Annotated in this window: 190 protein-coding genes, 2 pseudogenes, 3 riboswitches and 2 other annotated features (1 of these 197 only partly in view); of the genes and pseudogenes, 57 read left to right on the forward strand and 135 right to left on the reverse strand. The window is 46.8% G+C overall.

Going from position 1 to position 187786, the window contains the following annotated elements; all coding sequences use genetic code 11:
* From BLT91_RS07665 to BLT91_RS07695, 7 genes are all read right to left on the reverse strand, one after another.
* Window positions 1-29 carry the 5' end (the start) of a 2-isopropylmalate synthase gene (locus tag BLT91_RS07665; RefSeq protein ID WP_090818959.1) on the reverse strand. It extends 1537 nt beyond the left edge of the window, so the window shows 29 of its 1566 coding nt (coding positions 1-29); it begins with the start codon at window positions 27-29; the stop codon falls past the left edge of the window.
* A gap of 227 nt (window positions 30-256) precedes the next feature.
* Window positions 257-523: a binding site (T-box leader), on the reverse strand.
* 340 nt (window positions 524-863) lie between these two features.
* Window positions 864-1114: a binding site (T-box leader), on the reverse strand.
* Between the two features lie 74 nt (window positions 1115-1188).
* On the reverse strand, window positions 1189-2229 hold the full coding sequence (gene tsaD, locus BLT91_RS07670; RefSeq protein ID WP_090819829.1) for a tRNA (adenosine(37)-N6)-threonylcarbamoyltransferase complex transferase subunit TsaD: 1041 nt from the start codon (window positions 2227-2229) through the stop codon (window positions 1189-1191).
* A 55-nt stretch (window positions 2230-2284) separates the two neighbouring features.
* Entirely contained in the window at window positions 2285-2782 is a 498-nt protein-coding gene (rimI, locus tag BLT91_RS07675; RefSeq protein WP_090818963.1) for a ribosomal protein S18-alanine N-acetyltransferase, read from the reverse strand.
* A 2-nt stretch (window positions 2783-2784) separates the two neighbouring features.
* Window positions 2785-3615, reverse strand: coding sequence for a tRNA (adenosine(37)-N6)-threonylcarbamoyltransferase complex dimerization subunit type 1 TsaB (gene tsaB, locus BLT91_RS07680; protein ID WP_090818966.1), 831 nt, complete (start codon window positions 3613-3615; stop codon window positions 2785-2787).
* Complete coding sequence (gene tsaE, locus BLT91_RS07685; protein ID WP_090818969.1) at window positions 3612-4103, reverse strand: tRNA (adenosine(37)-N6)-threonylcarbamoyltransferase complex ATPase subunit type 1 TsaE; 492 nt, start codon at window positions 4101-4103, stop codon at window positions 3612-3614. Before tsaE ends, tsaB begins: the two co-directional genes overlap by 4 nt.
* A 217-nt stretch (window positions 4104-4320) precedes the next feature.
* On the reverse strand, window positions 4321-4503 hold the full coding sequence (locus tag BLT91_RS07690) for an H-type small acid-soluble spore protein (protein ID WP_090818972.1): 183 nt from the start codon (window positions 4501-4503) through the stop codon (window positions 4321-4323).
* A complete protein-coding gene (locus tag BLT91_RS07695; protein WP_090818977.1) occupies window positions 4500-4685 on the reverse strand; it encodes a hypothetical protein in 186 nt (61 codons plus the stop codon). The genes BLT91_RS07690 and BLT91_RS07695 overlap by 4 nt, the downstream gene beginning before the upstream one ends.
* A 161-nt stretch (window positions 4686-4846) precedes the next feature.
* Here BLT91_RS07695 and BLT91_RS07700 point away from each other — a divergent pair, with 161 nt between their 5' ends.
* Window positions 4847-5716, forward strand: a complete 870-nt coding sequence (locus BLT91_RS07700; protein ID WP_090818979.1) for a non-homologous end joining protein Ku — start codon at window positions 4847-4849, stop codon at window positions 5714-5716.
* Between the two features lie 90 nt (window positions 5717-5806).
* On the opposite strand, the gene BLT91_RS07705 is transcribed toward BLT91_RS07700, so the two are convergent.
* Complete coding sequence (locus BLT91_RS07705; protein ID WP_090818982.1) at window positions 5807-6757, reverse strand: ATP-dependent DNA ligase; 951 nt, start codon at window positions 6755-6757, stop codon at window positions 5807-5809.
* A gap of 133 nt (window positions 6758-6890) precedes the next feature.
* Here BLT91_RS07705 and BLT91_RS07710 point away from each other — a divergent pair, with 133 nt between their 5' ends.
* The 4 genes from BLT91_RS07710 to BLT91_RS07725 are packed head-to-tail and all read left to right on the forward strand — an operon-like array spanning window position 6891 to window position 8764.
* Complete coding sequence (locus BLT91_RS07710; protein ID WP_090818985.1) at window positions 6891-7214, forward strand: ArsR/SmtB family transcription factor; 324 nt, start codon at window positions 6891-6893, stop codon at window positions 7212-7214.
* A 12-nt stretch (window positions 7215-7226) separates the two neighbouring features.
* On the forward strand, window positions 7227-7868 hold the full coding sequence (locus BLT91_RS07715) for an aquaporin (RefSeq protein ID WP_090818988.1): 642 nt from the start codon (window positions 7227-7229) through the stop codon (window positions 7866-7868).
* Between the two features lie 13 nt (window positions 7869-7881).
* Window positions 7882-8304 carry an arsenate reductase (thioredoxin) gene (gene arsC, locus BLT91_RS07720; RefSeq protein WP_090818991.1) on the forward strand — a complete coding sequence of 141 codons (423 nt, stop codon included), beginning with the start codon at window positions 7882-7884 and terminating at the stop codon, window positions 8302-8304.
* Window positions 8305-8329: 25 nt separating this feature from the next.
* Window positions 8330-8764 carry a protein-tyrosine phosphatase family protein gene (locus BLT91_RS07725; protein WP_090818994.1) on the forward strand — a complete coding sequence of 145 codons (435 nt, stop codon included), beginning with the start codon at window positions 8330-8332 and terminating at the stop codon, window positions 8762-8764.
* A 138-nt stretch (window positions 8765-8902) separates the two neighbouring features.
* Here the strand turns inward: BLT91_RS07725 and mnmH are convergent, their stop codons facing one another.
* From mnmH to BLT91_RS07755, 6 genes are all read right to left on the reverse strand, one after another.
* Entirely contained in the window at window positions 8903-9952 is a 1050-nt protein-coding gene (gene mnmH / locus BLT91_RS07730; RefSeq protein ID WP_090818997.1) for a tRNA 2-selenouridine(34) synthase MnmH, read from the reverse strand.
* A gap of 15 nt (window positions 9953-9967) precedes the next feature.
* A complete protein-coding gene (gene selD / locus BLT91_RS07735; protein WP_090818999.1) occupies window positions 9968-11017 on the reverse strand; it encodes a selenide, water dikinase SelD in 1050 nt (349 codons plus the stop codon).
* A 119-nt stretch (window positions 11018-11136) separates the two neighbouring features.
* On the reverse strand, window positions 11137-12105 hold the full coding sequence (locus tag BLT91_RS07740) for a ring-cleaving dioxygenase (RefSeq protein WP_090819003.1): 969 nt from the start codon (window positions 12103-12105) through the stop codon (window positions 11137-11139).
* Between the two features lie 108 nt (window positions 12106-12213).
* On the reverse strand, window positions 12214-12939 hold the full coding sequence (locus BLT91_RS07745) for an anti-sigma factor (protein WP_090819006.1): 726 nt from the start codon (window positions 12937-12939) through the stop codon (window positions 12214-12216).
* 4 nt (window positions 12940-12943) lie between these two features.
* Complete coding sequence (locus BLT91_RS07750; protein WP_090819009.1) at window positions 12944-13510, reverse strand: sigma-70 family RNA polymerase sigma factor; 567 nt, start codon at window positions 13508-13510, stop codon at window positions 12944-12946.
* A gap of 160 nt (window positions 13511-13670) precedes the next feature.
* On the reverse strand, window positions 13671-15353 hold the full coding sequence (locus tag BLT91_RS07755; protein ID WP_090819011.1) for a hypothetical protein: 1683 nt from the start codon (window positions 15351-15353) through the stop codon (window positions 13671-13673).
* Window positions 15354-15559: 206 nt separating this feature from the next.
* On the opposite strand from BLT91_RS07755, the gene BLT91_RS07760 reads away from it, so the two are divergent.
* The 3 genes from BLT91_RS07760 (at window position 15560) to BLT91_RS07775 (ending at window position 19570) form a co-directional block, all read left to right on the forward strand.
* Window positions 15560-17074 (forward strand): spore germination protein, encoded by a 1515-nt coding sequence (locus BLT91_RS07760; protein WP_090819014.1) that lies wholly within the window; start codon window positions 15560-15562, stop codon window positions 17072-17074.
* Window positions 17061-18218 carry a Ger(x)C family spore germination protein gene (locus tag BLT91_RS07765; RefSeq protein WP_175532148.1) on the forward strand — a complete coding sequence of 386 codons (1158 nt, stop codon included), beginning with the start codon at window positions 17061-17063 and terminating at the stop codon, window positions 18216-18218. Before BLT91_RS07760 ends, BLT91_RS07765 begins: the two co-directional genes overlap by 14 nt.
* A gap of 242 nt (window positions 18219-18460) precedes the next feature.
* Window positions 18461-19570, forward strand: coding sequence for a GerAB/ArcD/ProY family transporter (locus BLT91_RS07775; protein ID WP_090819025.1), 1110 nt, complete (start codon window positions 18461-18463; stop codon window positions 19568-19570).
* A 102-nt stretch (window positions 19571-19672) separates the two neighbouring features.
* Here BLT91_RS07775 and BLT91_RS07780 read toward each other — a convergent pair whose 3' ends face one another.
* A complete protein-coding gene (locus BLT91_RS07780; protein ID WP_090819028.1) occupies window positions 19673-20272 on the reverse strand; it encodes a nitroreductase family protein in 600 nt (199 codons plus the stop codon).
* A gap of 226 nt (window positions 20273-20498) precedes the next feature.
* Between BLT91_RS07780 and ligD the strand changes: the two genes are divergently transcribed.
* Entirely contained in the window at window positions 20499-21386 is an 888-nt protein-coding gene (gene ligD / locus BLT91_RS07785) for a non-homologous end-joining DNA ligase (protein ID WP_090819031.1), read from the forward strand.
* Between the two features lie 20 nt (window positions 21387-21406).
* On the opposite strand, the gene cls is transcribed toward ligD, so the two are convergent.
* Entirely contained in the window at window positions 21407-22834 is a 1428-nt protein-coding gene (gene cls / locus BLT91_RS07790; RefSeq protein ID WP_090819034.1) for a cardiolipin synthase, read from the reverse strand.
* 343 nt (window positions 22835-23177) lie between these two features.
* Between cls and BLT91_RS07795 the strand changes: the two genes are divergently transcribed.
* The 4 genes from BLT91_RS07795 to BLT91_RS07810 all read left to right on the forward strand — a co-directional run bounded on the left by BLT91_RS07795 (window position 23178) and on the right by BLT91_RS07810 (window position 27563).
* Complete coding sequence (locus BLT91_RS07795; protein WP_254776851.1) at window positions 23178-24725, forward strand: spore germination protein; 1548 nt, start codon at window positions 23178-23180, stop codon at window positions 24723-24725.
* On the forward strand, window positions 24712-25890 hold the full coding sequence (locus BLT91_RS07800; RefSeq protein ID WP_090819037.1) for a Ger(x)C family spore germination protein: 1179 nt from the start codon (window positions 24712-24714) through the stop codon (window positions 25888-25890). Before BLT91_RS07795 ends, BLT91_RS07800 begins: the two co-directional genes overlap by 14 nt.
* Complete coding sequence (locus BLT91_RS07805; RefSeq protein ID WP_090819040.1) at window positions 25887-26117, forward strand: hypothetical protein; 231 nt, start codon at window positions 25887-25889, stop codon at window positions 26115-26117. Before BLT91_RS07800 ends, BLT91_RS07805 begins: the two co-directional genes overlap by 4 nt.
* 75 nt (window positions 26118-26192) lie before the next feature.
* Window positions 26193-27563, forward strand: coding sequence for a GerAB/ArcD/ProY family transporter (locus tag BLT91_RS07810; protein ID WP_175532149.1), 1371 nt, complete (start codon window positions 26193-26195; stop codon window positions 27561-27563).
* Window positions 27564-27620: 57 nt separating this feature from the next.
* Here BLT91_RS07810 and BLT91_RS07815 read toward each other — a convergent pair whose 3' ends face one another.
* On the reverse strand, window positions 27621-28712 hold the full coding sequence (locus BLT91_RS07815) for a ParM/StbA family protein (protein ID WP_090819046.1): 1092 nt from the start codon (window positions 28710-28712) through the stop codon (window positions 27621-27623).
* A 193-nt stretch (window positions 28713-28905) separates the two neighbouring features.
* Here BLT91_RS07815 and BLT91_RS07820 point away from each other — a divergent pair, with 193 nt between their 5' ends.
* The 3 genes from BLT91_RS07820 to BLT91_RS07830 all read left to right on the forward strand — a co-directional run bounded on the left by BLT91_RS07820 (window position 28906) and on the right by BLT91_RS07830 (window position 31205).
* On the forward strand, window positions 28906-29931 hold the full coding sequence (locus BLT91_RS07820; RefSeq protein ID WP_090819049.1) for a M23 family metallopeptidase: 1026 nt from the start codon (window positions 28906-28908) through the stop codon (window positions 29929-29931).
* 5 nt (window positions 29932-29936) lie between these two features.
* On the forward strand, window positions 29937-30389 hold the full coding sequence (locus BLT91_RS07825) for a bactofilin family protein (protein ID WP_090819053.1): 453 nt from the start codon (window positions 29937-29939) through the stop codon (window positions 30387-30389).
* Window positions 30390-30470: 81 nt separating this feature from the next.
* Window positions 30471-31205 (forward strand): HAD family hydrolase, encoded by a 735-nt coding sequence (locus tag BLT91_RS07830; RefSeq protein ID WP_090819056.1) that lies wholly within the window; start codon window positions 30471-30473, stop codon window positions 31203-31205.
* 95 nt (window positions 31206-31300) lie between these two features.
* Here the strand turns inward: BLT91_RS07830 and BLT91_RS07835 are convergent, their stop codons facing one another.
* Both BLT91_RS07835 and BLT91_RS07840 read right to left on the reverse strand, forming a co-directional pair.
* On the reverse strand, window positions 31301-32236 hold the full coding sequence (locus tag BLT91_RS07835) for an ABC transporter permease (RefSeq protein WP_090819059.1): 936 nt from the start codon (window positions 32234-32236) through the stop codon (window positions 31301-31303).
* On the reverse strand, window positions 32229-33164 hold the full coding sequence (locus tag BLT91_RS07840; protein WP_090819063.1) for an ABC transporter ATP-binding protein: 936 nt from the start codon (window positions 33162-33164) through the stop codon (window positions 32229-32231). The genes BLT91_RS07835 and BLT91_RS07840 overlap by 8 nt, the downstream gene beginning before the upstream one ends.
* A 198-nt stretch (window positions 33165-33362) precedes the next feature.
* Between BLT91_RS07840 and BLT91_RS07845 the strand changes: the two genes are divergently transcribed.
* Both BLT91_RS07845 and BLT91_RS07850 read left to right on the forward strand, forming a co-directional pair.
* Window positions 33363-34565 carry a sensor histidine kinase gene (locus BLT91_RS07845; protein ID WP_090819065.1) on the forward strand — a complete coding sequence of 401 codons (1203 nt, stop codon included), beginning with the start codon at window positions 33363-33365 and terminating at the stop codon, window positions 34563-34565.
* 210 nt (window positions 34566-34775) lie between these two features.
* Complete coding sequence (locus BLT91_RS07850) at window positions 34776-35465, forward strand: response regulator (protein ID WP_090819068.1); 690 nt, start codon at window positions 34776-34778, stop codon at window positions 35463-35465.
* Between the two features lie 69 nt (window positions 35466-35534).
* Here the strand turns inward: BLT91_RS07850 and BLT91_RS07855 are convergent, their stop codons facing one another.
* Complete coding sequence (locus tag BLT91_RS07855) at window positions 35535-35993, reverse strand: hypothetical protein (RefSeq protein WP_090819071.1); 459 nt, start codon at window positions 35991-35993, stop codon at window positions 35535-35537.
* A gap of 186 nt (window positions 35994-36179) precedes the next feature.
* Between BLT91_RS07855 and BLT91_RS07860 the strand changes: the two genes are divergently transcribed.
* A complete protein-coding gene (locus BLT91_RS07860; protein ID WP_090819073.1) occupies window positions 36180-37451 on the forward strand; it encodes an MFS transporter in 1272 nt (423 codons plus the stop codon).
* 104 nt (window positions 37452-37555) lie between these two features.
* Here the strand turns inward: BLT91_RS07860 and BLT91_RS07865 are convergent, their stop codons facing one another.
* The 3 genes from BLT91_RS07865 to BLT91_RS07875 form a co-directional block, all read right to left on the reverse strand.
* The gene (locus tag BLT91_RS07865) at window positions 37556-39040 is read right to left on the reverse strand and encodes a glutamate synthase subunit beta (protein ID WP_090819076.1); all 1485 of its coding nucleotides are present in this window, start codon (window positions 39038-39040) and stop codon (window positions 37556-37558) included.
* Window positions 39041-39186: 146 nt separating this feature from the next.
* Complete coding sequence (gltB, locus tag BLT91_RS07870) at window positions 39187-43779, reverse strand: glutamate synthase large subunit (protein WP_090819079.1); 4593 nt, start codon at window positions 43777-43779, stop codon at window positions 39187-39189.
* A 328-nt stretch (window positions 43780-44107) separates the two neighbouring features.
* Complete coding sequence (locus tag BLT91_RS07875) at window positions 44108-44665, reverse strand: YdcF family protein (RefSeq protein WP_254776826.1); 558 nt, start codon at window positions 44663-44665, stop codon at window positions 44108-44110.
* 140 nt (window positions 44666-44805) lie between these two features.
* On the opposite strand from BLT91_RS07875, the gene BLT91_RS07880 reads away from it, so the two are divergent.
* The 6 genes from BLT91_RS07880 (at window position 44806) to BLT91_RS07905 (ending at window position 49991) form a co-directional block, all read left to right on the forward strand.
* A complete protein-coding gene (locus BLT91_RS07880) occupies window positions 44806-45783 on the forward strand; it encodes an HD domain-containing protein (RefSeq protein ID WP_090819082.1) in 978 nt (325 codons plus the stop codon).
* Between the two features lie 41 nt (window positions 45784-45824).
* The gene (locus BLT91_RS07885) at window positions 45825-46400 is read left to right on the forward strand and encodes a thymidine kinase (RefSeq protein ID WP_090819085.1); all 576 of its coding nucleotides are present in this window, start codon (window positions 45825-45827) and stop codon (window positions 46398-46400) included.
* Between the two features lie 26 nt (window positions 46401-46426).
* Window positions 46427-47608: an MGDG synthase family glycosyltransferase gene (locus tag BLT91_RS07890; protein WP_090819088.1), complete on the forward strand. Its 1182-nt coding sequence runs from the start codon at window positions 46427-46429 to the stop codon at window positions 47606-47608.
* 24 nt (window positions 47609-47632) lie between these two features.
* Window positions 47633-48130, forward strand: a complete 498-nt coding sequence (locus BLT91_RS07895) for a hypothetical protein (protein WP_090819091.1) — start codon at window positions 47633-47635, stop codon at window positions 48128-48130.
* 153 nt (window positions 48131-48283) lie between these two features.
* Window positions 48284-49015: a polysaccharide deacetylase family protein gene (locus BLT91_RS07900; protein WP_090819094.1), complete on the forward strand. Its 732-nt coding sequence runs from the start codon at window positions 48284-48286 to the stop codon at window positions 49013-49015.
* Between the two features lie 49 nt (window positions 49016-49064).
* A complete protein-coding gene (locus BLT91_RS07905; RefSeq protein WP_090819097.1) occupies window positions 49065-49991 on the forward strand; it encodes a polysaccharide deacetylase family protein in 927 nt (308 codons plus the stop codon).
* Window positions 49992-50036: 45 nt separating this feature from the next.
* Here BLT91_RS07905 and BLT91_RS07910 read toward each other — a convergent pair whose 3' ends face one another.
* Both BLT91_RS07910 and BLT91_RS07915 read right to left on the reverse strand, forming a co-directional pair.
* Complete coding sequence (locus BLT91_RS07910) at window positions 50037-51011, reverse strand: C40 family peptidase (protein WP_090819101.1); 975 nt, start codon at window positions 51009-51011, stop codon at window positions 50037-50039.
* 148 nt (window positions 51012-51159) lie between these two features.
* Complete coding sequence (locus tag BLT91_RS07915) at window positions 51160-52329, reverse strand: WD40/YVTN/BNR-like repeat-containing protein (RefSeq protein ID WP_090819104.1); 1170 nt, start codon at window positions 52327-52329, stop codon at window positions 51160-51162.
* A gap of 232 nt (window positions 52330-52561) precedes the next feature.
* Between BLT91_RS07915 and BLT91_RS07920 the strand changes: the two genes are divergently transcribed.
* Window positions 52562-53572, forward strand: coding sequence for a M23 family metallopeptidase (locus BLT91_RS07920; RefSeq protein WP_254776827.1), 1011 nt, complete (start codon window positions 52562-52564; stop codon window positions 53570-53572).
* A complete protein-coding gene (locus tag BLT91_RS07925; protein ID WP_090819112.1) occupies window positions 53572-54024 on the forward strand; it encodes a bactofilin family protein in 453 nt (150 codons plus the stop codon). Before BLT91_RS07920 ends, BLT91_RS07925 begins: the two co-directional genes overlap by 1 nt.
* Before the next feature lie 52 nt (window positions 54025-54076).
* Here BLT91_RS07925 and BLT91_RS07930 read toward each other — a convergent pair whose 3' ends face one another.
* From BLT91_RS07930 to BLT91_RS08010, 18 genes are all read right to left on the reverse strand, one after another.
* Complete coding sequence (locus BLT91_RS07930; protein WP_090819115.1) at window positions 54077-54349, reverse strand: hypothetical protein; 273 nt, start codon at window positions 54347-54349, stop codon at window positions 54077-54079.
* Complete coding sequence (locus BLT91_RS07935; protein WP_090819118.1) at window positions 54346-55245, reverse strand: metallophosphoesterase family protein; 900 nt, start codon at window positions 55243-55245, stop codon at window positions 54346-54348. The genes BLT91_RS07930 and BLT91_RS07935 overlap by 4 nt, the downstream gene beginning before the upstream one ends.
* A gap of 47 nt (window positions 55246-55292) precedes the next feature.
* A complete protein-coding gene (locus BLT91_RS32685) occupies window positions 55293-55679 on the reverse strand; it encodes a carbohydrate kinase family protein (protein ID WP_254776828.1) in 387 nt (128 codons plus the stop codon).
* A complete protein-coding gene (locus tag BLT91_RS32690) occupies window positions 55679-56020 on the reverse strand; it encodes a carbohydrate kinase family protein (protein WP_254776829.1) in 342 nt (113 codons plus the stop codon). The genes BLT91_RS32685 and BLT91_RS32690 overlap by 1 nt, the downstream gene beginning before the upstream one ends.
* The gene (locus BLT91_RS07945; protein ID WP_090819121.1) at window positions 56007-57071 is read right to left on the reverse strand and encodes a LacI family DNA-binding transcriptional regulator; all 1065 of its coding nucleotides are present in this window, start codon (window positions 57069-57071) and stop codon (window positions 56007-56009) included. Before BLT91_RS07945 ends, BLT91_RS32690 begins: the two co-directional genes overlap by 14 nt.
* Window positions 57072-57129: 58 nt before the next feature.
* Window positions 57130-57672 carry a hypothetical protein gene (locus tag BLT91_RS07950; protein ID WP_254776830.1) on the reverse strand — a complete coding sequence of 181 codons (543 nt, stop codon included), beginning with the start codon at window positions 57670-57672 and terminating at the stop codon, window positions 57130-57132.
* 50 nt (window positions 57673-57722) lie between these two features.
* Window positions 57723-57932 carry a hypothetical protein gene (locus tag BLT91_RS07955; RefSeq protein ID WP_090819124.1) on the reverse strand — a complete coding sequence of 70 codons (210 nt, stop codon included), beginning with the start codon at window positions 57930-57932 and terminating at the stop codon, window positions 57723-57725.
* 41 nt (window positions 57933-57973) lie between these two features.
* Window positions 57974-59227 (reverse strand): DUF445 domain-containing protein, encoded by a 1254-nt coding sequence (locus BLT91_RS07960; RefSeq protein WP_217635189.1) that lies wholly within the window; start codon window positions 59225-59227, stop codon window positions 57974-57976.
* Between the two features lie 263 nt (window positions 59228-59490).
* Window positions 59491-60171, reverse strand: coding sequence for an HD domain-containing protein (locus BLT91_RS07965; protein ID WP_090819131.1), 681 nt, complete (start codon window positions 60169-60171; stop codon window positions 59491-59493).
* Window positions 60168-61037, reverse strand: a complete 870-nt coding sequence (locus BLT91_RS07970; protein ID WP_090819134.1) for a TrmB family transcriptional regulator — start codon at window positions 61035-61037, stop codon at window positions 60168-60170. Before BLT91_RS07970 ends, BLT91_RS07965 begins: the two co-directional genes overlap by 4 nt.
* A 161-nt stretch (window positions 61038-61198) precedes the next feature.
* Window positions 61199-61888, reverse strand: a complete 690-nt coding sequence (locus tag BLT91_RS07975; RefSeq protein WP_090819137.1) for a response regulator transcription factor — start codon at window positions 61886-61888, stop codon at window positions 61199-61201.
* The gene (locus BLT91_RS07980) at window positions 61885-63360 is read right to left on the reverse strand and encodes a sensor histidine kinase (RefSeq protein ID WP_090819141.1); all 1476 of its coding nucleotides are present in this window, start codon (window positions 63358-63360) and stop codon (window positions 61885-61887) included. Before BLT91_RS07980 ends, BLT91_RS07975 begins: the two co-directional genes overlap by 4 nt.
* Before the next feature lie 3 nt (window positions 63361-63363).
* Complete coding sequence (locus BLT91_RS07985; protein WP_090819144.1) at window positions 63364-64113, reverse strand: ABC transporter permease; 750 nt, start codon at window positions 64111-64113, stop codon at window positions 63364-63366.
* Complete coding sequence (locus BLT91_RS07990) at window positions 64106-64843, reverse strand: ABC transporter ATP-binding protein (protein ID WP_090819147.1); 738 nt, start codon at window positions 64841-64843, stop codon at window positions 64106-64108. The genes BLT91_RS07985 and BLT91_RS07990 overlap by 8 nt, the downstream gene beginning before the upstream one ends.
* Window positions 64844-64905: 62 nt before the next feature.
* Complete coding sequence (locus tag BLT91_RS07995; RefSeq protein WP_090819150.1) at window positions 64906-65841, reverse strand: hypothetical protein; 936 nt, start codon at window positions 65839-65841, stop codon at window positions 64906-64908.
* Window positions 65842-66044: 203 nt separating this feature from the next.
* Window positions 66045-67208: a Ger(x)C family spore germination protein gene (locus BLT91_RS08000; protein ID WP_090819152.1), complete on the reverse strand. Its 1164-nt coding sequence runs from the start codon at window positions 67206-67208 to the stop codon at window positions 66045-66047.
* Entirely contained in the window at window positions 67205-68656 is a 1452-nt protein-coding gene (locus BLT91_RS08005) for a spore germination protein (protein WP_090819155.1), read from the reverse strand. The genes BLT91_RS08000 and BLT91_RS08005 overlap by 4 nt, the downstream gene beginning before the upstream one ends.
* Complete coding sequence (locus BLT91_RS08010; protein ID WP_090819157.1) at window positions 68657-69748, reverse strand: endospore germination permease; 1092 nt, start codon at window positions 69746-69748, stop codon at window positions 68657-68659.
* Between the two features lie 185 nt (window positions 69749-69933).
* Here BLT91_RS08010 and bluB point away from each other — a divergent pair, with 185 nt between their 5' ends.
* Window positions 69934-70590, forward strand: a complete 657-nt coding sequence (bluB, locus tag BLT91_RS08015; protein WP_090819160.1) for a 5,6-dimethylbenzimidazole synthase — start codon at window positions 69934-69936, stop codon at window positions 70588-70590.
* 81 nt (window positions 70591-70671) lie between these two features.
* On the opposite strand, the gene BLT91_RS32695 is transcribed toward bluB, so the two are convergent.
* The 9 genes from BLT91_RS32695 to BLT91_RS08050 form a co-directional block, all read right to left on the reverse strand.
* Window positions 70672-70800, reverse strand: coding sequence for a sporulation protein YjcZ (locus BLT91_RS32695; protein ID WP_141224953.1), 129 nt, complete (start codon window positions 70798-70800; stop codon window positions 70672-70674).
* A gap of 44 nt (window positions 70801-70844) precedes the next feature.
* Entirely contained in the window at window positions 70845-73142 is a 2298-nt protein-coding gene (helD, locus tag BLT91_RS08020; RefSeq protein WP_090819163.1) for an RNA polymerase recycling motor HelD, read from the reverse strand.
* Between the two features lie 16 nt (window positions 73143-73158).
* On the reverse strand, window positions 73159-74130 hold the full coding sequence (locus BLT91_RS08025; protein WP_090819166.1) for an ABC transporter ATP-binding protein: 972 nt from the start codon (window positions 74128-74130) through the stop codon (window positions 73159-73161).
* A gap of 37 nt (window positions 74131-74167) precedes the next feature.
* Window positions 74168-74959: an ABC transporter permease gene (locus BLT91_RS08030; RefSeq protein ID WP_090819169.1), complete on the reverse strand. Its 792-nt coding sequence runs from the start codon at window positions 74957-74959 to the stop codon at window positions 74168-74170.
* Window positions 74956-75732, reverse strand: a complete 777-nt coding sequence (locus BLT91_RS08035) for an ABC transporter permease (protein ID WP_090819171.1) — start codon at window positions 75730-75732, stop codon at window positions 74956-74958. Before BLT91_RS08035 ends, BLT91_RS08030 begins: the two co-directional genes overlap by 4 nt.
* 306 nt (window positions 75733-76038) lie before the next feature.
* Window positions 76039-76125, reverse strand: a complete 87-nt coding sequence (locus BLT91_RS32700) for a putative holin-like toxin (protein ID WP_302847481.1) — start codon at window positions 76123-76125, stop codon at window positions 76039-76041.
* A 181-nt stretch (window positions 76126-76306) separates the two neighbouring features.
* Entirely contained in the window at window positions 76307-78325 is a 2019-nt protein-coding gene (locus BLT91_RS08040; protein ID WP_090819174.1) for an LTA synthase family protein, read from the reverse strand.
* Between the two features lie 95 nt (window positions 78326-78420).
* Window positions 78421-78738: a c-type cytochrome gene (locus BLT91_RS08045; RefSeq protein ID WP_090819176.1), complete on the reverse strand. Its 318-nt coding sequence runs from the start codon at window positions 78736-78738 to the stop codon at window positions 78421-78423.
* A gap of 172 nt (window positions 78739-78910) precedes the next feature.
* Window positions 78911-80422 carry an arabinosylfuranosidase ArfA gene (locus BLT91_RS08050; protein WP_090819179.1) on the reverse strand — a complete coding sequence of 504 codons (1512 nt, stop codon included), beginning with the start codon at window positions 80420-80422 and terminating at the stop codon, window positions 78911-78913.
* Between the two features lie 164 nt (window positions 80423-80586).
* Between BLT91_RS08050 and BLT91_RS08055 the strand changes: the two genes are divergently transcribed.
* The 7 genes from BLT91_RS08055 (at window position 80587) to BLT91_RS08085 (ending at window position 86779) form a co-directional block, all read left to right on the forward strand.
* A complete protein-coding gene (locus BLT91_RS08055; protein ID WP_090819181.1) occupies window positions 80587-81492 on the forward strand; it encodes an ArsR/SmtB family transcription factor in 906 nt (301 codons plus the stop codon).
* A 121-nt stretch (window positions 81493-81613) separates the two neighbouring features.
* Complete coding sequence (locus BLT91_RS08060) at window positions 81614-81856, forward strand: hypothetical protein (RefSeq protein ID WP_090819184.1); 243 nt, start codon at window positions 81614-81616, stop codon at window positions 81854-81856.
* 42 nt (window positions 81857-81898) lie between these two features.
* On the forward strand, window positions 81899-83191 hold the full coding sequence (locus BLT91_RS08065) for an MFS transporter (protein ID WP_254776831.1): 1293 nt from the start codon (window positions 81899-81901) through the stop codon (window positions 83189-83191).
* A gap of 33 nt (window positions 83192-83224) precedes the next feature.
* Complete coding sequence (locus BLT91_RS08070) at window positions 83225-83905, forward strand: TIGR00266 family protein (protein WP_090819190.1); 681 nt, start codon at window positions 83225-83227, stop codon at window positions 83903-83905.
* Between the two features lie 385 nt (window positions 83906-84290).
* Entirely contained in the window at window positions 84291-85040 is a 750-nt protein-coding gene (locus BLT91_RS08075; RefSeq protein WP_090819193.1) for an IclR family transcriptional regulator, read from the forward strand.
* Between the two features lie 15 nt (window positions 85041-85055).
* Window positions 85056-85829 carry an SDR family NAD(P)-dependent oxidoreductase gene (locus BLT91_RS08080; RefSeq protein ID WP_090819196.1) on the forward strand — a complete coding sequence of 258 codons (774 nt, stop codon included), beginning with the start codon at window positions 85056-85058 and terminating at the stop codon, window positions 85827-85829.
* Between the two features lie 50 nt (window positions 85830-85879).
* The gene (locus tag BLT91_RS08085; protein ID WP_090819199.1) at window positions 85880-86779 is read left to right on the forward strand and encodes a fumarylacetoacetate hydrolase family protein; all 900 of its coding nucleotides are present in this window, start codon (window positions 85880-85882) and stop codon (window positions 86777-86779) included.
* Between the two features lie 182 nt (window positions 86780-86961).
* On the opposite strand, the gene BLT91_RS08090 is transcribed toward BLT91_RS08085, so the two are convergent.
* From BLT91_RS08090 to BLT91_RS08110, 5 genes are read right to left on the reverse strand one after another with little or no spacing between them, the layout of a single operon-like run.
* Window positions 86962-88146 carry an acetyl-CoA C-acetyltransferase gene (locus BLT91_RS08090; RefSeq protein ID WP_090819202.1) on the reverse strand — a complete coding sequence of 395 codons (1185 nt, stop codon included), beginning with the start codon at window positions 88144-88146 and terminating at the stop codon, window positions 86962-86964.
* Window positions 88139-88819, reverse strand: coding sequence for a 3-oxoacid CoA-transferase subunit B (locus BLT91_RS08095; protein ID WP_090819204.1), 681 nt, complete (start codon window positions 88817-88819; stop codon window positions 88139-88141). Before BLT91_RS08095 ends, BLT91_RS08090 begins: the two co-directional genes overlap by 8 nt.
* Entirely contained in the window at window positions 88816-89523 is a 708-nt protein-coding gene (locus tag BLT91_RS08100) for a CoA transferase subunit A (protein ID WP_090819206.1), read from the reverse strand. The genes BLT91_RS08095 and BLT91_RS08100 overlap by 4 nt, the downstream gene beginning before the upstream one ends.
* Window positions 89524-89563: 40 nt before the next feature.
* Complete coding sequence (locus tag BLT91_RS08105; RefSeq protein WP_090819208.1) at window positions 89564-90349, reverse strand: 3-hydroxybutyrate dehydrogenase; 786 nt, start codon at window positions 90347-90349, stop codon at window positions 89564-89566.
* Window positions 90350-90372: 23 nt separating this feature from the next.
* A complete protein-coding gene (locus BLT91_RS08110; protein ID WP_090819211.1) occupies window positions 90373-91752 on the reverse strand; it encodes a GntP family permease in 1380 nt (459 codons plus the stop codon).
* Window positions 91753-91918: 166 nt separating this feature from the next.
* On the opposite strand from BLT91_RS08110, the gene BLT91_RS08115 reads away from it, so the two are divergent.
* A complete protein-coding gene (locus BLT91_RS08115; protein WP_090819214.1) occupies window positions 91919-92809 on the forward strand; it encodes a LysR family transcriptional regulator in 891 nt (296 codons plus the stop codon).
* A 62-nt stretch (window positions 92810-92871) separates the two neighbouring features.
* Here BLT91_RS08115 and BLT91_RS08120 read toward each other — a convergent pair whose 3' ends face one another.
* From BLT91_RS08120 to coxB, 6 genes are all read right to left on the reverse strand, one after another.
* Entirely contained in the window at window positions 92872-93333 is a 462-nt protein-coding gene (locus BLT91_RS08120) for a DUF420 domain-containing protein (RefSeq protein ID WP_090819217.1), read from the reverse strand.
* An 11-nt stretch (window positions 93334-93344) separates the two neighbouring features.
* On the reverse strand, window positions 93345-94202 hold the full coding sequence (locus tag BLT91_RS08125; RefSeq protein ID WP_090819220.1) for a cytochrome c oxidase assembly protein: 858 nt from the start codon (window positions 94200-94202) through the stop codon (window positions 93345-93347).
* Window positions 94203-94364: 162 nt separating this feature from the next.
* Window positions 94365-94682, reverse strand: a complete 318-nt coding sequence (locus BLT91_RS08130) for a cytochrome C oxidase subunit IV family protein (protein ID WP_090819223.1) — start codon at window positions 94680-94682, stop codon at window positions 94365-94367.
* A gap of 1 nt (window position 94683) precedes the next feature.
* A complete protein-coding gene (locus tag BLT91_RS08135) occupies window positions 94684-95298 on the reverse strand; it encodes a cytochrome (ubi)quinol oxidase subunit III (RefSeq protein WP_090819225.1) in 615 nt (204 codons plus the stop codon).
* Window positions 95295-97166, reverse strand: a complete 1872-nt coding sequence (gene ctaD / locus BLT91_RS08140; protein WP_090819228.1) for a cytochrome c oxidase subunit I — start codon at window positions 97164-97166, stop codon at window positions 95295-95297. Before ctaD ends, BLT91_RS08135 begins: the two co-directional genes overlap by 4 nt.
* Window positions 97167-97193: 27 nt before the next feature.
* Window positions 97194-98210, reverse strand: a complete 1017-nt coding sequence (coxB, locus tag BLT91_RS08145; RefSeq protein WP_090819231.1) for a cytochrome c oxidase subunit II — start codon at window positions 98208-98210, stop codon at window positions 97194-97196.
* 277 nt (window positions 98211-98487) lie between these two features.
* Here coxB and BLT91_RS08150 point away from each other — a divergent pair, with 277 nt between their 5' ends.
* From BLT91_RS08150 to BLT91_RS08165, 4 genes are all read left to right on the forward strand, one after another.
* Window positions 98488-99183, forward strand: coding sequence for a YhcN/YlaJ family sporulation lipoprotein (locus BLT91_RS08150; RefSeq protein ID WP_090819234.1), 696 nt, complete (start codon window positions 98488-98490; stop codon window positions 99181-99183).
* A 186-nt stretch (window positions 99184-99369) separates the two neighbouring features.
* Window positions 99370-101358, forward strand: coding sequence for a DEAD/DEAH box helicase (locus BLT91_RS33830; protein WP_090819236.1), 1989 nt, complete (start codon window positions 99370-99372; stop codon window positions 101356-101358).
* 157 nt (window positions 101359-101515) lie between these two features.
* Window positions 101516-102103: a guanylate kinase gene (locus tag BLT91_RS08160; RefSeq protein WP_090819239.1), complete on the forward strand. Its 588-nt coding sequence runs from the start codon at window positions 101516-101518 to the stop codon at window positions 102101-102103.
* A 100-nt stretch (window positions 102104-102203) separates the two neighbouring features.
* Window positions 102204-103349, forward strand: coding sequence for a virulence factor (locus BLT91_RS08165; protein ID WP_090819242.1), 1146 nt, complete (start codon window positions 102204-102206; stop codon window positions 103347-103349).
* 70 nt (window positions 103350-103419) lie between these two features.
* On the opposite strand, the gene BLT91_RS08170 is transcribed toward BLT91_RS08165, so the two are convergent.
* Window positions 103420-104667 (reverse strand): M48 family metallopeptidase, encoded by a 1248-nt coding sequence (locus BLT91_RS08170; RefSeq protein ID WP_090819245.1) that lies wholly within the window; start codon window positions 104665-104667, stop codon window positions 103420-103422.
* A complete protein-coding gene (locus tag BLT91_RS08175) occupies window positions 104664-105170 on the reverse strand; it encodes a hypothetical protein (RefSeq protein WP_090819248.1) in 507 nt (168 codons plus the stop codon). Before BLT91_RS08175 ends, BLT91_RS08170 begins: the two co-directional genes overlap by 4 nt.
* 291 nt (window positions 105171-105461) lie before the next feature.
* On the opposite strand from BLT91_RS08175, the gene BLT91_RS08180 reads away from it, so the two are divergent.
* Window positions 105462-106226, forward strand: coding sequence for a C39 family peptidase (locus BLT91_RS08180; protein ID WP_090819251.1), 765 nt, complete (start codon window positions 105462-105464; stop codon window positions 106224-106226).
* Between the two features lie 44 nt (window positions 106227-106270).
* Here BLT91_RS08180 and infC read toward each other — a convergent pair whose 3' ends face one another.
* Window positions 106271-106756, reverse strand: a complete 486-nt coding sequence (gene infC, locus BLT91_RS08185) for a translation initiation factor IF-3 (protein ID WP_090819254.1) — start codon at window positions 106754-106756, stop codon at window positions 106271-106273.
* A 77-nt stretch (window positions 106757-106833) separates the two neighbouring features.
* On the opposite strand from infC, the gene BLT91_RS08190 reads away from it, so the two are divergent.
* Window positions 106834-107142, forward strand: a complete 309-nt coding sequence (locus BLT91_RS08190) for a hypothetical protein (protein WP_090819260.1) — start codon at window positions 106834-106836, stop codon at window positions 107140-107142.
* A gap of 35 nt (window positions 107143-107177) precedes the next feature.
* Here BLT91_RS08190 and BLT91_RS08195 read toward each other — a convergent pair whose 3' ends face one another.
* The 13 genes from BLT91_RS08195 to BLT91_RS08255 form a co-directional block, all read right to left on the reverse strand.
* Window positions 107178-108188: an LLM class flavin-dependent oxidoreductase gene (locus BLT91_RS08195; protein WP_090819263.1), complete on the reverse strand. Its 1011-nt coding sequence runs from the start codon at window positions 108186-108188 to the stop codon at window positions 107178-107180.
* 154 nt (window positions 108189-108342) lie between these two features.
* Complete coding sequence (locus BLT91_RS08200; RefSeq protein WP_090819266.1) at window positions 108343-110100, reverse strand: hypothetical protein; 1758 nt, start codon at window positions 110098-110100, stop codon at window positions 108343-108345.
* 56 nt (window positions 110101-110156) lie between these two features.
* Window positions 110157-111782, reverse strand: a complete 1626-nt coding sequence (locus tag BLT91_RS08205) for a DHA2 family efflux MFS transporter permease subunit (RefSeq protein ID WP_090819269.1) — start codon at window positions 111780-111782, stop codon at window positions 110157-110159.
* Between the two features lie 14 nt (window positions 111783-111796).
* Complete coding sequence (locus tag BLT91_RS08210; protein ID WP_090819272.1) at window positions 111797-113113, reverse strand: efflux RND transporter periplasmic adaptor subunit; 1317 nt, start codon at window positions 113111-113113, stop codon at window positions 111797-111799.
* 9 nt (window positions 113114-113122) lie between these two features.
* A complete protein-coding gene (locus BLT91_RS08215) occupies window positions 113123-113782 on the reverse strand; it encodes an HlyD family secretion protein (RefSeq protein WP_090819275.1) in 660 nt (219 codons plus the stop codon).
* Entirely contained in the window at window positions 113779-114222 is a 444-nt protein-coding gene (locus BLT91_RS08220) for a MarR family winged helix-turn-helix transcriptional regulator (RefSeq protein WP_090819278.1), read from the reverse strand. Before BLT91_RS08220 ends, BLT91_RS08215 begins: the two co-directional genes overlap by 4 nt.
* Before the next feature lie 156 nt (window positions 114223-114378).
* A complete protein-coding gene (locus tag BLT91_RS08225; RefSeq protein WP_175532155.1) occupies window positions 114379-115047 on the reverse strand; it encodes a TVP38/TMEM64 family protein in 669 nt (222 codons plus the stop codon).
* An 80-nt stretch (window positions 115048-115127) separates the two neighbouring features.
* Complete coding sequence (locus tag BLT91_RS08230) at window positions 115128-116291, reverse strand: YecA family protein (RefSeq protein WP_175532156.1); 1164 nt, start codon at window positions 116289-116291, stop codon at window positions 115128-115130.
* A gap of 184 nt (window positions 116292-116475) precedes the next feature.
* Window positions 116476-117444 carry a formimidoylglutamase gene (gene hutG, locus BLT91_RS08235; RefSeq protein WP_090819287.1) on the reverse strand — a complete coding sequence of 323 codons (969 nt, stop codon included), beginning with the start codon at window positions 117442-117444 and terminating at the stop codon, window positions 116476-116478.
* Entirely contained in the window at window positions 117444-118748 is a 1305-nt protein-coding gene (hutI, locus tag BLT91_RS08240; protein ID WP_090819290.1) for an imidazolonepropionase, read from the reverse strand. Before hutI ends, hutG begins: the two co-directional genes overlap by 1 nt.
* Window positions 118749-118762: 14 nt before the next feature.
* A complete protein-coding gene (hutU, locus tag BLT91_RS08245) occupies window positions 118763-120439 on the reverse strand; it encodes a urocanate hydratase (RefSeq protein WP_090819293.1) in 1677 nt (558 codons plus the stop codon).
* 18 nt (window positions 120440-120457) lie between these two features.
* Window positions 120458-122020, reverse strand: coding sequence for a histidine ammonia-lyase (gene hutH / locus BLT91_RS08250; protein ID WP_090819838.1), 1563 nt, complete (start codon window positions 122018-122020; stop codon window positions 120458-120460).
* A 262-nt stretch (window positions 122021-122282) separates the two neighbouring features.
* Window positions 122283-123134 carry a sugar phosphate isomerase/epimerase family protein gene (locus tag BLT91_RS08255; RefSeq protein ID WP_090819296.1) on the reverse strand — a complete coding sequence of 284 codons (852 nt, stop codon included), beginning with the start codon at window positions 123132-123134 and terminating at the stop codon, window positions 122283-122285.
* Between the two features lie 158 nt (window positions 123135-123292).
* Between BLT91_RS08255 and BLT91_RS08260 the strand changes: the two genes are divergently transcribed.
* Window positions 123293-124144, forward strand: coding sequence for an AraC family transcriptional regulator (locus BLT91_RS08260; RefSeq protein WP_090819299.1), 852 nt, complete (start codon window positions 123293-123295; stop codon window positions 124142-124144).
* Window positions 124145-124231: 87 nt separating this feature from the next.
* Here BLT91_RS08260 and BLT91_RS08265 read toward each other — a convergent pair whose 3' ends face one another.
* The 9 genes and pseudogenes from BLT91_RS08265 to BLT91_RS08305 form a co-directional block, all read right to left on the reverse strand.
* Window positions 124232-125347 (reverse strand): aminopeptidase, encoded by a 1116-nt coding sequence (locus BLT91_RS08265; RefSeq protein WP_090819302.1) that lies wholly within the window; start codon window positions 125345-125347, stop codon window positions 124232-124234.
* Window positions 125348-125349: 2 nt separating this feature from the next.
* Window positions 125350-125955 carry an ArsR/SmtB family transcription factor gene (locus BLT91_RS08270; RefSeq protein WP_090819309.1) on the reverse strand — a complete coding sequence of 202 codons (606 nt, stop codon included), beginning with the start codon at window positions 125953-125955 and terminating at the stop codon, window positions 125350-125352.
* Between the two features lie 282 nt (window positions 125956-126237).
* Window positions 126238-126516, reverse strand: a pseudogene (locus BLT91_RS08275) (phosphomethylpyrimidine synthase ThiC); the annotation flags it as partial.
* A gap of 109 nt (window positions 126517-126625) precedes the next feature.
* Complete coding sequence (gene thiE, locus BLT91_RS08280) at window positions 126626-127273, reverse strand: thiamine phosphate synthase (protein ID WP_090819312.1); 648 nt, start codon at window positions 127271-127273, stop codon at window positions 126626-126628.
* A 137-nt stretch (window positions 127274-127410) separates the two neighbouring features.
* Window positions 127411-128202 (reverse strand): annotated as a pseudogene (gene thiD, locus BLT91_RS08285) (bifunctional hydroxymethylpyrimidine kinase/phosphomethylpyrimidine kinase); the annotation flags it as partial.
* 147 nt (window positions 128203-128349) lie between these two features.
* Window positions 128350-129117, reverse strand: coding sequence for a thiazole synthase (locus BLT91_RS08290; RefSeq protein WP_090819319.1), 768 nt, complete (start codon window positions 129115-129117; stop codon window positions 128350-128352).
* 5 nt (window positions 129118-129122) lie between these two features.
* Complete coding sequence (gene thiS / locus BLT91_RS08295; RefSeq protein WP_090819322.1) at window positions 129123-129326, reverse strand: sulfur carrier protein ThiS; 204 nt, start codon at window positions 129324-129326, stop codon at window positions 129123-129125.
* Window positions 129310-130575 carry a glycine oxidase ThiO gene (gene thiO / locus BLT91_RS08300; RefSeq protein ID WP_090819324.1) on the reverse strand — a complete coding sequence of 422 codons (1266 nt, stop codon included), beginning with the start codon at window positions 130573-130575 and terminating at the stop codon, window positions 129310-129312. Before thiO ends, thiS begins: the two co-directional genes overlap by 17 nt.
* Complete coding sequence (locus tag BLT91_RS08305; RefSeq protein ID WP_090819326.1) at window positions 130576-131196, reverse strand: thiamine phosphate synthase; 621 nt, start codon at window positions 131194-131196, stop codon at window positions 130576-130578.
* Window positions 131197-131306: 110 nt separating this feature from the next.
* A riboswitch (TPP riboswitch) is annotated at window positions 131307-131406 on the reverse strand.
* 153 nt (window positions 131407-131559) lie between these two features.
* Here BLT91_RS08305 and BLT91_RS08310 point away from each other — a divergent pair.
* Together BLT91_RS08310 and BLT91_RS08315 are read left to right on the forward strand one after the other, a co-directional pair.
* Window positions 131560-132543 carry a bile acid:sodium symporter family protein gene (locus tag BLT91_RS08310; protein ID WP_090819329.1) on the forward strand — a complete coding sequence of 328 codons (984 nt, stop codon included), beginning with the start codon at window positions 131560-131562 and terminating at the stop codon, window positions 132541-132543.
* Between the two features lie 172 nt (window positions 132544-132715).
* Window positions 132716-133336, forward strand: a complete 621-nt coding sequence (locus BLT91_RS08315; protein WP_090819332.1) for a hypothetical protein — start codon at window positions 132716-132718, stop codon at window positions 133334-133336.
* A gap of 64 nt (window positions 133337-133400) precedes the next feature.
* Here BLT91_RS08315 and BLT91_RS08320 read toward each other — a convergent pair whose 3' ends face one another.
* From BLT91_RS08320 to BLT91_RS08440, 27 genes are all read right to left on the reverse strand, one after another.
* A complete protein-coding gene (locus BLT91_RS08320) occupies window positions 133401-133919 on the reverse strand; it encodes a YbjN domain-containing protein (protein ID WP_090819335.1) in 519 nt (172 codons plus the stop codon).
* Window positions 133920-134000: 81 nt separating this feature from the next.
* Window positions 134001-134153, reverse strand: a complete 153-nt coding sequence (locus BLT91_RS31385; protein ID WP_175532158.1) for a hypothetical protein — start codon at window positions 134151-134153, stop codon at window positions 134001-134003.
* A 151-nt stretch (window positions 134154-134304) separates the two neighbouring features.
* Complete coding sequence (locus tag BLT91_RS08325) at window positions 134305-135513, reverse strand: anhydro-N-acetylmuramic acid kinase (protein ID WP_090819337.1); 1209 nt, start codon at window positions 135511-135513, stop codon at window positions 134305-134307.
* The gene (gene nagZ / locus BLT91_RS08330) at window positions 135510-137162 is read right to left on the reverse strand and encodes a beta-N-acetylhexosaminidase (RefSeq protein WP_090819338.1); all 1653 of its coding nucleotides are present in this window, start codon (window positions 137160-137162) and stop codon (window positions 135510-135512) included. The genes BLT91_RS08325 and nagZ overlap by 4 nt, the downstream gene beginning before the upstream one ends.
* A gap of 72 nt (window positions 137163-137234) precedes the next feature.
* Window positions 137235-138152 carry an N-acetylglucosamine kinase gene (locus tag BLT91_RS08335; RefSeq protein WP_090819341.1) on the reverse strand — a complete coding sequence of 306 codons (918 nt, stop codon included), beginning with the start codon at window positions 138150-138152 and terminating at the stop codon, window positions 137235-137237.
* 30 nt (window positions 138153-138182) lie between these two features.
* Window positions 138183-139325: an exo-beta-N-acetylmuramidase NamZ family protein gene (locus BLT91_RS08340; protein ID WP_090819344.1), complete on the reverse strand. Its 1143-nt coding sequence runs from the start codon at window positions 139323-139325 to the stop codon at window positions 138183-138185.
* Window positions 139326-139560: 235 nt separating this feature from the next.
* Entirely contained in the window at window positions 139561-140265 is a 705-nt protein-coding gene (locus tag BLT91_RS08345) for a PIG-L deacetylase family protein (protein ID WP_090819347.1), read from the reverse strand.
* A complete protein-coding gene (locus tag BLT91_RS08350) occupies window positions 140262-141233 on the reverse strand; it encodes a GNAT family N-acetyltransferase (protein WP_090819350.1) in 972 nt (323 codons plus the stop codon). The genes BLT91_RS08345 and BLT91_RS08350 overlap by 4 nt, the downstream gene beginning before the upstream one ends.
* Window positions 141234-141266: 33 nt before the next feature.
* Complete coding sequence (locus BLT91_RS08355; protein ID WP_090819353.1) at window positions 141267-142127, reverse strand: carbohydrate ABC transporter permease; 861 nt, start codon at window positions 142125-142127, stop codon at window positions 141267-141269.
* 56 nt (window positions 142128-142183) lie between these two features.
* A complete protein-coding gene (locus BLT91_RS08360) occupies window positions 142184-143089 on the reverse strand; it encodes a carbohydrate ABC transporter permease (protein ID WP_090819356.1) in 906 nt (301 codons plus the stop codon).
* A 92-nt stretch (window positions 143090-143181) separates the two neighbouring features.
* Entirely contained in the window at window positions 143182-144615 is a 1434-nt protein-coding gene (locus BLT91_RS08365; RefSeq protein ID WP_090819359.1) for an ABC transporter substrate-binding protein, read from the reverse strand.
* A 70-nt stretch (window positions 144616-144685) separates the two neighbouring features.
* The gene (gene murQ / locus BLT91_RS08370; protein WP_090819362.1) at window positions 144686-145600 is read right to left on the reverse strand and encodes an N-acetylmuramic acid 6-phosphate etherase; all 915 of its coding nucleotides are present in this window, start codon (window positions 145598-145600) and stop codon (window positions 144686-144688) included.
* 177 nt (window positions 145601-145777) lie between these two features.
* The gene (locus BLT91_RS08375) at window positions 145778-146644 is read right to left on the reverse strand and encodes a MurR/RpiR family transcriptional regulator (RefSeq protein WP_090819366.1); all 867 of its coding nucleotides are present in this window, start codon (window positions 146642-146644) and stop codon (window positions 145778-145780) included.
* Window positions 146645-146921: 277 nt separating this feature from the next.
* Window positions 146922-147803: an EamA family transporter RarD gene (gene rarD, locus BLT91_RS08380; RefSeq protein ID WP_090819369.1), complete on the reverse strand. Its 882-nt coding sequence runs from the start codon at window positions 147801-147803 to the stop codon at window positions 146922-146924.
* A gap of 172 nt (window positions 147804-147975) precedes the next feature.
* Window positions 147976-149061: a nitric oxide synthase oxygenase gene (locus tag BLT91_RS08385; RefSeq protein WP_090819372.1), complete on the reverse strand. Its 1086-nt coding sequence runs from the start codon at window positions 149059-149061 to the stop codon at window positions 147976-147978.
* A 34-nt stretch (window positions 149062-149095) separates the two neighbouring features.
* Window positions 149096-149428, reverse strand: a complete 333-nt coding sequence (locus BLT91_RS08390; protein ID WP_090819375.1) for a hypothetical protein — start codon at window positions 149426-149428, stop codon at window positions 149096-149098.
* Window positions 149429-149453: 25 nt separating this feature from the next.
* Window positions 149454-150152, reverse strand: coding sequence for a pirin family protein (locus BLT91_RS08395; protein ID WP_090819377.1), 699 nt, complete (start codon window positions 150150-150152; stop codon window positions 149454-149456).
* A gap of 136 nt (window positions 150153-150288) precedes the next feature.
* Window positions 150289-152226 (reverse strand): ribosomal protection-like ABC-F family protein, encoded by a 1938-nt coding sequence (abc-f, locus tag BLT91_RS08400; RefSeq protein WP_090819379.1) that lies wholly within the window; start codon window positions 152224-152226, stop codon window positions 150289-150291.
* Window positions 152227-152329: 103 nt separating this feature from the next.
* The gene (locus BLT91_RS31390; protein ID WP_175532159.1) at window positions 152330-152473 is read right to left on the reverse strand and encodes a hypothetical protein; all 144 of its coding nucleotides are present in this window, start codon (window positions 152471-152473) and stop codon (window positions 152330-152332) included.
* Between the two features lie 77 nt (window positions 152474-152550).
* On the reverse strand, window positions 152551-153453 hold the full coding sequence (locus BLT91_RS08405) for a response regulator (RefSeq protein ID WP_175532160.1): 903 nt from the start codon (window positions 153451-153453) through the stop codon (window positions 152551-152553).
* A 5-nt stretch (window positions 153454-153458) separates the two neighbouring features.
* A complete protein-coding gene (locus tag BLT91_RS08410) occupies window positions 153459-154712 on the reverse strand; it encodes a sensor histidine kinase (protein WP_254776832.1) in 1254 nt (417 codons plus the stop codon).
* 41 nt (window positions 154713-154753) lie between these two features.
* On the reverse strand, window positions 154754-155515 hold the full coding sequence (locus tag BLT91_RS08415; protein ID WP_090819385.1) for a TSUP family transporter: 762 nt from the start codon (window positions 155513-155515) through the stop codon (window positions 154754-154756).
* A 31-nt stretch (window positions 155516-155546) separates the two neighbouring features.
* Window positions 155547-156197: an amino acid ABC transporter permease gene (locus BLT91_RS08420; protein WP_090819388.1), complete on the reverse strand. Its 651-nt coding sequence runs from the start codon at window positions 156195-156197 to the stop codon at window positions 155547-155549.
* A gap of 52 nt (window positions 156198-156249) precedes the next feature.
* Window positions 156250-156903 carry an amino acid ABC transporter permease gene (locus BLT91_RS08425; protein ID WP_090819391.1) on the reverse strand — a complete coding sequence of 218 codons (654 nt, stop codon included), beginning with the start codon at window positions 156901-156903 and terminating at the stop codon, window positions 156250-156252.
* 63 nt (window positions 156904-156966) lie between these two features.
* Complete coding sequence (locus tag BLT91_RS08430; RefSeq protein WP_302847471.1) at window positions 156967-157815, reverse strand: transporter substrate-binding domain-containing protein; 849 nt, start codon at window positions 157813-157815, stop codon at window positions 156967-156969.
* Window positions 157816-157862: 47 nt separating this feature from the next.
* Window positions 157863-158591 (reverse strand): amino acid ABC transporter ATP-binding protein, encoded by a 729-nt coding sequence (locus BLT91_RS08435; RefSeq protein WP_090819394.1) that lies wholly within the window; start codon window positions 158589-158591, stop codon window positions 157863-157865.
* Between the two features lie 195 nt (window positions 158592-158786).
* Window positions 158787-159758 carry a CapA family protein gene (locus BLT91_RS08440; RefSeq protein ID WP_090819397.1) on the reverse strand — a complete coding sequence of 324 codons (972 nt, stop codon included), beginning with the start codon at window positions 159756-159758 and terminating at the stop codon, window positions 158787-158789.
* Window positions 159759-159888: 130 nt separating this feature from the next.
* Between BLT91_RS08440 and BLT91_RS08445 the strand changes: the two genes are divergently transcribed.
* Both BLT91_RS08445 and BLT91_RS08450 read left to right on the forward strand, forming a co-directional pair.
* Complete coding sequence (locus BLT91_RS08445) at window positions 159889-160677, forward strand: YheC/YheD family protein (RefSeq protein ID WP_090819400.1); 789 nt, start codon at window positions 159889-159891, stop codon at window positions 160675-160677.
* A gap of 137 nt (window positions 160678-160814) precedes the next feature.
* Window positions 160815-161462 carry an SOS response-associated peptidase gene (locus tag BLT91_RS08450; protein ID WP_090819403.1) on the forward strand — a complete coding sequence of 216 codons (648 nt, stop codon included), beginning with the start codon at window positions 160815-160817 and terminating at the stop codon, window positions 161460-161462.
* A gap of 19 nt (window positions 161463-161481) precedes the next feature.
* On the opposite strand, the gene BLT91_RS08455 is transcribed toward BLT91_RS08450, so the two are convergent.
* The 3 genes from BLT91_RS08455 to BLT91_RS08465 are packed head-to-tail and all read right to left on the reverse strand — an operon-like array spanning window position 161482 to window position 162881.
* Complete coding sequence (locus BLT91_RS08455) at window positions 161482-161928, reverse strand: DUF1284 domain-containing protein (protein ID WP_090819406.1); 447 nt, start codon at window positions 161926-161928, stop codon at window positions 161482-161484.
* Window positions 161925-162497: an NUDIX hydrolase gene (locus BLT91_RS08460; protein ID WP_090819409.1), complete on the reverse strand. Its 573-nt coding sequence runs from the start codon at window positions 162495-162497 to the stop codon at window positions 161925-161927. Before BLT91_RS08460 ends, BLT91_RS08455 begins: the two co-directional genes overlap by 4 nt.
* A gap of 48 nt (window positions 162498-162545) precedes the next feature.
* Complete coding sequence (locus BLT91_RS08465) at window positions 162546-162881, reverse strand: hypothetical protein (protein ID WP_090819412.1); 336 nt, start codon at window positions 162879-162881, stop codon at window positions 162546-162548.
* Window positions 162882-162952: 71 nt separating this feature from the next.
* On the opposite strand from BLT91_RS08465, the gene BLT91_RS08470 reads away from it, so the two are divergent.
* Complete coding sequence (locus tag BLT91_RS08470; RefSeq protein WP_090819415.1) at window positions 162953-163165, forward strand: hypothetical protein; 213 nt, start codon at window positions 162953-162955, stop codon at window positions 163163-163165.
* Window positions 163166-163251: 86 nt separating this feature from the next.
* On the opposite strand, the gene BLT91_RS08475 is transcribed toward BLT91_RS08470, so the two are convergent.
* From BLT91_RS08475 to BLT91_RS08505, 7 genes are all read right to left on the reverse strand, one after another.
* Window positions 163252-164211 (reverse strand): polysaccharide deacetylase family protein, encoded by a 960-nt coding sequence (locus BLT91_RS08475; RefSeq protein ID WP_090819417.1) that lies wholly within the window; start codon window positions 164209-164211, stop codon window positions 163252-163254.
* Window positions 164208-164468 carry a YqkE family protein gene (locus tag BLT91_RS08480; protein ID WP_090819419.1) on the reverse strand — a complete coding sequence of 87 codons (261 nt, stop codon included), beginning with the start codon at window positions 164466-164468 and terminating at the stop codon, window positions 164208-164210. The genes BLT91_RS08475 and BLT91_RS08480 overlap by 4 nt, the downstream gene beginning before the upstream one ends.
* Window positions 164469-164524: 56 nt before the next feature.
* Entirely contained in the window at window positions 164525-166360 is a 1836-nt protein-coding gene (locus tag BLT91_RS08485) for an APC family permease (RefSeq protein ID WP_090819421.1), read from the reverse strand.
* A gap of 95 nt (window positions 166361-166455) precedes the next feature.
* Window positions 166456-166607: riboswitch (cyclic di-AMP (ydaO/yuaA leader) on the reverse strand.
* 208 nt (window positions 166608-166815) lie between these two features.
* Entirely contained in the window at window positions 166816-168045 is a 1230-nt protein-coding gene (locus BLT91_RS08490; protein WP_090819423.1) for an NAD(P)/FAD-dependent oxidoreductase, read from the reverse strand.
* 214 nt (window positions 168046-168259) lie between these two features.
* Window positions 168260-169030 carry an EcsC family protein gene (locus BLT91_RS08495; RefSeq protein WP_090819425.1) on the reverse strand — a complete coding sequence of 257 codons (771 nt, stop codon included), beginning with the start codon at window positions 169028-169030 and terminating at the stop codon, window positions 168260-168262.
* Window positions 169031-169141: 111 nt separating this feature from the next.
* Window positions 169142-170815: an ATP-binding cassette domain-containing protein gene (locus BLT91_RS08500; protein ID WP_090819427.1), complete on the reverse strand. Its 1674-nt coding sequence runs from the start codon at window positions 170813-170815 to the stop codon at window positions 169142-169144.
* Window positions 170806-171657, reverse strand: a complete 852-nt coding sequence (locus tag BLT91_RS08505; protein ID WP_090819429.1) for an ATP-binding cassette domain-containing protein — start codon at window positions 171655-171657, stop codon at window positions 170806-170808. Before BLT91_RS08505 ends, BLT91_RS08500 begins: the two co-directional genes overlap by 10 nt.
* A 118-nt stretch (window positions 171658-171775) precedes the next feature.
* Between BLT91_RS08505 and BLT91_RS08510 the strand changes: the two genes are divergently transcribed.
* From BLT91_RS08510 to BLT91_RS31395, 5 genes are all read left to right on the forward strand, one after another.
* Window positions 171776-172387 (forward strand): biotin transporter BioY, encoded by a 612-nt coding sequence (locus BLT91_RS08510; RefSeq protein ID WP_090819432.1) that lies wholly within the window; start codon window positions 171776-171778, stop codon window positions 172385-172387.
* Between the two features lie 240 nt (window positions 172388-172627).
* Window positions 172628-173038 carry a MarR family winged helix-turn-helix transcriptional regulator gene (locus BLT91_RS08515; RefSeq protein WP_090819433.1) on the forward strand — a complete coding sequence of 137 codons (411 nt, stop codon included), beginning with the start codon at window positions 172628-172630 and terminating at the stop codon, window positions 173036-173038.
* 119 nt (window positions 173039-173157) lie between these two features.
* Window positions 173158-173997, forward strand: a complete 840-nt coding sequence (locus tag BLT91_RS08520; RefSeq protein WP_090819435.1) for an SDR family oxidoreductase — start codon at window positions 173158-173160, stop codon at window positions 173995-173997.
* 54 nt (window positions 173998-174051) lie between these two features.
* Entirely contained in the window at window positions 174052-174342 is a 291-nt protein-coding gene (locus tag BLT91_RS33835) for a YrdB family protein (RefSeq protein WP_368086785.1), read from the forward strand.
* Window positions 174343-174458: 116 nt separating this feature from the next.
* Window positions 174459-174620 (forward strand): hypothetical protein, encoded by a 162-nt coding sequence (locus BLT91_RS31395; protein WP_175532162.1) that lies wholly within the window; start codon window positions 174459-174461, stop codon window positions 174618-174620.
* A 144-nt stretch (window positions 174621-174764) separates the two neighbouring features.
* Here the strand turns inward: BLT91_RS31395 and BLT91_RS08530 are convergent, their stop codons facing one another.
* The 4 genes from BLT91_RS08530 to BLT91_RS08540 form a co-directional block, all read right to left on the reverse strand.
* Complete coding sequence (locus tag BLT91_RS08530) at window positions 174765-175676, reverse strand: DMT family transporter (protein WP_254776852.1); 912 nt, start codon at window positions 175674-175676, stop codon at window positions 174765-174767.
* 184 nt (window positions 175677-175860) lie between these two features.
* Window positions 175861-176009: riboswitch (FMN riboswitch) on the reverse strand.
* A 580-nt stretch (window positions 176010-176589) separates the two neighbouring features.
* The gene (locus BLT91_RS33490; protein ID WP_302847472.1) at window positions 176590-176721 is read right to left on the reverse strand and encodes a hypothetical protein; all 132 of its coding nucleotides are present in this window, start codon (window positions 176719-176721) and stop codon (window positions 176590-176592) included.
* A gap of 63 nt (window positions 176722-176784) precedes the next feature.
* Window positions 176785-177690 (reverse strand): DMT family transporter, encoded by a 906-nt coding sequence (locus BLT91_RS08535; RefSeq protein ID WP_090819441.1) that lies wholly within the window; start codon window positions 177688-177690, stop codon window positions 176785-176787.
* 197 nt (window positions 177691-177887) lie between these two features.
* A complete protein-coding gene (locus BLT91_RS08540; protein WP_090819443.1) occupies window positions 177888-178625 on the reverse strand; it encodes a ThuA domain-containing protein in 738 nt (245 codons plus the stop codon).
* A gap of 209 nt (window positions 178626-178834) precedes the next feature.
* Here BLT91_RS08540 and BLT91_RS08545 point away from each other — a divergent pair, with 209 nt between their 5' ends.
* Window positions 178835-179776 carry a helix-turn-helix domain-containing protein gene (locus tag BLT91_RS08545; RefSeq protein WP_090819445.1) on the forward strand — a complete coding sequence of 314 codons (942 nt, stop codon included), beginning with the start codon at window positions 178835-178837 and terminating at the stop codon, window positions 179774-179776.
* Between the two features lie 5 nt (window positions 179777-179781).
* On the opposite strand, the gene BLT91_RS08550 is transcribed toward BLT91_RS08545, so the two are convergent.
* The 4 genes from BLT91_RS08550 to BLT91_RS08565 all read right to left on the reverse strand — a co-directional run bounded on the left by BLT91_RS08550 (window position 179782) and on the right by BLT91_RS08565 (window position 182451).
* Window positions 179782-180600 carry an SPL family radical SAM protein gene (locus BLT91_RS08550; protein WP_254776834.1) on the reverse strand — a complete coding sequence of 273 codons (819 nt, stop codon included), beginning with the start codon at window positions 180598-180600 and terminating at the stop codon, window positions 179782-179784.
* A 23-nt stretch (window positions 180601-180623) separates the two neighbouring features.
* On the reverse strand, window positions 180624-181184 hold the full coding sequence (locus BLT91_RS08555) for a methyltransferase domain-containing protein (protein WP_090819447.1): 561 nt from the start codon (window positions 181182-181184) through the stop codon (window positions 180624-180626).
* A gap of 152 nt (window positions 181185-181336) precedes the next feature.
* A complete protein-coding gene (locus BLT91_RS08560) occupies window positions 181337-181885 on the reverse strand; it encodes a methylated-DNA--[protein]-cysteine S-methyltransferase (protein ID WP_090819448.1) in 549 nt (182 codons plus the stop codon).
* A 23-nt stretch (window positions 181886-181908) separates the two neighbouring features.
* Window positions 181909-182451 carry a bifunctional transcriptional activator/DNA repair enzyme AdaA gene (locus BLT91_RS08565; RefSeq protein WP_090819450.1) on the reverse strand — a complete coding sequence of 181 codons (543 nt, stop codon included), beginning with the start codon at window positions 182449-182451 and terminating at the stop codon, window positions 181909-181911.
* Window positions 182452-182608: 157 nt separating this feature from the next.
* On the opposite strand from BLT91_RS08565, the gene BLT91_RS08570 reads away from it, so the two are divergent.
* Window positions 182609-183559, forward strand: a complete 951-nt coding sequence (locus tag BLT91_RS08570; RefSeq protein ID WP_090819452.1) for a DNA-3-methyladenine glycosylase family protein — start codon at window positions 182609-182611, stop codon at window positions 183557-183559.
* A gap of 21 nt (window positions 183560-183580) precedes the next feature.
* Complete coding sequence (locus BLT91_RS08575; RefSeq protein WP_090819454.1) at window positions 183581-184210, forward strand: stalk domain-containing protein; 630 nt, start codon at window positions 183581-183583, stop codon at window positions 184208-184210.
* A gap of 70 nt (window positions 184211-184280) precedes the next feature.
* On the opposite strand, the gene BLT91_RS08580 is transcribed toward BLT91_RS08575, so the two are convergent.
* Together BLT91_RS08580 and BLT91_RS08585 are read right to left on the reverse strand one after the other, a co-directional pair.
* A complete protein-coding gene (locus tag BLT91_RS08580; RefSeq protein ID WP_090819456.1) occupies window positions 184281-185087 on the reverse strand; it encodes a hypothetical protein in 807 nt (268 codons plus the stop codon).
* An 85-nt stretch (window positions 185088-185172) separates the two neighbouring features.
* Window positions 185173-186399 (reverse strand): multidrug effflux MFS transporter, encoded by a 1227-nt coding sequence (locus BLT91_RS08585; protein WP_090819458.1) that lies wholly within the window; start codon window positions 186397-186399, stop codon window positions 185173-185175.
* Window positions 186400-186657: 258 nt separating this feature from the next.
* Here BLT91_RS08585 and BLT91_RS08590 point away from each other — a divergent pair, with 258 nt between their 5' ends.
* Window positions 186658-187335, forward strand: a complete 678-nt coding sequence (locus BLT91_RS08590; protein WP_090819460.1) for a hypothetical protein — start codon at window positions 186658-186660, stop codon at window positions 187333-187335.
* The last annotated feature ends 451 nt before the right edge of the window (window positions 187336-187786 follow it).

Here is a 187786-nt window from a genome sequence, read left to right on the forward strand (position 1 = left end):
CGAATGCGTCGATTGTTGTTATTTTCCATGGTTAAAATCCTCCTCAAGTTTGGGGCCAGACCTGCTGGCCATTTATTTTTACTTATTGGTTGATAATGAGCTTAACGCGTCCGGCTTATCTGCATCTGTCACCGCGCTACTTAGCAATGTTTTTCAGCGTTACAGAAGTTCGCAGCGTGAGAGAAGGTCAAGTTAGCTGCTTTTTGTTGATTGAGAAGTCACTTTAACAAACAACAAAAAGACCCGTCATCTCCACATAAGAGACGACGGGTCTTCACCCAGCGCGGTACCACTCTTGTTGACTCCGAGTTACGGAGCCCACCTCAGACATAGATCAGCAAAGCTGCTGCTGGCTACGTCACCCGATCACGGAGGTCATCCGTTCATCCCTAACAGCATCTGTCTGCTGATCAGCATGACCGCTTCCAAGCGAGTTCGGGGCATTCACGGTCTGCGTCGCATCAACCCGCAGCTTTCTGTACCGTACAAGTGAGCCCTTACTACTCTTGTTCATCGCGTTTGTTATATAATCACTACCTGTAACTGTTAACGGTTACTGCCGCTGCCGCTTCCCAGCTTCTCAGTAGAACCTGCAAAAAGTACATCAAATTTCATCGATTCTACCCTATTCGGTCCTATTACCTGTATTTTGTACAGTAAATACCTGACATACATACCCATTTTCGAAAAAATGCTGAAATTTGCTGTATTTTTTGCAGGTCTTTTTCCTAAATGGGCAATTGGGACGAAAAGTGATGCAGTTTTTACAGGATAGTCGCTGAGGAGTGAGCAATTAGGAAGAGTTGCGCATCAGATCCCCGCTATTCCAAAATTAACAACCAAAAAAGCCTGCCGTCTCTATAAAAAGAGACGACAGGCTTGAACCTTCCGCGGTACCACTCTAATTGATCCGAACTGTTACGTTCGAAACCACTCATGTACCTGATCACGGGGGTCAACCGTCAAGACCTACTTGGGTGCTGGATCCTTGGCATCCTAATCAGTCTTACCGCTCCCGGGCGAGTTCAGGTCACATTTCGTCTGTGCTTTCACCAAGCGCACAGCTCTCTGAGCGAAACTGTTGATCCTTACTAATCCCGTTCGTTGCGTTTGAAAGTATTGATTGTGATTATAATATGCGATTTTGGCAAAGTCAATACAGTTATCTGAAAATTAGTTTAATTTCTCTTACCACTCTTCGAGTTTGAGCTGAGGCTCCGCCTTCAGTTCCATCGAGTCGAACTCCTGCTTGTCCCACTTGAGAAATGCGGCTGCGCCAATCATCGCAGCGTTGTCAGTACAAAGGCCCAGCGGCGGCACGAGCAGCGGCACGTTCAGCTGTTCGCAGCGCTCGGCGAGCCTGCTGCGCAGCCCTTTGTTCGCGGCGACACCGCCCGCGAGCAGCAGCTGCTTCGCGCCGTATTCACGCACGGCGCGACCTGCCTTCTCGACAAGCACGTCGATGACGGAGGCTTGAAAGCCTTTAGCAATTTGCGCGATTTGAACGGTCTCGCCGCGCATCTTGCTTTGGTTGACGACGTTCAGCACAGCGGATTTCAATCCGCTGAAGCTGAAGTCGTAGGAGTCCGCTTCGAGCCACGAGCGCGGCAGCTTGATCTCGGATTCGGCTTCATGTGCAAGCCGATCCACATGAGGTCCGCCCGGGTAGGGAAGGCCCATTGCCCGGGCAATTTTGTCGTAGGCCTCGCCGGCCGCATCATCGCGCGTACGCCCGATAATGCGGAACTGGCCGGGCCTTTCCAAAAGAATCAATTCCGTATGCCCGCCTGACACGACGAGTGAAATCAGCGGGTACTCGAGCTCATGAACGAGTTGATTCGCATAAATATGTCCAGCAATATGATGGACTCCGATGAGGGGGAGGTCTAAGGCACAAGCCAGCGCTTTGCCTGCGACGACACCTACTAAAAGGGCCCCGATTAGTCCAGGCCCTTCTGTTACAGCAATCGCGGAAAGCTCCTGCAGCGATACACCCGCTTCTTCGACGGCTTCCTCCAGCATCCATGTGATCGACTCCACATGCTTACGGGAAGCCACTTCTGGTACAACACCGCCATACCGTTGATGCGTTTCAATCTGGCTGGAAATCACATTGGAACGAATGATTTTACCATTTTCGACGATAGCTACGGAGGTTTCGTCACAGCTTGTTTCAATGGCCAGGATGTAGACCGGCTTTGTGAGCTGGGCTTCCTTAGGGTCAGTCAAATCTCTCTGTTGTTCTGCATCTCTAGTCACATTTATCACCTGCTGAAAGCCTCAATCAGAGACTATCCTTTCTTCTCTTAGGCAAATCCACCCACATAATAACAGCATCCTCACGATTATCCGTGTAATAGCCTTTTCGCACACCAACTGAGCGGAAACCGACTTTTTCGTACAAATTTTGCGCAACATAGTTCGAGGCCCGCACTTCAAGCGTCATCCGAATTGCCCCTAGGAAAGCGGCCGTCTTAATCAACTCGCGAATTAGGCGCTCACCAAGTTTACGCCCTCTGTAAGTATCCCGAACAGCTATATTCGTAACATGCGCTTCCTCCATGATGAGCCACATGCCGCCATACCCGGCGACCTCGCCTTCGATATCCATAATCATATAATGAGCAAATTGGTTATTCGTCAATTCGTTTTCAAAAGCGCCTTTTGTCCATGGTGTCGTGAAGGCTTCTTGCTCGATTTCGCAAATAAAGGGGATATCTTCCATACGCATGGAACGGAATACCAACGCGTTTTCGGTTGTCTGCGGCTGATATTGTTCCATGATCAATTCTCCCCTTTCTTCGTCTTCACCCCGGCCAGTAAATTAGCTTCTGCTTCCGGGAGCCTAGTATAATTCGGAACAAACGTATGCACATCTGCCTTCTCGCCCTTTGCCAAACGTGGATAAGCGAGCCGACCGATATATTCTGCTTCGATGCCATAAGGAAGCTGTCGAACGATGCCCTGCCAATCCTGTGCAAATTGTTCAAGCTCTGCCGTGAAACCTTCGGTTTCACCCACAAATAGAATCTCTATTGGCGCTTGTTCTTGCTGGGCAGCCGCTGCTGCTAACGCTAGTAATTGCGCTGTCCAAGGTCCAATTACACGAATGCCATCAGGCAGTACTTCATGCCAATTCGTTGCAAGTTCTCCTGCAGCTGTCATCGGAGAAGTACCTTCGTAAGCGTACACAGCCGTAAAAGCCTGTTTGCGCCTTCCGTCCAAAAGCGGAACCACCCACGTAAGCCCGTTTCCGCTCTCATGCTGCTGCTCCTTCATAGCTCCACCAAGGGCCATAGCTTCTAAGCTGGACACACCAATGAGATCCAGGCCTAGCGACCAGGCAAATGTTTTGCCAACAGACACAGCAATTCGAACCCCTGTATAGGAACCGGGGCCTTGGCCCACAGCGACCGACTGGAGGTCCTTGGGTTTGAGATTTAAGTTAGCTAGCAAATCTTGAATATGGGGAAGCAGTCCTATCGAGTGATTCCGTTCTGCGTAGGAGCTGACCTCGCCAAGCATTTTCCCATTGTCTAGAATAGCAACTGTCATTGCAGATGATGAGGTATCGATGGCTAAGCATCGTCCTACATGTATGGTTCGTTCTGTCATTGTAAATCTCCGTTCTCTTTCATCTGTTCACACCAACTCTGATACGGTTCACCGTAAGGAGTCAGGTGAAATACTCTGGTTAGATCATCCTGATGGGTAATCGTTATCGCGAGCCGGTTCGGCGGCAGAAGATCTTCGATTAAGCTAGACCATTCGACCAGCGTAACGCCTTGCCCATAAAAATAATCATCAAGCCCCAACTCATCCGCCTCCTCTTGGGAAATGCGGTACATATCCATATGGTAGAAAGGAAGTGCAGCTCCCTCGTATTCTTTAATAATGGTAAACGTGGGGGAGTTGACGGTTTCGCTAATCCCCATCGCTCGGGCAAAGCCTTGCGAGAATCTTGTTTTCCCCGCACCCAGATCGCCATCTAGAGTAAGAACGGTGCCAGGCAGCAAATAGGCGGCCAATAATTTCCCTAGTCTATCGGTATCTTCCTCATGCTGGGAGTTGTACGTATATGTGGATTGAGCCAGTGATCTCATCCCTTTCTTCCGATTGCGCGTGCTGCTCTTATTATAGTCCTCGCTAGTAGGCCACAGCAACTCTGTAATCAAAATAAACGACTTCGCCGTCCCTGAGGGACAAGCGCGTTTATCAAGATTGATGCGGAGCAAGAGTATAAAACTTATACTCACTTAATCAATTAAAAAAAGCCCGCACCGATATGAATCGGAGCAGGCTCGCCGTTCTTCACATTCGTTAGTGGACCTCTTCTAACTCTTGAACTGTCACTAACCGAGAATCGGCCGGGTTTTCTTCGGCATGAACTTTGGCAACCGCTTTATTGGAATCGACACTGTCGATCCAGACGGGCAGACCGTTAAGTTCAACCTTAATCTTCTCATCTGCGGCTAAAATTTCTTGAGCGCGGTGAATGTTCATGGCTCATCCAGTACGGATTCCGGATGATCCATCGTATCCGTTGTCGAGGATTCGATCAATCCATTGTGCATGGTGACGTTACCGCCTCCCAAGCCCTCGTTAATCATGCGATCAATATCCATAAAATGATCATCTATCCCTTGATTATCTGTATCTTGGGATGCATTTGAATCTTGTGCCATCCGTGAATCCCTCCTTTAGCTTAGATTAGCTTCATGGTGATCAACTTTCGCATTTAACGTACCCACTCTAAAGGCAATCCATTCTCTTAAATCCTTACCGTATAAAGGAATTGAATCAAGAGAATACTAGTACAATCACGTTTATTGGGGAGGAATCACCGATGCATACGGTTTGGAAAGGCGCTATTAGTTTCGGACTCGTTCATGTGCCTGTGAAAATGTTTTCGGCTACGGAAGATAAGGATATCTCCATGCGTTACATACATAAAACTTGTATTACCCCGCTAGCTTATGTGCGCAAATGCCAGACTTGCGAAAAGGAAGTAGAGTGGGAGGAAATCACAAAAGGCTACGAATATGAGCCTGGACGATTCGTTATTTTTGAAAAGGAAGAATTGGAAAATATCTCAGGGGAAGCGAACAAAGAGATCAAGATTCTGGACTTCGTCAACTTGACAGATATTGATCCGGTTTATTTTCAAAAGACTTACTATCTCGGACCTGGAGATACAGGTGCCGGCGCCTATAATTTGCTGCTGGATTCCATGCGTCAAACCGGCAAAATCGGCATAGCCAAAGTCTCGATCCGTTCTAAAAGCTCGTTAGCAGCCATTCGCGTTATCGAAAACTGTCTCGCTATGGAAACTATTTTTTACCCCGATGAGATTCGTCCCATCTCTCAAGTACCTAACCTTCCGGAGAAAGTGACCGTGAACGAGCGCGAGATAGAGATGGCCAAGATGCTGATCAACCAGCTTTCAACTCCTTTTGAACCTGAAAAGTACAAAGATGAGTACCGCGGCCGCCTGTTGGAAGCCATCGAGCATAAAGTGGCTGGAGAAGAAATACAATCAGCGCCTGCACTCCAAAAAACGAGCGTTATCGATCTCATGGCCGCGCTGCAAGCTAGTCTTGACGCCACGAAACCGACAGATGGACCAGTAACTCTAGGGCAGGATGCCAGTGTAACCGAAGACAAGAAGCCGAAAGCGAAAACGAGAGCCAAAAAAGTAAAGGAACCGGTAACGTAAAATTGAATATGATGCAAATAAAGCGCTGATTCTTGATTTTCAAGGATTAGCGCTTTTGCTATTTTACTATAAATCTTGGTTATAGGCTTTCTAACCTTTTAATTGATGGGATGAACATTGACTCAGCGGCACATCAACGATCGCTTGAATACTTGGCTGTCTCATTGTCCCCCCAGCTGTCCATTCCAAAAATTGAACTTTTACAGCCATTTGGGGAATCACCCATACTACATCTTTACTTCTTTCAGGCGTGTTTATAAATAGTTTGGTATTTGTAATTAAAGACTCCAACCTTTGAGTGATTTCTCTCCAATCTTGGTTGGTTAATTTCCCAGTACCTGCATGACCGATATAAAAAAAATTATTTCTCTCATCTAGAAGTCCAAGCAACAAAGAGTTTACAATATTTCCTCTAAGCGTAAAACCTCCAACCGCCGCAAAAAGATCGTGATAAACTTTTCTCTTTTGCCACCGCCTATCTTTTCCGTTTATGAGGTAGGTGCTCATAAGGTTTTTATAAATAATACCTTCCATTTGGTATTGATCCATCAGTTTATATAAAGCTTCGGGATCAGCGAAGTTTTGCACAATTTGCACGTCATCCTGAGGAATTATTATACTTTCAAGAATTTTCTGCCTCTCATGAAGCATTTTATCTACGACCCATTCACCGTTGCAAAATAATATGTCAAAGATCATATAGGTTACCTTTGTTTGGTTCATACCTATCTCTATGGTCTTTTTACTGCGTAAACTATCACGTTTCATAACTTCATGGAAAGAAGGTGTTTTATCGTTAAAAGCAATGATTTCACCATCAAGGATAAAGGAAGATGCTTTGCAAAATCTATCATGAACATGAAACTCTGGATATTGCAGAGTTCGGTTATTTAGCTTTCTGTTCACTAAGTTAATTTGAGCACCGTCAAAATAACTTAATATTCTTACCCCATCCCATTTAATTTGTGCAATCCAATTCTCATCTTTTGGCAATTCCTCAGCAACCACAGGTTCAAACGGAATAATCGGCTTTAATATCATGGCACCCTCGATAGTATTTTTACAAATTATTATCCCCAGAAATTTCTTTCTTGAGACAATGTGAAAATTTACAAGACCTTAACTTTACGTATATAATTAAGTAATTATATGATTATCAAAAAGGAGGCTAATGATGGTTGAAATTGAAAATATGGTCGATACTTTAAAGTTAGTTGGTGATAAGTGCAGACTTTCAATCCTACTGCTGCTTCAAGAAAAAGACTTATGTGTTTGCGAAATTGTCGAGATTATGCAAACGAGCCAACCTAATATAAGCCAACATATGCGCAAATTAAAAGATGGCGGTCTCGTTAAAGAAACAAAAAAAGGTCAGTGGGTCTACTATTCCCTTGTTACCCAGGATAAGCCTTTCCTAACTGACTTATTTAAGCACCTCCCTTCCCAAAAAGATAAAGTACAGAAGCTAACTTGTGATGGTTCAAGCTGCTGTGATTAAGGAGATAATTGAATGTTAAAAAAGAAGTTGATTGCTGAGTTTATCGGTACATATTTTTTAGTTTTTGCAGGTCCAGGAGCGATGGTTATTGACGATATCACAAAGAGCATCACCCATGTTGGTGTTGCAATTACCTTTGGACTTGTCATTATGGCTCTGATTTATACATTTGGACATATTTCAGGCGCTCATTTTAATCCGGCTGTCACGATTGGCTTTTTGGTTAGAGGAGATATCTCCTTGCGAGACAGCATCTATTATATGGTCACACAATTTGCAGGGGCGCTTTTTGCGAGTTTGACTACGTTACTTCTTTTTGGCAATGTCGCCAATTTAGGGGCTACGCTTCCAAGCTCTTCGGAAGGACAATCCTTCACTTTGGAATTCATTTTAACTTTTGTTTTAATGATGGTTATTTTGGGATCTGCTGTACATGGTAAAGCGATTAAAGAACTTGCTGGTGTTGCTATTGGGGGTACAGTTGGTCTGATGGCGATGTTTGCAGGTCCGATTTGTGGGGCTTCCATGAACCCAGCTCGTTCCCTTGGGCCCGCTATCGTATCGGGTACAACACAACACTTATGGTTATACCTAGTTGCAACAGTTCTTGGAGCTGTCTCTGCTTCTCTAGTTTATAAAACAATACAAGATTAAGGAGATGTTCATAATGGACAAAAAATTAGTATATTTTCTTTGCACAGGTAATTCTTGCCGCAGCCAAATCGCAGATGGATTTTTAAAAGCACTAGGTAATGACAAATACGAAGTAATGAGTGCAGGATTAGAAGCACACGGTCTGAATCCACGTGCTGTTGCAACAATGAATGAAGCAGGAATAGATATTTCCAACCACACATCTAATGTCATTGATCCTGAGATTTTGAACCGCGCTGATTACGTAATTACGCTCTGTGGACACGCTGATGAGCATTGCCCCGTTATCTCCAACAAGAACGTTGTGAAGTGGCACTGGGGTTTCGAGGATCCTGCTAAGGCATCCGGTACTGAAGAAGAGATTACCGCGAAATTCCGTGAAGTTCGTGACTCCATCAAGGATCGTATTGAGCTATTTGTGAAAGAAGGAAAGTAACATAAGAAAAAGTAAGGAGATCAACATGCCAAAAAATTATCAAAGCTTGTACGAAGATAATATCTTCTTCGGAGGCGCTGCTGACGTTGAAGATATGATTAAGAACGAAGGCGTTGAAGTCGTGGTTGATTTACGAAGAGAATCTACAGAATGTGCTTACCCTAATGCAAATGTTGAATGGATTCAAGTTCCTCTTGGAGATCATGCCGAGGGACCACAGGACGTACTCTTTCAACAAGCCATTAATCATGTTGTAGAGGCTTACAGAAGCGGTAAAAAGGTTGGTTTCCATTGTGGTGGTGGCAGTGGCAGAACGGGCGCTGTTGCCGTTGGAACTTTGATTACACTAGGTACGAGTCAGACGATCGATGAAGCTGAAGCATTGGCAAAAAGCATTCGCCCCAAAGTAAATATTAAACCTCCACAACGTGAAGCTCTTGAAAAACTGTTTGAAAAATGAGCATGCCGTATTTTAAATGAAAAAAATGGATATAGTAAAAAAGTGAATTCAGAATGCATATCATTTTGGAGGTCCACCAAATGACTCTTGTAGGTCTGAAATAAAAGAAGTGCTAACTGCAGTCAGTTAGCACTTCTTTTATTTCATTACAACCGACTGAACCTGTGACAAATAAGTCTTCACAGCCTCCACAGCTTCTTCCTTATTTCGAGCTTTGATAACGACTCGGTCTTGTTCATATTGCTTCATTGCATACTCATAGCGCGGGTCATAATAATGCAGCAAGAGAAGCTTGACGGCATTCTCATAGTGCTGAGCATGAAGATTATTCTCAATCTCTTTGGCTATAGGTGTATGGATGCGGCTTTTAATATGCTTAAAAGCATGTAAAATGTCTGGCTGATTTTCAAAAGGTTTGTAATCCTCGATAATATGCTGAACGCGTTCTTCTATCGGCATTTCGATAAAAATCTGCGTTGCGGCTTCTTTTTTTTGAACCATAAATTCAGGAAGAACGACTTTACCTATCCGCTTGCTTTCTCCCTCTATTAAAACGTAAGGAGCAGATTCAAGCTTCAAGAGTTGTCCGACGAGTAAGGATTCAAACGTCTTTTGGTTATGAGATTTTAAACCTATCTCACCGAAAATGGAGCCCCTGTGACCCGCCAACCCTTCAAAATCCAACACGGGATAGCCCTCTTCCTGAAGGCGGCGCAAAATAGCCGTTTTCCCCGTTCCTGTATTTCCTTGAAGAACGTGCGCTGGAGGCTTAAAATCACCAAACTGTTCTAGTCTACTTACGACCCATTTCCGATAAGCACGAATCCCTCCAGACAAACGATAGACCCGAATCCCCATGAGTGATAAAACGGTTGCTGTGGTTTTACTGCGCATTCCTCCGCGCCAACAGAAAACGACCTTCGGTTCTTTGATTTGCTCGAATAACTTCACAAAGGCGGGGAGCTTCGCAGAAACGATCTCGAGTCCTCGGTCCTTAGCAGCTTGTACGCTCACTTGTTTATAGATTGTGCCTATTTCTGCACGCTCGGCATCCTGAAAGATGGGAATATTCAAGCTGCCGGGAAACGTTCCATCTGCAAATTCAGATTGAGAACGGACGTCGATCATAACAAGCTCTTTTTTATCTTTCAACGTTAGCAACTCTTCAATGGTGATGTCTTGAAACAATTGATTTTCGCTCCTTTAGAGTACGACAATGCGTCCCGGATGTTCGGAAGTAATTTCACCAATCAAGTTCGCTTCGACTCCGGCATCCTTCAGTTTGTGAAGCAATTCGTCCGCTTGCTCCCCGGCAACCGAGATAAGAAGACCGCCTGAGGTAACAGCGTCACACAAAATCCACTGGCTAATTTGATCCAAAGATTCAGCAAAAGTGATTGCTTCTTGCACATGAGCAAAGTTGTTTTTCGTACCCCCAGGAACGAATCCCTCTTCGGCAAGCTCTCGGACTCGCGGCAAAACAGGCACATCTTGCGCAGTTATACGTATTCCAACCCCGCTTCCTTTGGCCATCTCTAGCGAGTGGCCCATTAGACCGAAGCCCGTCACATCTGTGCACGCATGAATGTCATACGGTTCCATGGTTTCCGCAGCCGTTTTGTTTAAAGTTGCCATCACCTGTGTTACTCGTTGAATTTCTTCCTCATTCAGTCGATCCTTCTTAATCGAGGTTGTCAGTATACCTACACCAATCGGCTTCGTTAAGATCAACTTATCTCCGGGCTTAGCTCCTGCATTGGTGCGTATTTTCCCTGGGTGCACCAATCCTGTGACGGCGAGTCCAAACTTCGGCTCGTTATCATCAATGGAATGACCGCCGACAAGTGTAATGCCTGCCTCCATCATCTTATCCCCGGCGCCTCGTAAAATATCGGCAAGAACTTGCTTGGGAAGCGTTTTAATAGGAAAAGCGACAATATTTAATGCCGTTAATGGCTTTCCACCCATCGCATAAATGTCACTAATAGCATTCGCTGCGGCTACTTGCCCGAACGAATAAGGATCATCCACAATTGGTGTGAAGAAATCTACGGTTTGAACGAGCGCAAGCTCTTCACTTAGTTTATAAACACCTGCATCATCACTTGTATCTATACCAACGAGAAGATTTGGGTTAGGTACAGCAAGAGGCAGAGATTTTATCACTTGAGAAAGATCCCCCGGACCGATTTTACATCCGCATCCACCTTTTGTGGAGTAAGAGGTTAGTTTAATTTTATCCGTTGTTGACATCTGGCATCTATCCCTTCATTTGTCTTTATCTATCATGATAACCGATTTGGTTCAAAATAAAAACGAACATCTCTTTTCTATGAGCTGAATCATAGAAAAGAGATGTTCGTTTTTTGTCATCAACGTTTCGTATGCAGCCATTTCAAATTTGCTTCAATAGATTTACGTTGGCTCTCCAAGAATGGCGGGAGGGAAAGAGATTCACCCAACGTTTCAAGGGGTTCATCCGTAGCGAAGCCCGGACCATCAGTCGCTAATTCAAAGAGAATGCCGTTCGGCTCACGGAAGTACAAGGAACGGAAATAAAATCGTTCTACAAAACCGGAGTTAGGTAATCCTGCTTTATTAAGAATTTCAATCCAAGCCAGCAATTCTTCTTTATCTTCAATACGGAAAGCAACGTGGTGAACGCCACCGCCGCCTTGACGTGTAACCGATAGATCGCTTCTCGGCTCAACATGTACTTCCGCACCCGATCCCCCTGCTCCTACTTGCATCACAATGATAGCTTCTTGCCCTTCGACCAGCGCCGGAATACGTTCTTTCTCCGTGAAGCCTAGAAGACGAAGAGCTTCAATAGTCGATTCCGGCTTCCGTACGGTAAGCTTCACAGGGCCTAGTCCGGTGATACCATATGGGACTGGAACGGGGCTTTTATCCCAAGGAGTTCCACCTGTGACACCTGTATTATTCTGATCGGAAACGATCGCTAGCTGCTGACCTTCCGGATCCTCGAAGAAAATGACACCGCGCCCCGCAAATGCCTTAACAGGTGAGTGCTTGACGCCGTGTTCCTTGAAACGGTCTAACCAGTACTGAAGTGAGTCGTCATTAGCTACTCGAAGAGATGTACCTGAAATACTGCTTACCCCTGCTACATTGGGTCCAACTCCCGGAAAATCAAAGAAGGTAAGTTCTGTTCCCGGATTCCCCATTGCATCCCCATAAAACAAATGATAAGCACTTGTATCATCTTGATTGACTGTTTTCTTGACGAGCCGCATGCCAAGCACCTCGGTGTAGAAATGGAAATTCTCCGATGCATTTCCGGTCATGGCGGTTACATGATGAATGCCTTTTACGTTCAAATCTATCCATCCTTTCTAAATGTTTGGATCTTTGATAACACATAGAAAGTAGTTTAACCTTAACCTATTCGTTATATGAACTTCGTTGGATTATGGATTTACCAAAATTTACGAAGTACCAAGTATCTTCTTCCCGCGTGGCTGCAGACCATTGGGATCCGGTTCAAGCGTAACGCCAAAGGAGTCAATTTGGAAATCCTTCACCTTCACAGGAATACTGTATGTCAGCACGCCAGTGCCTTTCTCGTCTACGTGGAGCGTCCCGCAATTGTATCGCTTCCCGCTTCGATTGAACCAAACCTGATAGGCCCAATCGCCTTCTGTTTCCTTGAGACCTTGCAGATTAATAACCACGTTGTGGATGTCGCCATTTTGCAGCACCCAAGCTGTACCGGAGGCTGTTGGCATCGTACTTTCTACCGATTTCAATTGGAACGTATGCACGATTTCCGCAGGTTGTTGTAATCCGGGATTCGCTGACAGGGTCGTATTATTGGGTTGATTATTCCACCATATGCCTACGGCGAGGCCTAAGATAATGGCAGCAGCTCCGCCATACACCCATTTGAACGAACGCTTCTTTTTTTTCTTAATCGCCTTCAGTTGGGGCGGGATAATGGACTGCATAACCTGTTGTTTCAAATCCGAAGGTACTTCCACTTCTTCCATCTCGAAAGGAAGCGCCTGCCAGACCGCCTGCAATTCACTTAATTCTTCACGGCAGGTGACACAAGTTCGCAGATGCCGTTCGAAAGCAGCGCGATCCAACTCCGTACAATCGCCTGTCAAATAATTGACAAGATAACTGCAATCCACAGTCTCATGTTCTTTCATTACGTCATCCCTCCCTCAGTGATGTCAGATGCTTCCGAAGTATTTTCAAACATTGATGCAAACGGCTTTTAATCGTTCCAAGCGGTTCGTTCGTTTGGGACGCAATTTCGCTTAAGGAATAGCCCTGCCAGTACATCATATCGATCAATTGAATTTGGCTTTCAGTTAAATGTACGTATGCCTCATGAATTTGCTCTCCTATCCATTTACGTGACATAACAGATTCTGGATCAGGATCGTTGGAAATAAGCGCATGCTCCCACTCTCTAGGCTCTAACCGTATGACTTGGTCGAGTCTGCGCTTCTTGCGTAAATAATCAATTGTGATATTGCGGGTCACGGTAATAATCCAGTTTACGAATCCGCCTTTGCTTGCGTCATAGCCTTTCTCCGTAGTCCAAAGCCGTGTGAAAACAAGCTGGACAATTTCTCTGGCCGCTTGCTCTTCCTTCATGGATTTCAGCGCAAATGAATATACAAGCTTTGCATATCGATCGTAGAGCTCTTCCAAGGCCGGATGATGTTTCCCCAAGACCAGCTTCATAAGCTCCCCATCTGTTCGATTTCGCATATTTCGGCACACCTCGACTCGAAATAAAGTTTATTACTTCATTCTACCTTATCGCCAGCAAGAAGTCTTGGCAATAGATTTGTAGAAAAAGAACGCCCCAACACAACTGAAAGTACCAGCATGTTGGAGCGTGCAATAAACCTATAGAGCGAATAGCCAATTATCTCGCTGCGGTTTGAGCCGGATCAAGAACGAACCAGACTTTTCCTACATTTTGTCCCGTGGTGTCGCCGGGATTATGATCTTTAATCCAGTAGTAAAGCGGCCAGCCTTTATATGTGCTTTGCTTAGTGCCATCTTTGCGAATAAGGACATCGAAATCACTGGCAGTAAGGTCCGTCGAAACCGTAAGGTTCTCGTCGTAGAAGATCGGCCAGTTAACCAAACATTGGCCTACACAGGAGTTGGGGTCCGCTTTATCCTTTGTAAACAAGTACAAAGCCATGCCGTTCTGATCTACCAAATACGTGCCAAGAGCGTCGGATTTGCTTGTTTTTACGGAAGTATTCATGGCCTTGGTCCCACTGAATTTAGCAGGATCAACAACGTACCAGACATGGCCGACATCCTGACCTGTGGTATCGCCCATTTTCTTGTCGTCTACCCAATAATAAAGGGGAAAGCCTTTGTAGGTTGTTTGCATTTTGCCATCTGCACGAATAAGTGTGCCGAAATCCGATGAATTGACTCCTGTTGGAGGTGCAATATTCGATGCGTAGAATAATGGCCACTTCTCCAAACATTTGCCTGAGCAATTGCTGACGCCCTTCGTATCTTTATCATAATAATAGAGCGTCATGCCACTTGCATCTGTCAAATAATTACCAAGCTCGGCTTTGGTGCCTAACGCCACGCCGCCGTTTGAGGGTTTAATCACAAACCAGACCTTGCCTACGTTATCGCCTGTGGCATCCCCGGCTTTTTGATCCTTGTTGAAGTAATATAGAGGCCAGCCTTTATACGTCAGTTGTTCTTTGCCGTCAGCACGAACGAATACATTGAAATCCGCAGCGCTAAATTCCGCAGGAACCGTGAAATTATTGGCACTGAAGATCGGCCAGTTGACCAAACATTGACCCACACAAGAGTTAACGTCCGCGGCGTCCTTGGTAAAATAGTAAAGGGTCATACCTTTAGCATCAGTTAGATAACTGCCTAAAGCATCGCTTTGTTTCAAACTCAATGCTGAATTCCCGAGCACATCAAGCTTACTGGCACTGATTTTACCCTTATCTGTCAAATCAGCGGCTAGCGTTTTGGTAGTGCCTTTGGTTGTCACCTTCAGAGCTTCGATGGTTGCTGTTGCGATATTTAAGTTCTTGAATTGCTTTACGTTAGCAATCTTGGACAAGCCATTTTTCGCGGCAAACGTAAATACGCTATCGTACTCGAAGTCCGTACCTTGTATGTAACCCAGCGATTCTAACAGAACCTTATAGTACTGCTGTGCCGTAATTCCTGCCATTGGTTCAAATTTATCGTCACCGGTTCCCTGCCAGCCTAACCCAGGATGCGCTTTCAAATAACTAAGAATCGCTTGGTTTTCTTTGGAAACGCCGCTTACATCCTTAAAGTTAGTAGTCCCAGTGAAAGCTAGCGCTTCAGCTTCCAATCCTTTTAATCTTAGAGACATCACCGCAGCTTGCAGCCTGGTTGTTGGCTTATTCAAGTACTCAGCTGTCAGCCCACTGCCTTCCCCTTGCAGAATTCCAAGATCCCCCGCAATATCCGTTTCGGATTTAACCTTTAGAGGTTCAGCTGCAACCGCTGATAAAGCCGTCACTCCTGCCATAATGCCTAATAACACTAGGGAAGATACGATTACTTTCTTAAATTTAATCATGCTCGTTTACTCCTCCTTAAATTTTCTACTTAAGGTAACGATGCGGAGACACGGGCGGTTTGATTGTCGTGTAAATTAAATATCGGTCGACCGATACAGCCTCATTTCGCATTTGAATAATTTCAGAAGGTAATGCGAATAATTCCTTTATTATGAAAAGTTTTCCGTTGGGGCCTAAGATCATTTCACTTTAAGGGGATTGGAAAATGGAACTAAGACCGGAACCGATCAGTACCTCCGTTTCCCACAACCTAGAAAAACTACTTCAACGCTTTAGTCACAATGAGCATTTAGTTGTCAGAAACTTCACCAAAAAAGACGGTCAATCGTTAGCGTCTATTATTTACTTGAATATCCTTGTTGATGAAAACATCTTAAATCAACAAATCATCCGTAAAATGTCGGAAGATCTTCTTTACCCAAAGGGACAAGTTGATGAGGCAATTACAGGATCATTATACTCTCTAGGCGCAGTTAGACTTCTGCCTCATTTAGATGCTGTCGTAAACATGATTACGGATGCAGGTTTCGTTATTTTTGTTGAAGGCCGCTCCGAGTCATACGGAATGGTTTTACCCGGATATGAGACACGCTCGATAGAAGAACCAAAGCTCGAACCTAACGTTCGTGGACCGCGCGAGGGGTTCACCGAAGATTTGCAGATAAATTTGGGTATGGTTTATAGAAGACTGAAGACAGCGGATTTGAAATCGAAATCCTATCTAATCGGACGACGAAGTCAAACGAAAGTGACGATCCTGTATCTCGATAATCAGGTTGATCCTGCTGTTTTAGATAAACTGATGAGAAAACTCGATGCTATAGACCTGAATGTTCTGGGAGATAGTGCCCAAATAGAGGAATGGATTCAAGACAATACGTTTTCACCATTCCCTCAGATCTTAAATACGGAACGTCCCGATCGCGTCGTCACAGCCTTGAACAGAGGGAAAATTGCGATCATTACGGACGGGACCCCGATAGCCTTAATTGCCCCCAGTTCATTTTTTGAAATGATGCATCCCAGCGAAGATCTATACGAAAGGTTTTATTTTGCTAACTTTTTGCGCTTAATAAGGTTGATCACACTGTTCACTTCCTTGTTTGGACCTTCTTTATATATCGCCTTGACTACCTTCCATCTGGAAATGATCCCTACGCCGCTAATGATGGCCTTCGTTTCTGCAAAAGCGGGGATCCCATTCCCGAGTTTTGTTGAAGCTTTCATCATGGAGGTGGCTTTCGAAGTGCTGCGTGAAGCCAGCCTGCGGCTGCCTCGCACTCTCGGTCAATCAGTCAGTATCGTTGGTGCTCTCATCATCGGAGAAGCAGCGGTACAATCGGGAATAGTTTCCCGTCCGGTTGTGATCGTGGTTGCAATGACAGGAATTGCTTCCTTTACAATTCCTTCATTTAGTACCGCCATTGCTTTGCGGATGCTGCGGTTTCCTCTTATGCTGCTTGCAGCTTCGACAGGTGTCTTTGGGCTTTCTCTGGGACTGCTCGCTATCATTTTACATCTGTGTTCCTTACGATTCTGTGGAGTACCTTTCCTAGAACCTATAGACTCTGGAAACTGGAGAAGTTCATTGAAGAAATTTTTCCTCCTTCCGGTCCGATATAGAAGTGCCTCAACGTATGAGAAGAAGTTTGTAAGTACGCCACCGGTGAAGGGAAGTTTTCTTCTTGGAAATGAAGGGGAGGAGTATGAAGAACGTTAAATGGTTCCTGACTTTGTGTTCATTCCTGTCATTATTAGCAGGCTGTTCACCGGATATTAAGGAAATCAGCGATATTGCTTTAGTTATGGCAACGGGAATTGATTATGACAAGGAAAGCAATAAATATATATTTACTTCCTACTGTGTTTTGCCCGCAACCACAAGTACGGAGAAAACAGGTAAACTCTCGGAGTGGGTTGCTAGTGCACAGGGAGATTCGATTTTGGACGCCGCTAGAAATTTGCGTAACCGTGCAGGTAAATCCTTGATATGGCAGCATAATAAATTATTTATTGTGGGAGAAGCCGCAGCACGTTACTCCCTTTATAATGTGGTAGATTTCCTAACAAGGAATCGTCAAATCCGCATTACAAGTTACCTGCTTGTTAGCGATGAAAAAGCGGAAGATATACTGAATTTGAAATCCGATATTAGTGAACTGGCTTCGAATGTGTTGCTCGGGATCATCCGGAATGAAAAAGAGTGGGGCAAGAGCTACAGCCTGATGATACAGAAAGCTGCAGACCGCTACTCCAGTCCTTACAGAGGCTTTGTTTTAGGCAAATTAAGTACGTCTCCTAAGTCTGAAAATTCTCCCTCATCGCTTGTTTTAAAAGGCGGTGCTGTTATTAACAAGGGGAAATTCGTTGACTGGTTGAATGGAAATGATATACGGGTTGTCCATTGGTTGTCTGAGAAAAGCCAATGGAAAAACTATGAATTTACTGAAACCTTGGATTACAAATCCACGAAAGTGACATTTTTTTTTCGAGTCGCACAAAGTGAAATTCACAGTGATTACGTTAAGGGCAAGCCTAAATTGGATATCCAGTTGAATTTGAAAGCAACTTTGACTGAAATAAATCATCATCTTCCACTCTCCGATCCGGACACACTTAGTCAATTGGAACATGAGGTTTCCAAGCGCGTGGAGAAACAAATTCACGATAGCCTAAAACATTTTCAAAAAGATTTGAAAGTAGACCTTCTTGGGTTTTCTGATTATTTCATCCGTCATCATCCAAAGGGGTGGGAGGAGTTAAAAAATGAATGGGATGATGTTTATCCGACAATATCAATTCCTGTTCATGTTGATGTCAAGATTGAAAAACTGGGGATGACCCAAACCATAGGTGACCAATGAATGATTAATGCCGCGCTCTGTTTATTAGCCATTTGTTTGGGGCTCAAGGGATCAATTCGTATTTGGAAACAACATGCCAAAAAGGATGCCATTGTTCTCTTGTTGTTCTATATCATTTTTATAGTCTATTTATATCCTTTCATGGGTTCTTCGAGGCTTAGTGTGGAGTCCTTATGTAGGTTTATTTATAGTCCTATCTCAGATTACATGATGGACCTGCTAAAAATACGATTGGAGGAATTATGATGACCGATCAGGAACAAATCACTCATGGACAATTGGGATTTCTCTGTTTTAGTTTTTTGTCAGGATTCTCAACTTTGTTTCTAATCGAAGCGAAGCTGGTCAAGCAGGATGTATGGATATCAGATCTTTTTGCTATTGGAGTTTCTGTAGGGGTGTTATGGCTTCTGTGCTATGTTCAAGGGCAGCATCCTCAATTAAGCATGGCGGAAACTTGCGAAAAATTGTTGGGAAAATGGTTTGCCAAACTCGTACTTGTCATCTATCTTGTCTATTTTCTTGACCTTGGTGTGGCGGCTTATCGTGCCATATCTTGGTTCTATACGACGGCTATCCTTCCAAATACCCCCCCTAACGTGTTAATTTTACTCATTGTGTTGCTTAGTTCCTATGCTGTTTATCTAGGTTTGGGTACCTTAGTCCGCACCGTTCAACTGATCCTTCCATTTTTCATACTGACAATCAGCATAGTTAGTGTGTTTATTTTGCGCGAGGTGGAGATCAATCCTTTCCTTCCCATGTTTCAAAGTAAAATATCAGAAGTCGTATACGGAGGGATGGTCTCTTTCGGTTTTCCATTTGGCAAAGTCGTTGTTTTCGGTTTTCTTCTATCGCAAGTAAAAAACACAAAAAAAATATTTGTTAGTTCTGCGGCCGCAATTGCTTTATCAGGTGTTTATTTGTTAATGGCGAGTTATTTGACTTTCGGTTCACTAGGCATGAATTTGACTAAATTGTCTGCGTTTCCCTTTTTCAGTGCCATTCAATTAGTTAAATTTGGAGAATACATGGAAAGGCTAGAAATTCTAATCATCGCAATCTGGACCATTTTCACGTTATTCGAACTTATTGTGCTTCAATACGTGTTTATACTTGTGATTAAACAAGTTTTCAAGATCAAAGAGGCGAAACCATTTATTTTGCCCATTGGATTATTGTTCTATGCTTTGAGCCAGATTAGCCATACAACGATTATGGATTTGGCTGCGTACGACTTCAAAATTCTTCCATTCTCCACACTAATTCCTTCAGCAATCATACCTGTCCTTTTAGCCATTATAACTTTGGTAAAAAAGCGGCAGCGTTCCTTGCAAGATCTAGTCAGTTGAATATGGTGCTTTGAAAACAACAATCACTTTTAACTTAGCCTTAACAAGAAGCGACCCCATCGTCTAATGACGAATAGGGTCGCTTTTGTTTAAGGTTATTATTTATTGGAAGAATCTCACACGGCCTTCAAGCGGTTGGAACTCTTTGTCGCCCGGAGTAAAGGTTGGCTTGCCGAACGGCATTTGTGCCAGCAGCTTCCACTCACCTGGAATGTTCCATGTTTGTGCAACTTCCTCGTTAATCAACGGATTGTAGTGCTGTAAGGATACGCCAAGACCCTCTTGTCCCAGCGCTGTCCAGATGACGAATTGCAGCATGCCCGAGGATTGGTTGGACCAAATCGGGAAGTTATCAGCGTAAGCGGCGAATTGGGACTGCAGATGCTCAATAACGCTTTGGTCTTCGAAGAATAGTACAGTACCATAGCCGCTGCTGAAGCTATTGATTCTTTCTTCTGTTGGCGCAAAGTTATCTGCGGGTACGATCTTTCTCAGTGTTTCCTTCGTAATGTTCCATAATTTATCGGATTGCTCACCGAATAATACAACAACTCTTGAGCTTTGTGAATTGAAGGCTGACGGTGTATGCTTCACAGCCTCGTTCACAATTTCTTGAATGCGTTCATTCGAAACGACCGCGTCTTTGCTCAGTCCATAATACGTACGTCTTTCTTTTACTGCAGCTAAAAATGAGTTACTCATATCTCTTCTCCTCCACTTTCTATCGATTAGTATAGAATTTCTATTAGTTACTAAAAAGTATTACCTTGTGCATATATTGTAACTTACTAAAAGTCATTAACTTTTATTATTGTAATTTGAAATTAGCTTTTTGTCAATCACTTTGCCCCACATTTCACAGCAAAGTTTGAGAATCGTCTCTAGAGGGAATAATCGGAAATAAACCGAGATCAGGAGGATGATTCCCATGGCGGTCACGACTAAAGGAACGCTGCTTGTGGAAGGACACGAGCTTACCATCACTAATCCCAACAAGCCTTTATGGCCCGAAATGGGCATAACCAAAGCGGACTATCTCGCTAAATTAACCGAGCTGTCTCCTTTCCTCCTGCGCTATTGCCGCAACCGGCACTTAACTACCATTCGCTTCCCTAACGGATACAATCATAAGTCCTTTTATCAAAAAAATGCCCCCGATCCGGTACCTAGCTTCGTGAAGCTGGCGCCGCTGGATGGCATTAATTACGTCAATATGGACTCCTTGTCCACACTAATTTGGCTGGGAAATCTGGCTTGTTTGGAGTTCCATCCTTCCTTTCACCTCATTGGCGAGACGCTTCCAGCGGAATGGGTGATCGATATCGACCCTACGCTAGAGGAAGAACCGCGTATTATGGAGGCTGCGCACATCATTGGAGAAGTGCTGGATTCTTTGCAAATTCGATCGATTGCCAAAACTTCAGGAGCCACAGGTGTACAAATCTATATCCCGATTCAGCATGGCTATACGTTCGAGCAGCTGCGAAAGATTGGCTATTTTATCGCTTCCTATGTGGTCAAGATATATCCTAATTTGTTTACCATTGAACGGTTCAAGAAGAACCGTGGAGATAAAATTTACATCGACTACCTACAGCACTGGTACGGAAAAACACTTTCCGCTCCCTATACACCTCGCGCCAAAAAAGACGCCTCCGTCTCCACTCCCCTGTTGTGGAATGAAGTTGAGCTGCGCCCAAGTCCTCGTGAATTCAATTTACATACAGTCCTGGACCGATTGAAAACGTATGGCGACCTCATTGAGAGAGTGCCTCTACAAAATCTAGACGCCGTCTTAGCGCGCCTTACACAGTAGCCCCCTATAGAGCTACTTTTTTAGAACAAGGGAGATAGTAATCGCGCAATGACTTCCTTGCCCTTTTCCATGCGTGACCTTTGCTCAAATTCGGCCAATTTCAACTCGTCACATTCCTTCAAATCCATTAAGTAATCGACCTCTAAACGCTTAATAACGTCCTTATTAAACATGACAGCATTCAATTCAAAGTTGCTGAAAAAGCTGCGCATATCTACATTCGCTGTACCTACCGTAGCCATCAAGTGGTCGATGATCATAACCTTGGCATGCATGAACCCCTTGCGATACAAATAGAACTGAACACCTGCCTGCATAAGCTCCAGTAAATAGGATCGTGATGCGTACTGAACAATGCGGGAGTCTGCTTTGTAAGGAAGAATAATGCGTACATCAACACCGCTAATTACCGCCGTTTTGAGTGCCATTGTGATGCTTGGATCCGGAATAAAGTAGGGTGTGGTCATGTAAATTCGCTTCTTGGCCGCAACAATACCTGCAAAGAACATCTCCTGGATGGCATCCCAGTGGGCATCTGGACCACTTGAAATGACCTGAACCAGCGAAGCTTTCGGTTCATTATGCTCAGGAAACAACGAGTCATCGCCCAATCGCTCCCCGCTAACGAACAACCAGTCTGTCATAAACGTCTGCTGCAAGTAGTATACAGAATCCCCATACAGCTTAAGATGAGTATCACGCCAGAAGCCTAGCTTAGGATCCCTTCCCAGATATTCATCTCCGATATTGATACCGCCAACAAAGCCTACCAATCCGTCAATGACAATTATTTTACGATGATTGCGATAGTTCATTCGTTTATCGAAGAAAGCGATGAACGGCTGCAGAAAGGGATACACTTGAACACCAGCCTGCCTTAACTTGTTTATGTACGCTGAAGAAAGCGTATAACTGCCTATCCCGTCATAAATAACTCTGACCTTGACACCCTCCTTGGCCTTCCGGATCAACGTTTCTTGAAATTTCACACCGATTTCATCATGTCTTATCGTATAAAACTCAAAATGAATATGGATTTTCGCCGTTTCGATCGCATTCAGCATCGCTTCATAGGTTACACCCCCATTTGTTAGCACCTCAACCCGATTGTTCGACGTGATCGGTGAACCCGGAATGTTATGCAGCAGTCCACAAAGCCGCGGCTCCGCATAAAGCTGATAAATCTCCTCTTTCATCGCAAGATTAGAAACTTCGCTATCCATCCATTGATGTTTGATCTCTGCCATTTTACGGCGTCCTTTGCGGCGTACCATTTTGCGTTGTGAATATTCCTTTGCTAAGAAATAGTACATGATAAATCCGATAATTGGAAAAATAAACAAAACGAGCAGCCAGGCTACCGTTTTAGCTGGTCGTTTGTATTCACCGACTAGAATGGTGGCGGTCTGAAAGATGAACAAAAGCAGTACAATCACAACCCACAGCATTAGCTTCATCTCCTCTGCCCAATGCACAAAAAATCCTCCAGTCTCCTTGTCACGATAGCTTTTGCCAACGCCTTCTCGTCTATACCCTTCATCTTATCTGGACCCGTCTCAATAAAATTTTCCAACTTTCGTAATAAAATCCTTCTTTTAGAGAAAAATAACAAACGCATTCCTATGTTCTTCATCCCGAAGCCAGACAGGAGGTGCCATTCGCATGGTCAAGACATCCAAACAATTGATGAAAAGTATCCTGCGCAAGCGCACATCAGACAAGCACGATGAGACCGATGAACTATCTGAGCTTAGTGATTCGCTAGACTATCACTTCATCGAAGAGCTGAAGATGACCAAAATATCACTCCTTCTGGATGAAAATCATGATTTCATTAAAGAAATATTCCAAGACTGCTCCGATGTTGTCGTTCGCGAATTCGAGATCGAGCCGAACATTCCGGCACTGCTTCTCTTCGTCGACGGACTCACCAACACCCAGCTGCTTAACGATACAATGAAATCGTTAATGCTCCTGGGTGGCGGCGAAACAGCGATTGACCGCATCGTAGGTACGATACTGCCGGTGTCCCAGACACAGATCTCCACTAATTATGGAGACCTGCTCGTTTCAGTTCTGGGCGGAGATACCGCCCTGCTCGTAGAAGGCAACGCGAAAGCCATCCTGCTCGGCATCCGCGGAACAGAAAAGCGCTCCGTCGGTGAGCCGGAGACGGAAACTGTCGTACGCGGACCGAAAGAGGGGTTCGTTGAGAGCATCCGCACGAACACCTCGATGATCCGCCGCAAACTAAAGACGCCTAGGCTGAAGATGAAATCCATGAGCGTCGGCAAAGAGAGCAACACCAGTCTCGTCCTTTGTTATCTCGACGACCTGGCAATGCCATCCCTTGTCGAAGAAGTGGTCAAGCGGCTGGAACAAATCAAGATTGATGGCATTTTCGAATCAGGCATGATTGAAGAACTCATCCAAGATGATGCGTATTCGCCCTTTCCACAGATCCAATACACGGAACGTCCAGACGTTGTAGCCAGTGCTCTTCTGCAAGGACGCGTGGCCATCCTTGTTGATGGCACACCCTTTGCACTAATCGTCCCGTTCGTGTTCATACAGGTTATGCAAGCGAGTGAGGATTATTATGAACGATTCCAAATCGGCTCACTGTTACGCTTGCTCCGTTACATCTTCTTGTTTCTTTCGCTCACTGCGCCAGCTTTGTATGTCGCAATAACGACGTATCACCAAGAACTACTACCAACAACACTGATGTTAAGCATTGCCGCCGCCCGCGAAGCGATTCCGTTTCCTGCCGTTGTTGAGGCGTTCATCATGGAAATTACATTCGAGGCCTTACGCGAAGCCGGCATTCGATTGCCCAAAGCGGTCGGCTCCGCTGTCTCCATCTTGGGTGCGCTTGTAGTTGGACAAGCCGCTGTTCAAGCCGGCATCGTATCCGCACCGATTGTCATCGTCGTATCCGTTACCGGGATTGCTTCGTTCACCATCCCCCGCTATAACGGCGCTATCGCCATTCGGATGCTGCGTTTTCCCATTCTTATCGTTGCTTCTGTATTCGGCTTCTACGGAATCATCTTCTGCATGCTGATTTTGTTCGGACATATGGCGAATTTACGTTCTTTCGGAGTTCCCTATTTGTCCCCATTAGGACCGTTATCTGCTGGAGACTTACAGGATGCGCTGATTCGCTCTCCTTTGTGGAAGATGGAGAAACGTCCTGCATTTATGGCGATTCAAGACACACAGCACATGGATGACAAGCTGCCTCAGCAAATCATGGAGGACGGAGGCGTAGACGGAAGCAGAATTCAGCATAAGCATAAAGCGAGTGAGGAGGGCAAGTCAGATGGCACATCGTAGGCGTCTTTTCGTGCTTGGGATAACGATCACCCTCGCGCTGACAATGCTGACAGGCTGTTGGGATCGTACCGAAACCAACGATATCGCCTTTGTGCTCACCTCCTCCGTGGATCTGGAGGACGACGGCAAGTATCGCCTCACCTATATGTTACCTCTTCCCGGTAACATGGGGGGCGCCAGCGGGGGGGGCGGCGGTACGGGCGGAAACAAAAGTTACTATATTGACTCGGAGGTCGGAACAACGTTACGCGAAGCGGCGAGCAAGCTGCAGATGCGAATGTCACGCAGACTTTTTCTGTCCCATCGGCGTACGATCGTCATTGGCGAAAAGTTTGCCAAGTCAGGCATGGGCATCATATTTGACGTTACGCCGCGCTCACCAGAGAATCGACTGACCTGCTTTCTCGTCGTGACGAAGGGCAAAGGCTACGATCTGCTCAACGCGGAGCCCAAGTTTGAACGTTTTCCCTCCGAAGTCATTCGGGAAATAACCAAATCGCACCGCGCGATGGCGACATCCACGAAGGAAATAGGCCTTGCGCTTAGCTTTAACAGTGATCCTATTTTGAGTTACCTCGAAGCCAAGGAAACCCAAGGTAGTAAGCAGCCCTCTCAAGAAATTCAGTTAGTCGGCTATGGTCAGTTCAAAGGAGACCGAATGGTTGGCATTTACAAGAACCAGGAGGCGAATGGGCTCATGTGGCTGAGAAACAATGTTAGAGAGCATCTTCTCACCTTTCCATTGGAATCAGGCAAAGATATCTCCATTCTCGTTAAGGAAGGACATACCGCTATCAAACCTGATCTGCAAGGAGACAAGGTCATCTTTCAAGTTACGCTAGAGGCTAAAGGGGTAATTGGTGAAGATTTATCCGAACAAGATCTCAACAAGTCGGAGTCCATACACAAGGTAGAGCGTAAATTCGCAGAACAAGTGAAGAAATGCGTCCAAGCCGCCATCAAGCAAATGCAAAAGGAAGGGACCGATTCAGCGCAACTGGGCTTACTCGTTTGGCGTAGTCATCCGAATGTGTGGAACAACAGTTTAAAAACGCAGTGGCGAGACGTGTTTAAAGAAGCTGAATTCCGCATCAAGGTTGAAGCCTCCATCACCGAAACCGGTCTTATCAATCAGAATGTGATCAAGGATGGGAGCTCGCGATGAACAGCATATTTATACTGAGTTTTCTATTCATTATGATTGCCAGTCTTTTGATTGACCGCAAGGCGCTTAAGCATCAGAAAGGCAGCGTAAAGGCAACTTATGGGCTAATTACCTTTGTCACACTTGTTCTATTCATTACCAAATATTTCAACGTACACATTCCCATGCCTTCGCGCTTCTTTATCCATACGGTTTCTCCTTGGTTTAGTCGTTTAATGGGCATTTGATCGCAAATTAGCAAATTAACCAATCAATCATTCAGTGATCAGCCATTGAAGCAATCGGAAAAGGCGGTGTCTTTCTTGGATAGAAAACAAGTGATCAACCAAAGACAGCTGGCGTGGCTGGCCTCTTCCGTCATTACTAGCGGAGGCATCCTTACGTTGCAAAATGTACTGATTCGAGTAAGTGAGATGGATGCGTGGTTTAGCTACATACTATCCATCTTCTATATATTTGTGATTGCAGCCTTTTTCGGATATTTAGTGAAAATGTTTCCCCAGCGGAATATTTTCGAAATATCCATGCTGTTGCTGGGGCGCTGGGGCGGTACTGTCGTCAATCTGTTGATTTTGTTCCACTTCTGGCAAATTCTCGTGCAGGATATGTCTTCCGCGTCGAAATACAATTCCACTTTGTTGCTGCACAACACACCCTTGGAAATCTTAGTTCTGGTGCCCTGTTTGTATCTGATTTATTTTGGGAGAAGCAGCGTGGAAATCGTCGCCCGCGTCAACGATATGTTCTATCCTCTCTTCGTCATCGCAACTTTGTTGATGCCGCTCTTGCTTTCGAACGAATTCAATCTTCAGCTCTCTATGCCCGTTCTCACAATGCCCTTCCAACAATTGGCCTTCAGCAACCTACTTACCATCGGAAGTGCGGGTGATATTTTCATTCTCGGGGCTTTTCTACACATGCTGTTCAACGCCAATCATATCCGTTCCGCGATCCGATACGGATCACTTCTCGGTATTTTCCTGTTCACGCTTATCATTTTTTTGATACTTACCGTTTTGGGACCGAAAATGCCAGCTAATTTCATATATCCTTTTTACAATTTGGTGCAAATGATACATGTGACGGATTTCCTCGATCGGCTTGATATCGTTCTCCTGACCATCTGGTTACCGGTCCTTGCTTGCAAAATGATCGCGATTTATCTGGCGATTCTCTTAGGTATTAGCTCGATCATCAAGGAGCGCAATTATCCCATCATTAACAAGCAGGTCGCCCTCTTGGTGGGGTTTACGACTATTCTATCGTTCAAGAGTATCACGGAGCTGCTCGCCTTCGCGAATTTCAGCATGCCGATCATCGTACTTGCCTATCAACCTTTAGTCATCGGCATCCTATTCGCTGCCTCGAAGATCAAGCAGCGGAAGCAAGCTCATCAAGTAGTGGCAACCGGCGGCAGTGCGAATTCCACTGTAACTCCCACCCAGCAGACGACCAAGATCACTGTGCGATTCTCCTACAAACAGTGGGTATGGCTGGGCAATATCCTGATGGTCTTCTCCACATTCTGCATTGCCATCGGACTTGCCTTCGGCAAATATTATCCCATCATAGGCACGGCCTGCGCTTTGTGCTTTGGCAGTTGTTTATTCCTTACGCTCCTGACAACTTATATGGAGGTGAACGTTTCGAAGCAATCAGAAGCCGGAAAATGACTTAGCGGCAAAAACACATAAAAAAAACGCACCCGCATAAACGGGTACGTTATATGGTTAGACAGGCACTGTCTGGCTTAACCGACTCTTGGCCACTTTCAGATAGCCATACATATTTAAAAATTCGCTTTCATTCGCGAATCGCAATTTCAACGAGCCTGCAGCTTCTTGAATGTATGGCTTTAGGGCAGATGCGCCTCCACCAATCACATAGAAGCATTGAATATCCGGGTATTTCCGCCAGCGTTTTTTGATCATTTCGATCATACGCAAGGCTGCGCGGCGGAAATGTTGATCCACGATAGGCCGTATATCGACTTGGCCTTCACCCAGCAGTTGAATCGTGAATTCCCGATTCTTGATACGCTGCACCAGCTTCGCACGGCTTGGAAACACATAGCCGTAAGCATCTTCGACATCACGAATGACAGCGTCAAGATAAGTTGCGATGCCAATTTGCTCGCCATGGCTGAAATGATTGTCAATCGTCATTCGTTTGATAACTGGGAAATCGGTTGTCAGCGCGCCGATCTCACAAACGCCGATACAGCCGTTGTAAATTTCTTCATCCTTGACTTGCAAGCTGTCATGCGTAGCCAAATGGAACATCGCTGCAGCACCTTCAATGGAAACGGCTACCTTACGAATAGATACCTTGATCTTGCGGTTATGTAATTGCGGCGTGGATAGAAAAGTTACTTCATGTTCGCCAAGAAGTCTTTGTTCGAATTGCTGATTGTACTTCGCGAATGCGCGTACAGGCAGGCCTGTTCCCAGCGTATACTCAACTTCGTCCACATTGCCGTACCCAGCATTGAATGCTTGGTTGGCAAGGCCTTGGTAAGCTAGTGCAGTAAGCGCAACAATGAGGGATTGATCCGAAATCGCCTTATTGTCTGTGTCTTCAAGCTCCAGGTTGTCTTCGTGCTCCAAAGCGAGCTGCCCGACGAAATAACGTTGATTCCTTTGTGAAAGGGAGGGGCTGTAGATCATGACATCCAGTGCTTTCCAAGGTGAATCTTCTTCCTGCAAAATATGTCTTTCGTATCCCGGCGCAATGATATTCGGGATGACTAACGGTTCTCTAGAACCATCCAGCACCAGCTTAATACTATCGTTACCTATATCAATACCTGCAAGCTTTATCATTAGTGCCTCCACTCCAAATCTGCAACTTCCTGTAATTGTTAAGTAAATTCGATTATATCTGACAGTATTCCTTCCTACTTTCGACTCATTTTACCTAGGACTAGTAGGTATTAGGAAGGTTTTTATCAGAATATGACGAATGATGTACATACCTTTACCAAATTCAACCACGACAGGAGACAATTAAGCCTTTATGAAGCTAAAGTGGAAACCCAAAAAGCTGACACTGGTCATTATTCCAGATGCTAATCAATCGGTCGTCAGGTTTCGTATTCCTCATTTATTCGCTTACATCGCTGCAGCATGCTTAACCATGCTACTGCTTATTTCTATGATCACTTATGTTATGCATTCACACACCTTGAAACAGGCTAGCGAATTGCAGACTAAATTGAGTGGAGCCAACCAGCAGTGGAGCGCTACCTTAACTTCTAAAGATAAGACCATTGAACAGCTGCAAAATGAGGTCATTCAACTGTCTCAGCAAGCCGATCAGATGAAAACGCAAGTCGAAGAAATGAAAAAATTGGAAAATGATCTCAAGTCGATTGCCGGTATCGACGCGAAACCAGCTGCCACAGAAGTTGCCAGTACCCAATCTGGCGCCAAAAGTGAACCCGCAGAAAAGCAAACGACTGACGCTTCAAGCGGTATTGGAGGAAGTCCTAATCCAGCTTCTCAGGAAGCTATTATGAAGCTTGGCGAGCAGACGTTAGCTTCTTTTACGGCACTTCATAGTGAAGTGAAAGAACTGCAAACCAGCTTCACCGAAACCAAGCAAAAGGTTGCCGACAAGCAGAATTTGCTTCGTATAACCCCTACCTTGTTTCCGACAACTACGAAGGTCATCACATCGACGTTTGGTTATCGTACCGACCCTTTTACGCATCGTCCAAGCTTTCATTCCGGCATTGATTTCGGTGCCAGAGAAAATGATCCGGTCTTCGCAACCGCAGACGGTAAAGTCGTCAGTATCGGGACGGATATCTTCCACGGCAATAACATCGTCATCGAGCATTCTAAGGGATTACGTACTTGGTACATGCATTTAAATAAAATTTTAGTGAACAAAGGTGATTCTGTGGAAAAAGGCAGTACTATAGGCCTAGTTGGCTCCACGGGACGCAGTACAGGACCTCACCTCCACTATGAAGTACTCAAAAATGGGGAAAGCACCGATCCCAAACCTTATCTCAATACGAATCGAAAGGATGAATAATCAATATGTTTAAAAGCAAGAAAAATTTCATGAATCCGAATACGACAGATACTTTGATTGGAGAAGGTACCACCTTTGAAGGTCGTATCAAATCAGAAGCAAGCATTCGTATTGAAGGCGGCATTACAGGTGATATCGAATGTGCAGGGGACGTTATTATCGGGGAACGGGGCGTCGTGAAATCCAATATTTCCGCTAGAGATGTTGTACTCGCTGGCAATGTCCAAGGCAACATAATGACCAATGGCAAACTGACCATTACATCAACGGGTTCACTCCAAGGCAATATTAGCGCTGCTTCCTTTATCATTGAAGAAGGCGGGGTATTCCAAGGGAACAGCAAAATGGATACAAAAACAACGACTGCTGCTCCCCAGCAAAACGGCGAGCTTGAGAATGCAAACAAACCCGCTTCCGCAGCAAATGGCGCATTTAAAGGCAATACAGTTGCAATGTAATTGAGTCCGCCTAGGAGTTGCGATTGGGGCATGGTATAATAGTTGGAAATTCATTTCTAACTGATGCAGGAGATAGGGCATATGAAAGCACAGTCGATACTTTTTGATCTTGATGATACGTTGGTACATTGTAATAAATATTTTGATGTCGTCATTGAGCAGTTCGTCGATCTCATGCTCACTTGGTATTCCGGGCACGGGCTTAAAGCGCAGGATATTAAGCAGAAGCAGCTCCAAATCGATCTTGCTGGCATCCATATTCATGGCTTTATGCCGGATCGTTTTCCTAAATCGTTCGTTGAAACGTACCAATGGTATGCAGCGCAGTATAATCGCCCAACGAGTGCAAAAGAAGAGTCATGGCTGATGCAATTAGGCCACACCGTCTATGAGTACACCGTCGAGCCTTATCCGCTTATGAATGAAACACTTGACCAGCTGCAGCAAGCGGGACACCGACTTTTTTTGTATACCGGCGGCGACGCTTCTATCCAAATGAAAAAAGTGAAGGATTTGAGCCTAGACACTTACTTTGATGACCGCATCTTTGTAACCGTACATAAGACCAGGGAATTCATGGAAACGATTATGCACGAGCAGAACTTTGATCGCAAACACACTTGGATGATCGGCAACTCCGTCAAGACGGATGTGCTGCCAGCGCTTCATGCAGGTATCCACTCGATTCACATTCCAGTAGACAAGGACTGGGAATACAATACAGGAACGATCGATATCATTCCTCAAGGTGCGTTCTATCAGTTAACCTCCTTGCAGGAAGTTCCTGCCACAATTCAAGCTTATATTCAGAAGTAGGTGCTGTGTACCACAAAAAAAGGACGATTCCGCTGGTTTGATAACCGAAGGAATCGTCCTTTTTCGTAATCGTTTATCACCAGACAAACCAACGGTCAGGCCGCTACGTCGCGTCTTCGGAATATTTCCCAAGAAAGCACATTGAACAACAAGAAGTAGAACAGCAATACGGTAATAGAGAAACCAAGCGTCATCCCTTCTGCGGGTTGTTGTCCCTTTAAATAAGGAGTGAGATCCGTGTTGGCAAACAAGAAATACTTACCCCAGCTGTATCTCATGAGCAATAGCGTAATCACTTGTCCCGCGAACATAATGAAAATGCTAAGACCGATAGCCAGTGAGGAGCTGCGGAATACGGTCGAGATCATAAAAGCGAGCGTCACGATCATCACGAGCTCGATCAGCTTCAGCCCATAAGTGGCAAATACATACACCAGCATACTTCCTTCATGAACTTGCCCAGCCGTATTGACTGTCAGGTACGGAAGGCTAAGGCTTTGAAATCCGTAAAGGAACCCATTCACAATCAGAGCACTTATAAACATCACAATCAGCAAAGTAACTGCAAACAGAAGCGTTGTCGCATACTTAGAAAATAGAATCTTCGCTCGGCTGGCAGGACGTATAAGCAGCAGCTTAATCGTCCCCCAAGTAAACTCTCCGGCAACCATATCTCCGGCAATAATAACGGTAAATAGCGTAACCAGCGTGATTAATCCCGAAGCATTGAGTACACCACCCCATAAGGTGTAAGCTGTGGGCGGGTAATTATGATCTAACATGTACTGTTGGAGCTCTATTTCCTCCCTCATCTGCTGTTTAAATTTGGCCGGCACATCCGGATTTTCCAGCTCTCTTTTATCATGCTCGATGATATCCGCGGCTCGGGTCTTCCAGTTCTCATTTGCGTCATTACCCTGATGTGAGAAAAGTGAAGCTAGTACAACAATTACGATCAACAATAGACCTAGGATCCAAGTTCGCAGCCTGCGATAAATTTTCATATGTTCATTTTGAATTAAATTAAGCAATCGGATCACTTCCCGTCATTTCTAAAAATTGATCTTCCAATGATTTGGTTGCAGCCCGGATACCGTATACCTCAATTCCCGCCTCTACAAATCGTTTGTTCCATGCTGCGATTTCTTGCTTATCAAGGATCATGATGAGGTCATCGCCAACCACTTCAACCGGGATTGAAAGGGCTCTGGCCAGTTTCAAAGCTTGATCCATCGATGCCACCTCAAAAGCAACCTGCTGCTTGCTATCCGCCTGAACAAACTCTTTGATTAGCCTGACATCCACCAACTTCCCGTTCTGAATGATAGCGACACGGTCGCACATCAGCTCCATTTCCGATAGTAAATGGCTGGATACGATAACCGATATCCCTTCCTCACGGGTAAGCTTACGTAAATGATCGCGCAGTTCACGAATACCTGCAGGGTCCAGCCCGTTAGTCGGCTCGTCCAAAATGAGAACAGCCGGCTTATGCAGCAAAGCTTGAGCAATACCAAGCCTTTGACGCATACCGAGGGAGTACGTTTTCACCTTGTCGTGAATTCTATTTTCCATACCAACGAGATCAATGACCTCCTGAATGCGGTCCTCCCCAATGCCGGGAAACATCCTCGCATAATGGACCAAATTGTGATACCCACTTAGAAATTTATACATTTCCGGATTTTCCACAATAGCGCCAACATGCCGAATAGCTTGCTCAAAATGTGTTCGAATCGAATACCCGCCAATCCGTATATCCCCTTCCGTGATTGACATGAGTCCGACCATCATACGGATGGTTGTTGTTTTCCCTGCTCCGTTCGGGCCCAGAAACCCAAACACCTCGCCCCGCGGCACCTCAAAGCTTAATTTATCAATAATCGTCTTAGAACCTATTCGTTTCGTAATCTGCTCGATTTGTACAATCGGCGTATTGGCCTCTGTTATTGCAGCCATCCCATTCACTCCCCTCATTTTGACCCATATAAACCACATGGTACCTTACCTGAACTGCTATACCTAGTAATCTTTCTACGAATAAGTCATACGGAAAGTCATAAAGCCAAGCGCCAACAATTATGACTGGATTCACTATGGATTTTGCCTGATTTTAGGTACAATGATTTCATAGATCTCGTATAAAGGAGTCCTTCTATGATCCAAAGAAGACCGTGGCATGGTGTGGAGTGGTCACTATTTATCGTACTGACCGGTTCTGTCCTGCTCAGCCTGTTCTACGTCCTGCTCCATATGAACGAAAATGTGCATGTTTCTACTTTCCTAACGATATTTGCCATTATCCTTTCCTATGGCGTTCCTTTTCTATTCTGGAGGCCTAATTACATCCATACAACTTGTTATCCAATTTCCGTTCTACTGACAGGGATTCCTCTACAAATCTATCTATCATGGATGCAGGAGGATGCCTACCTTACTATTAATTGCCCATTAATGGTTATTGGATTCCTGACGGATCGAAAAAATGCTTGGTGGACCGCTCCCATTTTTATGGTAGCTATGCCAGTCGCCTATTTTTTCATCCTTCCCAGGGGAATGGGTGTTGGCGAACTGTTTAGTATTATCTTAAATGCCGTGCTATTCTTCGCTATAGGCCTTAGTTTACAGCGTGTCGTAACCTCAAACGAGAAGACCGAAAAACTGCTAGCCGAGAACCAACGTCAATACCAGTTAATCCATGAGCAAAATAACGCTTTGGAGCAATACGCCAACCAAATCGAACAGCTTACGCTGCTCGAAGAACGTAACCGGATGGCAAGTGAACTGCATGATACCGTAGGGCATACATTTACTATTGTCATCATGGGAATGGACGCTGTTTCCTACCTGATCGAAACCGCGCCGGACAAAGCCAAAGAAAAGCTAGACGTGCTGCGCAGTGTAACCCGCAATGGATTAGAAGAAGTACGCCGCAGCATTCATCAAATGGTTCCCAAAGAAGGTGATATGCTGCTCTCCCAGCAACTGACCAGACTCGCCAACGAGTTTGCCCTTCATACCGGGACCCAAATACAGTTCACCACGGTTGGTGAGGAATTCGACATTCCGAAGCAAACTAAGCTCTCCCTCATTCGCTGCCTGCAGGAATCACTGACCAATGCCAAGCGGCATGGCCGGGCCGTCTCCGTGGAGGTCGTGTTAAACTACGCTGATGATCAGGTCGTCATTCGCATCGAAGACGATGGAATTGGTACTGAGCAGCTGAAAATCGGTTTTGGAATCAATGCCATGCAGGAACGCATATCTGCGCTGCAGGGTACGCTGCAGGTAAGTTCCGCGTTAGGCCAAGGTACTGTCGTCCATTGTTCCATTCCTGTGAAACGATTACCATCATTCTAAATCCTTTCCTTTCCCGTTGAAAGCACCAAATGATACAATGTGGATAACTTAACGCCGTTAACCTTTAGTTGCGCTTAGCGCTTACGATGCCAGTTTTTCTGGCGAAAAACTCACAGTAGCGCTTACGATGCCAGTTTTTCTGGCGAAAAACTCATAGTAGCGCTTACGATGTCAGTTTTTCTGGCGAAAAACTCTGAGGAGGAGTCATGCATGACACCAACCCCGCTCAAACTACTCCTGGTTGATGATCAGGATTTAATAAGAGAAAGCTTGCACATCGTGCTCGATATGGACCCTGACATTCATGTCGTCGGTTTGGCTGAGAACGGTCACATCGCTTTGAAAAAGTGCGAAGAGCAGCAGCCTGACGTTGTTCTTATGGACATTCACATGCCCGTCATGGACGGAGTCGAAGCAACTCGTCAAATCAAGGCCGTTTGGCCTCAGATTCGCGTCATTATCCTGACCACCTTCCAGGAAATCAGCTATGTCGTTGATGCCCTAGGTGCAGGAGCCGAAGGGTATTTGCTCAAAGCGATTCATCCGAAGGACCTTGCGTCCGGTATCAAATGGGTCCATCAAGGCGGCACACTCATCCCGCAGGATATCGCCAGAATGCTCGTACAGCAAGCTCGAGGCGCGACAGAACCACCCACTCGTGATAGCGATGCGAAGCCTGCTGCCGAGGAGCCCGCTCGCATAGATGCTTACGGACTGAGCGAACGCGAAGTGCAAGTGCTGCACTGCATCGCTGATGGCCTTAACAACAAGGAAATTGCCGAAAAGCTGTTCTTATCCGAAGGTACCGTGAAAAACTACATTTCAAGCATTTACTCGAAAATGGATGTCCGGGACCGCATTCAAGCGTCAAAGAAGGCTCATGAAGAAGGGATGCTATAAATTTTTACTGCACACAAAAACGGAAAGACAGCTCTTCTACTTGGAAGATGCGGCCTTTCTACTTTTCATCTATTCAAAGAGCTTCTCCAGAAACCCCTTTTTTCTTTTCCTAATCTTACCATAGCTTTTCACTCTAGAATAGGTTGGAGGCTCCTCCACCGGTAAGTCAGAATAAAGCTTCAACTGTGATTGAACCTTATGCGAGTCCTGCAGTTCGATTGTTTCATCATTATCCGTCGACTGCTGCACCACGACCCTATTTAATATCTGCTCATAGAGTTTATTTTCCATTTGAAATTTAAATTGCCTGAGCAGCTGCTCTTGCTGCTTGTTATGGATTTCAAAATGCTCGTGAAGCTGCGATTGAAGCTCTGCCACCTGCTCGGAGAGGAGCACGACCGCTTTTTGCAGAGAAATAAGATGTTGTGATCCCATCGGTTCGTCCAATTCAATCTTCTGAATGTCCTCTCCATTCTCGGCTAGCAGTGCATTCAGTTCCATCGCCGAAATGAGATTCTCTTTCTTCATGTGCTCCCCCCGAATCCGTTCAATTCTAGGCTAACGCAGCATCGCGAGTTAACCTGATCCTTCTATTGTACATGAAGCGTACGAATTGTTCACCTTTTGATTCTATGATTGACTTCCCAGAGGTTATCAACTATTCTCATCTATTATCTAATGACCTATGAAAATTTTCCCAAGGAGTAAACTCGAATGCAAATCGAATCCCATTTCAAAAAGAAGCAAAGTGTTCTGGATAACTTCCTGATTCCTTTTGTAAAGTCGCGTTCCTTCCCTTATTTATGGCTTAGCCAACTCATTTCTATGCTCGGCGGTTCGGTCACGACCGTTATTTTGCCCATGGTTGTTTATTCCCTCACAGGCTCAACCACGATGATGGGTATCATCATGGCCGCCTATATGCTTCCCTATGTCCTCATGCTTCCCCTTTCGGGTTGGATTGTCGATCGTTATGATCGCGTTAGGATTATGATGCTTTCCGATATCATCCGATTCATTGTTATGTTGGCTATTGCTGTACTAATTTTTACTAACACCTTGTCCATTCCGGTTTTGTTCGTACTGATGGGCATCTATGGCCTCATGGAAGGGCTCTTTCAACCTGCGTATTCAGCTGTACGCGCCACAGTGTTCACACCAGAAATTCGCAATGCCGCTAACGCATTGACACAAATCAGCAATCAAGGCGTCCGCCTTATTGGCCCGGTCCTGGGAGGACTGCTGATTTCCTCCTTATCTGCCAGTTACGGATTCGGATTAGATGCGCTGACCTATCTACTCTCCTTTTTCTGTCTCCTGTTTTTATTGAAAAAATCGCTGTATTCAAAACACATCAAACAATCGGAAACCAAGCCATCGACATCATGGATGAGTGAATTTCTAGAAGGCATTACTATCCTCAAGGGTCATCCCTGGCTATGGATAACGATCCTTGCCTTCTCGTTCATTAATATTAGTTATAGTGGAATTATTGTCATTCTTGTCCCTTGGTTATTCAAAGTACATCTCCACTTGGATCCATTCATTTATGGTATCGGGATTACGTGCTCGGGAGCTGGGGCCATTGTTGCTGCACTCATTTTTGGTTCTAAATCAAAATGGCCTCATCGAGGTATACTTGCCTATGGTTCTGTACTGCTCGCCGGTGTTGCCTTGCTGCTCACGCCTTTCACAACTTCGACGGTCATTCTGGCTCTGCTCATGGCGGTAGAAGGCTTTGGGCTTATGATATTTGGACTTATCTGGGAGACTAGCTTACAGGAGCTTGTTCCAGAAGAAGCCTTTGGCCGTGTGGTCAGTCTTGATCTGCTAGGCTCTTTTGCTCTGCTGCCACTGAGCTATTTCCTAATCGGCTGGATTGCTGATCAGATCGGTGGTGTAATAACCATAACGATTTTTGCTTCGATTGGCATCGCCATTGTTGGAAGTGTGCTTTGCGTGCCAGCTATTCGTCGGTTTCAGTAACGGGGTTGGGACATATTGGGGACCCCCTGCCCTATAGTTCAACGACAACGAAATCAAGGAAAAAAAGGAAGAAGCCCCAAGAGGTTCCTTCCTTTTTACATACGTTATGGTAAATTCGATGATCCCATCAAATAACGATCGACTTCACGAGCCGCTGCGCGACCTTCGTTGATCGCCCACACCACAAGGCTTTGCCCGCGACGCATGTCGCCTGCTGCGAAGACACCTTCCACGCTAGTCGCAAACTTGCCGTATTCTGCTTTCGCATTGGAACGCTCGTCTTTGACTACGCCAAGTTGATCTAGTACCGTATTCTCCGGTCCTGTGAAGCCCATCGCGATCAGTACCAGCTGAGCCGGGTATACTTTCTCGCTGCCCGGTACTTCCACAGGGACGAATTGGCCCTTTTCGTTCTTCTGCCACTCAATTAACACCGTATGCAGTTCCTTCAAGTTGCCATTCTCATCCCCCACGAATTTCTTCGTGTTGATTAAGTATTGGCGCGGATCTTCGCCTTGAACAGCGGCCGCCTCTTGTTGACCGTAGTCCACCTTGTGGACTTTCGGCCATTCCGGCCAAGGATTGTTCGCAGGTCGTGTTTCCGGCGATTTCGGCATAATCTCGAATTGTGTCACGCTCTTGCACTTGTGCCGCAAGGACGTGCCTACGCAGTCCGTACCCGTATCACCGCCACCGATAACGATGACATCCTTGCCTTCAGCGGAGATAAAAGCGCCGTCCGCATGTTCCGAATCCAGCAAGCTCTTCGTGTTCTTGCTGAGGAATTCCATCGCCAAGTGAACACCGCCTAGCTCACGGCCTTCAATCGGAAGATCACGCCCCTTGGTTGCTCCACCGCACAGCACGATGGCATCGAACTCTTCTTGTAGCTTCTCAATCGGGTAGTTCACACCTACGTGAGCACCTGTTATGAACGTCACTCCTTCGGCTTCAAGCAGCTCCACACGACGCTGGACGTATTTCTTATCCAGCTTCATGTTGGGAATGCCGTACATGAGCAGACCGCCCACGCGGTCCGCACGCTCATACACAGTTACCCAGTGTCCGGCTTTGTTGAGCTGCGCAGCTGCGGCAAGGCCGGATGGGCCTGAGCCAACGACTGCGACCTTTTTACCCGTACGGACTTCCGGAGGCTCCGGTGTAATCCAGCCTTCAGCGAAGCCTTTGTCGATAATGGCTTTTTCGATACTTTTAATCGTAACCGGTGTGTCCTTCAGACCTACCGTACAAGATCCTTCGCATGGCGCCGGGCAAACACGGCCTGTGAATTCAGGGAAGTTGTTCGTCTTATGCAGACGATCCAGCGCTTCTCTCCATTGACCGCGATACACCAGATCGTTCCACTCCGGAATGAGGTTATTGACCGGGCAACCAGCCGCCATGCCGCTGATCAACGCCCCTGTGTGACAGAATGGGATCCCACAGTCCATACATCTTGAGCCTTGCGTCTGCAATTTATCTTCAGTCAGAGGCGTCGCAAACTCTTTCCAATGGCCAATTCGGACTAGGGGAGCTGCTTCGGATGCCACTTCACGACGATGTTCTATAAAACCAGTTGGTTTACCCATTAACGTTTAGTCCCTCCTAAGAGTTTTCGTGAGAAAACTTACTTCGTAAGCATGTGCTGAGTTTTTCGCCAGAAAAACTGGCTTCGGAAGCATCACTGAGTTTCGCTTCAGCAAAACTTACTTCGTAAGCATCTGCTCTGAATTCGTTAGTTTCCACCGACACGGGAAACATCCTTCATATTCGCCTCGAAAGCAACCATTATGGCTTCTTGTTGGCTTAGTCCGGAGCGTTTTACCTTCTCGATGGCATCAAACATCCGCTTGTAGTCCTTCGGTATAACCTTCACGAACTTCCAAACGTACTCATCCCAGCGCTTAATGACTTGGTGGGCAACGCTGCTATCCGTAAATGTGGCATGATGCTGAATCATCGTTTTCAGTTCGTTCATTTCAAAAGTTTCCTCTACCTGCTCGAGGTAGACCATCTCTTTGTTCACCTTGCTTGAGAAGTCACCCTTCTCATCAAGCACATAAGCGATACCCCCGGACATACCGGCAGCAAAGTTACGGCCTGTCGGACCAAGTACAACCACACGTCCGCCCGTCATGTATTCACAACCATGGTCGCCTACGCCTTCAACAACAGCACGAACGCCGCTATTTCTTACGCAGAAACGCTCGCCTGCAATACCACGGATGTAAGCATCCCCATCGGTAGCACCGTAGAAAGCCGTATTTCCAATAATCACGTTTTCCTCTGGTACAAAATTGGACTCACTGGAAGGGAAAATGGCCAGTTTACCACCGGATAATCCTTTACCAACGTAGTCATTGGCATCGCCCTCAAGCGAAAGCGTAATGCCTTTCGGCACGAAAGCACCAAAGCTTTGACCGGCAGAGCCGTTAAAGTGTAAACGAATCGTATCGTGCGGCAAGCCCTCCGCACCATAGCGGCGAGTCACTTCACTACCTACAATCGTACCGACAACACGATTAACGTTCTTAATTGGCAGGATGGCATGCACATGCTCCTTACGTTCAATCGCAGGCTCACAAATTTCGAGCAGCTTGGTTACGTCCAGAGAGCGATCCAACCCGTGATCCTGCGTCATTTGGCAGAATCGGCCAACTTCTTCACCCATATCCGGTTGGTGCAGAAGCGGCGACAAATCGATGCCTTTGGCTTTCCAATGCTCAACCGCTTTGCCCGCTTCCAAAATATCCGTGCGCCCGACCATCTCTTCGATGGTGCGGAAGCCCAGTGCCGCCATCTGCTCACGCACATCCTGAGCGATGAAGGTCATGAAATTGACTACATGCTGCGGATCCCCGGCAAATTTCTTGCGAAGCTCCGGATTTTGCGTAGCAACCCCAACCGGACAAGTATCCAGATGGCAGACGCGCATCATCACGCAGCCAATCGTAATCAACGGAGTTGTCGCAAAGCCGAATTCCTCAGCTCCGAGCAGCGCCGCAACGATAACGTCGCGTCCTGTCATTAGCTTGCCGTCCGTTTCGACGACGATACGGCTGCGCAGATTGTTCAGCACGAGTGTCTGATGCGTCTCCGCCAGACCGAGCTCCCACGGCAGTCCTGCGTGGCGGATACTCGTCTGCGGTGACGCGCCTGTTCCTCCGTCGTAGCCGGAGATGAGGACCACGTCCGCTTTCCCTTTAGCTACGCCGGCAGCGATCGTGCCAACACCGACTTCGGATACCAGCTTGACGCTGATCCGTGCCCGCGGGTTGGCATTCTTGAGATCGTGGATCAGCTCCGCTAGATCCTCGATCGAATAAATATCGTGATGCGGCGGCGGTGAAATTAAGCCTACGCCTGGCGTCACACCGCGAACCTCGGCGACCCAAGGGTACACCTTGGGTCCCGGAAGCTGACCGCCCTCGCCGGGCTTCGCGCCCTGCGCCATCTTGATCTGAATCTCGTCCGCGTTGACGAGATAATTGCTCGTGACGCCGAAGCGGCCGGACGCCACCTGCTTGATTGCGCTGCGGCGAAGGTCGCCGTTCGCATCCGGCGTGAAGCGTTCCGGATGCTCGCCTCCCTCGCCGGTATTGCTCTTGCCGCCGATGCGGTTCATCGCAATCGCCAAGGTCTCGTGCGCTTCCTTGCTGATGGAGCCGTAGGACATGGCTCCGGTCTTGAAGCGCTTAAAGATCGATTCGATCGATTCGACTTCTTCGATCGGGATCGGTGCGCGGCCTTCCTTGAAGCTGAGCAGTCCGCGCAAAGCCATATATTTCTTATCTTCTTTTTTGATCAGTTTAACGAAGTTCTGATACATGCCGTAATTGTTCGTGCGGACAGCGGATTGCAGGGCATGGACTGTTTCCGGTGTGTAGATGTGCTCTTCCCCATCTTTGCGCCACTGTAAGTCGCCACCGGTATCCAATACACGGTCGCGGCCTTCCTGCTCCGAATACGCCCGGTTGTGGCGGATGAGCGCTTCTTGTGCCACGACATCGATGCCAATTCCGCCAACAGGGGTGTGAGTCCATGTAAAGTAAGAATCGACAAGCTCTTGGCTAAGTCCGATTGCTTCGAAAATCTGGGCCCCACGGTAGCTTTGAATCGTGGAAATCCCCATTTTCGCAAGGACTTTAACTACACCCTTGGTAACCGCTTTGATATAGTTATAAGTCGCTTTCTCGTGATCGATGCCGACCAACTGATTGCGGCGAATCATGTCATCCAGCGTTTCTAAAGCTAGGTAAGGGTTGATAGCCCCAGCACCGTAGCCGAGAAGCAGAGCAAAATGATGCACTTCACGGGGTTCTCCGGACTCCACAAGCAAGCTAACCTTCGTCCGCGTGCCTTGGCGAATCAAATGATGATGCAGACCCGAAGTTGCCAGCAGCGCCGGAATCGGCGCTTTCTTGCTATCCACGCCGCGGTCCGAAAGAATCAGCAGCGAAGCGCCATCCACAATGGCTTGATCCGCAGCCGCATACAACGTTTGCATGGCGCTTTCAAGACCTGCAGTACCTAGAGCTGCTTCAAACAGCGTAGGCAATGTTACGGTCTTAAAGCCATCCCGTTGGATATAGCGAAGCTTTGCGAGCTCATCATTGGACAGAATCGGCGACTTCAGACGAATTTGACGGCAGCTTTCCGGCTCCGGATGAATCAAATTGCGTTCAGGCCCAATCGTCGTGCCTTGAGCCGTAATAATCTCCTCAAAGTTTGCGTCAATGGGTGGATTCGTTACCTGCGCAAACAATTGTTTGAAGTAGTTATAAAGCAGTTGAGGGCGATCCGAAAGCACCGCAAGCGGCGTATCCGTCCCCATCGAGCCGATCGGGTCAACGCCGGTTTTCGCCATCGGCTCAAGTGTCTTGCGCAGCTGCTCAAATGTATAGCCGAACGCTTGCTGACGCTGCAGCACGGTATCATGGTCGGAGCCAAGAACAATCTCCCCATCTTCCAGCTCTTCCAAGCTGACCAGATGCTTATCGAGCCATTCACGATATGGCTGTTCGCTCGCAATGCGGCTTTTGATTTCCTCATCGGCAACGATTCGGCCTTCAATGGTATCAACTAACAGCATACGTCCCGGTCTCAGACGCTCTTTGTGCAAAATTCGTTCAGGAGCAATATCCAGCACGCCTACTTCGGATGCTAGTACAATGAAGTCATCCGTTGTTACATAATAACGGGATGGACGCAAGCCATTACGGTCAAGAACAGCGCCAATGATGCTGCCATCCGTAAAGGCAATTGCGGCGGGCCCGTCCCATGGCTCCATTAATGTACTGTGATATTCGTAGAACGCCTTTTTCTCATCATCCATTGTTTCATGCTTGGACCAAGGCTCCGGAATCATCATCATGGCAGCATGCGGCAGCGAACGACCGGAGAGCATGAGAAATTCCAGTGTATTATCAAACATTTGAGAATCGGATCCATCGGTATCAATAATAGGAAGAATGCGTTTGAAATCTTCGCCGAAAAGGTCCGAATCACACATTGCTTGTCGCGCATGCATCCAATTCACATTCCCGCGAAGCGTGTTAATTTCACCGTTATGAATGAGGTAGCGGTACGGATGCGCACGTTCCCAACTTGGAAATGTATTCGTACTGAAACGGGAGTGAACCAGCGCAAGCGCGGAGTCCACCTTCTCGTCCTGCAGTTCAACGTAGTAAGCATCCACTTGCTCAGGCGTTAACATTCCTTTATATACGATCGTTCTGCTAGACAAGCTAGAATAGTAAAACTGCTCGTCACGATGCGCTAATTTGATAGCGTTTTCAGATAATTTACGTATAACATAAAGCTTCCTTTCAAAATCGAGATTGCTCGTCACATTCGCACTTTGTCCGATAAATACTTGGCGTACAAAAGGTTCAGCCGACTTTGCGGACTCTCCCAAAGAGCTGTTATCCGTAGGAACAGTTCGCCAGCCCAGGAATTGCTGCCCTTCCTCTCTAACAATGCGCTCAATGATATTTTCGCATGCTTGGCGAGCCTCCAAATCTTGAGGCAAATAGACCATACCTGCACCATAGTGTCCCGCTGCCGGAAGCTTGATGTTAACTCCAGCACAAGCGCCTTGGAGATACGTATCCGGAATTTGCATCAAAATACCTGCTCCGTCTCCCGTATTCTGCTCAAAGCCTTGACCACCTCGATGATCTAAATTGCAAAGTACACGAAGCGCTTGCTTGACGATTTCATGAGACTTAACACCTTTAATATTAGCTACAAAACCAATACCGCAGGCATCATGCTCGAACTGAGGATCGTACAATCCTTGCTTGGGAGGTAACCCTTTTTTAGTCATGTTGTGCAACCTTTCTTTTCTGGTTTTTGGACACACTTTGCCCAATGTACGCTTTAAAGTATTAAATTGTCGAAACGTAGCGACGCGTATTTCATCCATTTGTAGAAGAATAGGAATTGTTGAAATAGTCGCAATATTTTTTATATTATATTAACACTTGGAATCATATAGTTCAATTCAAAAAATTATTATAGTGAACAGGTTTTTATTTTAATATATTCGCATGTCCACATAAGGGGAAAGGCCTCCTCTCCATTTACCCTATAGAAAGGAAGCCTTTTTTCTTTTAGACAAAAATAAACCTTAGTTCTGGACTAACCGAATGTAGTCAGATGCCAGTTTTCCCTACTGCCCATTCAAAAGCAAATGCGGCAATACCTGCACATTCACGCAAGGTGTAGTAGGTTAGCGCCAGCGGTCGGATCTGCACCGGTTCGACAGTGGAGGGAATGCCTAGGCTGCGCGCCATCAGGGATGCTCTGTAGGCATGGAAGCCATGAGTTACAATGACCGCAGTGTGAAATCCTTTTTCCTTCATCAACACTTGGCTGTTTCGTAAGTTCTCCATTGTGCTATGCGACTTGTCCTCAAGGAGGATGGCATCTGCCGGAATGCCTTTCAGGGTGAGGAAATGCTTCATCGTCTCGGCTTCGGAAGGCTCGTTGCCCCCTACTCCGCCCGTGACGATGATTGCTGGTGCCAGGCCCTTCCGATAAGCTTCTACGGCAATATCCAGACGTTCACGCATCGCCGGGCTGGGCTTGCCATCCCATACGGCAGCGCCTAAAATAATGAGGCAATCGCTGGGAGTTCCATGCGAATGTTTCCAAGTATAGATAACTTTCCAACTCATCAGGGAAAAGTAAAGCAGGGTAATCAGGAACAAGGTGACGAGTATCCAAAGCGATGGTTGAGTTTCTTTTTCATAGTCTCATGATAGCAAACTTTCTATGTTTCATGCTATGATAGCTTATACCGCTGCAATAAACATACATCCAGATTCCACAGCCTAGGAGGAACTCTGTTTTGAGTATACAGCATACTTTTTCGACCGGAATGATTTGGGAGCCTCTATACCAATGGCACATGAAGGCCCACCCGGTTGAAGTTGAGCTTTTCCGGTCGCAGCCGGTACGCCGTCTGAAGTTTCTGCATCACTTCGGGGCATCTGCGCTATTTTCACCGATGACACATTCTCGTTTTGAACATACGGTAGGCGTTTGGTCATTAATGGCTCATTTTTGCCCGGATGAACCCCTGCTCCGTCTTGCTGCGCTTTTACATGATATTGGACACCTGCCGTTCTCCCATGCGGTGGAGAGAACCCTTGGATACGATCATCATCAGCATACCGAGCAGTTGATTAGACATGGCGTCGTTGCTGATATTCTGATTAACCATGGCCTATCGCCAACGTCAATCGTGGATATTTTGAAGCAGGACAGCCCCTTGACTAATAAAACAACTTTACTAGGGCTCGACCATCTTGACAGCTTTCTCCGAGATACTTATTATGCCGGACAACAAGTGCTGCCGCCCTCCGTTCTTGTGAAAGAGCTCCGATTACGCAATCATTATTTGGAAGCTGATGAAGATACGGCTGCGGCACTCGTTCATGCCGTCGTCGAAGACCATCGTCTTTTCCTGGATCCGCAATTTCTTGCGATGGATGCGCTGCTGGCCAAAGCCGCTGCTCATCACTGCGAAACTAACCCGAACATGAAGGAACGTATTCCTTCGCTTATGGACCATGAATTAATCCAGGAGTTGATGCAAAGCAATAACGCGACTTCTAGGGAAATCATCCATGTGCTGATGAACGAGCCCCATCGGATTCAAATTACAAGTGAACCTGTTCCAGGCAGTATTCAAGTGAATATCGGAAAGATTTACAAAAAACAGCCTCTGATCGGCGATAAGCCTGCCTCAGAAGTGAGCTTTCAAGCCGCTATCAAACTAGCAGAGCTCGACAGTATGACCGCTACTTATTTTTTCACCATATAAATTCATACATTTATTACATCCGCAGAGGGGACTGGCCCAGTTTGGCAAAATTATATTTTCGTTATGGCACGATGAATAGTGGTAAATCGATTGAAGTCTTGCGTGTTGCACATAATTATGAAGAACAAGGCAAGAAAGTTCTGCTCCTGACATCCGTTATGGATGATCGATTCGGGGTTGGCAAGGTCGTCTCCAGAATTGGGATGCACAAGATGGCTACCGTTGTAGATGAGAACTTGGACATGATCGAACTCGCCCGCATAGAGCGCCCCAACTGCATTTTGGTCGATGAAGCGCAGTTTTTGAATAAAGAGCAAGTTGCTCAATTGATTGAAATTGTCGACGATTTGGACATTCCTGTTATCGCCTATGGGCTCAGAGCTGATTTCATGGGGCAATTATTCGAAGGAAGCGACGCTCTCCTCGCTGCAGCTGATACCATTGAGGAGATCAAAACCGTTTGTTGGTACTGCGACAAGAAAGCGATTATGAATATGCGCTGCAAAGACGGGGAGCCGATCTTTCACGGTGAGCAGATTCAAATTGGCGGTAATGAAAGCTACGTGCCTGTTTGTCGAAAATGTTATGCATCTAAACGAAAATCTACAAGCATTTAATGGTTATACAAAGAAAGGTGAATTCCTTGCGAAAAAAACGGATTTTGCTCTTATCCGAAGGCTTTGGGAAAGGACATACACAAGCTGCTCATGCGCTTTCGGTGGAGCTTCGACAAAGCTCATCTGAAGTTATTACACGTGTGATTGAGCTTGGCGCTTTTTTGCATCCTACCATAGCACCTTGGATCTTCTCGGCATACCGCCGCACGGTTACTTCACAACCCAAACTATATGGTATGCTTTACCGGAATCAATATGAAAAGTCATTAAATCGCTTTGCAGGGCTTGCACTGCATCGTATTTTCTACTCGCAAACGAAAGCGATCATCGAGCAGCTAAAGCCCGATATCATCGTTTGTACGCATCCTTTTCCGAGCATTATCGTCTCTCGTCTGAAACGTGCTGGACTAGCCGTCCCCCTCTTCACCGTCATCACAGATTACGACGTTCATGGTACCTGGATTGATCCGGCCGTGGACAAATATCTGGTTTCTACTCCAATGGTGAGGGAGCGTATATTGGACCTTGGCGTGCCGGAAACGCAAGTTGAAGTCACGGGGATCCCTGTTCACCCTAATTTCCGCTTGGAGCATAGCAAAGAGCAAATCCGTCAACAATTCGGGCTTAACGCCATGCCCACCGTCATGGTTATGGGCGGCGGATGGGGTGTCTTTAAAAAGGAAGAAAAGGAAGAACTGTTGACCTACTTAGCAAGCTGGAGCAAGGATATTCAGCTTCTAATCTGTTTGGGAACGAATGAGAAAGCTCGCCAACAATTGCTGGAGGAAGCTGTCTTCCGGCAGCCGAATGTGCATCTGATTGGTTATACCAATGAGATTAACAAGCTAATGGACATCTCTGATCTGCTAATTACGAAGCCGGGCGGGATGACCTGTACGGAAGCAATGGCTAAAGGCATTCCGATGCTGTTCTACAGCCCGATTCCGGGACAAGAAGAGAAGAATTGCCAATACTTTCAGGAACAAGGCTATGGTCAAAAGATTACGTCTCTTGAGATGATCGATCACTGGTTCAAACTGCTGCTTGAACAGTATCCTGAGCTTTCGAAACGCAGAATGAATATCCGTAACCGTCAAAAATATAGTGCGCAAGACTGCTCCGCATCAATCATTCAGTATTTAAAGTTATCGGAGAAGCGTCCCTATATACAGGCATCAACAACAACACCGCTCATACAATGGTATTAACCATGGTATAGGGCGGTGTTTTTTATGGACCCCATTCAACGATTCGGCAAGCAGTCCATCTTCGTTTATTTACTTGTATGGTTCGTTGGCAGCCTCTGGATGATGGCTGTACTGGGCAGCGGCACCGTTCAGGGCAAGCTGTTCGGCGTGGATTTGAATCTGTATCACGAGTATGCCTCCTTTGGATTTGCCGGAGCTTTGGGCGGAGCGCTTTATGGGCTTCGCATGTTTCATGAGCATTACCATGACCTTACCACACAGTGGGTATACTGGTATTTAATGCGACCGGTGCTCTGCTTTGGCTCGGCGATCATCACCATCGTCTTGTTCGAAAGCGGCATTCTGCTGCTGCAGGTCGGCGATTCGATGTCTGCTCGCATTAGCGTGGCATTCTTAACCGGATACGGCTACGGCAAATTTATGGAGAAAATAAAGGCGTTGACGACTACTTTTTTCAATGGGGACGGAAATGGAACCAAAAACGGAAATGGAAGTAACGGAGGGGATCAGCCGCGGCGATAGCAGCTGGATAAGGGGCCTTATAGTTACGGATAGCGAGCTAATGCTCGGTACCCGCAACTATAAGGCCTTTTTTGGGATCTAAAGCAATATATTGAATTGGTTTTGGTTAATTGGAGATTATAATTTTGTCAACCACTTAAAACTAAAGGAGACATTATGAGAAGAATAATCTTCGTTTTGTGTATTTGTCTATTTTTGATTCCATCTAATGCTAGTGCCGCCCCTAAGAAAGATCGAGCTTATTATGAGACACGCGGAGAAATCGTTTGGGAAATAACAACCGATCAAAAAGTGATTGCACTAACATTCGACGATGGTCCTCATCCTGAGTACACTGCGCAAATTCTCGATCTACTCAAACAGTATGAGGCTAAAGCCACTTTTTTCGTTGTTGGCAATAAAGTAAAACTTTATCCTGATGTTCTGTTGCGAACGTTAAATGAGGGCCACGAGATAGCCAATCATACATATAGCCATGCTTATCTAAGCAAAAAAAACAACATTAAAAAAGAAATTAACAAAACAGAGGAACTTATTTATGCTACGACAGGAAGTCGGTGTCAATTATTTCGACCACCAGGAGGGTTCTATAACGATCGGCTTGTATCTATTGTCAGGGCAGAAGGTTATAAGGTGATTATGTGGAGTTGGCAATTGGATACGAAGGATTGGAGTACACCAGGGGTCAACAAAATTGTAAATCGTGTATTAAACAATTCGAAGAACGGAAATATCGTGTTATTTCATGATTATATTGAAGGCCCTACACAAACCATTGCTGCTTTGAAGATCATTTTGCCAGAATTGAAAAGAAGGGGATACCGATTAGTTACCGTATCAGAACTCCTAAACTATAATAAGGCTATTCCTGCAAAAATTCATTAGACACAGAAAGTCTAAACATAAAAAGAGATCTGAAAAGGAGTACTCTGCAATGGCACGTTTTAAGCTTTGTTACTGCTTGATACTTTGTGCGCTGCCTATTTTGTCCGGATTCACAGTATCCACTGGCGACTCCGTGATGACCGAGATTATGAATGAAGCACCGAAAAAACGAATCTTACCTATTCCCGCCAAAATAGACCGCCTTGAGGGAGCTATCCCCGGTTACAATGGTCTGGAAGTCGATATTCAAAAAACATACGAAATCAATAAGAACAACCTTGGCGGCAAGTCTATTCATTATGTATATAAGCAAATACCACCGACTATTGATCTTAACCAGTTAGGAGCAGCGCCCATCTATCGCGGCAACCCTCAAAAACCTATGGTTTCTTTCATGATCAATGTTGCATGGGGAAATGAATATATCCCTGTAATTCTCGATACTCTGGACAAGCATCATGTGAAAGCAACGTTCTTTCTTGATGGTTCTTGGCTTAAAAAGAATGTGGCTACAGCAAAACAAATCATGAATCGCGGTCATGAATTATCCAATCATGCTTATTCTCATAAAAACATGAGCCAATTAAGCAATAGTCAAGCTTACCAGGAAATTTCGAAAACAGAAAAACTGCTCTCTGAGGAGCTGCAAGTAAAAAACCGATGGTTTGCTCCCCCGTCGGGTGACTTCGATAAAGAAACCGTAGAAGTTGCACAAAGTATGAAACTAAATACGGTGTTGTGGACGTTAGATACGGTAGATTGGAGAAATCCAAGCCCGCAGTCCATTATTCAAAAAATAAATACAAAAGTGGACAATGGTTTCTTAATTCTCATGCATCCTACCCCATCAGCAAGTACAGCATTGGATGGTATGATTACATCCATTAAGAATAAAGGATTACACATTGGAACTGTTAGCGAAGTGTTGTCTACAAATCGAGTTCCGATCGGTGAACAATACTTTGGCACAGAATGACTTGAAAGAATTAGCGCCCTTTTGGGGCGCTGCTTCATACATCTGTTACAGAACGCGCCTTGCCTCAACAAAGCGCTCTTTCCAAGAGCCATTCAGTTCAGATACCGTAACTCCGATGCCCGGGCGGAAAGTATGCAGGATAAGGCCGTTACCTAAGTACACCGCAACATGTCCGATATGTTCGATGCCGCTTTTATTTTTTCTATTGGGGGTGGTGAAAAACACGAGATCACCTTCTCGAAGTTGATCGATGGACACCTCTGTACCTCGCTGACTCTGCTGCCTTGAATCGCGCGGCAGCGACACCCCTTGACTGACAAAGATGTATTTCAAGAAGGATGAACAGTCGAAAGAATCGGTTTGGCCTGTCTTCGCCCCATATACGTAGGGGGTTCCAAGGAAGCCCAATCCTTTTACAATGAGATGGTCGGCTTCGCGCTTCCAACTCGGCTCATTTTGATCAGAATCAGCAAGCTGTTCAAACTGTTTGACGACTTTAGCTATTTCGGCAGCGGATAGATTTACATTCTTCGCATTCGGAACTGGATCATCTCCATCTCGGGGCTGATCTAGTGTAGGTGTGCTCTCAGGGGCTTCTGAGACTGGATTAGCTTTAACCATTGGCGCTGGGGCCGCCGTCGGGCTAGGCACTGGGGTCATCGTCGGGCTAGCTGCAGCGCTCTGAGCATTGCTGGATGACAACTTGGCAGGGGCCGATCTTAGCTCCGAATTGCTCGCTTCAGCCTTTGGTTGGGCTGAAGGTTTCGCCACTTCGATAGCTGTTTCTTTATCGGTAGCGGTATCCACCTTTTGTGGGGAAACTTGCATATCCGATTGTTTCACTTCAGAAGATGAATTTTGTTCTATTGACTGTATAGGTGCAGATGTCACCAGTTCGTTTGGGTTCGTATTTGAGAAAACAGCCGATAATTCCATGTTCTCTGGATTTTTCATGGTGAAACCGAATAGGACCAGAAGAGCAATGGCTAGAGCGGCAATCTCATATTTTTTGGCAAGCATTTTTGGCCTCCTCCAGATAGCAAGTATACTATATTATTCTATGGCAGACCACAAGGTCGGGGGGTATAATAAGTGGTATTTCATGGATGATAAGCAGCAAAAAAGCCTTACCGTCAGCATCTCTCTCTGCTTCCGGAAGGCTTCTTCGTCATTTAGGCGCATCGAAGGTATGCACCTTTTTCCAGTTAACACCACCGCTGCCGGTGGTGTACATCTCGCTCGGCTGCTCATTGTCATTCGTCAGCAGCCAGCCTTGGTTCGCGTCTGCCATGGCCAGCAGCAGCTCGCCATAACCCGTGAACGACTCCTTGCCGTTCACCCATGTCTTGCCGCCGTCCTTCGTCCATCCGACGGAGTTCGGCTTGTCGCAGCTCGGACACTGCCCACCCATAAAAGCGACGTCTGGACTCACGACGTAAAGAGGTCCGGGCCTAGAGCCCGTGTTCTTAGGTCCTGTGTTATCGCCCATAGGGAAACCAGGGGCAGGTCCACCTCCGGCGGTGCTATTCGCCAGAACCGTCTGCCAGCTCTTCCCGCCGTCTTTCGTGTGAAACAGCGAATACGAGGTTTGGGTCATCCCCGATTCACCAATCAACTCGATCCACGCATCGTTGGCACCCGCAGAACGAATAACCACGCCGGTTAGTGAGGCTGCGGTTTTACGTGACATGACGCTGCGCCATGTTTTGCCGCCATCCTGCGTTCGCTGAACCTCAATGGCATCTTTAACCTGTTTGACAGCCCAGCCGTTATTTTTATCATGGAAATAAGCATCTCCCGTAATTCCCTCGGGAATCGGCAAGGCAGTCCATTTCATACCTCCATCCACGGTTTGCGCATTCCCGCTGAATCCTTCCTTCTCCGTAATAAAATGCAGGAACGCACGATTCGGCACCTTACCAAGGGTTGCCCAGTGTTGACCTCCATCCTTCGTACTTAGCAGTTTACCTTCATCCCCTACAATCGCCCACACATCATGACCATTCAGCGCAAACAGCTGCCTAATGTCTCCCGGTCCCTCGTATTGAACCTTCCACTTCACACCGCTGTCATCTGTTCGTGCGATCCACCCTTTGCCGCCGATCCAGCCAGATTTTGCATCAGCCAACCTGACGGCGGTTATCACGCTCATCGTCACCTTCGATGGTGTGGAATCTGCGGCAGCTGTCTCAGCGGGAGCCGTGGGTTGTGCCGTGACCGTCGCACTCGGTTTCGGCGAATCTGAAGCATTGACAGCTCCGCTTGTGCTTCCGGATGATTCACACCCTGTAAAAGCGAGTAGTGTAATTGCCAAGAGCGGTATATATTTTCTCAACATAAGCTTGACTCCTTTCACTCTTGAACTTCCATCATCTACCTTTATAGACGTAACTATCATCGGAAAAGTTGAGTCCGAAGACATACGCTTTTTGGCAAATTTAGTATGTCCCGCAACGTACTGCGCTTATTTGGGAGAAAAGCGAATTAATAAATTAGGCATGACTTATCCCATACATGAATACAATCCAATCAAGGAGGGGGGACTTTGTTACGGAAAGGAAGAGGATCGGTTGAGATTCATATGGGGTAAAAAGGAATTCACCTTAATGATCATTCCGGGCGCCAACCGCCGAACCGTAAGATTCAAGCTTCCGCACAGTAGTCTATATATTGTGCCCAGCTTGATCCTGCTCGTGCTGATTGGATTTTTTGTCACGATTTACTTAATGAATACCTACTCCCTTCAAACGGCAAATAACATGCAGCGTACGTTCGATGGACAAGAACGCCAACTGGTTGATCAAATTACACTTAAAAATAGTGAACTGGAACAGCTTCAAACCAATTTGATTGACTTATCCCAGCAAGCGAATGAATTTAAAGCGAAGTTGGAAGAAATTAAGAAACTGGATCATGTTATTCAGCTGATGACCCAAACAGAAGGAACAAACAGGACAAGCAAGAAGCTGTCTGCGCTAAGTGTTGAACCGCCAAATGGAGCAAGCTCCGATGTCGGTGGCAGCGAGGTTCCGGTTACTTCGCAAGATGTATCTCTTCTGGTCAGCAGTACTAAACAAGGGCTTTCTTCGTTAGTCGGAGATATTAATGCCTTGCTTTCAAATTTAAACGAATCCGAGTCTAGGCTGCAAGAAGCAGAGCGTCTGCGCAGCATCACGCCGACACTTTGGCCAACTGTGACTCACAGCATTACATCGGGCTTCGGTATAAGGATAGATCCTTTTACCTCTAAGCCAACGATGCATACGGGGCTTGACCTTGATGGCGAAATGAACGACCCCGTTTATGTGACAGCAGCAGGTACTGTGGTAGAAGCCAGCTTTGACAATGAACATGGCAATCATATCATTGTCGATCATTCCCGCGGGATACAAACCGAGTATATGCATCTGAATAAAATGCTCGTCAAACGCGGAGAATCAGTAACGAAAGGTCAAAAGATCGGCCTACTCGGTTCCACAGGACGAAGCACGGGCTCCCATCTGCATTACGAAGTTCATAAGAACGGCGTACAGATTAACCCCGCCCCTTATCTTATTACCGATAGAAAGGATGAACGCTAATGCTTGGAAGCTCCAAAAATAAGCCCATTGATACTAAAACAACAGACACGTTGATTGGGGGCAGTACCATTTGTGAAGGTAAAATTATGTCCGAAGCCAGCCTTCGCATCGAAGGCCAGCTGCACGGCGACATTGAATGCGCAGGAGACATCACCATTGGTGAAAACGCTGTTGTGCAGTCTAACATCCAGGCCCGTGATGTTATCGTTGCAGGCAAAGTAAAAGGCAATGTTCAGACCAAAGGCAAGCTCATCGTAACCAGTTCCGGCGTACTTGTGGGCAATATCGATGTCCGCTCCTTTATTATTCAGGAGGGCGGGATTTTTCAAGGAAGCAGCTCTATGAACATAGCAGCTGTGAGTGAGAAAGGCGGAGGCAACGGTAAAGTCATCGATGCCAAAGCACACAAACAACAGAAGAACGAGCAGCAGGCTGCTTCTGGAGGGAATTAAAATTAAAAAAACAGGGAACCCGCGGGTGCGGTTTCCCTGTTTTTTTGTAAGTTCACGAAATCGCCTGAGGATTCACCGCGGCCGCCTCGCGGATTCGTTCCGTATCCAGTTTTGAGGCCTCTCCACAACCGACCAGCAGCGAGTCCCTCTCTCCAATACGGCCATGGAGCCAAGTCTGCGCTCCTCGCTCTCCCAAGTGCGGCAGAAGTGAATACGCCTGCAGCCATGAAGGAAGCCGTGTGGTTCCCATCGCTTCGATATCGTTCGAGCAGATGGGAATGATAAGGGTCTCAACCTCACCTTTGCCTCCAAACGTAAACGTCACTTTAAGACACCACCATCTTCTAGTCGCAGCCATGTATCAAAGGAATGCCTTCCCTCTTGCAGACGAATGACGCGAGCGCCCCGAGGTAAGCCTCCATAGGTGTTATAGCCTGTTACTCGGCCAAAACACAACCGAATATCATGCAGAGTCCCACAGTAATCATTGTCATGATCATGACCGACGAAGGTTCCCATCACATCACCCATTTCCGTCATTGCAGCAAACAACCCGCTGTTGAGCATTGGACAACATACCTCTTCGTGCTTGATGCCGCTCACTTTGCCACGTTTCCATACATCGTTGTATTCAGGGAGCGGAATATGAAAAAACGCGAGTCCAGGCAGTATAGCCCCACTTCGTTCGCGAAGCGAAAGCGACTGCTGCTTATACCAATGCACTTGATCGGCGGCAATCCACGCGTAGCCGCCGACTGATTCCGGCGCCATCGCTCCGGAATCGAGAAAATATAACACAGCAGACGGATCCCCGGATTGTGCACTTTGAATCGTAAGTGTGTAATTGCCAACGCCACTGAGCTCGGCTGGTCCTGCTTGCGAATAGCAAGTGTTATGCTCCAGAGCAATCGCCATCAATTCCTCGCGAGTCACATTCTCCTCCGCATCGTGATTGCCGAATACGTGCGTCCAAGGTATGCCCGATAGGACAGCAGGAGCAATCGCTCGGCGAAAAGATGCCAAAGGGTCGGTTACGCCATAGCTTGAAATCAGATCGCCCGTATGAACGATGAGATCTGGCTTCTCTTCCGTAAGCACCGCATTGATCAATTCGAGCGTCCGTAAGTCCTCCTCATTGTCCTTGTCGCCGCCAATATGTAAATCCGTGAGTTGTACAATCGTAAAAGTCCCGTCCTCCCGGAACCTAAGATCGTCCGCCATGTGCATTGCTCCTTTCTAATCGCTGCTAATAAATGCCCGTTACAACGTTATATCACGTCGCGATGGTCGGATGCTTGATCTTTGTTTTGCCTGAGAAAAGCTTCCAGTCCTTCCCGATCGGGGCTGCCTGTGCTGCCGCCGTAAGCTCCGACAGACATGGCTCCGCAAACGTTGCCATACAGCAGGCTCGTCTCGACATTAAGCCCCGTCAAGAAACCATATATGTAACCGGCATTAAACGAATCTCCTGCTCCAGTCGTATCTACAGCTTCGACCGAGAATCCGGAGTGAGACGTTTGCAAACCGTCTTTCATCGCTGCGGCGCCTTTCGCTCCCAGCTTAACTACAACATGACTGCAGAAGCCCGACATATAGCTTAACCTGTCATCTATCTGCTCGAAGCCCGTATAATGGAGCGCCTCGGTTTCATTCATCAGAAAGAGGTAATAAAAGAACGATCCAGCTCAGGATTAATCGCTATCGTGATGCCTGTATTACTTATTTTGCTAGTCCGGATTAGACTGGTATCGATACCATATCGCTGAAACTGCTCCCGAATATAATGACCGTAGCCATCATCTCCAAGAACACCGTCAAATGCTACATGCAGCCCCAACTTGGCTAATGAGATCGTAAATAAAGCCGCACCTCCGCCCACATGCATCATCATATTTTCAACAAAAATTTCCTGCCCTGGTTGAGGGATCTGATTACAGCCTATCACTACTAGATCTATATTGGCATCACCGATGACAACCGCATCAAATTTTTTCATTCCTCTCTCCCTCTTCCGCTCCGTTCTCAGTCTTTCCCTCTTTATGATATGCTCTGCAGCTGTCGCGTACGACAAGCTTGTGTCCCAATATTAAATCTTCCCGAGTGCCTCCTGTATGACCTGAAATTAAATCGATCAGCGTGTTAACCGTGATCTTTCCCATGTCCTGAATAGGCTGCTCCATGGAGGACAACCGCGGACGAACGAGCTCCGTCAGTTGGCTTCCGTCGAATCCGATGATGGATATATCATCCGGAACCTTAAGCTGATTGTCGTGAACGCAATTCATTGCTCCCACTGCCATATCGTCACTGACAGCAAATAGGGCTGTAGGACGAGGCTCACAAGCCAGAAGTTCCTTCATCAAATCATATCCGCTTTGCGTCTTATAGTCGCCGAACCGGATATAGTCATACACAATTTTGACTCGCCGATCGGTGAGGGCATTGCGATAGCCTACATAACGGTTTTGCCCTGAGGTGATGTCCCTCATATCCCCGCCAATAAAGGCAATTCTCTCATGTCCGAGCTCAATTAGATAACGGGTCGCGTCATAGGCCGCCTCGTAATCATCGATAATGACAGAAACAAACTTATGATCTATAGTTCTTACGCTTGAGAAAATGACCGGAATATCCAATTTATTAATGAAAATGCGAATTTCATCGCTTAATTTTTCATGCATAATAATAATGCCGTCTACGCGCATCTCTTTAAACACATTCAAATATTTAAGTTCTTTATCTGTATCCTCGATAATGTTGCAGACCAGCAGGTTATAATCATTAAAGCTCGCCGTTTCCTCAATGCTGCTCAATATGGTGGAATAGAAACTGGATGTAAGATCGGGAACAATCACGCCAATTAGGTTCGTTTTCTTCCGCACCAAGCTCCTCGCGATGTGGCTCGGCGTATAACCAAGCTCGTCAATCGCACGTTTTACTTTGTCCTTCAGATCGTCCTTCACGTATTTTTCTCCGTTTAACACCCTGGAAACCGTTGTTACGGATACTCCCGCTTTCTTGGCTACATCTTTAATTATGGGCGCCATGATTATCATCCTTCCTACTGCAACATAGACATTTTCCTCTGTTATTCGACAAAAAGCGTTACATATTTATACATTTTATCATACAATGGGCTCGATCGGAGACCACAAATAAATGATTGAATCCCATCCTATACTTTGCCAAATATGGCTTCCGAACATGAGCGGATAGAAGTATTTGCTTTCCATCATGAAAAAGGTGCTTCCGTCTCCGCCCAAAATATCGGATCGCCTCGTTCAGCAGTCCCGTATCAGGAGCAAAAACCCGCTGCATGAGACCGATGACGATAACCCAAGAAAGAAAATGAGGTAAATAAGAAATACTTTGCGTGATTCCCCGAAATCTGCGATTTCTGACCTCATTGAACATCAGCGCCAGCAGAATCGGAAAAGGCAGTCCCAGAAACACTTTAATACTGCTGATAGCAAGTGTGTTCCTGATCAGCTTCCCGCTTTGGTAATCGTTAAAAAAGGCTTTAAAATACGTGAATCCTACCCACGGGCTTCCAATAATTCCCTTGTTAAATTGATAATTCTTGAAGGCCAGGATGAGTCCGCACATTGGGATATACGAAAAAATAATTACGTTAAATGATATTTTCAAGATGAGAATCATGCACGTAAGCGTTTTCTGGAATCGCTTTCATAATACTTTTAAATTTTCTGTAAATTCAATTCTGCACCTTGTATGATTGAAAAAGAAGCCTGCTTCCATCCAAGATTCGGATCGAAACAAGCTTCTTTCCTCACTTCCCGTGCTTTACTTCTTCGAGCATCAATCGTTAATGTGATATTGTCCAACGCCTGGTAGTTGCCGTCTAATCGCTGAACGAACGTCTTACTGACGCCTTTAATCTCGATCAAAAATGCCTGCCTCCACTCGGGCATGCCCCGTTGTTATTCACTTAAAACAGCATTTTCAACCCTGCTAAGCCAAGCCCGATGATGAATCCGCATATCGCACCGTTAACACGAATCCACTGCAAATCCTTACCAATCTTATCTTCCATTAACTCAATCAACTTTTCGTTATTCAGCTTGTCCAGGTTTTCTTTGACGAGTTGACCGATTTTACTGTGATTTTGCTCCAAATAAGAAGCGATTTGCTCTTGAATCCAGTTTTCGCCGCGCTGCAGCATATCCTCGTTTTCTTTGACCGAAGTAAGCATTTTACGAATAACCGGAGCCACATATTGAGGCACAAAATCAGGCTGCTCGACGAAATCCTCTGTCTTCGCCTTCAATCGCTCTAACAGCCCTGATAATTTCTCATCTAGGTCAAAAATCTCCGGCAGCTTCGTTTTAAAAGCTTCCAGCTCTGCCAAAAGCTGTGGATTATGCTCAAGTTTGCTCAGCTCATTCCGAATAAAGGTAAGTACCGCTTCCCTGCGAGGATGATGCTTCGAGCGCATTTGCTCGATATAGGAAAGAACGAAGTTCTGAATAATGCCCCCGATCTTCTCTTCATTTACCATACCGATGAACGCATTAACGGCAAATGCCATGAAGCCATTCGATTGCAGACCCTCGAACGCTTTGATCGCCATAGCGCCCAGCTGATCACGCGTTTCCGCTTTGATCGCCCATGCTTCCACTTTATCGATGACAAAATCAAACGTTTTGCCGTCATAATCGGCATCGACGATGCTTTCAACAATCGTACGAACGAGTCGACTCGTATCTACGTCTTGAAGCGCTTTGTGAATTTCCTCTGCTAAAAGCGGCGTCAATTTTTCCAGATCAATGGCGTTGAGGGCTTGTTTGGCTAGTGTCGAGAGACCTTTGTGAAGAGCCACATTGTCCAAATGGGTCTCCGCCAGCGCAAGCCCACGCTCAAGAAACCGAATTTGCTGCAAACGAGCACGAATCGTTTCTTTGGAAAGCAGCTCATTCTCAACGGTTGAGACCAGCGCTTTAGTAATTTTATCGCGATTTTTCGGCAATAGCGCCGTATGTGGGATCGGAATGCCAAGCGGGTGACGGAACAGGGCACTAACCGCAAACCAGTCTGCCAAGCCACCTACAACTCCCGCCTCAAAACCGCCTTGTAAGAAGGTACCCCATATTGTTGAAGAAACGGGTGAAGGCAGTGTGGCCAGAAAGCCTGCTCCCATAACCCCCAAGGAGACAGTCGCTATATACTTTGCTTCTCTTTTCATCGTCATAACATCTCTTTCTTTGCGAATTTAATAAACCATTCCTTCTATTTTACCACAAAATGCAACTAAAGCTGTTTTGCCGTCTATTGAGTGAGGTAAACCCTAATGCATGGGACTTCTAATAGGGCTAGAAGGCAGCAAAAAGACCGCCAAATCATGTGGCGGTCTTTTATCGAATTGGGAGATTAACGGGAGGATTTCCTGATAAATAGATCACGAGCACCGATACTACAGCAAAAAACGAAATAAGAGGTAAGCTTCCACTATCTCTCGCCTTCCCACTCCGCATAAAACTGCTCGAGATACTGCTCCATGAAACGGTGCCGCTCCTCCGCCAACTGACGGGCATAGGCTGTGTTCATAAGCTCCTTCAACTTCAGGAGCTTCTCGTAAAAGTGATTAATCGCGGTGTCATTCCCGGCGCGATACTCCGCCTCCGTCATGTGCTCGCGCACCGTGACGGAAGGATCGTGAATCGGGCGGCCTTTCCAGCCCGAGTAAGCGAATACGCGGGCGATGCCCACAGCGCCTATGGCATCCAGCCGGTCGGCATCCTGCACGACCTGGCCTTCGAGCGTGCGCATTGGCGGCCGCGCGCCGCCCTTAAACGACATCGTGCTGATGATCTCCAGCACGTGCTGCACTTGCACACCCGGTGCGCCGCTTGCGGTGAGCCACGCTTCCAGCTCGCGCTGCGCGGCGGCTGGATCGGCGTTCAGCTTCTCGTCGACGACGTCGTGAAGCAGTGCCGCAAGCTCGCAGACAAAAGCATCGGCTCCCTCCTGGACGGCGATGCGCTTCGTCGTCTGCACGACGCGATAGATATGCCACCAGTCGTGGCCGCTGCTATCTCGCTCCAGCTTCTCTTTCACGAGCGCCTCTGCCGCGAGCGCAATTCTCTCTTGCTCTTCTGTTTTTATGTATGCATCATCGCGCAGTATCATTTCTTCTTTTTCCTCTTTCCTTCGGGAGACTTTCCTTCACTAGACTTGCCTACACCAGCCGGCTGGGCATCCATCTCATTCACATCCGTGTACTTCTGAATAATTTTCTTGAAGTTCTTGCCGTATTTATCTTCCAACTTCGCTCCCATATCCTGCTGAAGCTCGTGCATGATCACATCTTGAAAAAAATGACTACGCAGCAGCTCCACCATCGCGGGATGCTCCGTTAACATCGCCAGAGTCGGCTCATCGCCGCCTCGTGTACCAATAATCGCCAATTTACGGTCAATCAGCAGCGTGAACTTCCGCCCATTGCGTCCCGGCCAATCCTCCTCGGGTAAGTGCGGGAACTGATGAACTCCGCTCGGCAGCTCTACTTCGCCAATCGTCGAAACCAACAAGCGCACGCCTTGCGCAGGCACCAGCCGAAGATCCTCCTTCAGCAGCTTCGCTTCTTCCGACCACAGGTCACAAAGCGCCTCTTCCTTCGCCTTTCTTAGCTCCGTGCGTATACGCTCGATGACCTTCGAGTCCCCCTCCAAGCTGAAATACTCAGAGCGGTGCGCATCCTGCTTCGGCATATTCGCTTTCACGTAGCGGATCGAGGCTTGCAGCTCCGCTTCAATCCGCTCGCCGATCTCCTCGATCGGCACGCTTTGGTAGTACGTCGGCTCACCGTGACTGGTGAGAACGGCTCCCTTCTCCGCGAGCTTCTGCAGCGCGGAGTAGACATTCGAGCGTGAGACGCCAAGAGCCTTGGCGATTTCGTATCCCGTCTGTGTGCCGCATTCGGCGAGCACGTGCAGGCATTTGGCTTCAAGGTCCGTGAAGCCAAGGTTTTTTAAATGCAGCAAAACGTCCTCCATGCCAACTCCCCTTTTCTTCACAGCTATGACTTCATGATCAATATTGTAGCATGATTTGATCCGACAAGTCGTATAGACTTCTCTACAGAGTTTCCACTTCCGCAATCTGCCATTAAACAAAAAGCCTGAGAAGAGTTAGGTACTCTTCTCAGGCTTCAATATTATATTCTAAACCGATAACCCGCTCCCCAGATGGTTTCGATATATTGCGGATTAGACGGGTCCTGCTCAATTTTCTCGCGCAGCTTGCGAATATGAACGGTCACTGTAGCGATTTCCCCCATGGCGTCCATCCCCCATAGAAGGTCAAAAAGCTGTTCCTTGCTGTATACCCGGTTCGGATTCATCGCCAGGTGGGTGAGCAAATCGAATTCTTTCGTCGTGAAGACGACTTCTTTCTCGTTCACAAAAACGCGACGCGCAGTTTTATCAATCATCAAACCGCGAATGCGGACTTCGTCATTTTTCGTTTCCCGTCGCCCCATTAGCCGTTCGTAGCGAGCTAAATGTGCTTTAACTCTGGCCACCATCTCACTTGGACTAAAAGGCTTGATGATATAATCATCAGCGCCAAGGCCGAGGCCGCGAATTTTATCGATATCTTCCTTTTTGGCGGAGACCATCACAATAGGAATATCCTTTTCACTGCGAATACGCCGGCAGATTTCAAAGCCATCGACCTTAGGCAGCATCAGATCGAGAATGATCAGATCATAATCAATGGAGAGTGCTTGATGGAGGCCCTTATCCCCGCTATTTTCGATATCGACTTCATATCCGCTGATCTCTAAATAATCCCGCTCCAGCTCCGCAATACTTTGCTCGTCCTCAATGATCAAAATCCGACTCATCCTTCGCTCTCCTTCTGCTGACTAAGCGGTAATGCCATGTACACGGTCGTTCCCCGCCCTATATTGCTTGATGCGCTGATTCTCCCGCCGTGCTCTTCCATAATTTGTTTGGCTATCGCCAGTCCAAGCCCGCTTCCACCGGTAGCTGTATTGCGTGAAGGATCTGCCCGGTAGAACCTATCAAATATATGCGGAAGCGCCTCCTCCGATATGCCCTGACCGTTATCTATTATTTGAATGACGGCATAACCGTCAAGCTCTCTCACCGTTAATGTAATGCGGCAATTGCCTTCATCACTATATTTTATCGCATTCTCGATAATGTTCAGAAGTACGCGTCTGAGCTTATCACGGTCCGCTGTTACATGCAGCGGGGACTCCGTCAGCTCGGTGAGCGTGAACTGAACACCCTTTTTCTCCATATCGAACTGTAATTCCTGCGCGCAATCCTGCACAAATTGCCCGAGATCCACAGTTTCAAACTGAAAAGGGACTTTGCCCAGATCCAGCTTAGAGAACAGAAATAACTCGTCAATTAGCCGATCCATATCAGCTGCTTTATTGTAGATCGTCCGTATGTACCGATCCAGCTTATCCGGGGAATTCGTTACACCGTCCATAATGCCTTCGACATAACCCTTTATAGCCGTGACGGGAGTTTTGAGATCATGGGAAATATTTGAAATAAGTTCCTTGCGGTTCTCTTCGTATAGAAGCTGAACCTCCACGGATTTCTTGAGCCTGCGCCGCATTTCTTCGAATGCTGTGCTAAGCTCACCGATTTCATCATCGGAATGAGGAACGATCTCGAAGTCGAGATTGCCCTCTTTGATCTCCTCCGCCGCTCGTTTGAGTGCTCTCAAAGGCTTAATAATACTTCGTGAAACGAAGTATGTCAGCACCCCATTGGTGGCAACGAGTATGAGAATAAATGTAACGACAACGGATTTTGAAAACTGATGAAGATACTTCTGAAAGGGACTGCCGTCCAGAAAAACGAATACGGAGCCTTTGCTTTTATCCGAAAATAAAAAATCCTGCTGCCTAGTTATCCACAGGGAACCTTGATTGCGCTGAAAATGACCCGATGATGTGCCAAATGAAGGCAGCATTGAGGTATTTTCAGCCTCCCCTTGCTTAATATAAGGTGAAATATACGTTATCTCTTTATCTTTTCGAATGATGAGACCCATATTAATCTTATGGAATCTCTCCTCCAGATCCTTCACAAACACGGGATCGAGAAAAACATCCGGCTCCGTATCCGTCTTTGCTTTCATATAAGCGACATTTTCCAGCTCTTGGTCAACGACACGCTTGATCGGATTGCCTTGGGAGAAATCGACTTGAAAGACGGACTTTAGACTCCCAAACGTTGCGATGCTGATTAAAATCACGGCTAGCCCCGAGAGCACAAGCGGTACAAGCAGCATAGCGATATATGAGAGTACCAGCCGTAAGCGAATCGACATGGTTCAAATCTCCTTTTTATCAAACAAATAAAATCCTGCTGTAAAAAACAATATACTACACGCTACCAGAAACATAAAGATACTACTAATCTTACCTGTGACCATAGAGCTGCCAATCCACAACATATGCCAATCCGTGTAGGCTGTAGGCGAGTACGTCGTAATTTGCGGAATGAAAAAAGCGGCTACCTTAAACACCAAATAAAAGAGAATACTCACGGTTAATGTTGAGCTGCTGCTGGAGAAGAACTGCGCCAGAAATACTGCTGCGATACTGAGCACTAGCAAAGGAATGAAGGCCGAGCCATAGGCGAGGAACCAGGTAGCTACAGTGCTAATGCCTCCGAAGTGTTGGAAAAACAGGGCAGAAATGATCGAAGCCAGCAAGGCGGCGATTAAATAAAACGCGAGGTACACGCTCAGCGCAATTTGCTTGGATGCGAAAACCTTGAAGCGAGTGATCGGCCGAGTGAGCGTATTCTTCATCGTGCGTTCACCCATTTCACCAGAGAATACATCGGCGGCCCCCATGAACACGAACAATGGGAGGAAAATACTTGTAAACAAACCGAGCATCACGATGGGGAAATCACCCGATGCAATGGCTCCGATGCCGATGCCGCTTTGAAAACGCGCTAGCAGTAAGCCAGCAATTACCGGGAGAAGCAGCGTAACAGCTAGGAAGAAGATCGTTTTCTTCTTAGAGGCGAGTTTAATCGTTTCGTTCCAGACGTTGGCGGTTAGGCTATGCATGTGCGGCGAGCCTCCTGACTTCGTTGATTTCGTGCAAGTACGCTTCTTCCAGCGTCGCGCTGCCTTTGGCTATTTCAGAGACGAGCCCCTCGCGAACAAGTCGTCCTTGATGAATGATGCCCATCCGATTACACATCAGCTCCATTTCATGAATGAGATGGCTGGAGATGAGAAAGGTAATGCGCTCCTCAAGCGCTAGGTGCATGATGATTTCACGAATTTGAACCATCCCTTCGATATCGAGACCATTCGTCGGCTCATCAAGAATGAGCAATTCAGGCTTCGACAACATCGCTGCTGCGAGTCCGAGTCGCTGCTTCATACCCAATGAGTAGCCCGCTACTTTTTCATGCTGAAAAGGGGTGAGCCCGACAATCTCCAGTACTTCATCCATTCGCTGCTTGCCGATCCCAGGATAAAAGCGCGCTGCTTGCTCCAGATTCCGCCTGCCGCTCATATAGGTGTAAGCTTCCGCTGTTTCAATCAGCACACCAACCTTCGCCATTGCCTGCTCATAATGCGTAGACACATCGTGACCTAAGAGCTTCACTTCGCCTTGCTGCGCTCGAGTTAAGCCGGTCATGATCTTCATGACGGTCGTTTTACCGGCGCCATTGGGTCCGAAGAACCCATAAATATCGCCTTGCTGCACCGTTATATTCACTTGATGGATGCCGCGCAAGTTATTGTATATTTTCGTAAGATTCTTAATTTCTACAACTGGTTTCATGACCGGGGCCGCCTTTCAGGAAAATGAGGAGGTCAACTTTCGTTGAAGCCTCCCCTAGCTTTCTATTCGTGCTTCTCGCCCCAGTTTTTGTGGGACTTCTCGTCAAATTTCACAATTTCCAGCTGCTTACCGGTCAAATCAACCGTATCTGGCGTTGTCGAATTCAGACTAGACAGTGTCATGTCAACGCTCAACACCACGTCATGCGCTGTACCTTGAGCATCTTTACCCGAAATATGAATTTGCGCCGTTTGATTCGTAATGTGGTTATCCGCATCCACGCTCGCGTTTACTTCAACCTCATCCATTTTGATGTCAGAAACAAGCTGAGGCAGGCTGTTTTTGAGTGTCGATACATCAACACCTAGCGTATCTGCTTTCGTCGGCAATGGACGGTGACTGTTCTGTAACGCACCGTGTTTTATCACCAGCGAACCGATCGTGTTCACAACAGGGGAAATTTGACTGCCAGACATTTTAAAATGAATCTCCTTCACGTTGCCTGCGGCTTCATCCATGGTGACATAGTTTTTCAGGTTACCTACCAGTGCATCAACCACATTTTCCACTTCGCTAGTTACTTGCGGGTCAGGTGTATGGTTTAATCGTTCATGACCATTGAACTTACCCGGCATGCCTTCACCTTCCAACAACTTATACACATCGGAATCATCTGTTTTGACAATGTGCTTACCATCTTGGTTGTAAAAGTGAATGGTTTGCTCATCCGCAGCACTTCTCACCGTTACTTCAGCGCTGCCCGCATGATTGACGCCACTGCTCTTAATGGTCGACCTTACGTTCAGTAATTGGGCCCCATTATCTTGTAAAGTCACATTCACCTGACGCGTAACATTATCTACCGCTGCTGTTTGTTTAACTGCTGATTTGAACGTCTCATAGCCGGGAGCATTTCCCACACCTGCATATACTGAAGTCACTAGCATCATGCTGCCTACCGCTACACCTAATCCCATCATCGCTAACTTCTTATTCATATCTTTTTGCCTCCGCGTATTCGTACGCTTTATCTAATTTGGATGCGTTCCTCGCTTCCATGTATCCATCTTATCCCCCCAGACTTAACTCCCTCTAAAACACCTATTAACCGCGTCTAAAACAATTCTTAAATTTTTATAAAAAAAGCCTCCAAAACCGCTGCATCAGCGGAGATGAAGGCTGCTATTTATGGGGTGAACGGCTAATACTGCTTTTCCTTTTCTTTCATCTTGAGCATCCCGGAGTGTGTTAGCCTTACTTCTACCTTAATATCCCCTAATTGATACTCTTCCAGCGGTTTCTCTCCGTTACCGGTAAGCTTGGACCACTTGGAAAAAGCATGTCTATATAACACATGTTCCAGTTGATACACATCCGTATTGCGGCTTTTCCCCAGCTTAAACGTCTGCTCGATTTCCTTTGCGATTTGTTTAGCAATCTGTTTTTGCAATGTTTCTTCATCTACCATCTCTAAGATTTCGGCAATGACCGCCTTACCTTTGATGTGAATATCGAACAAAAGTTGATCTCCTTTCATCCAAGGTGTAATGCGGGCTTCAGGCTTCTGGATGGAAACGAATTGAGCAGCCTTCCCATTCAAGAAGACGACCAAAGGCGTACGAGCAGTGCTTTTTTCTACCCATCGCGCTCCTTTGAACTGATCCTCTGACAGCCATTCCACATGATCATTTTTGCCTAACGCATATACGCCACTTACTTCTAATTTAGGATCTGGCTTTTCATTCTTCTTCCACACGTCTTTACTAATGGCCAGGGAGGGCATCATGACCGTATTCCCAGGCTCACGAAGCCCAACGGTCACTTTAAACAATCTAATCGGGTTAATGAGCGATCGTTGGCGATAATTGTCTACAGGCTGCATAAGAATGGAAGACATCGGGGAGGTATTGAAAAAAGGAATAACCGAAAAAATAGACTCTATCGGCTCATCCGTACTATAAACCCATTGAGTAAACCTTGTTTCACTATATCTCACGGAACCGTCCATGAATTTACCTATGCCTTGCTTAAGTGCCTCACTTGAGAAAATATAAGCACTCACATGTCCCCAAAAGACGCGCTGCTGCGTTGTTTTGTACAAACGATTGAAAGCATCACTCACCGTGTCTCCCACTTCACGTCCTACCCAAATCAAGGGCGGTTGCCCTGATTTACCGCCCTCCTGTTTAGCCACGCTGGAGAAGTCTAACATTTGACAGTACACAACGTAGTGCCCTTTTTGATAATCGAAGCCTATCGCTGTAACATAATCCGTATCTTGGATCGTCTTCATATCCCAGCAGCCTGTCTGGCTAACCAGAAGCAGCAGACCGACAACCAGCCTTCCTAAACCCTTTATGTTCATGAGGATTCCTCATCATGACGCGTGTCATCCTTCGGACTCAACATCTTCGGTCTTCGCTTCATTTTGATCCAAGGCTTGGCCAATAAAGAAGGAATTATTTCCCTGAAAATAGGTGGAGACACGGGCGACAAGTAAGGAACACCGAACGATTCTAATGTCGATAAATATAAAACAAGCCCCATGAGGGATATCATAAATCCGTAAATACCGAAAAACGTGGATACCATCAAAATCATAATCCGCAATACAGTAACGGTCCCGGCAAGTGATTGATTCACAAGGGTGTACATGGATATGGTCGATATGGAGGTAACCACTAATGTTGTGGGGCTTGTGATGCCCGAACGTATCGCGGCGTCCCCAACAATAAGACCCCCAACGACGGTAACGGTTTGACCTACCACTTTGGGTAATCGCGCTCCAGCTTCACGGAACAATTCGAACAACAGCAGCATCATAATAAAATCCATCGGACCTGATAAGGGTAACCCCAGCCTGGATGAAGAAATAGTGGCAACTAACGGATAAGGAATTTGATCCAAATTAAAGGCGGATAACGAAATCCAAAAGCCAGGCAATAAGGCAGAAACAACCAATCCACCCAAACGCAATATACGTTCAAATGCTACATAATAGTAAGGGTTGTGTACATCTTCCGGCGACTTCAATATAAAAAGCAGATTCGCTGGCGCAATAAGAACCATAGGGGATCCATCCACCATGACCGCAAAACGCCCACGCAGCAGACTATCTGCAACGAAATCGGGTCTACCGGCATAATTCAACATGGGAAAAAATGGATATTTTCGCCCGGACAGCGCTTCCTCTAATTGTGAACTGCTGATCAAGGTATCCACGTTAATTGCGCTCAAACGCTGCTTTGCTTCCTGAAGCACATCAGAATCGATTATATCGTTGATGTAAAGAAGAGCGACTGTAGTTTGGCTCCTCTTGCCGATTCGCATCTTCTCACAGCATAGACTGCGTGACAGCAAGCGCTTGCGCACAAGCGCCATATTCGTGATGACACTCTCCGTGAACGCATCTCGCGGACCTTTGATGGATGTCTCTGTGCTCGACTCTTCTGGTGACCGGTTCGGTGGTGCAGCAATATCTAGGGCATATATCAATTGCGTTTCTTCGAAAAACAGTATAAGCTCTCCCGCATAGACAGAAACCGTGATCGCATCCATCGTGTTTGAACCGGTAATTTCATTCAACTGCAGCATCGTATTCACATCTAATCTAGACGCATTTCCATCGAGCTCAGGATGAAACAGACCTTGAAGCTTAGGCAGTACCAGATTTTCAATATGATCCATATTGGTCATACCTTCACAGTATATAAGTAATACCTGTTGATTCCGTCGAGCATCCGCTATTTGGTAAGACTTCACAACTACATCGCACGACAATACAAACCATTCTCGCAAATCTTGCTCCTTCACTTAAGCATTCTTCTCCTTTCGTCTTATAGGCAGGATGGACATCGCAAGCATGATAAGAAGCAAACCTAGGCCTGTTCCAAACATAAAGGGATAATACCAATTTTGAATCAGGAGCACTATCCCGTTGTCTGAGGTTGGATACAAGCTTACTGCCAGGAAAAACAGGCTAATACCTGCCATGATTAGGGTCCGTGTACGCTTTTTTTTAATGCCAATCACATCCACACTAAGAAACATCAGCATCGACGTCCGAACACAAGCACCCGATATCCATTGGAAAATAGAAAAAAAATCCAAATGAGAGACATATTTCCCCACGGTGACCATACGCCATTGTTCGTATGCCGGATACCTTAAATCAGCCGCTTCAAAGGGACCAAATATGGCAATGGCGCCCGTTAACGGTCCTACGGTAAGTCCAATTACACATAATGCGAGAATGCATAAAGAGGACAACCGAATACGCGTATCCACATGATGCTGGAGGAATACGATACTTAACAGCTCGAATGAAGCGCCGCAAGTAAGCATGATGGATGTAAGCGTAGGTCCATAACCATGTGTAAATAAAGGGGTAAGCAAGCTGTAATCTTTAAATTGGAAATTAGAACCCATCACAAAATATCCTAAAAAAATGACTACTGGCAGTAAGATGCCTGAGGTGACCGCAATGGCTCGCATCCCTGCTCGAGCGGCAAAAAAGCAAAATATCATAAACACAAGGCTAATCATGAGTGGCGGTGTCCGAGGCAAATAGGACACATGTGTCCATGTCACCACATCTTTTAAGGTAATAAAAGCATGTATCAAGAATATGGAAATGAGTCCCCATTTGAACAGAAAAACTACCGTCTTCCCAAATCTTTGTTTGATCCATTCCATCATATTCAGCTGTTTAGTACGTTTAACAACGATGTAAAGCAGACATACCCAGATGAGCAAAGGAATAAGGGAAGCCGATGCGCCGACCCAGGAATCACGCTTACCGAAATGCAGCAGCACGGGAATTAATAAGACATGGTTCGTAATGCCAATTGAGAGGATTAAGACAAAGTACAGTTGAAGTGCAGTAATTTTCCTAGTTACATACATAGGCTATAGGCTTTCCTCCCACATTGGTATTAGGTGGAAACTTTTACAGTTAAGTTATCCAATCCATGTGGATTTATGCAGTGCTGCAGAGTAGATATAGACGCTTGTCTAAATTAGGTCATGAAGTTGATCTTTATTACATAAAGTAAGTTAATGTGGAACCTTATCTAAGATGGGGTGAAAGGATGTTTACTGAACAAGAAAAGGAAGCTTTGTACAAGAGCATTTATACAAGAAGGGATGTCCGAACATTTTTATCGGATCCTATTCCGGAAGAAACGATAATGAGATTGTTAAATGCCGCGCACCATGGACCTTCAGTGGGGTTTATGCAACCATGGAATTTTATATTAATTTCTACTGATAAAGTTAAAGTGCGTTTGGCTTGGGCGGCAGATAAAGAGAGACGGGCGTTAGCTATTCATTATGAAGATTCAAGGCAAGACGAGTTTCTAAATCTAAAGATCGAGGGAATCAAGCAGGCCCCTCTTACGATTTGCGTTACTTGTGACCCAACTCGTGGCGGTTCTCATGTTTTAGGAAGAAATTCTATACCAGAGACAGATATAATGTCCGTTGCTTGTGCGATTCAAAACATGTGGTTAGCGGCGTGTGTAGAGGGATTAGCTATGGGTTGGGTAAGTTTCTATAAGAAAAATGATGTACGAGATATCTTAGGAATACCTCCTCATATTGATCCAGTAGCCTTGCTATCCATTGGATTTACAGATAACTATCCAGAGAAACCTATTTTGGAGACAGCCAATTGGGAAAAACGCAGGAGCTTGAATAAATTGATATTTAGCGAGACTTGGGGAAATCCAAAAGTTGACACCGTCTAGGTGCCAGAGGAGGCCTAGTCTGAACACAATAAAACCGCCCTCCGATCCATCGGAAGGCGGTTCCCCTGCATTCTATTAATATTAGAATGTTGCAAGAATGATGACCAACAGAATGTAAAGTACCAGAACAACAGCTGTGCTAGAATATCCAACGCCTGACATGGTTATTCCTCCCTTCTGCTCGCTGAAACCTGATCTTTGTTGTTGCATGATATATCCTATGTCGGGCAGGGCATTTATGTATGGACGGATGTCTATCTATTTCGGAGAAAAGGTGTCAAATCACCTAGATAGAACACATCTAGGTGATGAAGGGCACGGGTGCAAGCAGTGTAGAACAGCTTGCGCTCCTTCGCCTCCGCGTAGACGGCTTCCCCGGCATCATAGAGAATAACCGCATCGAACTCGAGCCCTTTGGCGAGGTACGCCGGCAAGATCATGACGCCTGCCTCATAGTGCAGCGTCTCTTTTGTAATCCGCGCAAGGCCTGGCAGCAGCGGCTTCAATCTGGCGTGCGCTGCCCCAGTCTCGCGCTCGGTCTTGCAAATGATCGCGACGGAGCTTGCGCCGCCGCCCTTACGGGCTAGTGCCGCCTCAGCCACGAGGCGGTTGAGCTCGGTCTCGTCCGCCGCGCGCAGGAGGCGCGGCGGCTCGCCGCTGCGGCTGAACGGCTCAATCGGTTCGCCGTTCGGCAGCACGCGACTAGCGAAATCGACGATTTCGCGCGTCGAACGGTAGCTCTTGACGAGGCGGATCGTCTCCGTCTCGTCCTCCTTCATCAGCTCGCTAATGGAGGAATACTGGCTCGTTTGCCCCTCGCCATCCATACTGCTCGCGTTCGCGTGCGTGAAGATCCCTTGGTTCCAGTCTCCCAGCAGGGTAAACCGGGCGCGTGGAAACAGTTTCTTCAGGTACGCGTAGTGAAACGGCGAATAGTCCTGCGCCTCATCCACGAGACAATAGCGGATAGTACCTACGCGCAGTTGGCCCTCTACGAGACCTTTCAGATACACAAGAGGTGTTGCATCTTCGTAATGCAGCACCCCTCCAGCAAGCGCATCAGCCGAGAAGGCGCTTATGGTATCCCAAGCAGCAGGTAGACGCTGCTCGGCTTTGTGTGTAAGCTCTTGGTGTAATTCCCTATTCGTGTAAAGATCTTGGTACATCCCGAGCACGTCTACGTAGGCGAGCTTTCGCGCCTTTTCCTTGAGAGGGGCAATGGCTTTATGCGCTTTAATCTTACTCATCTTTTTCATCTCAGGCTCGGTGCCCATATATTTCGGCTCCCGCACCATTTTACGATAAAACCGTTTCTGCGCATCCGCTTGGATCTCATCCAGTTTCTCCAGCATCCACTCCGACAATTGCTCCATGCGTTCTCCCAGAGCAAGAATGGATGACTTGCCGTAAAACCGTTCGCTGAGCTCGTCCGCAGTAATCAACACTTTCTGTCCAACCGATAGATCGAGGAAACGGATTCCGCCATGTTTCAGCTTCTCACCGTAGGCCTCAATCACACTGAGGAAGGCTGCGGATGTTTTGTACTGGATGCTTTGCAGACGCGCTGCATAGGCGGGATCTTGATCCGTGCCTGTAAGGATGAACTCAAGTTGATCGTACGGATCTTCAATCGTCAGACCCGTGTCGGTTAATTTATGGGTTAAATAATCTTGGAATGTCGTTTGCTGCATGGTCGCTTCGCCTAGCTCCGGAAGTACGTGAGAGACGTAGTCGCTGAACAGCGAGTTCGGCGAGAACAGAATCATATTGTCGGCGCTGAGCGTCGTCCGATATTTGTAAAGCAGATACGCGATGCGCTGCAGCGCGACAGAGGTTTTACCGCTGCCAGCGGCGCCCTGCACGACAAGCACCTTATGCCGATCATCGCGAATGATCTGATTTTGCTCGCGTTGAATCGTCGTGACGATGCTGTGCATCTTCTCGTCAGCACTGCGGCTCAGCATCTGTTGAAGCATTTCGTCCCCAATGGAGATCCCTGTATCGAACACATCCTGGAGCACGCCGGCTTTGATGATGTACTGGCGCTTGAGCATCAGCTCGCCGCTGACATCCATCTCCGGTGTTCGATAGGTTGCCGGGCCTGGCGGATAGTCATAGAAAAGGCTGGCAATCGGAGCGCGCCAGTCATAGATAAGAATTTCATCCGTCTTGGCATCAATAAAGGACGTCAGTCCGATGTAAATCTTCTCGCGCTCCTGCTCCCCATTCTCTTTGAAATCAATACGGCTGAAATACGGCGCATCGACAACACGCTGAAGCTTGCGCAGTGCATCCTGCGCTAAGCGGTAGCTGCGCTCTTGGCCCTGCAGCACATGCTCCTGCTGGGCCATACTCGCCGCCGTTTCAATCAGGTCATCATCATTATCCGCATTAACAGAGATATCGTCCCAGAAGCTGCGGCCAATCGCTGTTGCTTCTGATCGGCGTTCATCCACCGTCTGACCCAGCTCTAAGATTCGCTGCTGTATATGAGCTCGTACAGAGGCAACGCGCTGCTCTTCCCTCTCCCGCTCTTCGTTATTAATTGGCATCCGATATCACTCCTACCTATTTATATATGCCATGGATCACCTCTTCGAACTCAGGCTCTTCCATATGTACATCGTCCATATCGCCCCAGCTGCTGACGATTCTCAGCACATCCATGGCCTTCAGCTCTTGGCGGTTACACGCGATCGTGAGTATATTCGCATCTTGCTCCACCACACGAAATGGAAGCTCCCAGCTAGCCGGCACTTGAATATCGCCCCGATAGGTGACCTTCATCATCGTCGGTAAGCCGATTCGATCCCGCAGCTCATCGATCGAGCCGTCGTAACCGATTTGGCCGTGATTAATCACGATCACCCGCTTGCATAACTGCTCGATATCATCCATATCATGCGTAGTTAGCAAAATTGTTTTACCAAAATCGCGATTTAATGTCTGGAGAAAGCTGCGAATGTTCCTCTTAGCCACAACATCCAATCCAATCGTAGGCTCATCCAGGAACAAAATATCCGGATCATGCAGCATAGAAGCCGCCAAATCGGCCCGCATCCGCTGACCAAGGGATAGCTTTCGGACAGGTGTGTCCATCAGCTCCTTCAGTTCAAGCAGCTCTGTCAATTCGCCCAATCTGCGGCGGGCGGTGCTTTCATCTACCCGGTACATTGCCGTTAGGATTTCATAGGAATCCTTAACTGGCAAATCCCACCACAGTTGACTGCGCTGGCCGAAGACAACACCAAGCTGCCCTACGACTCGTCTTCGATGCTTTTGCGGACAATACCCGTGAATCAACACCTCGCCTGAGGTTGGGTGAAGGATGCCGGTGAGCATTTTGATCGTCGTCGACTTTCCCGCTCCATTAGGTCCAATATACCCGACGAACTCACCAGATTCAATTTTGAAGCTTACATCTCGTACAGCTGCCTTTTCTTTATAGGCTCGTGAAAACAAAGTTCGTATGCCTGAGAACCTGCCCTCTTGGACAAGCGGGGTTTGGAATGTCTTTCGCAAATTCGTTACAGTTATCATGTTAACCCTATCCCTCCTTCTTAATAGCGCCCTCTGGTTAACTTCCTGTGCTTTGATAGCGAGATATGCCTAGCTTCCAGAAGCGCTTAGCGAGCCAGAGCGCAGCCAATGAAACAGCGATTGTTCCTAGAAGCATGCCAATGCCCCCTTGGTGTCTCAGCAAATATAGCGAAGGTATGTAATTGACGAAGCCAACCGGAACAAGCACCAGCAGCGCGCCCTGCAGCCACTTCGGATACAAGGAAAGCGGATAGCGCGCCGCCGTTTGGGAAGCGTCCTCCGTCATGTTTTGCAAGGATTCGATCCGGGTAAGCCAGAAGCCGGCGGCCGCTGTCGCTAAGCCTATGGCGAATAAAATGATCGCTCCCGATCCGATAATTAACCCCGTTAATGGAATGGCTGACCAGCCGATTTGCCCGTTAGCCATCAGCGCTTTCATGGCAATAACCAGCAGGATGACGCCTTGCCCTATTTCGGCAAATAAGAGACGTGAATTTTGGGTCATCAGTGCCAGCAGCACGGGGACGGGACGAGTAAGAAGCGCATCTAGATCACCCGAAACGAGATATTTCTCTAGATGATGCACATCGGAAGCCAGCGTGCGGTAAATCGCTTTGGATATCATCATAACCCCATATAAATAGCAAACCTCATACAGCGTCCAGCCTTTGATATTGCCAAAACGCATCATCACCAGCGCCACCATCAGAAATTCGGAGATATGTACAAAAGAAGCCATCACCGTCGAAAAAAAGAAATTAAACTTATACTGCATCCGGCTGCGCAAACTCGCCCTGATCAGCAGCATATACAGCTTCATCGTGATCATCCGCCCTGCACCTCCAGTTTTCTGCGGACCATCTGTGTAACCGCCAGACAGACACAAGTAAACCCGATGCCCCATAGGAGAGCGCCGAGCATAGCAGTTCCTTCTTCAAGCTGCATGTAGATGCGAGTAGGGTAATAGAGTAGATAAGGATAAGGTGTGTAAAAGCTAATCGTACGAAGCCAACCCGGCAGCCATTCTACTGGAATGAAAAAGCCGGAGAGCAGCGTACTAAAGGAATAATTCACCCAGTAAAACCAACGGGATTCCGTGGTCCACAAAGCCGCAACACCAATCAAATAATTTATGCAAATGGAGATATATGCCGCTAAGACAAGCGCGACCGCTGTCCAGCCATAAACCGAAGCCTGCTGTGGAAGCTGTAAGGAGAAGATGAAGTAGTAGAGGGCATAAATCGGGATAAATTTATAAAGAAACTGATAAAAAACCTGACCCCATTCTCGGCTCATCGCCTGATAGAATAAGTGTACCGGCCGCATGAGATCGACCGCGATTTGACCGGTTCGCACCGATTGCTCGAGCCCGAGTCCATTCGTCGTAAACTGCGTAATCCACAAGCTCGCCTGGTTAAAAGCAATGTAACCGACAATCCCTTTCGCACCATACTCACCGAGTGACGAATCGCTTCCCAAGCCGGTCCATATGCTTGCATAAATGAAGCCAAACACCGCACTCACTGCATTGTGCAGCAGATGCGACCCGCGATACTGCAAATTCCTAGCGTACGCCTTGCGTGCCAAAACCGCAAAAAGCATAAAACACCTCCTACGTTTTTTCATTCAAAAAAAACTAGTTTATTGATGCAGCCGCCGCGTAGAGACAGGAATCTATATTACCAAAATTAGGCTGCTTGTGGCAATGATTATTTTTGATACCTAAAATAGCATAAATCCTTATTTAGGGAATATAAAGTTGCGAAGTATAAAATAAAAGTGATATCATAAAAATAAATAAGAGACGGTCCGCTAACCGTCTCCCGTGTACAATCTTGGGTGGACTTCCTCCTAAGTAAATATCATGACTAAGAGAGTAACCCACAAGGCGGTCAACCTAAGAGTGGGTTACTTTCGTTTATCGATGTATGTCAATAGCGCCAGTATAAAACTACCGAACGCAAACATGATCATGATCGTTTGGAAAGTCTCCATGGCATCCTCCTCCCTTCCGGAGGAAATGCCGCACCCAAGGTTGAGTTGTACACATTGAATAGTTTAACGCTATTGGAAATAAGTTTCAATTATTAATAGAACGAAAGAACCTCCAAATCCACTGCAAAAGTAGTGTTGGAGGTTCTTTCGTTCTATATCGTTATTGTGATAGTTTATCGCTTTACTGCGCACTAACCGGCTTGGCATTCGGGGTACTGCTGCTCTCCGCTGCGGCTCGCGCTGGCGTACCTTGTGCATTAAATTCAGCGTTATAGCTAGCCTGAACTGTTTTCGTCAAATAATCATGATCAATATGCTCAGCCAGGTACTGCTTACCGAAAAGTAAATCGTACTGCACATTCCTGTAGTCATCCAGGAGTTTTTTCGATGATTCGGGTACCACTGCATGGAGCTCTTGGTTCTCATCCACAACGAGATTGCTCAGCAAGCCGGGCACTTTCGCCGCCAATTCGGCGTTCAAGGCGAAGTTGGCCGGTTTCTGCATATGCAGCATATCCAGCACGTGGGCACCAAGGAAAGAATCACTGAGCAGTGGGATATCCTGCTTCGGCATATCGAAATTCGACCAAGTGACAAGCGGAATGCTGTGCATCTTCTTTACTTCTTCCAGCGACCACTCGTTGGCATTACTGGATTGGATGAAACCCGCTTCCTTATACACTTGATAATCTAATCCCAGCATCGGCAAATGGTCACCGTAGAATACGATCATTGTAGGCTCATTCGATTCCTTGAAGTGATCGATCAGCATTTGCAAGCTTTGATCCGCATCATGTGCGCCCTGCGCGTACGTTTCTAGAATGGACTTGGCTTCCGGCGTCAGGTTACCTTGCGCTTTAAACTGATTTTCTCCGTATCGAGGCTCATCATAAGGTCCATGATTTTGCATGGTTACCGTGTAGATAAACATCGGATCCGCTGTTTTATCTACTTCTTCAATAAGGTTCCTAGACACTTCGGCGTCCGAGATAAAGTACCCCTTCGTCTCTGGATTCACGAAATGCTCGCTGCTCTTAAACGATTCGAAGCCCAGCTCCTTATACACCGTATTACGGTTCCAGAACCAGCCTTCATACGAGTGAATCCCCATGCTCCTGTACCCTTGATCCGCAAAATAACTCGCTAAACTTGGTACGGGTTTGGTGACATACTGTTGATAAGGAATGGACCCTCCTGGCAGGAAGCTCATCGAGTTCCCCGTCAACACCTCAAATTCCACGTTGCTCGTACCGCCACCAAATTGGGGGGATAGCAAGTAACCGAAAGTCGACTCTTTTTGCAACCGATGGATGGTTGGTACCGGATCTTCACTGAACTTTACATTCGTTAGCAAAGTAGGGTCCCAGAACGCTTCACTCATAATGAAGATAACGTTCGGCTTTTTCCCTTTTAAAGGATCGGCAACGGCTGACTTATTCAGTCCTGTATCTTTCAGTTCTGCTTGTTGAATAGTAGCTGCAACGGTTGCGATGGACTGATCGCTATAGGTTCCCGGTTTTTGAACGATCGAATTTTTGACATTGAGCGTAAAAGCGAGCGCTAATCCATTATTCGAGTAATTCTCTCGCTGATTCCATATAATTTCGTTCACACCGGCATGGTCCAGAATTTTGCCAGCTAGCGGTGTCTTGATCCCAAATGCATACAAGGCATAGAGCGAAAACAGCCCTAAACCAATTCGACTAATGATAGGTAAGGATACACGCGGCAGCACCCATTTTAATAATAGGACTAGAATTACCGCGGTGAGCACAGCTCCGATTCGCAGAAGTGCGGCTTTCCCGGTTACAAGCGAAGCAATGTTCATACTTTCTTTATTCAGCAGAATATCCCACGGGAAGAAAGGCTCCCCGATCATTTTCACCTTCATATAAGAAATCAGTGCCATGAGACCAAGCAGTAAGGTCGAGATCGATCCGGAAATGGCTAGTGATCCTACCACTGCATAAATGAAAGCGAGTAAACAGAAAGATAGTCCTACATTCAATAGAAAAAATGTTTGATTGGATGATATCCATTGGAGCGTATCGTGCAAAGAGCCCCGTTCAAGAAGTTCCAATCCAGCTATAGAAAGTATGGGTAAACAAATCATAAATAATAAAAGCGAAATCGTCGCTCCCAGACGGAATGGTCTTATCTTCTTCGGAAGATGGCTCCGGGGCTTCAAATTCAAGTGCATCTTGCATCACTCTCCTCTTGCTCCTATTGTAACCACCAATTGTGAAGAAAATATGTAGCTAACCTTAAAGGAAGCTTAGTTTCCATTTAATCCCTTTATTTGAGACCTGCCAGCCACGATGCCAATGCCTTCAATTCTTCTTCTTTCAGTGCGACTTGGAATGGCGGCATCCCGCCACCACCCTTTTGTATACGCTTAATGATTTGCGCTTCATCCAACCGTTCTCCGACTTTTTGAATATTTGGACCTTGACCCCCTTGTAATTGATTACCATGGCAAGAGATGCAGAAATTTTGATAAATCTTAGGAGCATCCGCTTTCACAGCAGTCGTCTGCGTTTCATTTTGTTTATTATTTCCACAGGCGGATAAGGCTAGAGCCAGAATAATCACACCAAGCAGCCTTAATTTCATATGCTCGAAACTCCTTCAATCACGTATTTCCCTCATCATAACAGAGCATAGATTGAAAAATAAAGGAGTCGCCCGACACAAATCGGTTAAGCAAGCTGGATAATGAACAAAATAAAGACATGGCAGGGATATTTTCATCCCAACCATGTCTTATCAATTTGTTGTTGGCAGACTACGCCAATTTCAAACGAATAACGTTCCAAGACGCTTTTCCAAGTGTTGCCTGTATGGAGCCGTTCGTAGAAACGGCTGCATTGCCTCCTGTGTGAGGTTTCACCCGATCCTGCTCTTCGAGAGTATTCGAGGCTTTCAGATCGTCGTTTTCTAGAACAATATGCTCGATAATGCGGCAATCACCAAAGCTGCGAAGGTCCAGCTCTAGCGGGAGTGCTTCCTCCAGATGACGATTAACCGCGAAGACCGTCACTTCAGCCTTGTCTTCGTTATGGATGGCAACGGCCTCCAAGTAAGGCACATCGGTATAATCTTTTGCATCGTATTTGGGCGATTTGATCAACGGCACAAGTACGGTCCCACGTCCGAAAACACTTGCATGCATGTAAGGATAGTAGATCGTTTGCTTCCAGGCTTCTCCGCCATTCGCTGTCATAATCGGTGCGATGACGTTGACGAGCTGTGCCATACAAGCCATTTTCACACGATCTGCGCGCTTCAACATCGAGATAAGCATGCAACCAACTAATAGAGCATCTTCATGGTTGTAAATGTCTTCAAGCTGTGGCGGAGCGATAGACCAAGGCTCTATTTTACGATCGGCATCATTGGAGTGATACCAAACATTCCATTCGTCGAAGGACAAGTTGATTTTCTTTTTCCCGCGCTTCTTGGCCTGTACATAATCCGCCGTCGAGATAACCGTATGGATGAACCGATCCATGCCCATGGATTGCGCGAGGAAATTGGCAGAATCCTTGTCACGATTTCCGTAATATTGATGCAGGGAAATATAATCAACATGATCGTACGTATGCTCTAGCACAGTCGCTTCCCAGTCGGGGAAAGTCGGCATATTTAGAGAGGAGCTGCCGCAGGCAACAAGTTCGATCGAGGGATCGACCCACTTCATGACTTTGGCTGTTTCACAGGCCGTTCGTCCGTATTCCACAGCTGTTTTGCTGCCGGTTTGCCAAGGGCCATCCATTTCGTTGCCTAAACACCAAGTTTTGATATTATGCGGTGCCTTATACCCATGGGATATCCGCAAATCGCTCCAGTAGGTGCCTCCTTTGATATTGGTGTATTCGATGATATCTCTTGCCTCATCTGGACCGCGCGTCCCCAGATTGACAGCCATCATCGCGTCTGTATTTGCTTTACGGCACCAATCCATGAATTCATTAAGTCCAATCAAGTTAGGCTCAATGGTACGCCAAGCCAGATCAAGCCTCTTCTTACGCTGGTCTAAGGGGCCAATGCCATCCTCCCAGTTGTAACCGGATACAAAATTCCCCCCCGGATAACGAACGATTGGAACATCCAAACCTTTCACTAGCTCCAGTACATCTGCTCGAAATCCTTGCTCATCTGCTTGCGGATGTCCCGGTTCATAAATCCCGCCATAAATTGCGCGTCCCAAATGCTCAATAAATGAGCCATAAATCCGAGAATCTACTTCGCCAATTTTAAAATCTTTGTCGATAATCATACTTGCTTTCATAGACATTACATTCACCTCATAGTATAATTAATAAAAATATAAATCAGTTTATACATTTATTATATCAATATTAAACAATAAGGAGCGAATGATTTCAAGCTTTTCATTTTCCTTGTTTTGAATTCATATTTTTATTAATTAGCCCATTTTTTTATGAGGAGTTTTGCATGATGATCCACACGACAACCGACCGCAAATGGCTGCCGCTCTATGAAGCGCTAGCTAGCGATGTGCGGCTTCAGATTCTGGAGCGGCTTGCTGAGAAAGAAATGAATGTGAAAGATTTAGCCCATACGCTAGGCTTAAGCAGCGCCATCGTGACGATGCATGTGAAGAAGTTAGAGGCTGGCGGACTTATCCACACAGCGTTAGTTCGCAAGCAAGGCGGCACACACAAAATATGCACGCTGGCGGTTTCCAGCATCGAAATACAACTCCCTCAGCTAACCGAGCAGCAGCGTGCGTTCGACGAAATTTCCGTTCCCATAGGACACTACACACGCTTTGAAATTCATCCCACTTGCGGACTAGCAACAGCAGACCATGTAATTGGTCAATATGATGATCCGCGGTTTTTCTTCGAGCCTGAGCGGATGCATGCCAAGATTCTCTGGTTTGGGAGCGGCTTCGTGGAATATCGGATTCCGAATTACGTGCTGCCCAGCCAGACGCTTGAGGAAATCGAGATTTCGCTAGAAATAGGCTCGGAAGCTCCGGGAATTGCCGAGAATTGGCCGTCCGACATTTATTTTTACGTGAATGACTCGCTGCTCGGCTTTTGGACAAGTCCCGGAGATTCGGGACAAGGCCGCGGTCAGCTCACACCTGCCTGGTGGCCGGATTCCATCAACCAATATGGTTGGTTGAAGGTCATCCGGATCACCGAGCAGGGTACGTTTCTTGACGGACAGCGGTTATCGGCTGTCATGATCAAGGATATCCGCATGTCCCGCAACGAGTGGACACTGCGGCTCGAGGTGCCGGAACATGCAGAGCATGTCGGCGGGTTGACCTTGTACGGTGAAGGGTTCGGCAACTATAATCGTGACATTCTGTTTCGCACCTACCGCAGGTAGGGTTGGGACGCAAGTACAGGCAGCAGTTGTCACGGGGTTAACTCTCGTCAATTTGATGGCATATATGGGGTAACGTTGAAATACAGTTAACTTATATGACGAGAGGGAGTTGAACTTTTATATGGAAGAACAACAAACCGCGCCTGTCTTAAGTGTCAAAGATTGGATGATAACAATCCTGCTGCTCGCAATTCCGATTGTGAATATTATCTTGTTATTCGTGTGGGCATTCAGTAAAGGAGAAAATCCTTCGAAAGCCAATTATGCCAAAGCAAGCTTAATCTGGGCCGCCATCGGTATCGTTCTCTATATCATTTTCGTTGTTATCTTCTTCGGTGCGGTGATGTCTAGTATCAATCAATAACCTACTGCAGCGCGGCTATCCTCCAAATGCGGCCTAAACCGCTTGGGGATAGCTCTTTTTATTTTCCACAGGCCATCCAAATGGCATCCGAGCGAAATATGGTATACTGGAAAAAAATCAAAAGGAGCCGCTGCCATGCCGACACCCTTACACTGGAAAAAGTCATTATGGATCTTATGGGTGGCTAACTTCTCCATCATGTGCGGCATGAATCTTGTTCTACCTTTTTTGCCGCTCTACATCGGAGAGCTTGGGGTACATGAGCTGGGTGATGTCGTTCGTTGGACAGGCTGGATTGTCGCTGCTCAATTCGTCACCTCGTTCCTGACTCAACCGCTCTGGGGTGCCATTGCCGACCGGCGTGGACGCAAAATCATGCTGCTTCGCGCCGGGTTCGGTATGGCCATTGTGACAGCACTCATGGGCATCGTCACGGCGCCTTGGCAGCTGCTATCTCTACGGCTGTTGAATGGCGTCTTCTCCGGCTTCATCTCGATGGCGGTGTCCCTTCAAGCTTCCGTTACCCCGCCGGAGCATTCGGGAAAGTCGCTCGGCACGTTACAGACAGGAGCAATCGCCGGATCGCTCATCGGCCCTTTATTGGGGGGCTTGCTTGCCGGCTTCATTGGCTACAGCCATGTGTTCTTCTTCACAGGAGGTCTCATGCTCTGTGCGAGCCTCATCGTCTTAATTTTCATCAAAGAGGAGCGCAAGCCCCCCTCTCAGAAAAAAGAACGACAGCGCGCAGAGTGGCGCCTGTTTCGGCCTTTGTTCCCGGTCTTCGCCGCTTCTCTGATCACTCAGATCGGGATGATGAGCATCGAGCCGATTGTAACGGTCTACGCGAAGACCCTGTATACCGGCAGCCATTTGGAGCTGCTCGCTGGTTTAGTCGTTGCGATAACCGGTATCGCGAACTTGTTTGGTGCTCCGTCCTTAGGGAGAATCGGTGACCGTATCGGTCAGCGTAAAACACTGGTCATCGCCTTGTCGATGGCGGCACTCGCCTTCATCCCGCAGGCTTTTGCCACCAGCATCACCATGCTCTTAGTCGGCAGATTCCTGCTTGGACTGTTCATCGGCGGCATGATCCCCTCGCTGAACGTTCTCGTCATGAAGCTGGCGCCTACTCAGATTCAGGGGACAGCTTACGGCTTTAATACTTCTTCGCTGTTCTTAGGCAATCTGATTGGCCCTTTAATTGGCAGCCATCTTGCGGCAGCGTACGGGTTCACGTCCGTGTTCTATGTCACAATGGGCATCTTACTTCTCTGTGCTGGATTCGTCTACTCGAATCGCAGTTTAGAGGGTCAACCGCTTTCGAAGACAGCTTAACACCAATCAATTCATTAACTGTGGAGGATGATTATGAAGCACGAAATTTTATATAAAGGCGCATTTCCAATGCTGAAAGTGGAGCTTGATGCTGGAGAGAACATCAAGGCGGAAGCAGGAGCCATGGTCTCCATGTCTCCAAATATCGAACTCAAAGGCACTGTCGAGGGCGGCCTCATGCGCGGTTTAGGCAGAATGCTGAGCGGCGAAAAATTCTTCTTCCAAGAATTAACCCCGACCAGAGGTTCGGGTGAGGTTCTACTGGCACCAGCTGTCATTGGCGACATTGAAGCCGTGGAACTAGACGGATCGTACAAGCTGTATGTGCAAAAAGACGGTTTCCTTGCTGGAACATCCGGCATTCAGGTGAATACGAAAATGCAAAACCTGATGAGTGGCTTTATGTCAGGCGAAGGCTTTTTCATCGTTGAAATTAGCGGAAGAGGCACCGTGTTCCTCTCCTCCTACGGCGCTATTCATGCCATTAATCTAGCACCAGGGCAAGAAGTGATCATTGATAACGGGCATCTCGTCGCTTGGCCGGATTATACGCAGTATACAATTGAAAAAGCGGCCAAAGGCTGGCTATCCAGTTTAACGAGCGGCGAAGGTGTTGTCTGCCGATTCCGCGGTGAAGGTGTCGTACTCATCCAAACCAGAAACCCGCAAAGCTTTGGCGGCTGGCTTAAGCAATTTATTCCGGGCAGCAGATAAGTCGGACAAGTAACAAAAAAAACGAGAATCCCTCATTCGGGTTCTCGTTTTTTTTGCGAAAGTATGATAAAATGGTTCTATTATGTAAACTTGGTTTTCTATAGTAAACCACATATCCATTTGGAAATTTGCAATGCGCGTAATTGAGTTTCATTTGATCAGCAACTTAAGTTTACCAACTTTAGAGGAACGATTGCAGCTAAATGAGGGAAAACGCTCTAAAATTACAAGAAGCGGAACGTGAGTGCGCTATATGATTAAAATAGGACTCTTCAGAGGCAGAAACAACGAAATAAAGCATCCTCGTTCCCCTGCTCATGAAAAGTAGATATTTTCCAGCAAATAGTGGATTCACGTTCCTTCTAAGCAGCTAGGAGGCCCTTTATTGGACGATAAATACCGCGTTCCGGCCATTGAACGTGCTCATCTGATTCTCAAAGAAATCTCTATGCAACCCAGTAAGCTGAAACTCATTGATTTGTCACGAACACTTGCCATTAATAAAAGCTCGATGTACTCTTTGTTGTTAACGATGGAGAACTTGGGTTGGATTGAAAAGGAAACCGGAGAAACGTACCGGTTAGGACGTGAGTTGTCTCGTTTTGGCCATGCCGCCTTCCAGCAGGGTGGCTTAAACGAATCCTTCCACAAGGAAGCTTCCTTATCCAAGCTGAAGTTGGGTGAATCGCTCCAACTTGCCAAATTAGATGGCAACGAAGTCCTTTATATCGCCAAAGAGGAAGCGCTTACGCCTGTGAGGCTGGCCTCTGAACCAGGGATGCGCCTGCCTGCACATGCAACCGCACTCGGCAAGGTGATGCTGGCCGATTTAAGCGATGAGGAAATTGATTTGCTTTATCGATCTGATCAAGAACCATTTGCTCATTTAACGGTGCATTCCATTACCTCCTTGCAAGCATTAAAGCGGAGTTTGGAGCAAATCCGGAAGCAAGGCTATGCGCTTGACTTGGAAGAAGCTGTAATCGGATTTAGCTGCGCTGCCGCTCCGATCCGTAATGCTGGGGGTAAGGTTATTGCCGCTGTCAGCTGCTCAATGATGTTACCTCAATGGGAACAGAAGAAGCAGGCCTGTATAGAAGAAGTATGTAAGCTGGCTCACAAACTATCCGAATAAAAAGGAGAAATTGAAATGAGATTAAAAGACAAAGTCATTCTCATCACAGGTGCTGGTTCAGGAATCGGAAAAAGTACCGCTCTCTTATTTGGCAGAGAAGGTGCGCAGGTCATCGTGAACGATCTCGATCAAGTCAAAGGGAATGAGACGGTGGATGAGATTATCGGGACTGGCGGAGCTGCCCAGTTTATACAAGCAGACGTTACCCATGCAGAATCCGTCAAATCGATGGTAGAGCAGATCATACAGGCATATGGACGTATTGACGTGCTCTTCAACAACGCTGGCATTAGCGGTGTCGGCGCGCTCCATGAGCTCGAACCAGACGCCTGGGACCGCATCATGAGCATAAATGTCAAAGGTGTATTCTTACCTTCCAAGTATGTCGTGCCTCATATGATGGAACGAAAATCAGGATCTATTATTAACATGTCTTCCTGTATCGCAGAAATAGGTCTGGCTCGCCGGGCATCTTATGCAGCAACCAAAGGCGCTGTTCTCGCATTGACGAAATCGATGCAGGTGGATTATGCCGCCTATGGCATTCGGGTGAATGCGCTGCTGCCGGGAACCATTTTAACACCATTCGTAGAAAATTATCTCCGCACTTCCTATGACGATCCTGAAGCAGCCATTGCCTCTTTGAAATCCAGGCAGCTAAGCAACGAAATGGGCCGACCGGAAGACGTCGCGCTAGCGGCATTGTTCCTCGCTTCAGACGATTCCAAGTTCATGATGGGTTCACCGTTATACATTGACGGAGGCGTGACTTTCGGCAAGAACGCTTAATTAGACGTCTGTTATTATTCATTCAATCATTCATTTCAGGAGGATTACTAATGAAACTGCTTACTTTTAAGAAAAATAATGAATTAAACCTTGGCGTCCAAACGGAGTTTGGCGTGCTGGATGTCGTTCAAGCTGTCAAACAGCTATCGCCAGCATTCACAGTCCCCTCCACCGTACACGAAGCCATTAACGGCGGAGCAGCCGCTATTGATGCCTTACTTAACCTTGTTAATCTTGTCCTTGAGCGCGAAGATCGTACTTCCTTGCTGCTGAGCGAAGATGCTCTGAACTACGGCCCTTGTGTTACTCATCCAAGTAAAATCATTTGTGTAGGCTTGAACTATCGCAAGCATGCCGAAGAAACGAATGCCCCTATTCCGCAATACCCTATTCTTTTCAATAAATTTAGTAATACGCTTACAGGACACGGGCATGACATCGCACTTCCCCGTGTGACCAAGGAAGTCGATTATGAAGCCGAGCTTGTTATTGTAATCGGTAAGCAGGCCAAGTATATCTCCAAAGAACAAGCCTTGGAGCATGTGTACGGATACTGCTGTGTGAATGACCTCTCTGCACGTGATTTGCAGATGCGGACCCCTCAATGGCTGCTGGGCAAATCGTGCGACGACTTCAGTCCACTCGGTCCTTATTTAGTGACAGCAGATGAAGTCGGCAATCCGAATGACTTGAGGATCAGCACCACGGTCAACGGCAAAGTGCGTCAAAACTCAAACACAGCCGATATGATTTTCCACTGCGACGAAATTGTCAGCTACATTTCTCAGCATATGACCTTATATCCGGGAGACATCATTTTGACCGGTACACCTGAGGGTGTTGTGCTCGGCGATCCAGTTGATCAGCGTGTATATTTAAAAGACGGAGATATCGTGACGATTTCTATCGAGAAATTAGGAAGCTTAACCAATCGCTTGGTTAACGAGTAAAAAAAGACCCCCATATCAAGAATACTTAGACAAGGTGCCAACCTTTCTAAGTGCTCTTGTTATGGGGTTTTTCATTTCGTTAACCCTATTAAATAACCAAACCACCATCCACCTCAAGCACTGTACCGTTCACATAGTCGGCATCATAGAGTGCGCTAATCTCATCATGGGTACGAAGACTCTTATCCTCGCTCTACCAACATCGCAACGCCTTGTCCGCCGCCAATACATAAAGCAGCCACACCTAGCTTGCCATCTCTTTTTTCCAGCTCATGCAGCAGCGTAACCAGAATGCGGGCTCCGCTTGCACCAATCGGGTGTCCAATGGCAATCGATCCTCCATTGACATTTAATTTCTCCCGTGGGATGCCTAGCTCGCGGCCAACGGCTAAAGACTGTGAAGCAAAAGCTTCATTCAGCTCAAATAAATCAACGCTGTCTAAGGACACTCCCGTTTTACTGAGGAGTTTACGGACAGCATCCACGGGTCCCATGCCCATCATAGATGGATCTAAGGCTGCGTTCGCATAGCCCTTGATTCGAGCTAAAGGTTTAAGTTCAAGCTCCTTAGCCTTATCCGCAGACATAACAACCAGAGCTGCGGCTCCGTCATTAATGCCAGAAGCGTTACCAGCTGTAACTGTTCCTTCTTTTTTGAAAGCAGGACGAAGCTTGCCCAGTACATCAGCCGTCGTACCCGCTCGTGGAAACTCGTCTTGCGCGAATAACACCGGCTCACCTTTTCTTTGTGGGATGGCAACCGGTACAATCTCATCCTTAAATCGGCCGGATGCAATCGCTTGTTCCGCCTTCAGCTGACTCCACGCAGCAAACTCATCCTGCTCCCCACGTGTAACACGATGATGCTCCGCTATATTCTCGGCCGTGATGCCCATATGGATGTCGCACATCGCGCACCATAATCCATCCCGAATCATGGAATCCACCATGGTGCTGTCACCCAGTCGCAAGCCCGATCGAGCCCCGGGCAGGAGATAGGGCGCTTGCGTCATATTTTCCATACCGCCTGCTACTACGATATCCGCATCCCCGAGACTCACAGACTGTGCGGCCAGCATGACGGACTTCAGGCCTGAACCACACACCTTGTTAATCGTCATCGCTGGAACGAATTGCGAATATCCTGCCTTTAGCCAAGCTTGTCGCGCTGGGTTCTGCCCGAGCCCAGCCTGAAGCACGTTACCCATGATCACTTCGTCTACTTGACTATCAGCTAGATTAGCTCTCTGCAGAGCCTCTTGGATAACCGTACTGCCGAGCTGCGGAGCGGATATATCCGCCAGCGCTCCCTGAAAGCTGCCAACGGCTGTACGGACTGCGCTAACAATAACGACTTCTCTACTCATAACGATCTCCTTTGCTCAACTGAAGTTCACTTTGTAGAAGAGGACTAATTGTAAACCGCGCCTCGGTATTGGCGAGAACCTCTTCTATCGTAGCTCCCGGCTGTATGTTGGATAACACCATGCCGTCTTCTGTAAAATCAAAAACAGCTAAATCCGTAATAAGACGATTCACCACACCTTTGCCTGTCAAAGGCAGGGTGCATGCCTTTTTAACCTTAGACTCACCTGATTTATTCACATGCTCCATGATGACAATGATCCGTTTGGCGCCGTTTACCAAGTCCATGGCGCCGCCCATTCCTTTAACCATTTTCCCAGGAATCATCCAGTTAGCAAGGTCACCGTTCTCCGCTACCTCCATACCGCCAAGAATAGCCAAGTCAATGTGGCCTCCTCGGATCATAGCGAACGATTCAGCGCTGTCAAAAAAAGAAGCACCCGCTACAGCGGTTATCGTTTCTTTGCCTGCATTAATCAAATCCGGATCTTCTTCTCCCATGTAAGGGTAGGCACCGATACCCAAAAGCCCATTTTCCGATTGCAGCATAACCGTCATTTCCGGAGGTATATAATTAGCGACAAGTGTAGGCAGGCCAATGCCTAAATTGACATACATGCCCTCTTTAATTTCCTCGACGGCGCATTTGATAATCGTTAGACGGTCATTTTTCATGCCGATACCTCCTTACTTCGAACTGTGAGACGCTCAATCCGCTTTTCATAGGACGCGCCCTGCACAATCCGCTGTACATAAATACCTGGTGTATGAATTTCGTCCGGGTTCAGCTCACCTACCTGCACAATCTCTTCCACTTCAACGATCGTCACTTTCCCTGCTGTTGCAGCCAATGGATTAAAATTACGCGATGTTTTGCGGAAAACCAGATTACCCAGCGGGTCAGCTTTCCAAGCTTTGACTAAAGCAAAATCACCAACAATCCCTTTTTCCAATAGATAGGTGCGTCCGTCAAATGTTTTATGCTCTTTGCCTTCTGCGACTAAGGTGCCTACGCCCGAAGCTGTATAAAACCCTGGAATACCGGCACCTCCAGCGCGAATTCGTTCTGCGAGCGTTCCTTGAGGAACCAGTTCCACTTCGAGCTCCCCGCTTAAGAACTGCTGTTCAAACGTTTTGTTTTCTCCCACGTAGGAGGAAATCATTTTTTTAATTTGTTTATTGACTAGCAATAGTCCAAGCCCGCAATCATCGACCCCGCAGTTATTGCTAACTACGCATAATTCTTTGGTTCCTTGCGCTTTAAGCGCCGCTATTAAATGCTCTGGAATTCCGCAAAGCCCGAACCCGCCAACGATTAAAGTGGCTCCGTCGCGAATATCCGCTATAGCTTCCTCCATGGAAGAACAAATTTTGCTCATGATGGTTCATCTCCTATTCCTATCTCTAAGTTATCTATCTCTACTGTGCGGTGTAGCCGCCGTCGATTAATAGTGACGCTCCTGTTACACCCCGCAATTTATCACTTGCAATTAACATCGCATAATCAGCAATTTCCTCAACTGCCAAAAGGCGTCTTTGTGGAACCAAAGGATAAATGACTTCTTCAAGGACACTTTCTAAAGGAACATTGCGCGTTTTCGCCAAGTCCTGCAGCTGCCCTCTAACGAGAGGTGTATCTACATAACCCGGACAAAGTGCGTTCACCGTGATGCCGTGGGCAGCACCTTCGAGTGCCGCTACCTTCGTTAAGCCAATCAGCCCGTGCTTCGCACTGTTATAGGCTGCTTTGCCTGCAAATCCGATGACTCCGTTGATTGAAGCCATATTGATGATACGGCCAAAGCCTTGATCCTTCATGATAGGAAACGCATGCTTGATTCCGATAAAAGCGCCTGTCAGCATAACCTTTATCATGAATTCAAACTTTTCTACGGGGAAATCCTCTATGGGTGCAACATGCTGTAACCCTGCATTATTGACGAGGATGTCAAGTCGATTATAGGTTTGAACCACTGTTTCAATGGCTTTAACAAATTGCTGCTCCTGCGTTACATCGCATTTGACGCCAATGGCTTCAAAGCCTTCTTGCTGCAACTGCTGTGCAGCCAAATTTGCTAGTTCACCGTTAATGTCGGAAATGACCACCTTGGCTCCTTCCCGTGCATAAGTGCGGGCAATTTCAAGACCAATACCGCTTGCAGCCCCTGTTATCAAAGCGACTTTTTTTTCCAAAAACCTGTTCATTGCGTATACCTCCATCTTTAACTTTAAAAAATCGATAAAATGATCGCGAGCACCAGAACGGTTACTGTTTTGATAACCGTGATTGCGAAAATATCCTTGTACGATTGTCGATGGGTGAGTCCTGTTATGGCAAGAAGTGTGATCACTGCACCGTTATGAGGAAGCGTATCCATACCACCTGACGCCATGGAAGCAATCCGGTGTAACAGTTCCGGGCTAATCCCTGCATTGTTCGCTGCTTCCAAGTATTGTTTCCCCATGACTTCTAAGGCGATGGACAGCCCTCCTGATGCAGAGCCCGTTACGCCGGCCAACACATTCACGGAAATAGCTTCTGAAATAAGTGGATGAGAACTTAAGCCTAAAATCCAACCTTGAATAGCTTTAAAGCCTGGCAGCGTTTTCACGACATTACCAAAGCCTACTTCTGACGCTGTGTTGAAAATAGCAAGCAGCGCTCCCATTGCTGCTGCCGTCAAGCCTGCCGCCAATTTGCTCTGAACAACTCGCGCATTTATGCAGATCGCCGAAAGAATACCTATGAGCAAGGCCACGATCAATGCCCAGGATGACGATACCGTTTTTACGTTGGCAATATTAAACGTTTTCAAAAGATCAGCTGAATACCAGTTGTTTACCGTTAAGAAACCTCTGCTTAGCAAATAGTTAAATACCAAGACCAACACCAATGGGATGATCGACACCCAGAGATTCGGATACTTCTGATTGTCCAAACCTTCCGGCTCATTCTTATGTCCTAGACCATAGCCTTCACCAGCAGCTTCCGCTTGCTTGCGTCGGCGTTCCAGCCAGAACAGGCCTAAGCCAAATACGATAAGTCCGCCGACAATTCCAAGGATTGGAGCCGCGTAGGAGTCTGTTCCGAAATAGGTTGTAGGAATAATATTCTGAATTTGCGGTGTGCCTGGAAGCGCATCCATTGTGAAAGTAAATGCACCCAAAGCAATAGTACCGGGAATCAATCTCTTAGGAATATTCGCTTCGCGGAAAATCGAAACAGCGAACGGATACACTGCAAACGCTACCACAAATAATGAAACACCGCCGTACGTCAGGATGCCGCAGGCAAGAACGACGGAGAGCATGGCTCTTTTGGATCCCAACGCTTTCACTAACGATTGCGCTATAGAGGATGCTGCACCGTTCAATTCCATTACTTTACCAAAAACTGCACCTAATAAGAAAATTGGGAAAAAGTTTTTAACATAATTTGCTGCGTTCAACATATACACTTCTGTATAGCTCGGCATTAAGGCAATCCCCGAAATCAATACTGCCAGCAAGGTGAAAATAGGCGCAAACACGATTACTGGATAACCTCTGTAAGCAAAAAACATCAGAAGGCCTAGGGATAACACAATCGCTACAATCTCAATAAACATGGTTCGGTCTCCTTTATGATCATTTGTAAAGCGCTTTCACGTCATGAAAATGTGACGAAATTGGTAAGGTTCCATTTAGTTTTAGTTTACATGCAGATTCTCAAGAGGTACAATTCATATTTGGAATCGTATTGATGAAAAAAAGCTATAGGTGGGGGATGATCCTTTGGATATACGCCAGTTAAATTATCTGCTTGAAATTGCTAAACATATGAACTTTACAAAAGCCGCTGAAGCCCTTCACCTTACACAACCAACCCTAAGTAAAATGGTGAAAAATATAGAGGAGGAGCTGGGTGCCACTTTATTTGACCGTTCCGGCAAGTATGTTCAATTGACGGACTCGGGGGAGGCCGCGGTTCAACAGATTCAAGTCATCGTTCAGGCTGTCCATGATCTTCATCTCCTCTTAGATGATGTGGCCAACTTAAAAAAAGGAACCATTACCATTGGGTTGCCCCCTGTAATTGGCTCCGTTTTCTTTACACGTGTCATCGCAAAGTTCCAAACTATACATCCTAGTATACACTTTCAAATTGTCGAAGAAGGCGCAAAAAATGTGGAAAGCCTTGTGCACAATCGAAAGCTTGATCTTGGTGTTGTGGTAGGACCTGTTGACACGTCTAACTTTGAAACCATGCCTTTTATCTATCAAAAATTAGCTCTCATTATCCATCGTTCTCATCCGCTAGCTGAGCAATCCAGCGTTTCCCTGCTGCAGCTTAGAAATGAACCCTTTATCCTATTCCCAAGCGGTTATGCGGTTAGAAATCATGTTATACATGCCTGTCGATCCATTGGATTCGACCCCTCCATCGTCTATGAAAGCTCGCAGTGGGACCTTTTGGCAGAGATGGTTGCATCGAATGCAGGCATATCCATCATACCAGAGACGATTTGTAGTAAAATCACCTGTCCTGAGGTACTAACGTTACCTTTAACAGAGCCTTCTATTCCCTGGAATTTAGTTATCATCTGGCCTAAGGATCACTACGTATCTTACGCCATGCGTGAGTTTATCACGTTCAGCCAACAGTTGTCAGACATGGAGCCTTAAATCGCCGAGAGCACAAAAAAAGCCGAACCATGTGATTACATCACATGTTCAGCTTCCCTTTATTACAAACCGAAAATCGCATCTATCACTGGCTTCGTCGTGCCGCCTGGATACATCAGATACAGAAGAACATAAACCAGAACGCCAGTAGGCGCAGTAAGCAGCCAAACAATCGCCGCTACTCGTCCAATTTTCTTATGTTTGAGAAATTTATTTTTGTAGGCAAACCATAGCGTGATTAGACCGAGTACTCCGCCAACGGTTGCCAGAGTAATATGGAAGAACAAGAATAAGTGATACGGCAGCTTCAGACTCTCTGGTCCACCAAATGCCGTATTGCCTTCAAACAAGGTACGGGACATGTAGATGAGGAAGAACGCTAGAGCGAAGATCGCCCCAAGAACCATCAGTTTTTGGTGCGTTTCTCGGTTGCCTTTTAGAATATGATACCAGCCGAAACCAACAAATATGGCACTAATGACGATAAACATCGTAGAAATCGTGGGTAAAATGTGCATCTCCATAAATCCTTTCTCTAAGCGTGATTCCAATTCCCGCCCTGATTATTCAATCCCTCTTGCATCTCAATCGCGTCTAATTCGTCATCTTCTTTACGCTCTCTGCGGTACCACCTGAAGAAAATATAGGCAAGCGTTGCGCCATAGACGATTTCTTGGATAATCTTCATAATCACACCGCCCAATTGTTGATCATCGAGAGGCGATAAATGAACAAAAGGCACCGTTACGTTCGCATACATCTCATAAATGACAGAATCGGCAAATATAATGAGGGCACATGCTGGTGTCAGCAGGATACCATTCCCAAAAATATAAGCCATTTTCTTCAGGTCATTTAGGCGATTCAGCTCCGGAAGTGGGCAAAAAACAGGGAACCACATCATGAATGCTGTAATAAACAGCAGTAAATGATAACCGGTGAGTGCTATGTCATTTTTCATTAAGTAATCCATTACGAGAGGCATATGATAGATCGAGAAGAGCATGTTAAACAAGAACAGTGCGATCAACGGCCGGGTAAAAAATGAAAATAAGCCGCGGAATACGTTATTTTTCATAAGAGGTCGCAGCATCCATGCTGGTGTGCCCCTCCATATAAATATAGGAACGATTAGATAAAGAATAGTTTGCTGCAGCATATGCATACTGAACAAGTAATGATGGCCGATATAATTTATCGGACTTCCTTGACCAATATAAAATAAAACGAGGCCAGAGTAAAAAGATAGCTTCTGTGCAGCCGAAACTGGCTCGACATCTGCAAGCATCCCATTCCCCTTAGTAACAAATCGATGATAAACATATCCGACAACAACGACCATCAACAGCAAAACAGGATTCCACAACTCGAAAAATCCGCCAATTTGACTCATAGCTGATCTCATTCTCCTTTCAACAGTAGGTGATAATAACCTTTATCGGAGCCATTCAAGATGAACGACCGCGTTTAGAGGTAAGTTTTAACCTATTTCTTTCTATTGCGGTAAAAAAAGAGGAGGCACTTTGTCTAGACAAAGTTGCCTCTTCCTGATGGCTTACCACCACATCCAATATACCGCTGTAACAACACCAGTCAGAGCTACGAAAGCTCCTGCCCCGATAAATATTAACGGGAATAAGTGTCCTCTTTCTTTGGCGTGCATCCAAAACAGAAGCTGAATTAATGCTTGCACAAGCGCCAAAGTAACGATGAAGATTAATATAAAGGAACGATCCAAATCTCCGTATAGCACGACAGCGAAAGCAAGCATCGTGAGTAGAATCGAGATAATGTAAGACAAGTAGTGGTTCAATGGCGATTCATGCTTAACTCGTTTGCTAGGTGCGGATGTATTATGAGAATTACTGCTCATCTTAGTGACCCACCTTCCCCATCAGATAAACAACTGTGAAGATAAATACCCAGACTAAGTCGATAAAGTGCCAATACAAAGCCGCTACATAAAACTTAGGTGCAGTAACAACTGTAAGGCCTTTTTTCAATCCTTGGAGAATCAACAAGGTAATCCAGCAAACACCGAATGCTACGTGAGCTCCGTGAAACCCAACTAAGGTATAGAACGAAGTTGAGAAAGCACTTGTCGTGAACTTGTGACCTTCGTGCACATATGCAACAAACTCAGTAATTTCAAGTCCTAAGAAGGTAAGGCCGAACAAAACAGTGACAACAAGCCATCCAAGCAATTGACCAAGCTTTTGTTTGTGCATCGCAATAATCGCGAATACGCTAGTCAAGCTTGATGTTAAGAGGATAAAAGTGGACCAACCTACCGTTTTGAGATCGAAAAGTTCATCCGCTGTAGGGCCATCTGGAACCGAGTTTCGAAGAGCGATGTAAGTTGCGAATAAACAACCGAACAATACAACCTCGGCACCAAGGAATAGCCAGAATCCGAGGACCTTATTTTTCCCTTCGAGGGTAGCCGTTTCCGGATTAGCAGGCAGTGCGCCCGTATGATGAGTACTCATGCCTTTACCCCCTTGTCATCTTCAAGTTCTTCGGGTTCAATATGCCAACCATGATCATCGTATACCGAACGTAAAAACATCGCAATAAATGTAACTACAATTCCCGCGGCTGCCACATAGTAGTTTCTGTACATAAAACCAAAACCGGCAATGAACAAACCAACAGACATGACAAGCGGCAATATGGATGAGGAAGGCATATGGATCGAACCAACCGGTTCTGCCGGAGTCATCACTTTATTACCAGCCATTTTTTCTCTCCAAAGTGCATCTAATCCGCGAACAAGCGGTGTTTGTTTAAAGTTATATTCAGGTGCAGGAGAAGGAATCGACCACTCCAATGTACGACCATCCCATGGATCTGCCGGAGCCGTAACTGGTTTTCTTGCTGTAGCAATGATGTTGATTATGAATACCAACATACCGATACCCATGAAGAAAGCACCTACAGTTGAAACCATGTTACCTACTTCAAGTTCATGTCCTGGTTGGTACGTAAAGACACGTCGCGGCATTCCCATTAGTCCCAAGAAATGCTGCGGGAAGAATGTCAGATGGAAACCAATGAAGAATAACCAGAAATGCAGTTTACCCAATCCTTCATTTAACATACGACCAAACATTTTAGGCCACCAGTAGTAAAGGCCTGCGAACAATCCAAGGACTAGACCACCAACGATAACATAGTGAAAGTGAGCGACTACGAAATACGTATCATGATACTGGAAATCTGCAGCTGGAATCGCAAGCATAACCCCAGTTGTTCCACCCATTACGAAAGTCGGAATAAAAGCTGTTGCGAAAATATTCGCTGTTGTGAAACGAATTTGTCCGCCCCACAGCGTAAACAACCAGTTAAAGATTTTCACACCTGTAGGAACAGCAATAGCCATTGTTGCAATCGCGAAGATGGAGTTGGCAACAGGACCTAAACCTGATGTAAACATATGGTGGACCCAAACCATGAAGCCTAGGAAACCAATTAAAACCGTCGCAAATACCATGGAGCTGTAACCGAAAAGACGTTTTTTCGAGAAAGTCGAAACGATCTCAGAAATAATACCGAAAGCTGGAAGAATTAAAATATAAACTTCGGGATGCCCGAAAATCCAGAATAAATGCTCCCATAATACGTTGTTACCGCCTCTGGCTGCATCGAAAAATGCACCGCCAAAGACACGGTCAAACATCAGTTCAACAAGGGCAACCGTAATCGCAGGGAATGCAAGTACGATCAAACCAGAAGTAATGAAAGCGGCCCATGTGAACATCGGCAAACGCATATACGTAAGTCCTGGCGCACGCATGTTGATAATCGTAACTAGGAAGTTAATCCCCCCGATAAGTGTACCAATACCGGCAATTTGTAACCCTAGTACATAGAAGTCAGTACCTTGAATGTTGTTTTGGAGTGTTTGTCCCCAACCGGTGTCTGTTATCGAGGATAATGGAGCGTATCCTGTCCAACCAGCATCAGGTGCACCACCCAAGAACCAACTTGTGTTCATCAGTACGCCGCCCGCGAAGAACAGCCAGAAACCAAGTGAGTTAACGAATGGGAACGCAACGTCCCTTGCACCAATTTGTAGAGGAACGATGGCATTCATGAATGCGAAGATAACCGGCATCGCCGCAAAGAAAATCATCGTTGTTCCGTGCATCGTTGTTAATTGGTTAAATGTATCGCCGATAAAAATGTGTTGGTCGGGATAAGCGAGTTGAATCCGAATCAATATGGCTTCAAGTCCTCCTACAAGGAAGAACAAGCCGCCCGCTAATAAATACAGGATACCGATTTTCTTATGATCGACTGTTGTAAGCCAATCCATCAGACCGGTATGTTTTTTTACTGGATGAGAATGAGCCAACGTATTAACCTCCTTTACCTGAGAAGTTTATTTCAAGGTTTGTAAGTACTGAACAATATCATTAATTTGAGAATCACTAAGCTTCCCGCCTGCTGCTTGACCGAAAGCCGGCATTTTGTTTCCTGGTTTTTGATCCTGCGGGTTATGTATCCACAACGCCATTTTCTCAGGAGTGTGTTCGAGAATCCCTGCGAGCGTACTGCGATCTGCGAAACCTTTGAGGTTAGGAGCAACACCAGGACCGTTCGCATTGACAGCGTGACAAGACATACAATTTTCTTTGAAAAGCTCTTCACCCTTCTGCGCAGTTGCCGGCACAGTAACTGGTGCTTTCATTTTTGCTACCCATGCATTGAAATCGGCTTCGGACTTAGAATTTACAGTGAAATTCATTAAGGCGTGTGAAGCTCCGCACAGCTCTGTACATCTACCTTGGAACGTAGCGATTTCATCAGCTTGAAGATAAAGCGTATTATGGATACCTGGGTTCGTGTCCACTTTACCACCTAGAGATGGTACCCAGAAGGCATGAGATACGTCAGCCGAAACAAGATCGAAGGCGATAATTTTATCCTTAGGAACAACTAGCTCTTGAGCTGTAGCAATACCTAGATCTGGATATTCAAACTGCCACCAGAATTGATGTGCAGTAACTTTGACATGCACTGCGGCTTTATCCTTAGTGTAATTCGTTGAATGCTTGAACGTGTAGGATACCGTTGGTACCGCAAGTACTAACAGTAAGAGGATCGGAACAACCGTCCAGATAATCTCAAGCACATGGCTTCCTTCGACTTGTTTAGGTATGCTGTTATCGCCATCACGTTTGCGAAAGCGAATTAAAACATACACATAAATTGCAAATACGACAATTACGACAAAAACCATGATAAAGAGACTTAATTTCATTAAATAAAGCTGCTCTGTTGCCACTGGACCTTTTGGCACTAAAGCAGACAAGGTTGGGTCTCCACACCCGGTTAGCAAGAACGTCATTACCGCTAAAAGGGGTAGCAGACGCCATAACTTTTTCAATCGACTCATTGTATCAACCCCACTTTTAAAACATTATTTTTACCACGAAGGCCATGCCCATGTCAATTCACTTTATTAACTATAAATTCGTGAAAAGTTTTTGTCAATCGTTGGAGAGCAGTTCACAAATTGTTCTTAAACCGCTCTGTAGCGATATATTTCCCTCCATGGTTATTTCCATACTCCCACCTCTTTATGCATGAAAGCCTATCTTTGAGAAGACGAATAAAAGGACAGAAAAATCCCATGCTATAGACATTACAATGTATATGGGAGGTCTCTTTTGATGCTCAGGAAGTTAGGTTTTCCGATTTGTGGAATGATATTCCTCCTGCTGACATTATCCGGTTGTGCAGAGAAGGGAAGAGAATATGGGAAAAGTCCCGACCACACGAATTTTGGCGCCCCTGTCGAAAAAACAGAGGAAACCGAAAGAGCTTATCAAACCCAACAGCTCTATGGTCCTGTTACGCACAACAATTCAAAGCTGGAATACAGCCAATTTCTTTCTAATCAGCTGAATGCACTGAATGGTGTGAATACAGCCATCGTGATGACGACGGATCAGAATGCTTACGTTGCTTTAATGATTGACAGCAGTGCTGTTGGCACGAAAGGAACAACAAAAGAAACAAACAATCAAGGGACCAGTAAAGGCTTTTACAACGATAATGCCCCATTCAATGATTATATGCCATCAAATGATCTGAACAATGGCTTTAATAGTTATGAAACGGCTGTTCATCACGATCTGCTTTCTCATCGATTCAAACAAACCATTGCAGAGAAAGTTCGTCTGCTGCAGCCAAATGTTATGGATGTATACATCTCAGCAAATCGCGATTTCCTTAATAAAATGAACAATTATGCCCAAGAAAGTTGGAAAGGTCATTCACTCATGCCGTTATTGACCGATTTCAATCAAACGGTCGCACACGTCTTCGGTACTGCCCAAGCGCTGCCCGATGATCAAACTAGGTAAAATGCAGCAGTTATCACCGAATTACTTCTATATATAAAGTAGTTATTTACTGCATGTGAGCCGGCTCCTGTTTTCATTTGTCTAGCATTCCTGTACAATGAGGGAATCGTCTTACACAAGGGGAAACTTTGGTCATGACCAAAGATCCCTATAATAGTAGGAAAAAAGGGAGCTGGCCAATTACCCATGTCAAATGGATTTGCCTCATTAGGAATTAGAGAAAGTCTTGTTCAAGTCTTACAAGCTGGAGGCGTCGTCGAACCGACCCCCATTCAACGGGAAGCGATTCCTGTTCTATTAAAAGGTACGGATGTTATCGCACAAGCTCAAACAGGTACAGGTAAAACCCTTGCCTTTGTACTTCCTATATTAGAAACAATCGATGTAGAAAGCCCAGATGTCCAAGCATTAATCCTAACACCAACACGTGAGTTAGCTATTCAAATTAGCAACGAGCTGAAAATCCTTGTCCCTATAACAGGAGCAAAGGTTTTAGCAGCTTATGGCGGGCAAGATGTAGAAAAGCAGCTTAGAAAGCTGCAAGGGAACATACATATAGTAGTAGGAACACCGGGAAGATTGCTCGATCACCTTCGCCGGGGTTCTATTAACTTCTATAAATTGAAAATACTCGTATTAGATGAGGCCGATCAAATGCTGCATATGGGTTTCCTTCATGAAGTGAAGGATATCATTGCGCAAACATCTCCTTATCGTCAAACTCTACTCTTCTCAGCAACAATGCCTGAGCAAGTACGGGGATTATCCAAAGCTTATATGAAAGAAGCTAAAGAAATTAAAATTCAAAGTAAACAAGTTACTTTGACGGAAATTGAACAAGTCCTCGTTCCAACAACGGATCGCGAGAAACAAGATGCTTTGATTGCAGCTATTAAACAATATAAACCTTACCTCGCGATGATTTTCTGCCGGACAAAAGCCAGAGCAATTGCTTTGAATGAGGTTTTGCAGGAAATCGGCCTTATGTCCGACGAGCTTCACGGTGATTTATCCCAAGCAAAGCGCGAGCAAGTCATGAAGCGATTCAGAGAAGGCCGAATCGAGCTACTGGTAGCAACGGACATCGCTGCACGCGGTTTAGATGTTGAAGGTGTTACACATATCTTCAATTATGATGTGCCGCAAGATGCAGAGAGCTACATCCATCGTATTGGCCGAACGGGCCGTGCTGGGGAAACCGGTGTAGCGGTGACTTTCGCGACACAACGAGATATGCTTACGATCGAGTTAATTGAAAAAGGAATTAAGATGTCTTTAAGAGGTCCAGAACAACAACAAAGACGCGTTCGTTCCAGCTCTGAGGAAACCTTCGATACGGATGGCAAAGGTTCGGCGCGCAGAAGCGGCGGCCAATCACGCGGGGGCCGTAATGAAAGAAGCGGCGTTTCGTCTGAACAACGTGGTGGCCGCGGAAGATCTGGCGCACGCAGCGAAGTTAAACGAGCGGACAAAGCCAACGTCCAGTATGGCAGTACTAGAGGTTCGTCCTCGAGAGGCGATAAATTTGGTTCGCGCAGCGATGCACCAAGAGGTCAGCGTTCAGGCCCACGTCCTGCGAAAGTCAATTCAGAGCGTAATCCGAATACATGGGGGCGTGCTGAGAGCAAAGAACCCACAACCACAAACGCAGGACCAGGTCGCAGTGACAACATGAACGCGGCTAAAGCACGCGTCACTGGTGCATGGGGTCGTGGAGATGCGGCGGAACGCGAACCACGCGCAGCAGGCCGCGGTGAAGCTAAGGACCGCAGACGTTCTGCTCCTCACGGCGATAAATCTTACTCGCCTTATAACAAGTACGCCGGCACGGGGCGTGACGATGCAGCAAACGCGTCACGCACGATTCGCGGCGGCAAAGGCCGCGGCGATAGCGCTGAGCGTGGGGCACGCGGTGGAGCACCGCGCGGCGACAGCTTTGGTGCACGCGGCACGGCGCCTCGTGCTGATAGACCGGGCGCGACTCGCGGCGGCCAGGCTCGTGGACGCGGCGACAGCGCGGAGCGCGGGGTGCGTGGTGGAGCACCGCGCGGCGATAGCTTTGGAGCACGAGGCGCTTCGCCTCGTGGTGAAAGATCTAGCTCGCCTCGCGGCGGGCAAGCTGGCGGATCCCGCGGCAGTGCTCCTCGCGGTGGTGGCCGTGGCGGAAAACGCTAGTCAAAAAAGCGTTTTCCCGGTAAGACTTTACCGAATAACCCGAACGTTGTAAAATAATAATACGGCTGTAAATGATCCTACTAGACAAAAATCGTTTCATACCGTTGCACGCACGTAGGATTTACCCCCCACAATTCACTTTAAGGAGGTATGTTCCATGTACGCATTAAAGGACAAAGAAATGATTTTTGTATTCACCGGTCCTCACGGTGCTGGTCGTAAGACGGTCGCGGAAATGTCAGGCTCCACTTTGGGCATGAAGCAGGTTATCTCTTATACCACCAGACCTCCGAAAGCTACCGAAGAAGATGGTCAAGATTATCACTTTATCTCTCCTGCTCAGTTTGTTCAAGCACAAGCTGGCGGTGAATTTATTGAGGTTAGTACAGTTAATGACCATTTGTATGGCATCAAAAGTGCAGATATTGAACACATGTTCGGGCTCAGCGGCAGTATTTATTTAATCTTGAATCGCTTTGGCGCCGAGACCCTCAAAAAAATTTATGGGGATCACGTTGTCCTTATCTTCATTCATGCCGGGCGGGATAAACTTGAACAACGGATGAAAGAAAGTGGAGACTCCGAAGATATCATTTCGAAGTATCTCTCTTATTACGAGGAAGAATTAGCTTTCCGTGACCAATGTGACCATGTATTTGAGAATGTTGATTTGGCCCACACGGTGTTTGATTTAACCAAAACGTTGGATCAGTACTTGAATCGTAATTTAGTTGATTTAGACTAAGCGGCAATAAATGCCTATAACAGGCCTGGACGGAACTTCGTCCGGGTCTTTTCACGTAACCGATCACGTCTATGACGTTTATATGAAGGAGTTGTCCGATTTGAAAATTGTATCGATAGAGCCTACACCCAGCCCAAACTCGATGAAGCTCAATATGGATGAATCGCTTCCGGCGGGTGTGCGAAAAACCTACACGAAAGAAAACAGCACAACAGCCCCGGAGGCCATTGGGCAAATCCTCGCTGTCCAGGGCGTGATTAGTGTGTTCCACGCAGCAGATTTCATTGCCTTAGACCGAACCTCTAAAGGGGACTGGCAGTTTATACTGGCCAGAGCCCGTGAGATTTTCGGCGAAGTGCAGCCATCTGCTGACAGGAGCCTGCCGCCAGAGCAGCCCCCGGCTGAAGCGGCATTCGGTGAGGCACAAGTCCTCGTGCAGATGTTCCGTGGCATCCCGCTCCAGGTGAGGGTGCGCGCTGGCACAGAAGAAGTGCGCGCGGCTATGCCTGAGCGCTTCACGCAAGCGGCGGTCCGTGCAGGTACGGCATCGCCGAACCTGATTAAGGAGCGGAAGCTCGAGGAGCTCGGCGTACGCTACGGCGAGCTGAAGGACATCGCGGGCGAAGTTGTCCAGGAGCTGGACGCTTCTTACGACGACGCCCGCATTGAAAGCTTGGTCTCCCTCGCGATGCGGGAAACCTCGGATGCCCCTGCTGCGGAGGAATCCGCAGAGGCTCAAGACGTCGACGCAGCCCGTGCGCAGCTGCGCCACAGCGACTGGAAGCTGCGCTACGCCGCGCTTCAGAAAATTCAGCCGTCGCTGGAGACGCTGCCGCTTCTCGTCCATGCCTTGCAGGACGAGAACACGTCGATCCGGCGACTGGCGACCGTGTACCTTGGGGATATCAAGGAACCCGAGGTACTGCCCTTCCTGTATCGTGCCCTCGAGGACGATACGCCTTCTGTTCGTCGGACCGCAGGCGATACGCTGTCCGATATCGGGGACCCTGCCGCCATTCCCGCCATGGCGAAAGCGCTTAAAGACCGTAACAAACTAGTCCGCTGGCGCGCGGCGCGTTTCTTGTACGAAGTGGGTAACAACACCGTGCTGAGTGACCTACACAAAGCTGTAGATGACCCCGAGTTCGAGGTGCGCATGCAGGTGAAAATCGCCCTCGAGCGTATTGAAGGTGGTCATGCAGCCGAAGGCTCCGTTTGGCAGCAAATGACGCGCAGGAATGAATAGATGCTTTCACATATAAAAGCACGAATGCAATCCAAATTTGGATTACATCCGTGCTTTTTTGCATCTCTACTTAACGCTCAAACTGCTTAAAATACACAATTCGATCCAGGATTGTTGGATGCGAGCCGCGGAACCACTGAACCAAATTCGGCTGTGTGACGGGACTGAGGTTTTCTTTGGCAATTCGTTGAAAAGCACGGATAGCAGCGTTACCGTCTCCAGTCATTTTCATCGCATAGGCATCTGCACGGTGCTCTATCACTCTCGAAAATACATTTTGTGCCGGCGCCGAGGCAAAACTCATGATCGTTACAATAAGCAGCAAGATCGGCAGAGCAGCTAAGTCATTCTCCCCTCGGATGCCCCAAAGGGAACCCCAACGTCTTATAAAAAAGCGATAAGCATGAAAAGCAAGCCAACAACCAATAAAGCTAAGCGCAATCCCGTAGGCTATCCCCAGATAAATATGCCGCTCTACGTAATGCCCCATTTCATGAGCCATTACAGTTAAAATCTCATCGGGCTGCAGTTTTTTCAGCATCGTATCCCATAGAACGATACGGGCATTACCTCCGATGCCATTCACATAAGCATTAATCGTTTGAGTCCTCTCCGACATATTGACCTCGTATACTTGATCCGCAGGAATGTGAGATTGGGCCGCAAGCTGGAGAATTTGTGCTTTTAGCTTTTGATCCTGAAGTGGCTGGAAATCATTATATAGAGGGTCCAGCACAACAGGTTGAATGAAAGTGACGAACAAAATTAGGGGGATGGATACCAGCCAGAACCAGAGCCACCAACGGCCAGGACTCCGTTTCAGTACCCACCTGAATATCCACACCATAACAATTGTCCCTAAAACGTTAATGAGAAAATCTTTCGCATGATCACCCCAAAATAGGGCTAATGTCTCCGTAGATAACCCAAAGGCTTGATCGACTTTGAACAAAAAATAGTCAACCGGAAGAAAGAGCACGTCCATAAGCAGTGTAAACAAAAGTACAAAAGCAACCATCTGTAGGAAGGATGCTCGGAATAACCTCTCAGCTATACTGCGAAACCTTACAGCAACGCCTAGCAAAGTCAACATCAACCCCATTTGAAGCGGAGAACTTAGGAAATAGGCTAATGATCGTATCCGAGATAAGGAATCAGCATTCGCTATTTCTTGTGTGGTCATGAACGTATGCGGATCTGCATTCGTTCCAATAAGTGCATGCGGGATTTGAAATAAATCCCCTTTTAATAGGTAAACGATCATGATCAGCGCATATACACCAAAAACTGCGATAAGCCCCATATACAGACGCTTCATTTCATACCTCCACTACCAACTTCGTCCAAGTTAATCAATAACCAGTCCGGTGTGAAATCCCTAGACAACAGCCATACTTGAGTGAAATGTCCGCACGGCAGCACTAGCTTATGCTTTCTGCCTAGTATGTCTGACATCCCAAACAAGAGGGATACATTGCGAATAAGCAGCATACAAGGGTAATCTTGGGAGTAATCTTTGAATTTCTGTTCTTTGCTTTGAATTCGGTCATTAATGACCTGAAGAAACGTATCCAACACTTCGGCACCAGGCTTAGTAAGTTCAGAACGTGACATCATGAGTCTTGCTTCCTCAGTATCGTAGAACAGATGGGTTACTTCAAGCCCTACCCGATTGTTTCTTGCATCCTCAAGCAGCGCATCCGGCTTCTCCTGCTGCTGAACCATCCGTAGGGTAACCTTGTTGTTCACATTATATAACTCCAGAAAGATATCAATGGCGACTTGTTCCAATGCCTTTTTCTCATCCTCGTGTTTATTCATAAGTTCCCCTCATGTCCATTAGGGTCTTTTGCTTTCCATATTACCCTATTCTATGAGCTTATGCGTCACGAGGTTATGCCTCAAGCATAACCCGTCTACCTAGACTATGCGACTTGGTTATCATTGTATGTACACTAGCTGGATCATTTTCACTGTTGCATAAATCTTACACTTTTTCCAATCCGTATATAACATGTTATGTAATTTACCGTAAACCTTGGATTCATTATTGCTTTTCCCAGTTCTCCATGTTGTAATGAAAAGATAGTCGAAATCGAAAGTGAGTGCGGCATGAAAAAAATAATTTGTAGTTTTTTAGTGTTATTCTCTATCGTTTACTTGTTATTAGCTGCGCCAACCTCACCTGCCCTCGAACAGGTTTCACCTATACCCATCATTGAACCGCATCTAGATGCTTCTGCAAAACCAACGACTACGCCTACAACATCGGTTCAACCCAATAAAGAGCATCATTACCAGCTGCAAAATGTACCTGCTCTTTCGCAGCTGCCCGAGCTGCCAAACGGGTGTGAGGCAGTGGCTGCCACGATGCTGCTTAATTGGGCCGGGCTTCCTGTCACCAAAGAAGAAGTCGCCGATGCACTCCCCAGAGGAGATCTGCCCTATGTGAATGACGATGGTGCATTTATTGGCAGTAATCCCAAAGATGTATTTGTTGGGGACCCTTATGAGATCGGTTATGGCATTTATCATAAGCCGGTTGCGGTCATGTTGAATCAACTTCTACCCGGACGAATTAAAGATATATCTGGCTCATCTTTTGAGGACTTGCTTACGACGATTACTTTAGGAAAACCAACGATGGTCTGGGCAACCGAGCATATGGATACACCTTATATCGAATTGGAATGGCAGGATGAAGAGGGGCAGCTAGTCGAGTGGTATCAACCTGAACATGCCTTACTCCTAACAGGCTGGGACGACGATTTCGCTTATATGAACGACCCCATGACAGGAAAGCAAGAATCCTATGGTCTAGCGGATTTCAAAAAAGTATGGGAACTAATGGGATCTCAAGCGATTACTTTGAATTAAAAAAGCATGAACGGGCTCAACCTTACTGAGCCCGTTCATGCTTTTTATAGTGGATCCAACTGCACAGCAGCTTGTTTGCCGCTAAGCTGTATGCCTGTATGCTTACGTCCATGCAAGCTCAAATCCTTTACCAGCGTTTCAAGCAATTCTTTCGCCTTGCCGCCTTCTTTGCCCGAAATCTTTACAACCAGCAGCACAGCATCACCACCATGCAGGATGCGCTCCGCCTGCTGACGCTTCGTCTCCAGGTCGTGATCTTCGATCTGCGGCGTTAAGCGAAGCTCCTTGACCTTTGGCGCATGCTCTCGCTTGCGGGCCTGCTGTTTTTCCTGTAATGCTTCTTGCTTCGCCAGGCCAGCACCAATGAGCTTACACGGAGGCGGACTACTCATGAGCGAAGTGCAGATTAAGTCCACCTTCAGCTGTTTTGCAAGTAACAGTGCTTCCTTCGTGGATATGACGCCCAGATCTTCGCCATGCAGACCCGTGACATGAACCTCAGATGCTTTGATTTTCTCATTCTTAATCATTGTGATTACACCTAATCTTTCGCTATAATGAACCCATCTACATTCAAGAGGTTGTTTAAGGAGATGTCTACCCTATTATGAATAATAAACAATTAGAAGAGCAAATGATTGAAAATTACAAGCGCGAGGAGCATATGATGATCCTCGTTTTCGCACAATGGTGTATCAACCATGATTTGGATCCCGCTGAGCTCTATCATCGCGCATATCCAGATCAACCTAATAATGCAGCGCTGCAGCAAGCCCTTGAACTAACGGTTCCCAAAGAGGAGGCCGGTGAGGTACCAGATGACACTCTATTTGGCGTGCTGTCACTGTTCGGCAACGAGGAGCTCGCCTTCATCGTGACGCAGGAAATAGAGAAGCGTCCTAGAGATAAACGTTAACCCCAATAAGAAATACGGTCGGACTTACCTCTTTCTCAAGCTAGCTTAAAAGTTTCCGCCAGCAATTCAATCGTTCGCAATCTCGTCTCGAAGCGGTAACCGCCGGTCACGACCATGACTTCATCGACTCGGTAGCTTTCGGCCAGATTTAGCAGCTGCTCCCTTACTTGATTCGGATCACCAATAATCATACGGGATCGATTATCTCTTAATCGGGTATAGTCCCAATCTGAGTACACATATTCAGCCGCTTCTTCGGGCGATTTCACTCCTGTGAATTCGCCTTTTTCCATTTGCAGGATGCGCAAATCAATCGAAACCGCAAGCCCCTCCGCTTCGGCCTGCGTCTCGGCGCACAGCACATAGATGCAAACCGTCGCCTGCGGCACGACATTCAGCGCGGACGGTCGGAACGAGCTGCGGTAGCTGCGCACCGCATGCTGTCCTCCCGCTCCGTTAATGAAGTGCGCGAAGCAGAACGCTGCGCCTGCTTGCGAGGCGTACACCCCGCTCTGCCCGGTGGAACCGAGCAGCCACACCTGGGGCACTCCATCCACCAAAGGGGTGGCGCGAATGCCCTCGAACACATGCCCGGGTTCCACCGAGTCGGTGAGGAACCCGAGCAGATCCGTGACTTGCGCCGGGAACCGCTCAAGTCCTTCAAACATATCTGCGTTAACGCCTCGCAGCGCTTTGGCCGTATGCGGCGTGCCGCCGGGCGCACGCCCGATCCCGAGGTCGATGCGCCCGGGATAGAGCGCCTCGAGCATGCGGAAATTTTCAGCTACTTTGTAGGGGCTGTAATGCGGCAGCAAGACGCCGCCGGAGCCGAGCCGAATACGGCTCGTGCGAGCAGCCAGTGTCGAGAGGAGCACCTCCGGCGAGGAGCCGGCAAGACCAGTCGCGTTATGATGCTCCGACACCCAGAATCGGGTGTAACCGAGGCGATCCGCCGCTTGAGCCAGCCCAATCGTTTGCTGTAAGGCTTCGCTATGCGTAAACCCGGACGAGACCGGTGACTGATCAAGTATACTTAACTTCAGCATATTCATCCCTACTTTCTAGTCATCTGCCAATGATTTTGATTATACAGCTTCCCACCAACAAAAGAAAAAGGACAAGCCGATAACGGCAGTGTCCCGAATCCTTAATCTCATGTAAATGACGAATTCTAGTGCTTTTATTGGATAACCGTTATCGTTATTTTAATTCCGCAATCAGACGATCCACTTCACCTGAAGGTGTATTTAACGCTTCATATACTCTAACAATGACATTACTTTGAATTTGGTCTGTAGTCAGATTGTTAAAGGTTAACGTCTGCTTCCCATTTACTAAACGGTCAGTACCTGTGAAAGGGAATGTCTTGGAACCTAGGATGCTTCCGGAAGGATCCACTAGCTCAAACTTCAACTTAGAGAAGTTGTTGTCAACCAACACTTGTGGATCACGAATGAGATCCATAAATAACTGCAATTTATAGGTATAATTAATTGCAATTGTCTGTCCGGGGGACGTAATCTGCGCCAAGTAATAATCTTTAATATTGACAGTGTATGGAAATAGGGAGATTTTATGTCTGTCATCTTGCCCTTGTGCTGTTACCTGATAGGAGGCAATCGTTGATTTGAAGGTCGGCGTCGTTTCTCCGCTAGCCTCACCATTGATTACGTTTTGCACTTTCATCGTGAATGTATCGCTAGTTTCAGCTACAGGTAAAACAAAGGCATAGCTAACAACCGTCGATGTTCCAGGGGCAATAGACTTCGGCACGTTACTTTGTCTGGATCCCGTATAGTCAAAGCCTGTTGGACTCGATAACATCGTTTGGAATGTTGGGACAGGCATTTCACTTAATCCCTTATTCGTCAAAGTAAACTTGGCAAAAGCCAGCTTACTTCCTTGATCTTGGTTATCTGCAATATGAAGCTCCACCAATGCAACGTCCAGATCCTGATTAATGACTTCGTTCCATTTTTCGAAAGCAATCGGAGACCCATAGGTATAGCTGCCCACTGCGGTCTTCGCGCTAGGCAAGCCTACATTCAGTTTACCAATATGGAAAGCCGTGGTCTTCACGTTGCCTGTCGCATCGGCTTGTGTAAAGCTTTCCGATGTCAGAACATTAACACTGTCTAGTACGGTATCCATATCCGCCCGTATAGCAAAATGCACATACTTGCTCTCACCTGCATCAAGCTTCACAGAGTCTGCTTCAACCTGTTTGCCGGTATATACATTTGTTTTGGATTTCCCATCCAATTCCAGCATTGGAACCGTTTCAGTTTGGTCGCTCGGGTTGGATACCAAGAGCTTCACGATATACACAACGCCATCAGTGCTATTACTTTTCGTAATATCCACCGTTTTATATTGCAGCGGTGATTCCAGTGTCGGTATGGTGAAGATTTCCCCCCACTTCTTCATAAGCGATACGTCTTTAAACTCTCCATGATTGCCATTCCATACCGCTCCGTCTAATGGAGTCGTAAGCAATGTTGTCTCCTGTTTCGGATACACATCGTAATTGACATCTACAAGCGAGAGATTGCTCAAATTCACTTCTGTTTGTCGGTTAACTACTTTCAAATAAGTCAACTCGACTTCAGAATCGGGCTGCACACCACGTGCATTACTATTGCTTGCACGTAAACTATAAACAATACCATCTGTTGTTGTTACTCTAAGCTCATAATCGGGAATACGCAGCGTTTGACTGCTAGTGTTATTTATTCGAATGACAGCGCCGAGACGCACGCCACTGGCTGTTTTCTCATTATAAACACCCTCCACCGTCACTTGAAGGTTATCGGTTATCGGATAAACTATAGCTGCACTTGCTGGAACAGCTGCAGCAACTGCCCCTTCTCCCTCAGCTGCCAGCGCGGGAAGTCCCGACATCAGCAGCGAGGAAGACAAGACGAGCGTCATCGCTACTTGTTTGAAATGAATTCTCATCGTTTATTTCCTCCTAAGAGTTTTGCTTTAGCAAAACTTTCTTCGTAAGCATATATTTACATTTCAATCATCACGTGGTGCTGAGCACCGGAATCAACACTATCCTGTACTGCCGCCTGCTGTTTCTTTTTCTGTCGCATGAAAAAGACTAATATGATGGCAATGAACGCCGGTACTGCAGATACCATCAGCGTGTCCGCAATGGCTCTTGTCAAAGCTTCCTTTTGCACGAGTCCGTACAATACACCTATCACACCACCGGACGCTGAATTTGCATCCGTCCCGAGTTCCAAATAACGATGAATGACGTTCGTTTGAAGATCCGTGTACGCCGGCGAATTTGTAGAAATAGACTCATTGAATCTGGCTCCGAATTGTGTCGCTTTGTTATTCATCATACTGGTCAACAACGCAATACCAAGCGACGCCATGACATTACGGATGACGTTAGAAACAGAAGAGGCTCTGCCAATCAGATGATTCGGCAAGGTGTTCATTCCCGCTGATGAAAGCGGCATCATGCAAAAACCAATGCCGATACCGCGGAAAATGAGCAAACCGCTGATCCAATGCGTAGATGTTTGCTGAGAGAGCACGTGCAGTTCTAAGGTCGTACAACCAATGATGGCCAAGCCTAATGTTCCAAGTGGAACGACGCCGTATTTGGAAACCAATTTCCCAGCAATAGGCATCATGAAAGCCATCGCAATCGACTGCGGCATCATAACCAGCCCTGTTTGCATGGGGGTCAACCCTGAAACGTTTTGCATAAAAATCGGCATCATATAAATACCGCCCTGCATGGAAATCATCACGAAGCTCGAAGCCGCCAAGCTTAGAGTGAAAATATGGTTCTTGAATAATCGGAAATCCATAATGGGATTATCTTTGCCGAGCTCCACCCAAATCAATAGTATGAAACTAGAAATAGAAATAAAAAACAAACTGACAATATAGAGTGAGGTCCATCCGTCGGTTTGGCCATCTGTTAAGGCCAGAAGCAGTGTGCTGAATACAATCATACACAAAATACTGCCGACAAAATCAAACTTCAGTCCCACTCTTTTCGGTGTTTCTTTCAAGATAATAAGCCCAAGAACTACAGCTATAATTCCAATCGGAACATTAATGTAGAATAAATAACGCCAACTAAAGTTATCGACTAAATATCCACTTAATGTAGGTCCCATGGCAGGAGCCGCCATGGCGGCAATCCCCCAGATTCCCATCGCAACTTGAATTTTGCTGCGGGGCATAATCTGGTAGAGCATCGCCATGCCCACAGGCATGATAAAACCTCCGCCAAGTCCTTGAATAATTCGAAAAACGATTAGACTCGTGTCGCTCCAAGCTATCCCGCACAAAATCGAGCCAATAACAAACGCAACTACCGTCGTCAGAAAAGTTGTTTTGTAACCGAAGCGATCCGATAAAAACCCACCCATAGGAACAACAACAGCTGAAGCGAGCATATAGCCCGTAACAACCCATTCTATTTCCGTTGACGTAGAGCCAAAGACAGCCATTAACTTTGGTATCGCAACATTCATCAAGCTGTTATCTAAAATGGCTAGAAACGTACCCAGAATGAGCACTAATAGAGCTAACCATTGGTGACTTGTTATTTTCTCCTCATTTGGCTTAACCTCGGGGGCAGCCGCTTCCGTCGATACGGATGACATCCTTGCAGCCTCCTTTACTCGGCATGAACCTTTGCACCGTCAGTCAGCTTATCACTTGGATTCAAGACGATCTTATCATTAGGTTTCAATGCCGCATCCCCTTTGAGGTATACCCAATCCTGGTTCTTATCTTCTGTCTGCAGTTCTACAGGATGAACTGTGTCACCGCTAATCTTATAAACGACCGTCTTGCCGTCTTTTTGCAAAAGGGCGGCTTTAGGTATTTCAACGTGATTATCGCCGCTGCTTGCTCCGAAAGCAACACTGGCAACAGCTCCCGCATGCAAGGATCCGTCAGGATTACCCACCGTTAACTTAACAGGAAAGGTGTTATTATTCGTATCAGAAACCGGACTAACAAATGTGATTGTGCCTTCGAACGTTTTACCTGGAATGCTGGGTACCGTTACGGTTCCTTTTGCTCCTTGTTTAATGGAACTGACCATTCCTTCAGGGACACTGACTTCCACTTTCACTTGATCTATGTTTACAACCGTCAATAAAGCTGCTCCTGCTTGTGCCATTTCTCCCACATTTACATTCTTTTTTACAATGACACCATCAATTGGCGAAACTACCCCTGCATTTTTTACCGCATTCTGAACTAACGTCAAAGCAGCTTGCTTCGCTGAGACGTCGGCTTTCAATTGCTCCAACGTATTTAAAGTTGCACCTTCTTTGGCCAAGCTCAACTTAGCCTCTGCGGCAGACAATTGAGCGTTCGCTCCTTGTTGTTGCGATACAGAAGATTCATAAGCTGCTTTGGCTTTTTCATAATCCAGTGTCGCTTTATCCAGTTCGTCCGTACTCACTTCGCCTTGATCATAAAAGTTTTTCGCATGATTGTACCCTTTGGTCACGAGATCATAAGCTGCTTTCGCTTGCGACACTCCCGCTTTGGCTTGATTAATTGTCGCTTTGGCTTGCTCAACTGCCGCACCTGCCGCTTGCAAATCCTGTGAACGGGCGCCTGCTACCGTATCTGCCAATTTCGCCTGCGAAGCCGTCAGTCCGGCTTGCGCTTGATCCAACTGCTGGCTTAAATCTTCGGTGTCGAGTTGAACAAGTAAATCGCCCTTCTTTACTTTCGCACCTTCATCTACAGCAACAGAAATAATTTTGCCTCCTATTTTGGACACAACTTGAACCGTTTGATCCGCCGCTAATTTACCGCTCGCTCCAGCTGCATTCGAACTGCCGATCGTAATTACTTTGACTGAAGGTGTTGTTGATTCCGCAGCGCTATTTTGTGTAGAACTGCAGCCGCTAACAAGCATAAGGGAACCTGTCAGAACACTTAAAGATAAAACGACGTTAAGATGTTTTTTCATCGGTAATCCTTACACCCCTTTGATATGGATTTTGATCGAAGCATTCATACCTGGCGCTAGATCTAATCCCCTATGATCGTCAATAGATATTTTTACATTTAAACGTTGTGTAACCTTAGTGAAGTTCCCGCTTGAGCTCGTTGTCGGAAGCAATGAGAAGGTAGAAGCTGTTGCTTGACCAATCTCCGTTACTTTCCCTTGGAACTCTGTTCCACTATATGTATCCACACTAAACGTTACCAACTGTCCAATATGTACCATTTGAATCTTCGTTTCATCAATATCTGCCGATACGAATAAGGCGCTCTTATCCACAATCATTGCGACCGATTGCCCGGGAGCGACTACTTCGCCAACTTTGGCAGCGGTTTGAATCACAGTTCCTCCGATCGGAGTGCGCAAAGTCGCTTGATCGAGCAAGCTATTCGATAAATTCGTGATATCCTGCTGGCCGACGATTTGATCCGCCACAACCGTATCGCCTACTTTTATGCCCAGCGTATTAATTTTGCCCGCAATTCGAGGCATGACACGATAAATATCTCCCGATAGACGGGCATTGTCTGTCGCTATATAGTTAGCGTCCTGATACCAGTAATAACCGCCGATGGTGGCTCCGCTAATAACCATAACAGCTAGAATAATAATTAGAACCAATTTACGTTTCATTCCGTTCCCTCCAGCTTTTTCTCCAAATGTTCAATAAGTATTTCGATCACTTTTTTACATGTTTCAATCTGCTCAGTTGTAAATGCCATCTCCAAACCTACGTAGAACTCCTTGGTAATCGTCTCAAGCTTCGTTTTCTTCATCTGTTGACAAAAATCTGTCGTACCAATCCAGACAATTCTTCGATCCTGCTCATCTCTCTTGCGTTCCACCAACCCATCACGTTCCAACCGATCCACAATACCGGAAACCGTACTATTACTAAGCTGCACTGCACGAGCGAGATCCCCAAGCTTTCTTGGTTCCTTCATAAACAATTCCCGTAAAATAAACAACTGTGGTCCCGTTAACTCTTCCCGTTGAAGTTCCCGATACATTAAAGATACACGCAGCTTATGCAGCCTCGTAAATTCAGCCACAAGATCTCTAATCTCTTCCAAACCACTTCCCCCTTAAAAAACATAAGAACACTAGTTATTTCGCATACGAATATTTCGTATGCGAAATATAGATATGATATTCATCGTAACATGCATCTATGATTTTTGGAAATATATACATTTTGAATTATTTATGAAAAAGCAAAAAGCCGAAAGCTACTGCTTCCGACTTTCCAAACTGCGACGGGTTCTTCTTTTTATAAGCAAAGGAACGATAACAAAAACAGCATAAAGGGCAAACGCCTCATAAAATCGGTCTGATCCAATTTCTTGCAGCGAAGCACCGAAAACATTATACACGACTGCCCCTGGAATAATTCCAATCAAAGTTGCCCATGTATAGTCCCAGAACTTAATCTTAGAAAGACCGGCTCCATAACTGACCCCATCAAAAGGAAAGAAAGGCATGAGGCGCATATAGAGAACAACCATAAACCCTTTTTCCTCGGCCTTCTGATCAAAAGATTGCAGCTTCTTATTCCGCAGAATCCTCTGAAAGCTGTTCCGACCCCATTTTCGCGTAATATAAAAAGAGAGTAACGCCCCAGCACCGGCGCCAATAATATCATAGACAGTTCCCCAGAAAACGCCAAATACATAACCCCCGTACAAGGTCAAAGGTGTTGCCGGAAACAATACCAAAGGACGAAGTGTATACACTATTATGTATATAAGCCCACCTAGTGGACCTAAGTTTCGCAACCATTCGGTAATTCGGTTCAGATCCAAATGGGCCCATACACCGGTCCATTGCAAAACGAGCAGGGCAGCTGCAGCGACCAGAAACCATATGACTAACAGCCAAAGTGACCTCGAGCGCGCCATGGGTCCCCTCCTTCGGGAAATATCTATTAAATGAATTCCATCTAACATGTTAATAAAGCGAAAAGCTTGGCTTCTCGTGGTTATCCCGCGCAGCATTTCTTGAACTTTTTGCCGCTGCCGCAAGGGCAAGGGTCGTTTCTTCCTATCTTTAGCCTTGTTGTAAAATCGATCACTTCCGCTTTGCCTGCGGGCTGCTGCATCATGTCTGAAGGTTGGCTTGCAGGGGAAAGTTCGTTCGGTGTATAGCCCTTTAGAAACCATTGTCTCGTGTTATTATTTAGGGCTGTAATATGATTCATAAAGCCCTTAGTCAGTTCCAGATCATTGATTTCCAGCTGCTTTTGCAGAAATTGCAGCAGATTCCCCGGCGATACTCCGTTCCGAATGTCATCCGCGCATTCTTCAACGATAAAGTCAGCCTCTTCTAGAGATATGGTATAGTTCTTCCGGATAAAATCGACAAAAGCTTTGTGGCTCGAGTTCCTGTCAGCGAAGTCGGGTTCGCCCGCATTCAGAAGCTGATTTTTGGAGAACGGATAGTACGATAAGTTTAATCTGGACTCCTGCTCTTGCTGCACTTGTCTCGTATCCTTTATCAAACTGTTTGAAAAACCATCAGAATCAGGTCGTATTTTCCAATAAAATGAAAGGGACTCATATAGGACGGACAAATAATCGCCAATCCTCACGTTCTCTCCCGTGTATTGTTTCAGAAAGTTCTCCAATTCGCTTAGACTCAACTTTCCGTAGTAAAACAGCAGGCCGTGCGTTAATTTGATCCATTCTGTATTTCTCTTGAACGTTTCGCGATAGGCCGAATGGTCGATTTTCTGAAAGCTTTCAAGAACTTCCTGCGGTATCGCCAGAGTATGTTTCCCGTTGTACTTACCTTGGAAGATCAATCCCCTGCTTTTAAAATACGCAACCTGATCAAATTCGATCAGCTTATGTGAAAAGCCACTTCGACCTGCGATCTGTTTGATAATTTGATAGCGGGTCTCATCGAATTTATTGAGAAGATTAGGCAGCGCATCGGGAATATGCTGCTCCAACGCTTTGGCTAATTCTTGCTTATTCAGGGCGCTTACGCCTTTGATCTCCAAGTTAGTCCGGATTTCCGTTAAATCGCCTTTCGTTAATCGAACAAGACTGTCAGCGAGTGAAAGCGGAACTTTAATCTCGATCCCAAGCCTTTCCCCTTCATTAGCCTCATTCTTATCTTTTGCGCTCAGGCGCTTGTCCATTTCCTTCATCCTTTCCGAAAAGAAAAACATGTTCAGCCGAAAATCACTTCATATATTGTACAATTTATCAGGCATTTTCGATAGCGTTTCCCACTAGTTTCCATAAACCCTATTGAGCTACTTCAATTCTCCTCATAAAAAAAGCACCTGCCAATTGAGCGGCAAGTGCAAAATGAATGAATGATTAAACCGAGCGTAGAGCCAGTCCTGCCAAGAAGCTGAGCATAAACTGTACCGCAAGGCGTGAGGTCACGTTGCGCACATCGACGGTCGGATCGATGCAGACAAAGTCCAGCCCCTGCACCTGTGGTAACGAACCGAGACGGTAGAGAGCATCCAAAGCGTCCCATGGATTCATTCCGCCGGTACCGATCGCCGGACAACCAGGAGCATAGGCCTGATCGATAACGTCTACGTCAAAGCTCACATAAAGCGCATCCGTGCCATTACCCGCAAGCTGAAGCGCCTGGTCAAGTACTGCGTTAATACCCATGCGTCTTACATCCCGTGAGGAGAATACGTTTACGCCTTTACTCTTCACGTAGTCATGGTACGGCTTCGAATTCATGAAACCGCGAATGCCAATTTGCACAATGTTATGCCCCTGGACCACACCCGATTCGAGGATACCTCGGAACGGGGTGCCGTTAGTGACGCCGCCATCTTCAAAATTGCGCACATCATGGTGGGCGTCAAAATGAATAATGCCCGCTTTTTTACCCGGATGGCGGTCGACAAAGGCTTTGAGTGATGGACAGCTCGTTGAATGATCCCCCCCGAAAATGATCGGGATCAGGTTTGGCTGTGTTTTGTAAAGCGCGCGCAAACTTTCCTCGATGCGGCGGTGGCATTCGGCGATGTCGGTCACATGCATTTGGACATCGCCAAGGTCACGAACAGCCAAATCCTGCAGGTCTACACCATACTCCATCGAGTACGTAGTAAACGACTTGAACGCAGCACGGACCGACGCTGGTGTTGTCGAAGCGCCTGAATGCGAGATCGACGGTTTGGATAACGGGATGCCGATGATGCCTGCAAGTAATTGTTCTTGACCGTCCCACTGTCGAATCCAGTGGGCAACCTTGGTTTCCATATGATCTCTGAACGCAGCCTGATCCGGTGATTTTAGAAATGGAATCTCATGGCTCATTACACAGCTTCCTCCTTACCTGCTTCCGTAGTTACGATGGTACGGTTCCATACGATCACATTCCCGTTTTTGATAACGCCAAACGTGTGATTGATACCGAAATGATACGGCAGGTACGCGAGGTTTGGCGCATCGAATATCGTTAAATCCGCGCGTTTTCCCACCTCGATAGAACCAATGTGTTCTCCGCGTCCCAGCGCGTTTGCCGCGTTGATCGTGCAAGCGGTCAGAATCTCCTCCGGCGTCATTTTCAAGTTCAGAGAAGCCAGCATCATCACGAGCTGGATCGATTCGGTCGGGCAGGAGCCCGGGTTATAGTCAGTGGAAAGGGCCACTGGCAGTTCGTACTTGTCGATCATGTCACGCGCACGCGCATGTTTGCTCAGTCCCAGGTTGAACGAAGTGCCCGGCAAAAGCACCGGAACCACACCGTGTTTGGAAAGAGCAGCCAAACCTTCATCGGTTGCAGCAAGCAAATGCTCTGCGGAGATCGCACCCACTTCGCTTGCCAACTCGGCGCCGCCCAGCGGCTCTATTTCGTCCGCGTGTATTTTCGGGATCAGACCATTGCGCTTACCTTCCAGCAGAATGCGGCGTGACTGCTCGATGGAAAAAACGCCATGCTCACAGAATACGTCACAAAACTCTGCGAGCACTTCTTCAGCTACTTTGGGCAGCATTTCATGGACGATATGATCTACAAAATCATCCTCGCGCCCTTTATACTCCGGCGGCACCGCATGAGCCCCCATAAACGTCGAGACGATATCGAGCGGATGTGTCTCATTCAAGCATTTCGCAACACGCAATTGCTTCAATTCATCTTCCAATGTAAGGCCGTAGCCGCTTTTCGCTTCAACCGTAGTGACGCCATTCATCAGCATCTCGTTAAGGCTTCTGCGCGCCTTGTTATACAATTCTTGCTCGCTAGCGGCACGTGTAGATTTCACTGTGCTGAGAATACCGCCGCCCTGAGCCAAAATGTCCAAATACGGGACGCCGGACCTCTTCAGCGCCAGCTCATGTTCACGCGTACCGCCATGAACGAGATGGGTATGCGGATCAACCAAACCTGGCGTGACCATTCGCCCGCAGACGTCGATAGTCTCTGCGATTTCGACGCCTGCAAGGAAGTCCCGAACTTCCTGTTCGGGGCCAACAAGGGTGATTCGTCCATTGCGAATGGCTACCGCCGCATCCGTGATCTCACGAATTTCCTTCATTTCTCGCCCGCAGCGCGTTGCATTCCCCGGCGGGGTGACTAAACGACCAATCCCTGTAATGAGCAAATCAATCCGTTCCATCCGCTCTTCCTCCTTCAAGACATCTGCTCACGCATCGGGATGCGAATGCCATGTTTTTCTGCTGTTTCAATGGCTTCGTCGTAGCCGGCATCCACATGACGTATAACACCCATGCCAGGGTCAGAGGTCAGAACACTGCGCAGTCGTTCTGCCGCCGCATCCGTTCCATCTGCTACCACAACCATCCCTGCGTGCAGCGAGTAGCCCATGCCTACGCCGCCGCCATGATGGATAGAAACCCAAGATGCGCCTGCCGAAGTGTTGATCAAAGCGTTCAAAATCGCCCAGTCGCCAACGGCATCGGAGCCGTCTTTCATCGCTTCCGTTTCACGGTTCGGCGACGCCACGGAACCACAGTCCAGATGATCGCGACCAATGACAATCGGCGCTTTAAGCTCTCCATTTTTTACCATTTCGTTCAACGCGAGGCCGAATTTCTCGCGTTCGCCATAGCCGAGCCAACAAATACGCGCTGGAAGCCCTTGGAATGCGACACGCTCGCTCGCCATCTCGATCCAGCGGCGCAGGTGATCATTTTCCGGGAAAAGCTTGAGCACGAGCTCGTCTGTTTTGCGAATGTCTTCCGGATCCCCAGAAAGCGCTGCCCAGCGGAATGGCCCTTTACCTTCACAGAACAGCGGGCGGATATAGGCGGGTACGAAGCCCGGAAAATCAAATGCGTTTGTTACGCCTTCGTCGAACGCGACTTGACGAATATTGTTGCCGTAGTCGAATACGACGGACCCCATTTGTTGCAGGTCGAGCATCGCTTGCACATGAGTGGCCATACTGCTTTTAGAAAGCTTTACATATTGATCAGGATCAGTATCACGCAAAGCAGCTGCTTCAACCAGCGTTAAACCAGTCGGTATGTAGCCGATTAGCGGGTCATGAGCCGAGGTTTGATCGGTTACAAAATGCGGCTTGATACCGCGTTGCACAAATTCCGGATAGATTTCCGCCGCATTCCCAAGAAGGCCGATGGCTAGCGGTCTTTTCTCTTCCATCGCTTTACCCGCAAGCGAAAGTGCTTCATCCAGCGTTTCTGCCAGCACATCACAGTAACGGGTTTGGATGCGGCGCTCAATGCGGGTACGGTCGATTTCGACGGCAATGACAACGCCTTCATTCATGGTGACAGCTAACGGTTGTGCCCCACCCATGCCGCCAAGGCCTGCCGTCAATGTCAAAGTACCTTTGAGGGTACCGCCTGCATGTTGACGTGCCGCTTCAGCAAAAGTTTCAAAAGTACCTTGTAGAATACCCTGAGTCCCGATGTAAATCCAGCTGCCCGCTGTCATTTGGCCATACATCATCAGCCCTTTTTGCTCTAGCTCGCGGAAATGCTCCCAATTCGCCCATTTCGGAACGAGAACAGAGTTAGAGAGCAGCACACGCGGTGCACGTTCATGGGTTTTGAAAACGCCGACCGGCTTGCCGGATTGAATCAGCAGCGTTTCATCATTTTCCAGCCGCTGCAATTCGCGCACAATGGCGTCATAGGAAGGCCAGTTACGAGCCGCTTTGCCGATACCTCCATAGACCACCAGATCTTCCGGACGTTCTGCGACATCCGGGTCGAGGTTATTCATGAGCATGCGCATGGCTGCTTCCTGCACCCAGCCTTTGCAGGATAGTTCCGTACCGCGAGGGGCGCGAATTTCTCGCTTTTGATGGTTAGAATTAGTCATATAGGATCTCCTTTGTGATTAAAATAGCGAACCAGAAACAGCCTCAACCGCTTGCAGCCACTCGCCTTCCAGCAAGGCAGTCGCTGTGTTTTCGATATCACGGGAAGTAGAGCGGTCCTCAACTACTGCCGGTACGAGTGCCCGCAGGTTGTCATATAGGACTCGAGTCGCCGGAGCAAGACCCTCAGCCCCGATAAATTCGACAGCTTCGGCTGCACAGATCAACTCGATGGCCAGTACTTTGGACACGTTGTCGATCACCTGTGCCGCATGACGCGCTGCTGTGGTACCCATGGACACATGATCCTCTTGATTCGCCGAAGACGGGATCGAGTCTACACTTGACGGATGTGCAAGGACTTTATTTTCCGAAACGAGCGATGCACTGACATATTGCGTAATCATCATACCGGAACCAACCCCAGGGTTATGACTCAAAAAAGCAGGCAGTCCGCCGGATAGCGCCGGATTGACCAGCCGCTCTGTACGGCGTTCTGAGATGTTCGCGAGCTCACTCATGCCGATTTTAAGAAAATCCATGGCAAACGCGATTGGCTGCCCATGAAAATTACCGCCGGAGATGACGAGACCCTTATCAACGAATAACAGAGGGTTATCGGTAGCTGAGTTGATCTCTATGGCAATCTTATCGCGCGCATAGGCAAGAACTTGGCGCGTTGCACCATGCACTTGCGGCAAGCAGCGCAGTGAGTATGCATCCTGTACGCGAAGCTCGCCTTGGCGTGTCGTCAGCTTGCTGCCTTGCAGCAGGTTGAGCAGGTTCTTCGCCACCCCGATCTGCTCAGGATATGGGCGTACACGATGAACCTCTTCTGCAAAGGCATCCGGGATGCCACGCAGGCATTCGACGGTCAGAGATGCGATCACATCGGCGATTTTCGCGAGACGCTCCGCCTTTACAAGCGCCAAGGTGCCGATGGACGTCATTATCTGCGTGCCGTTAATCAGGGCAAGCCCCTCTTTCGCTTGGAGGGTAATTGGTTTGAGCCCTGCTTTAGCTAACGCTAACGCACCTGGCAGGCGTTCGCCTTGGTAAAATGCCTCTCCCTCGCCCATCAGCACGAGCGCTAGATGAGATAACGGCGCCAAGTCCCCACTAGCGCCAAGCGAGCCCTGCTCAGGCACGACCGGGAGTACGTCATAATTGATGCAGTCGATCATCAGCTGCAGCGTTTCCGGGCGGATGCCGGAATGTCCTTTGGCCAGCGCGTTTGCGCGCAGCAGCATCAGAGCGCGCACCGTCGGTTCCGGCAGCGGTTTGCCGACTGCACAAGCATGGCTGCGGATCAGGTTTACTTGCAATTGCACGGCGTCCTGCGGCGAAATATGTACGTCGCTGAATTTTCCGAACCCTGTCGTGACGCCATATACCACTTTGCCTGTTGCAACCAGTTCCTCCACCATTTTGCGGCATTCGACCACACGCTTGAATGCCTCTTCATCTAGTACCACCGGCACATGTTCAAACGCAACCGCTGCCACCAATTCGGATGTCAATTGCTCCCCGTCTAATAAAACCGGAGTCACTTCTGCACTGCTTTCCTGTTGTTTGTATATCATCGCCATGGTCTATTCAGACTCCTTTCTCGCTTTACCAAAAGAAAGGGACCGTACGGAAGTTATTAGCTTCCATACGGTCCCTTTTTTAAAAAAGAGGGTTATATGCGATTGTCCAGTATCATGCTCTAGCCGATCCTTCATCGCGATCACTCACTTTTTAGATATTATGATTGTGCTTATCTTATTGTCACACGCCGGTTCGCAAGCTGTCAAGATGACTTATTGCCCAGTTACGGCATATGAAATTCTATTATTACAAGCCTTACGCCAACCACATCTTCACTTTTGAGGCAAAATTGTTCAGCATCTCCTGCGTGCCATATTGGCCGCTGAAATCTTCAATACCGAGGTAACCGTCGTAACCGACAGCTCTTAAGTCAGTGATCAACTGCTTCCAGTTGACGATCCCTTCGTCTATTGGGGACCACTCGCTTCTCCAAAGCTTGATGCCATCTTGCTCTTCGCCAGTCGGAACCCATCTTGCATTTTTCACATGAACATGAGCTAGGTAAGGTCCTAGCAATTCAAGGCCAAGGCGGAAATTTTCGTATCCTTCATGCACCATGTTGCCCGCATCATGTAGAACGCCTAGGTGATCAGGCTTGAAATTGGAAACCAATCTATGTACCAATCCAGCACTCGGGGCAATTGTATTATGGTGAATTTCCAATAACCCTTTGACACCATACTGTTGAGATAACTCTTGAACATGGTGTAAATAATCCACAGCCCTTGCGTACAAGTCATTGTAATTTTGGCTCTTATCATATCCAGGAACACCGACACGAATAAAAGGAACTCCTACTTTTTTGGCAGCTTTGAAAACATGCTCTGTCTCAGCAACATTACAGCTATTCAAGTACGGAGTGATACTTAAGTTCACCAAGTTATGATTAACTGCAATGAGTCGGAACCGTTCCAGTTCTTCATCCGAAGCATTAGGGTCAATGGAACAAAGATTATTTCTCCAGAAAGAAGGCTTTTCTTGTGCAACCTCCGCAGGAATATCTTTAAAACGCCATTCAATACCTTCAATTCCGGCTGCACTCGCTGCTTTTGCTAGTTCTTCAGGCGTCAGATCTGGTGTTGCTACAGTAAATACAGATAATTTCATATTGGATCCTCCTTAGAGTATATATAACCAGAGTTTAACAAAAACAGGTTGATTGTTTATCTATTCTTCATTTTGCAGTATAATAAAAACGTATTCATTGCATTAATTGGGCAAAAGTTTGCTAATATTGACTCCAGCTTAATAGAGGAGAGCTTCACATGCAGGAACTGTACAAGAATCTACATCAAATGATAAATTTCAGACATGCTGTGACCCACGATCCGATTCCTTTGGATTTCCACCAGCACCAGGACCATTACGAAATTTATTTCTTTCTCACCGGAGACGTTCATTACTTCATTGAAAAACAGGTATATCCCTTGCAGTATGGGGATTTGCTAATTATGCACAGTAATGAACTGCATAGACCTAATTTTCAATCCAAAAAACAGCGTTACGAGAACGTCGTTATCCACTTTAATCCTGCGCTGCTGGAAGCCTTTAGTTCCCCGCAGTTTAACTTGCTCGACTGTTTCAATAACCGCATATTTGGTGAACAGAACCGGATGCGCCTGAATCCGCAGCAATTCGATGACATTATGAAGCTATATGAGCGTATGGAAACGCATAATCGACCTCAATCGCTCCCTGGCTCCGAAATTCTATATGTCTCTGCCTTTGTCGAGCTTCTCGTCTTTATCAATCGAATTTTTCAGAATCAAGGCAAGCAAGAGGAACAGATTATGATTCCCGATAAACTCTCCTCTCTCTTTACCTATATTGACGAAAATTTAGATCAGGATTTGTCGCTCGAGGTATTAGAGAACGTTGTTTACATGAATCGATCCTACCTTTGCCGGCTATTCAAAAAACACACAGGCAGCACCATTCATGAACATATTTTGTTCAAGCGTATTGCCAAAGCGAAGCAGCTGCTGCGCGAGGGCTCCACGGTCACAGATACGTGCCAGCTAGCAGGCTTCAACGACTACTCCAACTTCATCCGAACGTTTAAGAAAGCTGTCGGTCTTCCCCCTCGCCAGTACCAGGCGCATCAACGGAGAGCTTGATCCGAATACAAAAAAGGTTGCCCAAGTCTTTACGACTTTGGACAACCTTTTTTTGTATATAAAGCGAGACTCTGTTTCTGAGCTGCTCTACTTCAAGTTTTCCGGATTCAGCTGTAGCAGCTCAGGCAGAACGAAAATACCATCCTTACGAATGAGCACATCGTCAAACCAAATTTCGCCGCCGCCGTATTCCGGACGTTGGATATTCACGATATCCCAGTGCAGCGAGGATTTGTTGCCGTTGTAAGCATCATCGTAGCAATTGCCTGGTGTGAAGTGGAAGCTGCCGTCGATTTTCTCATCAAACAGCGTATCTTTCATCGGTTGTTGAATGTAAGGATTCACGCCAATTGCGAATTCCCCCACATAGCGCGCACCTTCATCCATATCGAAAATCTCATTAATTCGATCGGTATCGTTAGCTGTCGCTTTAATGATTTTACCATTTTCAAATTCAAGAACGATATTCTCGAAAATGAAGCCATCGTGAGGCGTTGGTGTATTGAAGGAAATCACGCCATTCACCGAATCACGTACCGGAGCGGAGTAAACCTCGCCATCCGGAATGTTGAGCTCGCCATCACATTTCACGCCGCCGATTCCTTTGATAGAGAACGTCAAATCCGTTCCAGGACCTACTAGACGCACTTTATCTGTGCGATCCATCAGTTCCTTCAAAGAATCCATCGCTTTGGACATTTTGCCGTAATCCATCGTACATACGTTGAAGTAGAACTCCTCGAACGCATCTGTACTCATGCTGGCAAGCTGTGCCATGGAAGATGTCGGGTAACGCAGAACAACCCATCTTGTGTCCTTCACGCGGACATCAAAATGAACTTGTTGATAATAAATCGAATTATACAGCTTCATCCGATCTGCTGGGATATCCGAGAGCTCATAGATATTGGCTCCGCCGCGTACACCTATGTAGCCTTGCATTTGTTTCATTTGGAAAGCATCGGCAGCAGCCCATGTCTGCATTTGAGCTTCTGTACCGTTCATAATCAGTTGACGCATAATCGCATGGTCTCTTACATTTACATAAGGATGAGCGCCTGCTGCGTGAATCTTCTTCACAAGTTCTTTCACTAGAGCAGAATCAATGCCATAAGCTTCGATCAAAATATTTTCGCCAGGCTGCGCTTTAACTGAGTAATTCACAAGTACATCAGCCAGCTTCGTTAGTCTTGGGTCTAGCATAATTATCTCTCCTCTTCTTCATCAACGGGATCAAAAGACGGCTCATTAGTTTGAAAGCCGACTGTAGTCAAATAAAACCAATCTCCATTCTCTTCCTGCTGTGAATCGAGCTCAAAGATAAGAGCACGAAACTTTCTCAGCCATTCTGCATATTTCTCTTTGCTCATTTTGACTTCGACCTGGGTCATGATGATCGGCCAGTACGTTCGATCGGAAGATGGAATTTGGAACGCCTCTTCCGGGGCATTGATCGCTCTACGTCTGGCACGTCCAAGTACGCTTAGCGTCCTCTCACGGTAGTAATTCTCTACCTCGGAAACATAAGGGAGCAGCTTTTCACTAGGCACGAAGCCACGCGCAACGGCACGATAAAATTTTTGTACGATTCCGTTTTTGAGTTCGGTACGTACGACCGAAATTAAGCCATGCTTCTCAAGCTCGTGCAAATGATAATGCACTTTCGCACGCGCCATCCCTAGCAGTTTCGCCAATTGCTGACCGGTGTAAGCTTTCTCAATTAAATAAAGTAACACCTTTGCGCGAAGTGGATCACTTACCGTTTTTAATTGCTCAAGCTCTTCAATAATATAAACCGGTTGCAGCTTCATCTTGGACTCGACCTCCTCTAATGTACCAATTCAGCCCTACAATCATGCGCTTCATGGTCAACTCTTAATCTCTTAACGAGATTAATTAAACGACGGTCAAATCTTTTTAACCGTATCATAATGCGAAAAGGAATTCATGTCAATTGCGCGTTCAGCAAGCATGAATGCTCTTTCATATAACCAATTCAACGCTTTAACGGATTACCGAAGTTAAGCTTTTCTCTATGGTAGCAAAAAGGGACGTTTCTGTCACCCATTAATGGTGGAAACGTCCCTAGATAATTAACGATATATATGGCTTCCTGCTTCACGGAATTGTTTCGATTTTTCCTCCATACCACTGTTTCGCGCAGCCTCTTCGTCAAGCCCTTGTGCATGTGCGTACTGCCGAATATCCTGCGTAATACGCATACTGCAGAACTTCGGTCCACACATGGAGCAGAAGTGCGCCGTCTTCGCGCCTTCGGCTGGCAGCGTCTCATCGTTGTACTCAATCGCCCTCTCCGGATCGAGCGAGAGATTGAACTGGTCGCGCCAGCGGAACTCGAAGCGCGCCTTCGACCCGTTACGCGCTTCGCTGTCATAGGAACGTAACGCAGCAAAACTCCTGCATGAATCGTGAAGTAACTAACGACTTGCTCCGCTTGCTCAATCAGGGTTTCACGGGACGCTATATGGTTGTGATGCGTACCAACTCAGCTGCTGCTTCGCGGGGCGAGCGCGCGCTTGCGATCGCGCTCACGACAGCGACGCCATCCGCCCCTGCGCGGATGACGTGCGTGGCATTCGTGGCATCGATGCCCCCGATGCCGACAATCGGAAGCCGGATGCCGCCGGTGCGCATCCGGGTTAGAACGGCGGGCCCCCGGACCTCACGCGCATCGAGCTTCGTGCGCGTGGCGTATTGGGGGCCTACGCCCAGGTAGTCGGCGCCTTCGGCCAGCGCCGCCTGGGCTTCTGCAAGATCGTGGGCCGAGACGCCCACGATCATATTCTTCAGCCGCTGCCGCACGGCGGCGGCTGGAGCGTCCTCTTGGCCGATGTGAATACCATCGGCCTCAAGCTCTAAAGCGAGCCCTTCATCATCGTTGACGATGAAGGGGATCGCGTGCTGCGCGCAAAGGCGGCGCAGCCGCGCGCCCAGCTCGAGCTTCGCCTGCCCATGCAGGGCTCCGGCGCCCTTCTCGCGGAACTGAAACATCGTGATGCCGCCAGCAATGGCGGCATCCAGCACCGCATAAGGGTCAGCCCTTCCACAGTTCGAGCTGCCCATGACCAAATACAAACGCAGCGCTTTTCGCAGCTGCTCGCTATTCATCGCGCCCCTCGGATGTGAACATCTTCATTGACGATGACAACATCGGCGTTATCGCCAGCGGCGTTAAGCTGCCCATCCATAATCTTTCCGTCAGACACTTTTGACGTTGAGATATTCGTATTTCTCGCTCTAACTCCCCGTTGATAAGCCCAATGGTTCGTAGGACCATGTCCGCTACCGATATGTATCGGCTCCGCAATTGCAGCTTGAATGAAGCTTTTTGCCAATTGAAACGCTTCCTTCGTGGTTAAGCCCTGCGCGAGTCCCGAAGTTATCGCCGCTGCAAACGTGCAGCCCGTTCCGTGTGTATGCCGGGTTACCAAACGTCTGGATGAGAACTCCGTGAACGCCTTACCGTCATACAACAAGTCCGTTGCATGCTCCGTATTCGCTTCATGGCCTCCTTTAATCATCACGTTCTTGCAGCCGTAGAGATGAATCTGCTTCGCAGCCTGCTGGCGCGACACGCTATCCGTTATTTGTATGCCGCTAAGCGCTTCAGCTTCAGGTATATTAGGTGTGACCACATCGGCAAGCGGCAGTAAACAATGAATCATCGCATCAATGGCCTCTTGCTGGAGTAAGGAGGCACCGCCTTTGGCTATCATCACAGGGTCGACTACGACTCGCTCCCACTTATATTTTTGTATTGCAGCCGCTACGATTCGAATAATGTCGCCACTAAATAACATCCCAGTTTTGAGCGCATCCGGAGGCAGATCCTCCCCAATAGAAGCCAATTGTTGCTCAATTGCCTCAGCACTCATTGGATAAACACCTTGCACACCAAGCGTATTCTGTGCAGTCACTGCGGTAATGACCGACATCCCATACACACCAAGTTCTTGGAACGTCTTCAGGTCCGCTTGAATCCCCGCGCCTCCACCGCTATCTGAGCCTGCAACCGTCAGCGCTTTGTAGATCGACATCTTGCTCCCCCTTTCAGCTTCAATCTCTTAAATTTCTCTCACGAGGGAAAATCCGCTTCCCTTCTCCCGAGAAGTCAATTTTAGCCTTCTTAGACCAACATTCTTTGCACTCACCCAAGCAGTCTCACATTTTCGCTCTTACCTCCACTAAACCCGACTAAAACCCTCCATCGGACTGCTAGCCGAAGCATACCGCTTTTTCGGAATACGCCCTGCTTCAAATCCAGCACGTCCTGCCTCGATGGCAAGCTTCATAGCGTAAGCCATTTTGACCGGATCCTTGGCACCTGACACCGCTGTGTTCAGCAGCACTCCATCAGCGCCCATCTCCATGGCAAGCGCAGCATCCGAAGGAGCACCAATACCGGCATCGACAATGACAGGCACGGTGGACTGCTCAATAATGAAGCTCAGGTTCAGCGGATTAATAATGCCTTGACCTGTTCCGATTGGCGATGCGCCAGGCATGATGGCGTGCACACCGAGTGCTTGCAAACGTTTGGCTAAAAGGACATCATCCGACGTATACGGCAGCACGATGAAACCCTCTTCCAGCAGCATTTCCGATGCTTTCAATGTTTCGATCGGATCAGGCAGCAGTGTCTTCTCATCTCCGATGACTTCAACCTTGATCATGTGGCATAGTCCGGAGGCCTTCGCCAGCTTCGCGATACGCACTGCTTCTTCCGCTGTTTTGGCACCTGCCGTATTCGGCAGTAAGGTAAATTTCGACACATCCAGCATTGACAAGAAATTGGGCTGACTCGCTTCAAAAATATTCATACGACGCACCGCAAACGTCAAAATCTGCGATTCGCTTGCGTCAACAGCGTGTTTCTGAATATCAAAATCCGGGAATTTTCCCGTTCCTAGCAGCAGACGTGAACGAAACTCGTAAGGACCGATTTTTAACATATGAATTATCCCCCTCCAACAAAATGAACGATTTCGATTTTATGTCCTTCAGAAAGCTTAGCTTTCACGTGATCTTCCTTTTGTAAAATGTTTTCATTGTGTTCCACGACGAGCATTTTCTCACTCAATTCAAAGTGCTCTAGCAGCTCGCCAATGGTTCGAATCTCATCCGGAACGTCAACGCTTTGACCATTAATGTGCAATTTCAATGCCATGCAGCTCCTTTCCCACTACCTTTGTAGCTGAAAATAGTTCCCCTTCACGTTGCCCAGTCCTCTTGGTTTGCCCCGATAGATCAGGGCTAAAGGCATCAAGCCATGGTTCAATAACTGAAAAGGGATGTAAGCTTGACTCCATTTCCAGCTCCAGCTCTGGCTGTAAGTCTTCCACAGCGCTGCCTAAAACCAAATCGGCGATCACTTTACCGGTGACCGGGCTGAGCAGAATCCCATTGCGGTAATGTCCGCAAGCCGCATATAAACCATCGTACTCCGGCACTTTACCGATGTACGGCAAACCATCCGCCGTCTGTGGTCGCAGACCCGACCAAGCCTTCTCCCACTCCGCTTCACCAAGAGCAGGCATTAGCTGCCTCGCCCGATCCATCAGCTCCGCCAGTCCAGCCAGCGACACCTTGCGGTCGTAGTTGTTCGGTACAACGGTCGCGCCAATCAGCAGCCGACCTCCCGCTTTAGGGACGATGTAGCACCCTGTCGTGAACAGGGTTTTCTTCAATTCCCGCTTCGTCGTAAGAACAGAGAAACACTCGCCCTTCACAGGATACATCGGCAAATCTACGCCGATGCCTGCCAAAAGCTGTCCGCTCCACGTGCCTGCCGCCACAATAACGTGGTCGCTAAAGAGCGGACCTTCGCTCGTCATGATGCCCTTGACTCGTTCTCGCTCAGTCAGCAGCCCCTGTACCTGGGCGAATTCCTGAACATTCGCCCCCAGCACCCGGGCTGCTTGCGCGAACGCCGCCGCTAGCAGCGGAGCCTCAACCTGCCCATCCTCCGGCAGGTATAAAGCTCCGCGCGTCGCTCCGCTCAAGGCGGGCTCGAGCTCTGCGGCTGCAGCTGCGCTCAGCCACTCCGCCTTCTCGCCCGCTGCGCGTTGGAGCTTCTCCCGCGTGCGCAGCTCCTGTTCATGAACGTCGCTGAGCGCGACATTCAGCAGGCCCTCACGGACGAGGCCGATATCGATGCCCGTGAGGGCTTTAAGTTCCTCGCTCAGCTGGGGAAACATCGCTCGGCTTTGCCGGGCCCATTGGAACAGCGGGCCCGTGTCTTCCATCTCGGACTGCGCTCCGAGCATGCCCCCTGCGGCCGCCGAGGCTTCCATGCCCAGTCTGCCGCGTTCCAGCAGCGTGACGGATTGACCTCGCTTCGACAAATAATAGGCAATAGAGGAGCCAATGACACCCCCGCCGACGATAATGACGTCATTCGTATGCTTCATTTATCTCGCCTCCATTCGCTGAAGTTCGTGCGTATAAGCTTTTACGGCTTCCAACGGGTCAGCCGCTTCCCAAATCCCGCTCATCACCGCTATTCCGGAAGCTCCGGCTTCCAGTACTGGCCTAACCCGTTCAGGTGTAATGCCACCGATTGCAATAATCGGAACAACGACTTGGGCTGCGACATTCCGTAATTGCTCTAACCCCCTAGGCGGGGCGCCTAACTTCGATTTCGTTGCAAAAATATGACCAAACATCAGATAATCCGCCCCTTCCTGCTCTCGCTGTATGGCTTCCTCCGCACTATGTACAGATATACCAGTCCGCTGTACACACCGGTAGATCTCTCTTATCGTTGGGAGCAGCGTGGTGCTGCCAGGGAGTTGTAGACCACCTAACATTGCAGACGAGGCTATCCATGGATAGCCATTGATATAAAGGCTTTTGGCTGGTATGCCAGTTTCAAGTAAGAACTGTAAGCCTATGAATATCTCATCCATTGGTTTCTTTTTTTCCCGAATATGAATGGCCGTGACATAAGGGTGAATCTTAGTCGCAATCGCCGCCAGCTCTGTCCACCCTAGCTTGCCATTCGATATAACATGCAGTTCATACCCTGACATTCGAAGACTCACCTCTTTCTGCTGAGCTTTGTCACAAACACAAAAAAACCACTTTTCTCAAAGAAAAGTGGTTGTAGGTTCCCGCCTAATAAACAGGCATAGATGAGGCTCCAATTGTCGTTCCACTTTCCTCCGCTGGTATAACCCAGTTCAGGTTCAAAGGGTTCAGATTTACTCTGTCTCAGCCTTGCGGCGCCCCTAGGGATTCATTTTTTATTCAATTGTTAACTATCATAGCACGCCATCCTGCACTTGGGAATAAAAATGTTTACTCCGCATCTTATTCTAGTCACTAAGCTTGATAGCTCTTATAATAGGGAGACAGAACGACCTATGAAGCTTTAAGGAAGGATGTTTACCTAGATGCTGTCTCAATTGAATCGTCAATTAGAAAAAATCTTGCCGCTCATCACACCAGTAAGCGTCCTCATCGGTGTTCTGCTAGGCAGTCATTTATCCGGTTTTACTTATCTGTCCCCTTGGCTGTTTGCCTTCATGACCTTCTCGGGAAGCATAAGCTCAAGTTTCAAGGAATTCGTTAAAGTCGTCGTTCAGCCTCTTCCGCTCCTAACTACGTTGTTGATCTTACATGTAGGGATGCCGCTTATTGCGCTTGGACTCGGACATGTTGTATATGACCATGAACCCTTAACGATAACAGGACTCATCTTAGCAGCAGCTATTCCGACAGGTATTACGAGCTTCGTCTGGGTAGCAATTTATCGCGGTAATATCGTACTCACTTTATCTATTATTCTCATGGATACTGTTCTTTCACCCTTCGTCGTTCCCTACACATTATCTGCGTTAGTTGGCACCAAAGTACAAATGGACTCCTTCGCGATGATGAAAGGTCTCTTCTTTATGATTGTCGTACCCTCTTTAGTTGGGATGATGCTAAATCAATGGACTCGGGGCAAGATTAAAGAGCAGTGGAGTGGGCGACTAGGTCCTTTTTCGAAAATAGTCATGGGCATTGTTGTCGCTATTAACAGCTCGGTTATCGCTCCTTACTTACGGGAATTCAATGCTAAATTGCTTGGTTTAGCAGGGTTTGTACTATTAGTAGCCTCACTTGGCTATATACTGGGATGGTTCGTAGCCAAACTCCTGAGATGGGAACAAGACGTTATCGTGGCACTAACGTTTAACAGCGGAATGCGCAATATTAGTGCTGGCGCCGTAATCGCAGTTGCCTACTTCCCGCCTCCCGTAACTATCCCCGTTGTACTCGGGATGCTGTTCCAGCAGTCGCTTGCCTCCCTCTTCGGCTATCTGCTGAATAGGCGATACGCCTTGAAGAGTGATATACACCGTTTAGCCGGTAAAAGTATGAAACAAATATAGGTCAATGTTGCTATACTTATGATCCATGCAGGAGCTGCCTGAGCAGCTTCTTTTTTAGTTCAGCAAATTTTAAGCTAACTTTTATCTGTGTTTCAGCTTCTTTTCTCTAATTATTCATAATTGGATTGTACGATTGTGATGAAGACCAATGATAGGAGTGATACATAGAACTATGAAGATGAAAAAAATAGCAGGCTTATGCATCCTTATCCCCGTATTACTAAGCGGCTGCGGGAGCCAGCAATCCGCCCAAACTGCTGCAGCAGGCACGTCACAGCCACAGCAACAAAACGAACAAGCGCCGGCAGATGCGAAGCAAAAGTCTCAAGACCGACCTGTCATGAATCAAGCGCAAAGACAAATGTTCAGCACATTTCAGACGCTGCTTATGCTGGATAAAGCAGATGGACTCGCCATCACTAAAGAACAGGCTCAAGCCATGCTGCCCGTTGCTCAAGAAATCGTCGCAAAAGCTGAACTCAGTGATGAGAACAAGACCAAGCTATTCGAAAAGCTGACAGAAGCCCAGAAGAAATTTGTAGAGGATTCAACTGCACGCATGAGCAACCGAGGAAACAAAACCCCAGATGCTTCTGCTCAACCAAACGCTAAAGGTTCTGATGAAACTGATAGCGGAAAACAACCAAACAATAAAGGAGCTAACGGAACTGGCGGCGGAAACGCAAATAACAATAACAGAGGTGGAAATGCCAATGGAAATCGTCCTGCTAACGGTGCAATGAGAGATCCTGGCAAGCAGCTTATCGAATTGCTGCAAAATAAAATCAAATAAGAAAGCATGCAAATAATCCGATCTCATCCTAAAGGATGGAATCGGATTTCCTTGTTTATCTAAACTATCTCAATGCCTGAATGACCTGCTCAGCAGCAGCTTCACCGCTTGCAACCAATTCAACATGCTCGGCAAACATATCGCACATGTAAACGAACAAGCTTAGAATTTCCAAAACCTCTTCACTATCAAACTTGCTTGAGGCTGAGATGCTGTATACATAGCGGTAATGCAATTCATTTTGTTCGTTTATGCCAAAATGACCGATCGGCAGTCTCGTATTGATCTCCAACAGAACAGCAGCAACGCCGTCGCGCACTCCTTCTTGGAGATGGAACGGCAGCGTACTGTAAATTTGCAGCAGTTGAATAGCCGCAATCTCTTCATCATTCAAAGGTAAAAAGCTAAAGTGCAGAAAGCGTTCCCGCCCTTTTTTATCCTCTTGAAATCCTGCCATCAGCACGTGAAGCGGAATCGCCTCTGATTTTTCCAATACATTTGTCGCCAAGCCTGTTTCATCCAAAATCTCTTTAAGCAACCCTAACTGCGCCAAATGACGCGCATGTACATGGTCTGGCAGCATATGTATCCGCCCTCCTACTCTCTTTTGCCCATTGCTTCAACAAGGCTATTTTTCTAATTAACCGGATCATTCTTAACTTTCTCAAGCCCGAACAAACTTACTCTGGATGCTTCTATTAAAACTATGAATTTGGTTATAACGTCCGGCGATATCCGTATTGGCTGCATCATAGGCAGGCAATTTTTGAAACATATCGAGCAGAAGATTAGCATCCTTTGAACGCTTATCGAGCATCTTCTCAGTTGATTTATCGGCATTGAATACGGATTTCTTTACACCCCATGCCCCTGCTATTTTCGAACGATTCGAAAGACCGTATATGTAGACCTAAAAAAATCCGGCAGTGTATGGACAACACTGACCGGATTTTCGTCGTTCGCATTGGCTAAGGCAAGGCAAGCTTGCCCATGATGGTGGGACGCAGCGCCCCGGTAGCCGAAGGCAAATTGTTCGGCACACCATGAATCCAATCGTTGCCAAGCAGGGCAAATAGGATCGCTTCTTTGGCATCACCGGAAATGCCTAACTCATCTGATGTGAGGATGGACTGCATCGGCAGCAGTTCTCTAAGCATCATGAGCAGTGTTCGATTACGCGCCCCTCCTCCGCTAACGATGACTTCCGCAATGTCACAATGCGGGAAGACAAATTCTTGATAGGCACGAGCGATGGAATGCGCTGTGAATGCAGTTGCCGTGGCGACGATGTCTTCCTGCGGCAGACCCTGCTCAACGGCAGCTGTGAGCCATGAAGATGTATAAGCTTTGCCGAATAGTTCGCGTCCCGTCGTTTTGGGAGGAAGCTGCCCGAAATACGGATGTGCCAGCATGTCCGCAAGGATCTCCGTATTGACTTGCCCTCTCGCTGCCCACGCACCATCTGCATCGTAAGAAAGCCGGCCTTCGGACAGCTCATAAACCACTTGATCCATGACCATATTCCCCGGACCTGTATCGAAAGCGATGAGGTCGCTAGCATCGGCTGGGGCAGTTGTTGAGCTTCTGGCCGGAATCGCTGTACAATTGCCGATCCCGCCTATATTTTGAAGGATACGCCCTTTGTCTGCGTCTCTGAACATTATAAAGTCCCCGTAAGGCGCAAGCGGAGCGCCTTGACCTCCGACCGCCATGTCAGCGGTACGGAAATCGCCGACGACCGGTCTTCCCGTCCGTTTGGCGATAACGGACAAATCGCCAATCTGCAGCGTTGATTTGGGTAGAAAAGGATTCGCCTCATCCGCTACAGGGATGTGCCATACCGTCTGTCCATGGGAGCTGATGAGATCGATCTCCTCCACTTTCATCTTAGCTGCTGCGGCTGTTTGGATAACAGCAGCTGCAAAACGCTCAGCTATAGCGAAATTCATGCCGCACAAGAGGGCTACATCCGAATGATCAATGGAACACAGCTGCTTCAGCTTCTCGCGTACTTCCTCCGCATAAGGGAAGCTTTCGAAGTGAATGAGCCGGGCCTTGGCATCAACTCCGCAGCCGTCAATACGGACTAGCGCGACATCGATGCCGTCAAGGGAAGTGCCTGACATGATGCCCGCAACTGTCAGCGAGGTTTGATTCAGGAGAGAACGGAGCATCATAGTCCGTCCTCCCATCTCCAGCCTGCAGGGTAGTGAGAGCCGAGAGAGACCGGCAGGCGGCCTCGCAAAGCTAACCCGCCCAATAAGCATTTCGCTGTGCTTTGCAGTGCTAATGGACGGCTTTCGTAAGCAGCGATGAAGGTGGAAATGTCCGGCAGCTCCAGTAAGTCGTACGGCACGCGCAGCGCGACGACGACAAGCGGCTTGCCGAGCGCCTGCAGGTCGCGCACCAGCTCAACCTGCGCCGGATGGAATCGGGCGTTGTACGTCCCGATGACGATCTGCTCCGCTTGCAGCGCCTCAGCGAGTACGGCTTCGCGGAGTTCGCCGATTTCCTGCAGCGGAAGCACGCGGTCGAGCACGTCGAGACCTTGCTCGGCCAACGCAGCCCCCAGGCTCGCGGGACCCGCATACGCTTCGTCGACGCCCGACGAAACCGCTGCGGCCACAGTCACCGCGAGTGTTCTCACGCGCTTCAGCGGCAGCAGCTTCTGCTCGTCCTTGACGAGCGTGATGCTGGCTTCGCTGAGGCGCTGGGCGACCGCGCAATGCGCTGCGGTCCCAACTTCAGCCGTTGCGTTCGACTGCGGCGCAAGCACTCCGCGCCGCTCCTTGAGCGCCAGCAGCCTCTTAACCGAAGCATCGATACGTGCTTCGGTCAAGCGGCCTTCGTGCACGGCTTGCTCAATCGCCGCGATGGCACCGATCTGGCGGTCACGGCTATGGCTGATCAGAACGAGATCAGCTCCGGCCTCGATCGCCATGACGCTTGCTGCGACTGTGCCGTAATGCTCGGAGATGGCATTCATCTCCATGCAATCGGTCATGATCACGCCTTCGAAGCCCAGCTCCTCGCGCAGCAGCCCGGTTAATACAGACTTAGACAGCGTCACAGGAAGCTTATCCGCCTCCAAAGCCGGGAAATAAATATGAGACGACATGATCGCGTCGACTCCACTTTCGATTGCTTTCACGAATGGCACCAGCTCCACAGAGCGAATCCGCTCCTCGCCATGCATAATCGTTGGTAAATCCAGATGAGAGTCAACGCTCGTATCCCCATGACCCGGGAAATGCTTAGCGGTCGCTACGACATTGGCATCCTGGAAGCCTTGGACAGCCTGTTGTCCGAATTCAGCGACAAGCTCAGGCGATTCACCGAATGAACGAACACCGATGACCGGATTATCCGGATTATTGTTCACATCCAGCACCGGAGCGAAGTTCAAATTGATCCCGAGTGCTCTTAGCTCTTTCCCTGAAATCAATGCGGCCTCATAGGCCGCGCTGCAGCCTGCTCCTGCTTTAATTCCTTCTTTTGCCTCCGGTCCTAACGCTCCCGCAGCCAGCGCCATTTGTCCCGGCATCAGGGCAACACCCTCCGTAATACGGGCAACCATGCCGCCTTCTTGATCGATTGAAATCCAAAGCGGCATGGTACCAGATTGCTCTGCGATTTGCTGCAGTTGGTCAGATAGTCTAGCAACCTGCTGGGTATTATCCACATTACGCGCAAAATAAATGACACCACCGATGTGGTGTTCAGCTATAAGCGCCTCTAGCTCTTCAGTTGCTTCTATGCCTTTAAACCCGCAAAGAAGCATTTGTCCGATTTTTTCTCTCAACGTCATTGCATGAACCTCTTTCATCCTCTATCCCTCTCTCTCACATGAGAATACCTTTACCCAATATCAAATCCCGAAGAAGCAATTGTCTTAAATTTAATCTTTTAAACGGTTCAATGCCATAAGAACCGCGCCGCTGGACGCATCGTTTTTGGCAATTATACAGTGTAAGTCAGGATAGCCCTTTTTCAGCATGTCAACGAAAGCGCTCTGAACAAAGCTATTCTTAAGCAGAACGCTTCCTGCCATAGCAAGGCTTCCTTTCTGCAGGGACAGTTTTTCCACCACTGGAACCACGATCTCAAACAAGGATAAAGCGCTTTTTTTTGCAATGGTCAGAGCCACTTTGTCGCCGCGCTCACAGGCATCTGACAAGATGGGAGCCAATGCCGCAATGTCCTTTTTATTGGTACGTTTGTCATACACAAAACCGATGATCTGCTGTACGGACGAGAGCTGAAGCTGTTCATACACCATGTCAGTAATTATTGTTTCGGGTAAACGACCATCATTCGCCTGTACCAAAGCAGAGAGCAGATCTCGACCGATACTGTAACCGCTGCCTTCATCATCAATGAGGTGGCCATAACCGCCTGTACGATGAGAAAGACCATATTCATTTTTGCCATAACAAATAGACCCGGTACCCGCAATGAGAATAATCCCGTATTCGCTGTCATGCGCACCGCAAAGAGCCGTTTCTTGATCGCCTATAATGAATAATTCTCCTTGATATCCGCTTTCCCTGACATTAGATTCCAGACGAGCAATAACAGTAGGATTACTGAGCCCTGCCGCACCGATGACGACTTGTGCACAATGATCCAATCCCCCGCAAACCCTTGCTACAGTATCAAAAATCTCTTGAAAGCTATGCCGGATACTAACCTCGTCTTGTCCATTATAGTTAATAGCACCGGATGTAAATGTATGCACTACGAGACCATTCTCATCGGCCACAGTCACCGCAGTTTTGGTACCGCCCCCATCTAGTCCCGCTACATATCTTTTCATATGGTCACATCTCCTTTCTGCCAAATTCATCTATTTATACAAATGATACTGCTCCTTCATCTGCGCAAATTTACAGCTTTCTTCACGAAATTGCTCCAATAATAACGGAACGTCTACACTATCTTCACGATACAGCTTATCCCCGCATAATAAATCAATAAAAGGTCTGGATCCCTCTTTTAGAGGCGGCAGGAAAGAAAATTGTTCATAGTTATTCTTAATGGTATACATTAGTGTGATGCCTGTTTCCAAAGGCCTAATCGCGCGGGTATCCAGTACATGAAGCTGCACGCCGCTGCATGACTCTCCCTGATATTTGGAAAATGTCGGATTAAAATAGACAGGACGGAAAAAGACCCCGGGCAGTTTCTTACTGTTCATTTCATCCGCCAGTTTTTGAGCATCAATGAACGGAGCTCCTACAATTTCAAAAGGAACCGTGGTTCCTCTTCCTTCAGACATGTTGGTACCTTCAAAAATGCAGGTGCCTGGATACATCAATGCCGTGTCAAATCGGGGAATCCCCAAAGAGGGCATTATCCAATGACGTCCTGTATCAGGGAATAGCATCTTCCGCTCCCAGCCCTCACAGCGTATAACGTGCAGTTCGCAATGCCAGTTCATCTGATCGTTAACCATGGCAGCCACCTCACCGGCAGTCAGACCGTAGCGCGTACAAAGCGGATAATTGCCAACAAAAGATTGATAGTCCGGCTTTAGAATATTGCCTTCTACCGTCACTCCATCAAGTGGGTTGATCCGGTCCAAAATTACAAATGGCTTGCCTGCTTTGGCACAGTCTTCCAAAGCATACAGCATCGTGTAAATAAAGGTATAATAGCGAACGCCTACGTCCTGAATATCATATACGACCATATCTACCTCATCCAGCATTTCCTGACTCAGACGCTTGGAATCCTTACGATACAAGCTGTATACCGGAACCTGTGTAATCGGATCCAGATAAGTTTCAACCTGGGCACCTGCAGCTTGATCTCCGCGTACACCATGTTCTGGTGAAAATAGGGCTGTCAGCTTGAAATTCTCATTCAGAATTTGAATTGTGGAAACAAAGTTATTAGTTAATCCAGTAGGTGCCGTAATTAGTCCCAATCGTTTCCCTTTAAAAAGATGGGCATACTGCCCGATACAATCGATACCGTTGCGGATCATAGCTGCCTCCTCATTCGTCTTTGTTACTTACGATGCCCACATCGAACATCCGCTCACGCAACCCTCTTGCAATTAGGTAAAATCAGACTCCAGCTATTTGAAGTGACGCAGCTTCTCCGCAATTCGGTGTTTTCGGTCTACAGACTTTCATGCCCCATACGTGGCACCTCCAAATGAATAACCTCTATCGAGGCCACTCATAGATGAGCTGCCGCGATTAGAGGTTGGTTTATTATCATAATTCAGTTTTTATTACACGCATATTTTCTTCTGGAATCATGAAGGTTTGTGCATATTGCTTTCTAGCTTCAATACCACGAACTCTAACTAAATGCTTGTAGTATTCCAGATAAGGGAAGGACTTGCTGCCTGTCACGAACCAATGCAAGGACACTGCCTTAACCCACAAATGAAAGGCTTCTTCAGAAAAATCAACAAAAACGTAAGGTCTGTAGTCGACTGCATCCTCCCAATTCTCAGCATAATATAATCTTGATGCAAAGTGAGAAGGATTCTCCCGTTTGAGCGGACCTAAACCGGCAAAAAAGCGCGCATCGTTAACAATGCGATGAGTGGTCATATGATCCTTATGCATGCTGTTTTTAAAATGCGTGATAATGACATTGGGACGAACCTGGCGAATCACATCACACACTTTAAAGCGCATCTCATCGTTATCTTGCAGTTCACCATCTGGAATGTCGAATACGATAGCTTCACCGCCGAGCATCTTAGCAAAACCCTTGGCCTCATTCACCTTCTGCTCACGGTATTCCATGACATCTCTGCCTGCTGGAACGCCCCGTTCGCCGGCGGTCAGCGCTAAAGTCACAATACGGTCACCCTTCAGAGAATGACTTGCCAATACGCCGCCTGCCGTTAGTTCCATATCACCTACGTGGCCACCAATTGCCAGAATCGTTAATTTTTCTTCGCTCATTGTGCAAACCCCCTTCTCATAACAGAAAATTGTTTGACGGTTTTAAAACCGGCCTTCTCATAAATGCGGATTGCCGGATTCGTGCTTCCGGTATAGAGAGACATATATTCGGTCTGGATAGAACGAAATGCTTCACATAGCTTAAAGAAAAGAATGCTGCCCAGACCGTGTCCCTCATGATCAGGATGCACGCCGATCCCGGAGAAATAGCCCCGGCCGTTCTCCTGACGAATGACCGGACCGGCAAATCCGATTACCTTGCCTTTATATGCAGCAATCACCACTGGCACGCCATCTGCCGTGCTTTGCCCGATTTCCCTTTGCCATAAAAGATTATTAAAGCCATTAAGCATTTCATTAACGCCGTTATGCTTTTCCGGGTCAAACAATTCAACTGTGTAACCTTCCTCAACCGCTTTGCCTTCTTTGGCTCTTATATCATCTGGAATGGTGAAACCCGCCAGATTCAAATACATCGCACATTCTTTAGCACGCTCAATATATCCTGTTCTTAGCAAAAATTCATATAACTTACTCTCTATCGGCACGCCCGGCGCATTGTTATGCTCATGCTTAGGAGTCCTTGGTATATACCAAGGGAGTAACATCGGATTAAAGAATAGGATATCGGCTTGCTTTTTACCCAATTGCTTAAAACGCTCTTCTAATGCATTTAACATCAATGTATAGTTTTCATCGTTTTTGCAGTCATTAGCTAACACGATACAGGTGATATATCCTGCCACTTCTCCGAGAGGCAGGTCATCCCCCGTACATCCGCAGGCAAATCCTTTGACCTGATTTTGTTCCAATAAGATAAAAGCATTATGCCTGTCAAAGTAAGCGTTAGACACGAAGATGTCCTCAAAGCTTTGTGTAGTAAGCTCCTTATAGCCTTCTTTCACGGCTTCTTCGTTCCATAAGGCAATTACCGCCTGTCTATATTGTTGATCCCATGAGACGATCATGCTGAAGCGATACCTCCCCATGCGCTGTTCGTTTTATCCCTTCACCGCTCCCACGGTCACACCCTCTAAGAAGTACTTTTGCAAGCTGAAGAATAGAATAAACATAGGCAGTGCAGAGATGGTAGCACCAGCCATCATCGGCGCGATAAACGTTGTATTGGCAAACCGGAAGTTTTTCAATCCAACTTGAATCGTCTGCATATCCATCGTATTTGTTACAAGGAGCGGCCAGAAGAATGTGTTCCAGCTATCCATGAACGTTAGAATTGCCATTACGGCAAGCACGGTTTTGGATAAAGGCAGAATGATTCTCCAATAGATTGTAAACTGGCTGCACCCTTCGATTTTAGCGCTTTCCATAATCTCGTTCGGGATGCTGCTCATAAACTGTTTAGCCAGAAAAATATTATATACGGTAACGATACTCGGCATAATTAACGCACTGTACGTATTTTGAAGTTCGAACACGTTAACAACCAGAATATACAAAGGAACTTGCGTAACTTGGTAAGGAATCATCATGGAGACAAGCAGTACAGCAAACAGCACGCCTCTCCCTTTAAAACGCAGTTTTGAAAATGCGTAACCAGCCATACTTGCAAAAATGACATTGGACACCATAACGGTGGTCGCAACGATCAACGAATTCAGAATCCAACGATACGAATACTCGCTGTAATCAAAGAAATATTTAAAGGAAGCGAACGTAAATTTACTTGGTAAAATGGAGTAACTCACCGCTCCGGCCTCAACCGGGTCAGCAAAGGATGAAATGACCATGAAATAAATCGGAAATACTGTCGCCAAAGCAAAAAGAAGAAGGGCGATAAAAATGATTGTATTTCGGATGGTTTTTACTTTTGGTTTTCCTGCATGATTACTGTATAAAGCCATTTTTTATCCTCCCAACATAGGGATATCTTTGAGCGGAGCTCAAAGTCTCTCTGCTCTTAATACTCGACGTCTTTGCCCGCATATTTGAACTGGATAACCGAAATACCCGCAATAATAACAGCTAAAATCAACGATTGCGCTGCGGCTTTACCGAATTCAAAATAAGTGAATGCATTATTGAAAATCAGTAGACCAACCATGGTAGTCGCATTGTTCGGACCACCGCCAGTCATCAGATAAGCGTTCTGGAACACTTGGAAAGAACCGATAACACCCGTCACCAAAAGAAATAATGTAGCTGGTTTCAAAGAAGGTACAACGATGTACCAGAGCTTTTGAAAAAAGTTCGCTCCATCCATTTCCGCTGCCTCGTAAAACGTATCATCAATACCGAGCAAACCGGCCAGGTAGATGATAATGCTTGTGCCGTGACTAGACAACCAGGACATCAGAACCAATGAAAACATCGCCGTTTTGCTAGAGCCCAACCAATTCTGATTGGTGAAGCCAAAGAAATGAATCAACTGATTCAAAATCCCGCCTTCCATCGGATCAAAGATCCAAAGCCATACAACGGATAGTGCAACACCTGAAGCTACCACAGGCAAATAATAAATTCCTTTGAAAAAGCCCTGCGTTTTTTTCCTGAGTGGCAGAATTAATATTGCGATCACCATGGACAAGAACAAGTTAACAGGTACTGTCAAAAGCGTATAAACGACGGTATTGCGCAAAGCTTGCCAAAACAAAGAATCTTTAAACGTGTGTATATAATTGTCGAATCCAACATAGGTAGAACCAAGAGGCTTGTATTCTTGGAGACTAATGATAAACGCGCTTACGACCGGGTATGCGGTGAACATCGCAAAAACAACCAAAGCGACGGCAATGAATGCATATCCCCAAGCACCTTCTCCTTTGATTCTCCTTCTTTTCATCGGTTTAGCGATATTAGTAGCCATACTGTCAAACCCCGTTTCAGAAAACTCGGTTTAAAATAGTTCGGATAGCCGTGCAAAATTCTTCACGACTATCCGAAGTTTAAAACTTATGATTAATCTTTTACAACTCCGTCTGCGCCAAACGCAGCAATCGCAGCCGCTTTTACAGCTTCATACATAGCTTCTGGAGTAACTTCACCAGCGATTAGCCCTTGGAACTTAGGTACGATAACTTCAGTTTCCAATTTAATCGCTTTAGCACCCAATTCAGTCGGGATATCCGAACGAGCTGGCGTTGCGTTTTTAAGCATAAAATCAACAGCAGCAACGTTGTCTGGGTTTCTGTCAATTTTCATGCTTTCAGCCGCTTTTTTAGCGCTTTGCGTGATGTGAGCTGAAAACAGATCATTGTTTGTTGTTGCAGCATTTTTACCGCTAGCTAGGAAGTAAGCAGCTTTTACGACATTCGCTTTGTGCTCAGCAGTAGGTTCCTTTTTACCACGGAACGTCATGTAACCGTCAACGACAGCAGCGGAAGATTGTTTTGCACCTTGGAACGTCGGAGCCGGCAATACGATATAATCAACCGGGATGCTATCTTTTACAGCACTAGCGTCACTTGCTTTAAGTTTTGCGTTATTTGTTTTTGCTGAGTTCTCAAACACGGCAAGGCCTTTACCTGTAATCATCGTTTGGCCTGTCAAGAACATGTTCCAACGCTTACCAGCGTCTACAGAGCTAAGCTCTTTCGGCATGGAACCGTCATCGATCAGCTGACGAAGATCTTTGAGTAATCCTAAGTAGTTCTTACTAGTGTACGCATATTTCAAATCTTTATTAAACGCGTTTGGCATACCGGCATTTTTCGCCATGATCCCCAAGTAGTCAACTGAAGCTACGCCTTTAACAGCGAACACGAAACCGTAGCGTGTTTTGCCGTTTTCAGTTACGACGCCTTTTTTGATCGCTTGGCGGAATTCATCGTAAGTCCAACCGTTTGTTTGTACTTTTTTCCAATCGATTCCGGCTTTTTCCAAGAACTCTTTATTGCCGCCCAGTGCGTGAACTTCCATGTAAGCCGGGAAGCCGTAAAGTCCTTTACCGTTCTTCATGTATTCAAGTGGAGCTTTATCATAGTCGTTTACCATCTCAGGAGTTGCTGCATCCGTGATGTCCATGAGCAAACCTTGCTGCACATACTTAGGGATGCCGTCAGAGCCTCCGAAAGCGATATCAGGCGGGCTGCCTGCATTCACTTGCGTATCCAATTTCTGTTTCATATCTTCCCAGCTTGCTGGTTCGATTTTCAAAGTCAGATTCGGATACAATGCCGTAAAGTCTTTGGACATTTGTTCGAATGTCTTTTGGTAGTTCGGTGAAACCGGCGGCAGTAGTGCCGTGATGGTATCTTTCGCTGTTGAAGCGGCAGCAGTAGCCGCTGGAGCTGATGGAGCCGGTGTTGCTTTAGTGCCGGAAGTACCACCACAAGCTGTTAAAGCCATAGTTAAAGCTACGACGGATGCTAATACGGGCATTTTTCTTTTCATGAAAAACAGACCTCCTAATATAGGGATTCTTGAGCATAACTCAAGTTTCTCCTTTTTTGATATTGAATTATTACACAATTTTAACAAAGGTACGTATTGCTGTTTTCAAACTGCCGTCACATTGATTCAATGCTTTTTCTGCTTCCGCGGCATTCATCCCGGTTTTTATCATCATAATCGCTAATTTACAATTCATGGAAGCGCTCTCCAAATGGGCAATTGCGGTGGCATCGTCTACCCCAGTTGCTGCCCTAATGATACGAACGGAACGATCATACAATTTGATATTGCTTGCCTTCAAGTCCACCATTAGGTTGTTATACGTTTTTCCTAGTTTCACCATCGTACACGTCGTAAGCATATTAAGAACCAGCTTCTGTGCTGTCCCCGCTTTCAATCGGGTGGATCCCATAATCACTTCCGGCCCAACCACTGGCGCAATACATACATCACAGACAGGCTCTAATTTCGAATTTTTGTTATTCACAACGCCGATCGTTGCGGCACCAATTTCCTTTGCCTTTTTCAAACCGGCAATGACAAATTGCGCGCTTCCACTGGCCGTTATGCCAATAACAGCATCCTTGTCTGTCACCCCGCACCGTTCGATGAGTGCGACCCCCTCCTCTGCATTATCCTCAAAACCTTCAACTGCCCGTCTTAATGCCACATCGCCTCCGGCAATATGACCTTGTACCCGTATGGGGTCAATACCAAAAGTAGGAGGACATTCAGATGCATCGAGCACACCGAGTCTACCAGAAGTTCCAGCCCCTACGTAGAACATTCTGCCACCGTTTTTAAGCACATGATGTAAGATATCAACCGCTTTCATAATTTGCGGTATTTCTGCTCCCACTGCATCAGGAACCTTAGCATCCTGCTCATTCATTAGATGTAACATTTGTTCTGTTGTACATTCATCAATCATCAGCGTTTTCTCGTTAATCTCTTCCGTAGTCAACCCCGACAGATACTCATCCATTGCTATCCTCCTGTCCTGTTTATCTAAATTTCTATTTTCATACTAGCGAAAAATTTCATTTTGGTCAATACTTTTTGAAATTTTATTTCTTCGTAAAATAAATAATTGTTTTTTTATTTCTTAACTTCGACAAAAAAAGACAACGGCTCTTTCTCGATTAGCCGTTGTCTTTCTCATTTATTTGCGATGTTTGACGCTGGCAATAATGTCGTGAGTCTTGCTCAGATATTTCTTCACTTTTTTGTATTCCGCACTGGCTACGCCAGCAAAAAGAATGTCAATAACGGTCAACATGGCAATTCGTGATCCCATGGCACCGCTTCTGATGGTTACCTCCGGTGTAGAGATGCTCAATACAATATTTGCCTTATCCGCTAACTCGCTTTTATTATATTTGGTAATGGCAATAATACAAGCGCCATTCTTTTTGGCTATTTCCAGCGAATCGAGAATTTCCACGGTTTTACCGGAATTCGAAATAAAGATGGCCACATCACCCTTTTCCAGCAAAGTAGCCGCTGTGAGTTGGCTGTGCCCATCCGTGTAGGTGTGGCACATTTTGTTGATCCGAGAAAACTTCTGCTCCGCATCGATACCCACCAAGCCGGATGCACCGATACCAAAAAATACAATACGGTTACTTTCACGCAGCACTTTTACAGCACGGGCTATTTCATTCTTATCGATGACACTGAGGGTGTCTACAATGGATTTACTATTATTGCGAGAAATATTAGAGATAATGATGGATAAATCATCCCCAGGTTGTATATCCGTGTACTGATCCTTCTGCTCCTCATCCATAGATCCAAGTGAAGCTGAGACACTTACAATAAAATTGCGGTAACCTTTATAACCCATCGTTTTGCAGAAACGAAGAACGGATGCGTCACTGGTCTTTGTCAGTTGAGCAAGACTCTTAATCGAAAGATGAGGAATTTCCTCCAAATTCTCAAGTATATACTCTGCTACCAGTTTCTCTACGGGTGTTAGACTGTCCTTCATATCCCGAATTTTAATCAAAATATTATCATTAATTGACATATATATTCCCTACTCATCATAAATTCTCCGAGCTAAAAATTAATCTCATCATACGAATAATTATTCAAAAAAACAATAACTAATTTTTATTGAATTTAGAAATCTGAGTAAAGAAATTTTTTTTCAAAATAAAACAATAAAAATAAAATTTAATTCCAAATTATATGTCGGCGATTCTGAATGCGATGCTATAATATCAACGAAATTGAGTTAACTATGAAGAGGCTGTCCCTCAAGGTCTATGACCTTAGGGAACAGCCCTTTCACATTTGAAAGTTTACTTCGCTATAGCGGTTCTTGCTAATCTCATCGATGCAAGTGCGTAAACGATTAGCGCAGTCCAGATCAAAGAGAAACTGATGAGAAGCACAGGGGAGAACTTCTCATTAAATACGAATACGCTTAACAGCAGCGTAATGGAAGGACCAATATATTGAATGAATCCAAGCATAGAGAGCGGAAGCCGAGCCGCCGCTTTGGCAAACCATAGCAGAGGTAAAGCGGTCACCACGCCTGATAATAATAGCAGCACAAAAGAAAGGGGCGGCAGCGACCACGCGGAATCATGATGTGAGACGTGTAAGTAGAAAATATATGCGACAGCTATAGGAAATACAATCGCAGTTTCCCCTGCCAATCCGATGGAAGCATCGTAGGAAACCCTTTTTTTCACAAGACTATATAAACCGAAGCTAAACGCTAGCGAAAGAGAAACCCATGGGAATCTGCCATAATCGATGGTTGCCAGCAAGACACCGGCACCCGCCAAAGCAACGGCCAGCCACTGACTGCGGCTTGGCTTTTCACGCAGAAACAGGACTGCAAGCATGATATTAATTAGTGGTGTAATATAATACCCCAGACTCGTCTCGATGACATGACCGTTATTGACGGCCCAAATGAATATCAGCCAATTGGAACTGATTAAGATGCTGCTGACCCCAATCAAGAGCAGCGTTTTTCCGTTCGTAACCATCTTTCGAAATTCATTCCATCGACTTCTCCCTATCGTTAAGAGAATGATCATGAATACAAATGACCAAATTACACGGTGAGATAATATTTCGCCAGCAATCAGCGAATCAAAAGACTTCCAATAAACAGGCAGCAAGCCCCATGCGGTATAGGCAAGAATGGCGTACCAGAGCCCTTTTTTCATAGTAAAATCCTCTTTTCTATTTCTAGTAACGCAATTCTATGAATCTCAGAATTTGCCCGTTGGTCACGAAAAAATAAATCCCCGATTTACGGGGATTACGGGGATTCGAATACGGATTGTTTATACTATCCTTAAACGGAGCCTACCGTAATCCATTCTACGAGGGGATTGTTCAACCCTCATGCCGATAGAAAAAATTAGGCAGCTTCACTTCATTTGAATAATGATTATGAAAAATATGCGTTGTCGCCGGTGAAAGCGGCGGAATCAGCCACGGCCAATCGCCCGTTACATCCCGACCAACCTTCTCCTCTTTCTCTTCAAAGCGCTTAAATTGTCTCGCCGCTGTATGGTGATCAACAATTGCCACTCCCTGTTGTTGAAATGAATGGAGCACAGCCACATTCAGCTCAACGAGCGCTTTATCTCTCCATAGGGATGCTTCACGCCGAGTATCCAAACCCATGATAGACGCAACGCGCGGCAGCATATTATATCTTGCTTCATCGGCAAAATTCCGGGCACCGATCTCTGTTCCCATGTACCACCCATTGAAGGGTGCAGCCGGATAGGATATCCCACCAATTTCAAGGTACATATTCGATACGATCGGGACTGCATACCACTTGAGATGCAAATTCTCAAATGCTGCTATATCCGGGTGTCTGATATCAACTTCCAAGACCAGCTCGCCAGGAATTTCAAACAACTTCGGCGGCCGATGCCCAATTTGGACAACAAGCGGCAGTACATCGTAAGGCGTGCCCGCTCCCTGCCATCCAAGCGACTGGCATAACGTTGTTATCTTTAGCGAAGCCGGGTCACCAAGTATGCCATTTTCGGTCTCATAACCCGCGTAACGGACTAGTTGATCATTATGAATTATGACTCCTTGCGCCGAATTACGAGTTGGTGGGAAAACGGTAATCACCGGGCGTATTTTGCCGCCATTCGTAGCCGTGGCAATATGACGAAACAATGCCTCCGCCATCTGCTCTTCGGTCTCAATTTGACGAGCATCGTGAATCGTCAGTGTCTCCCAGAACAATCGTCCGATACAACGGTTGCTGTTACGCCACGCCATTTTCGCACCATGCTCGAGCTCTTGAAGTGTGTGTTCATAATAACCTTTGTACCGTATAGCTTGGGTAATCTCCGCAAGACGGGATTCGATTTCAGTCGAACTTTTGCCTAATTCGTTATAACATTCTTTTATAAAAGGAACAGCTTTCTCCAGCAGTTGATCCTGAACTTTCATAGGTGACTCCAATCCGATAAAACGAAGGGTTAAATTACAATTGTGCGCTAAACTGTTCCGGAATGTATGCAATTTGAGATTTGGCCACTATCGTCAACTCGCCCTTTTCCTCGGAATATTGAACGGCATCATCGCCGACATAGAACCATAATTTCCGTGTTGGCTCATTTTCAAACTCCTGGAAGACGAATACGTTGAGTTCATCTTTCCATTTTAATAGCTCAGCGATGTTCTCTGATTTATCTATCTTTACAGTGAAAACCCATTGGTCTTGCATCTGCTTCCACTCATAAGGAATCGGCTGCTTACCGGTATCGATAAACGCTCTGCCGCCAATCGCATGCTTAATCAAAAAGATTTCCTTCATACTTGTAGCCCTCCTTCATCATCCGTTATGGCAGATCAATTAACATGAAATGAGTATCTTCAATAGCACGAATCGCTAACGTTTGTTCAGCTTCCATGCGAGCACTATCCTTGCTTTCCAACACCGCATCATTCGCTGAACATTTCCCGCTGATGACCATAAGAAAAATTCGGCGATTTTCTCCCTGATTGAAAACGAGTTCTTTGCCTGCATCCAGCTTGCTGAGGTAAATACTCATATCTTGATGAATCTTTGCGATATGCTCGCCGCCCTCGGGCGTCACGACTGGCAGCAGCTTGTTAATCATCGCTTCTCGCTCATATGTGACATTCTCAAAGGAAGGCGCAAAGCCCCGTTTTGCTGGCATGAACCAGAGCTGGAACAGACTCATGGGTTCGGTTTCCGACGCATTGTACTCGGCATGAATAACGCCGCTGCCTGCTGACATCCGCTGCACACCATTCGATGCTGTTATCGCAACATGACCCAAACTATCCTCGTGCTTGATCGCTCCGCTGAGAACGATGCTTACAATCTCCATATCACTGTGCGGATGTGGACCAAAACCGCGGCCAGCCGCAATTTCATCATAATTGCATACACGCATAACTCCGAAGCCTACATTATTTTCATCAAAATAATCCCCAAATGAGAAGTTTTTGTAGCTCTTAAGCCACCCCAGATCAGTCATATTGCGCGTATGCGCAGGAAATACTTGTATCACAGCAATCGTCCTCCTTCATTAGTACTTATAGCTTACCATATTGAGGCCATTCACTTCCATGTCGGAACGGTGGCGGAACTTGCCCGTTGAGTGGCAGCCAAAAGGGGGTGCATCTGCACCCCCTCTATTTTCTCACCTATTCCTGCTCCTCCGCTTGCATCCACTGCTCATACAGCCCATTCAGACGGTACTGAACAGCTTCTCTTTCTGCCCATAGTTGGGCAATCGTAAAATCATCAGCAAATTCCTTATGACCCTGTTCCTCTAACTGTTGGGCCAAGACGGCTAAGCATGACTCTTCCTTGGCAATCTGCTTCTCCAGCTTTTCTTTCGCCGATGAAGCTTTTGTCTTATCCCGCTTCGATCCAGTCTCGGCCACACGCTTCTCCTGCACTTGAGCCTTAGGCTGAACTTGCACAGCAAGACTCTCCTGCCGGGCGCGCAGCTGCCCGCTCTTCTCTTTATAATCATCAAAGTTGCCCAAGAAAACGGTGATGCATCCATTATCCAGCTCCCATATTTTCCGAGACAGCCTATTCATAAAATAGCGATCATGCGTCACCGCTAGCACCGTACCGGGAAATTCTTCCAACGCTTCTTCCAGCGCTTCCCTTGAAGCGATGTCCATATGATTCGTCGGTTCATCCAGAATGAGCAAATTAGGCTTGCGTAACACGAGCAGAGCTAACCGCAGTCGCGTCCACTCACCGCCCGAGAGCGAGCAAACCGTCTTGAATACATCTGCTCCATAAAATAAATAAGCAGCAAGACGGCCTCTAGCTTCTCCTTCCTCCAACTTCGCTTCCTCGCAGAAATAAGTCAGAACAGACTTTTTATGGTCCTCCGGATACTCCTGTTGAGCCAAGTAACCAATGTCCACGCGCGCACCTATTTCAAGCTCCCCTTCGTCAGGCTGCACTTCACCCAGAATCATCTTAAGCAGGGTTGTTTTACCTGAACCATTATGCCCGACGAGCATCACCTTTTCGCCATATTCCAGCAAGCCGCTTGCCCGCTGTAACAGCACTTTATCCCCATAACACTTGTTCACATCTTCGAAGTAAATGACTCTTCGACCAGAACGATCATCCAGCTTCAGCCCAAACTCCGCCGCCTTAGGATCGAGAACAGGCCGCTTGAGCTTTTCCATTCGATCCAATGCTTTCTGCATAGATGCCGCTCGGCGGAAAAACTTCTCATTACCTCCTACTCTGCCCCACTCTATCAGCTGTTTAATCGTCTCTTTCATCTTTTTGATGACCTTCTGCTGTTCCTGATAATCCGCAAACTGCTGAATAAGCCGGACTTCCTTCTCCTTTACATATCCCGTATAAGAAGTCGGATAGGTCGTTGACTCACCATCTTCCAGTTCGACGATCTTCGTGACCACCAGATCCAAAAAGTAGCGATCATGAGAAACAACTAAGCACGCGCCTTCATAATGGGTGAGATACTCCTCCAACCACTCCACTCCGAACAAATCCAGATGGTTGGTCGGCTCATCCAGCAGGAGAAGATCAGGCTTACCGATCAACTGAGAAGCGAGTGCAATCTTCGTTTTCTCGCCTCCCGACAGCGAGGCAAAATTACGCTCGTAAAACTCTCTTGCAATGCGAAGTCCGTTCGCAACTTGATCAATTCTGGCATCCAGCTCGTAGCCGCCTTCTCGTTCAAAGCGCTCTTGCAGCTGTGCGTATCGCTTAAGCAGTTGATCAAGCTGCCTTTCGTCATTCATAACCTCGGGGCTCGACATTCGCTGCTCCAGCTCCGTCATGATGTCGCGGCATTCTAGTACTCCTTGAAAGCTCGCGGCCAGCACATCATACACGGTACCGCTCTCCCACTCTGTTGGGATTTGCGCTAAATAGCCAATCCGCGTATCTTTTCGTACCGTTAATTGTCCTTCATCGGGCTTTTCCATCTTGGATATGAGGCGAAGCAAAGTCGACTTCCCACTACCATTTCGTCCCACAAGTCCGATTCGTTCTCCCTGATGAATTTCAAAGGTGACGTCCTCGAGAACCAGCTGTGCACCATGGTATTTCTTTATATTTTGCCCGTTAATAATTAACATAATAAAGGATCCTCCTAGTTTTGAAAGACCCTATCCCGGTGCAACCAATCAAAAAAAGGCCGCAGGAAAATTCCTACGACCTTTCGGATTTATCCGTTTGAGGTTAAGGAAGGAGTCTTTTCGTGAGTTGTACTACCGTATGAGCATTATTGGACAGACTTCTCGCGTCTTTAACTGCTTCATGAACGATGCCAGCCATCGCAATGGGTAACTGGCTCACACGGTTGTTCACGAACTCTCGATTCATCCTACCTTCACCTCCTTCTTTTTATTTTTGAAAATAATAACATAACCGTCGGTCAATTCGCAAGCCCTATTCATGCCTTAATGCTCACTGCGTATTTTGTCTGTAACTTCCAGGTAGAGGACTTGGAGAAATTTTTTAATGTTAACCTTACCCTTCTCTGGTTTCCAGTTATCATCGATTTCTTTCATCTTCAAACGCACATCCTGGAATTCAAAATAAAGAGGAGCATAATGCTCAAATTTGGGATTGCTGTAATCCGTCAAGCCTATACTCGCTATATGGGTTAAGGCTGCCATCACCGTACGGCGAATTCGCTGCTCTACGGCTTTGCCTTCCTTCTCTACATCCGCTTCCTTCACCTTGTGGCGGCGGGCTACGGTTTCATAAAGCTCCTTGAGCGACGGGATGCCGTCCCCCTTATGATGACGCGTGAGATGCTCAATAATGTCAATCACGTCACGGCTGCCACTATCTCCTACGATGCCCATATCCATGAGTATAGGCTGCATGATTTCACGGACGCTGCTTTTTTTACGAATACTCTCAGGACCTGTGTGCAATAAACTCAGCTTGGTTAAAGATTCTTTAATCTCATGAAGAGAGCGGCTGATATTCCACTGCTCGTTTACTTTGGAAAGCACTGCTTCCACTTCAATCTTATTAATCGGCTTTTGAATATAAAATTCAACGCCAGCTTGGTACGCCTTGCCGATCATTTCTTTATTTTCGATTTGCGAAATCATCACATACTTCCCTTGAAAACCTCGCTCCTTCAATCGAACTATCGTCTCAATGCCGTCCTGATCAGGCATTAATAAATCAATGACCACGACATCCGGGGTTGTTTCCAGAAGAACTTTTTCTCCTTCACTGCCGCTGCCTGCCGTACCAACGACTTCGCCAAGTCCACCTTTTTCGATGATCGTTTGCAGCATCAGTCTACTTACCGCATCATCGTCTACAATTCCGAATGACAGCATGATCTCTACGCTCCTTTTTTCAACGTATCGGTCAATAAGGTAATCACAAAAGTTGTCTTAGAACTCGGTTCACCAGAGCGCAAATGAAGGTCTCCGCCTAAAGAATGAACAATATCTCGCACGTGAGAGAGTCCAATCCCAGTTGCGGCAAAGCCTTCTTGATTGAATTTCGTCGTAAATCCAGGTTCAAAAATCATATCTTTATCCTGCTTGGCAATACCAACACCCGTGTCTGACACGATTAGAATCGTTTCAGCACCCTTTTCATAAATAGTTACATGGATCGATCCTTGATCTTCGATCGCTTCTACCGCATTAGATATGAGATTATTGAGTACGGTTAAAAGCGGAATATATTGATCCGAGTAATAGTCCGTTTGAATGTCGCTTGTGAATTGAATCTTTTTTCCGAGCATCCCACTGTATCCATGGTTGGACTTGATGGCGAACTCCACGACTTCGGCCAGCCTCATTTCTGAAGCAAAATCCCTATCGAACAGCTTCAACAAACCAGCGAGAATACGCTGGGAATCTTTCTTTACCTCATGAATTTGCTGGGTGATTTCCAAAATAGTGCGGGAATAGCTTTTTAACCCCGTGCTATTCACTTTTTCGTATAAATTGTGGCTCTTGGCCGTTATTTGCTCAATCGTATCCATCGACTTCTTCAAGTAAAATACTTCGCCATACAAACCGCTATTCGTATTTAGCATCTGTTCCATACGTTTCTGCTGTTCGCTATGCAGGACACGCATCTGATTAATGGATACACTGCTGTAGATACCGACTACAAAGTAACTCCGCACGACAGCAGTCACGGTAATGAATACTAATTGCTCTGAAAACATGTATGGTGAATGAAAAATGAGGCTGCGCGCCAGTAATTCCAGTTCATTTGACATGAGGTCAATCATACATAAGAGTAACCCCAGTACAAGCGGATGGAAATTGTCCCATTTGTTTTTAATCAAACTCATCGCAAGCGCAAACACCATATAATAAAGCGTGGCTGACAAATGTGTTTGCATACTCCAGCTCAAAGATATGGCCCCATGCGCAGTGATGCCATCCTCCAACGTCCGAAATAACAGAACGGTGATCCCAGTTATCATCCCTGTATACACATAAGGCAGATGTCTCATCAAAAGTAAACATAGTAGAAAAGTACTGCTGCCAAGTCCGATTCGAAACACTTCACCACTGAAAGGGGTTATCTTAAACTCTCCGGCTATCGCAGTTACAATTGCGATAAGAATCATTTGTAACCCTTCGTTTTTTAAGCGTCCCAGCCTCTCACCCCCTACAGAAAATCCCATATCTGCTTACTAATGAGGAGTACACAAACGGTAAGAAACAGTGGCCTCACGTACGCTGTGCCTTTCCGGATCGCCATGCGTGAGCCTAGCAAAGATCCGCAAACCATCGCTAATCCCATTGGGATACCTATCCCGTAATGAATGGAACCAAGTGCCATGAAAGTAACTAAGCTAGCTACGTTACTGCCAAAATTTAGCACTTTAGCGTTGCCGGCTGCTTTGACGAAATCGAATCCTAACATGAGAAAAACGAAGATAAGAAATGAACCCGTACCGGGTCCAAAGAAACCGTCATAAAAACCCAAACCAAAAGCAGCACAGCCCATTAACGCGGCAGTCTTAGTTGAGTATTGGTGAAAGGTAGACCGGTCCCCCCAATTTTTCCTGAAAATCGTGTAGATCGCGATCAATATAAGCATCACAACAACCAGCGGCTTTAAGAAGTCAGAAGGAATTTGACGCAGTACCGTCGTTCCGCATACTGCTCCTAACAATGACAAAATGAACAAACCGCGTACCGCTTTCAGGTCGACATTCCCAGATCGCATGAAGGAAATGGTACTCGTTAGGGAAGACATGGTGCCTGCCAATTTATTTGTTCCCAGCGCGACCGCCGGGGGCAGCCCCGTTGCCAGCAGAAGCGGAAGCGCGATCAGCCCCCCTCCCCCAACGACCGAATCTACATAAGCCGCTAGAAAACCACCAACGATGACAAATACCATCATTTCCCAACTCAAGTGTAACATGATGTAAGACTCCTCTTTTATCTCAAATTCTCTACACCATTCTCGATTCCATCCTGCGGGCTGCTAACGATAATGCATAATTCACAGCAAAATACAGAAGAGCCACTAAAAACAGAATTGGCATGGTATAGCTGTAGCTTTGTCCAATTACTATTTTCGCATGATGCATCATTTCAGGCAAGGAAATAACGATGGCAAGAGAAGTATCCTTTAACAAGGAAATAAATTGGCTCACCAGTGGCGGGACCATACGGCGCAGCCCCTGCGGAATGACAATATGCCAAAGCGTTTGCACATAGCCTAGTCCTGAAGAACGAGCCGCTTCAATCTGTCCCTTATCGATGGAATTCAAGCCGCTTCGCACAATCTCTGCAATCATTGCGCCTTCAAATAACGTTAAGGCCACAATCGTTGCATTCATAGCTCCGAGCTTAATCCCGATATCCGGCAAGGCAAACCGTGCAAAAAATATGATTAACAATAACGGTAAATTGCGGATAAGCTCTACCCCAATGCCCAGAATTTGGGAAACTAAAGGCATTTTCGTATACCGAATTGTACCAACAACACATCCCACGATAAAGCTCAATATGATGGAAATTAGTGCGACTTTAAGTGTCATGTAAAAGCCTTCGAATACAAACCTTATATTATCAAATGAGAAAGCTTGAAGAATATCCATTCATTCACCCCCTAAGTTGAACCTTTAGAATGCTTATGATTCGCTATCAAAATCAGTCTTGACGGGCTAATCTACGTTCCAGGCGCAAGGCCGTGTAACTAAGCGGAAGCGTCAATATTAAATAAAGTACAGCGACAAAGATATAAGTATCGAACGTAGCATAGGTCTCACTTGCAATTTGATCGCCGAAATACATGAGATCGAGGCCTGCGAATACGCCAAGCACCGATGAATTTTTAACGAGGTTAATAAATTGGTTACTAAGCGGCGGTATCACAATTTTGATGGCTTGCGGAAGGACAACATGCCACATCGTTTGAATATACGTCAGTCCCGAGGACCTTGCCGCCTCAGACTGACCTTTGGGCACCGACATGATTCCAGCACGGATCGCTTCCGCGATAAAAGATGCCGTGTAAACCGTAAGACCTATGGTTCCGCATGTGAATCCGCTAAGGATAATGCCCATGGACGGCAAACCATAAAAGAACACAAATACAACAAGCAAGAGCGGTATGTTTCGAATGAACTCCACATAGACAGTACCTATCCATCGCAGCGTTTTTACGGTTGAGATACGAAAAATTGCAATAATCGCACCCAGTATGAAGCTGCCAATTAATGCAATGATGCTAGCCAAGATGGTATTTAAGAAGCCCTTCATGTAGATGTCAAAATAGTCGGTAAAAATCGAGAAATCCGGCATGCGCTCCCCCTTCATAGACAGAAGATGGGTAGCGGCAGCCACCCATCTCTTCCTATTTTCCTGTTATTTGGATGGCGTTTTGCCGATCCATTTCTCATATATTTTCGCGTATTCACCGCTTGACTGCAGTTTCTTCAGTCCATCATTTACCGCTGTTTGGAGCGTTGTCTCGCCTTTCTTCATCGCAATCCCATAAGGCTCATCCGTGAACGGTTCGCCGACGACTTCGAAGTTCTTATCCTGCGCCATCATGCCATAAAGGATGGCATTATCTGTGGTCAACGTCTCGCCTTGACCCGCTTTCAATGCGCTGAAAGCATCTTGGTAATTATCAAACTCCAGTATAGTTGCATCAGGCGTTTTTGCTTTAATATTCGTAACCGAAGTCGAGCCTTTTACAGCCAATACTTTCGTTCCTTTTTTAATATCCGCGATACTCTTAATGGGGCTGCCTTTCTTGACGAGCAAAGACTGTCCCGCTTTAAAATAAACGTCAGAGAACTCAACTTGTTTCTTACGCTCTTCAGTAATCGTCATCGTTGCGACAATCATGTCAATTTCTTTGTTGTCGAGCATCGGAATGCGTGTTTTGGACGTTACTTCTTTTAACTCAATTTTCTTCTCATCACCGAGAATTTCTTTCGCCAATGCTTTCGCAATGTCAACGTCAAAGCCCTCAACTTCGCCTCCCGTCGGGTTTTTCAAGCCAAACAGCTTCGTATCGTATTTCACACCAACGACAACTTTACCTCTGCTTTTAATTTCATCCAGAACGGACGCTCCACCGGCTGGCTTGGTGCTTGGAGCGCTGCTTGCTGCTGGAGTGCTGGCCGGAGTGCTCGATGCGCCCCCTTTTGTGCCAGTTGTTGATCCACATCCTGCTAATGCGAATACCGTTACTAACATAACCATGAAATTCCACTTTTTTGACATCATGAATGTATTCATCTCCCTATTATTTAATGGTTAAGTACGCGATTAAGAAATAGTCTCGCTCTTTCTTCTCGTGGGTTTACGAAGAATTCACTTGGAGGAGATTCTTCTACAATCTGACCTTTGTCCATAAATACGACGCGATCAGCCACTTCTCGGGCAAAGCCCATCTCGTGCGTGACCACAACCATGGTCATTCCTTCATGTGCAAGCGCCTTCATTACATCTAAAACCTCGCCAACCATCTCAGGATCCAAGGCTGATGTTGGTTCATCAAACAGCATAATCTTCGGCTTCATCGCCAGTCCTCTGGCAATAGCCACACGCTGCTGCTGACCACCTGATAACTGTGAAGGAAAGCTTTTGGCTTTATCCTGAATACCAACCTTCTCAAGATAGTACATCGCGATCTCTTCAGCTTCTTTCTTAGCCATACCGAGTACCTTCATTGGCGCAAGCGTAATGTTATCGATCACTTTTTTATGAGGATACAAATTAAAATGCTGAAAGACCATACCGATATCTCGACGCAGCTTGTTCATATCCATCTTCTTATCGCTAACCTTGTACTCATTCACGACAAGCTCACCACTTGTGATGGTTTCCAGACGGTTAATACACCTTAACATCGTACTCTTGCCGGAACCGGATGGACCTACGACGACAACGACTTCCCCCTGCTTGACCTGGAGATTGATTCCTTTGAGCACATGAAAATCGCCGTAATGCTTCTCTACTTGTTGAAATGAGATCAATGGAACCCCCCCTTCAATGGATCATTAATCATGTAAACTGTTTGTTATGTAAACTTACACTTTATGTGTTTAAATATTAATGTAAAACTATGGAATCTTATACAATCCGACATTTTCTCAGAAAAAAAAGTTCTTGACCCTTGGCCGAGAACCCTTTTGTAGAGCAATATATGGATCTGATCCCTATGTCACTATTCATCCCACCGGAACAACGGTAAACACAGTCTTTTTTGCTTTTTTCCGCTCCACCATCGTAGGAATACGGCCTACTTTTATGATATCAGTGATACCGCTTTTACTTTTCGATAGGGTCAATGACAAGATCATTCCCCGAATTGTGTTCGTATGTTTGATTAGCTTCGTTGATACAAAGTTACCTAAGGAAGAAGCGGCGACTCGTGTTCGCGCCTGACCGTGGATGTCTTTCACTACTGTCTGGGTTATTGGGTGCAGCACATGAGGATGTGCGCCCAGAACCACATTGACACCTTGTCTGAATAGAAATTGCATCCATTTCTTTTGATCTTTGCTCGGATATGTTTGATACTCTTTTCCAAAATGCAGGCAGACAATGATGAAATCTGTTTGTTTTTTCAAATCGTGAATATCCGCTGCCATCTTCTTTTGGTCAAATTGATTAACGAGCCACCGACTAGGTACTGGTATCGCATTCGTCCCTTTCGTATAGGCTAAAATGCCAATATTCACCCCCTTTACACGCATAATCAGATGACGATTAGCTTCTTTGACCGACCGTGAGGTGCCCGTATGTTTAAGACCATATTTATCAAGGACATTCAATGTTCGCTTTAAACCACTTACACCTCCGTCCACACAATGGTTATTGGCAGTCGTTACTACATGAAACCCCGTTTTTTTCAGCGTTGATGCCAATTCGTCAGGACAATTGAATACCGGATACCCCGTTTTCGGATTTATTCGTTCTCTTGGACAGTTGCACTTGAGACGGATTCTCGCAGCACCCAATTTCCTTTTTCCGGAGAAGGTCGTTTCCAGATTACCAATCGTTAAATCATGAGCCGTTAAATAAGGTTTAACCTTCGCAAAAATTGGATCAAACGTATATCCGTTTGTTTGTTTAGCTGCAGCAATGATTTCGCTTTTCATCAACAAATCTCCGACAGCGGCGATTGTTATTTTGATCACATGCATTCACTCCTTCCATGAGCAATTTATTCTATGAAAGGGTTTATTGTTTGCAAAATGGGCAATGTCCTATAACCTGTTTCAGCTAGCCGAATATGATATGGAAACATTAGTGTGAGGAGACTAATCCATGAGACGAAGTCATGCCGCCGTTCCTATCAAACTGAAAAAACCTGCAAAAGGTATCAAATGGGATCACCATTGTGAATTAATGAAGAATAGCCAAATTAACAGTCACCTTCCCGCGACGATGAAACTAAATAAACAATCTTTCATTGACATGCTATCTCGTTATAAAACCGTTTATTTGAAACCTAATCAAGGAGCTTTTGGTGTCGGGGTCATGCAGGTTCGAAAGATTGAGCATGAAAAACAACCGTTTTTCTATGTCCATGTGGGAACCCAACAAAAAAAATTTCAATCAGCGAAAAAAGTATACGACTTTGTTTTGGCAAAAAGAGCAAGCACAGATTATATCGTCCAACAGGGCATAGACCTGCTCCGATGGAACAAACGCCCGTTTGATCTTCGCTTAATGATTACAAAACAAAAGGATAACACTTGGCGGAATGAAGGGTTTGTCGGCCGCGCCGCCCAACCCAAAAATATTGTGACGAATATCCGCAGTGGCGGAACTGCATTATCCATCGAGGAGCTGTTAGCCCCATATACCACTCCCACCACTCAAAAAAAGGTCATCCTAAAGTTAAACAAATTGGGAACTCGTATATGCAAACACCTCGAAAAAAATTATTCTGGTATTCAGCTTTTTGGGATTGATATTGGCATGGATCAAAACTTAAAACCCTGGGTTATTGAAGTGAACACTAGGCCCGAGAAAATATGTTGGAAATGCATGAGGATGTTATACAAAAAAAACATCTCAAATAAAAGAACGCAGAAAGTGAAACAAAAGTAAGTAAATAAAACTCGTACCTCGCTTACGCCCACCAACGCACACAAGCATTCCACGGCTCCGAAGTTTTGCTGTCTGCCTCATACATGAAATTGGTTGATTAGGAAAATAATAACCAAAATCAAATGAGGTGAATAACGATGTGTCAATCCATATCTATTCTTGCTGACGTCAACGAACTGGTGAAACAATTCCGCATTGATCGGCTGCTGTCGTATAGCTCCAATCGTTATGAGGTGAAGCCGACAGAGTCTGTGTCTGCTGTGATCATGAACAAAAAGGGAGAACGGCTTCTTGATGAGTTCCGGTGGGGTCTGATGCCGTTCTGGGCAAAGGATGCCGTATGCGGGGACCGCGATTCGATATTTACCAATATCGTCTTCGAGCGTATTGTCAAAAAGCAGCGCTGTATCATTCCATGCAGCGGATTCTATGTAAGCTTGACGGAGGGCAAAACAACCCAATGGATCAAGTTCAAAATGCGCAGCGGTACTTTTGGCATTGCAGGGTTGTATGATGTTTGGCGGGCTCCGTCCGGTGAAGAGGAGCTTCGTACGTGTATGATGCTGATGACCGAGGCGAACTCTCTTGTCTCCCCTTACCATAGAAAAATGCCTGCCATCCTCGATCAAGATCAGGCCGAGATGTGGCTGCAGCCAGAAATGAGAGACAGCCGTTTGCTCAGGTCCATTCTCCGGCCTGTCGACGATTTGCTCATGATCGCGAATGTGCTGTCATCTCCGGAAGAGAAGCTGGAAACCGGTTCAGATGTAAGTGTTTTTGTATAAAAAAAACGAGGGCTGCGTTTTAACGCAAGCCCTCTTCTTTATTGGGAACAGGCGGCAGAACGCCACCTTCCCCTATTAAGCGTACTCCTTCAGCGCATACACCGTAAGGTTCCCAACGGCATGTGGCGCAGAGATGACCAATGTCTCCCGGTTCAATACGGCCCGCTACTTGCCCGCAAATCTCCGACCAACTCAGCTCCATCCCCACTTGCAAGCCAAGCTTCACCACAATCTCCTCATCGCGCTCATAAACTGTCCTATTTTCACAATGCGCAACTTGATCTGTCGGATACGCTGCGCAGAGATCGTCAGGTCCAAGAACGACGCGGATCATCGTTTCGGGTTGTTGACGCAGCGTCTCATAGACGTTCGTCATGTTTTCGCAAAACTCTTTCGAGTACCCCATTCCTCTGTAACCTAACAAACAAAGCAAATGATGTCCCCTCAGACCAATTGGTTTGCTCATACGTTTACTTTAGGAACACGATACAATCCGTACCCGTCCATTTTCACGATGGGATCTTTATCTTCGACGAGACCCGTTGATTTCGAATGAAGGGCAACATCAATGAGCCAACGTGTGAAATCCGCAACAGGCATTGTCTCCATCTCTTGAAGACTGTAGAAACCTGCAGCATCCACTTCCACTCCATCGGGTTCTGGCTCACCGCTGACGTAATCCAGTTCAAAAGCAATGTACACATTATGAATACTTCGAGGCAAATCGCGCACTGCGACTAATCGGGTGACTACCGCTTTAACGCCGCTCTCCTCCAGCACTTCGCGCTCAATCGTCTCTTGGATCAGCTCATGCTGCTCAATATATCCGCCCGGGTTTGTCCATCTGCCCTTCCCTGGCTCCTGTGCTCTGCGTACAAGCAATATTTTCTCATCCTTGATCACAAGTGCGCCTACACCGATGCTGTAGTTGCCCCAATGAACAAAGCTGCACGCTGTGCAGGCTCTTCTTATTGTGCCATCCACATCGCGCGTTTCCATAGCGGCTCCGCAGTTCATGCAAAATTTGGCTTCCATCTGTCTCATCTCCATCTTCCTATTATCATCTTTAAGTAAGCTTACCGCTTAAATTGGGAAATAGGCAACTCCAATTCCATACGTTTTTCGTCCATTGTATCGGCAATAGGAGATACTTCCTGCGCTTGTCTTGCGATATCGCTGAATTCGGCAGCCTGAGTCTAGTGCCATGGATGCGTTTCTACTGATTAACCGGACAGATGATGCCAATACCATCGTTTCATTAATCCCTGTTCGAATGAGCACCGGGCTCATCGCTACGATAATCGAGATGATCATGATGGTACCCATCAGCTCTTTCGTCGCAAAAATGAAGCTGTTGAAAACACCGGATACCGAGCCACTTAGCGTTTCCGTTGCCAGCAAGCCGGGCATTCGCGTCATTTCGGGAGTTCATGGACACCTTGTGGTACAATAGAAGAACTATTTTAACGAAGTAAGGGGAATTGTACAGAATGGCTAGGAACCAGCGTTTAGTGACAGACCTAGATTTTCAAGAAGCTGTAGAAAAACAGGCTGCAGTACGTGTTTTCAAAGATGACCATATGGTGGATTCGAATGCAGTCGTATTGCGTTACAGCGAAAAGACCGTTGTCGTGCAAACACGAGTTAGTGACTTGACCTATTACGATCGTGAGACCTGTGAATTTTTTGAGATGAAAAAATAAGGAAGCCGCAACGCTACAATTACCCTACGCGCAAACAAAAAACCTAAGGGCTTCCCCTCAGGTCATTCGGTCTTATTTGCTAACGTTTAATCTAATGTATAGGAAGCAAGATGAACAAAGCGGAATCCCGCTTTCTGCAGAACTGGAACAGCTTTCATGACGCCTTCTGCTGTATCCTTCTCCGGGTGGTTCATATGAGCCAGAACGATGGAACCGCTTCGGGCCTTAATTAAAGCATTGTATACCTGCTCCGTGGTATATGTTGCTCCAGCGTCTCCAAGTACATTATAGCCTGCCAGCTGGAAGCCCAGATCATGGACAATTGCTGCTGCAACGTCATCATAATAGGCTGTACCTGAACGGAAAAACATAGGTCGCCGTCCGGTTAGCTTCTCGATTTGGTCGGCATTGTCGGTAACTTCATGGATAACTTCATTCACGTTCTTGGTCCCGGCGATACCATAAGCCAACCTGCCATTTACGGACAATGGTCGATGCTCCGTCCCATGATTTTCGATCTCAAACAGGGGATTCACAGCCAACCGGGCAAAAGTTTCCGGATTTGCAGCCATCCACCTCGCATTTACAAATAAGGTAGCCGGGATATTTTCCTTGATCAAATAATCGATCAGCTTCTCATCGTACCCGCTGCCTTCCTTCCCCCCACAAGCGTCAAAGGTCAACGCAATAACTTGCTCCTTCGTCACCAAATGTGTCCGTACACCAGGAACATGTTCGCCCCATTTCTTTGGAGTTACAGTGCTGTAAAGATCGATCAACGACTTAGATACCGATAATAAGGACGAGTCCGTTCCCTGCAGCGATGAAGCCGGACTAGACACGGGACTCGGTATTGGCTTTGAGATCGATGTTGGCTCTTGTCTGGGTGTCGGTGCTGTTGTCGGATTGGGTGACGAGCTAGCCACAGAGGGTTTACCGCTCGGTTCATTAGTCTTTAAGGCTGATTGCCCGTTATCTGCCCCACAGCTTGATAGCGCTGCCATTGCGATAAGAAAGAAGAGGAAGCACATTGTGCGCTCCCTCATTTGTGCTTTCTCCAATCCAGACTGCTCTTCTCGAGCAGGTGTCCAAAATCATTCTCCAGGCGTTTCTCTTCCGCCTTACGCACGGCCTCCGCTTCAGCTCTGACAGCTTCCTTACGCGCCTGTTCCTCTGCTTTCATTGCATCGGCTTGAGCTTTGAGCCCCGCTAATACTTCCGGACGAAGGAAATCCTTGAGCGTTGCAGGTTTATCTTGCACGCTGGTATCAGCGATTGTGGACGACCTTTTTTTCTTTGCCATATCGGGTTCACCTCTGTTCAATTTCTCACACAGTATCTCCCCTATATTGTACACCTCTACTCGTGCAAATGATATGGTACCGTGGCTACGACGATGTCTTTATCCGCTTGAAGCTTCGAGCGTATACGGGCAGCAGACTGATTGTGGAGCAGTCGGTGCCACCATTTTTTCGGCATAAATTGAGGCAGAATAACCATAATCGATTGCTTTTCTGAAACATGAGTATCAATTCTTTCAATAAATTCAACCAGCGGCTTCAATATCGTCCGATAACGTGATTTGAACACAACCAAACGAACGCCGGGATCCCATTTATCCCACTTCTCCTGCATCGCTTCTTCATCTTCATCGGAAAACGATACGTAGAAAGCAATCACGTTAGGCGATAACGATTTGGCATAGTTCAAAGACTGCGCCACAACTCGGTGAATGCCAGCTATAGGTACAATGATGACAGGCTCTTTGGTGCTAACCCGTTCTTGTGTGATATCAATGCGGAGCTGCTTCGCTACATCATCATAGTGATGGCTTATTTTCGTAATTAACCAAAGCAGCAGCGGCGTCACAATAATAACAATCCATGCACCTTCACTGAATTTGGTAATACAGAAAATAAGTAAGACGACAAAGGAGACAATTCCCCCTAAACCATTAATGAGGAACTTGCCTAACCAACCGGCAACGCGGTCTCTCAGCCATTTGCGGACCAAGCCGCTTTGGGCAAGCGTAAAGGATAAGAAGACACCAATTGCATAAAGCGGAATGAGAGCATCGGTTCTCCCTTTGAATATAATTAGAAGAATACTGGCTAAGACACCTAATGTGACAATCCCATAATGAAAAGATAACCGGTCTCCTCGGTATGAAAACATACGCGGGAAGTTTTTATCCTGAGCCATAATAGAAGCCAAGATTGGAAAACCGTTGAAGCTCGTATTGGCAGCCAAAACAAGAATTAGCATGGTGCCAATCTGAGTGGCATAGTACATGATTCCGCGGCCAAACGCTTGCTCTGTAACCATCGACAAGACCGATGTGTGACCATGCGGGTCAGGTGCGATACCGTATCCTAAGCTCAGTAAAGTTACACCGCCAAATACAATAGCCAGCAGTGTGCCAAGAGAAGCCAAGGTTTTCTTGGCGTTCTTAACGGAAGGCGTACGGAAATGCGGTACAGCATCCGAAATGGCCTCGATTCCTGTTACAGCTGAACACCCGGAAGAAAAAGCTTTTAGGATGACAAACAACGTCAATGAGTTGGTCATTGAGTTTGGTACGAACTGTATGGCGTGCATATTCGAGGATCCTGTCAGCATATCGAAAATCCCTTTACCGATTAGCAATAAGATACAAAGAATAAAAAAGTACGTTGGAATAGCGAAGACTGTACCCGATTCGGAAGTGCCTCGCAAATTAAGCCAAACCATCAACCAGACAAGGAATAAAGCAATCGGAACAATATAAGGTACGGTCACCGGGAAAGCCGAAGTAATGGCCTGCACTCCTGCCGAGATGGAAACCGCAACGGTTAGCGTATAATCGATGAGCAGCGAAACACCTGTGAGTCTCCCCCAAATCATTCCTAAATTTTCTTTCGCCACCATGTAAGCTCCACCACCCTGAGGGTAGGCCTCAATCACTTGTCGGTAGCTGAGAACAAGCAGCAAAATTAAAGCAATGATCGAAATCGCGATCGGCAATGAGAAAGCAAAAGCGGCAATCCCTACTGTCGCAAGTTCTAGCAAAATCTGCTCCGTACCATAAGCCACAGAAGAAAGGGCATCCGAGGATAGGATGGGCAGTGCTTTCCACACCTGCATTTTCTCTGATTCGAGCTCTGCCGATTTGAGCGGTTTGCCGAACACAATTTTTTTCAATGAGTCGCTTGTCATTCTGTGTAATTCCTCCAAATAAGCTAGTTTCAACTTTTATTTGCCTCTTCAAGACGCAAAAAAACACAAGGATTGACCTTGTGCTTATACACATGTTCTCCTTTCTCACGACGCTTACGAGGTTAGCTGTCGGGTTCGGGCCGCGAGAAATCTGCCCTAAAGGTACCAAACCGTTGTACCATTACTCACCCCATGAAACTTGTGGTTCCCCCGCTTTTCTTAGAAGAAAATTAAGCGAAATTATGTAACTGTAACGTACGTGATGTATACTACTCTCTTATTTACTCATAGTAAAGGATGGAAAAAAACCAAAAAATGAAGTTCAACCTTCACATTCATCCAATAATTCGCTTACAACGAACCGATCCTTTCATTTACTTCTATTTTCTAATGATTTCGTTGATCTAATTGATTTAATAGAAAAAAGCTGCCTTGCGGCAGCCCTTTTTCCTCTTTCAATTCCTTACGTGATGATTTCGCGCCGCAATTTTTTGTTTGAAAATCATTTTTTTCCATATAAGCGGAATACCGCCAATAAGGTATAAATAGCGACCATCGATGGCTTTTTTCAATAAAGCAGCGAATTTCCCTTTCACTTTCTTTACCTTCAGGATACCGATTGCTTCCCCGCGACCTAACGATGCCACAGTTCCTTTGTAATCATAAGCAAATGGTCTCAGCGGTTTCCCACGTAAGGTGCAGATCAAATTCCTCGCCGTATTATAGCCTTGTTGAACCGCTATTTGGGCATTTGCAGGATAAGGCGTTCCTTCCGGGCTCATGACAATGGAGCAATCTCCCGTAATAAACACATCTGGATACTGTAAGGAACGCAGGTAATCATCCACTTTGACGCGGCCTCGCTGAACATCGAAGCCTGCTTGCTGCAGCAAGGAGTTGCCTCGGACGCCCCCCGACCAAATGACAGTGCCTGAACGAATAAATTGGCCATCCCCCAATAGGACGCCATCTGGCGCGCAAGACTTTATCGGTGTTGACAATTTATATTGAACCCCTTTGCGACGCATCACTTCCATGCCGTATTCCACAAGATCATTTGGCAAACCTGGCGGTAGAGCTGTAGGGGAAGCTTCAACATTAATGATTTGAACAAGGTCCGGATCAACATCATAAGTCCTGCTAAGCACCGGAATCTGATCGGCCAATTCACCGACAAACTCAGTGCCCGTAAACCCCGCGCCTCCAACGACGAAAGTCAGATACTCCTTATGCTTGGAATCTAATTTATATTTGGCAAACATATATTCAATGTGCTGGCGGATGAACCGAACACTGTTAATGCTGTGAATTGACATGGCATTTTCCCGTAAACCAGGAATGCCGAACGTTTCCGTCTCACTTCCTAAGCCCACAACCAGGTAATCGTAGGAGAGCACGTCCTCCGTCAGGACGACCTTTTTTTCTTCAGGCAAAATCTCCACCACCGTCGATTTCACAAAGTGAATCTTACGCTCATCGATCAATTCCGAAATGGCCACACGCGCATTCTCATGATGATCCGTACCAGCTGCCGGCATATGCAGATGCGTCGTAATGTAATGATAATCGTGTTTATTAACCAGCGTGACATCCATCTCATCTAACCTGATTTGTTTCTGCAGTCTGATTGCAGTAACAATCCCGCCGTAACCTGCACCCAGTATAACCACTTTCGGTTTACTCATACAAATCCTCTCCTCCGATTGAATCTTCTATTGATCTATTGAATCGTTGGTGAAAATAGCGACCAAACCAATCAGTGATTGTTATGTGAAAAAAATCACATAGTAGGTCAGGGTGTATAGATGGTTTGGCTCTCTCTTAGTATATCGCTTTTATCACCAAAAATCACTAGAAAATTACCTATACCAACAAAAAAAAGCTGCGTGTGCCCCTCACTCACAGCTCTTTGTCCTTGGCCTTCGCTTTGTCCTGCAATCTGCGCATGCGAAAGCAGTTTATCCCCGCTACACCCAGCTCCTCCAGCAAACCAAAATTCGCCCAAGCGCCAACGACTGCCCCGATGCCGGGAACGAGCTGCAGCATTTTACGGAAATCAATCGTATCGCGGTATTCCTGCTGCAGCTGCTGCCAATCCACTTGATCCATATAGGCAGCCGCGGGAGGAAAGGAGTCTGCAATGCTAGGCCAATTTTTGATGGTATGAAGCAGATCCGGCTTCTTGGTTGGACTGGAGAAGGCTAGCTGGAATACATACAGAATGAACAAACGCTCTCTGTAATCCTTGGTCGAGTAACCATAAGCATGAGCAAGCTCGAACAGGAATTTCAATTTAATGCCAATCAGAATCGGGAAGTCCGCAAGTCCTAACAAAATGCCTCCCGCTCCAGTACCCGCTCCTTCGGCGGCGGCAATTTTTTTGTAAAGTGATAACAATTCCTCTGCCTTAACATCGCTATCCGCTAATGAGGCGCCATAGAGCGGTTCATTTTTGGGGATGTAATTTATTCCGAACAGGGTCGTTTGCACGATCCCTTTGACGGTTGCAGTTATTGTCTTATGGACCTTATCAGGAATCATTTTATTGATGCTGGTTTGAACGGACTTAGAGGCTCTCTCCATGATGTTAGGCAACTTTTGCTGCCGGATTTCCCAGCGTTTCACTTGTCTTAACATCTGCTGCTCGTAAATAGTGTACGCTGTTTCCATCTTCGTCACCGCCGTCAATGTTCTTAGTCAAAGTATAATATACGAGGCGGTTGGTCTCAACATGACCTGATATAGCAAGAAAAGCAGCTCTTGATAAGCAGCCGCTTTCCTTTAGGCTCGAAAATAAATAAGTAGTCCAAAACCAAAAACGCCAAGAATAACGAGAATCGTATCCTTGCGCTGCCATCGCAAAGTGTTTTTCTTCAGCATCAGCTGTTTACCGTCGATTTTTTTCATTTCCATCGCTACTGTCATTTGCTCTGCCTTATGAAACATCGCGAGCAGCAGGGGAACAACCAACGCCGGGATATCACGCGAACGAACGGCACCTGGGCGAATGGCCGCTTTTCCTCTAGCCCGTACGATCGCAGAGAACCGCTGCCACTCCCCCAAAATCAGCGGAATAAAGCGGAAAATAAGCGAAACGGCCAAGGAAAACGATTCAACCGGGAGCTTGGCTTTTCTAAAATAGGCCAAGGCCCAGTTGAGTCCCTGTACAAGCTGTCCGTAAGGTGTAGTTACAGCTAGCCAGTAGCCGGCCATGAGGACGAGAAATAACCTTGTCAGCGTGAGTGCCGTACTCCAGCCGCGCTCCAGCGAGAAGTTAAGCGGAAGTTGTCCTTCGGCTGTTGACCAATCCAGCCCTGCCAGCAGGATTGAAATGAACATGAAGATCAGGAATGGCACGGAAATCTTCCAGCTGCCGCGATGTACGGAGCGCGGGAGGCCGAGAAACATGAGGCCAAGGAGCAGGGTGGATACCGCGAGGCCGCTCCACAGCTGCTGCTGCATCATTCCGATGACGAGCAGCAGGTAGAGCAGCCACTTCGCGCGCGGGTCGAGCCGCAGCAACGCGGCCTGCGGCGGCTTTGGGGCCACGCCAGCTTCGCGCGTGGCCTGCGGGCTCGGCGCTGCCGCATGCGGCGCCAGCTCGGGGCTGGCGCTGGCGCGTTCGCGCAGCGCCGCAGCGATCGCCGGCGCGGCAAGCTCCGGCGTGAGCAGGTCCGGCGCGATGGCGATGCCATAGCGCGCCAGCTCTATAGCGGCCTCCACGCAGCTCGGGAGGCCGACACCCGCGCGCGAGAGCAGCTCCGGCGCGCGGCAAAGCGCTTCCGGCGAGCCGTCGAAGACAAGCGCGCCGCGGTCTAGAACGATGACACGGTCCGCGAGCGGAAAGAACGTGTCCAGGTCGTGCGTGGCGATGACGAAGCCGCCACGGTCTCGCTCGCGAATGAGGCGCAGCAATTCGCGGACGGCTGCCGCCTCGAGGCCGGCCGTTGGCTCATCCATGAGGAGCCAATCCGGCGCCGTGGCGAAGGTTGTGGCCAGCGCGAGCCGGCGCTGCTCGCCGCCGCTCAGCGAGAAGGGCGACCGATCCATGGCGAAGACGCCATGTGGATCAAGGTCGGCGCTCGCTTTACGGATGCGGCGCTCACGCTCGTCCGCCCCGAGCCGGTAAGGACGCAGCGAGTACGCAAATTCTTGCCGTACACTGCGCGCGAATAGCTGCTGCTCGGGGAATTGAAAAGTCAAGCCTAGTCGTAGGAGATGGGCTTCGTTTACTTTCCGCTTTTGCCATAAGGGCTGTTCATCCATCGTAATCGATCCTAAGGTTGGTTCTAGAATACCTGCCATAACCTGCAGGAGTGTCGATTTCCCTGAACCCGTATGACCAATCAACAGAGTTACCGAACCATCCGGCAGCTGGAAATGGATGTCCTTCAGCAGTTGGTGGTTAGGATCATCCTGGGCATTTACCCGAATATTCTCCAGGGCTATGGGCATGATCCCGACACCGCCTCCGCCAGCTCTTCCATGTCGATTGGGAGCAGCCGAAGCTGACAACCTTGCTGAAGCAAACCTATGGCTGTCTTGACAACAAAAGGAGGATCAAGCCCTAACTCATTACAAGGTGTCATGACGGATAAATCGCCCCTGTCGCCCCCTTCATCCCCATAAAAAAACACTCTCGGCTCCCCGTCAAATGTAACCCGTCCATCTCCAAATCCGAGGACACGAGTCGCATCCGCCGCCTCTTCCAACCGATGGGTAATCCACACAATCGTCGTCCCTCGCTTATGTGCTTCACGTACGGCTTGGCGCACTTCTTTCCTTGCGGCTGGATCAAGCATCGCGGTAGGCTCATCTAAAACTAGGATCGCCGGATGAACAGCAAGCGCTGCTGCGATATTCACCAACTGCTTTTGCCCACCGGATAACGTATGAAGCGCGCGTTCTACCGGGACCGATAATCCAACAACAGACAAGGTTTCCCGATACCACTCCGCACGCGCTTCTATTGTTAAGTCTTGAGCATTCGGCAAATAGTCTAACTCTTCCTGAACGGTGTCACCCACGAACTGCGCATCCGGTATTTGCAGCACACCTCGGGTTATCCACTGCTCATCTTGTTTATATATGAGCTGTCCGCTAGAGAGCGGGCACAAACCTAGCAATACACTGGCTAGTGTGCTTTTGCCGCTGCCATTGGGTCCTATGACGACAATCCACTCGCCCTCATGAATGTCCATAGAGACATCGGTCCACACTCGTCTTCCTTCCCCCGATTCTGTTCGATAGATCACTGAAGCTCTTTGCAAAGATCCTAAAATCTCTTTTTTTGACATATCTGAAATGTTCCTTTCACTTTCACAAAAGATGTGTTATCATCTGAATTGTCAACCGAAACCAACAAAACAGGTTGACAATACATAAACAATAACAGAAACAGGAGCGATGAACAATATGAAACTCACTCTACGCGGCGTTGTTTTCAGTGCACTATTTGCTGCTATTCTCGTTTTATTCAGCTTTGCTAAGATCTCACTCCCACTCACACCCGTGCCTATTACCTTGCAAACACTAGCCGTTATGCTTGCCGGTGGCTTACTAGGAGCACGCTATGGATTCCTTAGTATGGCCCTCGTTGTTGTTCTAACGGCAATCGGCTTTCCGCTGCTTCATGGGAATGGCGGTTTAGGTATTGTCCTTGGACCTACTGGCGGCTTTATCATGATTTGGCCTTTCTCCGCTATGCTGATCGGTCTCATTTTACCTCGTATTCGGATGAATGGCATCATGGGTTACATCGCCGCTTTTTTCGTGCTCGAAGTATTCGGCTCCCTCATTCTATATCTGGCTGGAGTTCCTTGGTTGATGTACAAAGTACCCACCTATACATTCGCCAAGGCCATGACAGCCGCCTGTTATCCATTCCTACTAGGGGATGCAGTCAAAGCTGTGGTTGCAGCACTGATTATTGCCCCTGTTCGCCAAGTCTTTCCGCCGCAAAGACTTACGGGTTCCTCTTCGCACAGCGTTGTACAAAGTAATAGCAACACAGATGTTAGCTTTTAAGATTCAGCAATTTACCTTTTTATGGACGTGAGCAAAAATGTAATGAAAATGAAATCTGATATTCATCTGCCTTTAATGAACCGTGCCTATAATAAATCTCAACCCCCCTTTAAAATAGTAAGACTTAAGACCCGCAGCCCGTTGCTGTGGGTCTCTTTTTGCATGTTGCTCCGAGAAAACTTGGATTCCCAGCTCTTCCTGCTATAATGTATAGAAACTAAACAAAAAGGACGACATTTTATGATCAATGATCTAGTCATTACTTATAAATTTCGGGAAATTAAAAATGCCCTCTCCTCTTATTTGACGCAAGTACTTCCCCCTTTTCACATTTCTCCGATCATGATGTATGCCTTAGAATTTCTCCGCAAGCATCCGGACTGCATCGCCGTAGACATCGCCAACGAATTCGGCCTGACTCGAGGGGCTATCACACAGCTGCTGGATAAATTAGAAGATCAGGGCCTGGTTGTTCGCAAGCCTCATCCAACTAGCCGCAGAAGCCTTCTGCTTCAGGTGACGGACAAGGGAAATACGCTCATAAACGACATCCTCCAGGCGTATAATAACAAAATTGAACAGCTCTTCACTCCTTATACAGAAGAAGAACTTTCGCAGCTCAAAAAACTTCTGGAGAAATTACCGTTATAACACTTCAATCCCGACCTTCATGCGTTGGGATTTTTAATTCGCTTGACTGTTTTGTTTCATTGATATATTGTATAGTTAATAAACAGTTTATAACATTAACATTTGGAGTGATAAAATTAATGAGTAAAATTATAGCAATTACCGGCGCTTCATCCGGCATCGGACTGGCGACTGCACTGAAATTTGCAGAGATGGGTTGGACTGTTTACGCAGGAACACGGAATGTGGAGCGAGATCAAGAACAGTACGCCCATCAAGCTAATCTTCATTTTATTAAAATGGAAGTCACTAGCCCTGCATCGATGGAAACCGCTTTTGCCGCTATCGACAAGAACCACGGTCACCTCGACGTTTTGTTCTGTAACGCAGGCTTCGGATTTTTAAGAGCTTTGGGACAAGCAACTATGGAAGAGATTCATCATGTTTTCGATACGAATGTGTATGGGGTTATGCATACGATTCGTGCAGGCTTGCCGCTTCTGCGCAAATCTGATGCCGGGCATCTAGTTGCAACAACAAGCGTTGGCGGCTTGGTCGGTCAACCCCTCAATGAAATTTATTGTGCGGCTAAATTTGCCGTTGAAGGTTTGTTAGAAAGCTTAGCTACTTACTACAAGCCGACGTTCAATATCGATGTCACGTTGCTTGAACCCGGAGCGATCGCAACCAACTTCAACAATATCGTCCTTGGCCATGTTCAAAAAACCGGCGGCATCCTAGAGGATGAATATAAGCCGATCATCACTCAGTATTTGGAAACCTTCGCCAAGCGGAATTCCGTGCCTCAAACATCAGAATCGGTTGCAGAAGTGATGGTGAAGTTAATGGACATGGACCCCAAACCACTCCGTATCCGCACTTCGGAAGCAGCGGAAGCCTTCGTCCAATATAAAGTGAGTCAAGACCCCACTGGTCTGGATGGCATGCTCAACACACGCAAGCTTCATTTGAATATGTAAAAATCAAATCACATACCACTTCGGAACTTAATAAGGTTCTGCAGTGGTATTTTTATTCCGAAAAAAAGGTGGGGATTTCACGTTGGCAAAGGGGTGCTGCTCAAAGGCGTTCTGGGCATTGGCACCCCTTTAATTGCAGTCATCCTTTGGGACATGTTCCTATCTGCAAAAGCTTCAATAACCGTCTCTCAGCCTCTTCGCCTTATCCTAGAGCTCGCTATTTTCGCAGCTGCAATCACTTCCCTTTACGCAGCTGGCAAACATTCTCTCGCTGTTAGTTTTGCACTTCTTTACATCCTTCATCACATTATGCTGTTCTCTGGGTACAATAAATGCACTTTTTGATCCTACACACAATTTCCCATAATGTTACGATAGGATGTCCATAATCTTTCGATACAGTAAAGAAGTAAGGGAAACACATTCCCTTCAATTACATAAATCGAGAGGAGTTTTCTAAAATGAAAACACAATGGAAACGTCGCGCAAGTCAAGCTAGCCTGCTAGCTTTAATGGTAACAATGGCCTTCGGAGCTGTAGGAGGCGCATCTGCTGCTGACTCAAATACCGAGACGAAACCAGGCATCGCCGTATCAACTGCACAGCCCGTTATGGCAACGTAAAATTAGCTGGAGGATTTCCTTCTAAGTACTGTGGGGGGGTATGTGAAGCTTATCCCCCAACCCAATATATATAAATTCTTATATGTAAATAAAAAGCGCCCAGGAATTTTATTCCAAGGCGCTTTTTTAGATTTTCCGAGTTTGTTACAAAGGGACACTCCCCTTATTCTTACTGCGGCTCATTGACCACAGAGTAAACCAAATAAGCAGAAAGCCAACTAGTTGTCCAATGGTCAGTTTCTGTCCAAAAACGACCCAATTCAAGCATACACCTACCGCAGGGAAAGCAAGTTCAGCCAGCGTCGCGAAGAACGCTTTTGTTGAGGACAGCCCCTTATAGTAGAGGAGCATGCTGACCAATCCTGGGAAAAAAGCCTGGAATAGCAGGTTGACCGCAATTAGCATCAGATTGCCGCTAGATCCGCTTACTCGCCAGACATCGCCACTAGCCAAAAGAATAACCGATAGCAAAGGAATTGCCAGAAGGAATCGAAGCGAGGTGACGATCGGGAAATCCAAGTTTTTTTGAAGCAGGAACTTCCCCATAACGGTCGATCCACCCCATAAGACAGCGGCCAGAATCGAGAATAAACAGCTTATCGTACCCAAATCCTGGAGGCCCATCTCAGGCGAAGCAAAGCCGAATGTCAACAGATACGTACCAAGAAGCGCAACCATGATATAAGCAAAAAATTTAGAAGGCAGCGTCTCTTTGAGCATTACACGGGCGAGGATGATAGCAAATAAGGGCTGCAATTTCTGCAAAAGCAAGACCGCGTTTGCACTCCCGTGAGCGAAGGCCGACGTGAACAGTATGGTGGCAATAGCTGACCCACCCCATGATATAAAAAGCAGGGCGCCTATAACCGCTAACGTTAGCTTGCCGGTTACGGTCTTGCGGTACTTAATCAGCACCGGCAGCGCATAAAAGGCCAAGAGCAAATGCTCGATGAACACTATTTGGGCAGAGGTAAAGCTTTTCAACAATAAGATTCGAAAGAGAGGGTCGAGTCCCCAAAGTGTAGCTCCAAGTGCCACATACCAGATCCCGTTGATGCCACTTGTGCGCGATGAAAGCCAACTCGCGCGCTTACTTCCTAGCTTAAATGCGTTTTCCAATTCAAAACCTCCTAGGGATTTTTTGAATTGAACCTCCTGAAAGAGACGATGCCCCCGCTTAGCAATCAACGGGGGCATCGACAAACAGACCTGTTAAAAACCGAGTTTTTAACAAGTTGTCCTTCACCTTCTCCCATCCGGACTATACCGTCGGCCTTGGAATTTCACCAAGTCAGTCCCAGCCCCTAACAGGCTGGGAGTCGCGGGCTTAAGATACATGTACGTATCCTCACCGCCGGTAGGGAATTTCACCCTGCCCCGAAGGTTCATATTCTATTAAAGTGTATATTAACATGTTACAGTTTGACTAGCAATACATTTTTAGGTTCGAAACAGACATTTATTAATTTGATTAAAAACGCAGTTGAGGCGATGCCCGGTGGTGGGGCGATATGAGTTATTGCAAAACAGCTAAATTCAAATCTGATAATGACTCGGGTTATAGATGAAGGATGTGGAATTCTAAAGGCGTTTCTTGATTTATCGAGGGGATGAGTGATCCCCATTTAAAGAACAAGCGTTACTTCATTTTGGAAATCGGAATCTGAAAATACATGATTAAAAAAACAGTTAGGATTGTTGGGTAATATTTCTTCCAATTTCTCCAATCCCCGAAACGCCAAGCTGTAATAAGGCATACAAAGGTAAGTACTAAAGGCATATACGGACCTATTAAAGCCATCACTTTACCCATCGATTAGCTCCATTTCATAAAAACTTTCGCTCACAATAGACATATTATTTACAGAAATTTATGCTGCTTGCCATAATCGCTGGTCCCAGTCTTCCTGTTTTTGCGTTGGAAAGACGCACCTCTATTTTGCTATTCGCTAAATCTGCTGTTATATCGTCAATCCTTCCCGCCCAAGTCGGACCACCCGCTTCGGGTGTTGGATATAGTTGAATCTCCAACTAATCTCATCTTGAATGAAGGCAAAGCCCTCAAAACCATCATAATCTCCACCACCATGATTTGCTTCAATTATGTCCCCTCCTACAATTATTATGATTATTATTCCATCTTTGCTATTTAGTATGAAACGACTTAAGCCGTTTTCCTCCTATGGATCAACTGCTTCAAACTGTCCAAATTGGCACAAACGGTTCCCGCGATAATTGTAATCACTCCTAAAGCCGTAACCCAAGTGATTGTCTCACCATAAAAGATCACTCCGAAGACGAGGGCAATCAACGGCGATATATAGAGCCAGGTTGCCGGAAAGACGGGATTCGTTTTGGCGACTAACCAATAGAAAAGACTGTGTCCTACCATCGAACCGATAACGATTAAGTAAAAAAGAGACCCAACCGCTCTCGTCGTCAACAAGCTCTTGATGTCCACAATTTCTGTAAAAGATGAAAGAATAAGCAGCAGCAAGCCTCCACAAATCATCTGCGCTGCATTAAGAGCAATGGGTGATGCTTGAGGGAATTGCTGAATGACCTTTTTCGAATAGAGGGCGCCCGAGGAATAGAAGAGCTCACCTACCAAAATCGCAACGCTTCCTGCCACCCCCCCTATATTAGCGGATACGGAAAGACGTGGAAGCAGAAGCAAGACGATTCCAGAGAATCCGAGGATGCAACCGAATACAGAGAGTGCCGTCGTCTTCAGCCGCATCACAAAGGTTTGGAGCACGAGAATCATAATCGGTCCTGTAGCCGATAAAACGGCTGCGATACCGGAGGAAACATATTGTTCCGCCCAGTATAAGGTCGAGAATGTACCGAACGTCAGGCCTATTCCCGTAAATAGCATTTCTTTGCGAAATAATAAGGCTAAACTGGCTTTTTTCCTCCACACCATCCACAGGAACAAAATCAGGCCTGCAACAAAAAACCTCAATCCTGCTGAAAAGAAAGGCGGCGCAGAAGCATCTACACCTACCTTAATCGCCAAAAACGTTGTACCAAAAATAAGACATACGAGCAAGTAATTGAAAATAATCATGGCTGTTCCCCCTCTTGATATGTATCATACAAGGTAAGGAATAGAACAGAAGGTTGATAGCAGAACAGATGACCGGGGCTCGATCTATACTAAGGGTATTAAGGAGGAGGGTTTATGAAGAATGCGCAGTCATCGATAACCAATAAAAGCCAGCATCGATTAGAATCGATACCGGCTCCTTTGCCGACGTATTTCTATTAAGCTTTGACCTTCGCTTTAATCTCTTCAAGCGGTTTATGGTTACCGTATTTCGGATACTCACGTGTGGATGGAGCAGCCCAATGAACCGCATTGCTGATGACGCGGCGAATTTGCTCGTTGTAGTATGTGCGGTACGTCTCGTGCCCAGGACGGAAGTAGAAAATCTTCCCGTTCCCGCGGTTGAACGTACAGCCGCTGCGGAAAACTTCGCCGCCTTCGAACCAAGAAACCATGATCAGCTCATCCGGCTGCGGGATATCAAAGTGCTCGCCATACATTTCCTCAGCTTCAAGATCGATATACTCACCGATTCCTTCCACGATTGGATGACCTGGCGCAACAACCCAAAGACGTTCCTTCTCGTCCGCTTCACGCCATTTGAGATCACACGATGTGCCCATCAGTTTCTTAAACACTTTGGAGAAGTGTCCGGAATGCAGCACGATAAGTCCCATGCCTTGCCATACACGCTTTTGAACGCGATCAACAATCTCATCCTGCACTTCGCCATGCGCTTTATGACCCCACCAGATGAGTACATCTGTGTTATTCAAGACTTCTTCGGACAAGCCGTGTTCGGCATCATCTAAAGTGGCATAAGTGACATCGACTGCTCCGCTTAAACCTTCACCAATCGCTGTGTGGATACCATCTGGATATGCTGCGCGTACGATTTCACTTTCTTTTTCATGGCGAAACTCGTTCCAAACCGTAACTCTAAGCTTCTGACTCATCTTCTTTTTCCCTCCAAGATAGCGTATTCATTCATACTTCTGAGTATAGTCACTCCCTCGCCGAAAATAAAGGCAAGATCCTGCCTACTTCTTATTCAATAGTGTCCTTTCGATTCAAACAATGATATACTCACTCTTGATAGACCTTACTTTCAACCACTTTTTACATATTCAAAAATGTCCTTTCCAGTAGCGAGGTATACGCATCCATGGAACCTATACATAGCTCTAACACCAGTACCGAGATTGTCAATGAAGAAGTCATTTATCAGAACCCACTGCTCTTCTTGAAAATATGGGAACTGAACTCTGACTCCCCGCAGTTTGGGCCTCCTACTCCTTGGTGTTGGCATTCGCATATGCAAGTTGAATTTCTTGTGGTCTTAGAAGGTCAACTCGGCATCCAAACGAAGCACGATTATAAGGTGATGACGTCGGGGGATGTCATGGTCTTGGGTTCGTCCCAGCCGCATCGTACGTATAAGTATTCAGCAGATGCCTTGCGACAGATCGTTTTTCAAATTGATCTAAAACAGCACTTTGACATTAGCACCATGCCCTACCTGCACTGCTTCTCGGAGATAACTCATCCACTTGAGCAATTCAATGAGCTATTTCGCGGGAATGAAGCCGTCAAGAAAGCTGCTTACGACCTCATCATGCAGATTTACGAGGAGTCGCAATCCAGGAAAATTGGATACGAGCTGGCCATCAGTGCAGCGATCAAAAATCTCTTACTGTTGCTGCTGCGTAATGACAAACGTGATTTCACAAGTTTTGCTGAGGACTCCGGCATTTCTCGTGTGCGTCCGGCACTAGACTTTATCGACGAGCATCTGGGTGAACGGATTTCGGTTGAAGACATGTGCAGTGTGCTCAACTTGAGCTATCATTACTTTATTAAGTATTTCAAAAAGGTCATGGGGATATCCTTCGTCGATTACGTTAATTACAAGCGGATTAAACAAGCTGAACGCCTCCTTTTGACTGGCGACCTCAGCATAATGGAAGTTAGCTATGAAGTTGGCATACTAAATATGGCCCAGTTCTACAAGCTGTTTAAGCGTCATAATCAATGTTCGCCCAAAGAGTTTAAACAGCGCATGCGCAGTCAATCAGGGTTAACCCCCCTGCTTACGCAAGCGGATTAACTGTCTCAAGGCAGGAAGCCTTGCTGGCTAACAAATACACGCTCCTGCGGAAAATGCCGCCGGAGCTGTTCGCGCACGCGCTCATACGCATCCCGACTGTACCAGTCTGGCAGCTTCAGCGCGTCATAGATGGAGCGCACGCCGATGCGTTCCGTGCGCTTGCCCCCACTGCCATCGCCCATGAAGTAATCGTCGATGCACACCCGATCCACGATGCCTGCCAGCAGCTCGGCGAAATGCTCCGAGCTCGGCAGCGCTGGCGCTATCGTGGCCTGCACCGGAATGCCGCGAGCTGCCAGCTCGCGGAGCGCACCCAGCCGCGCCGGAATCGGCGGCGCGGACGGGGTGAACGCTCGGCGTATATCCTCGCGGTCGGTCTCGACCGTGATGCTGACTCTTACGCGTTCGCCGAGCAGCTCTAGCAAATCCGCATCCCGCGTCACTAGCGGACTGCGGGTCTGAACGAACAAAAAGTCCGGCGGATTCGCGGACATGACCTCTAGGAGCGAACGGGTGATTCGCTCCTTATGCTCGATCGGCTGATACGGGTCTGTAGCCGATGACATGAAGATCGTTACAGGCCCTTTGTTCTTCGCTTTGGCCAGTTCCTTCTCCAGAAGGGCTGCCGCATTTTCTTTTACATCGACCCAACCGCCCCATTCTTCATCTCGGAACAAGGCGACCGGCATCTGCCTCACATAGCAGTAGGAACAGGCGAAGGCACAACCGGTGTAAGGATTTAACGTATGTGAATATCCTTTTAGAAAGCCGCTTGCTTTCGTGAGAAGCTGCTTAGCCGATTTTCGATTCACGTTAACCTGCACAGGCCTGCCTCCTCTTCCCTCATTTACTTCATAGCTTTCCATATCGTCCATCTGTCCTGTTCAAGGATAGGTTGGCGGTCATTCCCCACCTGCTCTTGAATATAAGCAATAAGCTCACTTAGCTGTAAGTCATTTAACTCATGCAGAATGGAGCGGCCAGTTCGATTCAATAAATCATTCGCTAACCCCTCAAATTTTGGATAGACTCTTCTTGTTTCCCAAAATGAATGCTCTTCAATATGTCTAAACCCAATAGCTTCTATAGCCTGTATGACTTTGTGACTCGAATGTCTACGAGATACTTCCGTTTGGATTAGCGTTGGAAACTTTGAGAAAAAGTATCCTCTGATATGCTTAGAATTCCCTTCTAACAGGCAATCTTCAGGTGTCCTGTCTTGAACAATCAGGGAACCTCCCTCCTGCAGCAAACGGTATGCTTCCTTAAAACATGCGTATAAATCATCGATATGATGAATGAGTGCTTTTTCAAAAATAAGATCATATTTCCAGCTCGCTAGCGGTGTTTCCAAGGCATCATGATGAATCTGCTTCTCTCTTTGAATACGTGGAACGATTTTTCTCATCTTGAAAATCGATTGGCATATGATCACCTCGGATAAGTTTCATTGTATGAAATCAAGTTTCATAATATAACATTATTGTAACTTGTTTTTCCATAAAAATCCAATGATAATTATCCCGAGAGCACAAATACTAGAAGCTTCAATCCATGAGATTATAAACCTACTCGTTCCAACACCAGCAGCCTCTCTTTATTCCGGATTCCGCCACGATAGCCGGTTAACGAGCCATCCTTCCCCACAACCCGATGACACGGCACCACGATGAGCACGGGATTAGCGCCAATGGCAGTGCCTACAGCTCTAACTGCGCTAAGTTTATCCAGCTCTTGGGCTACCTGTGAATAACTAAATGTTTCTCCATGTGGAATTTCATTCAGTACACGCCATACTGCCTGTTGAAACGCAGTACCACGAAGATCCAGCGGTAAGGTAAATGTCGTACGTAGTCCTTTCAAGTATTCCTCTATTTGAAGAATATAGGGCTGCAGCGTTTCCGCATCCTCCACCCAGTTATGTCCAGGGAATTGGGTGCGTGCCCATTTCGTTAGTTCAGACCACGCTCCCTCGTCCACACCACAGGCAGGATTCCCCTCATGAAATTGCAAATAGCAGAGTCCCTTATCCGTTGAAGCAATTAAAAAGTTGTTTTCCAGCAAACGAATGACTCCCCAATACAGCGACTTCGTCGATTTGGTTTGCATCTTGGAACCCTCCTCGGTTATGTTTAAGTTGATTTGTTTTGACGGAATTCCGTTGGCGACAAACCGGTCTTTTTCTGAAACAACGTAGCAAAATGTGCCGCATTCGGTATCCCCACTTGAACACCAATCGCATTCACAGGGGCATCCGTCTCTAGAAGTAGCCATTTGGCCGCTTCGATGCGCACTTGTTGTAGATAGGTTAAAGGCGTAACGCCTTTTACACGTTTGAAGGTCCTTTGCAGATGATAACTGCTAGCATAAAATTGCTCCGCCAGGATTGAGAGCGTCAGCGGTTCGGCATATCTCTCCTCGATGTGAGCTGTCATTAGCGCCACCCACTCTTCATCCGGCAGCCTCATCCCGTCTGGCCTGCACCTTTTGCAGGGACGGTAATTTTCCGAAATTGCCGCTTGGCGATCCCCAAAGATTCGGACATTCTCCTTCTTAGGCAGCCTCGATTTGCAGGATGGTCTGCAGAAGATCCCTGTTGTCGTCACCGCATAATAAAACGTGCCATCATAAGCCGCATCATTCGCAACAATTGCTTGCCAAAACCGTTCTTGCATGAACCCCTACTCCTCTCAGCTCACATCTCCCTACAAGCTCAGTATACCCAAACCCGAATGCTCTTGTAAGAGAAAGAAGATGAGAAAGCAAGATTACGAAAGCCAACTTCAGCGATAATAGAGGAAGAAACGATATCCAATAAGAGGAGTACCTAACATGAAGCAGTATCAATCCTTTGACCCTTCCATTTTAAAATGGTGCGAACAAACGAGTTCCCTTACCCTGCCGCTCCCTCAACCTTTTCGATATGAGCAAAATCTCGGTTACCTAACTCGATCAACCAATGAATGCCTATTCCATGTGGATAACTTTGATATTTACAAGCTGATTCAGGTTGGGGATAACCACGTGCTAATCGCTGTTAACAGTGAGTATAATACAGAGCTGCGCATTCAAATAGTCCATAGTATGAACGCTGCCCTTCCCATTTCCGTTCGTGAAGACGTGGCGCGTTATGTGTGGGAATGGTTTGATCTCGGAACGGATCTTACTCCGTTTTACGAGTTGGCTAAGGGCGATCTCCTGTTGAATCAAGTCACACAGGACTTTTATGGGCTTCGCTTGATGGGGATTCCTGATCTATTCGAAGCGATGAGCTGGGGCATTATCGGACAGCAGATCAACCTGACTTTTGCCTATACGCTCAAAAGACGTCTTGTTGAAACCTTCGGTACACAGCTAGAATGGAAAGGGCAGACGTTTTGGGCTTTTCCTACAGCAGAGCGTATTGCCGAGCTGAATCCTGAAGCCTTGACTGCCTTACAATTCACGGGTAAAAAAGCTGAGTATTTGATCGGCGTTGCCAAGTTGATGGCGGAGGGGCAGTTGGCCAAAGAGGAGCTGCTGAGGAGGAACGATTTCGCAGAAATGGAGAAAGAGCTCTTACGTATTCGCGGTATCGGCCCGTGGACGGCCAATTATGTGTTGATGCGCTGCTTGCGGAACGCAGCCGCTTTCCCACTGGCAGACGTTGGCTTACACAACGCGCTCAAGCACGTGCTTAGCTTAGAGCAGAAGCCGACTCTTCCCCATATTCGCCAACTTGCTGAAGGCTGGAAAGGTTGGGAAGCTTACGCCACTTTTTACTTATGGCGTGTTTTGTACTAAACCTTTGGGAGGTATACCGATTTGAAAAAATTCATTCTTGGTTTAGCATGTGGTGTCCTATTGACCGCCTCGACCGCTGTTTATGCTTCTGGTACAATCCAAGCTTACTTGTTTCCCGTTGCCTTTGAAATTAATGGGCATGAAAAGAAATTAGACAGTGAATATACAGCATTGAATTTCAACGGTCATGCTTATGTGCCTGTTCGATTTGTTGCTGAAAGTCTTGGGATGGGTGTCAGGTATATAAATAGTTTAGAATCTGGCAAAGTCATTTCAATTATGGCCGAACCCACGGACGCAGATGAAACTACGAAAAAAGTTTGGAGCATCCAATATCGCCTAAACTTAGGACATGATGAAAAATATGTGAAAGACCTTCTTGGTCAGCCTGCCGTGGAAAGAACAAATGACGATCATCAAGAAGCGGCTTGGCGATATGATATTGCTCCTGCAGCCGGCTATCAGTATGAAGGGCTAACGATTGATATCCATGGCTTGGAACAAGGGAAAATCGGTGCCCAACTTATTGTGTTTTGGAAGGAAGGCAAAGTAAATAAAATCGAACTCTGGTACAAACATACGGCGTCAGGAAAAATAGTCACGCATTATGTACTTCCGGATGGTTCTACTGCCGGAGCCATTTATGAATAAAGAAATCGCCTGAACCAACTAAAAAGGTTGCCCCTTCGGTCTTTTCAGATCGAAAGAGGTAACCTTTATTTTATTGCTGCGGGGTTGGTGTTGGTGTCGCAGTAGTGCTAGGCTTCCCTTTGAACTTAGGCCCGTCATGTTGCGGTTTAGTCGGATGCACGCCACCTTTTCGCTCAACAAAACTTTTCAGCTCGTCGGTTAAACTGTCTTTCAGTTTGGCGATCAGCTGATCTTCTGTGATGCCTTTATCTTGCGCGATTTCAGCAAGTGATTTCCCAGTTTTGCGCTGTGTACTCAACTCTTCATCAGTAATGCCCAGCACTACAGCGATTTTATGCGGATCACCCCATATGCCGCCTGGCTTACTGCCTCCGCGAGGTCCTGGAGCACCCTTGAATTCAATTGCTTTGGGTTTTGCCTCGACGATTTTTTTCAGACGTTCCGCTAGGGAAGACTTGAGTTTGTCGGCCTGTTGTTGCTTTATTTTCCCTGCAGTAAGTGCCTCATCTATTTTCTTCGTCTCGGCTTCCGTTAGTTTATTGAGGAGAGCTTCTTCACTGAGATTAGCTTTGTCCTGAGCAATTTGCACCAAGGTTTTACCTTGCTTGATCTCCTCTTTCAGCACGGATTGCTCAATCCCAAGGATGGATGCGAAATCTAGCGCACCTCCTTTACCGATCTCGAAGCTGCCCTTTGCAGACACGCGACCCTCGGAGCTTTTATGATTTCGATCCTTTAGTGTGTCCTTCTTAGGTGCAGGCGTTGCTGTACCGGTTTCATCAGCGAATACTTGGTTATGCTGAAGCACGAGGCCGCCTCCAATTAGCAAACCTGCTGCCATTGTGCCTACAAGCAATTTTTTGTGAATGAGCTTCATCCTGTAACTCCACCTGGTCTATTTTGCTTCAGTATAAAGGATAATTGTGAAGAAAATTTGAATACCAGCTTCATGTTCGTAAATATTAAAGGGCCGACGCCTTTTTGCGGGTGAGTAAAACAAAGCAAAGGATAGCTCCAATTTCCATCAGAGCTATGATGATGCCTAACGGAACGGCGGTTTGACTGCCGCCAATACCGACTAGCGGAGCAATTGCGCCTCCTATGATAAAAGAAAGCAGCCCCAATAACGCTGCCGCGCTGCCTGCTGATTTCCCTTGATTTTGTAAAGCCAAGGAGGAGGTGGTCACGGAGACCGGTCCCACACTGGAAACGATGAAGAAAAAAGCTGCTAAGATCGCATAAAGTCCTGCCCCGGTAAGTGTAGCAATGAACAGCAACATGCCGCCAAAAGCGGCTAAAGCAAGCCCCCCGGCTAGCAATCGATGACCGCTCACTTTGCCTGCGAGCCTCCCCGTCACTTGCCCGGCAATGATGATACCAAGACCGTTAATCGCGAAGCAAACACTAAACATTTGCGGAGAAACACCAAAAATGTCCTGCAGTACGAACGGCGAACCCGAAATATAGGCGAACATGCCGGCAAAGACGAGTCCTTGCGTTAACGCATAGCCCATAAACATGCGGTCTGTGAGTAGGCCGCGAAATGTTCGCAGCGTATTGGTTAGACCGCCTTTGGAACGACGCTCGGGCGGGTGCGTTTCTTTCAGACCCAGCGTGGCAGCAATCAGCATCAGCACACCGATCAAGCTTAGCATAAGGAATACTCCGCGCCATGAGGTGAACTGCAAAATTTGTCCGCCAATAATGGGAGCGAGAATGGGAGCAACTCCATTGACCAGCATTAAGAGCGCAAAAAACTTCGTTAGCTCCACACCTTCATACATATCGCGAACAATCGCACGGGAAATGACGATACCCGCCGCACCAGCCAAACCTTGAACGAATCGCAGGCCGAGGAATATCCAGATGGATGGTGAGAACATGCAAAGAAGCGAGGAAATTGCATAAATGACGAGTCCGATCAGCAGTGGTATTCGCCTTCCTCGCACATCGCTCACCGACCCTGCAATGAGCTGACCGATCGACATGCCGAGCATGCAGGCTGTTAAACTCATTTGTGCCAGCGAGGTATTGGTATGGAGATCATTCGCCAGATTAGGCAGGGCCGGTAAGTACATATCTAGCGAAAGTGGACCGAATGACGCCAGTGAACCAAGCACGAGTATGATCCATAATCGGCTGACACGGCTTGATGAAAGGCTCGCTTGAGTAGCAATTTGATTTGACATCGCATATCACAAACTTTCATTAGTAGTTTATTTAAGCTAACATTGAGATTTGGTTTTGTCTAGTCGTTCGCTTTTACAAAGTGGGGATATTCATCAAGTCTGCGAAGAGCCGATATAGTCAACTGGCCTGCGAAAACCGACATAGCCAACTTTTCACCTTTCCGCTATAATGAGTGCTAACGCGACGAAGAACGTCCCTATTCATCCTTTCGATGAATTAGGGGCGTTTTTTATTTATACCGAGGAGGAGCTGTAAGTATGAGTTTACATTTTCGCGAGAAGCACCAAGCCTTTATCGAGTCCCATATCTTTCGTAGATCTGGAGAACGCAAGGGAAAACTTGAACGGGGGCATCAGCATGCAGAGGCGCTGTTTTTGGAACAAGTTTGGTTTCCGCTGCAAGGACATTTTGAGCATCTGCATCCTGAATATGAAGTTATCGACTGGAGAGGACGCTCGTATTTTGGGGATTTCGCCTATTTACCCGGTGATGTGAAGTTTATTTGGGAAATCAAAGGCTTCGGTCCCCATGTGCAGGACATGGATCGCAAGCGATACTGCGAGGAGTTAAACCGAGAAATTTTTCTCCAAGCTCTTGGTTTTCGAGTTGTGTCTTTTGCTTACGATGACGTTGCTCATCGTCCCGAGTTATGTATTACTCTACTCCGAATGCTGCTGAGCCGCTACCAGTCTGTTCCCTCTCCTGTGAGCCGAGCTATACTAGCTGAAAAAGAAGTCATCCGACTGCTCCACCAGCTAGCTAGACCGCTGCGCCCTAAAGATGTTGAAGCACATTTTGCGATCAACCATCGGACAGCCGTGCGACTTCTTCAGTCCCTATGCGCAAAAGGATGGCTGCATCCAATCAGCCGCACAGTAGGAGGCAAAATCGTCCAATACGAGCTTGCGCGTGGGGTCATGGAGTATTTGGACTAGCTGATCTGTACAGTGGAAGGCGTTATGATCAAATGCTAGCTCCGAAGCTGAGTAAGGAATATCGTCCAAATTGTGCGTGAGGTGTTTTAGATTACTTGGAGTAGCTGGCTATTTAACTGGTCTCGGAAGTTTGGCGATAGGCTATTAAAATCAGACATGATGTAAAAAGTGCAGTTAATTCCACAAATATCGGTATTTTCAGGAGAGATCATGCAAAAAGTACATTAATTTCGACGCATATTGCCATTTTTGGTTTAAAATGCAGATATTTGATGTACAAAATACATGATTACTACTCAAAATGCTAAATAAACTGTTATTTGATGTACTTTTTACATGTAGTTTGTTGCAGACGTAATATTTGGCTGCCATATCCCCAAGTCGAGGTCAATTATAGAGATTTAGATACTTGTAGTAGCAGGTTATTTACATCTGGCCTCGGGTGACGGGG

It is taken from the genome of Paenibacillus sp. yr247 (assembly GCF_900103825.1).
In the GTDB taxonomy this organism is placed as follows: Bacteria; Bacillota; Bacilli; order Paenibacillales; family NBRC-103111; genus Paenibacillus_E.

Coding starts and splice junctions, on each gene's coding strand:
- rimI (WP_090818963.1), bottom strand. CDS start 2,782: ATGGAACAATATCAGCCGCAGACAACCGAAAACGCGTTGGTATTCCGT.
- tsaB (WP_090818966.1), bottom strand. CDS start 3,615: ATGACAGAACGAACCATACATGTAGGACGATGCTTAGCCATCGATACC.
- tsaE (WP_090818969.1), bottom strand. CDS start 4,103: ATGAGATCACTGGCTCAATCCACATATACGTACAACTCCCAGCATGAG.
- BLT91_RS07690 (WP_090818972.1), bottom strand. CDS start 4,503: ATGAACATTCACCGCGCTCAAGAAATTTTAGCCGCAGATGAGAAGATT.
- BLT91_RS07695 (WP_090818977.1), bottom strand. CDS start 4,685: ATGGCACAAGATTCAAATGCATCCCAAGATACAGATAATCAAGGGATA.
- BLT91_RS07700 (WP_090818979.1), top strand. CDS start 4,847: ATGCATACGGTTTGGAAAGGCGCTATTAGTTTCGGACTCGTTCATGTG.
- BLT91_RS07705 (WP_090818982.1), bottom strand. CDS start 6,757: ATGATATTAAAGCCGATTATTCCGTTTGAACCTGTGGTTGCTGAGGAA.
- BLT91_RS07710 (WP_090818985.1), top strand. CDS start 6,891: ATGGTTGAAATTGAAAATATGGTCGATACTTTAAAGTTAGTTGGTGAT.
- BLT91_RS07715 (WP_090818988.1), top strand. CDS start 7,227: ATGTTAAAAAAGAAGTTGATTGCTGAGTTTATCGGTACATATTTTTTA.
- arsC (WP_090818991.1), top strand. CDS start 7,882: ATGGACAAAAAATTAGTATATTTTCTTTGCACAGGTAATTCTTGCCGC.
- BLT91_RS07725 (WP_090818994.1), top strand. CDS start 8,330: ATGCCAAAAAATTATCAAAGCTTGTACGAAGATAATATCTTCTTCGGA.
- selD (WP_090818999.1), bottom strand. CDS start 11,017: ATGTCAACAACGGATAAAATTAAACTAACCTCTTACTCCACAAAAGGT.
- BLT91_RS07745 (WP_090819006.1), bottom strand. CDS start 12,939: ATGAAAGAACATGAGACTGTGGATTGCAGTTATCTTGTCAATTATTTG.
- BLT91_RS07750 (WP_090819009.1), bottom strand. CDS start 13,510: ATGCGAAATCGAACAGATGGGGAGCTTATGAAGCTGGTCTTGGGGAAA.
- BLT91_RS07755 (WP_090819011.1), bottom strand. CDS start 15,353: ATGATTAAATTTAAGAAAGTAATCGTATCTTCCCTAGTGTTATTAGGC.
- BLT91_RS07760 (WP_090819014.1), top strand. CDS start 15,560: ATGGAACTAAGACCGGAACCGATCAGTACCTCCGTTTCCCACAACCTA.
- BLT91_RS07765 (WP_175532148.1), top strand. CDS start 17,061: ATGAAGAACGTTAAATGGTTCCTGACTTTGTGTTCATTCCTGTCATTA.
- BLT91_RS07775 (WP_090819025.1), top strand. CDS start 18,461: ATGATGACCGATCAGGAACAAATCACTCATGGACAATTGGGATTTCTC.
- BLT91_RS07780 (WP_090819028.1), bottom strand. CDS start 20,272: ATGAGTAACTCATTTTTAGCTGCAGTAAAAGAAAGACGTACGTATTAT.
- ligD (WP_090819031.1), top strand. CDS start 20,499: ATGGCGGTCACGACTAAAGGAACGCTGCTTGTGGAAGGACACGAGCTT.
- cls (WP_090819034.1), bottom strand. CDS start 22,834: ATGCTGTGGGTTGTGATTGTACTGCTTTTGTTCATCTTTCAGACCGCC.
- BLT91_RS07795 (WP_254776851.1), top strand. CDS start 23,178: ATGACCAAAATATCACTCCTTCTGGATGAAAATCATGATTTCATTAAA.
- BLT91_RS07800 (WP_090819037.1), top strand. CDS start 24,712: ATGGCACATCGTAGGCGTCTTTTCGTGCTTGGGATAACGATCACCCTC.
- BLT91_RS07805 (WP_090819040.1), top strand. CDS start 25,887: ATGAACAGCATATTTATACTGAGTTTTCTATTCATTATGATTGCCAGT.
- BLT91_RS07815 (WP_090819046.1), bottom strand. CDS start 28,712: ATGATAAAGCTTGCAGGTATTGATATAGGTAACGATAGTATTAAGCTG.
- BLT91_RS07820 (WP_090819049.1), top strand. CDS start 28,906: ATGAAGCTAAAGTGGAAACCCAAAAAGCTGACACTGGTCATTATTCCA.
- BLT91_RS07825 (WP_090819053.1), top strand. CDS start 29,937: ATGTTTAAAAGCAAGAAAAATTTCATGAATCCGAATACGACAGATACT.
- BLT91_RS07830 (WP_090819056.1), top strand. CDS start 30,471: ATGAAAGCACAGTCGATACTTTTTGATCTTGATGATACGTTGGTACAT.
- BLT91_RS07840 (WP_090819063.1), bottom strand. CDS start 33,164: ATGGCTGCAATAACAGAGGCCAATACGCCGATTGTACAAATCGAGCAG.
- BLT91_RS07845 (WP_090819065.1), top strand. CDS start 33,363: ATGATCCAAAGAAGACCGTGGCATGGTGTGGAGTGGTCACTATTTATC.
- BLT91_RS07850 (WP_090819068.1), top strand. CDS start 34,776: ATGACACCAACCCCGCTCAAACTACTCCTGGTTGATGATCAGGATTTA.
- BLT91_RS07855 (WP_090819071.1), bottom strand. CDS start 35,993: ATGAAGAAAGAGAATCTCATTTCGGCGATGGAACTGAATGCACTGCTA.
- BLT91_RS07860 (WP_090819073.1), top strand. CDS start 36,180: ATGCAAATCGAATCCCATTTCAAAAAGAAGCAAAGTGTTCTGGATAAC.
- BLT91_RS07865 (WP_090819076.1), bottom strand. CDS start 39,040: ATGGGTAAACCAACTGGTTTTATAGAACATCGTCGTGAAGTGGCATCC.
- gltB (WP_090819079.1), bottom strand. CDS start 43,779: ATGACTAAAAAAGGGTTACCTCCCAAGCAAGGATTGTACGATCCTCAG.
- BLT91_RS07895 (WP_090819091.1), top strand. CDS start 47,633: ATGGACCCCATTCAACGATTCGGCAAGCAGTCCATCTTCGTTTATTTA.
- BLT91_RS07905 (WP_090819097.1), top strand. CDS start 49,065: ATGGCACGTTTTAAGCTTTGTTACTGCTTGATACTTTGTGCGCTGCCT.
- BLT91_RS07910 (WP_090819101.1), bottom strand. CDS start 51,011: ATGCTTGCCAAAAAATATGAGATTGCCGCTCTAGCCATTGCTCTTCTG.
- BLT91_RS07915 (WP_090819104.1), bottom strand. CDS start 52,329: ATGTTGAGAAAATATATACCGCTCTTGGCAATTACACTACTCGCTTTT.
- BLT91_RS07925 (WP_090819112.1), top strand. CDS start 53,572: ATGCTTGGAAGCTCCAAAAATAAGCCCATTGATACTAAAACAACAGAC.
- BLT91_RS07935 (WP_090819118.1), bottom strand. CDS start 55,245: ATGGCGGACGATCTTAGGTTCCGGGAGGACGGGACTTTTACGATTGTA.
- BLT91_RS32685 (WP_254776828.1), bottom strand. CDS start 55,679: ATGAATGAAACCGAGGCGCTCCATTATACGGGCTTCGAGCAGATAGAT.
- BLT91_RS32690 (WP_254776829.1), bottom strand. CDS start 56,020: ATGAAAAAATTTGATGCGGTTGTCATCGGTGATGCCAATATAGATCTA.
- BLT91_RS07945 (WP_090819121.1), bottom strand. CDS start 57,071: ATGGCGCCCATAATTAAAGATGTAGCCAAGAAAGCGGGAGTATCCGTA.
- BLT91_RS07960 (WP_217635189.1), bottom strand. CDS start 59,227: ATGAAAAGAGAAGCAAAGTATATAGCGACTGTCTCCTTGGGGGTTATG.
- BLT91_RS07965 (WP_090819131.1), bottom strand. CDS start 60,171: ATGATACTGCGCGATGATGCATACATAAAAACAGAAGAGCAAGAGAGA.
- BLT91_RS07970 (WP_090819134.1), bottom strand. CDS start 61,037: ATGGAGGACGTTTTGCTGCATTTAAAAAACCTTGGCTTCACGGACCTT.
- BLT91_RS07975 (WP_090819137.1), bottom strand. CDS start 61,888: ATGAGTCGGATTTTGATCATTGAGGACGAGCAAAGTATTGCGGAGCTG.
- BLT91_RS07980 (WP_090819141.1), bottom strand. CDS start 63,360: ATGTCGATTCGCTTACGGCTGGTACTCTCATATATCGCTATGCTGCTT.
- BLT91_RS07985 (WP_090819144.1), bottom strand. CDS start 64,113: ATGCATAGCCTAACCGCCAACGTCTGGAACGAAACGATTAAACTCGCC.
- BLT91_RS07990 (WP_090819147.1), bottom strand. CDS start 64,843: ATGAAACCAGTTGTAGAAATTAAGAATCTTACGAAAATATACAATAAC.
- BLT91_RS07995 (WP_090819150.1), bottom strand. CDS start 65,841: ATGAATAAGAAGTTAGCGATGATGGGATTAGGTGTAGCGGTAGGCAGC.
- BLT91_RS08000 (WP_090819152.1), bottom strand. CDS start 67,208: ATGAACATAAAGGGTTTAGGAAGGCTGGTTGTCGGTCTGCTGCTTCTG.
- BLT91_RS08010 (WP_090819157.1), bottom strand. CDS start 69,748: ATGTATGTAACTAGGAAAATTACTGCACTTCAACTGTACTTTGTCTTA.
- bluB (WP_090819160.1), top strand. CDS start 69,934: ATGTTTACTGAACAAGAAAAGGAAGCTTTGTACAAGAGCATTTATACA.
- BLT91_RS32695 (WP_141224953.1), bottom strand. CDS start 70,800: ATGCAACAACAAAGATCAGGTTTCAGCGAGCAGAAGGGAGGAATAACC.
- helD (WP_090819163.1), bottom strand. CDS start 73,142: ATGCCAATTAATAACGAAGAGCGGGAGAGGGAAGAGCAGCGCGTTGCC.
- BLT91_RS08025 (WP_090819166.1), bottom strand. CDS start 74,130: ATGATAACTGTAACGAATTTGCGAAAGACATTCCAAACCCCGCTTGTC.
- BLT91_RS08030 (WP_090819169.1), bottom strand. CDS start 74,959: ATGATCACGATGAAGCTGTATATGCTGCTGATCAGGGCGAGTTTGCGC.
- BLT91_RS08035 (WP_090819171.1), bottom strand. CDS start 75,732: ATGCTTTTTGCGGTTTTGGCACGCAAGGCGTACGCTAGGAATTTGCAG.
- BLT91_RS32700 (WP_302847481.1), bottom strand. CDS start 76,125: ATGGAGACTTTCCAAACGATCATGATCATGTTTGCGTTCGGTAGTTTT.
- BLT91_RS08040 (WP_090819174.1), bottom strand. CDS start 78,325: ATGCACTTGAATTTGAAGCCCCGGAGCCATCTTCCGAAGAAGATAAGA.
- BLT91_RS08045 (WP_090819176.1), bottom strand. CDS start 78,738: ATGAAATTAAGGCTGCTTGGTGTGATTATTCTGGCTCTAGCCTTATCC.
- BLT91_RS08050 (WP_090819179.1), bottom strand. CDS start 80,422: ATGTCTATGAAAGCAAGTATGATTATCGACAAAGATTTTAAAATTGGC.
- BLT91_RS08055 (WP_090819181.1), top strand. CDS start 80,587: ATGATCCACACGACAACCGACCGCAAATGGCTGCCGCTCTATGAAGCG.
- BLT91_RS08060 (WP_090819184.1), top strand. CDS start 81,614: ATGGAAGAACAACAAACCGCGCCTGTCTTAAGTGTCAAAGATTGGATG.
- BLT91_RS08070 (WP_090819190.1), top strand. CDS start 83,225: ATGAAGCACGAAATTTTATATAAAGGCGCATTTCCAATGCTGAAAGTG.
- BLT91_RS08080 (WP_090819196.1), top strand. CDS start 85,056: ATGAGATTAAAAGACAAAGTCATTCTCATCACAGGTGCTGGTTCAGGA.
- BLT91_RS08085 (WP_090819199.1), top strand. CDS start 85,880: ATGAAACTGCTTACTTTTAAGAAAAATAATGAATTAAACCTTGGCGTC.
- BLT91_RS08090 (WP_090819202.1), bottom strand. CDS start 88,146: ATGAGTAGAGAAGTCGTTATTGTTAGCGCAGTCCGTACAGCCGTTGGC.
- BLT91_RS08095 (WP_090819204.1), bottom strand. CDS start 88,819: ATGAAAAATGACCGTCTAACGATTATCAAATGCGCCGTCGAGGAAATT.
- BLT91_RS08100 (WP_090819206.1), bottom strand. CDS start 89,523: ATGAGCAAAATTTGTTCTTCCATGGAGGAAGCTATAGCGGATATTCGC.
- BLT91_RS08105 (WP_090819208.1), bottom strand. CDS start 90,349: ATGAACAGGTTTTTGGAAAAAAAAGTCGCTTTGATAACAGGGGCTGCA.
- BLT91_RS08110 (WP_090819211.1), bottom strand. CDS start 91,752: ATGTTTATTGAGATTGTAGCGATTGTGTTATCCCTAGGCCTTCTGATG.
- BLT91_RS08120 (WP_090819217.1), bottom strand. CDS start 93,333: ATGGAGATGCACATTTTACCCACGATTTCTACGATGTTTATCGTCATT.
- BLT91_RS08125 (WP_090819220.1), bottom strand. CDS start 94,202: ATGAGTCAAATTGGCGGATTTTTCGAGTTGTGGAATCCTGTTTTGCTG.
- BLT91_RS08130 (WP_090819223.1), bottom strand. CDS start 94,682: ATGAGCAGTAATTCTCATAATACATCCGCACCTAGCAAACGAGTTAAG.
- BLT91_RS08135 (WP_090819225.1), bottom strand. CDS start 95,298: ATGAGTACTCATCATACGGGCGCACTGCCTGCTAATCCGGAAACGGCT.
- coxB (WP_090819231.1), bottom strand. CDS start 98,210: ATGAGTCGATTGAAAAAGTTATGGCGTCTGCTACCCCTTTTAGCGGTA.
- BLT91_RS08150 (WP_090819234.1), top strand. CDS start 98,488: ATGCTCAGGAAGTTAGGTTTTCCGATTTGTGGAATGATATTCCTCCTG.
- BLT91_RS33830 (WP_090819236.1), top strand. CDS start 99,370: ATGTCAAATGGATTTGCCTCATTAGGAATTAGAGAAAGTCTTGTTCAA.
- BLT91_RS08160 (WP_090819239.1), top strand. CDS start 101,516: ATGTACGCATTAAAGGACAAAGAAATGATTTTTGTATTCACCGGTCCT.
- BLT91_RS08170 (WP_090819245.1), bottom strand. CDS start 104,667: ATGAAGCGTCTGTATATGGGGCTTATCGCAGTTTTTGGTGTATATGCG.
- BLT91_RS08175 (WP_090819248.1), bottom strand. CDS start 105,170: ATGAATAAACACGAGGATGAGAAAAAGGCATTGGAACAAGTCGCCATT.
- BLT91_RS08180 (WP_090819251.1), top strand. CDS start 105,462: ATGAAAAAAATAATTTGTAGTTTTTTAGTGTTATTCTCTATCGTTTAC.
- infC (WP_090819254.1), bottom strand. CDS start 106,756: ATGATTAAGAATGAGAAAATCAAAGCATCTGAGGTTCATGTCACGGGT.
- BLT91_RS08190 (WP_090819260.1), top strand. CDS start 106,834: ATGAATAATAAACAATTAGAAGAGCAAATGATTGAAAATTACAAGCGC.
- BLT91_RS08195 (WP_090819263.1), bottom strand. CDS start 108,188: ATGCTGAAGTTAAGTATACTTGATCAGTCACCGGTCTCGTCCGGGTTT.
- BLT91_RS08200 (WP_090819266.1), bottom strand. CDS start 110,100: ATGAGAATTCATTTCAAACAAGTAGCGATGACGCTCGTCTTGTCTTCC.
- BLT91_RS08205 (WP_090819269.1), bottom strand. CDS start 111,782: ATGTCATCCGTATCGACGGAAGCGGCTGCCCCCGAGGTTAAGCCAAAT.
- BLT91_RS08210 (WP_090819272.1), bottom strand. CDS start 113,113: ATGAAAAAACATCTTAACGTCGTTTTATCTTTAAGTGTTCTGACAGGT.
- BLT91_RS08215 (WP_090819275.1), bottom strand. CDS start 113,782: ATGAAACGTAAATTGGTTCTAATTATTATTCTAGCTGTTATGGTTATT.
- BLT91_RS08225 (WP_175532155.1), bottom strand. CDS start 115,047: ATGGCGCGCTCGAGGTCACTTTGGCTGTTAGTCATATGGTTTCTGGTC.
- BLT91_RS08230 (WP_175532156.1), bottom strand. CDS start 116,291: ATGGACAAGCGCCTGAGCGCAAAAGATAAGAATGAGGCTAATGAAGGG.
- hutG (WP_090819287.1), bottom strand. CDS start 117,444: ATGAGCCATGAGATTCCATTTCTAAAATCACCGGATCAGGCTGCGTTC.
- hutI (WP_090819290.1), bottom strand. CDS start 118,748: ATGGAACGGATTGATTTGCTCATTACAGGGATTGGTCGTTTAGTCACC.
- hutU (WP_090819293.1), bottom strand. CDS start 120,439: ATGACTAATTCTAACCATCAAAAGCGAGAAATTCGCGCCCCTCGCGGT.
- hutH (WP_090819838.1), bottom strand. CDS start 122,020: ATGATATACAAACAACAGGAAAGCAGTGCAGAAGTGACTCCGGTTTTA.
- BLT91_RS08255 (WP_090819296.1), bottom strand. CDS start 123,134: ATGAAATTATCTGTATTTACTGTAGCAACACCAGATCTGACGCCTGAA.
- BLT91_RS08260 (WP_090819299.1), top strand. CDS start 123,293: ATGCAGGAACTGTACAAGAATCTACATCAAATGATAAATTTCAGACAT.
- BLT91_RS08265 (WP_090819302.1), bottom strand. CDS start 125,347: ATGCTAGACCCAAGACTAACGAAGCTGGCTGATGTACTTGTGAATTAC.
- BLT91_RS08270 (WP_090819309.1), bottom strand. CDS start 125,955: ATGAAGCTGCAACCGGTTTATATTATTGAAGAGCTTGAGCAATTAAAA.
- thiE (WP_090819312.1), bottom strand. CDS start 127,273: ATGAATAGCGAGCAGCTGCGAAAAGCGCTGCGTTTGTATTTGGTCATG.
- BLT91_RS08290 (WP_090819319.1), bottom strand. CDS start 129,117: ATGTTAAAAATCGGTCCTTACGAGTTTCGTTCACGTCTGCTGCTAGGA.
- thiO (WP_090819324.1), bottom strand. CDS start 130,575: ATGAAGCATACGAATGACGTCATTATCGTCGGCGGGGGTGTCATTGGC.
- BLT91_RS08305 (WP_090819326.1), bottom strand. CDS start 131,196: ATGTCAGGGTATGAACTGCATGTTATATCGAATGGCAAGCTAGGGTGG.
- BLT91_RS08310 (WP_090819329.1), top strand. CDS start 131,560: ATGCTGTCTCAATTGAATCGTCAATTAGAAAAAATCTTGCCGCTCATC.
- BLT91_RS08315 (WP_090819332.1), top strand. CDS start 132,716: ATGAAGATGAAAAAAATAGCAGGCTTATGCATCCTTATCCCCGTATTA.
- BLT91_RS08320 (WP_090819335.1), bottom strand. CDS start 133,919: ATGCTGCCAGACCATGTACATGCGCGTCATTTGGCGCAGTTAGGGTTG.
- BLT91_RS31385 (WP_175532158.1), bottom strand. CDS start 134,153: ATGCTCGATAAGCGTTCAAAGGATGCTAATCTTCTGCTCGATATGTTT.
- BLT91_RS08325 (WP_090819337.1), bottom strand. CDS start 135,513: ATGATGCTCCGTTCTCTCCTGAATCAAACCTCGCTGACAGTTGCGGGC.
- nagZ (WP_090819338.1), bottom strand. CDS start 137,162: ATGAAAGAGGTTCATGCAATGACGTTGAGAGAAAAAATCGGACAAATG.
- BLT91_RS08335 (WP_090819341.1), bottom strand. CDS start 138,152: ATGAAAAGATATGTAGCGGGACTAGATGGGGGCGGTACCAAAACTGCG.
- BLT91_RS08340 (WP_090819344.1), bottom strand. CDS start 139,325: ATGATCCGCAACGGTATCGATTGTATCGGGCAGTATGCCCATCTTTTT.
- BLT91_RS08345 (WP_090819347.1), bottom strand. CDS start 140,265: ATGAGCGAAGAAAAATTAACGATTCTGGCAATTGGTGGCCACGTAGGT.
- BLT91_RS08350 (WP_090819350.1), bottom strand. CDS start 141,233: ATGATCGTCTCATGGGATCAACAATATAGACAGGCGGTAATTGCCTTA.
- BLT91_RS08355 (WP_090819353.1), bottom strand. CDS start 142,127: ATGGCTTTATACAGTAATCATGCAGGAAAACCAAAAGTAAAAACCATC.
- BLT91_RS08360 (WP_090819356.1), bottom strand. CDS start 143,089: ATGGCTACTAATATCGCTAAACCGATGAAAAGAAGGAGAATCAAAGGA.
- BLT91_RS08365 (WP_090819359.1), bottom strand. CDS start 144,615: ATGAAAAGAAAAATGCCCGTATTAGCATCCGTCGTAGCTTTAACTATG.
- murQ (WP_090819362.1), bottom strand. CDS start 145,600: ATGGATGAGTATCTGTCGGGGTTGACTACGGAAGAGATTAACGAGAAA.
- BLT91_RS08375 (WP_090819366.1), bottom strand. CDS start 146,644: ATGTCAATTAATGATAATATTTTGATTAAAATTCGGGATATGAAGGAC.
- rarD (WP_090819369.1), bottom strand. CDS start 147,803: ATGAAAAAAGGGCTCTGGTACGCCATTCTTGCCTATACCGCATGGGGC.
- BLT91_RS08385 (WP_090819372.1), bottom strand. CDS start 149,061: ATGAAAGTTCAGGATCAACTGCTGGAGAAAGCTGTTCCTTTTATAAAA.
- BLT91_RS08390 (WP_090819375.1), bottom strand. CDS start 149,428: ATGAAGGAAATCTTTTTGATTAAGCATGCGATTGGCGGCAGAGCGTTT.
- abc-f (WP_090819379.1), bottom strand. CDS start 152,226: ATGTTAATTATTAACGGGCAAAATATAAAGAAATACCATGGTGCACAG.
- BLT91_RS31390 (WP_175532159.1), bottom strand. CDS start 152,473: ATGAATCGAGAGTTCGTGAACAACCGTGTGAGCCAGTTACCCATTGCG.
- BLT91_RS08405 (WP_175532160.1), bottom strand. CDS start 153,453: ATGCTGTCATTCGGAATTGTAGACGATGATGCGGTAAGTAGACTGATG.
- BLT91_RS08410 (WP_254776832.1), bottom strand. CDS start 154,712: ATGATTCTTATCGCAATTGTAACTGCGATAGCCGGAGAGTTTAAGATA.
- BLT91_RS08415 (WP_090819385.1), bottom strand. CDS start 155,515: ATGTTACACTTGAGTTGGGAAATGATGGTATTTGTCATCGTTGGTGGT.
- BLT91_RS08420 (WP_090819388.1), bottom strand. CDS start 156,197: ATGGATATTCTTCAAGCTTTCTCATTTGATAATATAAGGTTTGTATTC.
- BLT91_RS08425 (WP_090819391.1), bottom strand. CDS start 156,903: ATGCCGGATTTCTCGATTTTTACCGACTATTTTGACATCTACATGAAG.
- BLT91_RS08430 (WP_302847471.1), bottom strand. CDS start 157,815: ATGGTTATGTTAGTAACGGTATTCGCATTAGCAGGATGTGGATCAACA.
- BLT91_RS08445 (WP_090819400.1), top strand. CDS start 159,889: ATGAGACGAAGTCATGCCGCCGTTCCTATCAAACTGAAAAAACCTGCA.
- BLT91_RS08450 (WP_090819403.1), top strand. CDS start 160,815: ATGTGTCAATCCATATCTATTCTTGCTGACGTCAACGAACTGGTGAAA.
- BLT91_RS08455 (WP_090819406.1), bottom strand. CDS start 161,928: ATGAGCAAACCAATTGGTCTGAGGGGACATCATTTGCTTTGTTTGTTA.
- BLT91_RS08460 (WP_090819409.1), bottom strand. CDS start 162,497: ATGGAAGCCAAATTTTGCATGAACTGCGGAGCCGCTATGGAAACGCGC.
- BLT91_RS08465 (WP_090819412.1), bottom strand. CDS start 162,881: ATGACGCGAATGCCCGGCTTGCTGGCAACGGAAACGCTAAGTGGCTCG.
- BLT91_RS08470 (WP_090819415.1), top strand. CDS start 162,953: ATGGCTAGGAACCAGCGTTTAGTGACAGACCTAGATTTTCAAGAAGCT.
- BLT91_RS08475 (WP_090819417.1), bottom strand. CDS start 164,211: ATGAGGGAGCGCACAATGTGCTTCCTCTTCTTTCTTATCGCAATGGCA.
- BLT91_RS08480 (WP_090819419.1), bottom strand. CDS start 164,468: ATGGCAAAGAAAAAAAGGTCGTCCACAATCGCTGATACCAGCGTGCAA.
- BLT91_RS08485 (WP_090819421.1), bottom strand. CDS start 166,360: ATGACAAGCGACTCATTGAAAAAAATTGTGTTCGGCAAACCGCTCAAA.
- BLT91_RS08490 (WP_090819423.1), bottom strand. CDS start 168,045: ATGAGTAAACCGAAAGTGGTTATACTGGGTGCAGGTTACGGCGGGATT.
- BLT91_RS08495 (WP_090819425.1), bottom strand. CDS start 169,030: ATGGAAACAGCGTACACTATTTACGAGCAGCAGATGTTAAGACAAGTG.
- BLT91_RS08500 (WP_090819427.1), bottom strand. CDS start 170,815: ATGCCCATAGCCCTGGAGAATATTCGGGTAAATGCCCAGGATGATCCT.
- BLT91_RS08505 (WP_090819429.1), bottom strand. CDS start 171,657: ATGTCAAAAAAAGAGATTTTAGGATCTTTGCAAAGAGCTTCAGTGATC.
- BLT91_RS08510 (WP_090819432.1), top strand. CDS start 171,776: ATGAAACTCACTCTACGCGGCGTTGTTTTCAGTGCACTATTTGCTGCT.
- BLT91_RS08515 (WP_090819433.1), top strand. CDS start 172,628: ATGATCAATGATCTAGTCATTACTTATAAATTTCGGGAAATTAAAAAT.
- BLT91_RS08520 (WP_090819435.1), top strand. CDS start 173,158: ATGAGTAAAATTATAGCAATTACCGGCGCTTCATCCGGCATCGGACTG.
- BLT91_RS31395 (WP_175532162.1), top strand. CDS start 174,459: ATGAAAACACAATGGAAACGTCGCGCAAGTCAAGCTAGCCTGCTAGCT.
- BLT91_RS08535 (WP_090819441.1), bottom strand. CDS start 177,690: ATGATTATTTTCAATTACTTGCTCGTATGTCTTATTTTTGGTACAACG.
- BLT91_RS08540 (WP_090819443.1), bottom strand. CDS start 178,625: ATGAGTCAGAAGCTTAGAGTTACGGTTTGGAACGAGTTTCGCCATGAA.
- BLT91_RS08545 (WP_090819445.1), top strand. CDS start 178,835: ATGGAACCTATACATAGCTCTAACACCAGTACCGAGATTGTCAATGAA.
- BLT91_RS08555 (WP_090819447.1), bottom strand. CDS start 181,184: ATGAGAAAAATCGTTCCACGTATTCAAAGAGAGAAGCAGATTCATCAT.
- BLT91_RS08560 (WP_090819448.1), bottom strand. CDS start 181,885: ATGCAAACCAAATCGACGAAGTCGCTGTATTGGGGAGTCATTCGTTTG.
- BLT91_RS08565 (WP_090819450.1), bottom strand. CDS start 182,451: ATGCAAGAACGGTTTTGGCAAGCAATTGTTGCGAATGATGCGGCTTAT.
- BLT91_RS08570 (WP_090819452.1), top strand. CDS start 182,609: ATGAAGCAGTATCAATCCTTTGACCCTTCCATTTTAAAATGGTGCGAA.
- BLT91_RS08580 (WP_090819456.1), bottom strand. CDS start 185,087: ATGAAGCTCATTCACAAAAAATTGCTTGTAGGCACAATGGCAGCAGGT.
- BLT91_RS08585 (WP_090819458.1), bottom strand. CDS start 186,399: ATGTCAAATCAAATTGCTACTCAAGCGAGCCTTTCATCAAGCCGTGTC.
- BLT91_RS08590 (WP_090819460.1), top strand. CDS start 186,658: ATGAGTTTACATTTTCGCGAGAAGCACCAAGCCTTTATCGAGTCCCAT.